Here is a 230,686-nt window from a genome sequence, read left to right as displayed (position 1 = left end):
ATCGTCAGCTCCATGGCCCTCCATTACGTGGAAGATCTGGCCCCGTTTTTTGCCAAGTGCCATGGCGATCTGGCCGAGGGCGGCCACCTGGTGTTCTCCATGGAGCACCCGGTGTGCACGGCAAACCCCACGGGGTACAGCGAGGATGAGGGCGGGAAGTTTTGGCGCCTGACGGATTATTTTCGCGAAGGCGAACGGGTCCAGACCTGGTTCGTGGACGGGGTGAGGAAAACCCACCGCACGCTCTCAACGGTTATCAACGCCCTCATTGCCGCAGGGTTTGCCATCCGGCAGGTGGAGGAGCCGGCCCCCATGGACAGGGAGTACCCGGAAGGCGAAAAGACAACGGACTACTTCTGGATACGTCCCTCCATCGTGGTGATTAAAGCGGGAAAGTAAACACGAAAGTAGCTAGTCAGGTTGCCTCCGGCGGGTCGCTTTTTGAAAAAAGCTCCGCAAAAACTTTCCGGCCATCAAGGCGCTTCTCCTCAGCCCCTACGGGACTGAGGAGAAGCGCCTTGATAAAAGAAAAAATGAGAGGGGTTGTGCACTGTTGCTGTGTGGCCCAAAAAAATGAAACTTGTTTGCCAATCGTTATGAGCGTTTGGTCCCCGGCAGGGCTGCCGGAGACCAATTATTCATATGCGTGTGCCCGTGCCTCACCGGGCAGCTACTTTGAAAACGCCATCTTCATGGACAGGGAGGTTGTGTGAAGTTTCACCGCATCGGTTTTTGCCTCCATGGAGATGTTGACGAACCGCTTTTCCTCTCCTTTTCCCACGTAAAAATAACGCCTCAGCAGGTCGGTGACCTCCTTGTCCTCGGAACGCCTGAGCTCCGCAGGGATTTCAATGGCGCCTTTTAAGTCCACGAAGTCGCCGTCTTCCCCGGGGTGTTCCCGGACGGTGTTTCGCAAGGTGAAGTGGTGGTGGAGCGGGAGGGTGATCCAGGTGCCGCCCTCTGTCTTGAGCCTGAGTTCGGCAGGGGAGGCCACCAGGCTGAACCCGGTGAGTTCCGCCTCCACGTCTCCGTGGATGAGGTTGGTCATGGTGCCGGAAAACGCGTACTCCGGCGCGTCCCCCAGGGTGAGGTGGGACATGTTCTCCGGCGGGTTCTCAATGAAATCCTCTTCGGGGATGATCCGTCCCGGGGTTTCCACAAAGCGCCAGAAAATTCCTTCCAGGTTTTTTTCAAAATACCCGGGCTTTCCTTCCTCGTTAACCCCTTCCACCCGCAAAATCCGATCGCTTTCTCCCGGAACCCCGTCTTCAGGAAAGAGGATGGTGATGTTTTTGGTGATGCGCCCGTGGATTTTGGGCTGGTTGTACCACACCTGATCCGGGACCCTTCGTTTTCTTACCAGGCTAAAGTTGAGAATGGCATCGTTGGTGGCGTAGTGGACGTCGTCTTCGTAGGTGTAGTTGAAAAAGGGGTTGCCGCCGCCGATATCAAAGTCGTTCTGGTGGGTGTACATATCCCCGTAGCGGTTGATGACAAACAGGGTGGAGGATGCAGCGCTTAAGTTCTCGGCGATGAACCGGTCCCTGAAAGGCCCTGCGATGCGGTAGCCCCAGTCCGGCGGGGTCCAGGGATCGGTGAAGTGGATCTCCCGGCCGTTTTCAAACAGGGCGTAGATGGTGGTGACCATGCAGGGGTAAGCGTTGCCGTTCTGGTCGTAGTAGAACTTGTTGCGCAACAGGTCGTCCTGGGACAGGGCCCAGCCCCGGATGTTTTCCGGCAGGGAGATCCCCGCACCGGCCCCCAGGGGCGTACCCCAGTGGCTCGTTGATGAGATGGCGCCCGGAGCCGCGTAACCGTTTTTGCAGTAGTAAATCTGCCGTGTCTCGGAGACGGCGATGAGGATGGGGCCGTCCACGGAGATCTCCTCCATGGCATCGGCGGTGATGGGGTTGCCCAACAGGTTTTCCGGGGACCCGGTGTTCCCGAGGAGCTGCCACGAGGTCCCGTCGACCCGCTCTTTGACGTAGATCAGGCCGTCGTGGATGGCAAAATAGTACACTTCGTTGAATGCCCGGGTGGACGATCTCAGGCTGATCACGTCGGGCAGGTCAGGGAGCTGGGCCGTCGCCGGAGCGACGCAGGCGAGTAGAAAAAGGAACATCGACACCAAAAACACCTTCGTTTTCATGAATCCTCCATACAATTGAAATGAACACTATCGGGATTTCTCAGGTAAGGATACGCTCTTATATCGAAACACGAGCAATGTGTTGTAAACGAGTGTTTTAGTCACTGGGTTTTTACACCACACCTTGATTCATTTCAAGTCGATTCCTCTTCTTTGTTAGTTATTCTTGATTGCCGTGCGATAACTATGCAGTTGCCTCCGGCGGGCCACCGGAGGCTTTTTTCATTTGGTTTGCTAGTTGTGGCGTGTCATTCGATCCCTTACACGCACGGCTCCGGGCTGCCCATCTCTTCGTAGAGGGCAAGGTAGTCGATGAGCCCCCGGGTGAACTGGGCATGCGCATCACCGGCGGTTGTGGGGCGCAGAATGTGGCCCTCAATGCGGACCAGGCCGGCATCCGCCCAGCAGTGGAGCAGGGGCAGAAGGGCCATGGGGGAGGATTCGCCCGCGTGTCGGCCCAGCCCGGCCAGGTCGAGGGCCAGGGTCTGCATCTGCGATCTGATGAGGCTGGCGAGACGGTGATTGGCCACCGGAGCAAGGATCATGGCCACGGGTTTCTCCCGTCCCGCGGTGTTGAGGTAGTCATCCAGCCGGTCGGTCATGAGAACGCGATGACCGTCCACAAAGCCTTCCGCTCCGCATCCAAAGGGGATGCTGGGGGCCTGCTGTGACGCCAGAAAGGAAGAGAGATTTCGTTCCCTGGGGGTGCATGCCCAGTGCCCTGCTGAGATGCGGCGACAGGTGGTGGCGGCCAGGGTCTCTGAGCCCTTCTCGAAGAGGGCATACTGTTCCCGGACAAGGGCGGTATCCCGGCCATGGAGGGGCACGTGGGGTACGAGATCGATGCCGTCGGGGTTTAAAGACACAAGGGTTTCCAGATCCTGTTGAAACATGTCGGCGCTTTGGCCGGAGAGACCGTATGTCAACCCCACGCTCACGGTGGCCTGGCCGGTGCTGATAAGCTCCGATAAGCTGTTTGCAGCCTTTTCACCGTCGGCCCGCCGCCCCATGGCTTGCCGGAGCGGGGTCTGGAAGCTGAGTATGTCCAGGGAGACTCGGTTGACCCCTGCGCGTGTGATGGCGCGGGCCATCTCTGGTGTCATGTCGGCGATGCGCCCTTCAACCGTTATTTCGCAGTCGTTGGCCAGGGGGAGGTTGCGGCGAGCGGCCTCAATGATACGGGCAAGGTCTGAAGGGGCCAGGGCAGTCGGGATACCACCGTTTACGAGGAACGCGTGGATAGGGTTGCCCTGGGTGCTGAGTCGCGTTCCGTCACGCATGATGTCGCAAATGACAGCATCGGCGTAGGCCGTACTGAGCTGTGCGTCCACCGGGATCTGGCTTGGGATCTCATCCCCGGTTGTGCCCGTGCCGAAGGGGATGCGGAGGGTCGCCGCCTGCCTTGGGTGGAGGGGGGCTTCGGACAAGGTGTGCCAGAGGCTTCGGGCTCCGGGCCCGGTGACGGGCGCCAGTCCTCCCGTTGCATAGGGTTCGGGCTCTTCATTGCCAAAGGCGCAGGAGGGCGACGCGTCTGCTGGGCGAGGGAAACATCCCAGGGACTTGGCTTTTCGGAAAAAACGGGTAAAGGCATCCACGGGGGTGTCTTCCGGAGCCATATCGCGGGTCAAGGGCGGTACGGGAACCTGAAAGGTTGGCATGGGGGGCCTCCTGTCTGTTTTGTTTTTGGGTTGTGGTAAAAAATTTGGCATTCCGAATTTGATGGCCAAAAAAATATATGAGTATTTCGTTATGCCTCAGCCTGCCCGAGGCATAACGGAATGGTTACCAAAAAACAAAAAAGGGGAGTTGCAAGGCGGGTGAATGCTTTCCGACTTCAGAGGGGCCGGAGCGCTCTTTATCGCTTCAGCCCCTGACTGCCGGGGGCTGGCTTTTGGTTTTGTTGCGCTCTGCAAGGAGCTTTACCACGTGGTCCCTCAACCGTTTTGCCTGGCATTTGGGGGCGCGTTTAACGGCCTTGTTCAACCACGGAAGGGCTTCTTCGGGTTTTTCCTGCTGAAAGAGCACATAACCCAGCATCATCAGGGCATGGCCCTGGTTCGGGGTGAAGGAAAGGACCTTGCGGAAAGCCTCTTCTGCCCCGTTGAGGTCGTCTGCCTCGAACCGCAGCTGGCCGGTGAGGAGCCAGAGACGCTCTGTGTCCCATGTGACAACGCCCTGTTCCAGAACTGCCAGAGCCGCCTCGGGTTTGAATCCTGCCATGAGGGCCTCGGCCTCTTTTCGGGTGAGTTCGGCGCTGCCTTTTCCTTTTTCCGTCAGGCGCCGGTAGCAGGCGGCGGCATCCAGGGGGAGATCTTCAGCCCGGAAGAGGTCCCCTAAGGTGAGAAGCTCTGCGTCGTTGATGTCCCCCAGGTGATCCAGGTTTCGGAGCTGGACCATGGCCTCGGGGTAGCGCTTTTCCTGAAGGAGAAGGCCTGCAAGGCTCCTGCGGAGTTTGGGTTCCCCACCCATGATGGGCAGGCGATCCGTAAGGGCCTTGATCACGGCCGGACGTTTTCCAGCCTGGGGAGCCGCGGCTGCAGCCAGCTCAACCCACCCTACGTTCCGGCAGTCCGGGAACCGGGCAAACAGATCCAGGCAGAGGGTGACGCAGGTCTCCCAGGATTTTTCCCGGTACCGGGAGAGGGCTTCAAAATAGCGAAGGGCAGGGCGGGTCTCTCCGGTGAGGACAAAGGCTTTGCCCAGTGCTTCGGCAGCTTCTCCGAAGTGCTCGGTTTCGTAGGCGACCCGGCCCAGGTTCTGCCAGGCCGGAGCAAAGCTGTCGCAGAGGGCGGTGGCGTTTCTGAAACGCTCCAGGGCTTTTTCAGGCTCTTCGGCCTGGACCAGCTGAACGCCCAGGTGAAACTCCAGGAGATGGTGGCTTCGTTTGCCCGCGCGTTTTGCCGCCTTGGTAAGGGTTGCCAGGGCCTCTTCCGGGTGTTCGTTCTCAATGGCCTTGGACGCTTTGGTCAGGGCCATGGCCACCGAGGGCGAGGGCTGAGAGTCGCAGGTCCCTGCCAGGCTTTCCGTTGCCAGGGCCATGAGCCCGGCGCAGAGGAAGACCCCTATAAGGCGTGCGGCAGACAGTGGAGAATGTGTGATGGGTCCCATGGGTCAATTCTCCAGGTTGAAGTTGATGGTTTTGGTAACGCGGACCCGCACAGGCTCTCCGGTGATCTCCCCCGGGGTAAAGGTCCAGCGGCCGATGGCATCCATGACCGCCCTGTCGAAGACGCCGGGCGGGTTGGACCCCGTGATCTCCACATCGTGGATACGGCCGTCCTTTTCCACGAGGAACTTCACGGTGACACTTCCCGAGATTCCCCACGTTGCGATCGAACGGGTAGATGGGCGCCACGTTGTGGGAGGGCATGGGCAGTTTGTCGAGTTGTGCCTCGCCGAAGACCATGTCCACCGGACCCGGTTTGAAGGCTGTGGTGTCCAATTCCGGGAGCGCCGGTCCCACCTTGAGGGTGGGGGCGGCGGCCGTGTGCACCGGGGTGGGGTCGATGGGCAGGTCCAACCTCGGTTTCATGGGTTTTTCCTGTTTCACCGGTTTTTCCGGGGCCTTTGCCGGGGGCGGCGGGGTCAGCTCCTTTAATTTCACCATGGTCACGGGCCGCAGGCGAAAGGTCTCATCGCTCCTTGCCGGGGCGGTGCGCATGCCCGGCAGCAGGGCAAAGAGGAAGATGTTCACCCCCAGGGCCAGGAGGCCCGCAAGGACCATGGGGTTTCGGGGGCCGGTGGCGATCATGCATCCCCCTTGTTCTGGGTTGCAACGCTGACCCGTGAAGCTCCGGCCAGACGGCACTGGTCCATGACCCGGATGAGGGTCCCGGTGGGGCAGGCTTTGTCGGCGATCACCACCACATCGGCGTCGGGCTTGTCGGCCACGGCACGCGCGATGTGGAGGCGAACGCTTCGGATGTCAATGGGTTTTCCGTCGTAGTGGACCGAGCCGTCTTCGGCGATCCCCACGAGGATGGCGTTCTTCTTGGACACCACGCTGGTCTCTGCCTGGGGCCGGTTGATGTCGATGCCGGTCTCTTTGACAAAGCTGGTGGTTACCATAAAAAAGATGAGAAGCAGAAACACCAGGTCGATGAGGGGAGAGATATTCACCTCCGGTGTGCTGCTGTTGCGTCTCAGGGAGTCCCGGACCCGTATCACGTCATGCTCCTTTGGATGATGCTGATGGTTTCGTCGAGTTTGGCGGAGAGGCGATGGGCCCGCCGCATGAGAAGCACGCCCATGAACATCCCGGGGATGGCCACGGACAGGCCGCTCTGGGTGGTGATGAGGGATTCGGAGATCCCCCCGGCCATGGCACGGGCGTTGCCCGTGCCGAAGAGGGCGATGACGTCAAAGGTGGTGATCATGCCGCTCACCGTGCCCAGAAGCCCCAAAAGGGGCGCCACAGCGGCCAGTGTGGCGATGAGGCCGATACGCCGGGTGAGGTGGGGCCGTTTCTGGAGCCGGTATTGGTGGAGAAGGCCCCGGTTCACCTTGGGGGAGTCGGTGCCGTATTCGGCCATGAACCGAACCAGTTCCCGGCGAAGCCCGGGAAGGTTCGGCCCGGGATCTCCCTTTCGCACCAGGGCAAGGGCCGCGCCCAGGTCGAGGTCCTGCTTTTCAACCTGCCGGTAGACGAGGAGCCGCTCGAAGATGAGAGCCCAGAGAACCAGGGAGCAGATCATGATGGGAACCATCACCGCGCCGCCGCTGTCGATGTAGCCGAAAATGGCCGTGAGGAGATCTCCCATGGATCAGGCCCTCACCTGTTTGGCGCAGCCTTGGGCGCAGCACCCGATGGTTTCCCGGTGGACGATGTTGGTCAGGGCCACGGCTTTTTCTTCCATGTCGCCGATGATGTGCTCCACCCGGCGGTTCAGCACGGTGTGCAGCAGCATGATGGGAATGGCCACGGCAAGGCCCAGCATGGTGGTGATCAGGGCCGTGGAGATGCCCCCGGACATCATGCGCGGGTCGCCGGTGCCGGCGATGTGAATCACTTCAAAGGTATCGATCATGCCGGTGACCGTGCCTAAAAGGCCCAGCAGGGGCGCCACCGCCCCGAGCATGCCGAGGAAGGGAAGGAACCGTTCCAGGCGGGGAAGCTCTTTTAAGATCGCCTCCTGGAGGATGGTCTCCAGCACCTGGCGCCTTTCGCCCCTGGCCTGGAGCCCTTTTCTCAGGACGTTGTACACCGGCGTGGTCTTCTGCTCCTTGACGATGAGATCACACTCTTCCCACTGCCCGTAGCCTGCCAGTTCGTTGACCTTGCCCATGGTGTTGTCCGTGTTGTCGTGGACCTTTTTCAAGAACAGGGTGCGCTCGATGCCGATGAAGAGCCCGGCCAGGCCGATGAGGACGATGGGCCACACCAGGGGACCCCCGTTGCGGACGCGTTCGGTAAAGCTCGGGGTGCGTCGCAGGTGGTCCAGGGCCGCTCCGGAGCTCAGGTCCAGGGGCAGGGTGTCTGTTTTGCCCTTGACGTACCGGTTGAGACGCCACCCGACGATGCGTCCCGGCGGTGCGGGAAGCTCGGTGAAGGAGAGGGTGGCTGGGGCATAGAGAAGGGGTTCTGCGCCCTCGTCCTTGACGGCCAGGGTCATGAAGGGCCCTGCCGACAAGAGGGGAAGCTCCCGGGAGATGCCGTCCCGGCCGGTGACGGTGGCGGTGCGCATGGCCACTTCGCTGCACCGGGCGATCTCGTCGGCGAAATACCCAAAGAGGGCTTCCAGGTCCGTGATACCGGGAAACTGGGTGCCGTCGGCCAGGGTCTCCAGGTGGGCCAGTCGCTCGGGGGCAAAGACGGAAAAGGGTGAGGCCATGCAGAGATCCCGGAGGTTTTTCGCTGCCGTGCGCACAATGGCCACGATGCGTCCCACCTCCTTGTCCAGGCGGTTCCGTTTTTCGGTGAGGGCGGTGACCCGGGTCGTGAGTTCGTCGCCGCGTTTCGTCTCTGTCACAACCTGGGCCTTGAGCCGTTTGATGTCGGCGGCCAGGCGGTTGATTTCACGGGTAAGGCTCTCCCGGTCTCCGGCGATGCGGGTGCGGGATTCCCGGTCTGCGGTCTGTCGTTCGGCAAGGGCTGTTTCCGCGTTTTTCATGGCCTGTCGGAGGTCTGCGGACCAGGCTGCGGTGGCCGTCGCAAGGCAGAGGACAGCAACAATGAGTATGCGTTTCATGGGGTCACGATCCTCCCGATGGGCAGACTGACAAGCTCGGCACTTCGCTCTCGCTGGGCAAGGGCGATGGCTTTCTTGAGGTGGGGAGCACAGTTGGCGGGAAGGGGCTCATAGGCACCTTTTTCCGGACTGAAGACCCCGCACCCCTTTTCGTCGAGGGTGAGGTAGTAAAGGGACAATCGCCCGACCTTGAGGAGCTGGACGGTGATGGGCTCGCCCTCCACCTCAATCTCTTCCTGCCAGGCTTCGCTGGTGTGGCCGAACTGGGTCTCGATGGTGAACAGCTCCAAAAGCCGCTCCAGCTTTTCAGCCTGCTTGGTGGCCGGTGCCTTGACCCAGTCGGTGAGGGCGGCAAGGCGCGTTTCCCGCTCGTTTTTCAAAAAGGGGAGGCTCTGGGTGACCACCTGGGCCGCGCGTTGCGCCTGATCGGCGATGAGCGGGGAGAGCCCTTCGGTGAGGTGAGATGCCTTGGCGATCTCCCCGTCTAGGCGGGCGGCCTCTTTTTCCTTTCGGCCGTTTGCCCAGAGAAGGGCGTTTACCTCTTCCTGAAGGCTTCGTTGTGTGCTCTCCAGTTGTGAGATTTTCGCCTCCAGGGTGCGGCGCTCTTTTTCCCAGGCCCCCTCCCGTTTCTGGGTGGTGTGGGCAAGGGAAATGTCCTGGCGGACGGTTTCATCCAGTGGAAGGGAGTCGGACCATGTGAGGCCTGGTCCTGTGAAACCGACCGCCAGGGACAACAGGAGAAGCGTTCCGACCCGTTTTGACGTACGGCGCCTCTGGCGTTTCGTGGGTATGGGATGATGAACCATGGGGAAATTATCTTTAGGTTGATGAATAGTGAAAAGAAAAATAACGCAACAATGACGGGCGACTCAGGGCCTGAACACCCTAAGTTTTTAACGGCTGACAAATTGTGTGTCAATACATTTTTTAAGGTGCTGCTAAAAAGTTTGGGGTACCTAAATCTATGGAGCTCCTTTGGGTCGCAATGGAAAGAGCCCCACGGTAACGGTGACAAGGAGGGCCATCAGGTAAAACCCGGCCATGGCTTCCATACCCGTGAGGCCAAGGACCGAGCCCAGGGTGAAGAGTCCCGAGGCGATGGCAAGGGCAAGAAACGCCGGGAAAACAATGGAAAAGCCCATCCATGCAAAGGACCCTGTCTGGAGCTTGACCATCATGGCCGCGGGCAGGCATGGGGGGTAGAGGGCCATGAAGAGCATCAGGGCCAGGGCGTGCAACGGGGTAAATCCTCTCTCCCGGTTTTTCATGCCTTCGGAGATGCTTTGCCCGCCGCTTTCCGGCTGGTAGAGGGCGCCTAGGGTGGCCACGCTGTTCTCCTTGGCCATGAGGGCGCTGAGCAGGGCGATATTGATTCGCCAGGAGAATCCGGCGTGACGGGTGACAGGTTCCAGGGCCATTCCTGCCATGCCGATGAAGCTGGATTCCATCACCTCCTGCTGCATGGTGTGTTTCAGTTTCTTTCTGCTGCGAATCAGTTTTTTCAGGTCTCTCCGGATACGTCTGCCGTCCGGGTTTTTCCCGGGATTGACCATGGTGAAAAATTCAGGAGAGAGGTCTGTGAACCGAGCATCGACTCTTTCCCTGGCTGCCGGGGTTGAGGCGCCGAAACGGGCAGATTTGTAGCTGTCGGCATAGCGGACCAGGGCCTCGACCCTCTCGTCGGTCATGCCCACGGCCAGGGGATTCTCTGCGACCTTTTCAAGAAAGGCTGCCTTGATCTCATGGGCCTTGCGGTCAAAGTGGGCGGTTCGTTCGTCGCTCAGGCCGGGAAATTCGATGAGCACAAAGACGATGACGGCCACGGCAGCCACCACGGTGACGATTTTTTTGACGAAGAGCCACACCTTGGAGACTGCGCTTTGGATGACGCTGCGAACCCTGGGGAGGTGATAGGCGGGCATCTCCATGATAAACGGCGCCACAGGCCGACGGGCCAGGGCCGTTGCCGTGAGGAGCCTGGAGACCGGGAGCACCATGAACAGGGTCACCGTGGAGATGAAAAAGAGGGCTGCACCTTTATGTTGCGGGAAATTATGACTGATCGGAGGTCAGAGGGGGATTTTTGCGAGGCAGTTGAGCATGGGGATGATGAGGATGGTTGCCATGCGTGCCCTGTCGTCGGGGATGCCCCGGGTGGACATGATGGCCGGAACGGCGCAGCCCCCTGCGTAGACCCCGCCCAGAACCATGGGCAAGGTGGATTGACCGTGGAGTCCGTATCGGTGGAAGATCTTGTCCAGGATAAAGGCCATCCTGGGCATGTACCCGCTGTCTTCCAGGACGGCGATGAGGGCAAACAGGATCAGGAAGATGGGAATGTAGTTGAGAAGGGCCAGGATGCTGTCGGCGACCCAGAGGCCCAGGGCGCGGGCCATGGGCACATGGATGAAGCCTGCATCGGGCAGCAGGGTCGTCAGGATGGTTTTCCCCTTGAGGAGCAGGGGCCAGGTGAGGCCGGTGAGGCGGTATCCCTGGACAATGGCCAGCTGGTAGAGGAGCCAGACCACAGCCACCAGAAGGATCGGGCCGAAGATACGGTGACAGACCACGGCGTCCACGCGGTCGGACAAGGGGCGCTTCGGTTTTGTTCGGGTGGACAGGCACGCCTCGGCAATCTCCGAGGCCTTTTCCCTCCTTTTTTCGGCAACGTATCGGGACGGGGCCATGCCCGTGTCGGAGCGAAAGGCGATGCGGTACCCGTCTGCAAGGGAGAAGAGAGAGGCAAACTGTAAGAGGCTCCGTCCCGGGGTGGTGTCGGCCCGGTGGTCCCCGGACAGGAGCTTCAGGGCCACCCAGCGGTGTCCAGCAGGATCCAGTCCCATCTCCATCACCTTTTTGGAGAGGTCGGCGATGGCCGGTTCCAAGGCCCCGTAGTGGACAAGGTGCGTGTCAGCCGTTGTGTGCTCATGGACCATGCGTCGGGTGATGGCGCTCTCAAGGGCGTCTTTGCCGGTGCCTTTTTTAATGGCCGTGGGGATCACCTCAAGGCCCAGGGCACGTCCCAGGGCATCGGTGTCGAGGCGAATTCCCCGCGCCTCGGCCGCATCCATCATGTTGGCGTTGACCAGCATGGGCACGCCGAGTTCCATGAGCTGGAGGGTTAATGGAAGGCTGCGTTTGAGGTTGGTGGTGTCCAGGACATTGATCACCAGATCTGGGCGGCAGTCCACCAGAAAATCGCAGGCCACCTGCTCTTCCAGGGAGTAGGAGGTGATGGCGTAGGTTCCTGGCAGGTCCACCAGCGTGGTGCGGGTGCCGTTGGCGGACAGGGTGCCGGAGCGTTTTTCAACGGTGACGCCGGGGTAGTTGGCGATGTGCTGGTTGGCCCCTGTCAGGGCATTGAACACAGTGGATTTCCCGCAGTTGGGCTGACCGGCCAGGGCCGCCAAGGGCGTGCATTGCTTCATGTCTTTTCCATTCCTACGCAGGTGGCTTAACACTTTTCCTGATGCTCAGGTAAGGCATCAGCCGCTCTACTTCAATTTCGATGGGGTCCTTTAAGGGGGCGCTTCGGATTACTTTGATCACCGCACCCCGGCAGATGCCGATGCCCGCAAGGCGCCTGTCCAGCATGCCCGATGCCGTGATGGTGGTTACCCGGCCGGTTTCCCCGGGCGGGATGTCGTTCAGGTTCATACGAATGCTCCAAATAAAAAATAAATACACACCTTACGATTAAATGCCGCTGCGCTTTAACCCGAGAAACGAGGGGTAAAGCGCAGCGGGCGACCGGCTCACCTTGCCGCCGGAGGCATCGCTTTTGTAAGGTTGGTTTTTGTACCGCCCCTAAGGCTTGGCCTTCAAGGTCAGGGTGGAGCTGTAGTAGACCGTGGTGCATTTGCCTTGCAGGTCCTTGAGCTCATTGTCGGCGGTGACTTCCTTGCGCACCATGGTGCTGATGCGCCAGGCTCCGGCCGCGGGGATACGGAACTGGGCCTTGCCGTCCATGATGTTGGAGGCGAGGCAGAAGTGGTCGGGGCCCCCGAAGGCGTTGCTGCTGGCATTCAGGATGTTCATGCCGTCCATGTCGCAGTTGAGTTTCTTCCCCTTAAGGGTGACCTCAAAGGTGACAAGGTCGCCGACGCGGACATTTGACAGGTCGCAGGTGGGGGTGATCTCCAGTTCGTGTCCGGCCTTTCCGGGCTGGCTCCACTGGCCGACGGTCATGTAAGATTTTGCTTCTGCCTTGTAGCGGGCGCTGAAGTTGAAGGAGGCGGCGCCACGGATGGTGTCCATGGGTTTGGTGGCCATGTTCACCTTGCCCTTTTTGTCCACGTACTGGGTGAAATAGGTGACCTTGGAATCGGTGACCACCTGCCAGGTCCCTTTTTCCGTTTTGTCGGTGAGGGTGAACTTGCGGAGGCCCAGATCCCCGCCCTCTAAGTCCATGCCCCCGTTGCTGCGGGTTGCCTTCTCTTTTTTGATGACCGGAAGGGGCAGGTCCGTTGCCTTTGCATCGGGGCTGATGAGCACATACCGGCCAATCTCCACATTTCCCCAGTCTGATGCCAGAAAATCGTCCAGGGGCATGGTGTGACCCCAGCCGATGGAGGACACCGCATGGCCCGGCGGGTGGGTAAACGAACTGTCCAGGTTGACCCACAGGGAGTGGGCCATGGCGTTGGCGCTGATGAGAAGGGTGGTTGCTGCGGTGGCGATGATCGCCAGTTGTTTTTTCATGGGGTACCTCATTTAGCGTGTTTGTCCTTGGGCTTTTCCGGGCCGGCTTCCCGGACGATATGACCGGGCCCGGCATCCAGAACGATGTCGTAGGTTCCCGACGGCTGGGTGAAGGTGTACTCCCCCAATTCGTCGAGTTGTTTTTTTAAGAGAACCTTTCCGCTGGGGGCTTCAAGCCGGATTTCAACGGCCGAGGCAGCAGATCCGGTGGAAAAGACCCCCTCCACGGTGACCGTGCCGTCTTCGTTGTCGTAGACGGACATGAACAGGGTGTGGGCCGAGGCGGTGGTCGCAAGGCAGAGCGCCAGAGCCCATGCAAGAAGAATAGAGCGAAATGTCATATCGGGGTTCCTTTCATGGCCATGGTTTGGTTGAAACCTGCCTCCGGCGGCGAGGTGGGCCACCTCGAAAGCAGGTTACGAATGTGATGTTGACTGGCCTGTATCTGTATCTGTTTTTGTGAATGTGTTTGTTAAACGTTTTGAATGGTTTGCCCCGGCAGGATCGCCGGAGGCACCTCGAACGTTGATTATCGGGTTTCACGGGCGCAGCCCGTCAGCACAGGCGCCCCACCTGGAGCGCGAACATCGGGAGCCTTCTCGGCCTTGGCGTCAAGGGGCTGTCGCTCTTTGCCGAAGGGCTTTGTCCACAGCAAAAGGGCCGGGGTGACAAAGAGGTCGGCGGCCAGGGCCGTGAGGATGCCGATGCCCGTCAGGAGCCCTAAGTGCACGTAAACCTTGGCCACCGAGGTGGTATAAACCGAAAAGTTGGCGGTGATGATCACCGAGGTCATGCAGATGGCCACCCCGATGGTGTTGAAGGTGCGGCGGATGCTTGTGTCGTAGTTGCCCGTCCTCTGGAACTCCAGGCGGCAGTGGTTGATGAAGTGGATGGTGTCGTCCACTGCAAGGCCCAGAAGCATGGGCATGATGGTGATGGTGGTAACTGCTCGGGGAATGTCTCCCCAGCCCATGAGCCCGCCGATGGCAAGGGCCGGGGCGATGTTGGGGATCATGGCAATGAGGCCGATTTTTACGCTGCCGAAGACCAGCATCATGAGAAGGGTCACCACGCCCAGGGCGATGGCAAAGGAGATCAATTGGCCGTTGGAGACGATGGCCTGCATGAAGGTGAACTTGGCGATGGATCCGGCCAGGCCGATGGTGGCATGGGGAAAGAGGGTCTGGGCATGGGCCTTGAGGGATTCGAGTTCCCGTTTGGCTTGCGGGAACTGTGCTGATTCCCCATTTCGATCTGCATGCGCAGGCGCTGGTAGTCGTAGTCCACCCATTTTTCCGCCTCGGCACCCCCTGCGTTTTCATAGAGCAGGAGTAGCTGGGCCACCATCTGCCGGTTTTCCGGGATGGTGTGGAAGGCGTCGTCCCCGCTGTGGAGGGAGCGGTTCATGTCCTTGATGATGGGGATGAGGGAGGTGACCCGCTTGGTGAGTTCGTACCCCTCGGCCTCCCGGATCAGCTCTGCAAAGGTCTCCAGATTGGCCGGCAGCTTGGCATCGCCGGCTTCGGGGAAGGTGACGGTGAGGTCGTAGGAGTAGAGGGAGCCCACCTTGGAGTTGGCCACATGATGGATTTTGGCCACGTAGGGAATTTTCAGGCCGAAGCTCTTGATGATGTCAAAGGAGACCTCGAACCGGGAGATGCCCGCTGCGCACAGGAGAAAAAGCGTCATGAATACGGCAGCCGTTGTGGTGGGACGTGCAAGCACCCTGTGACTGAGGCCCTCCAGAAGTCCGGTGGTGTGGTGGTGGGCGCGCCTGGCCTTGGGCTTTCGGTCTTTTCCGAAGCTCAGTACCGACGGAACGAGGAAGAGGGTGAGAACAAAGGTGACGGCCACCAGGGCCGAGGCCGTGGACCCCACCCATCGGATGGTACGGACCGGGACAAAGTGGAAGGAGAGCAGGGCGCCCATGGTGGTCAGGGCGGTGAAAAAGACCGGCCAGCCGCATTCTGAGACGGCAAAGAGCACCGACTCTTTCCGGTTGCCGGTTTCGGCAAAGTGGCGGTTGAAGAACCCGAAGAGGTGAATGGCATAGCCGATGGCCACGGCAAGGCCTAAGTAGACGGGGACCAGGATCATGGAGGGGTCGATCTGTGTGCCGAGGAACCCCTGGATACCGAAGGTGATGACAAAGGCGGAAAAGGCCATGAGCATGGGGAGCACCACGCCGGTGATCGTCCGGATGGCAAGGGCCAGGACGATGACCGTGGCAATGATGGACAGGCGCATGTTCCGGACGGTCTCTTTTTTGAAAAAGGCGGTTTTGTCAAAGGCAAGGTGCGGCAGGCCCGCCCCCCTGGGGTTGAGGATTTTGTACTTTTCCTGGGTGATGATCCGGCTGGCCACCTCCCCGGCCGCGATGTCCGGGCCCACATTTTCGGCGTTTCGCCATTTTTCGGGGTAGGTCTTCATGCGCAGGAGGATCCAGGTCTGGCGCGAGTCGTCGGAGACGATGCGGTTGACAAAGAGGTCCCGGGACAGGGCCTTGGCGCGGATGACATCAAGCTCTTCAGGGCTCTGGGGTACCGGATCGGGGACCAGGTCGGAGATGGACAGGCCCACGTCGTTGCCTTCGGTAAACTCGCAGTCGGTGATGGAGAGCACGTCGTCGGAGAAGGGCACCTTGGCCTTGAGCTCTGCCCCGAGCTCCCGGATGGCGGTGAGCACCTCCGGGGTGAACACATCATCCACCTCCACGAGGACGGCCACGTATTCGTTGTTGCCGAAGATGGATTTGAACTCGTCGTCGGCAATTTTCATGGGATCGTTTTCCAGGAACCAGTTGTCCCAGGAGGTGTCGAACTGAATGTGCTTCATGCCGCTGACGCAGAAACCTGTGATGAGGAAAAAGAGAAGGATGCTGACCCACCTCAGGCGGAGGATTGTCTCCGCCATGCGGTGGAACGCGTGGTTGATCTTGATAAGGTTGAGCATGGGATAATCTCCTGAGGTGAGTTAGAAACTGTACTTGGCTTTGACCCAGACCTGAGTGTTGTCTTTGTACCGACCGTAGATGCCGTTTCGGGTGCCGGCAAAGATATCTGCGCCGGCCATGGCGTGGAATCCGTCGGTGACCTCAACGTCAGCTTCGAAGCGGTTAAAGAGGTCTCCGTCGTTGAGGGTGACATAGCCCATGTCCGAGAGTTCCAGCTTTTCCCGGAACAGTTTTTTTGCCACCCTGAGGGTGACAAGGCCCCGGTCTTCATCCTGGGTGGTGTCCCCGTTGTGGCGCACAATGTGTTCCCCCAGGGTCTGGACGGTGAAGGTCCAGTTCTCCCCCGGGTACCAGTCGCAGCCCGCAATGGCCTTGATCAGGGGCTTTTCTATATCCGGCGCCCCTTGCTCTGCCGCAGGAAAGGAGGCGCTGGAGAACCAGGCCGCCTCCCCCCTGAGCACCAGGGACCCCAGGGGCACCGAGACGGTGGTGCCCGCAAAGGAGGTGCGGCGATAGCCCAAAGGCTCGGGGTCGGTGTCTGCGGCGACCTGTGCGGGGAGGTCGTTCCAGAGGCGGGCCCAGGAAAAGGTGAGGTCTACCCCGGGAAGGAACCAGCTCGCCCGAACCCCCACTTCGCCATTTTCGAGCGTGTTGTCCGGCTCGGTGGGGGTGGGGTCGGGACCTGTGCCCACGCGCCATGGGCTGTCCGCTTCGGGGAGCTTCGCCGGCTCGAAAAAAGGAATCAGAACGGTTTCTATGGTGAGATCACCCGAACCCGTATACCGGAGGTTCACGGCGTCGATGGGCATGCGGATCTCATCTAAGTCTCGAGTTGCGTATTCGGTTAAGTCCGAGGGGCAGAGAACATCGGTTACCTGGAGGCCGTCGGAGTTGCCCCAGATGATGATCTGGCGTCCTGCACGGACATCCCAGCCATCCCCTGCGTAGTCCACGTACCCTTCGTGGAGGGTTACCTCCGAAGACTCCTCATTGATGTGGTTCTCCGAGGCGTTGATGGATGCGAAAAAGGCGGCGTCGTCCCGGCTGCCCTCGGTTTCCAGCCTCAGCCGCGTCTCCGAGGCGAGGAATTCATGGGGGGATTTCACCTGCACGGCGTGACGGGTCTCCAGGTACCCTGCAAAGGGCAGCTGCTCTGCCCCTGCCCATGTGGCGGCCAGGAGGAGAGCACAGGCGGCTGCAGCCAGGGGAACTACCCTCATCGACGCAGCCCCCGGGTCAGGGCGTTGACCTTGAACTGGCTGTCTTTCAATCCGGTGTCATAGCGCACATTCCGAAAGGTCATGAGGGTTGTGTGGTGCTCCACGTTGTTTTCCATGCGCATGGCCGTGACGGTCCAGAAACCCCCGATCTTTTCCACGGTATCTACGGTGTATGTTTTTAAGTGTCCGTCCTTGTCGTAGTAATCTGTCTTCAGGGGCAGGTCTTTTTCCTTGTCGATCCAGTTGATCTTTTTTGTGTACATGTCGGTGGGATCCACGGGCACGGACTCCACCACCCAGCAGTCAACCCCTTCCAGGGTTTCCTCCCTGAGGAGACGGTGGGTGTCTTCGTCCACGTTGCGATCCCCCATGTCGTCATAGGTAAAATCGGTTCCCATGAAGTAGTCGTTGGTGGCCTCTCCGCTGATGCGGCGCGTGTTTCTCAAGGCAGGCATGTAGAGCCACCTGTCGTCGTCTTTGTCCGGGTCGTCGTAGTCCCAGCTGAGAAAGGCGGTGCCCGCCACATCGGCAGGCTTTTTGAAACGCATGAGCTTTCGGGTGTCTTTGCCGTAATCTTTGCGCCAGGAGACAACCTGGCGGATACGCTGGCGTCCCCTTCGGTTGATGAGGGTCATGGAGAGCTCGGAGATGCGGTCGTCCCCGTCGGGGCACTCATCCACCAGGACCATGATGTCCCTGCCCGAAATATCCTGGGCATGTACCCAGGACACTGAAAAAAACATGCCTATAAGGAGAGTGCAAAGGGGGATCGAAAGTTGTCTGACGCAGCGTCTGTTCATGTTGTCACCTTAGCTTTTGCAATCTAAAGAAAATTAGGGTTGACGAAGTTTGATGAAGAAAGAGTCTTAGCAGGTAGAAAAAATGCCCGTCAACACACGGTGCCCTGATATGTCGCCTTGGGGTATCCAAACACCTTGCGGGGGTATTTTTGTTCCCGGCAGCCACGGTGCGGGCGGATGTTTCATGCTCGGGTTACGGGTGCTGAGGGCCGCCGGCGGTCACGTGGCTGCGCATGTCCCGAAGGGCCTTCAGGAGAAACACCAGGGCAGCGGCCTCTGCAAAGCCTGCGGCACATCCGAAGATGGCGGGAATACCCGGGGAGGGTGTCAGGCCCTCAAGAGCTCCGAAGAACAGAGGGGAGAAGAACTGGCCGGAAAAGAGAAAGATGCTGACCATGGCCATGGCTTTGGTGTTCTGCGCCTTTGGAACGCCGTGGACCACCATGAGGAGGATCATGGGATAGAGGTTCCCGAAGCTTGCGCCGATGAGGGTACTGTGAAAGAGAGAGGGGAGGGTGGGCGAGCCGGAGAGCAGGAAGAACCCTGCCCCCATGAGGCCCATCTGGACGGGGGCCATGAGGTGGTTCAAGGCCCCTTTGGTTTTGGCGAAGAGGGACCCGGAGACAAAGGCAAAGCCTGTCACCAGGGCCAGTGCCAGGCCGGCGGTCTTCGCATTCCCCAAGCCGCTCTCCTTTATAAACAGGGCGATGTTGGTGGGAAGGACGTAAAAAAGGGTCATCATGGCAAAGGCTGCGCCTGCGGCAAGGTAGGTGACGAAGGGCAGTTTGTCCCCCTTCTTCTGGATATGTGCCTGCCGTTCGGGCTCCGGGAGGAAACATGCCACAAAGAAGGCGGCCACCAGGGCCAGGAAGTAGACGAAAAAGGAGTATCTCCAGCAGAAGGAGGCGAGCCACCCGGAGAGGATCACGGCGATGATGCCCCCAAGGTTGTTGGAGGCCGTGACCCAGCCGGTCATCTTGGCGGCCTCTTCGCCTTTGAAGAAATCGGAGACCAGGGCAGTGGATACCGGCATGAGGAGCCCCACACCGATTCCCAGGAGGCCTCGCATCCACAGGATCAGGTCCATGCTCGATACCACGCCACCGCCGACGCCGCCGGCCATGTAGAGGGCAAGACCCAGGAACAGGATGGTCCGTTTTTTCATGACCCGTGTGAGCCTTGCGGATAGAAGGGATGCCGGGATGATGGTCATGGAGGGCAGGGTTACGATGAGCCGGATAAGCATGGCATCGGCATGGGGAAATGCCGCTGCAATGATCCCCAGGGCAGGGGATATGGCCGCGCTTGCCATGATGGTCAGTAACGAGATGGACAGGATGGCTGCTTTCAGCATGGATGGTCTCCTTTGGTTCCAAACTGTTTTTCGCCCGGAGTAATGATTCAGCTTGCCTCCGGCGGGTCGCTTTTAGAAAAAAACATCCGTCAGGTCAAAGCGGCAGGCGTAGCGATAACGTTCGCGTGAGCCGAAACCGTTCGTAAAACCTGTTTGGCAACCTTTTTAAAAGGTTGGCCCCCGGCAGGGCCGCCGGAGGCGTCATTTTAATTGTTCACAGCCCACGCTTGCCCCTGTTGCTGGGATTCCCACAAGCTGTGATAAAGGGTTTTTTCCCGGAGAAACTCGGCGTGGGTTCCCTCCTCCACCAGGGTCCCCTTGTTGAAGACCACGATTTTGTCGGCGTTGGCGATGGTCTTCAGGTGGTGGGCGATGGCCAGCACCGTTTTGTTCTCGGCCATGTTGCTGATGGCCTTCTGGATTTGCCGCTCGTTCACGGGGTCCAGGCTGCTGGATGCTTCATCCAGAATTACAATGGGTGCGTCCCGGAGGATGGCCCTGGCGATGGAGATTCTTTGCTTTTGCCCGCCGGAGAGGCCCACCCCGTTTTCGCCCACGAGGGTGTCGTAGCCTTGGGGCAAGCCCATGATAAAGTCATGGATCATGGCTTTGCGGGCTGCGTTGTGCACCTCCTCCGGGGTGGCTGTGCGGTTGCCGATTTTGATGTTTTCATAGATGGTGTCGCCAAAGAGGATGACGTCCTGCATGACGATGCTGATGCAGGAAAGCAAGGTGTCGTAGTCCATGTCACGGATGTCGGTTCCGCCGATGGTGATGCGGCCGCCGTCGATCTCCCAGAAGCGCAGCAGCAGGTTGGTGAGGGTTGTCTTTCCGGAGCCCGAAGGGCCCACAAGGGCCGTGAGGCAGTTGATCTCGGCCGTAAAGGAGCAGTTTGAAAGGGCAAACCCGTCGCGGTCGTAGGCAAAGTGCACATCCTCAAAGGCGACATCGAACCTATCGGGTTTTTCGTGTTTGCCGGAGGAGGCCACGGCAGGCTCCTGTGTGATGCCCAGGATGCGGTGGTAGCTGTCCCTGCCCTTGATGTAGTACAGCCAGTACATCTCCGCGTTGGCAAAGGGCTTGTAGAATTCCCGGCTCAGGATGAGGAAGAGGGCGTATTCCAGAATGGAGAGCCGAGCTCCCAGCACCATGAAGGCCCCTCCTGCGACGAGGACCGCCAGGCTCATCTCCACGAAAAACTGATACATGCAGATGACCCCTGCGGCGGTTCTGGCAGAGGCTTTGCTGCTCATGCCGAAGCGCTCAATGCTTTTTTCGAGGCCGGTGCGGATGGCGTCGTTGTCGCTGAAGGCCTTGATGACGGGGATGCCCCGGCCATACTCCACAAATCGGCTGACCATGTCGGCCATGTCGTCACGGGTTCGTTCCATGCCCTTACCCCCGGCCCGTGCCCCGGCCACCAGCACGATGAGGCCCACGGGAAGAAGGGAGACCATGTACAGGCCCAGGGCCGGGTTGACGGCAAAGAGGATGCCTCCGGTGACGAGGGCCACGATGAGGTCGCTGATGAGTCGGCTGCCGATGTGGGCCACGACCATTTCCACGCTTTCGATGTCCTGATGGATGATGGTGGTGACGTTGCCCAGGCGCTCCCGGGTGTAGTAGCCCAGGGAGAGCCGTTTCATTTTTCGGGTGATCTCCTCCCGGAGCCTTGCCACGATGCCGTATCCTGCGAAGTGCTTGGCAATGTCCGCCCCGGAGAAAAGGAACCCCTTGGCTATGATGAGCACGGCGAGCCCTGCGGCATGGAGGGCAACGGAGCCGGTGGAGGCGTCCGTCATGACCCCGTAGATCATGTGCATGATCACCGCCAGGATGGCGATGCCGGTAAGGGACCAGAGCACCCAGAGGAAGGTGGCAAGGGCCATGAGCTTCAGGTGGTGTCTGGCAATATCCGATAAAAACGGTGGTCTGGTCATGTCAATGGGCCTCCTTGATGGTCCATGTGTCCGCGCTGGACTTTTCGTTCCACAGGTGCCGGTAGAGGGCGTTGTCCCGGTAAAGCTCTGCGTGGGTGCCCTGGCCCGCGAGTGTGCCGTTGTCGAGGAGGAAAATCCGGTCCGCGTTGACAATGGTGCTGAGGTGATGGGTGATCATGATCACGGTCTTGCCGCTTCGCAGCTCATTGACGGCTTTCTGGATCAAGGTCTCGTTCATGGCGTCCACCGAGGAAGTGGCCTCGTCGAGGATGATGATGGGGGCGTCCTTGAGCAGGGCCCTGGCAATGGCGATGCGCTGCCTTTCCCCTCCAGAGATCCGGGTCCCTTTTTCTCCGGTGAGGGTGTCGTAGCCGTCGGGCAGGGAGCAGATGAAATCGTGGATGCGGGCCTTTTTCGCGGCAGCTTCCACCTCGGCATCGGTGGCCTTGCTTTTTCCGATGCGGATGTTTTCCCGGATGGTGGTGTTGAACAGGTAGACGTCCTGCTGCACGATGGAGATCATGGCGGATATCTGCTTCTCGGTGAAGGTGTCGATGTCATTGCCGTTGATGAGCACGCGCCCTTTGGTGGCCTTGAAGAACCCCATGATGAGGTGGGCCACGGAGCTTTTTCCTGCCCCGGACACTCCGGTGAGGGCCACCAGTGATCCTCCGGGAATGGTCAGGCTGACGTCCGACAGGGCGTCGCGGTTGCCTTCGTAGGAAAAAGAGACCTGCTCCAGCCGGATATCCCCAGGTTCCCCGTCGGCAGGGAAAAGGCATTCCCTAGGTTGCCGTTAAGGATTTTTGCGATGTTCATCGACGAATTCCTGAAGACGATGCCGAAGTGCTTGGACAGGGAGAGCCGGGCCAGGGACGCGCAGAATGCCGAGGCGAGAAAAACGGCCAGGACCAGTTCATATAAGGTGATCTCGCCTTTGCGAAGCAGCAGGCAACCGGTGACGGCAAGGACGGCGATGCCTGCTTCGAGGATCACCCCGGAGATGCCCGCCGGGACCACCATGGAGAGGCTCATTTTTCGGACATAGTCGTTGTAGGCTTTCATGGTCCGCACCACCTTTTCCGTGCGGTTCTCGGTTTTACTGAAGGCCTTGATGGCCGGAATGGTGGCGATGTACTCCATGAGTTCTTCGGACATGGTCTTCAGGCTGAGGAAATAGTCGGCGAACATCTCCTTCCAGTGGCGCTGCAGAATCCGGTTGGTGATGATGACAAGGGGTACAATGCCCATGAGACAGAGCCCGAGTCGGTAGTCGATGAAGGTGACGATGGCTGTGGCGCAAAAGGAAATGAGGATGGCTGATGCAATTTCAGGCAGCCCGTGGGCAAGGTAGAGCTCCACCTGTTCCACATCAAAGTTGAGGACTTTCGTGAGCTCCCCCATTTTGTGCTTGTGGAAAAAGCCGATGTTCATGCGCTCCAGGTGCCGGACCAATCTGAGCCGGATGGTGGAAAGGACCCTGAAGGCGGTGGTGTGGGCCAGCACATGGGCTGCACCGTAACACACAGCCTTCACCGTAAGGACGGCGACAATACCCACGAGGAGAAGCACCACAGCCTGCCGCTCCGGGGCGGGACCCGCCAGCTCGCGGACCAATTCCATGACAAAGACAAAGGGGACGATCCCCGCTGCGACGCTGAGCGAAAGCATGAGGCCCGCCAGAATCAGGGTGCGCCTTTCGCCCGACGCGAGAAGGCTTTTTTGGTTATCCATACATACCTCTTATTGGTGTGGGTTGTTCATGGTGCCAAGATAGCGGGGTGCCCTTTTTCGTGCTTTGCATGGTCTCTTAAAAAGTGTGCTTTGGTGCTGTTGAGAGTGTTTTCGATGAATAAAAACAGGAAAAAAAGTTTTCGGCGGCAAGGTGGAGAACCTTGAAACCCTATGGTGAATACCATCGCCATGGATGTGGTTTCTCCACGAATTTCAAAGCATCGGCTCCTGTAGGATGGGCAAAGGTAGTGCCGTGCCCATAGGGCGCGGGAGTAACCGGTTTCGCCGGGGGCACGGTGTCGCTTCTCCAGATCGTTAATTCGGACATTTTATGGGTAGCTAAAGACACCGGTCTCATCCAGGTTGATGTCGGTTTTTAAAAACCGATGCAGGTATTCCTGGAAGACCGCCTGGGGGGTTAGATCTTCAAAAAGCTTTGGATGGAGCCATTTGGCCAGATAGGCATTGGCCACGGTGATGCGGGCCGTGCCGAAAAATTCCCCGGAGATCATGTGGACTCGGCCGGTTTGTGCCGCACGGGTGACGGCCACATAGGGAAGGTTCATGAAGTTTTGCCGCTGGGTCGCGACGATGCCTGGGTCTGAAATATGGGCTCCGTAGCCGTTTCTTACGGGTTCGCCGCAGATAATCACATCGATGTCCTGGGCCGCGAGCCACTCCGGGTTCACGGACTGGACCCATCCGCCTGTGGCCCGGATGTCTGCGGCCACATTGATTCCTCCGATAATGCGGTTTCTCTCCTTGATGCCTTCAAAGTCGTTGGTGAAGGTCATGATGTCGTCGTATTGCCCCCACCCGGTCTTGAAAAGGTATCGCTGCTTCCGGGTATCGTCCAGCGCCCCTGTCCTGTCGGTGATCCGTTGGACGAGGCTCCGGTGCCACCGGGTGAACGCCCGGGCCTCTTTTTCTTTTCCAAGCACTTTTCCCAGGAGTTCCATGTTCTCTTCAAGGGTGGAGATGCGGTTGAGTTCCACCACAAACACCGGGATACCGGGGGAGAGTTTTGCCTCCATCTCTTCAAATCCCCCCATGGAGATATCCGCGCACAGGAAGAGGTCCGGCGCGGTGTCAAGGACCAGTTCATGGTTGAGGCTGTAAGGCCCTCCCGATTGCAGGGTGATCACCGGGACGTCCTGCAGGTTGTTGAACACCAGGGCATCTGTGGTGTGGTGATCCCGGGCCACCACCCGGTCCCAGCATCCCAGGATTATCAGGGCCTCGGAGATACTCACATGGTTTAAGGCGATGCGTTTTATCGTTGATGGAACCTCCACGTGCCTGCCCCGGTTGTCGGTGATGGTGCGGGCTTCCTTTAGGACGGCCGAGGTGGTGGGGAGGGCCAGGCAGTCCCCGGGAAGGGATGCCGCGATGAGCAGGGACAGCGACAGAAGAAAATGTTTCATCATGACCTCAATGTGGGGTGGAGGGAATTATCCTTTGGGCGGCATCTGCCCTGACTGAGAGATGTCACCCCCGGCTTTGGGGTCTATGCGTATCATTTTTCGGGGGGAGGGCACGTTGCATGGCGACTGAAAAAAGGTGCAGCCCTTCGTTGGCAGTGTTGGAAACGCGTTGTGTGGGGAAGGGAACGACCGGACAAGGGGGGCAACCCGCTGGAAAGCAGGTTGCCGCCGGAAATTCAAAGTTCAGCTGAGACCCGTCGGTGGTAGGCCTTGGGGCTGATGCCGTAGAACTGCTTGAACGCCCGGGAAAAGGTCCCTGGCTGGGAGTAGCCCACGGTGTAGGCCACCTCCGTGACATTCATCTCCCTGCTCTCCAGCAGTTTTTTGGCCTCTTCCATTTTTTGTCGTCTGAAACATCCGAATACGCTGGTGCCAAAGACTTTGTGGAATCCCTGGTTGAGTTTGTCCTTGTTCATGCCCACCTGCCTTGCGAGTTCATTGAGTTGGGGCGGGTTTTCAAAATCTTGTCCCAAGATGGCTTTGGCTTCATGGATTTTTGCGATGTCGCTTGTGGTGAAAGCCGGGGCGGTGAAGTGGAAATCCTTTTGGGTGTGTTGCAGGGCTGCAAAGTACAGGACAATGAGCTCAATGGCTTTGCTCTCTAAGTAGACCCTGCGGAAGGCTTCTGTATACGGGCAGCCGAGGATTTGGATGATGGCCATTTTCATGTCCGAAGTCATGGGGATGTTGCTGATGATGCTTGTTTCATCCGTCAGGCTTCGGGGGGCGGTGATCTGGGGAGGGAGGACCTTTGAAAGGCCTTTGATTTCGGTGCCCAGTACTTCCGGTGAAAAGCGGATGGTAATGAGCTTTAAGGGGTCATCGGATGAAATAACGGTGGCGCACTCAAGCTTTGGCGCCAGGAAAAAACTGGCGTTTCCCGCATCAATGGTCAGTTGTTTGTCAAGCCTGTCCACATGGCCTTGGAGGGAGCCCGAGATGCAGAAGAAGATTTCAATGGGCGACGGCTGAACTTCCATGGAGGCGGCCACGGGTTTACGGAACTCGAAGTTTTCGATGAGAAGGTTGAGGCCTGGTCGGATAGGCATTTCGTTGACTGTACCACGGCCTGTTTTGGACTCCCAGGCTTTCTGGTTCTCGTGGTAGGAATCGCAGTTCTGTATCAATTTTTCTGTGAGGAAATCGTCAAAATCGTTGATGGAAATGGTGTGCATCCTGCCACGTCTCCTGATCTTTTTACCGGCAGCCCTGTCGGGGATAAATATTGAAAGGTCAGCTGCATTTGGTTTTGACTTGTCACCCGATTACGCTCGATTGGCGTTTCCTTTACATAAAGGTGGTCAGTCCGGGAATAAGAGAATGATTTTTGCTGATCTTAGTGCTTCCTTGATATGTTAGGTTGGGCTAAATCAAAAATCAATGGTTTTTATTTCATGGTGGGAAGGAGAAAAACGAGGTTAGACGCAAATCTCGGTAGGGCTAAATTTATTAGTGAATATGCAAAAAGCAATGACTCTCACCTGGTGTATGGTCGGTAAACTCCCAAGCGTGCAAGGGTGTGTTGTGTCATCGTCTCCATGGGCCTTAAGCGCGTTAACAACACAGCAGCCGCTTTTTATGAACCGTCGCCGACCATCCATGGAATAACGAAATTCCCGTGTCGGGCGGCTCCTGACAGAAAAGAGGAATTGTTATGCGTATTCGTTTATCTGTATTTTTGTTTTTTTTACTTTTGTTTATCGGCACGGCCGGAGCGGAAGAACCGCTCTCTCTGGAAAACCTGACCGTCACGGCGGAAAAACAGGAAGAGGATCTCCAGAAGGTCCCGGTGAGCGTCACGGCTTTAACCGGTATGGAGATTGAAGACAGGCGTATTCACTCCATATCGGATGTGGCGGATTTTACACCCAACTTTATAAACTTCGACACCGGAATCGTGGGTCTTTCGACCCCTTCTATCCGAGGGATACATCAGGAGTCCAGTGGAACGTCTCCTGTGGGGCTCTTTGTGGACGGTGTTCCCATTCTTACGGCCACGGGGTTCAATGACCAGCTATTGGATATCGAACGGGTTGAGGTGCTCCGCGGGCCCCAGGGGACACTCTACGGGGGAGGCACCGAAGCCGGTGCCATCAACGTCATTACCCGCCAGCCGGACAATGAGGTTAGAGGAAAGGCAAGCCTCGAGGCGGGGGAGGACGACAAGCTGAGGCTCACGGCGAGCCTGAGCAGCCCGATAAAAAAAGACGTGCTCGCTTTCAGCTTGTCCGCCCTTCACTACGAAAAGGACGGCTACATCAAAAACACCAACACCGGGAAGATGGGCAACAACCGGGACTACGATTACGGCAAGGCCATTCTTCGGTGGACGCCGAGTTCTACTCTGGATATTTCGCTGATTGCCAGCGGGCTCAAGCATGACGACGGAGCACAGGGCCTGGCACTGGGACCGGAAAGTATCAACATGTTAGGGCTGGCCCCTAAGGAACGTGAGGTTGATTCCGACCTCCAGGGATGGAACAAGAGCGAGTCCAACATGCAGGCCCTGAAGGTGGCCTGGGATATGAGTGAACATTGCAAGATTGAGTCCGTCACAACCCGGAGGCGGTATCGCAGCCACTACCAGAACGACTGGGACTTTACCCCCTATGCCGTCATGCATAAGGAGATGGACAATACCCTGCGAAATGTATCCGAAGAGCTGAAGTTTTCCTGGCAAGGCGAGGGGGCCAGCGTGGTGACCGGCGTGTACGCCGACATGGATGACAACGATTTCACCGATATCAATTTGGTGGACGGTAAGGTGGAGGAAAATCACAACACCTCGGGCAAAGGCCTGGGGCTGTTTGTTCACGGCGAAAAATCACTCACGGACAAGCTTTCCGTGGTGACCGGCGTGCGTTACGACTGGGCCGAAGGAGAGTTCGACGACTCAATACGGTCCCGTGAAATCGATGAATCCTGGTCCGAGATCTCCCCGAAGCTCAGCTTCAAGTACGCGGCAACCCCTGAGATGATGGTGTATGCCGGGGCGTCCAAGGGGTATCGAAAAGGCGGGTTCAACGACCATGCAGGCGCTACGGACCCTGAAACCTACGATGAAGAGTCCCTTATTTCCTATGAGATCGGCACGAAGAATCAATGGCTGGGAAACCGGCTCAGGGTGAACGCATCAGTGTATTACATGGATATCAGCGACATGCAGGTGCGTGTTGATTCTGGCGGTCCTGGGGAAAACTATACAGAGAACGCGGCCGAGGCCTACTCCACAGGTGCCGAGGTGGAGGTCACCGGGCGGGTGACCTCCGGCCTGACCCTGTCCGGCACCTTTGGCTACAACCGCACCGCCTTCAAAGACTACAGCGATGCGGAAGGTGATTACGACGGCAACAAGAACCCCTACGCCCCCGATTACACTTACAGCCTTAATGGATTGTACCGTCACCCCGTCGGTATCTTCACCAACCTGTCTTATGTGGGCACAGGGGAAATGTACCTGGACAAGAAGAACGTCTACAAACGCGATGCCTACGGCGTGGTTAACGCCAAGGTAGGCTACGAAACGGATCACCTGGATATCTATGTCTACGCCGACAACCTGTTTGACGAGGAGTACAACGCCATCGGGTATTTTGGCGGGTTCTACAATGTGTACAGTCCCCCGCGGGAAGTGGGCGTCAAAGTGGCCTGCAGGTTCTGATCGGCTTTCGACAGGGCCGTCGGAAGCGTTTTTTGATTTGAACCGTTAAACCTGAATTTTTTTTCTGGGGTTTCATGCCGATGGTGTGTGGAGCCCCGATGGAGGAGGCCTCACGTGGATAAAACCATGGCCGCCCGAATGGAGCGTGCCTGTATCAACAATGCGTACCTGGTGCACAGGGGGCGGAAAAAAATGTTTATCGTGGCCGCTGTTCCCGTGTTGTGCCTGATGGTCCTTTTTTCTGTGGCCTCGGGATGTATGTCCCTCTCCCCCGGCGATGTGTTCCGGAGCCTGTCCGGGGTGTTGGCGGCTGGGGCCGGGGGCGTCTCTTCCCAGGTTGACCTCATCGTCTGGCAACTGAGGCTTCCCCGTATTTTTATGGGGCTGTTGGCGGGGATGGCACTGGGGGGCTCCGGTGCCGTGATGCAGGTGGTGCTGAGGAACCCCCTGGCCGATCCGTACATGCTGGGCATTGCATCGGCTGCAGGGTTCGGCGCTTCCCTGGCCCTTATCTTTGGGGTCGGGGTCCTCAGGGGGCCTTACATGGTTATCGGCAACGCTTTTCTTTTTGCCCTCATGGCTTCCGGTCTCATCATGGTGTTGTCCGGCGGCGGTTCGGCCACCCCGGAATCCATGGTGCTCACCGGCTTGGCCCTTCTCTTCTTTTTCCAGGCACTGACCACCATCGTTCAGTACTTCGGAGATTCCGACGCGGTCAAGGCCGCTGTGTTCTGGAGTGTGGGAAACCTTGGTCGGTCGGATTGGGGGAAGTTGACCGTGCTTTTTCCTCTGGTGTGCACCGGGCTGGTGCTGCTCTTCTGGCGAAGCAGGGATCTCAATATCATGAATGCCGGGGACGATGCTGCCATGAGCCTGGGGGTTCCGGTGGCGTTTACCCGGGCTTTCTCCATGGTGGTCTGTTCCCTGCTTGTGGCCGGGGTGGTGAGTTTTACCGGGACCATCGGGTTTGTCGGGCTCGTGGCCCCCCATATGGTGCGTCTTGTCATCGGAAGCGATGTCCGGTTTCTTGTTCCGGCGTCTGCCCTGGTGGCTATCTTCTGACTGGCATCTGATACCTGGCTCGGGCTGCCCTGTCACCGGTGATCCTGCCTGTGGGTGCGGTGACGGCTTTTCTCGGGGTGCCGCTTTTGATCTTTCTGATTCGCAGGGAGCGGGGAGGGACAACATGAAGATAGAGATAGAAAACCTCTCGTTTTCCTATGGACGGCGGAAGGTGCTCAATGGGGTGGATATGGTGGCGCAACCGTCGCAGGTCACCTGTGTGGTGGGGCCCAACGGAAGCGGAAAGAGCACCCTTGTAAAATGCATCGAGGCCCTTGTGACCCCTTCGGGAGGGACGGTCCTTTTGGGCGGTCGTGACCCACGGAACATGACGCGAAGCGACATTGCGCGGCGCATCGGGTATGTGCCCCAGCGGTTCCACCTGGCATTTCCCATGTCGGTGTTTGATCTGGTTCTCATGGGGCGAAGGCCCCATGTTTCATGGAAAAGCAGCGCAAAAGATATGGATATTGTCATTGATACCCTGGTTCAGATGGGGCTTGAAGAGGTTGCCATGAGGCCTTTTCAACGATTGTCCGGAGGACAGCAACAGCGGGTCATGGTGGCCAGAGCCCTTGCCCAGCAACCTGAGTGCATGCTCCTGGACGAACCCACGTCGGCCCTTGATATCGCCCACCAGCTGGACCTGATGGATACGGTGTCTTTTTATGCTCGGGAAAAGGGGCTTTCGGTCTTCATGGTGATGCATGATTTGAACCTTGCCGCCAGGTATGCCGACTCCATTGCGATGATGAAGGGGGGGCGGGTTTACGTCCAGGGCGAACCTGAACGCGTATTGACACGGAAAAATCTGTCGGCAGTGTATGGGGTGAGTGCGCTGGTCGGTAAAGAAAAAGGAAGGGTTACCGTTGTTCCTGTGGCAAGGGACTTAAATCCGTCTTAGCCGGGATATTTCACGAGCCGAGTGCACCCCTATTCAAGGCATCAAGACATTGGCTCGGCCTGGGCGGTTTTTTCAACAATCCGGGTTAAGCTCTGTTTGGGCCGTCATGACAACAAGGCCCCCTGTGATCTTTCAGGGGGCCTTTTTTGCATGTTGATAGCAGAGCATTGGCGGTTTGGATGCTCCGTGGCGATGTATTTGTACCCCGAAACGGGGAGATCTTCCCTTTGAGTTGACAAGTAATTACGCTGAGCCTAAATAATTTGGCCATCTACTATTTTATATTGCCCCGCTAAATTTTGTCTGGGGTTGTGTGTGCAGCTCGGCTGGGGCCCTCAGATTCACTCGTCATTATTTGGGAGAAATGGTTATGAACGCTAAAAACCGGGCGGGATTCGGCAGGCTCTTGGCCATTGCCGGCCAGAAAAAGTGGCACCTGATCGTATCCGTCCTGCTGGCGGGTCTCAGCTCGCTGTGTGCGATGGTTCCATACATCACCATTTATTTAAGCATCATCAAGCTGCTGGACCCCACCTTCGGTCCTCAGGACTATCCGTATGTCACCCGTCTGGCATTGTGGGCGGTGGCCGGGGTGTTGGGGCGTTTTTTTCTTTTGCTCGCTTCCACCATGTTTTCCCACGTGGCGGCGTTCAATATCCTCTACGGATTGCGTGCAGCCCTTGCGCGCCATTTGGGAACGCTTCACATGGGCTATTTCAGCGAGACACGCAGTGGTGAGATCAAAAAAATACTCATGGAAGACGTGGAGGAGATTGAGCAGTTCATCGCCCATCATGTGCCCGACCTGGCCAGCGGGGTTGTACTTCCTGTTGTCACTGTGGCCTGTCTTTTTGCCGTAGACTGGCGAATGGCCTTGGTGGCACTGATCCCCTTGCCCCTGGCCCTGTGCCTTCAGTACTTCGCCTTTGGGAGCGGAGACCGGGATGAGCTGATGAAAAACTACCACGATTCCCTGGAAGCCATGAACGGGAACATGGTCGAGTATGTTCGGGGCATGCCGGTTGTGAAGGTGTTCAACCAGAGTGTGAACTCCTTTTCAAGGCTGAAGGCGTCTGTGTATGCGTACCGGGATTTCGTGAACCTGTGGACGGAAAAGGCTGCGCCACCCTGGGCTGCGTTTACTGTTATCACCACCTCGTCTCTCTTTTTTATCCTGCCGGCCGGCATCTGGTTTTATATGAAGGGGAGCCTCTCTCTTTCCGCACTGCTCCTTTTTTTGATGCTGGGGTCGGGGTACATGTTGCCCCTATTAAAGGTGGCCCTCATGGGTGGCACCATGAGTCGCATCGTGGAGGGGGTCTCGCGGCTGGATGCGATTCTTAAACAACCCGGAATTAAAGACGCTGCAACACCTGTGTTACCGGAACGGCATTCCATTGAGTTTCGGAATGTCTCTTTCGGATACGACGAGCGACTGGTGCTCCGGAATACGTCATTTTTTGTTGAAGAGGGGTCGGTCACAGCGTTGGTGGGTGCCAGCGGGGCCGGGAAAAGTACCATCGCCCAGCTCCTCTTGCGCATGTGGGACGTGCAGGGGGGAGAGATTCTAGTGGGAGGTGTCGATATACGTGAGATTCCCCATGAGCGCCTGATGAATCTTTTTGGGTTCGTGTTCCAGGATGCGTTCATGTTCAGCGATACGGTCTATGAAAATATCCGCATGGGCATGGAAGGCGTGACGGAAGATGAGGTGTTAAAGGCTGCGGAAGCGGCCCAGTGCATGGACTTTATCAATGCGCTTCCCCAAGGCCTGTATACCCGCATCGGGGAGGGCGGAGAGGTTCACCTCAGCGGCGGGGAGAGACAGCGGCTTTCACTGGCCCGTATTTTCTTGAAAAATGCCCCCATCGTCATTCTGGACGAGGCCACAGCCTATGCTGATGCGGAAAATGAATCGAAGATCCAGGCTGCATTTTCCGAGGTCATGACAGGTCGGACCGTGATTGTCATTGCGCACCGCCTTTCCACCATCACAGATGCGGATACCATCTTGGTCATCGATGACGGCGGTGTGGCCGAGAGAGGCCCCCACGAAACCCTGGTGGAACAAGGGGGGCTGTACCGTGGCATGTGGGATGCCCACACAGCGGCTAAATACTGGAGCTTTTCTATTAATGGAGGTGAGTCATGTTGAAGTCCCTTAAGGTCATTGCGGGGAACATGCGTCCTATTTATGCGGCTACGTGGATAAATACCCTTCACATGATGCTGAACGGTGCGCCATACGGTTTTCTTTTTGTCGTGCTCATGGAGCTGTTGAAACCTCGGGCCGAGATTAACTTTGCTCGTATCGCCTGGTTGTTCGGAATAATGGCGGTGATTCTCGTTTTCAATATACGTCTTGCCATGAAGGCCCACACCAAATCATATATGACGAGCTATACCCTTGCTGCCGAGGCACGCCTGAGGCTTGGCGATCACTTGAGAAAGCTCTCCATGGGTTTTTTTAAAAAAAGGGACCCCGGCGACATCACTGCCCTTCTCCTTCAGGACATGGCGAAGGTAGAGCAGGTCTTCAGCCACCTTTTTGTCGATGCCCTGGCTTGTCTCATCATTCCGGGGATCATGGCGCTGGTTTTTTTTGTTGCCGATGCCAGGATGGCATCCTTTATGGTGGCGGCGGTGATCCTGGCGGTCCCGGCCTTGATAGCGGGACAGAAAATCATCGCCTGGTTTGGGCGGGAACATATCCTTACCCGCAACCGTGTCAGCTCTCGCCTGTTGGAGTACCTCCAAGGCATCAAGGTCTTAAAGGCCTTCAACCTTACCGGCTCAAGATTCCATCGCCTTGACGACGTGCTTGCGAAATTCAAATCCGACAGCATCAGGTTGGAGGCTGCGGCAGCAGGCCCGGTTATGGTTTTTCTGACCGTCCTGGAACTTGGATTTGTCGGTCTTTTGCTTTTAGGGGATGGTTTCGTGCATGGGAGCATCACCATCCCCATTTTGATGATATTTCTCGTCATGGGGTATAAATTTTTTGAGCCCTTGAGTAACTTCGGGCTGTTTGTCTCGGAGATGCGTTACATGAGTCTTGCCGCATCTCGGGTTACCGACGTTTTGGACACTCCCCCCCTTCCCGAACCGGTCTCAGGGAAGGTTCCGGACAACCATGACATCGCTTTTTCCAACGTGAGCTTCGGTTACGATGGCACCGAGGTGCTTTCGGGCATCCATGCCACCTTTCCAGAACAGAGCATCACGGCCCTGGTGGGACCTTCCGGGGGCGGAAAAACCACGATGACGAGCCTTGTCTCCCGTTTCTGGGATGTTGACTCCGGCTGCGTCTCCATCGGCGGCGTGGATGTCAGGGAGATGAAAACCGACGACCTCCACAACATGATCAGCATGGTTTTTCAGGATGTCTACCTCTTTCAGGATACGATTTTCAATAATATTCGTGTGGGCAAAAAGGACGCTACCCGGGAAGAGGTTATGGCCGCTGCCAAGGTGGCCCGGTGCCATGAATTCATTGAGCGGCTTGAGGATGGATACGACTCCATGGTGGGAGAGGACACTGTCTCTCCGGGGGGAAAGACGAAGATATCCATCGCTCGGGCGATCTTAAAGGATGCACCCATTGTTCTTCTGGATGAAGCCACCGCGTCCCTTGACCCGGAAAATGAGATGCACCTGCAACAGGCCATTGGCGATCTTGTCAAGTCAAAGACCCTTGTTGTGATCGCTCATCGCCTGAGCACCATTGTGCATGCCGATCAGATTCTTGTCCTCGACAAAGGACGGATCATCGAGCAGGGGACCCATGACGACCTTCTGGATGGGGACGGCCTGTATGCGACGCTCTGGAATGAGCAGCAGCAGACCAAAGGGTGGAAGTTTGGGGCCAAGAGGCGGCTTGGGCTGGCAGGCTGACGGTGGCGTTTCGGGTAGCCCACGAGGCGAGTTCGATCCTGCTCAAGCCATGGGCGCTCCCGGTTGCCTGGCCTTCTTCCAAGCGTTCGGTAAGGTGACTGCTTTCGCCTCGCCGGGTCGAAACATTTACCCGCAAACGGTGGGTTGCCGTTTGGTTTTCATGAGCTAACCGGGCCAAGCGCTCTGCCACGGGGGGGGGGAGATAGGATGGAGCATGCCTTCCGTTTTTCGAGGTATTCCGGGAGCTGTTAGACTTCAGCCTGTCCGCCCTCCCGGCTTATTTCTTCACCGTGTTGAAACGGTTATATCTGTTTCAGGTTGAAGCGTTTTGAGTCAAAGAGGGAGATGTCGGAAGTAGGACTGCCTCTAAAAATTAGTATCCCCAAAAATAACTTGACATGCCATTCGGTGTTTGAATAGCATGCGTGGAAGTGAAAGATTATATCTTCTCGTTTCTTGTAAAGGAATGTTCCATGATTGCCCCAAAGCTTAATGTAGATTTTAGAGAAACTGGCAACATGCTGTTTACTTCTTACATTCCTCAGATTATTCGGCTGGCTGTGGATCTTGGGGTGTTTGATGCTCTTGCCGATGGGCCCATGGACGTGGAGGGACTTTTCGTTGCATTGGGAACCGATGAAGAGATGACCATGGCCCTTCTGGGTGTTCTCAATGAAAGTGGCTATTTAATCAAGGAAAAGTCGGGATACGCCTTGACCCCTGTTTCGCAAACTTTTTTTGTCTCCTCTTCTTCGGCCTTCCAGGGGCGGGTGCTGACGTCCATGGGACATGTTTCCAATCTTTTGGGAAAAGCTGAAAAGATCATGACCCAGGGAGCCCCTCCCCGGGATGAGAAGAGCTGGGCCAATGCTGAGATGGTGGAGACCATGCTCCAGAGTGGAAGGGGGGGAAGCATCCAAAGCGCTGTGACGTTTATTGCCTCTTTACCCGAATTTTCCTCTATGCGGAGGATGTGCGATATTGCGGGGAGTTACGGTTATTATTCCATGGGAATCCTGGACCGCAACCCGCTTCTTTCAGCCGTTGTGTGTGACCTGCCGGAGGTAGCGGCGTTGGCTGCCCCATATATTGCCACCGAGGGGTACGGGGATCGGATTGAGGCGAGGGGGGTCGATCTTGAGGCCGGTGGTGATTTCGGGACGGGATATGACCTGGTGTTTGTCTCCAACTATCTCTATTCGTGGAGCCTGGATAACCGCCTCGTCGATTTTCTGAAACGGGTTCGTGCTGCGTTGAACCCGGGCGGTGTGATTGTTTCCCGTCACATGTCCTTGGAAGTCAAAGGAGAAGCTCTTAAGGGCCAGCTGGTTATGGAGTACATGTCGCGTTTGGGGGGGTACCCCACCCATGTGATCTCAGAGAAATGCCTCACCGAGGCACTCTCCAAGGCAGGCTTTTTTGATTTTGCCATCACTGGGCCGGAGTCCGAGTCGTATGACAACACGTTGACGATCGCTGCACGTGTGGCAGTATCTTAAAAAAGAGAATCGCGATGAGTCGGGACATTCAGCAGGAGACCACAGACAACGTTCAAACTTTTTTTTCCAGTGACTATCGAAAGACCTCCGAGACCGAGCCCTATGGAGAAGGCGTCAGCTCCCTATCGGGTCTGCCGGAAGATACCTCTTTCTATAAAGTGATCCCCATTCGCCAGGGACTTACCGTCACGGTGGGCCGGTTTTGCGGGAGCTGGCGCATGGTGATGGACTTTGAAATTGCCGGTGCTCCCATTGAGTTTGATTACTGGCTTAGCGGTTCAGGGCAATGCGATATCGTGGGGTTGGGGCCTTCCCCATCGGTGTTCTGGAATGAGGGCAAAACCATGTCCGCGCGCTACGCCCCTGACATTTCGGGGCGGTGTACTTCTGTCTGTACGTCCGAGATGTGCATTGTGGGGCTTCAGGTCGATCCCATTCTTTTTCATGCACTGGTGGGGGATGCCGTTGCGGACTTTCCGGATCGCTTCAGGCTCACCTCAGAAGGAGAGATCAAAGACAAGTTTGTCTTGAAAGAGACTCTCTCTCCGTCCATTCAGTTGGCTTGCCACCAGCTTCTCACCTGCCCCTTTACCGGGGGGTGCCGGGATCTTTTTTTCGAAAGCAAGGCCTTAGAGCTTCTTTCACTTCAGACAAGCGCCCTTTCATCCTCCCCTTGCGGGTCAGAAAAGGGGCTTACCCGGCGGGATATCGATCGAATTCATGAAGCACGTGACTGTTTGGTCGCCGACTTGAAAGAGCCTCCCACCATCGCACTTTTGGCAAGGCAAACGGGCATCAACGAAACAAAGCTCAAAGCAAATTTTCGTACCGTGTACGGTACGACGATTTTTGACTACCTGAGGCGTTACAAGATGGAAGTGGCCCGGACGTGGCTGGAAGCGGGGGCGAAAAACGTCAGTGAAGCCGCCTACGATGTAGGTTACGCCAACGTCAGTCATTTTATCAGGGCCTATCGCACCATTTTCGGTGTCAACCCGGGGGTCTTTGTCAGACGGAATCGAGCGGTGCTGTAAGCTTGGGACTACCAAGCCCGTCCATGGCCTGATTTTAAATCATGCTCGTTTTTCTGCAGGCTTTTGGATATTCGGTTTTTCCTTTTTCTGCTTGGCAATTATTCAGATTTTCTCTCGGATGTTCCTTTTTTCCACGTATCATCCACCATTTGAATTAGGCCGAAGACCATCTTCCACGTTAGCACATCTCGGATGTTTCACGTCTTGGAAATCACGTTAAAAATCAAAAGGAGCTTCGTTGTGTCATCTATCGGGGCAAGGGCTCTGTAAATGGAGTGATAACGATTTATCATTGTAACAGAATTGTAGTATTTGGATGGGGACGTATGAGACATGATGAAATGTAGATGGGTTTTTTGTGCGGTTTTGTTCGCAGCTGTTCCACTCTTTGTTCTCCCGGGTCTATGTTACGCCGAAAAGGATGATGCGCATGGGCTTGAATCAATGACAGTCACGGCAGACAAGCGGGAGGAAAACATTCAAGACGTTCCGTCGGCAATTTCCGCCTTTTCGAAAATAGATCTGGACGATTCCGACATCGAGGACGTGGGGGATCTTGTAGGGTTTGTACCGAATATGTATTTCGGGTCTTCCATGCAGGGCTATAACGAGATCAATTTCAGGGGGATAAGCATCAGCCAGTTTACGGGGAAGAATCCCGTGGTCATTTTTATTGACGGTATTGCTCAGGATCATTACTCCAATTATGCGGTCGACATGACAAATGTGGAGAGAGTCGAGGTGCTTCGAGGCTCTCAGGGGACGTTGTACGGAAAAAACGCCATTGGCGGCGTCATAAACGTCATTTCCAAAAAGCCGGGTAATGAGTTTGAAGGCGAGGTGACGGCACAAGCCGCTGAATACGACTCGTATGGTATCAAGGGGTTCATGAATACTCCTCTCATCAAAGATAAGCTTTCGCTCTCACTTTCGGGAAGATACTATACCACGGACGGCTTCATGGAAAATGATCATCCCGATGGCGGCACGTTTGATGACGAGGAAGTCTTGAATTTGAGATCTCGTTTCAGGTGGCTTTTGACGGACCGGTTGGAGGCTAATCTTCATGCCGGAATGTCCCAAAGATGGGATGGCAGTGGTGTACAAAATGCCGCGAACGCGGGGGTGACTGAATACCATGCGTATAAAAATCCCCACGATAAATCGGAACCAAGTACCTCAAATGCCGCGTTGAATATTACCTATGAAGGTGATTCGTTCGATTTTACATCCATTGGGACCTATAGCTACGATAAAATGGATGCATGGATGGACCAGTGCTATGTCAGCAAGACGAAACCCGTCAGTCTGTGCAATTCTGATAATCGCATCTTTTCACAGGAGTTTCGCCTTCAATCACCGAGCAAGAATGAGGGTATTAAATGGCTTGGTGGTGTTTACTATTCGAGTGATATCCTCGACTATGAAAATAACGCGATGCTTTTTGATACCAAGGCCTGGTACGGCTATGACGTAAAATACAACTGGGCAGATGAAACACAAGAAGATACCGTGGCGGCCTTTACCCAGATGACATTTCCTCTTCCGGGCAGTCTCGCATTAACTGCGGGCCTGAGGTATGAAAGGGTCAACAAGTCCATGGATTATCGCTACGAGGTGACCCGAAACGATACAGGTGAGATTTTAGCGGCTGATCCCTTCAGCACGCCCGGGGCGCCAAAGCCGGCCCTTGTAACCTACACCATACAGGACAACTGGGATTCTCTTCTTCCAAAGGGGGTTCTCTCCTGGAAACCAACGGAGGATGCCATGGTCTATGCAAGTGTTACCAAGGGCTATCTTGCCGGTGGGTTCAACCTCTGTGAAAACATCAAAGAGCAGGCCAAATTCGAAGAGCAGTCTTCAATCGATTATGAACTTGGGGTGAAGACCTCATGGTTTCGCAACAAATTGGTTTGCAATGCCAATATTTTCTATATGGATATCAGCGATATGCATGTCTACTATGCGCCTGATCCCCTTACCTATATTACCTCCAATGCCGGTGAAGCTCACTCCCAGGGCGTTGAGCTCGAGCTCAATGCAAGGCCCGTCAAAGGGCTCGACATCATGGCTTCATTTGGCTTGGTCGATGCAGAATACGATCAATACACAAACACTGCCGGAATTGACTGCTCGGGCAAAAAGCTCGTTCGTACCCCAGACTACACCTTGAACCTGGCTGTTCAGTACAGGCATGCCACAGGGTTCTATACGAGAGTAGGCATGCAGGGCTATGGCGAGAATTATTTTGATGATGTCAACACCGTGAGTCAGGGCGCCTATGAAATATACAATGCTAAAATAGGGTACGAAGGCTCGATTGCAGATATCTATCTATACGGAACAAACTTATTTGATGAAGAGTATTTCAGTTTTGGTCGAACCAATTCAATCGGGCTCATGGCCAATGTCGGGCAACCGCAAACTTTTGGGGTCATGGCGACCGTCCGATTCTGAGGCGTAAAGCAGGCCGAAACACCCGTAAATGCCGCAGCGACTTACCTCTTATTTCACGTGGTAAATCATGGCGGCATTTTTTTGTTTTGGTGGTTGACGCTTGAGGTGCAGATTTTATTCGATGGCATCACAATTTTACACAGGCGATAACATAAGGGTGGACACTGTGGCACAGATAGTTTCTCAGAGATTCAATAATTATTCGCATGTACGATTCCTGTGATATTCTTCGAGAATCCGGGGCGTTTCAATGCTGGTGGCATGGCTTGCGGCATGTGGTAACTGGTTTGATTTTTGCCGAAAAATGTTGGGTTTCTAAAATAAGTTTGGAAACCCAAAAAAAGTATTGACACCCATCGCGAAAGGGACTATTCCTAACTGGGGTCAAAAAAGTAATAACCAACATAGCGAAGTAAGTCTGCCATAGAGCGACAACACACTTCTTTCTATTATTGTCTGTGGATATCTTTATTTTCTTCACCATGTGAGGGGCCGTCAACGTCCTTTCTGTCCAGGGGTGAACAAATGCCGTGCGTGCATTTATTTGAGATATCCTCCTTCCTTAAAAGAACGACAATCCTGAAAAATAATCTGACTCAACGTTGCCACCCGTATGGCGGTGTACGGTAGTTTCCCTGAAGTTTTCAGCCTTCGCCCATAAGGTGCGGGCCACCGAAAAGGGGGAGGTCGCGTTGGGCTCCTGATTGATTCCAGAGCCGTTTGTCTCCCTTGAACAGTGGGAGAAGGGATAAATTATCGTATCACCTGCCATGTTTTTCCTGTCCAAGAGAAAAAGCGGTTTTTTGCGGACATGTCCGCAATAATGACTAAAGTCCAATAGATCATTGGCACTGACGCTAAGATTTATTTCATGCTGTGACACATTGATTAAAATGGAGAACGAGATGAACACCCCTCCTGCAATGATCCAATCCGTTTCTGAGTGGTTGCATAATCAGGTAGCGCTAAAGAGTGATCGAGAAATCAATGAAATTGATATTCATGCATCATTTTCATCTATTGGACTAAAAACGAGAGACTTGTTGACCCTTGTGGAGGAGCTCGGGGACTGGTCAGGTTTAAAGCTTGCCCCCACACTCGGTTTTGACTACCCGACTATTGATGCATTGGCACATTACATTACCAAGACGCCGAAACCCAGTACAACCGCGACATCAAGCAAAGGTTCCGTGGAATCCTATGAGGAGACGCTGCCTGACCCGAGTCGTTACGTCGCTGGCTCTTCCCGTGAGCCCATTGCCGTTGTCGGTATAGGTTGCCGGTTTCCCGGGGGCTGCAATACTCCTGAGGCCTATTGGGAATTTCTCGAAAACGCAGGGGATGCCATTTCTGAAGTGCCTGCCGACAGGTGGGATATTGATTCCTTTTATGACCCGGATCCGCTGCTCCCTGGAAAAATGAATACCCGGTGGGGCGGTTTTCTCGATCATGTTGACCAGTTTGAACCCTCCTTTTTCGGCATTTCCCCAAGGGAAGCCAAGGGAATCGATCCCCAACAGCGCCTTGTCATGGAGGTCGGTTGGGAAGCATTGGAAGATGCCGGTGAAATACCGGCTCAGCTCAAAGGAAGCGCAACCGGCGTCTTTATTGGTATCAGTGGCAGCGACTACGGTAAACGCCTGTTCAAGGACCCTGCAAGACTTGATCTGTACAGCGGGACAGGGAATTCCACGTCCATCGCAGCCAATCGCCTGTCATACTATCTTGGACTGCGCGGGCCCAGTATGGCTGTTGACACGGCCTGCTCATCGTCCCTTGTTGCCATTCATCTTGCATGCCAAAGCCTCAGTAACTCGGATTGCAACCTGGCGCTGGCGGGGGGGGTGAACCTTATCCTCTCGCCTGAAATGACGATTATTTTTTCAAAATCAAGGCTCATGGCCCCTGACGGACGATGCAAAACATTTGATTCGTCTGCAAATGGATATGTTCGCTCTGAGGGGTGCGGTATCGTCGCATTGAAAAGATACTCTGATGCCGTGAAAGACGGCAACCAAATCTACGGGCTGATACGGTCTACGCACATTAATCATGACGGGGAAAGCAACGGGCTTACCGTACCCAACGGATTTGCCCAGGAACTGTTGATCAGAGACAACCTGAGCAAGGCAGGGGTGGCGCCATCGCAAGTAAGTTATGCCGAAACCCATGGAACAGGCACAGTGATCGGCGATCCTATCGAGGTGAACTCCCTTGGTTCTATTTTTCGGGAAAACCGGTCCTCAACGAGCCCTCTTGTCATCGGATCCGTAAAAACAAACATAGGCCACTTAGAGCAAGCCGCAGGGGTCGCTGGGCTCATAAAGGTCCTTTTGTGCCTCAAGCACGAGAAAATTCCGCCTCATCTTCACTTTAACACGATCAATCCATTGATTGCCCTTGATGAGATTCCGGCGGTCATTCCACTGCAAACGCTTCCATGGGCGGGACACGAGAAGCGAATTGCAACGGTCAGTGGGTTCAGTTTTGGCGGAGTCAATGCCCATGCTGTGATTGAAGAAGCACCGGTGGACGATGTCGTGAACGATGAATGCCAACGCACCTCCCATGTGTTGACGGTCTCGGCCAGAGACGAAAATGCCCTTCGGGAAATGGCTGCCCAATACCAAACATACCTCACGTCCCACCCTGAGACCGATGCCGGCAGTTTTTGCTACACGGCCAACGCCTGTCGTTCGGATTTTCCATGGCGGCTGGCAATTCCCGGGAGGAACCCAAAAGATCTGGAAAACGGCCTGACAGCGTTTTTGACGAAAACGTATTACCCCGGGATGCATGCCGGAGAAGGCAAGTCCGGTGAAAAACCGGTGTTTTTATATACCGGCCAGGGCTCTCAATATGTGGGAATGGGCCGTGAATTGTACAGGTCACAGCCGGTATTTCGTAAAGAGATGGACCGGTGCAATGAAATCCTTGAAGCAACGTATCAGATCCCTCTTCTTTATGGACAACAGGATGAGGCACTGCTGAATCAGACCGCAAACACCCAGCCCCTCCTGTTTAGCCTGGAATATTCAATGACCCGTATGTACCAAGCGTGGGGCGTTGAGCCGTCGGTTGTCATGGGACATAGTGTCGGAGAGTATGTGGCAGCATGTATTGCCGGGGTTTTCAGCCTGGAAGATGGGTTGAGGCTCATTGCCACGCGAGGCAAATTAATTCAGAGCTTGCCCTTGAACGGCAAAATGGCCGTTCTTTTCACAGGCGACAGCCATGCCGAATCCGCCATGTCTTCTTTTCAGGGCAAATTGTCCATTGCCGCTCTCAATGGACCTGAAAACACGGTGATCTCCGGTGACGGGGACGCCGTTGACAAGGTCGTCGATCTTTTATCCTCCGAAGGCATTCAATGTGTCGGCCTCCCTGTTTCCCATGCCTTTCACTCTGCACTCATGGATCCTATTCTGGATGCGTTTAGACACGTGGCAGAAGACATTTCGTACGCCCCTCCGAAAATCCCATATGTTTCCAATGTCACCGGGCAGGTAATCAAAGACGACGAGGTCTGTTCTGCAGAGTACTGGTGTCGCCACATTCGTTCAACGGTTCGGTTTGAATCAGGCATTCGGGCGATTTACGAGGAAGGGCACCGCTTGTACCTTGAGATAGGCCCCAATCCTGTTTTGACGGGCATGGCCAGCTCGTTTCTCCCCAAAGATGAGGTGTTGTTTGCTTCATCCCTCAAAAAAGGAGGCGAGGATTGGCCGTCTGTGATGGAGGGGCTTGGGGGGCTTTATACCCGGGGGGCCTCTGTGAACTGGGGCAACCTGCAATACCGGGCTCATCACAAACCGGTGCTCTCCATCCCAACGTATCCGTTTCAGCGTCAGAGGTGTTGGTACAAAGAGGATGGGCAAGCCCCTTCCGCCTTCCACGCCTTCGAAGCCAACGCCTCTGAGTTTCATCCTTCAAAGGGAACGCGGCTGCCCATTTGCCTGGATCAGGCTATTTATCATTATGCATGCAATACAAAATCCTATTTTTTAAATGATCACCGGGTCTACAACCACGCTGTGATGTCGGGTTCAACCATGGCATCCATGGTCCTGTTTATTATGGAAGAACGGTTTGGACGTGGCACGTATCATCTGGAAAACATGTTTGTGCGCGAAGCCCTTTATGTCCCGGAGGAGGAGACGGTCAGTGTGCAGGTGGTATTTACCGATGGCGGAGACCGTTCGGGATCATTCAAACTGCTCAGCGCTGTTTCGGACGGGAACCGCTCCGACGTCCGCTGGAAACTGCACATGGAAGGTGAGGTTGTCTGCACACAGGCTGTTGAAGACCTCTCCACGTCAGAGTTCGTGTTCTCTCCTGACACGATAAAGAAACGATGTCATCAGCAACTCTCCGGAGAGAGCCTTTATGGAGAAATCCGGGCCGGAGGGCTTCAACTGGCAAACCATTTCACATGGCTTGAACACATCTGGAGAAGAGACGGCGAGGCTTTGGCTGAAATGCGGTTGCCCGGTCCCGGGGAGGGGTATGAGAAAGGCCATCTTCCTCCGGGGTTGATCGACTCGTGTACCCAGCTTCTTTTTGCCTGCTTTGGGCTGAACGCTGACTCGGCATATATGTTCCTGGGGTTCGACAGGTTTACCTACTACGGATATCCGTCGGGAAGGCTTTATTGTCACATGGAGCTTCAATCGGATGTGTCGGAAACAGATCTGATTGTTGGAAACTATCGGCTATGGAGTGAAAACAACGAACTGATCGCCGAGGCTGAGGGCGTTCATCTGAAGCAGGCTCCCCGTGAAGCGCTATTATCCGGCTTTGAAAAACCAGAAAAAGCCCCGTTTTTTACCATGGCATGGCAACCTTCAGATCAAAAAAGGACCCGGAAAAATACCCTGAGCATCGATCCCGGCAAATGGTTGATTGTTGCCGATTGCCATGACACCGGCGTCTCCCTGTGCGAGGCGTTTGAAACTGAGGGGCTTCAGCCCCGCCTTGTCTGCCGGGAAACCGGGGCCACAGAGGCTCAACGGGCTGCTTTATCCCTGGGATGGACTCAACCCGATGAACTTGAACAGCTACTCACAGAGCTCCTTCGTCAGGAAACCTTTTCCGGGATCGTGAATATATGCGGCATCAGCAGTCCCATGCCGGATACCTTTCTCCACGGCACATCTGATGGTATCGCGAGTATCGGATGCCATACCACCCTTGCCCTTGTCCGGGCCCTTGCCAGTTCCTCACATGGAAATTCCCCGAAATTATGGTTGGTCACCGGCGGTGTTCAACGGGTCGGCCATGATCATCACCCGATAAATCCTGCGCAGTCTTCGGTATGGGGGGTAGGCAAAGTCATTGCGTTGGAGCATCCGGATTTTTTCGGGGGAATGGTGGATCTGTCACCGGAAAACGGGCAGTTCGAGTTCTCAGGGCTCATACAGGACCTGACGCACTCTGACGGGGAGACAATGGTTGCCCTCCGAGGAGACACACGGTACCTGGCACGGCTTCACCCCCTTGACGACAAGGATTCAGGCGTTACCCCGCATACCTTTTCCGGCGACGCAACCTATCTCATCACCGGGGGACTGGGGGGCCTTGGCATGGGGCTGGCGCAGTGGCTTTCGGCCAAAGGGGCCGGCCACCTTGTCCTCATGGGTCGGCATGCCCCTTCGGCCGAGGCAGAAAAGAGCATTCAGGCAATGGAGCGGAAGGGCACCCATATTTTTGTGGCGCAAGCAGATGTTGCCGATGGCGTTGCGTTGGAAAAGGTGTTCACCGATTTGACGGGAACCATGCCCCCTCTGAAGGGTGTTTTTCACTTGGCGGGTGTGCTTGATGACGGGATGTTGCATCAGCTTGAATGGGATCGCTTTGCGCCGGTAATGGCCCCAAAGGTGATGGGCGCCTGGAATCTTCATCTGCTTACGAAAAACATGCCGCTGGATCACTTTGTCCTTTTTTCTTCTGTGGCCTCGCTGCTTGGCTCCACAGGGCAGGGGAGCTACGCAGCTGGAAACCAGTTTATGGATACACTCGCGGAGTTAAGGCGCGGGGAGGGGCGTCCGGCCTTGAGCATCAACTGGGGACCGTGGTCCGGTTTTGGAATGGCGGCCTCTTTAGATGCAGCAGACATGGAGCGTTGGAAAAAGGGGGGAATGACACCACTGGCGATGGATCAGGGGTTTGGTTTTTTGGACACCCTTATTGGGGCGAACCACAGCCAGGTCGGTGCATTCAACGTCAACTGGCAGGCATACGTTCGTTACCACCTTAATAATACGGTTCCCCCTGTTTTGTCCCGCGTCGCGTCACAACCTGCCAATGAACCGGAAGACTCCCAATTATCAGGTGTTCTTGCTCTCGATCAGCTCAGAAATGCTGAACCCGAAGAGCAAAAATTGCTTGTTTCCGAGCAAATCGGCACTGACCTGAGGGACGTGATGTGGCTGGACAAAGGGACACGGTTTGACCCTGATGTATCTCTCTTGGAGATGGGCCTGGACTCTTTGATGGTCATCGAGCTCAGGAACCGCTTCAGGAAACATTTTTCGGTGGATATTTCCCTGAGAGAATTTTTGAAAAAACCCACAATCCGTAAAATCACCGACATGGTTCTGGCACGGCTTGTCGAATCAAATGCAGGTGAGCTGAACGATGTCGTTTATCCGGAAATCATCCACAAACCGGATGAGAGATTTGAGCCTTTCCCCTTAACGGACATCCAGCATGCCTACTGGATGGGAAGGAGCGGTGGGCTCAGCCTCGGGAACGTTTCCTGCCATGTCTACCCGGAGGTTGAGGTGGCTGACTTGGACATTGACCAACTCAATAAGGCCATCGCAAAACTTGTAAATCGCCACGAGATGTTGAGGGCGGTTGTGCATCCTGATGGCCGACAGCAAATACGCGAGCAGGTTCCGGCATATGACATGAAAATTCAGGATTTGAGGGGGGGCGATCCTGATGACGTACAGGCGAAACTTCAAGAGGTCAGGGATCAGATGTCTCACCAGGTTCGTCCTTCGGAGACGGGACCTTTGTTTGAAATCAGGGCCTCCCTTCTTGACGGAGGTATCACCCGCCTTCACATCAGCTTTGACCTTCTTATCGGCGACGGTTGGAGTTTCAATATTCTTATCAGTGAACTCTATGAGTTCTACCTAAACCCTGATGTGGATCTGCCCCCCCTGGAACTTACGTTTCGGGATTATGTTCTCGCTCAGGAGGCCACCAAAGAGACGGACCTGTATCATCAATCCATGGATTATTGGAAAAAGCGGCTTCCAGGGCTTCCTCCCGCTCCGGAACTTCCCCTTGCCACAAACCCCGATGATCTAAAAGACCAGCGGTTCATACGGCTGCAGTCACGGATGGAAAAAGAGAGGTGGAAACGGCTTAAGGACCATGCAGCCAAATCGGGATTAACAGCTTCCGGTATCCTTTTGTCCGCATTTTCAGAAATCTTGGCCGCCTGGAGCAAATCCCCTGATTTTACGATCAATCTCACCATGTTTAACCGGCTGCCACTTCATGAAAAGGTCAATGAGATTGTTGGGGACTTTACAACGCTGACCTTACTGGAGGTCAACAACGATAGCAGTCTTCCCTTTGAAACGCGGGCCCGCACTATTCAGGAAAGGCTGTGGGAAGACATGGAATACAGACATGTCTCCGGTGTGGAAGTGCTGCGGGAGATTGCCAGGCAACGGGGCGAAAGTTCGAGTGTCCATTACCCCGTTGTCTTTACAAGCGTGCTTCCATACAGCGGGCAAGCAGATGATTCCACGGCCATCAGCCTTCCGCCCGAGTTGCCCATCGATTTGGTGTACTGCATTTCCCAGACGCCGCAGGTCTGGCTGGACCATCAGATTTTTGAGCAGAACGGTGACCTGACATTTAATTGGGATGCGGTGGAAGGTCTTTTCCCGGACGGGATGTTGGAAGATATGTTTGGCGCTTACTGCAAGCTGATCAACCGATTGGCAGACGGCGATGATGCCTGGCACGAAACACATCTGCAGGTAATTCCCGAGACGCAAAAGTATATGCGTAAGACGGTAAACGCCACAGGTGCGGACCTGTCCGAAGAGCTGCTCCATACGCTGTTTCATCAACGGGCACTCCTGCAACCTCAAGACGATGCTGTGATTACGCCTGAACGGCGGATGAGCTACGAAGAAGTGGCGGGACGCTCCGAGGCGATCGCTCAGATTCTCCGCAGCGAAGGGGTGCTGCCCAATACCCTTGTTGCCGTTGTCATGGAGAAAGGCTGGGAGCAGGTGGTGGCTGTCCTCGGTACGCTCTATTCGGGTGCAGCATATCTGCCCGTTGATCCGTTTGTTCCAAAAGAAAGGCTTGGTCATATTCTGGATAGCGGGGACGTCCAATTTGTTCTTACCCAATCGTGGCTGGAAAACGACATTGACTGGCCGGAGGGCACGACGAGAATCTTTGTCGACCATGGCGGATGCTCGGATCGCCGGATGCCCCTTGTTCCGGTGCACGAAAGATGACCTTGCCTATGTCATTTATACGTCAGGTTCGACCGGGCTGCCCAAGGGCGTAATGATTGACCATAAGGGTGCAGTCAATACCATCCTCGATATCAACGATCGTTTTTCAATCGATGCCCAGGACAAAGTGCTTGCCCTTTCAGAGCTGAATTTCGACCTGTCCGTATACGATATATTCGGGACACTTGCCTCCGGTGGGGCACTTGTCATTCCGTCAGCACAGCGGAAGCATCGAAGTGGCACAATGGCCTCGAATTGATGAACGACAAAGGGCTACTGTCTGGAATTCCGTTCCGGCAATGATGTCCATGATGGCTCAGATTCCGAACGGGACGAGTGACACGATGAACGAGTTAAGGCTCGTGCTGTTAAGCGGTGACAAGGTACCTGTTTCACTTCCTGAAACAATTGAAGCGATTACGGAAGACGTTGAGATTGTAAGCCTTGGGGGGGCCACGGAAGCATCTGTATGGTCCATCTGCTATCCAATAAAAGAGATGAAACGTATCTCAAAATCAATACCCTATGGTTGCCCTATGCGTAACCAGAAGTTTTATGTGCTGAACAACGGAATGGAGGACTGCCCGAACTGGGTTCCCGGCGGGCTGTACATAAGCGGAACCGGTCTTTCAACAGGTTACTGGAATAGCATTTAAACACAGAAGAGCTTTATTACACATAAGCTGACCGGTGAACGACTGTATAAAACCGGAGATATAGGGCGTTATCTCCCTGATGGGAATATCGAGTTTTTGGGGAGGGAAGATCATCAGGTCAAAATATCCGGACACAGAATTGAGCTCGGTGAGATTGAAGAGGTTGTGAAAGAGTGCCCCAGCGTCCGTGACTCTGTTGTTTTGGTGCAAGCCGAAAAGTATCTGGCGGCCTATTTCACTGGCTCAGGTGATATGGCGATAAATTTCCGGACGAAGGCAAGGGACCATGCACAAAGTAAATTACCGGAATACATGGTGCCTCAGTTTTATATTCAACTGGACTCATTTCCTTTGAACCAAAATGGCAAAGTCGACAGAAAACGTCTTCCGCCCGTCGATTACAGCGAGATCAACCAAAACAGCGATGTTGTTCCACCGGGAACATACATAGAGCAAGAGCTCTTTGACATATGGAAAGAATGCCTGAAAACAGATCAATTCGGGATCTATGAGAATTTTTTCCATCTTGGTGGTGATTCCATTTTGGCCGTCAGGCTTGTGAATAAAATCAACGATAAGTTTCTTTTGGATTTGACGATAAAAAACCTGATGCAACATTCCAATATAAAAAGGTTAGCTCATTTTATTGAGATGATTTGTGTCGATACGGAACGGGACGCCGAAATAGAGGAGGGTGTTATATGACCGCTTCACAATTATTGAAAAAATTATCGGAAGAAGGCATCAGATTGTGGGAGAAGGAAGGCGAACTTAAATTTCGTGCACCCAAGGGCGCTCTTAACGATGGTCTAAAAAATGAAATTTCGAGCTGTAAACATGAAATCATTTCATTGTTGAGACATTCCGACCATTCCATTCCCGGTGAATTACGAGCTGAACCTGACCTGGAAAATCGCAACGAGCCTTTCCCGTTATCAGATGTCCAAAGTGCCTATCTCATCGGGAGAGGAGATGCGTTTGAACTGGGGAATACATCATGCCACTCGTACTATGAGACAGAGCAATCTGATATTGATATTGATCGCTTGAACCTGGCTTTGAACAAGCTGGTTGCAAAACACGAGGCCCTGAGGCTGGTTTTCATGGATGGCGGCGAACAGAAAATACTTAAAGAGGTGCCGCCCTACAACGTCACGGTCAATGATTTCAGAGGTCTGGGAGAAGCGGACGCAGCACGCCGTCATGATAAAATCCGTGAGGGCCTATCCCATAAAACATACGAAGCCGGAACATGGCCTCTTTTTGATGTCGGGGTGAACCGTTTCAATGGGTTTGTGTCTTTGTACTTCAGTCTTGACCTGTTAACCGCAGACTTTTACAGCGCCTTTATCCTGTATAGAGACCTTGTTAAATTTTACGAAGATCCGGACCAGCCATACGAGGTGCCTGAATTTTCCTTCAGGGATTACGTCCTGAAAGAGCATGAACTCATTGATTCAAAGCAGTTTGAAAGGGCAAGAGATTACTGGATGGGTCGTATTCAATCTTTTCCCGCGGCTCCTCAACTCCCCCTTGCAAAGGATCCGGGCTCCATCAAGCGGCCGACATTTGTACGTAAAGAGTCCACCCTTGATGAAACATCCTGGCTGAACCTCAAAAAGAGAGCTGCTCAATATGAATTGACTCCATCGGTTGTTCTGATGACAGCCTATTCTGAAGTTCTCTCAAGGTGGAGCAAAAATGATCATTTTGCCATCAACCTGACCTTGTTCAACCGGCTTCCCGTTCACCCTGATGTGATGGATATTGCCGGAGATTTTACGTGCGTCAACCTCCTTGAAGTGGATACGAACAGTGGCGAATCCTTTGGGGAAAAAGCCAACGTCATTCAAACTCGGCTATGGGAGGACATGGACAACAGGCACTTTGGCGGTGTGAAATTCATCCGTGAACTTGCCAGGGACCGCAATGCAGAGGGCAAAGCATTAATGCCTGTGGTGTTCAGCAGCACCATTGGGGTGGAAAACAAAAACCTGACAGATTTCGATGTCACACGGCTTGGCGTTCTTAAGTACGGCATCACCCAGACCCCCCAGGTGTACCTTGACCATCAGGTAATCGAACATGAAGGGACGCTTTATTATAACTGGGATGCGATAGACGAGCTTTTCCCGGACAATGTACTCGATGACATGTTCGAGGCTTACACAGAGCTCATCACGCTTCGCGGTGATAATTACAAGCCTGGAGTGCACTGGAGGGGGATCTTGTCCCTGTCAAAACGCCGGGAGTCTTTGTCGGTGTCGCAGATGAGGAGAGCCTTCCTGCAGGCATGCTCCATACCCTGTTTGATGAGCAGGCGGCTACCCACCCGGAAAATGAGGCTGTTATCACCTCCGACAGGCGATTGAGCTATGGAGAGCTTAAAGAGATCTCTGATACCATCGGAGGGCTCCTCCGGAGGGAAGGCGCATTGCCTCAAACCCTCGTCGGCATCGTGATGGAAAAAGGGTGGGAACAGGTTGCCGGTGTCCTCGGTATCTTAAAGTCCGGGGCGGCCTACTTACCCATTGACCCGGAGGTGCCGTCGGAACGTCTGGATCACCTGTTGTCAGACGCTGGGGTCGGTATCGTCCTTACGCAGTCCAAATATGCGGACCGCCATGCGATCGAGTGGCCCGGGCACCTCAACATTATTGCCGTAGATGAGATTGATCAATGCGCCGGTCCCACGGATGGTGCATACCCTGTTCAGAGCCCTGACGATCTGGCATACGTCATTTACACTTCAGGATCAACGGGTGCTCCCAAAGGGGTCATGATTGATCATAAGAGCGCCGTCAATACCATTCTTGATGTGAACAGCAGGTTTTCCATGACGCCTGAGGACAGGGTCTTTGCCCTTGCCGCATTGAACTTTGACTTGTCTGTGTTTGATATATTCGGAGCCCTTGCCTCAGGGGCGGCAATCGTGATCCCGGATCATAAGGGTGCCAATGACCCTTCCCACTGGTTAAGCAAAATAAACGGCGAGAAGATTACTGTCTGGAACTCAGTCCCTCAGCTGATGCAGATGCTTGTGGAGTATGCAGCGGATGGGCAGGGGCTGTCTTCCCGTTCGCTCAGGCTTGTGATGATGAGCGGAGACTGGATTCCCCTTGACCTTCCCGGTAAGATTCGGGCTCTTTTCAAAGATATTGAAATGATTAGCCTCGGAGGGGCAACCGAGGCATCGATATGGTCGATTTATTACCCGATCCATGTAATTGAACCGGAATGGAGCAGTATTCCATACGGGCGACCGATGAAGAATCAAAGTGTTTATGTGCTCGATAAAAAGCTTCAGTTCTGCCCGGCATGGGTTACCGGGGATCTCTACATCGGAGGCGCTGGGCTTGCACAGGGGTACTGGGACGATAAAGAGAAAACAGACAATTCATTTTTCATACACCCTGTAACCAAAGAGCGTTTGTACAAGACCGGGGACCTTGGCAGGTATTACCCTGATGGGAATATCCAATTTGAAGGAAGAGAGGATTTTCAGGTCAAGATTAGCGGCTATCGAATCGAGCTCGGTGAGATAGAGGCGGCCATTGGCGCCCATCCGGGGATAAAAGAATCGGTTGTCTCGGTGTGCGGTAACGCCGCAGGTGAAAAGCAGATTGCCGCCTATGTCGTATTAAATGAAGACCCGGATTCTTCTCTGCTCCATGATGCAGACCCTTCGATTGTTGATTCTTGTGCATTGCAGCATTTTATTGAAGAGAAACTTGATCCCGATGTCCTAAGCGGCTTAAGTCGCTCTGAACTGGAATTGTTTTATCGCTATATGGAAGAAGTAAGCCTCGAATCTATTTGCGATGCATTTTATTCTATCAGTATTTTTACTACGCCTGAAGAAGAGCTCTCGGTTTCCGGGATCATGGAAAGAGGCAACGTCGACCAAAAATACGAACATCTTGTTTCGCAATGGATAGAGTTGCTTCTGGATAGGGGGCTGTTGAATCCCACGGCACCCGCCACGTATTCAATTTCCCCTCAATACCCAAATAAAAAGAACGTTGAATCCATTTTTTCAAAGATCGAGAGCAACCCATCTTTACTCAAGGCTGTTGAAGGGATCCATACCTACCTGACGACGCTCAAAGCGAGCTTTAAGACCATTATTCAGGGTGAGCGAGACGCACTTGAGTTGTTCTTTTGCGATGACCACCGGATTTCACCGGAGAGACTCTCGCGTATGATGCCCGGAACGGATGCAATCGACAAAACAATCGGCGGGTTCCTTAACTTTCTCTGTGAGCGGGGAACCGATGCAAGGCCATTGAACATCCTTGAAGCAGGAGCTCGAACCGGTGAAGCAACAGCCTCCCTTCTTCCCTATCTGCCTCATCGTCATGTTATTTATACGAGCCATACCTCGTCGTTTTTTACAGATAGGCTTTCGGAAAAAACCAACGGCTACCCGTTTGTGAAGTCTGTCGTATTCGATATCGATCAGGAGCCGTTGGTGCAAGGGTATCAACCTCATTCATTCGATGTGGTCCTGATGTTGAATTCTCTCCACAGGTCCACAGACGTAAGGAGAGCCCTTCAACATATCAAAACGCTCTTATCGCCCGGTGGGATTCTCATCGTATCGGAAAATACAATCAACAGCAGCCTCCAAAAAGTGAGCGTTGGATTTATTGAAGCCGGATTCCAAGGTCTTGAAGATGAACGGGCAGGCTCGGGACGTCCGCTTCTTTCCTCGGAGAGATGGCTGGCGATACTCGAAACCGAGGGGTTCGAAACGCCATTTTCCATGTTTGGAGATGCCCCCCAAATGATGGCCCAGGACATAATCATTGCAAAAACACCATCCGTCCAGAGATACTTCGGGCCAGAGGCATTAAGTGGGTTTCTTAATACGAAGCTTCCCCAGTACATGATCCCATCGTTTTATATCCAACTGTCATCCATTCCTCTTACCGGTAACGGAAAAGTTGATCGCAAAGCACTGCCGGTACCTTTCAGAGATAATTCAAGCAATGAAAAGGAATTTAAGTCCAGCTCACCGGAGATCTTTTTGGCCCAGATATGGGAACGTATTCTGAAAACAGACCACATAAGTGTCCATAGCGGTTTTTTTGACTTGGGCGGCGATTCCCTGTTGGGAACCCGCATTATCGCCAAGGTGCGAGAAAAATCAGGCATTGATATCACACTTCGGATGTTGTTCGAATTTCCCACGATAAAAGAACTGGCAGAACAGATTGACGGCGTGTCGGGTGCGTCCGAACAATCAGGCAACGAGCCCGCAGGTCTTTCCAGGATTCGCCCTGATAGAGACAACCGATTCGAACCCTTTCCTATCACGGATGTACAACATGCTTATCTGGTTGGACGAAGCGGTTTGTATGAACTTGGAAAGGTTGGAGCCCATTGTTACTTTGAATTTGATGGGGTTGATCCCGATATTGACAAGCTGTCCCGTGCCATCAATCGCCTGATCGGACACCATGATATGATGCGATCTGTGTTTATGCATGATGAGATGCAGCAGGTCATCATAAGGGACGTCCCTGCCTATGGGGTAGAAACCTATGATCTAAACACCCTGTCCCCCGAAGATGCAGACAATGAATTGCTCCACATTCGGGACATGATGTCCCATCAGATTATTGCCACAGATACGTGGCCTCTTTTTGATATTAGGGCATCGCTGTTCAATGCCAATTGCTTTAGGGTTCACATCAGTTTTGACAATTCGGTCTTCGACGGTTGGAGTATGTTCCATTTAATCAGCGAAATGTCGAAGCTTTACAGTGAGCCCGATGCGCCACTGCCGGAGCTTGATCTGTCATTTCGCGATTATGTTGTGGCAATGGAAAAAATGAAGGGCTCCCATCTGTATCTTAGAGATCAGGAGTACTGGCTGGATCGCTTGCATGAACTTCCGCCTTGTCCTGATCTTCCGATGGTCAAAAAACCTGAATCCGGTGTCCACTATCCTTTCACCCGATTTGAATTCAAACTAGAAAAGAGGACCTGGGATAAGCTTAAAAAGAGGGCAAAGGGGATAGGCATCACGCCGTCTGCGTTGTTGCTTTCCGCATATGCCGAGATTCTGAACTCAAGGTCATCGAATGATGAATTTACCATTAATTTAACCACCTTTAATAGAATACCCCTCCATGAACAGGTCAACGAAATAGTGGGTGATTTTACGTCATTGACTCTTCTTGGCGTCTCTTCGGGCAGTGGATTGACGTTTCTGGATAGGGCCAAGAACCTTCAAAAACAATTGTGGGAGGATATGGACCATCCATACTTCAGCGGGGTTCAGGCTCTGCGGGAGATCGCTAAGTTAAAGGGGGGAGCGGAACACGCCAGCATGCCATATGTGTTCACAAGTGCGTTGGGCCTGAATTCCTCTGAGCAGAGGGCCGTTGGAGATAACAGCATCGGGCGGTTAAACTACAGCATTTCACAGACGCCGCAGGTCTTGATCGACCATCAGGTATACGAAACATCGGAGTATCTTGTTTTAATATGGGATACGGTCAATGAGTTTTTTCCGGAAGGATTTATCGCGGATATGTTTGATGTTTACTCATCGTTTGTCATCGGCTTGGCCGATGAGAATGAATTGTGGGAAACTCAACTTCTTGAACTCATGTCTGAAGACCAGCGCAGGCACTTAGATGATGTCAACAACACACGCTATGAATATGCTCCCCGCTTGCTTCACACGCCCTTTGAAGAGCAGGCTCTGGCAAACCCGGACCGTGACGCTGTGGTCTCGTTAAATTCAGTGGTGAGCTATGGCACATTGCACCGTATAGCCGGCACTGTCGCCGGTATCCTCTCGGCAGAATGTGTAAGGCCGAATACGCTTGTCGGCATTGTGATGGATAAAGGGTGGGAGCAGGTAGCTGGTGTGCTGGGCGTACTAATGTCTGGCGCGGCCTATCTGCCCATGACGCCGGATACCCCTGAAGACCGACTGCACTATCTTGTTTCCGAAAGTAACGTAACGCACATCTTGACCCAGTCATGGCTTGAAAAAGAGGTACCGTGGCCTGAATCGGTGACCTTGCATTTTATCGATCAGATAGAAGGGGACCAAGATCCTCATATCCCTGTGCACCAGGCTCAAACCCCTGATGATCTGGCATATGTCATCTATACATCAGGGTCAACAGGGGTGCCCAAAGGTGTCATGCTTGACCATAAAGGGCCCTTAAATACCATCGAAGATGTCAATGAGCGATGTTCGTTGAGTTCTGAGGATCGGGTGCTGGCCCTTGCCGAACTGAACTTTGACCTTTCTGTTTACGATATTTTCGGGACGCTTGCAGCCGGCGGGACAATTGTCATTCCGGAACCGGATCGGCGAAAAGATCCATCACATTGGCTGGAGTTGGTGAACCAATTTGGTGTGACCATTTGGAACTCTGTCCCGCAACTTATGCAGATGTTTACCGACCATTTTATGGTTACAAAAGAGAACGTATCTGAATCGCTGAGATTGGTCATGATGAGCGGTGACTGGGTCCCGACCGACCTTCCGGCGAAAATCCGTTCTACGTTTGAGGGGGCAGAGATTATCAGCATGGGCGGTGCTACCGAAGCGTCTATCTGGTCAATATTATACAAGGTCGGACGCGTGGATCCAGGCGCGAAAAGCATTCCTTATGGCCAACCCATGCAGAATCAAAGGTTTTACGTTTTAAACGAAAAGATGGGTAATTGCCCTGTATGGGTTACCGGTAATTTGTATATTGGTGGTTTGGGCCTTGCCAAGGGGTATTGGAAAGACACACAAAAGACCATAAACGCCTTTGTTCATAATCCGCATACGGGTGAGAAATTATACGCTACAGGCGATCGAGGGCGTTTTTTACCTGATGGCAATATCGAATTTTTGGGACGAGAAGATTTTCAGGTTAAGATCAGGGGGTATCGGATTGAACTTGAGGAAATCGAAGTCACCGTCAAGTTGCTATGTGACATTTCAGAGTGCATCGTCACAGCTGCAGTTGATGATTCCGGAAATAAAAGGCTGGTTGCTTATGTGGTACATGATGAACCCATCTCAGGGGATGAGGCTCGTCGCAAAGAGGTGACGGCAGAGATATTGGCTTTCATACGAAAGAAATTACCCGAATATATGGTCCCGTCAGGCATTGTGTTTCTCAATGAACTGCCTCTGAATGCAAACGGTAAAATCGACAGGAAAGCACTTCCCGAGCCTTCAGATCACATGGTGTCGGATACCAAAGTCAGCGCCGAACCGGAGAGTTACCATGAAAAAGAGATTGCCAAGATCTGGGAAAAGGCGCTGTCTATAGAACATATCGATATTCATGCTAATTTTTTCGAAATAGGCGGTGATTCGTTAATTGCCGTTCAACTCGTGAATGAATTTTACGAACGATTTGAGGTGGATGTCCCATTTTCAGAACTGTTTGAATTTCCGACCATCGCCGGCATGGCAGAGACGGTTCTTAAAGCCCTGGGGGAGTCAACGGGCACCCCTGGGATGAAAGAAGAAAAGCTTCCGCAAATCGAGCCTGATGCGTCTAACCGTTATCAACCATTTCCGCTCACAGACGTTCAGCACGCCTATTGGGTTGGGCGAAGCAATGCATTTGAGTTGGGGAATGTGGCAACACATTCCTATTTTGAAGTAGAAAATTCTCATATGGATATTGAACGGCTGAATCGGGCATGGCTGAAAGTTGTTGAACGCCATGAAATGCTGCGGGCGGTCGTTTTGCCTGATGGTAAGCAAGTCGTTTTAGAACATGTGTTACCATATGAATTCAAACAGTATGATTTACGGACCGAGGCGCCCGAATCCATTCGGTCTGAACTGGACCGCATCAGAAAAGAGATGGAACACCAGATGTTGCCGGTGGGGGAGTGGCCTCTCTTTGATATCAGAATTTCCACATACGATTCCAATGTGGTTCGGATACATCTCAGTTTTGATGCCCTCATCGTTGATGGGTGGAGCATGGGGGTGATATTTGATGACTGGTATCGTTTCTACATGGATGATGACCTCCCCGTCGAACAACCTCATCTTTCCTACAGGGATTATGTTTTAGCCGAGGGCGTGTTCCGGGATTCTGAGTTGTACAAGCGCGACAAAGAGTATGCGTTCAAGCGCTTACCCACCTTGCCATTGGCCCCGGAATTGCCCCTGTGCACCGAAATTGCTGCCATTTCCAAGCCGGAGTTTCGCCGGTTAAATTTCACCCTTGATAAGAGAAAGTGGCAGCAATTAAAGAACCGGGCAAAACAACATAATCTGACACCCTCAGGAATATTGATTGCTGCCTACGCCAAGGTGCTGGGAACATGGACCAAAAACGCCGATTTTACGATCAACCTCACGTTTTTTAACAGGCTTCCCCTTCACCCGGAGGTCAACGATATTGTCGGTGATTTTACCTCACTTACCTTGTTGCCTGTAATCAATCAGGGCGATCGGTCCTTCGAGCAATGGGCAGAGGCGATACAACATCAATTGTGGCAGGAACTCGAGCACAGGTATTTTAACGGTGTCCGAACCATTCGTGAGTTTGCCCAGCTCAGGGGAAATATCCAGTCGGCCGTTATGCCGGTGGTTTTTACGAGCTTCCTGGGGCTGGAGTCTAAAGATAACGAAACCTCTCCGCTCTCTAAAATGGGCAATATCATCTACAACGTCAGCCAGACCCCCCAGGTCATTTTGGATAACCAGGTTGGTGAGAGAGATGGAGCCCTTTCCGTAAACTGGGATGTGGTGGCCGAACTCTTCTCTCCTGGCCTGTTGGAAGACATGTTCGACACCTATTGTTTGTTGCTGGAAGCGTTGGCCGATGGGGAAAGTGCCTGGGGCCTTACACATTCATCCTTGATTCCTGAAAAACAGCAAGAGCAGCGAAGAGCATACAACGCGACAGCCGTTCCCTCCTCTTTGAGGACATTGCTTCCTGACTTGTTTTTAGAACAGGTCAGGATTCATAAAGACAAGAAAGCCATCATTACGACAGATCGCTCATTTACCTACGGCGAATTGTCGGGCATGGCAACACATCTCGGTTACCACCTTCAAAAAATGGGGATCGGACCGAACCGACTTGTCGCCATTGTCATGGAAAAGGGGTGGGAGCAGGTCACCGCAGCGTTGGGCATCTTGATGTCGGGCGGAGCATATCTTCCCATTGCTGTGGATACGCCCACGGAAAAATTGAAACACATTCTCCGTGACGCCGAGGTTGATATTGTCTTGACGCAGTCCTGGTTAGAGGACGATCTCGCATCCTTTGAGGGTGTTATCACGCTCTCTGTTGATACAATAGATCCGGTGGACGATGGGCTGGCACGGCTTGATGTGCCGAAAAACAATGAAGATCTGGCCTATGTGATCTACACCTCCGGATCAACCGGTGTTCCCAAAGGGGTGATGATTGACCATAAAGGGGTCGTCAATACACTGATGGATATTAATGGGCGCTTTGGTATCAGCAGCGAGGACCGCGTCCTTGCGATTTCAGCATTGAATTTTGACCTTTCCGTGTTTGACATCTTCGGCACCCTGGCTGCAGGGGGGACGATTGTGATGCCCAACCCGGCATGCCTGAAGGATCCGGAGCATTTGCTGGGCTTGATCCGACAGGAAAAAGTGACGGTTTGGAACTCGGTCCCGATGCTGATGAGAATGCTGCTTGAGTCTCTTTCAGAGACGGAGAGTTCCGCAATCCAGAGCCTTAGATTGATTCTGCTGAGTGGCGACTGGATTCCTACGAATCTGCCGGACCGAATCAAGCATCATATCCAGGATGTTCAGGTTGTCGGCTTGGGAGGGGCAACAGAGGCTTCGATATGGTCCATTTTATATCCCGTTGATGGCGTTAATCCTGAATGGAGGAGTATTCCCTATGGTCGTCCTATGTCAAATCAACAGGTTTATGTTCTGAACGAAAATCTTGAGGAGTGCCCCGATCATGTTGTCGGCGAATTGTACATTGGAGGGGACGGACTGGCAAAAGGCTATTGGAAGGACAATGAAAAAACGGATTTTCACTTTTTCATTCACCCTCGAAATGGCCGGAGACTCTACCGGACCTGTGATTTCGGCAGGTACATGCCTGAAGGGTATATCGAGTTCATGGGAAGGGAAGACCTTCAGGTGAAAATCAGCGGGTACCGTATCGAGCTGGGCGAGGTGGAGTCTGTCGTTCACAGGTTCCCTGATATCAAGGAGGCCGTTGTTCTTGCTGTAGAGGGGACGGAAAAGGAGAAGTTTCTATCCGGGTATGTGGTGCCTCACCCTGAGCAAGACGTTTCCATTGAAGCTCTCCAGGCGTTCTTAAAAGAGCGTCTCAACGACTACATGATACCTACGACGTGGACCGTATTGGACAAGCTCCCGCTGAGCTCCAACGGGAAAGTCGATCGCAAGGCTTTGGTCAACTCAGAACGTAAATCCGTCAACATGTCTACCTCGTATGTCCCCCCGAGAAATGAGCTGGAAGAGGGCATATGTTCCATCGTTAAAGAGATCCTCGGCGTCGACAGGGTGAGCGTCAACGAGAAATTTTTCAATTTGGGCGCAACCTCGTTGGATATTGTAAGAATGCAAAACAAACTGCTCAGTGCGTTGAACCGCAAGATTACGGTCATGGATTTATTCGAATATTCGACTGTTGAGGCGTTGGCTCAACACATGGTTCAACGGGACAATGTAAATCAACCTGAAAAGAGCGTACAGAGTCGGGTACAAAACCGCAGGCAAATGATCAGCAAACGAAGAAAACGTGTTCCGAACGATCGATAATACATGGCCGGAAGAGATTCTGGGAATAAAGGCTGTCCCGGTTATGTTGCGGTATGAAACAGCCGGGACAAAGCCTTTGGTCCCCAGAACGCACAGCCCGATGACACACCCCCCTTTCTTCTCCGTTCCGCCCCTGGATCCGGAGTATCACTTTACAACGCTTACTGATGGCATACGCAGCGTGTATGGCCCCATTGATGTTCATTTCTTATGCGTTTACTCATAACGAGGAGATAAGCAGTGGTAAACACCGATGAGTATGAGGATATTGAGCCCATTGCAATTGTCGGCGCAAGTTGCCGATTCCCTGGTGCAGATACGATAGATCAATTTTGGAGTAACCTCTGCAATGGCGTGGAGTCCGTCACTTTTTTTGAAGAGTCCGAGCTTATTGAGGCAAATATTCCATCTCATATTTATAACGACCCTGACTATGTCAATGCAGCCTGTGTCATTGATGACATAGACAAGTTTGATTTCTCTTTTTTTGAGTACTCCAAGGAGGAAGCAGAACTCATCGACCCACAACAGCGCCTTTTTTTGGAATGCGCCTATGAAGCTGTCGAAGATGCAGGGTATTCGATTCGGGCATATGACGGAGTCACAGGGGTTTTCGGGGGCACGCGAACCAGTGGGTACACCAAGCTGTTAAGTGCCCCCTTGATGCGTCCGGGATCATTGAAAAGTTTTGAAGTGATTCTTGGTAATGCGGTGGACCAGACCTGCCTTCGCGTCGCCTATGGTTTGAACCTCAAGGGACCGAGTATTGGGGTTCAGACGGTATGCTCAACATCACTGGTTGCCGTTCATATGGCCTGCGAAGCCCTTCAAAACGGAGAATGTGACATGGCTTTGGTCGGTGCCGCAGCCGTGCATGTCCCGAGAAACCAGGGCTATTTGCATGAAGACGGAATGGTTCTTTCCCCTGATGGGCACTGTCGAGCTTTTGACATAAACGCTCAAGGGTCGGTGCCTGGAAATGGGCTGGGTGTCGTTGTGTTGAAGCGTTTATCCGATGCGGAAGCTGACAAGGACCATGTCTATGCTGTTGTCAAAGGAACGGCTGTCAATAACGATGGGGCCTCCAAAATCGGGTATCGTGCCCCAAGCATTGAAGGGCAGGTTGCCGTTATTGACGAGGCCTTTCAAGTGGCGGGTGTTGATTCGAACACCATCTCCTATGTCGAGGCCAATGGTACCGGGACGTATCATGGGGATTCTGTAGAAATCGAGGCCCTGTCACGGGTTTTCAAGGGCCAGGGCGACCGGCAGTCGGTTTGTGGTATTGGGAGTGTAAAGACAAACCTTGGTCATTTGACGCACGCCGCAGGAATAGCAGCCCTGATCAAAACAATGCTGTCGTTGAAATACAAACAACTGCCACCAAGCCTGAATTGTGAGGTGCCCACTCCGCAGTTGCAGGACACTCCTTTTTACGTCGTCAGGGACCTTTCCGAGTGGAGATCAAACGGCCTTCCCAGGCGCGCCGGGGTTAATGCATTTGCCATCGGGGGTAGCAACGCACATGCGGTTCTTGAAGAGGCTCCGCCAAGCCCGAGGCAACATGAACAAAGGTTGGGGGAATATCAAATCCTCACCCTTTCGGCAAAGACCGAAAACGCGTTGGCCCGCATGGTCAAACGGTATGACCTTTTTTTCAAAACGCATGAAGATGCATCTTTTCACGATGCGTGTTTTACCACCAATGTCGGAAGAGACCACTTTCAACATCGTATCGCACTTGTTTCACACTCCACGGATGACTTGTCAGGACAACTCTCAGCCCGAAATCCGGCGTCAAAAAAGGTGGCGGAGCCGCTACCGTCTGTCCGCAACGACAGGTTGATTACGGCATTTCTTTTTTCCGGTGAAATGGAGTCGGTGAAGGGAGCATACGAGAACCTTTACGCATCGTACCCACAGTTTAAGGATAGTTTGGATTTATGCGGGGAGCTTGCGAAAAACTACCAGGATGCCCCTTTACTGCCATCTGTCGTGGGCGGGAAACCATCAGGTAATAATACCTATTCGCCGGTTGAAGTCTTTGCGTTGGAATATGCGATAGCCATGGCGTGGATAGCTTGGGGAATAGCCCCTTCTGTGGTTGTGGGCCATGGCGTGGGCATTTGCACGGCTGCCTGTGTTGCAGGCGTCCTCAGCGTAGAAGATGGCATCAAGCTTCTGGTGGCAAGGGAACGTTTTATTGAAGGCAGCACGGAGGACTCTTCTGACTTGCTCGAGGGCACAATGAGAACCCTTACGTTGTCACCCTCCCGTATCCCTATTGTTTCGCCTTTTACCGGGGTTGTTGATCACCCGGAAGAATGGATTCGTAACGAATATTGGAACAGCAAGATAGACGAGGGCGTTCACCCACTGAAGATTCCTGAATACCTCAAAAGCTGCAGGGTGAATAGCGTTATGGAGATGGGGCCGGACTCATCGTTCTTCGGCTCATGTCGAGAGGTATTTTCGAAAACAAAGGGTCCGGGGCACGATGCAGATCACCGAGACATGAACCTCGAATTATCACTTTTAAAGCGGCTGGGCTCGCTTTACACCAGCGGGGCGGACGTGAACTGGAAAGCGTTTCATGCTGGGGGCTCCTCTCATCGAATGTCACTTCCGACATACCCATTTGAGCGAACGAGATGCTGGTTTGAAGGTCAGGAATAAAAGGCAGAAAGCGCGGTGAGGATTGGCACGATGGAGAAGGCTTCATCGAACTACTCGACACAGCGGTCAAGTTTAACCAATGGTCACAATAGCAAAGGGACTCATATGAAAACCGACGCAATCGTTGTTGGATCAGGGGCTGGGGGGGCTACCGTTGCACGGGAGCTTGCACGAAAGGGAAAACGTGTCGTCATACTGGAATGGGGGAAGGACAATCCCCCCAATGGTGGTTTTTTTGCGCATCCATTGAGGTTCTTCGGCGGAATGCAGCATAAAACAAAAGCGTTTTTGAAATCATCCGACGATCCGTTTATGGAAATTGTTCGCTGCATCACAACAGGGGGGGGGACCCTTGCTTACGGGGGCGTCTCCTGGGATCCACCCTATGAGTTGTTTGACAAGTTTGAGATAGATTTAAAGAGCGAGGTAGAAGAGATAAAGCAGGAGATCACAATAAAACCTCTAAAATTAGGACAAATGGGGCCGGCTGCAAAGCGTATCAATCAATCTGCCTTAGACCTGGGACTGAAGTGGGAAAAAATCGACAGGTTTTTCCTTTCAGCTGATAAATTCAAGCAAACATCTTATCTGTTCGGTGATAAAACCGGGGCACGGTGGGATGCCCGTCAATGGGTCATGGAAGCTGTCGACAATGGAGCTACCTTATACAACGAAACTTTTTGCGACGAAGTTCTTATAGAAAATGGGAAAGCGGTAGGTGTCGTGGCTTTGGATAAAGATGGCGAGAAAACACGGATGATGGCAGATACTGTTGTTGTTGCAGCAGGTGGGCTCGGATCACCGGAAATTCTAAAGAAAGCAAAAATAAACGAAGCAGGCAACGGCATTTTTGTCGATCCGTATTTTGTCGCCACCGGCTATCTGGATCATAATGTGTCCGGTGGCCAGGAGGTTACAAGGCAAGCTGGCATTCTTCTTAAGGAGGATGGCTTGGCTCTGGGTGATTCTGCTTTACCGACACCAGCCTACAGAAAACTGGCCCTGAGCCATAAGAAGTTCAATAAACTCTTTAAGCAAAAGAAAGCGTTGTCGATTCTTGTTGAAATCGACGACAATTTAAGCGGGTGTGTTGATAACGACTATAAAATAGTCAAACCTCTTTCTCAGGAGGATCTTGGGAAATTAGAAAAAGGAAAAGGGATCGCTCGGAAGATCCTTGAAAATGCAGGGGCGAAAGATATTTGGTTTACACGGATTGCGGGCGTCCACCCTGGTGGCTCATGTAAAATTGGAGAGGTCGTGGATTCAAATTTACAAACACAGGTGAAAAATCTGTACGTATGTGACGCAAGTGTTATTCCTGAATCCATGGCCATTCCCCCTGTGTTGACAATCATGGCACTTGCCAAGCGGCTGGCTAAGACATTGTAGTTTCCATGGGCCTGCATGCGGCTTTATGGTATTCACACGTCGAGCGTGTCCATGATCGGGGCTTCCGAGTTGCAGTTGTCGTTGTTTGCTTCAACACTCTGAAAAACGGAAGATGGATACGCTCGACTCCCTTGAGGGGGGGGGGAGAGCGATGCGTTGTATTGTCATCGCTCCCATGTTTTTCATTCGGCTCATAAGCCAGAGCCAATACCATGAGAGTACTCCTGTAAGGTTGATTCAACGAAACACAGGGATGATACGCACAGATCGGCATGTTAACCGTGTCCCTGGTCATTTGATCATCTATCCATCCTGTTTTCATATCGTCCCCGGCACCATTTACTTGTCGTTTTGACTAACCATAATGAAACATTTCTACGTTCAGGGATTTTCGCATGCAACATAACATATATGATGCTTTACAGCAGGTCGTTGGGCATGAGTTTGTCTCCAATCGGCAGGAAGAGCTTTATTTATACTCACGTGATCTGGGCTCATCCAAGCCCGGCCAGGTCGATTATGTGGTGATGCCGGGTACGGCAGAGGAGGTTCAGGCCATCATACGAATCGCATGCCGGCATCGTATCCCGGTAGTTCCCATTGGAGGGGGCTTGAATTTGTCCGGCTTAACCATTCCGAAGCGCGGTGGTATCGCACTGGACATGAAACGGATGGATTCAATTTTAGAGGTCAATGAAAATAGCCGGTTTGCATTAATAGAAGCCGGGGTAACCATTGGCAAACTGATTGCTTACCTGAACTCTCATCATCCCGATTTACGATTTTCCATAGCAGATGCTCCCCCCATGGCAACCGTTACAGGGAATTTTGTGTTCAATGGGTCCGGCCATCTTTCAAAATATGGTGTGCATCCGGACATGATCAACGGGCTTGAGGTGGTTCTGCCGACCGGCGAGATTTGTACTCTCGGATCGTGTGCTTTGTCTGCTTCCTGGTTTGGAAAAAGCCCACTGCCGGATTTAACTGGACTGTTTACCAATTGGTTCGGAACAACGGGTGTTGTAACGAAGTTATCTTTGAAGCTTTATCCCAGGCATCGTATCAGGGAGATGTGTATCTTTGCGTTGCGTAATCCGGAATCAATACCCGATGTTGTCAGGAAGGTCACAGCCACGGAAATGATGGAAGACCTTCTTGTGCTTGTTTTTAGAATGGAGGGACGACGTAACCTGACCCACCTTTTGTTTATCTATATTACGGCGGATTCACAAAAAGAGTTCGATTTAAAAGTGGCGCTTTTCAAGGAGATGTTTATGCAGCACGGGAAGCCTGCCTCCGATATAGCGCATTTCCCCAAAGAGATGCTTCCTCCGGAATTTATAGCCAACTACATGGCAGAGCCCAAGTACGGAATGGAGGTGGCGGATATAAAAAAAGGTGGAGGGTTTGAGTATTTGGGTGTGAACTTTCCCCTTGATTCGATACCGGAAGCCTACCGCCAAGGGGTTAAGATTGCGGATAAATATGGTTTCGATGGCCCCCTTCTTACCATACGGAATATCGGTGTGGGCCACAGCGTGATTTTTACGTTCATGTATCCATTTAACAGGGCTGATGAGAAGAGCCTTGAAGCCTGTCGACGTGCTTTGATGGAAACAACAGAGATGGCCCTTAAGATAGGGGGGGTGCCCTGGAAACCAACAGTTGAAGAGCAGCAACGGGTTCTCGAGAAAATGAATCCTGAAACCGTTGACGTGATGAACAAAGTAAGAGCTCTTCTGGATCCCAGTGGGATCATGAATCCAGGACATTGGGAGATTCAGTAAATGGGTTTTGACGACTACAAAGATATTCTCCACAGATGTTTCAGGTGTGGATATTGTAAATTTCCGTCAGAATATTCGGATTTCAATTGCCCTTCATATAAAAAGTTCAAACTGGAGTCCTACTCTCCCGGTGGCCGTATGTGGTTGATCAGGGCCGTTGTAAATGGGGATATGCAGTTATCAGAGCACTATTCAGAAATTCTTTATTCATGTTCCATGTGTGGAAATTGCAAAGAGAATTGTTGCCTTGATTTCAAAGATGAAATTTTGAATATACTCACATGTGCCAGAACCGAAGCTGTCAATGAATCCATCATGCCGTCCAAGGTTCAGGAATATTTTGAAAACATCCTTGCCTTTGGCAATCCATGGAAAAAGTCGAAAAAAAAACGCGGTGACTGGGCAAAGGGTCTGAGTATCAACCCTTTTGAAGGCGATGAATACCTATACTATATCGGTGATGTTGGCTCCTATGAACCACGAAGCCGTGAGGTAAGCATGGCCCTTGGAAACATCTTACTGATGGCCGGTATCTCGTTTGGGATATTGGGTTGTGAGGAGATATCTGACGGCAATGATGTCAAGTGTATGGGCGAAGAAAGCCTGTTTGATTATATGATGCAGAGGAATATAGGGGTTTTTCGGAAAAAAGGTGTGCAGAAAATTATAACCCTTTCTCCTCATGCATATAACGCCATGCACAATCATTACCGAAAAATAGACAAATCAATAGAGGTATTTCACTACCTTGACATCTTGAAGCTTGTCTTGGAAGAAGGAAAACTTCACATGGAGAGGACTGATCCGATTCGAGTAACTTACCACGATTCATGCTTTCTTGGCCGCTGGAACGGGAAGTATCAAACCCCCCGGGAGGTCCTTGGCCTGATTCCCAATGTCGATTTGGTTGAAATGGAAAGGAACAAAGAAAATGCCTTCTGCTGTGGCGGCGGGAATGGGAATTATTATACGGATATGCTCGGTGGCGGAAAAGACAGCCCAGCCAGAATTCGAATACGCGAGGCCATTGCAACAGGAGCTGAGATCTTGGCTGTTTCCTGTCCCATATGCCTTATGATGTTTGAAGAAGCCATTGCAAGTGAAAAGGCTCAGAGTGTGATAAAAGTCCTTGATATCAGTGAGATTATGCTCAAAAGAGTTTCTTGAAAATAGTTGCTGGGTGAACGCCCATGTCACCCAGTATATCCATCCCCCGGATTGATCAGGGGGGGGGAGTCGCCTGCCCTATTCCACTTATTCGCCAGAACTGCAGATGTCCAGTCTTGCCTCAATGCACTGGTAACGCCGTAAATGTGTGAAATCATCTCACCCGAAGGTTGAAAAAATCGAGCAGAAAATCGTGAATTACATTTAGTCTTTTTAAAATGCCTGGTTTTTTTACAAAGGTATCATTTTTTCATGAAATATCCGGGCTAAGGTGGACAGGGCTTCCCTTACTCTCATGTTAATCTGCTTTTAGATAACTTTCCTATATATCATTGGTTTTCTCAATCTTCATGTTGACCAACCCGAACGCCATGTAGCCAGGTCATAAGATCTATGGTGTGGCATCCAATGTCCATACACCCGCAGCTCGGAATATTCTGGGAACGTAGCTGTGTAAGCACCGTATGAGCATGAGGATAACACATTGTAAGTGGATAGTAATAATCAATATTAATGCTGTTTTTGAACAAGAGGGGTAGGATCATACTCGGGCTTTTGTGCGGGAATTGGTTATGTTTTTTGACCCTTCCAGTCCTTGTGTATGTAAAACAGGGCAATATCTAACATTTGTTAGAATCAATGACAGTTACGGCAAACAAGCGAGAGGAAAACATCCAGGATGTTCCGTCCGCCATTTCGGCATTCTCGAAAATGGAGCTGGATGATTCCGACATCGAAGATCTGGGGGACCTTGTGCAATTTGTCCCCAACATGTATTCCGGTTCTTCCATGCAGGGATATCAGGAGATAAACTTCAGGGGGATAAGCATCAGTCAGTTTACAGGGAAGAACCCTGTGGTTATTTTTGTCGACGGCATTGCTCAGGATCATTACTCTAATTATGACGTGGACATGACCAATGTGGAGAGGGTGGAAGTCCTTCGTGGCCCTCAGGGGACATTGTACGGTAAAAACGCCATTGGCGGCGTGATAAATATTATCTCAAAAAAACCAGGCAATGAATTGGAAGGGGAGGTAACGGCGCAGGCTGCTGAATACGACACCTACGGTGTAAAAGGGTTCGTAAATACGCCTCTTGTCAAAGATAAGCTCTCGCTTTCACTTACAGGGCGATATTACACCACGGACGGGTTCATGGAAAACGATCACCCTGCCGGGGGCACGTTTGATGATGAAGAGGTTTTGAGTTTGAGGTCTCGGTTTAGATGGATCTTCACGGATCGCCTGGAGGCCAATTTTCATGCAGGAATGTCCCAACGATGGGATGGCAGCGGGGTACAGACCAAGGCAACGCCAGATAAAGTCGAGTACCATGCCTATAAAAATCCCGATGATAAATCAGAGCCCAGTACGTCCAGTGCAGCGCTGAATATTTCCTATGAGGGCGATTCGTTTGATTTTACCTCCATCGGTACGTATAGCTACGATAAGATGGATGCCTGGATGGACCAGTGTTATGTCGCATTGTGGAAACCGGTCAACTTTTGTAATTCCGACAACCGCATTTTTTCTCAGGAATTTCGAATTCAGTCCCCCAGCAAGGATGATGGAATCAAATGGCTCGGTGGGGTCTACTATTCCAGCGATCTCCTTGACTATGAAAACAACGCGCATCTGTTTGATACCAAGGCGATGTACGGCTATGACCTAAAATACAACTGGGCTGATGAAACCCAGGAAGACACCGCAGCAGCTTTTACCCAGATGACATTTCCACTTCCGGGAAAGCTGGCCTTTACAGCGGGTCTCAGGTACGAGCGGGTCAACAAGTCCATGGACTATCGCTATGAGGTAACCCGAAACGATACAGGGGAGATTTTACCGGCTGATCCCTTCAGCAAGCCAGGATCTCCCAAACCGACCCTGGTAACGTATACGATCCAAGACAACTGGGACGCGATTCTTCCCAAGGGCGTTCTCTCCTGGCAGCCAACCAAGGATGCCATGTTTTATGCCAGTGTTGCCAAGGGGTACCTTGCAGGGGGATTTAACCTGTGTGAACACATAAAGGAACAGGCAAAATTCGATGAACAATATTCCATTGACTATGAGCTGGGGGTCAAAACGTCATGGTTTCAAAACAGGCTGATTTGCAATGCCAATATTTTCTACATGGATATCAATGATATGCATGTGTATTATGCCCCCGACGCGTTTACCTATATTACGTCCAATGCCGGCGAGGCACACTCCCAGGGGCTTGAACTCGAAATTGATGCAAGACCGGTGGAAGGGCTTGACATCATGGCCTCTTTTGGCTTTGTTGATGCGGAATATGATGAATACACAAACACTGCCGGGATTGATTGCTCAGGGAATAGACTTGTGCGTACACCTGATTACACCATTAACCTGGCTGTCCAGTACAGGCATCATTCAGGGTTTTACTCACGCATCGGTATGCAGGGATATGGCAAGAACTATTTTGATGATGTCAATACCGTAGGGCAAGATGCCTACGAATTATACAATGCAAAGATCGGCTATGAGGGGGCTGTCGCAGACATATATCTTTATGGAACAAATTTACTCGATGAGGAATACTTCAGCTTCGGCAGAACCAATTCAATGGGGCTTATGGCAAACGTCGGTCAACCCCAAACCTTTGGTGTCATGGCGACGGTCCGTTTCTGATGGAAAGAGAGCAGCCGGAACGATGACATCAACGCCGGGTTTTATAAGTTCAAGTGTTCTCGTTTTGCGTAACTCTTGAAATCAAATCGTCCTACTTAGCCCGAATACTTCACGAGTCGGGTGCACCCATATTCAAGGCACCAGATCCGCAGATGCAGTTGTCTGCCTCAACGCTCTGATAACGCAGAAAATGGGTGTGCTCGGCTCGCCCGAAGGGTGAGAAACACGGCCAGAAAAAGATGAATGACATTTCGTATTTTTCATATATCTGAATTTTTCAGGTAACAATTCGTTATGATATCTTATTGGCTTGATCTGGCCGCTTTCTCGTGAAATATTCGGGTTAGGGCTTGGGCCCGCTTGATCATGACACGAGTATATCCTGAGCAAAAAAAACGCCTACCCGTCGATATCGTTTCCGGCGGCTGTCAACTTACCCTAAGCCTGATCTGGCTCATTCGTACCTCAGCCATATCGCATTTCCCTTCAGCAAGTGAACGATCAAAGAAATGACATGTGACGTGCTGGATCCATTCACCGCGGTTTGGCCTAATTTGAGGCCTGTTATGGCCCTGTATGACATTGGTCATTTCGTAAAAGAAGCATATTGGAGATACAGTGAAAAAATTACAAGTAATTGAGGAGTCGTGGCGTGATATTTATGAACTTAGCAAGAGAAAAGTTCAGGGTGATATTCTTATCTCTGCTCTCAACTGGCATCTTTTTGATTTGATGAGAGAGCCCTGTCCTGTCTCTGGAATTGCTGAAAAATGTCAGTTTAACCAGAGAAATCTTGAGTTGTTTCTCAATTGTCTCGCCGGTATGGACCTCATAAATAAGTCCGAGGGGATTTTCTGGAATACCAAAAAAAGCGATGCCTTTCTGGTCTCTTCAAGCCCTTCGTACATTGGTACATTTTTGAATTTTATGAATGCATGGCATGATAATTTTGCGTTGAACTTGGAGGAGCTTGTTAAAAATGGCCCTCCTTCCAGTCAAAAAGCCCATACTATCTCAGATGCATCATTATGGGCAAAGAGTGCTCGTGACTCTGCTGCATGTCAGTTCGGTGCAGCGCAGAACATGACGAAAATCATCAGTGCCTTGCCCGAATTCCCAAAGATGAGGAAGATGCTTGATTTGGGTGGCGGTGCCGGCTTTTATACAATTGGCATTGTTTCTGCTCACCCAAGCCTGAAAGGCGTTGTTTTTGATCAACCTGCGGTAGCTACGGTCACTCGGGAATTCATTGAAGAGTATGGGGCCGAAGATCGAATAACCGTTATGGAGGGTGACTACAAGACAGATAACTACGGGGACTCCTATGACCTTGTTTTTGCGAGTGCAACGCTTAATTTCGTAAAAGGCTCGTTAAGCGAGATATGCAAAAAAATCTATGATGCCCTTAATCCCGGCGGGATTTTTATTGCTCATCAGGATGGTATCACACATGAGCGGACAAAGCCCGTATACCATGTAGCGGATAACCTTTCAGCTGAGCTGAAAGGGATGGATCTTCTGCTTCCCAGGGGAATGGTTGCCGCTGCAATTCTTGATGCTGGTTTTAGATCAGTCCAAAGCTTTCCCATTGAATCCAACACAGGGGATATGGATGTAGATATTGCAAGGAAATAACAGCCCACTCTTTTTATAACAGAAGATCATTTCAAGGCCGTATGTTGTAGGCCTTCTACTCGAAAGCCGCCCTGCCTGTCTCCGGGTGCCAAAACCCCCTTTAAATCATTTTTGCTGCGGTTGAATCGAGGATTGTTCTGGCCTTCGGTCACAAGAAACCCTCGACGCTATACACGTTCACAAGGGACTTCCTTGCTGTTTGCAGGCGTTCATATGCTTCCTTGCGGCTTTTTTTTGAACCATGTCTGGTTACCCGTAAAAGATAAGATTGCTGAATAGGTGGAAAATGAAGAAATATAACGTTCTTGTCTGTGGTACGAATTTTGGGAAATTTTACCTTTCGGCCCTTTTAAGCGAGAACTCAGGCTTTCGCCTGGGTGGTATCCTTGCAAAGGGAAGTAAGCGTTCTGAAACAATTGCGAGTGAACTGGGCGTTCAATTATACACGTCTGTTGATGAGGTTCCCGAAACAATCGATATTGCCTGTGTTGTCGTCAAGTCAACATTGCTTGGCGGTCAAGGGACAAACCTATCAATGCAATTGCTGAAGAGGGGGATCAACGTTATCCAAGAGCACCCTGTGCACCCCGGGGACATCAGGCAGTGCTTTAAATGCGCCAGGGAGAGCGGGAGTCACTATCACATCAACAGCCATTTTGTTCATGTAAAACCCATCAAGGTCTTTATCGATTACGTCTCCAAAACCATAGGGTGTGAGCGTCCATTGTTTGTGGATGCTTCCACGGCACTGATTTATTCAACCATCGATATTATCGGGCAGGCCTTGGGCCGGCTTGAACCTTATCAATTCACCGACCCGGTTGAGTGGACGGATTCGGTATCCTCTGTGATGGAAACAGAGTTTCTGCCATTTAAATGCCTTCAGGGGGTCATCGCCGGGGTACCGGTAACCTTTAAGCTCCAAAATTATTTTGACCCCGGTAATTTGGATCAAAACTACCTGATGATGCACAGGGTGACCATAGGTTCAGAAAGTGGCAACACAACCCTTCTCAGTTCCCATGGACCCGTCGTGTGGACTCAGGGGTATCCGGTGCCGACCAAAGGCGCACATGCGCGTGCGACATCGGAGAGTGGCCATATCTCTTTCGAATACCATAAATCAAAATACGAACACTACACTCAGCCAACCTCCGTTGTCTTTTCCGACACGACAGGGCCCTCATTCAATGAGGTAACAAGTCTCTACTGGCCAGATGCCATTTTATCGGCGTTGGAGCTGATGCAAGAGCAAATAGAAACCGGAGTGACAGGGAAATATCAAACCGAGGGGTATCTGAAGGGGATAAGTGACATATGGTTGGAGATGATGAAACGCTTTGGAAAACCCAATTTTATCAAGATCGACGAATTGGTCAGCAACATTCCTGACCCTTGTGAGTATGGGAATTTTGTCAATGCGTAGAGACTCGTCAGCATGACGCGAAGTGAGATGAAAGCAAAGCCTCCGGATAACTCTTTGTTTTTGAACTGGAGCAGCTCTTTTTGCCATCCACGATGAAGGACCCGTATCGTGTGCCGTGTCGGTGATGCTCATTTTTGCGAAAAGATAAAGAACGGATTTAACGAGTGCAAGCCTAAATTTACCAATGAGGTTAACCATGCTTAAAGAAAACCAAAATGTTGTCCAGAAATGGCGTATTTTATTTGCAGTGATGATCGGGGGCTTCATGGCCTCTGTTGACGGCAGTATCGTAAACCTTATTTTGCCGACGCTTGTGAAAGACCTCAAAACCGATTTTGCAATTGTTCAGTGGGTTGTCGTAAGTTATCTCCTTACTGTCACAACTCTGATACTTATTATGGGCCGCCTCGGTGACATGGTGGGGAAAAAAAAGATTTATCTTTTGGGCTTCGTCCTTTTCACGACAGGCTCTGTTTTGTGCGGGCTGGCCACTTCGGTTCATTGGTTAATCGGGTTCCGTGTTCTCCAGGGGCTCGGGGGCACGATGATCCTTGCCCTTGGTTTTGCTGTCGCAACAGAAGCCTTCCCACCTGCAGAGCGCGGGAAGGCGATGGGGCTGCTTGCATCTGTTGTTTCTCTGGGGGTTATTGTTGGCCCTGTTATTGGTGGTTTCCTAGTAGACTTTCTTTCCTGGCACTGGATCTTTTTTGTCAACCTCCCCATCGGTATTTTTGGCAGTATCATGGTTGTGAGATACGTCCCTGACAACAGCACGCCCCTAACGCCGACATTCGATTTTAAGGGGGCAACAGTTTTTTTTCTGTGCATGTTTTCTCTTCTTATGGGCCTGACTTTTGGGCAACGATCCGGTTTTGACAAAATTGATGTATTGAGCATGCTTGGTTTCTCCCTTGTCTGTGCATTCGTATTTGTGGTGGTCGAACTCAAGAGCAAAAGTCCTGTGATGGACTTGAGGATGTTTAAACATGTTTTTTTAAGCGTTAACTTGTTGATTACTTTTTTCTTCTATTTGGCTATCAGTGGGGTTTTTGTCCTTTCGCCTTTCTATTTTCAGTACATCCTTGGCTATATGGCGAACCAGGTGGGATTGCTGTTTGGCGCCATGTCCTTGATGATGGTTCTGTTTTCTCCTGTGTCAGGTGTCCTTTCGGATCGGTTTGGCGCATCCACAATGATCATTGCGTCGCTTCTGCTTATGGTTTTTTCATATGGGCTGCTTGCCGTGGGGATTAGTCCAAATACCAACACCCTTCAGTGTATCGTTGCGATGCTGTTTCTTGGAACAGGTATGGGGCTTTTCATGTCTCCCAGTCACAGTGCTGTCATGGGGACGATACCCAAAGAATATCTCGGTATTGTTTCAGGCCTCCTGATACTTGCAAGGACCCTTGGGCAGGTCGTCGGGGTATCGATTCTTGGCGCAATCTGGAGCAGCCGTGTCAGGCTTTACAGTGACGGCGACTTCCATGGTGCTATCACCATGGCTCCTGTAAATGCCAGAATTCATGGGTTTCAGGATATCTCTTTATTTGCCGTTGTTGTTACAGGCTTGTCCCTTTTGCTTATCGTATGGGGGGCAGTTCATGAAAGGCGCAACAAAACCATGGAGTCGGCACATGCAATGACAGCGGAGTAAATTTCACTGCTTGGGGCAATACATAAATACAAGATTGGTTTGTTAGGTGGAGGTGGTGCATAAAATGATCTATTCCCAATGGCTTATGCCTGGAAAGAGACGTGGTAGCGAGCAGATTCGGCTTTTCTGTTTTCCCTATGCCGGGGGTGGTGCGTCAATATATCGGCTGTGGGCAGACTTATTGCCCGAGAATGTGGGCGTTTACCCTGTTCAGCTCCCAGGCAGAGAAAACCGGATTGCCGAAACGCCTGTCGACAATATGAAGGAGCTTGTTGATTTGCTTTCACGTGAGCTTGTTCCCTATCTGGACCGTCCCTTTGTTCTATTCGGGCATAGCATTGGCGCAAGGATAGCCTATGAACTGGCTCAGAACCTTCGTGCATCGCTGGGACTCAGTCCATGCAGCCTGATCGTTTCCGGAAGCCGTGCTCCGCATATCCCGGAGCCGAATCCCCTCCATCACCTTCCGGATGAAGAGTTTATGCGTGAGTTGCGTCGGTTTTCAGGAACACCTGAGGCCGTTTTGCAAAGCAGGGAACTCATGGAGATGTTCATACCGATTCTACGTGCTGACTTTTCCATCGATGAAACATATGTCTTCACGCATGCAGCACCCCTCGATTGCCCTGTTTTTGCGTTTGGCGGGACAGGGGATATCGAGGCGAAAACAGAGGAACTCGAAGCATGGGCGGATCATACGTCCGGTGATTTCCGTCTCGAAATGATCAGGGGAGATCATTTTTTTCTCCATACCGAAAGGGAGGAGCTTTTGCGATTTATTTCACGAATTATTCTCAGCTCTCTTGAAGAGACCGCCAATCCATCCGAGCAGGCCTTCAGCCCTGCCTGAATTAATCGACGGGGTTCCCTTCGAGGCGGGACAACGATGTTGACCTGGCCCTGAGAACTCGAATCTGTTTCCTTATCCATAATATGGCATTCACAAAATAAGCAGGTTGCTGGGCCGATGGCGAGCCGTTTTGTGCTCGGCTCTGCCCGTGGATATGTCGGTGCCGTCACGGCTGAAACATGAACGTATGATTCGTATCTAAATGGAGGTTCATCACATGATTTCAAAAGGTATTTTAGAACAGATAGGGTCTACCCCAATGCTTCACATCGGTCTTGGGGAAAGCGATAGCATGAATATCTATGCCAAGGCTGAGTACCTGAATCCCGGCGGTTCAATCAAAGACAGGGTCGCTCTTTATATTATAGAAGAAGCTGAAAAAAGAGGAGAGTTGAAAAAAGGTATGGTCATAACGGAAGCAACCAGTGGGAACACGGGGATTGCCGTTGCCTTGGTTGGTTCGGTCAAAGGGTATGCTGTTAAAATTATCATGCCGGAAAATATGAGTGATGAGAGGAAAAAGATGATCAGGGCTCTCAATGCGGAGCTTATTTTGACAGCTTCGGAAAAAAACGTCCCGGGAGCTGTCTCGATGCTGAATGATATCAAACTGAAAAGTGATAATATTTATGTTCCTGATCAGTTCGAAAATCATGACAACAGCAAGGCGCACTATCTTTCCACTGGCCCGGAAATATGGGCCGCCATGAACGGGCAGGTGGACGTATTCGTTTCGGGGCTCGGAAGCGGCGGAACGCTTATGGGAACAGGCAGATACCTTAAAGAGAAAAATCCTGACATTAAAATCGTTGCGGTTGAGCCTAAGAATGTTTCAGCCCTTTTGGGGCATGAACCGGGGCTTCACAGGATAGAAGGGATAGGCGACGGATTTGTCCCTTCCATTGTGGACACGAATCTCATCGATGCAGTTATCGAAGTTGATGATGATGATGCCGTTGACATGACACGGCGTCTTGCAAGTGAAAAAGGCTTTCTTGTCGGGATTTCCTCCGGCGCCAACATGTGTGCGGCGCTGAAAATGAGGCGGTTGTTTGGACAGGGTAAAAAAATTGCGACCATTTTCCCGGATGGTGCGGAACGATATTTCAGCACTGGGCTTTTTGTAGATCAGCGTCGCTCTTTTTCTGTTGCCATATAAACACCTGCCGCTATGAATCAGGTCGACATTGATGCGATCCGAATAGATATCGGGTTTTTTCTATAACGGTTTTTGATAGAATATCCTGAAACGTCTTTTTAGTGCTCCGAGTGGGTGAAATATGCGTTCCTGCGCCTGTTGATCTTGTTGCGGATTAAAAAGTTTGTTAAAGCAAAAAAAATAAGTTTTGGCGTAGCAAGCAGGCTTGCCTGGCATGCCGTCTTGAGGTGGCTGTTGCGCCCATAGTGGCCAGGTGTCGATTAGGTATTCGACCATGCTTAACGACTTTTTTCTTCACTGACAAGGCAAGTCGAACTCTCCCGGGGAAACAATGAATCAAGCCCATGAATCCAGTAACTGGTATGTATTGCACACAATGGCTGGCCGCGAACAAACCGTTGCCCTTAAGTTAAATCAGTTCTTGAGTCAGGATGTGACTTTTTACCTTCCAAGGAAAGAAGTGATTCATACCTTCAAGGGCCAGGAAAAACGGGTGCACATGGCCCTTTTCCCGGGGTACCTGTTTGTTCAGAACGATATTGAAATACTTGCTCACCACCTGGCACAAAAGGAGTGGGTCGGGACGGCCGCCCCTCTTAAATTCCATGATCGGTTTGTCAGTGTTTTTCCCCATGAGATGGAGTACCTTTTTTCCATGGCAGGGCCGGATGGGGTGATCCCTGTCTCAAAGGGGGTGTGTCAGGGTGGGCGGGTTAAAATTGTCCATGGGCCACTCAAGGAACGCGAGGGGGATATCTTATTTGTCAATCGGAGAAAAAAAAAAGCCCGAGTGCGCGTGAGCTTGGTGAGCCGTTGCGTTGACGTGACCCTCGGGCTTGAGTTGGTCCGTGAGTCGCAGGGTGTTGAGGCATAAGGTTTAGCGCTGGGGATCGATTTGAGCGACCTTTAAGCTTGCAATACACCGATTCATAATCGTGTTTACCTCGCGGACGAGTGAATCGATACCGTGAAGGAGCCCATTTAATGACCGTGACGTCTGCATTTCACCCGCCTCCTTTAACCCTTGTGACACACACTCTCACCTCTGACCTTTGCAAATCGTTTTGCCCTCCTCCTTTAAAAAAGCATCAGGTACACCTGTGGGTGGCGTCACTGCCCTTTCTTTCTCCCTTGATTCCACAGATGTTTCAATTCCTTTCCCGTCGAGACCACCAAAAAGCCCAGCATTTTTTTCGTGATGAGGATCAACGGCGTGCCCTTGTTTCACGGGGTGTGCTCCGTTGTCTTTTGGGTGGCTATCTCGGTTCAAGCCCTCGGCAGCTCCACCTGGCGGAGGGCCCATACGGAAAGCCCGGGCTTCGCATGGCGGAGGGGGGCGCCTGTCTTTCCTTTAACGTCTCGCATAGCAGCGATCTGCTCCTTTTCGCCTTTTCGCGTTACTCCTGCGTAGGGGCAGACGTGGAGCGTGTGAGGTTGATGGATGATGCTCTGTCCGTGGCGGATGCTTTTTTTCACCCAGTGGAATCTGCATGGCTTCGCAGGGTTCACCGCAGAGGGCAATTGGCGGCTTTTTTTGACCTCTGGACGAGAAAAGAGGCGTACGTAAAGGCTACGGGTGAGGGGCTGAGCTGCTCGTTGGAGTCCTTTTCTGTGGGAGAGGGGACAGATGCGGACGGGTATTTTCGGGTGAGTCTTCCCGACCGGGGGGACGGGGTGTGGGCGACTGGTTTGTCATTTGCACCTGCGCAAGGCTACTCAGCGGCCGTTGTGGCCTTTTGACAAATGTGTCGGACTGGAACAGGGGCCCCGGCCTTTCTTCTGTAGTAAGGTAAGGCGCCTGGCAGTTGGGGTAGGGAGTATGGATGGAGTCTGATGTAAAAAAAAAAAAGTTTGGCATCCCTAAAATAGCTTGACATGCCTTCCTTTTCTTCTTAGCATGATCGCCAAAAGGGGGATGATACCTCTGACTTAATAATAAGGAACAATAGATGAAACTCCCAAAGCTTACCGCTGATTTTAAAGATACTTTCAATATGCTGTTCACCGCCCATATGCCCCAGATTATTCAAACGGCCGTTGGATTAGGCGTTTTTGACGCCTTGGAGAGTGGCTCCATGGACACCCATGGCCTTTCCGGGGCTCTTGGGACCGATGCGGGCATGACCCAGGCCCTTCTTGAGATTCTTCGCGAAGGAGGATACCTTTCCGGAGAGGATGGGACGTATGCCCTGAACTCGGTGTCCCGTGAATTTTTCGTCTCATCTTCCCCGGCATTTCAAGGAAAGGTGCTCACAGCCATGGGAAACATGTCCAATCTCTTGAACAACGCCCAACAGATCATGACCGAAGGGGGCGCTGCCCATGATGACAGAGCGTGGGCGAACGGGGAGATGATGGATACCATGCTCCAAGGGGGCCGGGGTGGGAAAATTCAGAGCGCGACGTCGTTCATCGCATCGTTGCCAGAATTTACTTCCATGCGTCGCATGTGCGACATCGCCGGAAGTTTCGGCTATTTTTCCATGGGGATCCTGGACCGGAACCCGGACCTTTCGGCGGTTGTGTATGACTTGCCCGAGGTGGCGGAGGCTGCGGGGCCGTATATCGCGAAAGCGGGTTATGAAGGGCGCCTCGAAGCGCGGGGCGTGGACCTTGAGTCCGGTGAGGACTTCGGGACGGGGTATGACCTGGTGTTTGTCTCCAACTACCTCTACGAGTGGAGCCGCGATCATCGCATCGTTGATTTCCTGAAGCAGGTTCGTGCTGCCTTGAACCCCGGAGGGGTGTTTGTCTCCAGGCACATGACCCTGGACGTCAAGGGAAAAGGCCTGGAAAGGGTTGATCATGGAATTCATGACCCGCCTGGGCGGATATCCCACCCATGCCATCTCCGAAGCTCGGTTAACCGATGCGCTGAAGCAGGCAGGATTCTGTGACGTAACCGTGAGACAACCCGAAGACGGGTCATATGACAACACTCTGGATATCGCCGCTCGCGTGGCCGTTTCCTAATCGACACATTTCCACAGAACCCACGTGGTGTTGACGGGATTACCAATGGAACGAGAGATGCTTCAGCAGAGATCGGATGATGGCACGGCTTTTCTTTTCAGTGATTACAGAAAGACGTCGGAGGCTTCACCCTATGGGGAGATTGCCAGTTCCATGGCCGGGCTTTCGGAAGAGTATGCCAGTTACGAGGTGATCCCTATTCGCCGCGGGCTCCATGTTACCGTGAGCCGGTTCAGTGCCCGCAGGCCGCTGGTCCTTGGTTTGAATGTGCGGGGAGCCCACATCTCGGCGGCTTGGTGCTGGCTGACGATAAGGGCATGGCGATCCTGGACATGACCCGATCCTGGTGTCGAAGCAGCGCCGGCGCTGCAAACGCCAGCTATGCCCCGAATACCTCAGGACGCTGCGAGGCGGTGGGCGATACGGATATCTGTATTGTGGGGCTCTCTGTGGACCCGTCCCTTCTCTACTCCCTGGTGGGGGAAGATGCGTCCTGCCTGCCGCCTCGGCTTCGTCCCATCGCCGAAGGAGAGGGGAGGGACAAGGACAAGTTTACCGTCACCGGAAGCCTCCCCCCCGCCATGCAAGCCGCCTGCCATCAGATACTCTCATGTCCCTTTGACGGTGAGTGTCGGGAGCTTTTCCTCGAGAGCAAAGCCCTTGAGCTTCTCTGCCTCCAGGTGAATGCCCTGGCGCCAGCCCACAGAGAGATAGGCCGGTCTTTTACCCCACAGGAAACCGACAGGATCCATTCCGCAAGGGATTACCTTGTGGCGGACCTGAAAAATCCCCCCTCCATTGCCACGTTGGCCCGTCAGACGGGCATCAACGAGACAAAGCTCAAAGAAGGCTTCCGTCGCGTCTACGGAACCACTGTTTTTGGTTATTTGAGACGTCACAAAATGGAGGTGGCACGCGCCTTTCTGGAGGCGGGGGTGAAAAACGTCAGTGAAGCTGCCTACGACGTGGGGTATGTCAATGTAAGCCATTTTATCTGTGCCTACCGGAAAGCCTTCGGCGTGAACCCTGGTGAGGTTGCCCGGCAGTGTCGTGCTGCTTTTTAAATGCAGAGCAACTGGGTTCATCCGGGGTAACTCAATGACGTGTGCAGTGCTTTATAACCAAGGTGTTGATAAAACATCAGACTAGACCCCGATCTTCAGCTGTAAGTGGATGGTGCACCGTCATGGGGCTCTTTTCTTTTTTCTGTTTTTTTGACCCATGACCAACATAAAGACAGGCTATTTGGGTGATATTTTTTAGGCCCCACTAAAATTATTGCCCATGATGAAAAAAGTGATTAGGATGAATATGGTGCGGTTGTGTCTTGAAATGATGAAATTTAATTTTTGCCTGCCCGTCAGGTCTAACCTTTAATCTAAAGGAGAGAAACACATGGAACCCAACCGATTCGGAACGAGCCGCGAGATGGTCATCGATGAAATCGAGGTGCACGGTATGAGGCAGGTAATGGCCATTGACGAAAAAGGCCTCTACCTCACAACCCCGGATAAGGTGGGCCGCAACCTGGCCGACGTCAACCGCTACGGGGGGCAGCGAAAGCAGTGTATCGAAACCCTGGAGTCCCTGGGGTACGACACCGAAAAGATCCGTAACGAGAACCACCATATCGTGGCGGCCCTTGCGTCAAACGGCCCCGTTGAAAAGAAGCTTAACCCCATCAAGGCCTCTAAGCGCGGGGAGTGATGTCTCCCTCAATGTGTTTGGCGATTACGGCCCCGGTATTTCGGGGCCATTCGCCAGTGCTTGCCAGTTTTGGCCGACGTATTTGCAGACGTGGCTGCAAGTTTACTGTGTGCGGATTCAGGGTTCTCTTGTTTCAACTCTATCGGCAATGTAGCGAACAAGTGCGCTAACGTCGGGATGTGTTTCTGATTTTGCTCTGGCCATTTCAAGGTGACTTTCGTTGAGCACAAACCCCTCTTTTTCAAGGGCCTGGATGTAGCTCACAGGTTGCGAGGCTTCCACGGCAATATCCATCATGGTTTGGTCGAATATGCGGATTTCAGTGAGATCGGATGTGTGGGCTTTTAAAAAGTCAAGGGAACCGAGAGAACCGTATTTGGCAGCATCGTAGTAGTTTCTCTCTTTGATGGTGAACCCCGTGTCTAACAAGTAGTTTAACGTGTCTGGCTCTGCCTTCGTCGTGGTGATGGCCCAGTCCAGGGCATCTCTGCCGCGTAGAGTTTGATGGCTGATGATATCCAAATCTTCGAGCCTTTTCAGCATGTCGATATCGCCATACAGGACCCCATCAAAGAAAAGATTTTCTTCCCTTGCGTTCGTTTTGGTGATGGGAGCCCCAAGTTCAATGATCCAGTCCAAGGTTTCCACCGATCCGGACATGACAGCGGCTGAAAGAATATTCGGATGGCGCGTAACGTCCACTAAGCCCGCATCAACCAGCCGTTTCGCATCAGTTAGATTACGTCGTACGATGCTGTGGAATAAAGTCACATGGTTTCGTGTGTTTAATGGTCGGTTGATATCAATGTTATGTTTCAGGATATAGGCGATCAATGCGTCGATGTCTTCAGTGTTGTAAATATCGAATAACTGACGTGTGACCTTCCTTGGTAAAGACGTGGAAGAAGCAGGCACAAGGTCCGAAGGCACGACCTCTGTGTCGGTTTTTGGAGAGCTTTTTGCCGGTGAGGTAGTGACGTGATTTGTTTGGGGTTTTTTCGAATAGGGAGGAGGGATCATGTCCGTCTTTTGTTTATGGCTTTCTTGCCTGTTTATTTGGATAGGAGCAGAGGCATGAGGCTGAGTATTCTCAAACCGTGTTGGGATCACCATATAGGTCACTATTGATAGTAATATACAGAGGCTGCATACGATTACTTTTTTTTTGTTAAGCATAAGCATTGTTGCCGTTTTTAAATGGTTCTGCGGTTTTTGGGGCGTATCCATGGGGCAAAGTCGGTGTGGCTATTACAATTTTAGGTGATAGTTGGTTTTTGATACTGTTTTTGAAAGGGGGCGCTACTATCTTTCAATGATAGCATCTGTGGGGCATACTTTTACACATTCACCACAACAAATACATTGGTCTGGATCTATGACCGCACATTCACTATCGTTCCACTGATAAATAGCAGACACGGGACATTCATCCTCACAGGCTCGGCAGTTTATGCATTTATCACAGTCAATCATGTAGCAAGACTCTTCCCACCAATTTCGTGAGGTTGTTTTATTCATGACAGCTATTGGTTCTGCTTCAAGGCTCTTTTTTAAAGGTGATAGGAGGGTTGGGTAGGTTGTGAGTGTCGAAATGAATAAATATTTGATGAATTTGCGGCGATCCATTTTTCTCCCTCTTGATGCGTGCAAATTTTATTAGGAGTGCTAAATAAGATTTGTTTCAGCGAAAATATATTTAAAAGCAAGCCTGAGGTCAAGTTTTTTTATCTTGTTGTTTGGCTAGTAGTAATTGTGTGGGGGCATTGGGCTGTATGGCGGTTTGCTGTGACCTGTTTATCAGTTCTTATTGTTAGTTGGGGGCAGCGTTTAAATCCACAGTTCGATATCTCTAATCATAGGAGGGTCGACATAGCCAGGTGTGGTTTATTCGGCAAGCGGCTCGGGGCCTCTCCGGGCATGAAGAGGGGTTGAGGTTCGGGGAACGCTTCAAGACTACGCAGTCCTTGTTCTCAAGGTGCTGCACCCGTCGGTTGTAATCCGCAAGGGGACCTGGTAATCCCTTTCCCTATGGAGGATGAGAAGGGGGAGGGTCATTTTTGCAGGCCGGTAGCTTTTGAGATCGAGCCAGTAAGAGGCAGGCCGTCCCCTGGGAAGTCGTTGAGCTGGCGTGCCTGTTGTGAGCGAGGCACTTTGCTGAAATGTTTTCGGCTTAGAGCAGGCCAGTGGGCTCCATACCTATAAGGGTTCTGCGGGCAGGAACCGCAGATCCACGATGGTTCCCTTTTTATCCGTACTGAGCTTAAAGCCTATCACCTGTTTTTCAAAATGGCAGCGAAGTGTCGCAACCGTATGAGAAGCATTTGTTTCGTGTCTGCTTTTAATTGTTTTTCCCAATGGCCCACCCTGGGAGAGAATGGATAGCCAGGCTGCTTTAAATCTTTCAGGAAGGCCTGCCTCAACCCATCGGAAAACGATGCCTCCAACTTTGTATACGCCTCTTCCAACAGGCACCCGAGGGCTTCCTCTGCAGCTTGAAATGGGTGCTGATCTGTCGCGGATGTTTTTCACCGGCCACCCCTGTCGTTGTCATGCATATCGCCATGGCCGTTAGTGTGGGTATCATTCGCATGTGTCGATTCTTCATAACGGTGAAGTAACTACTCAGCTGCTCCCGGCAGGACCGCCGGCGGCTTTTATTCTGAACGTTTTTTATGAAATGTCCGGGATAGAGAGCAGAAACGCAAGCGCCTGTGTCGTCGATAAATCAGGATACCGGCGTGCCGGGACGGGCAGAGACTGAAGACGATGTGCTGGCCCATGCGACCCCGCAGATGGAGGTTAGTTCTGCCACTTTGTTTTCCGGTATGAGGACAAAGCTGAACGATTCTGTAGGCTGTGTCCTCCTGGTTCGCGTTTCATAGACTTCATTTGGAGGTAACGATGAGTGGGGGCCATTCTCCCTCAGTTTTCGAAAAGGAGGTGGGCTTCCACGCAAAGTGGCGCAGGGAACAGATGCACTGGGGAACAGCTCAGGACTGTTGGAAAAGATCAAGCTCGCACAGGAGCTGGACCGTCAGAGTTTCCAATTGAGGTGGGACGTGACTATCTCTGACCTTACAAAAAAAGGCCCCGAAATTCGGGGCCTTTATTGTGGCTACATGGATGATTTATTTTATCGTGTAGGGGTGGGTAGGGGCGTGCCCGTTACCCTTCGCACTGTTTTTCAAGCTCATCGAACTTGTCGGGATCTGAAAAGGAGAGGTCCACGATGGCCTTGGGGATGGCGCTCTGCTCGCACATGGTGCGGATCTCTTTTTCCACGTCGCTGAAGTACTGGATCTCACGGATGGCATAGATGTGTTCAGCCATCTGGTCCATGGGAATGTCTTCGAGGGCCGGGCCTTCTGCCTCGGCTTTTTTCTTAGCCGCGGCTTCTTCTGCCAGCCGCTGCTGCTCTTTCAGCTCTTCTTCCATGGCTTTTTTGGCTTTGTCGATGTCTGCCTGAGCGATCTGAGCGACCTCAATGATGAGTTCTTCCGGGATATCATTGCTGAAAAGGAATTTTACCTTTTCATGGTCGGGCTTGCCTTCGACGGTTTCAAGCAGAGACAGTACATTGTTTCTTGCCGCGATTTCTGCGGCGATATCCGCATGTACCTGATCCAGTTTTTCCTGGGGAATACCCATGCGCTCCAAGATCACCGGGCTTTCCACGGTCTCTTCAATCAAGAGCCGAATGCCCAGGTCGCCGTCCAGGCCCTTGGCTTTCTGGACAAGCAGATCCAGCTTGGCCTCTTCAAACATTTGGAGCAGGGCGTCTCGCCTGTCCGTTTTCTGGATCCTTTCCCAGGTTTTGCCCAGGTTATCCGTGACCCTGTAGGATGCATGGCAGGGGTTGGCAAGGTCTTCAAGGGTCAGTTCGGAAAGTGCCTTGGTTAGGTCCTTGAGCATGGGCCTTCCAACCTTCAGCATGTCCTCCAAAGCCCATCTCAGTGCCATCATTTTAATTCCGGATTTTGAAACCGCATACCCTTTACCGTCCAGCTCCCCAACTATCTTCTGGACAGTTTTTTCCTTGTTCTCTTCGGTGATGTTCTGTCCCTCAAGGGCAAGCAGATTCTCTTCAATGGCCAACCAAAGGGGCGTCATTACAATCGTCTCTTCATTTGTTGTCATGTTTCTTTTCCTTTTTATCTGGGATGAATCCCCATGGTCCTGAAGTCATTAACAGACACAACATGCTGCCGAATAAAACGCCGGAGGCGTGTCATGCGGGCTCTTGTTTGTGCCAAGCTAACATTATAGGCCCTTTCAAACAAGAGGATTGTACGATGTCATCATTGAAATGAATGATGACATTCAAAGGAACGTCCCTGCACGTTTGACAAAATGTTTCCTCCGTCTGAGGTTAAGGCGGATGAGGAGCGGGTCCCGCGCTGTCGTGACCTCACAACCTCACATGGACAATTTTCATGGCCTTTCTGAAAAACGGCAGCAGGGAGAGGCATCGGAACATTGGAGAGTGCCTGTTCCTGTGGCGGTCAAAGTAGTACCACTCTTTCACAAAACGCAGGCCCAGGCCCCAGGTCTCCAGCTCTTTGCCGGAGACAATGCCCCATTTGAAGGTTGCGTCGTAGTTTTTCACGTCCGGGTGCGCGTTTGAGCTTCTGGCGATAAAGGGGGACATGGCCTCGAAAAGCATGGCGGCATTCGGCACATTTTTTTGGATGGCTTCAAAGAGGGGTTTGATTTCGTCTTCCGTGAAATACATGAGGAGGCCTTCGGCAATGAACAGGGTGGGCCTGTCTTTGGGAATATCGTCCAGCCAGGATATGTCCAGGACGGATGTGCCGATAAAGCGAAACCGGTCTGTCTCCTGGAAGAAACTGCGCCGGATGTCGATGACATCTTTCATATCCAGGTCAAACCAGGTTACGCGGCCGTTATCCAGGCGCAGGAAGCGGGTATCCAGCCCACACCCTAAGTTGACAACCACCGCCTCGGGGTTGGTATCGAGAAATCGGCGTGTCTGCTCGTCAAGGATTTCGGTGCGGATGGCCACCCCGGTCTGGGACATGTCCGACACCTCTTTTTCTCCCGAAAAGTCATGGCCGATTTGCTTCAGGATGTCACACGATAGGGGATCGTGAATGATTCCGTCCGGTCGCTGGGTTTCAAGATACCTTGCCCTTAAGGGGATCAGTAAGGTCTCCGAGACATTTTTCAGCTGCGGTTTTGAGAAAGGGGCGTTCATTGTGTCTCCCTGAACTGGCGTGGGGGTGTTTTGCGATGTGAAATCTTTATAGGATGCACTTTTTCTTGGCTTGCCGTACTACTTTCAATAAGGCGTATGCAGGTCGGTTGTCAAGGGGAATAGATAAAGCAGGAGGTGGATCTTGTGCTTTTCGGAGAGAAGCCTCTGCGCCTTTAAAAAAGAATCGTCATCATCGCGGTAATCCGCGTAAGTAAATATTTGTGTTTTTTTTGCCAGGGCGAGTCATTTCTGACGTGATTTCAATCTCATATAATTCAGAACCTCTTTTGCAAAAGGGTACCCGTCGGAGGAGGCGGAACCGTGTAATTTTTCCGTCCCTCCTTCAAGGGTAAGGACTCCGTCAAATGCAACATTTTCTTTCGCTTTCTGGAGGTGTTTCGGTTGAATGGCGAGCCCCTGCTCCAGGAGAAATGCAACGGTGCGTGTTGTGGTTCTCGGGCTTAAAAGGGCGATATCCAGAGCATCTTTATCATCGAACTCTAATTCGGACAGGGGCAAATGTCGGGCATGGTGGGCCAGGGATTCCAGGCGACCGTGCATGATGGCGTTATACACCGCACGCTTTTCGAACCGGATGCCTGCCTCTTCGAGAATGACAAAACACTCCGGGTCCCAGCACTTCTGTTCAATGGCAATAAGCTCCTTTTCTGTGAAATCATCTGGGGTGATAGTAACACCTTCCTCCTGCAACTTCTTCATGATGTCGGGGCTGCCGGCATAAGCCTGCAGCTTGAATGCCTCTACGCCATCGCGGGGAATAAGGTGTGGGTATGCTTCAACGAGAAAACTCAGAATCTCTTCGTCCCGACTGAGGAGAAGATAGGAAAATAGATCACGGCCGGGCTCATCAAGGGCGGCTCCGGCATCCATCAACTTTTGCAGTATCTCGACGCTGACAGGTTCCGTGGAATGGGTAATCCAGCGCTCACACAACCGAAGGGCATGGGGATCATGTGTGAAGGCGTTTATATCAAGATTATGACGTGAAATATAAGCCAGGAACCCTTCCAGATCGTTGCCTTTGATCAGGGCGTCAAGGTGTTCGGCATGGTGCTTCGGGATCATGCCTTGCACGTGGCTTTCGATCTCATCTTTTGCTGACGTCACCGTGGGGGAGGTCGATGGCTCTTTTCGGGGCTTCGGAACCATAGCTTCACTCTGGATAGCTGAATAATGGTCTGCTGATGTATTCTCAGGTTTCTTTTCGGGATATTCTGTCAATATTGAGCTTGTCTCTGATTTCGGTTCTGAAACGTCAGCATGCTGGCTGTGAAACAACCAGGCAAAAAGAGAGACGCTTAGAATGGTGGCAACAAGAATCGATTTATTCAACGAAACCTCCTCGTACGCATGAGCACTTCATGTGAACCATGACATCTTAGCGTTCACCCACTGGGGTATTTCTGTGTGCCGCCATGGTTTCCCCTTTCAGCAGCATCCGTGTGTAGTCGTGTGAGGGCGAGGCAAAGACGGTGTCTGCTGGTCCCCATTCCACGAGTTTTCCAGCCTTCATCACCGCGATGTCGTGGCTGATGGCGCGGATCACGTCCAGATCGTGACTGATAAAGAGGTAAGAGAGGCCCAGCTTGGCCTGGAGCTCTTTTAATAAGGAGACGATCTGGAACTGGATGTTGCGGTCCAGGGACGAGGTGGGCTCGTCCAGAATCACCAGCTTGGGGGAGAGGGCAAGGGCCCTGGCAATGGCGATGCGCTGCTTCTGCCCCCCTGAGAATTGATGGGGGTACTTCCCCTTGTCTTGGGGGGCAAGGCCCACGTTGGTGAGGCATCGGTCTACCACTTTTTCGGTGTAGGGCCCCGGGTGGTTGAAGGCGCGCAGGCCTTCGCCCACAATATCGCCCACGGTCATCTTGGGGTTGAAGCTGCTGTGGGGATCCTGGAACACCACCTGGATGCTCCGGCGGAGCTGCCTTAAGGGTTCCCCGGTTAGTTCGGATAGGGGCTCTCCGTCGAAGCGCATGGTGCCGGTGGAGGGAATGAGGCGCAGGACGGCCCGGGCCAGGGTGCTTTTGCCGGATCCGCTTTCGCCGACAACCCCTAAGGTGGTGCCCTCGGTGAGGGTCAGGGAGACCCCGTCCACCGCTTTTAAAGGGGGCTCTTTTTTGAACCGGGACTGGCGGGTATAGGTGACGCCGATGCCTTCGAGTTCAAGGAGTTTTTTCTTCTCCCGGGGCGCTTTGACGGGGCCCCCGTGGCTTTTGTTCAGGAGCATCCGGGTGTAGGCGGTTTTGGGGGCGCCAAAGAGTTCGCTTGTGGGGGCGCTCTCCACAATGCGCCCCTCTTTGGCCACCACCACCCGATCGGCATGGGACCGCACCACGGCCAGGTCGTGGGTAATAAGGAGGATGGCGGTGCCGTAACGGTCCCGAACCCCGGTGATGAGGGTGAGGATCTGTTCCTGGAGCGTTGCATCCAGGGCCGTGGTGGGCTCGTCGGCCACGATGAGTTTCGGGTTTCCCATGAGGGCCATGGCGATCATGATGCGCTGTTTTTCTCCGCCGGAGAAGGTGTGGGGCAGATGGCCGATGCGCTTCTCCGGGTGCCTGATCCCGGCATCGCCCAGGAGCTGTACCGCCTTTTCCATGGCTGTTCTGGTGTCCGTCCCTTCCACGATGCGGGCCCACTCCGTCATCTGTCGGCCCACGGGGTGCAAGGGGTTCAGGGAGGTCCCCGGCTCCTGGAAGATGTAAGCGATCTCCCGGCCCCGGTAGCTGCGAAGCACCCGGTCTGATAGGCCGGTGAGCTCGGTGCCGTCAAAGGAGACGGAGCCCCGGACCTGTGCCCCCAGGTGCTTCTGGAGCTGGACAACGGCATGGGAACACACCGATTTGCCGGAGCCGCTTTCCCCCACAAGGGCCACCACCTCGCCCTGGCCCACATCAAAGCTCATGTCGTGAACCGCGGGGCTCAAGCCCTGGCTGGTTCGAAAATCCACGGCCAGGTTCTGGATGGAGAGAAGTGTCATGATGCCTCCTTTTGGATGTGCTTGGGGTCCATGGCGTTTCGGACGCCTTCTCCGATGAGGACCAGCAGGGTGAGCATGGACGCTACGATGGCAAAGGCCGAAAGGCCCAGCCAGGGGGCGTGGAGGTTTGATTTTCCTGCGGCGAGCAGCTCCCCCAGGGAAGGCGATCCCGGCGGCATGCCGAACCCAAGGAAGTCCAGGGAGGTGAGGATGCCGATGGAGCCCGAGAGGATAAAGGGAAGAAAGGTCATGGCTGCCACCATGGCGTTGGGCAGGATGTGGCGGGTGATGATCTCCCGGTCTTTTACTCCCAGGGCCCGTGCCGCCTGCACATAGTCAAGCTGCCTTCCCTTGAGGAACTCGGCACGGACCACGCCCACGAGGCGCATCCACCCGAAAAGGACCATCAGTGCCAGGAGCCACCAGAAGCCCGGGGTCATGAAGCTGTTCATGATGATGAGAAGGTAAAGCATGGGAATGCCCGACCAGATCTCCATGAGCCGCTGGCCCCACAGGTCCACCCGGCCCCCGTAATACCCCTGGATGGCCCCTGCGGCGATGCCCAGGGCCGAAGTGACAAAGGTGAAGGCAAACCCGAAGAGAACCGAGAGGCGAAATCCGTAGAGGATGCGTGCAAAAACGTCCCGGCCCAGATCATCGGTGCCCAGGGGGTTGGCCAGGGAGGGGGCCGTGGGCGGCGGCACGGGCAGGTCGTACCGAATGGTGTCGTAGCTGAAACGCACCGGCGGCCAGAGGATCCAGCCGTCCTCTTCGATGGCATGGATCAGGTAAGGGTCGGAATAACAGGCCTCGGACGGGAGAAACCCTCCGAAATCCCGGTCGCTGTAGGTGGCCAGCAGGGGGAAACAGTGCCTTCCTTTGTAATGAACGTAAAGGGGCGTGTCGTTGGCGATGAGCTCTGCTGCCAGGCTCATGGCAAAAAGAACGCCGAAGACCAGCAAGGAGATAAAGGCGCGCCGGTCTCTCCTGAAGACAGACAGGCGCTTGCGCGTAAGGGGCGATAATTTCATGATGCAGCGTGTATCCATGTGCATGGTTTGGGTGCACGGTTTGGGTCGATGGGTGGGCAAAAAGCTGCCTCCGGCGGCAAGGTGAGCCACCTTGAAAGCTGGTTACCTCAGCGATTTACCCTTCGTTCCTCAGGGGAAATCACTGAGGTGTTCGTGGATTGTCTCTTTGTTTGTAACGAGTAACTATTCAGCTTATGTTTGCCTCCGGCGGCCCTGCCGGAGGCAGGCTTTGAACATGGCAAGCTTTGATCAGCTCCCCGACGACCCGAAGGAGATCCTGGGGTCCACCAGGGTGTAGGTGAGGTCGCTGACGATGCTCAAGGCCAGGCCCATGAGGGTAAAAATGTAAAGGGTGGCGAACATCACGGGGTAGTCGCGCCCCATGGCCGCTTCAAAGCCCATGAGCCCCATGCCGTCCAGGGAGAAGATCACCTCGGTCATGAGGGATCCTGTAAAGAACATGGAGATAAAGGCTGCGGGAAACCCTGAAATCACGATGAGCATGGCGTTTCGGAAGATGTGTCCGTAGAGGATGCGTTTTTCCGTGATGCCCTTGGCCCGTGCGGTGGTGACGTACTGGGCGCTGATCTCGTCCAAAAAGGCGTTTTTGGTGAGCATGGTGAGGGAGGCAAACCCGCCGATGACCATGGTGGTGATGGGCAGCACCATGTGCCAGAGGTAGTCCAGGATCTTTCCCCAGGTGCTGAGCTGGCCAATGTTGTCCGAGACCAGGCCGCGCAGGGGAAACAGGGTCAGGTAGTTGCCCCCGGCCAGAAAGATGATGAGCACGATGGCAAAGAGGAACATGGGCACGGCATCCCCCACGATGACGGCAAGGGAACTCCAGAGGTCGAACCGGCTGCCGTGGCGCACGGCCTTGGCGATTCCCAGGGGGATGGAGATGAGGTAGATGAGCACCGTGCTCCAGACCCCCAAGGAGATGGAGACGGGAAGCTTCTCCTTGATGAGGTCCACCACGCGCTTGTCCCTGAAGAAACTCTCGCCGAAGTCAAAGCACGAAAAATCCCTCAACATAAGGAGGTAACGGGTGAAGACAGGTTTGTCGAAGTTGTAGAGGCGCTCAATCTCCTGGATCACCTCGGGCGGAATTCCGTCGGCCCCTTTATAGGGCGATGACGACTCCCCCAGGGCTTCGTCCGTGTCCGATGGCCCGCTCGTCTCCTGGTTGCCCGTGGCCCGGTCCACGGCCGAGACCTCGGTGCCGCTGAGCCGGGCGATCATGGTCTCCACCGGCCCCCCCGGGGCCGCCTGGACCAGAAAAAAATTGATGGTGATGATGCCCAAAAGGGTGGGGAAGATCAGAAACACCCGTTTGGCGATGTACTCTTTCATAAGGACTCCGAAAAAAACATGCCTTCGGCTCGGGCTGCGCCCGACATGAACGCTGATGGTTTATGCGGACTGGATCGCAAGCTTCGACGTTACAGGATACGTTGTCACCACTTGCCCAGTGTTGATTTAACCGCACGGCCTCCGGCGGCAAGGTGTGCCACCTTGAAAGCACGTTGCGAATGCGCTTTCCCCTTCGTTCCTCAGGGGAAGAGCTTTTGCGAAGCTTTTTGTGAAATTGAGCAAAACCTGTTTGTCAAACTTTTCAAAAGTTTGGCCCCCGGCAGGGCCGCCGGAGGCATTTTTAACTTGGCTGCAGGGGGCTTTTATTAGCTACGTGTTTTAGAGATCAGGCAGTCGGGCATGGCTGCGTCTTTTGCCGGGTCGATCCACCAGGCATTGATGCTCAGGCCGTGGGTGGGCAGTTTGCTTGGCCTGCCGAACCGGTCCCAGTAGGCGATGCGAAAGCGGTCGCTGTAGCCGTCGGGGATGATGTAGTACCCGTTGAGCAGGAGCCGGTCCAGGGCCCGGGTGCGTGCCACCAGGGATTCGCGATCCGGGGCGGCGATGATTTTTTCCACCAGGGCATCCACGGCCGGATCGGCGATGCCGCAGAGGTTGCGGCTCCCTTTGACACCTGCGGTTTCGCTGTGCCACATGCCCCGCTGTTCGTTGCCCGGGGAGAGGGACTGGCGGAACCGGGAAAAGATCATCATGTACTCTCTGTTTCGAACCTTTTGGGTGTAGTGGGTGGAATCCACCAGGTGCAGGGTGAGCTCGATGCCAAGGCGCTTCAGGTTTTGCCTGAAGGGAAGGAATCTTTTCTGGGTGGCCTTGGAGCCCATGAGGATCTCCAGCTTCAATGGTTTGCCGTGTGGGTCCCGCATGGCCCCGTCCTTGAAGGCATACCCTGATTCGGTCAGGATAGCTGCTGCCTGGCGCAGCCGGTTGCGGTCCATGCCCGAGCCGTCTCCTTTGTAGAGGGAAAAGGGGGTGGTGAAGACCTCCGGGGGCACCAGGTCCCTTATGGATTCCAGGGTGTTCAGCTCTTGCCCTTCGGGCAGGCCGCTGCAGGCGAACTCCGAGTTGGAGAAGTAGCTGGTGTGGCGCTTGAGCTGGCCAAAGTAGATTTTGTTGTTGATCCAGTGAAAGTCAAAGGCCCGTGTCAGTGCCCGTCGGACGTTTCGGTCGTTCAAGGGGGGCACCTGGGTGTTCATGATGACCCCGCGCATGCCGGTGGGCATGCTGTGGGGGATCTCCTCTTTTTTGATCCAACCCGTCTCCACGTTTTTTCCGGTGTATCCGCGGTACCAGTTTTTGCCCGCACTCTCCCCTTGAAGGTCGTAGTGGCCTGCCTTAAAGGCTTCGAAGGCCACGGTGCGGTCCTTGAAGTACTCAAACACCATGCGGTTGAAGTTGTAGCGCCCTTTGTTGACGGGCAGGTCTTTGCCCCAGTAGCCCGGAACGCGTTCGTAGCTGATGCGCTTGCCCGGTTCCACGGCCGAGATGCGATAGGGGCCGCTTCCCAACGGTGGTTCCAGGGTGCTTTTGGACAGGTCCCTGTGTTGCCAGTAGTGGGCGGGCAGCACCTTGAGCTGGCCTGCGATATAGGGAAGCTCTCGGTTGTGGCTCCTTTTTCTTGAAGTGGAACTTGACGGTGTGGGGCCCCAGGGCCTCCACGCGATCGATGCCTTTGAAGTAGTTTTTGTAAAAGGGGCTTTGCTCGGTGACGGCCGCAAAGCTGAAGCAGACATCCTCGGACGTCACCGGGTGCCCGTCGTGGAATTTTGCACCATGTCTCAGGTGGAAGACAGCCCATGCGTTGTCGTCTGCCACGGTGAGTGTTTCGGCCAGCAGGCCGTAGGAAGAGGATGGCTCGTCTCTGGAGGACTCCATGAGGGTGTCGTAAATGACGCTGATGCCTGCGGCGCAGCGCCCTTTGACGGCCACGTCGTTGACATTGTCAAATGTTCCCACCATTCCCCGACGGTAGGTGCCTCCTTTGGGGGCGCCCGGGTTGGTGTAGTCAAAGTGGGTGAAGTGTTCGCCGTATTTCGGGGTGCCGATGAGGGCAATGGCGTGGCTTGTCTGCTCCCCGGCCGTGGCCGGCAGGGTGCCGGCCAGGAAGAGGAGAGCTGCCGCGCTAACATGTATCAGGCGGCGCTTCATAAAGCCTCCTCGGTGTCGGGGGCGTAGACGGTGATGAACCCTTTGATGCCGGTTAAGGTCTCTTTGGCCAGGGCGTTGAGGTCGTCAACGGTTGTGTTTTGAAGCATCTGCTTTCGGCTGAGCACCTCGCTCAAGTCCCAGTTGTGGTCCAGGGAGGTGGCGATGGTGTTGAGCCAGTATCGGTCTTTTTTCTCGACTTGGGCCAGGGTGGTGAGGCTCTGCTTAACGGCCAGATTCATCTCCTGCTGCGTGACCCCTTTTGTTCCCATGTCCCGGATCATGCTCTCGGTGAGGGGGATGAGTTCATCCACGCGTTGGGGATCGCAGGTGAAGGAGACGGATGCCTTGAAAGGGTGGTGGGGCTCCGGCCTGGAGGCGAGGGGCGCCGTGGATGGAGTATAGCCCGCTTCTTTTCACCTGCACCGAGAGCCTGAGCCTTCGTGAGAGGATGCGCCGGAGGACGGAGAGCTGAACGCTCCGTTTGTGGGAAAAGGGCGCTTCGGCTTCGTAAAAGGCGGAGACCGAGGCCCGGTCCGTAAGGTCTCCCTTGCCGGTGATGCGGATGCTTTCGGGACTGCCTACGGCTTTGAGCCGGAGGCCCCGGTCCACTTTGGTTTTTCGGTTTGCTGCGGCGGGCAGGTCGCCCAGGTAGCGCGCTGCCAGGGTGGCGATCTCCTCGGGGTTCACATCCCCCACCACGGTGAAGGTAAAGGCAGAAGGGGAGACGAAGAAACCTGTGTAGTCGGCAAGGAGGGCTTTGGGGGTGAGCCCCTCCAGGTCCTCAATGGCAAGGGGCTGGTCCCGGAATTTGTCGTTGTGGCGGGCCTCGGCAGCGTCTGCCGTAAAGCAGAATTTTTTGTCATGGGCCCTGGCGTTGATGGCCTGGGTCGTCCGAGCTTTATGGATGGCCAGCGCCTTGGCTGAAACATTTGGGGCGGTGAAGTAGAGGCGAAGCATCTGAAAGAGGGTCTCGGCTTCTTTGGTGGCGCCTCCGCCTGTGAGAGAGGTGGTGTCGGCTTCGATGGAAGGGGAGATGTTGATGTTCCGGCCTGCGAGGAACCGGTTCAGCTCGGTTTGGGGGATGCCCGCAAACCCGCTCTGGTTCACGAGGCCGGCGGCCATGCCCACGCGCTTGTAGTCGGCATCCGCCACGCCGGAGAGCCCGCCAGTGGCCGTGCCTCTGATCAGAAATTCACCGGGTGCGTTGGTTGTTGGTTTAATAACGAAACGGGTCCCGTTGGAGAGGGTGACGGCCTGGCCGCCGATGACGGGCATTTTTTCTTTTGTATCGACGTCTCCGCCTTTGGGGGGGGCGGCGACAAGGGCGGTGATAGCCGGTGCGTAGGGCGAGCGCGCCAGGCTCTTTTTCATGAACTCTGGTGATCAGGTTCATGATTTCCTGTTTGGTAAGCGTTTCGGTCTTTCGTTTCTCAGGGAAGGTGAAGATAACCGAGCGGCTGTCGGAGGCAAGGAGCTTGTTGAAGGCCCGGTTGAGGTCGGCTGTGGTGATGGTGTCGGCCGCCTTCAGGTAGAGGGCCAGGTCCTGATTTGGGTCGGTGAGGGCCCCGCCGTGGATGTCGAATTCACAGATGGCTGTGGCATGGTCCGATGACTCCACGCGGCGATCGGGCCGGGCTGCCTCGGTGAGGGCTTTTTGAAAGGCGGTTTTCTGCTCTGCCAGCTCCTCGTCCAGGAAGCCAAAGCGGCGGACCCGTTCCATCTCGGCGTAGAGACCGGAAAGGCCCTTGGAGACGCTTCCTTTGACGGGGCGGGCCATGAACCGTGCCGTGTGCAGCTCGCTCTGAACATCTGTTACGCGGGCATAGGCGCGCAGCAGGGGCAGCTCTTGATCGGTGATTTTTTTTCGAACACGCCGGTTAAAGGCGGCAAAGGCCAGCTGCTCGGTGAGGTCCCGCTTGAACCCTTCGACAGTGGTGGTGGGCTTGCGCAGGAAGAAGTGGTCAATAGCCACGGTTCCTGCGGTGAGTTCGGGGTCGGTGATGGTGGTGACGCGCAGGCCAGGGGTAAGGGGGACCTCCTTTGATGCGGCGGTACGGGCCTTGCGGGGTGCAATGCCGCCCATGGCCTTTTCAATGCGCTTCTGCATGTCGACTGCGTCGATATTGCCCACAACCACTACGGCCATGCGGTCCGGGGTGTAGTTGGCGTCGTAGTATCCTTTGAGCAAGGCGCGGTTGGCACCTTTAACCACGGGCATCAGGCCGATGGGATCACGCAAGGGGTAGCGGGACCCGGACAGGAGCACGGCCCGGCTTTTGTCGCCCACGCGCTTTCTTACCCCGTCTCTCATGCGCCACTCTTCGACAATCACACCCTTTTCTTTTTCGATTTCGCCCTCATCAAAGAGCAGGCCGTCTGCCCAGTCACCCAGGACCAGGAAGGCTTTGTCCAGGAGCTCGGGGCGGTCCAGTGGGATGCTGAGCTGGTAATTGGTGACGTCGGTGGCGGTGTAGGCGTTGGTGTGGGCTCCGAAGGTGAGGCCTGCCTCTTCCAGGAAAGCGATAAGCTCGTTGTGTTCAAAGTGACGGATCCCGTTGAAGGCCATGTGCTCCACGAAGTGGGCGAGGCCTCGCTCTTCTTCGGTTTCGTTAAGGGAGCCTGAGCGGACGTTGAGCCGCAGTTCCACGCGGTCCTTGGGGTAGGGGTTTTGCAGAATGTAGTACCGGAGGCTGTTGGCAAGCGTGCCGGTGATCACCTTCTCGCTCATGGGCAGGGGCACGGTTTCTTGATGGGCGGGTTTGAAGGGCCCGCAGCCTCCGCCCAAAACCAACAGGGCGATGAGAAAGAATAGAAAAGGGGTTTTGCGTCTCCCGCCGGGGGGCAGGGGGGCGCAGGGGCGTTCCGTTTTGGGGGTGCACTTCATGGGCCGTTTACTCCGTAAAAAGTGAATCGTAAGGGCTCGGAAAAAAACAGATCCCTGCCTGTCGTACCGATGTTGCTCGGTGTCGCTTACAGGATCTTATTTTGACTTCCGTTCTTTTTTAGGTAGTCCAAAAGAAAGATTCTGACTACTGGGGTTTGCGCGGATTGTCAATAGATTTTAGTTTTATTGAATTTAGCTTATTGGAATAATTTATAAATAAATATAGGTATATAGGTTTTATTGGGTATGCCTAAAAAATGATTTATTCCCAAAAAATACTTGACATACATCCTGTTGGCTGTAGTAGTTCTTGTGCTTCTCTGAAAAGTTAGTCTTGCCGAACTTTGTCTCTCGGAAGCCCATGGCTTTACCGGGTGGATCGGGGCGTACGAACGTCTGTGATGAACCATGGCGTTTCCAGATAGTGAACCGTTTGCAACACGAAGGATGTATCGATGAAGTATGTGATGTGGATCAGGCTGCTCCTGGCAGCCGTGACAACCTTGAGCCTTTCTGCCTGCGGCGGGTCGGGCGGAGGAGGCGCAGCCCCCGGACCGGGGATTACCCTTTCCGGCGTGGTGGAAGACGGTCCCGTTTCCAAAGCCACGGTCTATGCCCTGAACAGGGACGGCAGCGACGGGCTTTACGGACCTTGTGTCACCGATGAGCAGGGCCGCTTTACCGTGACCGTGGGCGCTGGTGTGGACCTTAAGTCGCTCATGCTTTTTGCCCGCGGCGGCAAGGATGGCACCACCGGGCCGGACGGCCTTAATTTCAGGGGGATGGTCATGATGGCTCCCCTGGAGATGTATGAAGGCAAGACTCGGGCCGTTGTGGTGAGCCCGGTGACCACCCTGGTGGGCCTTGATGTGGCAAACGGGGCGTCCCTGAGCGCCGCCCGCACTGCCGTGGCCGGCAGGCTGAAGGTCTCGGAAGACAAGCTCACCGCCCGGCCCTCGGTGGAAGGGGGCCACTTTCACGCCAAGACCATGATGCTCTCCTTGGTTGCAACAGCAAGAAGAACCAAGGGGTGTAAGGGAAGCGCCTTTGAGGGGCTTACCTTTTCAGCGGACGGACTCCCCGATACCTCCGAGCATCCCGAACTTGATGAGGCGGTCACTGCCATCAAGGAGGCCGTGGAGAAGGGAGAGGCCCCCGGTGAGGTGTTTGTGAGACGACGGCTTTTGTCGTGCCTGACTGAGGTGCTGGACGCCAACAGCCCCTCCTCATCAAAGGATGATCCGTTGTTTAAAACCCGCGCGAGGGATCTCATCGGCGATATCCTGGCTGCGGCAGGTGGCCGGCCCATCCATCTGGAGAGTATGGCCCCGGAGCGTGTCATCCGATGGGTGCTCAGGACCTCCGGTATCGAGACCTATGATACCTTTCTGGGGGATACCTATCCGGTCCTTATCGGCTGGGTCAGGGACAACACGGAGATCGCATCCATCATCACCCCTGTGGCGGCAAAATACGACATCAGGGAGCCGTTGTTTGCCAGCGAGCTGCTGGGTGACGACAACGCCAAGCGCTTGGATTACTATTTCAATTCCGATGCCTCCCATCTCTACAAGGCTGAAAAACTCGTTGAGACGGTGCGGGATGATACGGTCAATGACTACATTCTGGAGCGTGTCGCCCATGGCTTGGCCGAGGCCGGCCTTTTTTCAGAGGCCAAAACCATCTTGGACACGAAGGTTTTTTCAACCATGGTACGAGCTGAAGGGTTCCGTCGGTTGGGCAAGACTTTGATTTCCTTCAATGAGCGCACAGGAGGTATTCCACAAGAGAATATTCTTCAAGCCCTTGAGAAGGCTGAATCTCTGTACAAGAAAAAAATTGAGGCAGTGGGTAAGGCCTATTTTGATGATAAAGACGCTGCCGCATTGAATAGCCTTATCAACCAATACAGGGAGGCCGGAGAGATGGATAAGGCCGACTCTGTGGTGCGGTATGTCAAAGAGTGCAGTGAGGCGATGGCAGAAGTAAATGCCTCATCGCTGAACCGTCTTGTCGTCTCCATGAAAAAAGCGGGAGACAGCTTTGTGGAAGATGGCAACGAAGCCCAGGCCGCTTTATACCCGGGTATGATGCTCTCTTTATCAAAAAAGGTCCCTGCGGACGATGCGGTCAACCCAGATTATCCAAAGAAAGATGATGATCCGCATACGGTTGATTATTATAGAAAAAGGGTGTTTTGCCTTTCGTGGGTTGTCCAGCTGTACGCCTCAATGTACGAAACATTTGGGGACGAAGCATACAGACTCGGTGGGATGAATGCATATGAAGAGATCAGGGCGCTGTGTGATTCATATCCGTTTACGAAGTCTTCTACGTGGTTTTACGTTGCAACTTATGTGATACCGGGCCTTTGCACCTTTGGTGAGATGCCCCTGGTCGATTCGTTGATCAATGAGGCTCCTGCGGCGTACAAAAATCGGGTTTATGCCTTTTTAGCAACTTCAAAGGCTGTAACGTCAGAAGACATAGATGACGCTTTGGCCGTGGTGGATCGAATCGTCAACAAGGATAAGGTTAAGGAAACTAAGGAGAAGATTAATGCTCTGACTTACTTTGCCCAAAACAAAGGCTCGAAGCGAATGGCTGCAACCCTGATCGCCCTGGGGCCTGGTCGGTATGCCGAAGCTGTCAAAGCCTTGGAAAAGGCCCAAGCGATTTTGGACGACTTTACGACGGATGATAAAGAGGCTGCTTTTACTGTCAAAATTCTACAAGGTTACCCAAAGCTGGCGTACCTTTATAGCTTGATGAATAAAAAGGATACACAGCTTGCTTTCTGCGAAACTACAGAAGCCGTTGCCCGGGATATTTCCGGGGCTCTGTGGAAGGTAAGAGGCCTTTGCGAAGCCTCTTCTTGTTGGATCTCGGTTGGCCGTCTTGACCGCGCCGCTCAATGCCTTGTTGAAGCTCGGTCTGCGGCGGACGGTGTTGTCGGGAAAGGAGCCGACGCCTCAGAGGTGGCCGAAATGTATCTTTGGTTGGCGAGGTCCCAGGTCGCCTTGGGAGATAAAGGGCGGCTGCTTGAGGTTGTCAGTACATTTGCGACCAAGAGTGTCCGTATCTTCGATGAGTCTATCACCGATGAGCAGTGGGCCTCAGGGCAGTACGGAGAACACGACGAACTTCTCACTCTTCGGGGTGGGTATTTGATCCGGGCCGCCAAGGTTTTGATCTCCTTAGGTTATACCGATGAAGCCATAAGTATATTAAATAAGGCGATTGCCACGAAAGCGGCTTTCTATGAAGACGATGAATGCGTCAAGCTTTGTGTTGGCAGCTCCACCATTTCAACGAAGTCATTAACCCTTGCCAATGCGTACACGCTCGCTGGTGCCGTTGACAAATCCGTTGCGTTGTCAATGTCCATGGGGAACCGTGCGGAGATCAATAGGGGGATTAAATTAACGGCTGCCACCATGGCTGAGATCGACGATTTTTCGGAAATGCCGTTTTGGAGCCCGGAAAAGCCGGAAAACTGGGTCGCCCAAGTCGATACCGACGGCGACGGTCTGCCTGACTTTTTCAGCCCATTGGCTTCCCCTGAGGACATCGCCGCATCGGGCCTGACCCTGGACCCGGACAGCGACGGGGACGGCATACCGGATACAACGGACACCCGGCCCCTGCATGCCGATTGAGATCCCCTGTCGAGTATTTGTTTGGATTCAACCGCATAATCGTGAATGCAGCGAGGCGGTTTACGGGACGTACCCAAGGAGTCCTTCCTATGGAGGGCCCCTTTCAGATGGAAGAGTGATGCAATGATACGAAGGTGTGTGAGGCGATGCGTCGGCCTCTACGAAGGGTGTTGCCCGGGCCGCGGGCACGCCGCATGGCTGGTGGTCGCCATGGCCCTGATGGTCGCTGGTTTTGCGGCAACGGCATGGGCTGAAGAAGGAACAGCAAAGTCTCCGGTTGAGGTTGCGGTCTCTGGAAGTACAGACCGGGACGTGGAAAAACAGCGGTGGAAAGAGCGACGAGGTGGCGGTGAAAGGGGATACTCTCACCGTGACGGGTACCATGGAGAGCAAGGCCTCCGGGGTGTCCATTCTTGATTATCAGATGCTTCGGCATCTTTCCGGTGGGAACGGGGATTTAAACGAGCTTCTCCTGGTGTTGCCGGATATCCAGCCGGACGACTCCTGGCGCTCTGCCAAGACAGCCGGGGAGATCCTGCCTGTGAATATCTCCATTTCCGGCGGCAAGGCCTACCAGAACAATTTTTCCGTGGACGGGATTTCCAACAACAGCCTTCTGGACCCTGGCTCCGAACGTCAACAGGTGGTCAACGACGTGCCCGGCCATCCCCAGGAGATTTTTCTGGATTCGGACCTGGTGGAGGAGGTGGCGGTTTACGACAGCAACGTGCCTGCCCGGTTCGGTGATTTTTCCGGCGGGGTGGTGGACGCAAAAACCGTCAAGGCGGGCATCAAGCCCAAGGGTAAGGTCTATTACAGGACCACCCGGAGCCAGTGGACCCACTTTTTCCAGTGGGAGGAAGAGGAAGATGATGAGGCCTCCCTTACCCCGTCGTCTTCCGACGATGAGGTAATTGAAGACCCCCGGTTTGAAAAGCATATTTACGGCGGAAGCCTCAGCATGCCCCTGGGCGATACCCTGGGGGTCTTGGGTTCCGTCAACGAGGTGCGGTCCACCATCTCCAAACGTCATTTCAAGGGGTGGAAGGATGAAGAGCGGCACCTGAGAAATATCATGGCCAAGCTCTCCTGGGATCCAGATTACCTGAAGGCCTTTGAGTTGAGCCTGTTTCACTCCCCGTATGAGGAGGAGCGTTTTCTTTCGGATATCAAAGACAGCGACTACACCATCAAGGGGGGCGGGGATCGCATCCAGGGGCGTTGGAACCGGGGGCTGGGCTTCGGTGCCCTGGAGATCACCGGGGCATTTCGAAGGAGCGTGAACGAGCGCGAGGCCCCGAAGGATCTTCGCCAATGGGCTGCCACTGCATCCAAACCCTGGGGGGCTGATGCAGGATCTGCTTACTCCAAGGAAGGCGGCTACGGGGATATCTCCAAGACCCAGGAAAGTTTAACCACCCGTGCCGATCTGTCGGAGATCTCCTTTAACGGGTGGGGTGGGCGCCATACCCTGAGCACGGGCATTGCTCACCGAACCAAAAGGCACCTTCGACCGCAAGGAAACCTCCATGATCTACACGGACCCGGTAAAGTCCGATACGGTTATCTCCCCCGGCAACAGCTACGACTGCGAAGACAACCAGCAGTACTTCAGCATGCGCAAGGTCTTTGATGTCGACGATTCCTCGGCAGTTGTGAATGCCTTGAGCCTCTATGGCCAGGACGAGATGGTGTGCGGCAGAGTCACCCTGCGGCCGGGGCTCCGCGTTGCAGCCAACGATTTCATGGACAACCTGGACGTGGCTCCGAGGATGTCTGCGTCCTGGGACAGCTTCGGGGACGGCCGCACGGTGTTCACCTCGGGTTTCAACCGGTACCACAGCGCCACCTTCATCACGTACAAGCTTCGAGAGGCCAAGAAACCGTATCGCACCGAGGTGCGAAAGCCCTATCTGGATATGGTCTTTTCCGGCAGCGATCCCTCCGGGACCCTGGGCGGTTTCTGGTGGCCGGTGTCGGACGCCGGGAACAATGTGGAGACCTTTTCCTCCCTGAAAACCCCCTATGCCGACGAATTCCAGATTGGGGTCGACCAACAGGGGTTGGGGGCGGAACCCTGGGGTACAAGTATGTGCGCCGAAAAGGGCGGGAGCAGTTTGCCCGGACTTACGGGGCCATCCAGCCCGACGGGTTGCGCTATTACACCATGACCAACGACGGCTTTTACGACCACAAAAGCCATCGCGTGGCCTGGGGGCGCCGCTTCGGTGCCCACAGCCTTAACCTGAACGTAACATACCAGGATACAGACTCCTCCAACGGCTCCTACGACAGCGAGGTGGACGATGACCGTGTCTGGTACGGAGACAAGGTGATTTATAAAGCCGAGCTGCCCAGGAGTACCTTTAACAAACCCTGGATGGCCAACGTCACGGCCGTTGCCTCTCTGCCCGCGCGCATGACCCTGACCACCATCGCCCGGTATCGGGGTTCCTACACCAAGGTGGAGAGTACGGGCAAGACCAAAGAGGTCCCCGACGACCAGGCCCAGACAAACCCTCTGACCGGGGAGAAGGTCTCCGAAGAGCTCCCGGTCTACGCCGAGCGGGATCGCTCCTCCAGTGTGGTGGTGGATTGCAAGCTCCGCTGGAAGCTTCCCTTGTGGGGGCAGAGTGTGTTTACAACCACCCTGGAGGTGAACAACCTCTTTAACAAAAAAGTCCTGGCCGATGGCAAGAACTACGAACTGGGCCGCCAGTTCTGGCTTGGAGGCGAGGTGAGTTTCTAATGAAAAGGAGCAATGAGACCATGTCGGACACGGTGATCCAGGTGGACAACCTGTGCCACAGCTACGGGGGCAAGGATGTGCTCAGGGGCCTCAGTTTTGAGGTGAAAAAGGGCCGTATTTTTGGGCTCCTCGGGAAAAACGGAGCGGGAAAGAGCACCACCATCAACATCATGATGGGGTTTCTCTCCCCCAAAGGCGGGGTGTGCCGGATTTTCGGGGAGCCCTCCCACAGTCTGCGACCGGAGACCAGGGCCCGCATCGGCCTGCTGCACGAAACCTTTCTCCAGTACGTCTTTAATTCATCCAGGCTGAGTATTTACGCCTCTTTTTATCCGATGTGGAACCACGGGGTGTTCAGAGATCTCATGGACCGTCTGGGGCTCCCGGACAATCGCAAGATCCACCGGATGTCCTGCGGCCAGCGGTCCCAGGTGACCCTGGCCCTGATCCTGGCCCAGATGCCCGAGCTGATGATCCTGGACGATTATTCCCTGGGGCTGGACGTGAGGACCGTCGCCTGTTTCTCGACTACCTCCTGGACTATGCGGAACGTTACGGCACAACCATTCTCATTACCTCCCACATTGTTCAGGACCTGGAGCGGTTTGTGGACGATATCGTGATTCTGGATCAGGGCCGTACCCTTGTGAGCTCCAGCCTCCAGGGCTTCACCGAAGGGTTCCGCTGCTACGGCCTTCCCCGCAACGGGGGAAAAGAACCGGTACAGGACGGGATCATCGCCCGGACGGAGTGCCTCGGCGATCGGCAGTATCTCTACAGCTTTGAATCCCAAGACGTCGTGCGTGAGCACCTGGGTGCCTCAGGCATGGATGCCGCAGGGCTTGCGCCGGTCTCCATGACCCTGGAAGACGCCTTTATCGGGTTGACCGGGAAATATTGATGGCAGGTAACGTTTAAACGTATGGATCCGGCGGCTCTGTTGGCGGTTAAGTTATCTTAACGTCAAATACATAGTCCTTAACGGATCGTTTTGAATGACGCTTGGGTTTTGGTCATCGTTTGGGCCGCGACCTTCGAAAAAACCGATAAAGAATGACCGAAACGGAGCGCCGCACTCCGGTGCGGCTTTTTAGTCCGTCGTTACCCGTGCCGCACAGGAGTGCGGCGCTCCAGGGGGTGGGGGGGCTCAGGCGGTTATGTAAATATGCCGATGGTCGAAACGATGATGAAGGCCGACGTTTGATTTAAAGGCGGATGTGAGTTGACCCGAGGAACGAGGGGGAAGCGCATTCACAACCTGGGGCCCAGAAGATCAGCCCCTGGCTGCCGGAGGCAGGCTTATCCATGCGCCTTAAGCATAGAAGGCATCAACAAAACAAGGATATGAAAACACATGTACAAGGCGATTGTATATAAGGAGTGGATCAAGCTTCGCTGGTTCCTCCTTGTGTTGCTGGGGATCACCCTGGCGGTTTATGGGAAGATTTTTATCATGCTCAGGTCGGCCGTGCTTGCCAAGGGCGCGTATCATCTCTGGTACATGGCGGCGATCAAGCAATCCGTTTTTTACGGGGACATCATGTGGCTGGCACCCTTTGTGGGGCTGGTGACAGCCCTGGTGCAGTTCGTACCGGAGACGGGCAAGAGGCGCCTGCGCATCCTTTTTCACCTGCCCCTGCCCCACACCCTGTCCCTGGTGTGCATGCTGGGGGTGGGATTCCTCTGTGTGGCAGGCCTGTGCGGGATCAGCACCGTGTGCCTGGCCCTGATCATGGGGCGCTATTTCCCCGCGGAGATCGTGTCGGGTGCCCTGTTAACGGCGGCACCCTGGTGCCTTGCGGCGGTGCCTGCCTATTTCGGGGCTGTACTGGCCCTGGTGGAGACGGCCTGGTGGCGCAAGGCTGTTTACGGTGTCATCGCCTTTGGCACGATGTTGCTGCTGGTGAAAAAAAGCTTTGGGGTTTTTGACGTCTCTTTGGACTGGTATGCCCTGGCGTGTGCCCTTTATCTGCCCACGGTTCTGTTGCCCGCCCATCGATTTAAAAGGGGGATTGTCTGATGCTCAAGGTTTCGCGATGTGCCATTGTTCTCCTGATAACCCTGGTGTGTGCCATCTACGTTCCGGAGCAGGCTAGAAGGCTGCTTGTGGAGAGGTCGTTTTCTCCCTTTATCCTCTACAGCTCATCTCTGAAGACATTTATGGTCAATGACAGGGATAAAGAGACGGGGCAGCGCCGGATGACGGATCTTTCCGGGAAGGAGTACACCAGACGAGAGTTTGAGACGGCCCTGCCCATGTTTTTTTATAAAGATCTGGCCGCCTGGGGCTGCCTGCCCGAATCCCTGGACGGTGTAGAAGTGACCTATAAAAAGGTGGCCATGAACCGTCAGGTGCTGAGCCTTCGGCCGCGCACCTTAAACAGCCCGGTGGTGCCCCTGTATCCCCTGTACGAGTCCGCTTCGGGGTTTACCCAGCTGGAGGAGCCTGACTCTATGTTTCGGGTGACAGAGGCTTTTGAGTTTTTGGACGCCGAAAGCAACGCCGTGGATGCGGACCGGTCCGATCGGTTTACAAAGGCGTTGACCCGCAAGGGGTTTGTCTTTCCGGCCCAGGGTATCTTCGGTAACCCCACAGCCCGGAAGCCCTTTGACGAAGGCTATTTCATTACCGATGCCGGGGGGACCCTTTTTCACCTGAAGATGGTGCGGGGAAACCCCTGGGTGAAGAATACGGGGCTGGCCCCGGCCAGCGGTATCCGTTACATCGGCATGGACGAAAACCCCCGGCGGGAGTTTTATGGCCTGATGATCGAAGGGGACGGCACCGCAAGCCTTCTCTCCTATGACGACTACAGGCCCATTGCCCTGCCCATGGCGGGCTACGACCCGGATACCATGAGCCTTGCCGTGTACTGTGACCTTCTCAAGCGGACCTTTGTGGTGACGGACAAAAAGAGTGTCCGGGTGTGGGTGACGGATCGCGCTTACCGCCCCATCGCCTCCCATACCCACGGGCTGGAAGCCAAAGGAGGGCAGAAGATGCTCAAGCAGCTCTTCCCCCTGCGGGTTGTCCGCGCCAAAGGAGAGACCGCCTATGCGCTGCTGGATGTTTCCTTTAACCCTGAGGGCTGGATGATCTCTTTGATCTGCCTTGCAGGGCTTCTGGGCTGGCGCATGAGGCAGCGTCGGGCGGGGCGTCATCCCGAAGATTATCTGCTCATTCTTCTCACGGGGGGCTGCGGGCTGTTGGCTGTGGCTTTGACGGGGTGTCTGCCGGAGGCAGATTAAGCGTTACGTCGGTACCACTGATAAACAAAAAAAAGCCGCAGCTTGTGCTGCGGCTTTTTTGTCTCTGAGTATCAGACCCCCAAGGGGTTGTAGTCGCTTTACTGTTCCGGCAGGGCCAGGCGCACCAACTCCAGAACCTTGGCCTCGGGAAGGCGTTCGTTGGTCTTGGCCACGAAACCGGTTTTGTGGGTGAAGCGGATATCGGGGCGTCCCTGGAGCTTGGCAAAGTTCACCTCCGGGGCGTTGTCAAAACGCATGAGCTTCCACCCGTCCCCACGGCTGTCCCGGGTGATGCAGACTGCAGCCGGGTCTGCCTGGCGGAAGTTGAACTCCTGGGCGCCTTCGGAGTCGTCGGTGTCGCCGATGAGGATGCCGTAACCGTTGATGGTCACGCGTTTGGCGTTGGACCACAGCTCCAGCTGGTCCGTGAGCTTTTGAGCGCTGTCCAGGGCCTTGCGGCCGAATCGGCGCATGATGGGGATCAGGGAGTCGGGGTCGGCGGCGAACATGTCGAGCATCCACCCTTCCATGGGGCTGTAGGTGGTGCGCAGCTCGGTGGTGCCGATCTCAGCGCCCACCTTGGCCGGGCCGAATCGGTCGATGCGGTCTTTAAAACGCCACCAGGGAAGGGACGACAGGGAGGCGGCGCAGCCCAGGGCCTCAGCCACCAGCACAAAGCTTGCGGAGAGCTCGATGTTCTGGTGGTGGTCATAGTTGCGTTTCTCCGGGTCGTACTCTTCGCCGATGTCCACCACCCATATGGCGGGGTCTGCCACCTCTTCGGCCGTGGGCTCTCGTCTTTCTATGGTAAAATCGGTGTCCGGGTGGACGGCCAGAATAAGGCAGAGGGCGAAAAATTCGTCAAAATGTGAGGAACCCGGGTGGGTGATGATCAGCTCGGTCAAAGCGGTCTCCCTGTGTTTCGTGTATGGGTATTTTGGCGGCGTGTGGTCGGGTCGGGAATCGTTCGGGCGAAGGGGTCTGGCACGGCGCATACCGGTGTCGGTCCGTTCCGTCGGACTCAAACGGTTCGTTTCCAAGCCTCCAAAGATTGTCATGGATTTCAGGCCTTGCAGGCCGGGCGCATTGCTGATTGGAATGCTCGTAAAAGAGTTGATGTTATCTTATATGGCGGTGGATGGCAATAAAAGAATAGATGGTGCGTGACGTAAAGGGTACTGGAATTGCATGGATACCGGGGTGCCGGGGTGATGGCTGGTTTGACAAACCCTTTGCCTATGGGATATTAAAACAAATTTACTTGCGCCTGTCCGAGGGCATGCATGGCCTTGATGGCGGCATGCGGGATGTTTTTTATGGCAGAACCTGAAAAGGGTAACGATTGATGATAAAAAAATTGACGGTGAACGCGCTGGCCTTCTGGGTCATTGCCGGTCTCTCCGCCGCATACGCCGATGGGTCCGGCTCCTGCGAAAGCGGTGATTGTGAAAACGGACAAGGGGTGTACCACTACGCCGACGGCGGGAGTTACGAGGGAGCCTTCAAGTTGGGGGTTGCCTCGGGAAGCGGAGTGCGCGTCTACCAAGACGGGACCCGTTACGTCGGGCAGGTAAAAGTCGGCATTCCCGAAGGCGTGGGCGAGATGATTTTTCCCGACGGCACCCGGTACATGGGGGGCTTCGGCGAGGGGCTGCAGAAGGGGCACGGCACCGTGGTCTACGGAGACGGACGACGGTTTACCGGTTCCTTTGACGATGGGCGGCCCAGCGGTCACGGGACCCTCTTTTTCAAGGACGGCAAACGCCTTACCGGAACCTTTAAAGACGGAGTTCCCCAGGGGCCGGGGGTTCTTTTTTTCGTGGAAGGGGCTGTGTACACCGGTGAATTTCGCAAGGGACGCATGGAGGGCACCGGGACCCTGGTCTATGCCGACGGCCATGTCTACGTGGGATCCTTTACCAACGATACCATGAACGGGGAGGGCACCCTCACCGCACCGGACGGCAGTACCCTCAAAGGGGAGTTCGTGGACGGGCACCTGGAAGGGGAAGGGGAGATCGCCTTTCCCGGAGGCACCTTGTACACCGGCAGCATCGTCAATGAGAAGATGCAGGGCAAGGGGATTCTTGTGGAGCCCGACGGCACCCGGTACGAGGGCATGTTCGAGGAGAACCGGTTCCACGGAAAGGGCACGGTCACCTACCCGGACGGCGCCACCTTCACCGGTCCCTTCATCGAAGACAAGATCGCGGGCAAGGGCCAGTGGACCTTTGCCGACGGAGCCCGGTTCTTCGGGTACATGAAAGACGCCCGGATCATGGAGGGCAAGGGTGTGTACACCTCGCCGGACGGCACCCGCTACGAAGGGCGGTTCCACGAGAATCTTTTCGAAGGGGAGGGCATTCTCACCACGGCCGAGGGCGTGCGGTTCGAGGGCTCGTTCCATGAGGGTCTGATGCGAGGTCCCTTCAACGTGTTTTACCCGGACGGCGCCCGGTACTCAGGGGAGGTCAAGAGCCTGAAGCCCCATGGGACCGGTACCATGACTTTTAAAGACGGGAGCAGCTTTTCCGGTCTTTTCAAGGAGGGTCTTTTTGACGGCGAGCTGAACGCGCAAGCTCACCGACGGCACCGAACTTCGGGGAACCTGGGTCAAAGGCAAGCCCGACGGCAAGATGGTGACACGGGCGTCGGACGGGACCACCCGGGTTGTGACTTACGCAAACGGACAGCCTGTGACGGCTGAAAACCAGGGCTCCGGGGCGTCCGGCGACGCCCCTCGGAAGAGCGACACCAACACACCGGAGGGAAGCTGATGAAGATGGCATCGACGGATGAGCAGATCCTGCGCGCAGCCAAGGAGATCGTCGTAAAATTTATCGAGGTGGGGCGCGTCTCCCCCACGGGGTTTGACGAGGCGTTCAAGCAGATCTACAGTTCGGTTGCCTCCGCAGTGAAAAAGGAGGTGCCTTCAGCAGGGGGCGAATAACCCCGCGTGAAAGGCCGGAACATGTTTGACGCCCTGCAGGACGGGTCCTGCAGGGCGTTTTTTATTTGTTCTCCGAGGCGGCTTCCCGGGCAAAGTCTCCGAGCTCTTTTCCCCCTAAGCTTTCCAGGGTTTTAAAGAGATTGGGGTAGGCGGCCAGGGACGCGTTGATGATCTCGTCCACGGGGATGTCGTCGTAGGAGCCCCGGTCCAGGACATACTCCATGTGTTTGCGGCCTTCGGCGTCAAAGGGATGGAAGAGGCAGTCGGTCTCCCCGTCGAACTCCAGGGGGTGGACGCCGAACTTTTCGCACAGGGAGGCGTTGAAGGTGGGGGTCACCTTGATCCATCGCCCGCTGAGGAACACCTCCGAGTAGCCGTGATAGACAAAAAGGTCGGTACCCATAAGCTCCCTCAGGCGTCGGGTGCTCAGGTGGTTTTTGACATCGGCGAACCCCAGGCGTGCCGGTACCCCTGCGGCCCGCACGGCAGCGGTATACACCAGGGCCTTGGCCACGCAGTAGCCCCTGCCCTTTTTCAGGACGGAGCTGGCCCGCATCCCGTCGGGGCTGAGGTCGTAATAGTACGGGTCGTAGAGGACGTCGTCGCGTACGGCGTTGAAGAGGGCCATGGCCTTCTCCTTGTCGGAGGAGAGTCCTGCAATGCGGGGTGTGACGTAGGCGGCGATGGCCTCTGAGTCGCAGTCGATGTGATGGGTGGGGGCCAGATAGCGGGTGCGTTCTTCGTCGGAGAGTCTCATGTCGGTCACCATTTTTCTGTGTGATGTGTGTGGATTCGATCCCTGACTGTGTTGCGCCGTGGCCGTGGCGGGGCTCCCTGGACGGCCGGTTCCACCAGTATTTCATAGTGGGCGGTGCCGGTGGAATCGTCTTTTTTGTCTTTTTTTAAATAAGCGATGCGAGGGGCGTGGGTATGGTCTTGGAAAAACAAGCAATTTGCTTGTGGTGTGTGGGTGTTGTGTTCCTCTGTGGGGAAGGCTGGAATATCTGGATGTCATCTGCCGTGTTTCTTTCGAAGGAACGATGAGGCCGCATAGGGTCCCCTCCGGGGGCTCTCGGTGTTTTCATGCGTTTTACCGGGGCCCGGCCAAGGCGTTAAAGTTTTATGCGGGATGGGCGATAGAAGGAAGAGCGGGGCATATGCCCCCACAACAGATCAGGATGCCTTGGGAAAGGGTAAGGGTATGAGAAACGGATTCAAGCAAGGGGCAAAGCGGGTGGTGCTGGTTTTGCTGGCCCTTGCTTTTTTGGCCTGCGACAAGGAACCCCCGGAGCGAGAGATGGTTGTGGGGCCGTGGAAGGACACCATTGCCAGTTACCATAACATCATCTCTTTTCGGGCCAACGGGACCTTCGGTATCCTGCGGCTGGTGGAGGGGCAGCACTCCAAAATTGATGAGAAAGCGGACAGGGCAAAGGTGGAAGGCAAGTGGAAACTGCTGCCTCCGGAGATGGAAGGGGATCCCCTGCTCCTGATCATGACCCCTGAAATGGTTGTGGGCGATACGCCCTGGGAGGTGGACACCCCGGTAACCTATCTGATCGAACGGTTGACCCGCAATACCATTCTCCTGCGTCCCTCAGGCGGTGAGCGCATCTCCTGGGATCGGCTGCGCAGCACCAAGGCGCCGGAGGAGGAGGACGGGGTGCCCCTGACACAGATTCCCACCGGTCCCCTGGTGGTGGGGCTCACCAAGGAGCGCATCAATGAAGAGAGCCGGTACCTGTGCGTGCAGCTGAACTTGAGCGTCAACGACGTGGAGGTGTTGCCCTATGTGGAGCCCGATGGCGAGTCGGCTGACGGAGCATACCGCCTGCATCCCAGCATCCTTGAGGCCCTGGTGCTTCACATGAGTCGGCTCACCTATCGAGAGGTGCGCAGTTTGAAACGGTTTGAAACCGTATTGGCGGATTTTAAACGGCTTCTCAAGCCGTATCTTGGTTCCCACCTGCAGGAGATCAAGGTGATCCGGGTTCAAATTACCTCGACCCGCGAGGGCGTAAATGAGTTTGTGGGCAAGTATGCCCCGAAAAAGGTGGCACCTCCCGAGGCCGGCACCTGATCCCGGTGCCTCCTCATTCTTTCTTTTCGGAAGGCGGCTTCACCCCCGCCATGGCATTGCCCATATCCTGCATGATCAAAAAGAGGGCGTCGTCCAGGCGCTCGGAGATCATGTCCCGGGGCGCGGGACGAGCTTCTTCCGGCTTTTCACCGGTCCATTCGGACAACACATCCAGCACTTCATGTTCCCAGAACAAGACGATTTTCCAGTGGAGCTGCTCCTCGTAGAGGCTCACCTGGTCCACTGTGCGCTGAAGCAGGGTGTTTATGACCCCTGGATAGGCGGTGCACATCTGATCCACGATGGTATGGCCTGTGTGGGTGTCCACGCAGGTGACCTGGAGGTTCGGGCCCCCGGGCACGGCGCTTCTCATGGGCGTACAGGTAATCTGGAGGCGTTCGGTTCGCCAGGCCAGGGCGTCGGCAACGGACTGTTCCGCATAGGCCGCGTAGGTTCTGGCGGTGCCATTGCACAAGGACCAGAGGTAGGCCGCTCCGGGGATGCTGGTGGCGTACGCCATGGCGTGCAGCTGGCCCAGGATGGCCAGGTGAAGTACGGCCATGGGGGCAAACAGGGGCAGGCGTTCAATCCGTTTTTCGGCTGTGGCGTCGGGAAGAAAAAAGAGGGGACGGTTTGCTTCAAGGATGTCCAGGGCCTTGAGGAGCCGCGTTGCGTAGGGCTCGGTCTCATCCTTGCCTGAGCCCAGCAGAAGGGATCCCATGGCCTGCAGGGCAGGGGTGAGTTCATCGAGTTGACGTGAGGCGAGTTCCTCGTTGAGGATGCCTTTCATGGGGCGCTTCATTGCGTGCCAGAAGGGCAGGGCTTTGTCCGCGAAGAGAGTGTCCGTGAGGCGGGGCAGGGCGGACGGCGCCAGCCCGGAGCCATCCGAAACGGAACGGGCCAGGGTTTTTAGAGATGTTTCGACGGGCATGGAACCTCCTTGGGTAAGGGGGTGCACGAAAGAGGGGGAAGGGGGGAAGCCGCAGGGGGCTTCGGGGCGCATGGCAGGGGGTGGGGTTTTTTCAGGCTTATGGATTATGTTACTGTATTGGTCACCCGATGTCCACTGCCCCGCATAGCGGAAAAAGATGGGGCGCATCGGTGGGCGCCGCCCCTCTTGGCGGGCAACACATGGGAGGTGGAGATGATGAGCTCGGCTCTGTTTCATCTGTTTTTGTCATTTATGTCGGTGGTCTTGTGGCTGCTGATCCTGGGGATTTTTCTTCGGAAGGCGGCGGCGCCCAAACTGAAGGGGCGTTTTTTTCTGTTTCTGAACGTCATTTTGATCATCGACGCCGCGCGCTCCGTGTTTGAGAGCTTTTACTTCGGGATGGTGCACACGTCCCGGGCCGGCCTGCTGCCACCGGGTGTGGAGTCATATCTCATGGCCCCGGCGCACATTACGATTCCCAAGCTCGTAAACCTTTCGGCCGCAGCATCCATTCTTTTGCTGCTGGCCTTTCGCTGGTACCGCGATGAAGAGCGGGAGGCCCGGAAGCAGGCCCTTCAGATTGACCGCCTGAAGAGCATTGAGGAGAAGTACCGGAACCTTTTTGACAACATGACCGGCGCCTACGCCATGGGGGAGATGATATACGATGGGGCCGGTGCCCCCGTGGATTTTCTCTATGTGACGGTGAACCCTGCTTTTGAAGCGATGTTTTCCATGACAAAAGACGCGGTGGAGGGAAGGCGGCTTTCCGAGGTGTTTCCCGGGGTGGACCAGGACGAGTCCGGGTGGCTGGCCCACTTTGCCGAGGTGGTGAAAACGGGAGAAGGGAAAACCCTCAAGGAGTATTCGGATGCCCTGGACATGTGGTTTTACATCAACGTGTTCCATGCCGGTGGCGAGCAGTTCGTCACGGTGTTTACCGACATCACGCCGTTGATGGAGGCCGAGCGTCTTACCGGGGCCCTGGCCCTTGCCGGGGCCGCCAGCCATGAGCTGAGCCAGCCCCTTCAGGCGGCCCTGGGGTATGCGGAGCTCATGGAGCTCAAGGCAAGGGGCCTTGAGGGCGGAGAGGCCCTCTGTGAAACCGTGGACCGGTTTTCGGATCAGGTGGAGCGCATCAAAGAGATCGCCGCCCAACTTCGGGGTGTCTCCAGGTACCGGACCAAGGGGCACGCCGGAGGACATCCCACCCCTCGACCTGGCAGGAAGCGTGGAGTCCGGGAAAGACGATGGGTGAGGGCCCCTGGCGGACGAGGCTGTCTCTCGATATGATGGCTTAAGGCTTTTCTGACCTGAATAGTTCTTATAAGGCCCCCTCGGCGCAGGGGCGGCAGAGGAGCGTCTCTCCCCTTTGGACCATCTTGGTCTGCATGGTGAGCTCACCGCATACGGCACAGGCCACGGACGGGGCAAGCTCCGCAAAGGCCGGCTCGGGGATGGCTGCGTCGGTGATCTCAAAGACCTCGTCCACGGGCTTTTGGAGGAGGTCCACGGTTTTCATGAGTTTCTGCTGTTTTTTTTCATCTGCCGTGGCCGTCCCTTCCGCAAGCTTTAGCTCCAGTTCCTCAAACACCTCCGGCTCCCTTCCCGTATAGGCATACGTGCTTTTGCGCGAGAACCGGAACCCTTTGCCTGCATGGCGTGAAAACACGGTGTACACATTTTTCCCGATGTTGGTGATGGTGAGGTTGCCCTTACCGGCCGTGGTCCCCAGCAGCACCTGCAGGGCGTCCACTGAGCAGGCGTCGTTTTCGCTGATGGCCACCAGTTCTTCGTCTTCGCTGCGGTCCTCGCCCAAAAGGCGAAGGGATTCCACGGCCACCAGGTAGCCGTAGACAAGGCCCGGGCAGAGATGTCCGTGAAAGTCGATGCAGGGCTTCAGGGTGTCGGGCAGGGGCAAGTGGGCGTAATGGGTATGGTTCATGGGGGCCTCGCATGATGGGTTGGGTGCGCCGCGCGGCGCATGAAGGTCATGGTTGATAAAGGGCTTAAGCACCGGGTGGGATCCCAGAGGGAGCTGCCCGCTGTGCATTTGACACTATACTCAAAGGCTGCCGGGTATGTCAAAAGCGGTGCTGAGCCACACCGAAAACAGGTGGACCTTAAAGGGCGTTGCATGGGGCCTGCCCGGAAAAGGGTTGACAGGTTGGGTGGGGTGACTTTATAAATGCTTCAGGAGGTGCAGTATTGATAAAGTCAGAGCCCAAACACCAATTCGGGGGCAAGTTGCGGGCGGTCAGGGAGCGTCGGGGTGTTACCCTGAAGCAGGTGGCCGGCCGGGCCGGCGTGAGCGAGAGCCTGGTATCCCAGATTGAGCGCAACAAGGTCTCCCCGTCCATCGACACCCTTCTTTCCATCGCCGACGTGCTGGGGGTGGATTACGAATACCTCTTCAGCGACTACCGCAAGAAGGGCAAGGTCGATATCATCCGTGCTGCAGAGCGCAGCGTCACCCGGGACGGCCAGGTGACCATGAGCCGCCTCTCCGTGCGGGAGGAGATCCCCGGGGAGCACACGGTGGAGGCCTTTATGCTGGAGGTCGCGCCCGGTGGCCAGACCGGGGACCTGGAGTACGGCCACGCCGGTCGGGAGTTCGGAATCATCCTCGAAGGAGAGGCCGAGCTTCTCTACGGGGACGACACCTACACCGTGGCCAAAGGGGACACCGTCTCCTTTGCATCACGGATCCCACATATATTAAAGAATCGCGGCAACGCGACGCTGAAGGCTGTCTGGATCGTTTCACCGCCCAGGCAGGCCTCGCACAAATAAGAGATCGCATATGAACCAGACATCTTCCGGAGGAGATATGGGAAAGACAATCGCGGAGAAAATTTTTGAATCGCATCTTGTGGACAACCCGTCCGGCGACATCCAGGTGATCTGCCGCACGCGCCGCTGATGAAATCACCACGCCCGTGGCCATCACGGACCTTGAGGCCCGCGGCATGGACCGCGTCTTCGATCCGTCCAAGATCAAGGCGGTCATCGACCATGTGACCCCGGCCAAGGACTCCAAGACGGCCATGCAGGGCAAGATCCTGCGCGAGTGGGCCCTGCGCCACGGGATCATTGATTTCTTCGACATCGGTGACAACGGCGTCTGCCATGCCCTCTTTCCGGAGAAGGGGTTTGTGCGACCCGGGTACACCATCATCATGGGGGACTCCCATACCTGCACCCACGGTGCCTTCGGTGCCTTTGCCGCCGGTGTGGGCACCACGGACCTGGAGGTGGGTATCTTAAAAGGCGTCTGCGCCTTTCACGCGCCCCAGACCATGAAGGTCACCATCACGGGCGACCTGAAGCCCGGTGTCTACGCCAAGGACGTGATCCTGGACGTCATCGGAAAGCTCGGGGTCAACGGCGCCACCAACCGCGTCATTGAGTTCACCGGGTCGGTGGTCTCCGCCATGAGCATGGAGGCCCGCATGACCCTGTGCAACATGGCCATTGAGGCCGGGGGCACCTGCGGGATCTGCGCGCCGGACATGACCACGGTCTCTTACCTCTGGCCCTTCATCAAGGACGAGTTCCCCTCAAAGGAAGCGGCCCTGGAGGCATACAGCGCCTTTACCGCCGATGCCGACGCCGAGTACGCCGAGGAGATGGTGGTTGACGTGAGCGAGCTGGTTCCCATGGCCACCTTCGGGTACAAGCCCGACCAGGTGAAGCCCATCGCCGAGATGGCATCGGAAAAAGTAGACCAGGTCTACATCGGTTCCTGCACCAACAGGGCGTATCGAAGACCTGCGCGTGGCCGCCGAATGCGCCCGAAGGGGGCACATCGACAAGAGCGTGCCGTCGGTCTGCCACCCCGGCCGTGTACAAGCAGGCCTTGAAAGAGGGCATCATCGAGATCTTCATGGACGCGGGCTTTTGCGTGACCAACCCCACCTGCGGGGCGTGCCTGGGCATGAGCAACGGGGTCCTGGCCGAAGGGGAGGTGTGTGCCTCCACCACCAACCGCAACTTCAACGGCCGCATGGGCAAGGGCGGCATGGTGCACTCGACTGCGCAAGCTCGCATCGGCTGAACTGGCCACGGCCCTTACCGGCGTTATCACCAATTCACACATCTTTACGGGCGGGGAGTAAGCCATGAAATCATTCAACGGAAAAGTCCTGTTTCTGGATCGGTCCGATATCAACACCGATGAAATCATACCGGCTCGGTACCTCACCGAGATCACCAAAGAGGCCCTGAAACCCTACCTTCTGGAGGACCTGGAGCTGGAAGGCTTTGACCCGGAAAGGGATGTTACGCCCACCGGGGCGGTGGTGACCCGCGCCAACTTCGGGTGCGGCTCCTCCCGCGAGCACGCTCCCTGGGCCTTTGAGGTGAACGACATCAACATCGTCATCGGGGAGAGCTTTGCCCGGATCTTCAAGCAGAACATGTTCAACTGCGGCATGATGGCCGTGGAGCTGCCCGCAGAGGTCCTGGACGATCTCATGGCCCGGTTTGCCGGCAAGGAGACCGACCTGGTCACCGATCTGGAAAAGGGTGTGTTCCGGTTCTCCGCAGACGGCGAGAGCCTTGAGGTGCCCTTTGAGATCTCCGAGTTCGACCGCGCCCTGGTGGGAGCGGGCGGCTGGGTCGGCTACGCGGACACAAATTACTGATCCGTGACGCTCGGTTCCTCTTTTGAGGCATCGGGTACCTTTTTTGAACGATAAGGGGAGGGCTGCCCGAAGGGCGGCCGTCCCCTTTTGTTTGGGGAAAAAAGGTGCTATGGTCTCAATTTGCCGGAATCCGCAGGGGAAAGAGCCCCTCAGGCGCCATGTCCGTGGCGGCTGACTGCGGAAAACATGTGCTGAATGCCCGTCCCCCCATGCGCTGGTCGGGAAGTGTTCCGGCCTTTTTCATGCGCATCATCATGACAACAGATCACGAGATACACTCCATGAAACGATTTGAAGAGCTCTTTGCGGAGCTGAAGAAGAAAGTGGCGGCCGGCGATCCCGATTCCGGGACCGTCAAGGAGCTCCATGCGGGAAAGCACGCCATCGGAAAAAAGGTCATCGAAGAGGCCGGTGAGGTCTGGATGGCCGCCGAGTACGAAGGCAAGGAGAAGACTGCCGAAGAGATTTCCCAGCTCCTCTACCATCTCCAGGTGATGATGATTGCCTGTGACCTGGAACTGGAGGATGTCTACAAATACCTGTGATGGCCTTTCCGCCCGCCGGAGCGCATCACGTCAGTTGAGTTAAGGAAAACCGTCAGATGTTGAAAATAGCACTTCCCAACAAAGGATCCCTGTCTGAAGAGTCCCGGGCCCTCATTTCCGAAGCCGGGTACAATTGCCGCCGTTACAGCCGCGAACTCAAGGTCACGGATGTGGAGCACCAGGTGGAGTTCATCTTCCTGCGTCCCCGAGATATTGCGGTCTACGTGCAGAGCGGGATCATTGACCTGGGCGTCACCGGCCGGGACCTGGCCATGGACAGCGAGTCCGAAGTCGATGAGCTGCTTCCCCTGGGCTTTGGCCGTTCCAAGTTCTGCTACGCCGTGCCCGAAGAGAGCCTGCTGACCCCGGAAGGGTTCAACGGCAAGCGCATCGCCACGTCTTATCCCGGCATCGTGGGCCAGGACCTCAAGCGTCGCAATATCGATGCGGCCATCATCAAACTCGACGGCGCCATTGAAATTTCCATCAACCTCGGGGTGGCCGACGCCATTGCCGATGTGGTGCAGACAGGGCGTACCATGGCCGAGGCCGGGCTCCGCATCAGCGGTGAGGCCATCATGTCCTCCGAGGCTGTGCTGGTGACCCGCAAGGGCCGTGAGGAGACCCTCACCTCCCAGGAGATGATGTTCATCGAGCGTCTCAAGGGCATTGTGGTGGCCCGTCAGTACGTCATGGTGGAGTATGACGTGGCCGGTGAGGCCCTGGAGAGCGCATGCGCCGTGACCCCCGGCATCGAAGCCCCCACCGTGGCTCCCCTCAGGCGGGAAGGGTGGTTTGCCGTTAAGGCCATGGCCCCCAAAAAGGACCTCAACACCATCATGGATCACCTGGTGGAGGTGGGCGCCAAGGGCGTCATCGCGACGGATATCAGGACCTGCAGGCTTTAGGGCCTGCTCTTAAACACTTCGTGGATGCCGCTCATGGGTGGTGGGGGCCGAACACGATTCTCATGTAAAAGCAGACAGGACGTGCGCAATGGTCTTTATCTCGACAATGCTGGCCCTGCTCGTGGCGTCTCATTTCGGACGGCAGGGGTTGATTTACGGGTTTATCCTCGGGATCTCCATGGAAGTGGTGAACCTTGTGGTCTCCGCCCGGGTGGTGCGCAAGGCCGAAGAGAACACGCGGACCCGCTACATGGGCCTCCTGGAAAAAAAGAAAGACCGGGAGAAGCTCCTGGAGGGGAAGTGTGAATCTCTGACCCGTGAGATCGACACCCTGGACCGCCAGGTCAAAGAGCTTGAAGAGAAGACCAACGGCTACATGCACCAGGTGACGGAAAACGAAAAGGTCATCGACAAGCTTCGCCGGGAAAACGAAAAGCAGGCCAGGCTCATCGACGCCGCCGGGAACCGGTTGCCATGACGCCGCTCAGGGTGCTTACCATTGCAGGCTCCGACAGCTGTGCCGGGGCGGGCCTCCAGGCCGACCTCAAAACGTTGTCGGCCCTGGGCTGCTATGCCATGACCGCCGTCACCGCAGTGACGGCCCAGAATACCCAGGGGGTGAGCCGGGTGATGCCGGTTCCCCCGGACATGGTCCGGGCCCAGGTGGAGGCGGTCCTCTCCGATGTGGGGGTGGACGCCGTTAAAATCGGGATGCTGGGCACCCCGGGGAACGCCGAGGTCGTCGGAGAGATCCTTGAGACGATCAAGGGGGTGCCGGTGGTTCTGGACCCCGTTATGGCCGCCCAGAGCGGAGACGGTCTCAACGCCCGGGAGACCCCCCAGTCCCTGGTGACCCATGTCATGCCCCGTGTGACGGTGATGACCCCCAACATTCCCGAGGCCGGACGGCTTACCGGCCTTGACGGCGGCTCTTCAGGCGGCATGGAAGAGGCGGCCCGCAGGCTGGTGGCCATGGGGTGTGCCAATGTGCTTCTCAAAGGGGGGCACTTTGGCGGGGACGTGTGCCCGGACCTTCTTTTGGAAGGGGCCACCGGGGCGGTGACCCGATTTGAAGGACCCCGCATCGAGACCCGAAACGATCACGGCACCGGATGCACCCTGGCCTCGGCCCTGGCCGGGTACCTTGCCCGGGGCCTCTCCCTTCCCGAAGCTGCGAGACAGGCCAAAGCCTATATTACCGGCGCGTTGAAGGGCGCCGTATCCCGGCAGCTCGGGTCAGGGCACGGGCCGTTGTACCACTTCTTTTCCGGGGCCCGGTGAGGTGTCCTTTCTGGGGAGCTGTTCGGTTCCCCGTTGCTTCGATGTTCCCATCACGATCCCTTTCGGATCGAAAAAACTTGCCAACATTTGATGACATCGGATAGTATATCCAGCTTCGCACTCGGTACGAAAGGGTGACGTGTGCCCGAAATTTGCTGGGGGCTCGTCTGAGTATCGGAATTTTCAGGGCTTTTGTGAAAGCCAAACAAGGGTAGTGTTGCATTATGGCGGTAAAAAAAGGTGAAGTGGTCGACATAGCGGTCACCGATATGGCTTTCGGTGGGCGTGGTCTTGCCAGGGTGGACGGCATGGCTCTTTTTATCGACGGCGCCGTGGCCGGAGACAGGGTTCGGGCGCGGGTCTTTAAAAAGAAGAAGAGTTTTGCCGAAGCGCGGACGCTGGAGCTTCTGGAGCCGTCGGAAAACCGGGTGGAACCCCGGTGTGAATACGCTTCCTGGTGCGGCGGCTGCAAATGGCAGTTCCTGGATTACGAGACGCAGCTTGCCTACAAGCGCGACCACGTGGTGGAGTCCCTGGGGCATATCGGCAATATCCACGACGTGACGGTGCACCCCACCCTGCCTTCCAAGCACCTGTTCGGGTACCGCAACAAGATGGAGTTCTCCTGCTCGGACAGCCGCTGGCTGCTGCCGCACGAGCTCAACGACCCCGACATTGAAAAGGGGCTGGGCATCGGACTCCATGTCCCCGGAACCTTCAGCAAGGTCATCGACATCAAGCAGTGCCATATCCAGCCGGAGACGGGCAACCGCCTGCTGGAGAAGGTGCGGCAGTACATCAAGGCCTCGGACCTGCCTGTCTACGGCCTGAGAAGCCACGAGGGGTTCTGGCGGTTTGTCATGCTGAGGCACTCCTACCACGAAGACCGCTGGATGGTGAACATCGTCACGGCCGAAGACCGCCCCGATGTGGTGCAGCCCCTGGCCGACGAGCTTGTGGCGGCATTTCCCGAGGTGGCCTCCGTGGTCAACAACATCACCAGCCGAAAGGCCGGGGTGGCCGTTGGGGAGACCGAAAAGTGCCTGGCGGGCCAGCCTTTCATCACCGACCGGTTGGGCGAGTACACGTTCAATATTTCGGCCAACTCCTTTTTCCAGACCAACACCCCCGGGGCAGAGGCCCTGTATGCCACGGTGGAAAAATTTGCAGGCCTTACGGGCACCGAGCGGGTCATTGACCTCTACAGCGGCACGGGGACCATTCCCATCTGGCTCTCCAAGGGTGCCGCCGAGATCACGGGCCTTGAGATCGTGCCCAGCGCCATTGAGGACGCCAACGAGAACTGCCGCCGAAACGGGGTGGAGAACTGTCGGTTTGTGCTGGGTGATATCCGTGAAGCCCTTCCCGGGGTGGATGTGGAGCCGGATGTGATGATCATCGACCCGCCCCGTGCCGGTATGCACAAAGAGGTGGTCCAGCGCGTCGCTGAGTTGAGCCCGGAGCGTATCGTCTATGTCTCCTGCAATCCGGCCACCCTGGCCCGGGACCTTGAGATGCTCAAGGCGCAGTACGAGATCTGCGAGGTACAGCCCGTGGATATGTTTCCCCACACCTTTCATATCGAAGCGGTGGCCCGCCTGGAAAAACGACGGAGCTAACCGGGAAAACGGGAGCGTGCCCACCTTCACGTTTCAGGGCCCTTTTTGACGGGCAGGCGTTCACGGCGCCTGCCCCGACCGCAGGGGTTACCCGTTTTTCCCAGCAATAAGATCAGGACATTGAGAGTTGGGCGTCATCTGCTCGCCCGTAACGACCCGGCTGAGGTGTATGCCTCAATTTTTGCCGTGAAGCCGCCGTTTGAAGCTGTGCCCGATTTCGGAAAAGGATGGATGGGCTATTTGTTTTCGGGGCGGTTGGGTCGGTGATTCGCGACGCCGGGAATCGCGTCGCAAAGGGCTTTCCGCCGATGGCGGGGCAATGGGTCGGAGGAATTGACAAATTCCTTAAAATTTATTATATTATGGCGTTTACGAGAAAAAATAAAATGAATTGCGGGGTGACGGGAGGTAGTCATTAAGCGACTATGTTTGATTTCCGTTAACACACAGAAAAAGGAGGATAAACTTCCGAACTTCCGCAGGAATAGAGTAGGCATAAGGAGGTCTATTGAGCAAACTTACTATCAAACCCAAAAGCTATAAAGCGTTTACGACCCGCAATATCGATACAATTCCACAGTTTGAAGCGCTTCCCTCCGAGATTCACGACGCCGTCCAGGTCGTTTCGCGCGTGATGCCCTTTCGGGCAAACAACTATGTGATTGACGAGCTCATCGATTGGAGCAACCCGGAAGCGGATCCTATCTTTAAGCTGGTCTTTCCCCAGAAGGGGATGATGGCCGTTGACGATTACGACGCCCTTGCCGCGAAATGCGCAGCCGGTGAGCCCGAAGCGGCCCTGCGCGCGGCGGCCAGGAGCATTCAGCTGAAGATGAACCCCCATCCCGCGGGTCAGATGGAACTCAACGTGCCCAAGTGTGATCTCGGCCAGTCCATCAACGGCATCCAGCACAAATACAAGGAGACCGTCCTCTTTTTCCCCACCCAGGGGCAGGTGTGCCATGCGTATTGCACCTACTGTTTTCGATGGGCCCAGTTTGTCGGGGGAGTAGTCCAAGTTCGCCTGCGGCGATCCCCAGGCCCTGGTGGACTATCTCAATGCCCACCCCGAGGTTACCAACGTCCTGTTCACCGGTGGCGATCCCCTCATCATGACCAGCAAGATCCTGCGTCGCTATGTGGAGCCCCTTCTTACGCAACGTCCCGGCAACGTTCGGTCCATTCGGTTCGGTACCAAGGTCCTTGCCTACTGGCCTTACCGATTCCTGACGGACAAGGACGCCGATGACGTCATGGCGCTCTTTGATGACATCATTGCCGCCGGCTTCCACCTTGCCATCATGAGCCATTTCAGCCATTCCAGAGAGCTGGAGACCGATGCTGTTGAGGCCGCGATTTCACGCATCCTTTCCACCGGCGCCAACATCCGTTGCCAGGCTCCGCTGATACGTCATATCAACGACGACCCCGAAGTGTGGCGTGCCATGTGGGAAAAGCAGGTTTCTCTGGGGGCGATTCCCTACTACATGTTCGTGGAGAGGGACACAGGGCCCAAGGAATACTTCAGCGTGCCCCTGGCCGAGGCGTACCAGATCTTCACAGAGGCCTACAGCAAGGTGTCGGGCCTGGCCCGTACCGTGAGGGGCCCCTCCATGAGCGCGACTCCCGGGAAGGTGCTTGTGGATGGCATCGCCGAGGTAGGGGGGCAGAAGCTCCTTGCCTTGAAGTTCATCCAGGCGCGGGACCCCGAGTGGGTCAACAAGCTCTTCTTTGCCGAGTACGATGAAAAGGCCGTGTGGCTCGACGGGCTCAAGCCTGCCTTCGGTGAGCAGCGGTTCTTCTTCGAAAAAGCAGGGCTGGGTTCACTGCGCATCGCTTAAGGGCGATGCCCTGAATAAAACAAAAAGCCGATCTCCATCGCCTGAAGGCGATGGAGATCGGCTTTTTTTGTGCAAAAATCGGGGGCCCGTATTTCCGGTAATTAAATATTGGGCATGAATTTTTGGACCTGGGTGTTGATGCAGTGATAGATTTCGTCGTCGGAGCCGTAGATGTCGATGACATCCTTGTGGTCGATGAGGGTCTCCAAGACAAAGGCCGTAACCACCAGGCTGATGACATTGGGGTTCTGCACGAGCTCACGGAACGGGGCGATCTGGTAGTCGATCTCGAAATCATCGAGCTTGACCAGCTTTTCGAGCTTCTTTTCGATCTGTTCCTGCAGGGAGTTCTTGCTTGTGGTTTCCACAAGGCTGTTTTCCACAAGCTTCTGGGAAATGGCATTGCTCATGGGTTCAAGGTTGTCGCGGGCAGTTTCGATGGAAATGCGCCGCTCTTTCTCCTTGGACGACTCTATGCGCGAAAGGAGCATGGACTCCTTGTTGTTTGTTCGGAATACTTTTCCCATTCACCCTCCTGTCTATGGTTGATGGATCCGATGGGGTAGCGATGGCGCAGGCGAAGGCACGCTGACCGGGGGCGCGGAGCCATCATGAATTTACTGTGTTGCAGATGCTCTCGGGCGCATGGCCCCTTGCAAGGGCCGGGCAAAACTGGGATGCGCAGTACGCGCAGCCACCCGTTTCGGCATCCGGGCGGGCTTGGTCCACGGGGCCGGAAACGTAGCGGCTCCTGGTGGATTCGGCACAAGGATCATAGCTTTCATCCCTGAAGAAATCAAGGGAATTGTCAGGCCGTTCGGCGGGGTTGCCGAAGGGGCCCAAGGCCCGAAAACAGAGGCTTTCCAGTCGTCAGGACTCCATGTCGTGGATCTGCATCTGTGGGCTCTTGCCGCCGTTCCACCGGTTCCAGCGCAGGGAGTAGAGGCAGCGCGCAATGCGTTTTTCCGGTGGCCCCCCGGGGTGGTTGAAGCGGATGGCCATGCATTTGGCCAGGTGGGGGTTGCCCTCGGCGGCCAGGACGTACCTTCGGTGGCACCGCCCCACCTCCATGGAGGAGAGGACCCGGATGTCCTCGGCGATGAACAGGGGCTCCCTGTTGCCTTCGCCGAAGGGGGCCAGAGATTCCAGCTCGTCGATGAGGGCCGGGCTGATTTCGGAGAGGGGCAGCCGGGCGTCGGCGGGAATGGCGGTGACGTAGTCCTCCGGGGTGGTGGCTGCTCCCAGGTGTGATTCGAGCTCTCGGTGAAAGTCCCGGATGCGATCCGCTTTGAGCTGGAGTCCCGCGGCCTGCCGGTGCCCTCCGAAGCGCTCCAGGGTGTCGGCGGTGGCGGAAAGGGCCTGAGTAGAGGTCCACCGGGATGCTGCGGCCGGAGCCTTTGCCGATGCCCCGCTCGTCCACGGAGATGACAAAGGCCGGCTTGCCGTACTCCCGAACCACGCGGGAGGCCACGATACCAAGGACACCGGGGTGCCAGCCGTTGTTGGCCAGGACCAGGGCCTTTCGGTCCAGCAGGGCCGGGCTCTCTTCAATATACGCGACGATTTCGTCGAAGATGCGGGCCTCGGTCTCCTGACGATGGCTGTTGAGGCGGCAGAGCTCTTTGGCAATGGGTGCGGCCTGGGCTTTGCTGGGGGCCAGCATCAGGTCCAGGCCTGTCTGGGCATGGTCCATGCGGCCTGCGGCGTTGATTCGCGGGGCCAGGCGAAAGGCGATGTCTTCGGAATCCACGGTCTCTTTGTTGGCTTTGGCGGCGGTGAGCAGGGAGGCGATGCCGGGCCGTGCGCTCCGGTTGATCATCTCCAGGCCGGCTCGGGTGAGGATGCGGTTCTCTGCGGTGAGGGGAACGATGTCGGCCACGGTGCCCAGGGCCACGATATCGCAGAGGGCCTTGAGGTTGGGCTCTTCCCCATTTTTCCAGTGGCCTGCAGCGCGAAGGGCGGTGCGAAGGGCCGCGGCAAGGTAAAAGGCAACCCCCACCCCGGCCAGATTTTCCATGCCGGATTCACAGGCGGGTTGCTTGGGGTTGATGACGGCCAGGGCGTCGGGGAGGGCCTCTCCGGTGGTGTGGTGGTCGGTGATGATGACGTCGATGCCGAGGCCCTTGGCCGTATTTACCGCCTCGAAGGAGGTGGAGCCGCAGTCCACGGTGACGATGACCCGGGCACCTGCAGGGACCGCGTGGTCGGTGACCTGTGACGGGTGGAATCCGTATCCGTCGTCCACCCTGTGGGGAAGATGCCAGGCCACGCGGGCTCCGGCGCTTCTCAGGAAGAGGACCAGAAGGGCCGTGGAGGTGATGCCGTCGGCATCGTAGTCGCCGCAGATGAAGATCACCTCTCCGTCGGTGACGGCACGGACCAGGCGCGTCACGGCCGTGTCCATGCCGTGCAGCCGCTGGGGCGGGCGGAGCCCCGAAAGGGACGGGGCAAGAAAGGCCCGGGCGGCTTCGGGGGTGTCGTGGCCCCTTGCCAGGAGGAGGCCTGCCGTCACGGGGGAGACCCCGAGGGCTTCTCCCAGGTTTTTGGCCCGGGAGGCGTCAATGTCGGTGGTGGTCCAGTCTGTGTGCATACATTCGTGTCTCTGGTGAATCGGACATGTCCGGATGGGGTGAAACGGCGGCTCGGCACAGGCCGGGCGAGCGTTACGCCAATCGCATCGAGGTGGCTGCATGGGCGGTCTCCCCGAAAGGAGGGCGGGCTTTTTCCGTCGGTTGGGGAGACCATACACCATCCGCCGGGAGGGTTCAAAGGGTTTCGAAAAGGGGCGGCGCGTACAAAGGGGTGGTACCGGGGAAACCGATGTGGTAAAGGATAACGTTTTCCAATGGTTTGGTTTTTCGGTTCGCGGGCCGAAGGCCGACAAGAGCCCGTCATGAAAGGTAAGGAGCGCAAGTGGGGTGCATTGAAAGATATTTCAGGCTCAGGCGAGGGGATATCGTCTTTGTGAAGTACACCTTTGAGGCCCTGGACAACCTGGTGGTGGTCACCACTGTCAACAGGGATCGGGATATCATCGTGCTCCGCATTGCGCCGGGGTGCGAGGATGAGGTGGAGAAGGTCCTTGAGAGTTTTGAGGGCACGGTTTGCCTGGAAGAGATTGAGGCCCCGGATAACCAAGAGCGCCTTTGAGCCTGCAATGCGAAGTGATCAGGGCCCCCGCATGGGTGTCCCTCGAGAGGTAAAGAAATCAGAATGAATGTAAAGTCCGTATACATATACACCATCGGATGCCAGATGAACGTCTACGACTCGGAGATGTTCAAAAAAGTGCTGAGACCCCTGGGGTACATCCCCACCGACGAGGTGGAGGATGCCGATCTGGTCATCGTCAACACCTGCACCGTCCGGAAGAAAGCCGAAGAAAAGGCCTTCAGCTTCCTGGGCCGGATGCGTGCATTGAAAAAGAAGAACCCGGAGCTCATCGTGGCCATCGGGGGGTGTGTGGCCCAGCAGGAAGGGGCCGCCATTCTCAGGCGCATGCCTTACGTGGACCTTGTCTTCGGCACGCGGGCCTATGCCCGCCTTGCGGCCATGGTCAAGGCCTTTGAATACGACCGGATTCCCGTTGTGGATGTGGAGATGACCATGGGCGTGGCCGACGAGATCCCGACCCCGGCCATGGACGCCGAGGTGGAGGTCTCCAGGTTCGTCACCATCATGCGGGGGTGCGACAACTTCTGCTCTTACTGCATCGTGCCTTACGTGCGCGGGCGGGAAGAGAGCCGGGACCCCGATGCCATCGTGCAGGAAGTCAGGGAGCTTGTGGCCCGGGGCGCACGGGAGATCACCCTGCTGGGTCAGAACGTGAACTCCTACGGCAAGAAAGAGGACCTCTGCGATTTTCCCGAGCTGCTCCGCCGCGTAAGCGACGTGGAGGGCCTGGAGCGCATCCGGTTTGCCACCTCCCACCCCAAGGACCTTTCCCCTGGCCTGGTGGAGGCCTACCGGGACCTGCCCAAGCTCTGCAACCACATTCACCTTCCCGTGCAGTCCGGCTCCAACGCCGTGCTCAAGAAGATGAACCGCAAATACACCCGGGAAGATTACATGCAGCGCATCGAGCGCTTGAAAGAGGTGCGGCCGGACATCGCCCTGACCTCGGACATGATCGTGGGCTTCCCCGGAGAGACCGAGGAGGATTTCGCCGAGACCCTGGACCTGGTAAGGGCCGTGGGCTTTTCCGGGATCTTTGCCTTCAAGTATTCGGACCGGCCCAATGCCCCGGCCGTGGGCTACGAGGGCAAGGTTTCCGAAGAGGACAAGAGCCGTCGCCTGGCAGCCCTTCTGGACCTTGAAAAAGAGCTCTCGGAAAAGCGCAACCTCTCTTATGCGGGCACCACCGTGGAAGTTCTCGTGGAGGGGCGCAAAGAGGGGAAGGGGGGCCTGCAGTGGACGGGCCGCTCCTCCTGCAACCGGGTGGTGAACTTTACCGCAGCCCAGGAGGGTTCCGATGCAAACCTTGTGGGAAAGGTGGTTCCGGTTTATATTGAGGAAGGATTGCCGCACTCATTAAGGGGGGTGCTGGTCTAAGCGTTTTACGTGCGGTTAACGGTTCATGGCATCTGACCCGGCCATGAGTGATGTTGTCGGGTCCAACCCCCGCCGCCCGGTTTCGGGCGGCACCGAAGCGAAGCGATGTTTGTTGCTTCGCCCAAGGGAGGTGAACCATGACACACGAAATGACCATTGCCTCCATCTCCATGGACAAGATCACCAGGACGCCTGTCCTGGTGCTCAAGTCCGAGAAAGATGGACGGCTTTTACCCATCTGGATCGGCCTTCTCGAGGCCTCATCCATTGTCTTCGGTCTCCAGGAGACCCCAAGGCCCTTCCACGACCTCTTCTGCCAGTTCCTCAGTCACACCGATACATCCGTTGAGCGGGTGGTGGTGTCCGATCTTGTGGAGAATACCTACCACGCACGCATCATCTTTACAGCCGGTGGGCAGCATTTTGAGCTGGACTCACGCCCCAGCGACGCCATTGCCATGGCCGTGCGGTTCCGCGCCCCCATTTTCGTGGAAGATCATGTGCTGGAAGAGGCGCGCAAGGAGTCGGAGTCTGTAGAGGTGGCCGACGAGACCAGTGAGGGGAAACGCTGGGCCGAATACCTGGAGGGGTTGTCCCCGGAGGACTTCGGTAAATACAAGGTGTAGGGCTGACCGGTGGCGGTTCCGGGGCATTTTTTCCATGAAATGCCCCACCTGACGTGGTATGGGTAATGTTCCTGTTCCCCCGCTTTTGTCACAAGGCGGGCAACCTGAGTACCCGTGAGAAGGAGCCCTGCGACCATGATCGATCTTCACTCCCATACCTTTTTCAGCGACGGCGTTCTCGTGCCTTCGGAGCTGGCCCGCCGGGCCGAAGCCAAGGGGCTTACCGCCCTGGGGATCACCGACCACGGTGACCTGTCCAATATCGACCACATCGTTCCCCGCATCGTTGCCGTGGCCGACAGGCTCAATGAGGTGATGGCTATTGAAGTGGTTCCCGGTATCGAACTGACCCATGTGCCCCCGGCCCATATCGCTGAAGCAGCGGCCCTGGCCCGTAAGCTGGGGGCCCGCATCGTGGTTGTCCACGGGGAGACCGTGGTGGAGCCCGTGGCCCCGGGGACCAACCGCGCCGCCATCGAAGCCAAAGTGGATGTCCTGGCCCACCCGGGCCTCATCACCGACGAGGAGGCGGCCCTGGCCGCAGCCAACGGGGTGCTCTTGGAGATCACGGCCCGCGGCGGCCACAGCCTCACCAACGGCCATGTGGCCCAAAAGGCCCTTAAGGCCGGAGCCTCCATGGTCATCGACACGGACAGTCATTCCCCGGGGGATCTCATCGACGAGGCCTTTGCCCGCATCGTCATCGCAGGGGCGGGGCTCCCCGAATCGGCCTTCGAGCAGATGCAGACCAACGCCCGTGCCTTTCTGACACGGGGCTAAAGGGTTTATGCCTGGGCCCGCCACCGTGCGGGCCGACCCGGGCCGGGGGTATTGCTGAGATGCCCGGTTGCCGTGGGGGATGCGTATATTTCTTTTGCTTTTCGCACGTATTTGTGTGATACTTGTAAACATGTCGAAAACATTGATTTTTTAAGTGGTATTCAGTTTATAACATAAACGGTTGTTCTACGTTGTTACTAGCAACGGGGTGAGCATGGTATCACTTCTCGTGATTGATGATGATGAGGCCCTCCTGAACCTGTATCGGTTGATGCTCAAGCGTCAAGGGTACCGGGTCCACACGGCGGCCAGCGGAGAGACCGGCATCCGCATGTTTGAAAACGGCGACTACGCCCTGGTGATCACAGACCTGATCATGGGGGGGATGAGCGGAAACGGGGTGGCCGAGTACATCCGCCGGTCGGACAAGGGGGTGATCCCCATCATCGGTGTGTCTGGGACTCCCTGGCAGGTCGATGCCCGGCATTTTGACGCCGTGATGGAGAAGCCCGTCTCCATGAAGGATCTGGTCACAAGTGTCCGGCTCCTGGTGGGGCCCGCCTTTGAAGAGGGAGGGGCAAGCCCCGGTCGCGCCCTCCGGGGGTGACGATTTCATTTGCACCTGACGGGTTTTGTTCTCCGGGCTGTTTGATGGGGGGCAGAGCCTTGCTGTGTGTCTGGATGGCAAAAAAAGAACGGGGCCTGATCCGCGGTGTGCATCCGCGGGGCAAGCCCCGTTCCTTGAGGGTGGATCAATGGTTCGGCCCCGCAACCTTAACGGTGCGGGGCTTTTTTTATGTTCGGGATCAGGCGGCGCCGGAGGCGGCGTCTCCCCGGCCCGTTGCCTTGTCGGCAAAACGCAGGTCCACGAACTTGTTGAGGTCGATGAGCTTGCCGATCCCCATGTCGTGGTACATGTAGTTCTGGATTTTATCGAGGTCTTCGATGGAGGGGTAGAGGTCGTCCATGGTAATGCCGTTTTTCTGGCCGAGGACCTGAAGGAGGACGGGCAGGGAGAGGCCCAGTTTGCCTTCGGGGTCCAGAAAGGCGAGGGCGATCTCTGCGGCGCCTTTTTTGTTTTCCGAGACGTAGCGTCCGGCTTTGACCAGAAGGTCTGTGAGTTCCTGGACCGCATCGGGGGCCGTGTCGATGAGTTCCTGTCTGAGGGCCACCACGCAGCAGGGGTGGTCGGGCCACATGCCGCCGGAGACAAACTCCATGGAACCTAAGCCGGAGGAGGCGGCCCGGGTACAGATGGGTTCGGCCACGATGAAGCCCCCGACAGACTCGTCCTCTTTCATGATGGGGGGCATTTTTACCGGCGGAACCACCTCAAAACGAACGTTGATGGCTTTCTGGCCGGGAACTCCGGGCTTCAGGCCCAGGCCGGTGAGGTACTTGTGGGCCAGCATGTTGTGAATGGACATCTTGTGGGGGATGTTCACCACCTTGTATTTATAGAAGTCCGCCTTGTCGCTGTAGGGGCCCTCTTCGTATCGTGAGCTTCGGACAAACCCGCTGCCGTTTTTGTGGGCAAAGAGCACCAGCTTGATGGGCACGTTGTAGGCATACAGGTCCATGGCGATGGGGGCCAGTACCATGGCGCCGGAGACTTCGCCGGTTTCGAGCTTTTCCTGAACGGGGTTCCATCCGGGGAGGCGGTCGGTCTCAAGGATGAATCGCTCGGGGTTGACCTCGCCCGTGTCGATCCAGTGCTTGAGGATACCTAAGGCCAGGTGGTCGGTGATCTGGATGTGGCCCAGGCGGATCACCACCTTCCCGTCTCGGATCTCGGGGGTGTGCTTTTCTGCGGATGAGGCTTCTTCTGCGGGGGCAAAGGCCTTTTCAATGGCGTTTTTGAGTTCCACTTCATCAAAGGGCTTGGGCACGTGGCCGTTGCTCCCGGCCTCGCGGGCGACCTCCTGCTGGGTCTTGTCACCCTGGGCCGTTGCCATGATAAAGGGAATCGCTTTCAGCGCCTCACGCTTGCGGACCTCTGTGAGCAACTCAAGCCCGTCCATGGTGGGCATGTTCCAGTCGCTGATGATGAGATCAAAGGGCCCTTCGTTTTCGAGTTTTTCCAGGGCATCCACTCCGTTTACAGCCAGAGAGATTTTGGTGAAACCCGCTTTTTCGAGATACTGCCGGAACATCACACGCATGGTTCCGGAGTCATCCACTGCCAATATGTTCATATCCATATCGATAGACATTTATGTCTCCTTTTCCAACCAAACCAGGTCAACTTTTCTATACCATCGTCACTTTTTATGGAATATTTAAGCCTTTTTTGGGGCGGCAGCCCAAAAAAAGCCCCGGGGAAAATTTCTCTCAAAGAAGGGAGGCGATCATGGGAGAGAGTTGTTCACTGTCCAGGTAACGTCCTGTGGTCAGGAAGTCCGCCCGGCAGGGGGGGATGAGCCTCGGGGCATCCGGGGTATCCGGGTGGGGCCGGGTGTTGATAAGGGCCCCTGCCAGCCGTTCCAGAAGCTGAGCCCTGGAGGCGCCTTCGGTGTTTCTTACCACAAGGACCGCGCCGGTGTATTCAGGCCAGAGGTCCCGGCACTGCATGAGCTCGCTGGTGCTGCCTTCCTCAAGCATGGCCGACAGGGAGGGCTCCTCCAGGACGGCGGCACCGATGGCGCCGCTGGGGTTGATGCGCAGGGCGTCCGGGATCATCTCCGGGGCCATCTGTTCCGCCTGGATCCCATCGGGCCCGGCATCGGGGCCCAGGGTAAGGCCGCACTCCCGAAAGAGCCGATGGGCCAGGAGGTACTCCATGGAGCCGATGCAGGAGAAGAGCATGCGGGTACCGGCAAGGTCCCGGATGTCCTGAAGGGGCGTTGCGCCGGGCGTCACAAGGGCGCTTCCCGTGTTCTGAACCGCAGCCAGGACGCAGATTCCCTCCTGCCAGCGTGCCAGTACATGGGCAAAGGGGAGGGGAAGCAGGCCGCCGTCGAGCCATCCTTTGAGGATCCCCCTGGCGATGCGCCGGGTACTGCCGGATTTGATGGGGCGAAGATGCTTGGAGAGAAAGGGATCCGAGAGGATCATCTGATGCAGGGTCCCATGGGAGGAGAGGTTGAGGTATCCAATGTGAAGCACTGCTCTTTCTCCCGGTTGCCTGAAAATTGCAATTGCGTTGTGTGACGGGCCTTTCACTGGAAAGGGGTTAACAGAGTTGACCTCATTTTTCAAGTGTGGTTTTCTGGTGGAGCCCTCAAGGAAGATGGCCGGGCTCCGATACATGGAAGGAGAACTCCTCAGGTGTGAGGGGCCGGTCGCTCGGGCTGTGGTGCAGTCGCCACGGGTAAGAAAACGGCTTCCATGGGGGAGGTCGATGAGCCAAGGAGGGAAGATGGGCGCGGCAGCAGATCCTGCTGAAATAAAAATAGGCGAAGAGGCCATGATTGAAAGGGTCCGGGAAGGGCTGGACGGAGATGCCCTCAAGGGGCTCCTGGCCCATGGCCTGTCCCTTCGGTCCTTTGACGTGGAGGATGTGGCCCTTGCCGCCCATAACGGGCAGCTTGTGTTCCAGGTGGACCTTTCTGTCTGGGTGGAAAGCTCCGTCACCGTGGAACTGGGCCTGCCACATCTCTGCCAGGACAAAGAGGAGCTTGCCCTTCGAAGCCGCCGTTTCTGGCGGGAACTCAAGGAGAGCTGCCTTGACGACTGACCTCTCCGGGCCGAAACCGGTTGTCTCCTCCCTGCATCCTGTGATAGGACATCCCGCGTAATCCTTAAAGCTTCAGGCGTAAAACATCAGCCCCGGCAGCAGGCTTGAAAACGATCACCCTGTCATCGCAAAGAGGTTCCATGGCCCGACCCATGGTTGCCATGAACGGATCGAGTATTCCCAAACAACAACACCACAACAGGACAACGCACCATGGATCAAGTGAAGGCATTGACCGTTCTTGACGGCAGGTACAAAAGACTCACCGAATCGCTCCGGGACATCTTCTCGGAGTACGGACTGATTCGTCATCGCGTGCTGGTGGAGGCCAGGTGGCTCGAATTTATCATCAATGACCTGAAATTCGCTTCCCCCGATGGGGAGTGGAAGACAGCGGTTCGCGAGATCACCGACTCCTTTAATGAGGAGGGGGCCCTGCGCGTCAAGGAGATCGAGCGCACCACCAACCATGACGTGAAGGCCGTTGAGTATTACATCAAAGAGAAGCTCGACGAAAAGGGCCTGGCCGATATCCGTGAGTGGACCCATTTTGCCTGCACCTCCGACGACATCAACAACACCGCCTACGCCCTGATGATCGAAAAGGGGCGCGAAGAGGTTCTTTCCGTGATGAAAGACCTCCTTTCCGATGTGGAGACCATGGCCAAAACATGGCGCGACAAGCCCATGATGTCCCGCACCCACGGACAGCCCGCCACCCCCACCACCGTGGGCAAGGAGCTGGTGAACTTTGCCTGGCGCATCCGCAGGGAGATGGACAACCTCGCCTCCGTGGACATCGGAGCCAAGATGAACGGCGCCACGGGCGGTTACAACGCCCACACCGCAGCCTTCCCCGAGGTGGACTGGATCGCGGCAGGGGAGCGCTTCGTCAGGGATTACCTCCACATCAGTCCCTTGTACTACACCACCCAGATCAACCCCAACAGCTACATCGCAGAGGCCCTTCACTCCATGGTGCGGGCCGCCTCCATCATCATCGATCTGGACCGCGACATGTGGGGTTACGTCTCTTTGGGCTACTTCAAGCAGAAGACCGTGGCTGGTGAAGTGGGCTCCTCCACCATGCCCCACAAGGTCAACCCCATCGACTTTGAGAACAGCGAAGGCAACCTGGGGGTCGCTATCTCCATGATGGACCACCTGGCGGTCAAGCTCCTCAATTCCAGATTCCAGAGGGATCTCACCGACAGCACGGTTCTCCGCAACATGGGGGCCCTTTTCGGGTACGTGATCATCGGCATGAAGAACACCATCAAGGGCCTGGGCAAGATGGAGCTTAACGAAGCAGCCCTTCTGGCCGATCTCGACGCCAACCAGGAGCTTCTGGCCGAGCCCATCCAGACCGTCATGCGGGTCTACGGCGAAGAGAACCCTTACGAAAAACTCAAGGCCCTCACCCGGGGCGTGCGCATCACCGAGGCCGAGCTGGCAGCCTTCATTGATTCCCTGGAAAAGGTCCCGGCAGAGGCCAAGGACCGCCTGAAGGCCCTGACCCCCGCCCGTTACGTGGGGCTGGCCGCCGAGCAGGTGGACCACTACTTTGCCGGATAGGCCGACGCCTTCGGTGCACAGATGATTTTGTAAAACATGAAAACCCCCGTATCCCTTTGGATGCGGGGGTTTTTTTATTGTTTTTTCAGGTGAGGTGTCAGGTCAAAGCGTTTGAGCAGGGCGTAGAGGTGGGAACGCGACAGGCCCGAGATGTCGAGCATGCGGCGAACATCTCCTTCGGCGTAGCGGACCAGCTCGTTGAGGTAGCGTTGCTCCAGGCGTGTTTTGGCTTCTTTCATGGAGGGTTCGTCTTCGGCGAAGAAGTGGCTGAGCCCGGCGTCGGGAGCTTTTTCGTCCGGGGCATTGGATTCCCTGGCCACGGCAAGTCGGGCCAACTCGATGCGGATCTCCTGGGGCAGATCCATGATGCGGATGGTGGGGCACTCGCCGGCGGCAAAAAAGGCGTGTTCGATGACGTTGAAGAGCTCCCGGATGTTGCCCGGCCACGGGCAGCGCATGAGCGGGTCAAAGAAACCGGGCTCGAACTGTTTTTCTCCGACAGCGTAGCGCGCGGCGAGGCCGGCCGCGTGGTGAGCCGCCAGGGGCATGAGGTCCTCTTTGCGCCTGCGCAAAGGGGGCAGGTCCAGGGTAAAGGCACGCAGGCGAAAGAGAAGGTCCCGCCGGAAGCGTCCCTCCTCCACCATGCGGCCAAGGTCCCGGTTGGTGGCGGCGATCAGGCGGAAATCGCTCTCTTCCTCCGTTGCGCTGCCCACGGGGCGGAACCGTTTCTCCTGGAGCACCCGAAGAAAGCTCTTTTGCAGGGCCAGGGGCATCTCCCCGATCTCATCAAGGAAGAGGGTGCCTTTGTGGGCGGCCTTGACCAGGCCGGTGCGGTCCTGGTCCGCGCTGGTAAAGGCGCCCTTGCTGTGGCCGAAGAGGGTGCTCTCCACCAGGGTCTCGGTAAGGGCCGCGCAGTCCACGGTGACAAACCGGTTGCCTTTTCTCGGGCTGTTGTCGTGGATGGTGCGGGCAAAGAGTTCCTTGCCCGTACCGGTCTCCCCGGTGATGAGTACCCCGGAGTGGCATCCGGCGGCACGGGCCACCATGTCGAAACATCGGCGGATGGGAGCGCTCTGTCCGATGACGGCGTCCAGGCTGAGCTGGGGTCTTTGATAGTCGCGGATGGTCTTGCGGTGGGTCAGGGCCCGGGTGATGGCCAGGCGGGTGGCCTTCACGGACGAGGGTTTTACCAGGTAGTCCAGGGCCCCTTTTTTAATGGCCTGCCCGGCGGAGTCCGGGTCCCCTTTGCCGGTGACCATGATAAGCTCGGGGCGTGATGCGCTCTGTCGGAATCCTTCGATGTGGTCGATGCCCAGGCCGTCGGGAAGAAACAGGTCCAGAAGAACGATGTCCACGGACTCTGTCTCCAGGCAGGCATGGGCGTCGGCCAGACTCCCCGCCTCAATGGCTCGGTGCCCCATGCGGGTGATGAGGCTTTGCATGCTTTCGAAAAAGAGGTGGTCGTCGTCCACCACGAGAATCAGGGCTTGCTCTTGAACGTCCATATGTCTCCTGCCGGCGGTCATGTCCCGTAAATCCGTAAAAAAGTTGCCGACGGTGACGGCGCGTGAGGGGGCCCTTTGCGCTGAGGGCGCAAAACGGCCGTGCATGACACCGGAAAGCCTTGGCAGTCAAGGAGTGGGCGGTCTTTTTTACTGGATTGGTCTGATAAAAAATACACAGTGTTGCCTCAGATGGCAATGGGAAAAAAGGGAGGGGATGAGGAACGGGGAAGCATTTGCCGCCATGTGGCCCGAGGGTTTTGTGTTGACAGACCAAAGGCCGAGGACGTAGGCAACAAAAGGTAAATGAGACATGATACAATGCTTTTATGATATCTTGCGAGGCATGGAGATGAAAAAGAGTATGGATGACGTCGAGCAATTGAAACAGGCCTTTTCCGGTCGCCCCGGGGTGTTGGGGTGGGACCGGTTCATTCATTCGTCGGTTCTGGCCCCGGTGGTGAAGGTGGACGGGGAACTTCACCTTCTCTTCCAGACGCGCACCAAGGGAATCCGCCAGGGCGGAGAGATCTCTTTTCCCGGGGGGGGATTCGATCCGGGCAAGGACGCGGACCTCAAGGCCACGGCCCTTCGGGAGTGTGCGGAGGAGATGGGCATTCCCCCGGAAAAGGTGACGGTCATCGGAGAGCTGGACACCCTGATCACCTCGGTGGGGGTGACGGTCTCCTGCTTCGTGGGGGTGCTGGAGGACGGGGTCCTTGAGGCCATGACCGTCAATGAAGACGAGGTGGCGGACTGGTTTACCCTGCCTCTCTCTTTTTTCAGGGGGACAGAGCCCCTGGTTCACCACGTTCGCCTCATGGTGGAACCCCACTACGACCACCCCAAAAAAGGGCGGGTGACCCTGCTTCCCTCCGAGGCCCTGGGCCTGCCCAAGCGCTACCATAAACCCTGGGGCGGCCTGACCCGGGAGGTCTACCTCTGGGATACCCCCCACGGGACCCTGTGGGGGATCACCGCGGAGCTGGTCCTTGAGCTTCTCCGTGCCATGGCACAGGACGCGGCGACTTGACAGAGCGTAAGGGGAGTTGTAGGTTACTTTTGGTCCCATAAGGCCTCTTTTGAGCCCACGCGGAGCCATCATGAATACGTCCCGCCGGGAGATTATTACCCGCACGCAAAGATGCACTTGTAACAACGTCGGTTCCTTGTACGCCGGTACGGGTGGGGTGCGATCCTGCCCGGTTTGCTGCGTTGGGGACCATGGACTTGCCTTGCTGTAGATGTTCCTGAGGCTCGTGCAAACGTTGGATTTATTTTAATACATCGGCCGGCCCGTCACCGGGTGTGCCCGAGGTTTCTCAGCCCCTTCCAGGCGAAGGATGGGGCCATTTCTGGAGGAGAAGATGACCGCTATAGTTGATGTGAAGGCACGAGAGATTCTGGATTCACGTGGCAACCCCACCGTTGAAGTGGATGTAACCCTGGCTTGCGGCGCCACGGGGCGTGCGGCCGTTCCGTCCGGTGCGTCCACCGGCACCCGTGAAGCCCTGGAACTGAGGGACGGGGACAAGGGCCGGTACCTCGGCAAAGGGGTTACCCAGGCCGTTGCCAACATCATGGAGAAGATCGCCCCCGAGGTGATGGGCATGGACGCCGCCGACCAGGCTGGCCTTGACCACCACATGATCGAGATCGACGGCACCGATAACAAGTCGGCCCTGGGCGCCAACGCCATGCTCGGCGTTTCCATGGCTGCAGCCCGCGCTGCGGCCAACGCCTTTAGCCTGCCCCTGTACAAGTACCTGGGTGGGGTCAATGCCCGCAACATGCCCGTTCCCATGATGAACATCATCAACGGCGGCTCCCACGCCACCAACAACCTCGACATCCAGGAGTTCATGATCATCCCCGTGAGCGCCCCCACCGTTGCCGAGGCCGTTCGCATGGGCGCCGAGACCTTCCACAACCTGAAAAAACTCCTCAAGGACAAGGGCCTCACCACCGGTGTGGGCGACGAAGGGGGCTTTGCCCCGGACCTTGGTTCCAACGAAGAGGCCATTCAGCTCATCATGAAGGCCATTGAGATGGCAGGCTACGTGCCCGGTGACGATATCGCCCTGGCCCTGGACGCCGCCGCCAGCGAGTTCTTCGAAGACGGCAAGTACCAGCTCCAGAGCGAAGGCCGCAGCCTCACCGCCGATGAGATGATCGATTACTACGCCTCCCTCATCGAGAACTACCCCGTGGTCTCCATCGAGGACGGCCTGGCCGAGGGCGACTGGGAAGGCTGGATCCGCATGACCGAGCTCCTTGGAGACCGCGTTCAGCTTGTGGGCGACGACGTCTTCGTCACCAACCCCGCCATCCTGGAGAAGGGCATCATCGATTCCGCCGCCAACTCCATCCTCATTAAGCTGAACCAGATCGGTACCGTCTCCGAGACCCTGGACGCCATTGAAATGGCTGCCCAGGCCGGGTTCACCACGGTGATCTCCCACCGTTCCGGTGAGACCGCCGATACCTTCATCGCCGACCTTGCCGTGGCCGTCAACGCCGGGCAGATCAAGACCGGCTCCATCTCCCGAAGCGACCGCGTCGCCAAGTACAACCAGCTGATCCGCATCGAGGAAGAGCTGGGGGCCGCAGCCCGCTACAACGGACGTATCTTCGGGTAGGAAACCGCCTGATCTTAAGCGACATACCGAGCCCTGCGGACCTGTGACAAGGGCGCAGGGCTTTTTTTACAAAGGTGCCGTGATGACCCAAGTAACACGCAGGCGAGTCCTCTCTCTCTTCCTTCTTCTTTTCCTGGCCTTTGCCGGTTCGGCCGAGGCCTACCTTCTCTCTTCTTCACAGATCACCCGCCAGATGGTGAAAAAGCTGGGCAGGCCGGTGACGGCGACCCTGCAGCAGAAAGAGCTCTTTTTCAGGCGAGCCCAGAGCGAAACCCCCGATGAGGAAAACCTGGTCTTTAATGAGGTGGTGACCCTCTCCAAGCCCGACCGTTTTCACTCCGTGGTGACCGCAGGGGAGAAGAGGGTGGAGCAGTACTCCACCTTTGACACCTGGTTCCGCGTGGTGGACGGCGGGCTGGATCCCAAAGGGGTGGAGCGGGCCGCGGATCGCTACCGGGACCCCTTGCAGTTTCGCCGTGATTCCCTCATGGCAGCGCGCCTCACCGCGGCCGGTGTGGACCTTTCCGTCACCTCCCTGAACCGCCACGCCGGGCGCATTGCCTGGGTGATGGGGGCCAAGTCCACAGACACCTCTGTCCGGCCCCAGTTCTGGGTGGACAAGGAGAGTTTTCTGCCCATGCGCTGGATCCTTTTTGACAAAAAGAGCGCCCAGCAGGTGGAGATCTGGTACCACGGATGGTTCAAGCAGGGAAAATCCATGTACCCTGCGCGTATTGAGTTCTATGCCGACGGCAGGTTGTTTCGGGAGATTCACATCGAAAAGGTGACGGCGGCAAAACCCCTGGACGCCAAGCTCTTTGATCCGGCACGCTACGCAGAGAAAAAAGACGCTCCGTCCCAGGAGGCGCCCGCCGCCCCGGAGGCCTCGGAGAAACAGCATACGATCGAGGACTGGATCGGATCCTCTCCAACGATCCCCTGGCATTTTAGGGGACGTGATGCGTCAGCGAGGTGACAGAAAGGGCAGGGGGGTTGGTTTAAACTGAAGTTTGGTGCAGTTTTTGGAGTTACCCTGAAAATCATACGGGAAATCACGGGCTTGGGCTTTCAAACCTTGCGTTCCGACAGGTGATTGGATACTATCCGGTGCAACAAAACAAACCGGGTGGTATCCATGGCGGACCCTTTTTCCGTTGTGATAAAAGATAAGCAGGTGATGGTGATCCGCCGGTGGCTTATCTTTTTTTTTGATGCATCCGGTCATGCGGTACACACGATGTTCCGGGCCTGTCGGTCAGGCAGGCCGGGTTTCTGTTCGTATAATCCATATCCAACGCATCTCGTGCGATTTTTAGAGGTAACTTCATGGGGCATAACACCAAGTATATTTTTGTGACCGGCGGGGTTGTTTCATCACTGGGCAAGGGGCTCGCCTCCGCAGTGATCGGAGCACTTCTCGAAGCACGTGGCCTGAAGGTCACGATCCAGAAACTGGACCCGTACATCAACGTCGACCCGGGTACCATGAGCCCCTTTCAGCACGGTGAAGTGTTCGTCACCGACGACGGCGCCGAGACCGACCTCGACCTCGGCCACTACGAGCGCTTCACCACGGCCCGCATGGGCCGGAACAACAACTTCACCACCGGTAAGATCTACAACTCCGTCATCACCAACATCCGCGGGGAATACCTGGGCGGCACCGTGCAGGTGATCCCCCACATTACCGATGAGATCAAGCGCAGCATCCTTATGGTGGGGGACGACGTGGACGTGGCCCTCATTGAGATCGGCGGTACCATCGGGGATATCGAGAGCCTTCCCTTCCTGGAGGCAATTCGCCAGTTGCGGGCCGACCTCGGCAAGGAGAACGTCCTGTACGTTCACCTTACCCTGGTGCCCTACATCGCCGCCGCAGGCGAGCTCAAGACCAAGCCCACCCAGCAGAACGTCAAGGAGCTCCGGAGCATCGGCATCCAGCCCAACATCCTCATCTGCCGCTCCGACCGCGAGATTCCCAAAGAGCTCAAGAAGAAGATCTCCCTGTTCTGCAACGTGGACGACGACGCGGTCATCACTGCCCGGGACGTGGACTGCATCTACGAGCTGCCCCAGGTCTACCACGAAGAGGGGCTGGACGAGAAGATCATCAAATACCTCCAGATTTGGACCCGGGCCCCCCGCCTGGAGAACTGGGAGGAGTTCGCCCACCGCTTCAAGAACCCCAAAAAACGCGTCACCATCGCCATCGTGGGCAAGTACGTGGACCTCACCGAGTCGTATAAGAGCCTCAACGAGGCCCTCTACCATGCCGGGGTTCCCAACAACTGCGGCGTGGATCTCGATTTCGTCGACTCCGAGACCGTGGATGACGCCAACGCTGCAAGCCTCCTCGCCCATGCCGACGGCATCCTGATTCCCGGCGGCTTCGGGTCCCGGGGCACCGAGGGCAAGGTGGCGGCCGCGCGCTACGCCCGAGAGAACAAGGTGCCGTACTTCGGTATCTGCCTCGGCATGCAGATCGCCGTCATTGAATACGCCCGTCACGTGGCCGGTATGGATGATGCCAACAGCGCCGAGTTCGACGCCAAGACCGGCCATCCCGTCATCTATCTGATGACCGAGTGGATCAACGAGCGCACCGGCGAGATGGAGAAAAGGGACGTGAACTCCGAAAAGGGCGGTACCCTGCGCCTGGGCGCCTACCCCTGCACCCTTGCGGAAGGCACCCACGCCCGGGACGCCTACGGCACCGAGGCCATCTCCGAGCGCCATCGCCACCGCTACGAGTTCAACAACGAATTCAAAAAGGCCCTCACCGACAAGGGACTCATCCTCTCCGGGACCTCACCCAACGGCGAGCTTGTGGAGATTGTGGAAGTCCCCGACCACCCCTGGTTTGTGGGCTGCCAGTTCCACCCCGAGTTCAAGTCCCGCCCCATGGAACCCCACCCTCTCTTCGTGGAGTTCATCCGGGCGTCTCTGAAGAACGCCAAAAAGTAGAAGGGCTGGGAAATCCAGCCTCCGGCGGCCAGGGGATTTTTAGCCTAAGTGGCTTCGCCACCCCTGGACCCCAGGATTGCGAATGCTCCCGGCCTTCGTTCCTCAGGCCGATCGCATTCGCTGACGGGCTGCGCCCGTGGAAGGCCCGATGAGGTCTTTTTGCGATGTCGTTTAGCCCTGATCCGGATATGCTCTCGTCCCCAGGCTCTGCCTGGGGACGTTTTGAGGAAATTTTCCTCCACTCCTGACCCTCCCCCTACCTGAGAAAATCACCCCACGACATATCGTTCTATGCAGGCAAAGCTGAGCCCTTGATGGCAGCAATCTTCTCGAAAATGGATGGCAAGGGTGCTTTGGCGTGAAACCGGACTCTCAAGCAAGGAGTTTGTTCAAATAGAGCAGGGTGCACTTGCGCACCGTGCTTGTCGACCCCCTGCGACCTGTCGATACGCGCCAACCCCAGCGTTGATACAGGACGTGCTTCCAGAAAAATGAAATGGGCCTCTCCTGAAAAAACGGTTGCCGCATATCACACCCCGCGCGAATGCCCCGAAAACGTGTGCATAATGTCTGCCGTCATGCATTCGCCATAGCCCGGATATTTCACGAAATGATGTTTTCTTTTTGACTGGTTGTTTTCTCATGAAATATCCGGGATAGGGTTCCCAGGTGCCCCCACCTGGCCACCGGAGGCATGCGTTGGTTTTTTTCTCTGAACCTTGAATTTTTAACCGACTCTCCTTATCTTTGGATCATTGAAGGCTGAAAGGCCCATCTGTTGATGATTCATTGCCCATCGAAAGGGAACCCCCATGACCGAACCTGTCGAAACCCATCTCAAGGACTACAAGCGCCCTGATTTTAATGTGGAGACCGTTGAGCTCCATGCAGATATATTCGAGACCGAAACCTTTGTGACCGCCAGCCTGGGTGTCAAGAAAAGCCCCGAGGCAGCCGACGGCGCCTCTTTTCTCCTGGACGGCAGGGAGCTTGAGTTGCTCTCCATCGAGCTGGATGGCCGTACTCTGACCGACGGCGAGTACACCCTTGAAGGGGAGGTCCTCACCCTGCAGGCGCCCCCCGATGTTTTTTGCCTTACAACAAAGGTGAAGATTCACCCTGAGACCAACACCTCCCTTGAGGGGCTTTACCTTGCTGACGGCACCTTCCTGACCCAGTGCGAGGCCGAGGGTTTTCGCCGCATCACCTTTTTCCCGGACCGACCGGATGTGATGAGCAGCTACCGCTGCACGGTGTCTGCCGATAAGGGGAAATATCCGGTGCTCCTGGCCAACGGGAATCTGGTGGACGAAGGTGAGCTTACCGGCGGCCGTCATTTTGCCACCTGGGAGGATCCCCACAAAAAGCCGAGCTACCTGTTCGCCATGGTGGCCGGGGATCTGGCGTGTCGGGAAGATACCTTTACCACCGCCTCCGGGCGCGAGGTGGCCCTGAAGTTCTATGTGGATCACCAGGACGCCGACAAGTGCGGGCACGCCATAGAGTCCCTGAAAAAGTCCATGGCCTGGGACGAACAGACCTTTGGCCTGGAGTACGACCTGGATATTTATATGGTGGTGGCCACCCACAGCTTCAACGCCGGGGCCATGGAGAACAAGGGGCTCAACGTCTTCAACTCCAAGTACGTGCTGGCAAAGCCCGAGACGGCAACGGACACGGATTTCCAGGGCATCGAAGGGGTCATCGGCCACGAATACTTCCACAACTGGACGGGCAACCGGGTGACCCTCTGCAACTGGTTCCAGCTCTCCCTCAAAGAGGGGCTCACTGTCTTTCGGGACCAGGAGTTCTCCTCGGACATGGGCTCCCGGGCGGTGAAGCGCATCGCAGACGTCCGGGGCTTAAGGGCCTCCCAGTTCCCTGAAGACGCAGGGCCCATGGCCCACCCCATCCGGCCCGAGTCTTACATCGAGATGAACAACTTCTACACGGCCACGGTCTACAACAAAGGGGCCGAGGTAATCCGCATGATCCATACCTTTCTCGGGCCCGAGGGCTTTCGCAAGGGCATGGACCTTTACGTGGCCCGCCACGACGGAAGCGCCGTGGCCTGCGAGGATTTCATCGCGGCCATGGAGGACGCCTCCGGGGTTGACCTTACCCGGTTCCGTCTCTGGTACAGCCAGGCAGGCACACCAACCGTGACCGTTACTCGCGCCTTTGACGCGGAGACCTCCCGTTACACCCTCACCTTCTCCCAGAAGGTGCCCGATACCCCGGGGCAGGCCAACAAGAAGGCCATGCAGATCCCTGTGAGGATGGGGCTTCTGGGGAGTGACGGGGCACCCATACCCCTCACCCTTGAAGGGGAGGCCTCTCCCGGTCCCCTGGAGCGCGTTCTGAGCCTCTCCTCGGAGTTGGAATCCTTCACCTTTACCGGGGTGGAGAAAGAACCGGTACCCTCCCTGTTCAGGGGTTTTTCCGCCCCCGTCAATCAGGTGACGGACTTAACCGAGACCGAGTTGATCTTTCTCATGGCCCACGATCAGGACTCCTTCAACAGGTGGGACGCTGCCCAGCAGCTCTATGCCAACACCATCCTGGGCATGGTGGAAGAACTCAAAAAAGGAGAGCCCCTGGCCCTGAGCACCGACCTGGTGGCAGCGGTGCAAAAGACCCTCACCCATCCAACTCTGGACAAGGCCCTCATCGCCCAGGCCCTGACCCTGCCGTCGGAAACCGAGCTGGGGGACCGCATGGCCGAGATCGATGTGGACGGGATCCACGCAGCCCGTGAGTTCGTGGCAGACACCCTGGCCGTGGCCCTCAAGGAGAGCTGGCGGTCCGTGTACGAGGCGTGCAAAGAGGACGGCCCCTATCGCCCGGACACCCAGTCCATGGCCAAGCGCCGCCTCAAGGGTCTTTGCCTCTCTTATCTCTCCCGGGTGGAGGCCCCGGCCTTTGTCATGGACGCCTTTGCTTCGGCTGCCAACATGACCGACGAGCTGGCAGCCCTTACGGTTCTGGCAGGCATGGATGCCCCGGAGAGCGATGAGGCCATGGACCGGTTCTACGGGGCGTGGAAAGGGGATACCCTGGTCCTGGACAAGTGGTTCACCGCCCAGTCCCTCTCCAACCGCCCCGGGACCTTGGAACGGGTGGCCTCCCTCATGGAGCATCCCGACTTCGACATCAAAAATCCCAACAAGGTGCGGGCCCTCATCGGCGCTTTCTGCCAGGCCAACCCCTGGCATTTCCACAGACTGGACGGCAAGGGATACGACCTGCTGACCGATGCGGTCATTGCCCTCAATACCATCAACCCCAGCATCGCCGCCCGCATGGCCTCCGGCTTCAACCGCTGGAAACGCTACGATGAAAAACGCCAGGGGCTTATGAAGGCAAGGCTGGAGCGCATCAAGGGCACCGAAAACCTTGCCAACGGTGTCTTTGAGATTGTCTCCAAGGCTCTGGCTTAGGGGCTACCAAAGAAACCATCGAAAAGCCTGCCTCCGGCGGCCAGGGGATGATCCCCTGGACCCCAGGTTGCGAATGCCCTCTCCCTTCGTTCCTCAGGGTGAGGACATTCGCGAAGGTTTCTGGAAAATTGAGCAAAACCTGTTTGTCAAACCCGTTTTTATAGAGAAGGCAAAAGTTTGGTCCCCGGCAGGGCCGCCGGAGGCGTCTTAACCTGGCAGCCTCCGGCGGCAAGGTGGGGGCACCTTGAAACCCGCCAACCGTTTCTGCAGGAGATGCTCGTTTCATTGTTCCCAAACGTTTGATGCGAGGCTTTTTTTTGGGGCGCCTCCCATGTTGGGAGCTCTTCGACATTCTCCATACGCTTTAAAAGGTTCCGGATTCGATTTATGCACGAAAGGCCGTTGCGGTTTGCAGCGGCCTTTCGTGTATGGAGAGTGTGCGTTTCGTTGAAAAGGAAAGAACTCAGGAGGAGAGGCCCTTCATTCCTTCCTGAGGGTATCGCTCTCCGGCAACGGCATCTGATGTGAAAACGTTGTCGAGAAAGGTGAGGTCCGAGGCTTCCAGGGTGACCTGAAGGGCGCCCGCATTGTCCTCCAGGTAGCGGGTCCTGCGGGTGCCGGGGATGGGGACAATGTCCTCGCCCTGGGCCATGACCCAGGCCAGTGCGATTTGGGCCGGGGTGCACTGTTTCTTTTGGGCAAGCTCCTGTACTGAGGCCACCAGGGCAAGGTTGCGGTCCAGGTTTTTGCCTTCAAAGCGCGGGGACATGCGACGGAAATCGGCGCTGTCCATTTCTTTGGTGTCTGTGATGGTCCCGGTGAGGAACCCGCGTCCCAGAGGGCTGTACGGCACAAAACCCACCCCGAGTTCCCGGCAGGCGGCAAGGAGGCCGTTTGCTTCGATGTCCCGTGTCCACAGGGAGTACTCGCTCTGCACCGCCGCCACCGGGTGGATGGCGTGGGCCCGTTGCAACTGTTCGGCCGAGACCTCGCTTAAGCCCACGGCACGTATTTTTCCTTCCTCCACCAGTCGGGAGAGTTCCCCCATCATGGCATCCAAGTCCTGCTCCGGGTTGAGCCTGTGGGCGTAATACAGGTCGATGTGGTCGACCTCCAGGCGCTTAAGGGATGCCTCGCAGGCCTTTCTCAGGTACGCGGGGCTGTTGTCGATGGTTCGTTCATAGGCGCCTTTTTCCTTGCGGACGATGCCGAATTTGGTGGCAAGGACAATGCGATCCCGTTTGCCCTTGATAAACCGACCGATGAGTTTTTCGTTATGGCCGTGGCCGTACATGTCGGCTGTGTCGTAAAAAGTAACGCCGAGTTCAAGGGCGCGTTCCAGCACGGTGAGGGAGTTGGTGTCATCGGATGGTCCGTAGAACTCGGACATGCCCATGCAGCCGAGTCCCATGCGGGATACGCGGATGGATGTCTTGCCTAAGGGAACCTGTTTTATCATGGTGGGTCTCCTGTGGTTCGGGTGTGGAGACGAAAACGTCCCCACATCGGTTGGGGTATTCAGAAACACCTGCGGCGATTCTGTGCGTGTTATGTACAATAATATGGTTAGTGTCCTAACCATTGAGGCAAAAAAATACCGGCTGACCATGCTGCCCTGAACGCATGGGCTTCTGATGCAATGGTTTGCGTAGCGCTATACCGCTCGCGGCGTGCTTCAGGTGACCGGGGCTGCCGGTCGCATCAGCAGCTTGTCCAGCATGCCTGCAAGGGCTTTTTGCTCGGGGTTCGTCAGCGGTGCCATGAGCTCATTTACCAGGGTGTAGTACTGGGGCATGATGCGGTCCAGGAGGGCCCCTCCCTTGTCCGTGAGGATCACGGCGGCTTTGCGTCCGTCGGCGGGGTCTTCCTGTCGGCGGATGAGACCGTCACGTTCAAGCTGTCGGAGGAGGCCGGACATGGTGGCGCGGGTTACGCCTTGCTCCTGGGCCAGCTCAGAAGGCAATGCCCGGGGGATTTTCCGGCGTCGCAGCTGGATCAGGACAAGCCATCTGCCGTGCATGATGCCATGACCGGAAAGGAGCGCGTCCAGGCGCCCGAGAAAGTCGCTGCCCGCAACGAGGAGGCGCAGAAACGCTGAGACAGCGTCCGGGGCCAGTTGGGGGTAGTCCCGCTCCATGCGGGAAAAGATATGGTCGTTTGGGAAGTCGCGTAGGTTGAACATGAGGTGACTATAGTTAGGTCGCTAATTATATGCCAATGGTTTTGTGCTTTGCCATCGGCACGCAAGGGGGCGAGGCCTTATTGAATCTTTCGGTAGGCGGACTCTGTCAGGTGTTCCATGAGGAGTTCGGAGTTTTTCAAGGCTTCCTTTTCGTTCCCAAAGGCAATGGCTTTCATGATGTCCCGGTGGATCAGGCTGCCCTTCATGTTGTCTGTTTCAATTTTGTTGGCAAACCAGAACCGGCACAAAGGCTCTGAACCTGCTCGATGGTGTTGTGGAAGTAGGGGTTCCCGGTGGCGTCTGTGATGATGGTGTGGATGTCCTGGAGGCATTTGAGCATGCCCTCTTCATCATGTTGTTCGGCGCAGGCCACCATCTGCTCCCCAAGGTGAAGCATCTCTTTTTTCTGGGCGGCCGTGCCACGCAAGATGGCGTATCGCAGGCAGATGGGTTCGATCTGTTTGCGAACCTCCAGGAGTTGCACTTGCTGTTCTGGGGTGATGCTTAGGAACTCGATCCCTTTTCGTGGGTGGATTCGCAGCATGTTTTCATGCTCAAGCTTTTGCAGGGCTTCCCGTACCGGGGTGCGCCCCAGGTTCAAAAGGGTGGCCAGCTTGTTTTCCGAATAGAGGGTGGAGACGTTGATTTCACCGAACACAAGCATCCGTTCGATTTCAAGGCGGGCTGTTTCTGAAAGGGTTTTTGTCATGGTGACCTCGTATTTCAGCGGTGACAAATGGGTTTAACCGATTTGGCGGTCGCGGGGTTGTTGGGTAGCTGGTATGCAAGAGTGAAATTTAACTGGTATATCACAGGTCTGATAGGTAAATTCTGTTTCTTTGCTTGGGCGATGCTTACGGGTATATATACAGATCTATTATCTTTATTTTTATCTCTTCTGTCTGGTTCTGTCCTGCACTTCGGTCTGTCTTATTATTAATATATCAGAAAGCATTTCTTTGTTTATACCAGCTGCCGGGGATCTCTGTCATGAAATAATCAATGCACTTTAAATCTCTCTGGAGGAAACGTACCTACTGACACATCAGTTCTTTGTGATGGCTATGATAGGGCGCCTGAGGGGCTTTTCACGATGGTTGTGTCTTAGATGGGTCCTCTGTGGCGCTATTTGGGAATATCTCGGGGGTATTCTTATCTGTACTCTTTTATTTCAGATAGTTGTTATAGTTTGGCGGTAATATATCTTGTGGGGAAAATGCTATTTTAAAGTGTTTGATCAGAGGGCTTTTGGATTAAATTTCGCGGTGGGTATTGCCAGAGTTTCATAATTGATATACAAGATGGTGTGTCGGTCGGTGATTAATTTTAAATTAATGATGAAGAAATATAAAATAAGAAGGTTATGAAATATACCACTGATACATCATTTATGGATTTCTGGAAAGAGACGGCGTTAACCGATGAGGAGGCGCCCCTTCTTCTGGAGGCGGATGTCGTTGTGTGCGGCGGCGGCCCTGCCGGTGTCGCTGCAGCAACGGTTTGTGCGCGGCAGGGGCTTTCCACTGTGCTGGTGAGAAGAATGGATTTTGCGGGGGCGCTGCGGTGGCAGGGCTTTCCGGAACCATCTGTGGCCTGTACCAGGCCCAGGGGGAGATCGAGGCCAAGGAGCCAAAGCAGCTTGTCTTCGGGTTTGCCGGTGAATTCAAAACCCGCCTTGCCGGGGCGAGGGGTTACCGAACCCCAGATCTACGGGAGCACCCATGTGGTGACCTTCGATCCCTTTGTCTGGCGCGAAGTGGCCGATGACCTCTTGGAGGAGGCCGGGGTCCGGTGTTCTCATACCCTGGTGCATTCCGGTGACCCGAAAGGGGGACCGGCTGACCTCCGTGCAGCTGGAATCCAGCGCAGGGAGAACCCACGTCAAGGCCGGGGCCTCTCGATTGCACGGGCGATGCGGCCGTCATGACCAAGGCCGGTTGCGCCTATCCCTTCGGGGACAACGGTGCCATCCAGAACCCCACCATGATGTTTCGTCTCTCCCATGTGGAGGAGGCGGGGTATTACGACTGCTTCGGCAGGAACACCATTTGCCCCGAGGGCCTGACCCGCAAGCTCACCGAGGCTTTTGAAAAGGGAACCTACGATACCCCGCGAAATCACATCTGGGTCTTTCCCACCCCCACGCGGTCCGTGTTTTTGATGAACTGCACCCAGCTCGCCGGTCAGGGGGGGGATGCTTAATGTTATCAACCCCGGAGACCGAACCCATGCGGAGATTTCCAGCCGTGGGGCTATCCGCGAATACCATCGGTTTTTCAAGGACAATGTCAGCGGGTTTGAAGATTCGGAGCTCATGGATGTGCCCGGAGGTGGGGGTGCGCCAGACCCGCAGCATCAAGGGCGCGGTGACCCTGACCAATGCTCATGTGGCACAGTGCACCAAAGCCGCCGACGGCATTGTCCGTTCCTCCTGGCCCATTGAGCTTCATGCCGGGGAGGTCTCCAAGCTGCACTGGCTTATCGATGATTATTACGAGGTGCCCTATGGGACCCTGGTGCACCCGGAGCTGGACAACGTCATTGTTGCCGGACGCAGTTTGAGCGCGGAGCATGAAGCCCTGGCCTCTGCCCGGGTGACCGCCCAGTGCTTTGAATACGGCCACGCAGCAGGTTCACAGCGCTTCGCCTTGAGGCCGGTACCGGATACAAGGACGTGGATACCGACGAGTTGCGCCGCCGCATGATCGAAAACGGCAGCGCTCTTTAAATATCACGGGCCCGGAACAGACAACGGCGTTTTATTCGAACGGGCCCATTCAGACGCTGACACCTTGCTGTCATATAACGCGAAAAGGAGTGGATGATGAACAATTGCAGAATCAATCGAGTGGAGTTATATGCCGTCGCAGACCGTGAATATCTCCCTTATCCGACGGGCAACCCATCAGGAGCCCCTGCTTTACACCAATAACATTGTGCGCCTTGTCACTGAAGACGGTATCGAGGGCGTTGGGGCCACCATCAGTTACACTGAAAACGATTTTGACCGGTGCATCATCGAGGCTATGCGGACGCGTCGTCCCCGGGCTTATCGGCAAGATCCTCGACGACCCAGGAGCTTTACTCCTGGCTTATGTCCCGTTGTACCTGGGGCGGCCTGCCCGCCAAGTCCCCCGATCGCATCGCGGCCTGGGACATTAAGGGCAAAAAAGCCGGTATGCCGCTCTACATGCTCCTGGGTGGGGCGCGGACCAAGATGCTCTCCTACGCCTCCACCCCCATGTTCGACACCGTTGAAGCATGCCCTACATCGACGAGTGCATCGCGCACGGTTTTACCGCCATGAGCTTGACTGCTACTGTGTTTTCAAGAAAGACCTGGCCCTGGTCAACGCCGTGCAGGAACGCTACAAATACACCGGGATCCGCTTTATGCTGGATACGGCCACCTTCTATTCTCCGGAAGAGGCCATGAAGATGGCCCGGCTCGATGGAACGGTTACGACTGGGAGTGGCTCGAGGCCCCGGTCTCCGATTACGATTACAAGACCTATCAGCGCCTTGTGGACAAGACAGATCTTGAGATCTCCAGCCATGGAAACTGCCTGCTCACTCTCCAGGAGGTGACCTACGCTCTCGGCAACGGTTTCTGGTCCGATGTGCGCCAGGACGCCACGGTGTGTGGGCGTATTACGCCTTTAAGGAAGGGGTGTTTTGCCATTGCCTGAGGCCACTGAAGCGCCTTGAGATCCAGAGCATGGACGTAAACCACCACCCAGGCCGCCAACCTGCACGTGGCCCTGGCCCACCACAACTGCAACTACTTGCAGTTCTACCCTTACGAAAGCTTTGAACTGGGGAGCAACACCCCCATCCGAACCGACAAGGAAGGGTATGTTCACGCCCCGGAAGGCAACGGCCTGGGGTCGACATGGATTGGGATGCCGTCAAAGAGGCGTCCATCGCAAGCTACGTGTTTGAATAAGGAGCGGAGATGAAATTCAGTAAGTTTGAAGTCGACCTGAAGCTTACCCTTGAAGCTTCTCCTGTGTACTGCTGCTGGGGGTGCTGGCGTCCTTTACCCGGATCGTCAGGGGACCACGGGTCCCATGCTCAACTTTACCGTGGTGAACCTGGGTACCGGATTTCTGTGGTACACCTGTTCGCGATGGTTGTCTGCTGTTCCTTGCCCGTCCAAATACGGCAACATCCGCTTAGGGGCGACAAGCCCGCCTTTCAATAAGTTTCAGCTCTTTGCCATGGCCCTTTCTGCCGGCATGGGGGCCAGTACCATGTACTGGGCGTTCATCGAGAGTATCTACTATTACATGGATCCTCAGTTCGGCATTGTGGACAAGGCCATGGCCATGGAGTACGCGGCCGCCTACAACATGTTTCACTGGGGCGCCGCCGGTGGTTTACCTACCTGATTGTGGCCATTCCCTTCAGCGTGGTCTTCTATATCAAGCGCAGCCGCAAGATGAGCTTGAGCGGTCTGGCGAACAGCATGTTCAACGACGCCTTGCCCCGTGGGCCCAAAAGCTCATCGACCTTTTGTTCATCATTACGACCCTGGCGGCCACGGCCCTGACCCTGGGTCTGGGTATTCCCATGATCTCGGCCAACTTAAGCCAGCTCACCGGCATTCCCGACAACCTGTTTTTGGGGATCGGCGTGATGGCTCTTTCCGTGGTCTTCTCTCTTGAGCTCCTACATTGGTATTGAAAAGGGCATGGCCCGGTTGAGCAACGCCACCATCTATATCTGTGCAGGGCTTGTGTGCCTGGTGTTCATAGTTGGCCCCACGGCCCTTATTTTGAACAACACCACCAACGGTATCGGTGTGATGCTGAGTAAGTACATCCGCATGAGCACAAACACCGACCCCTTCGGCAGCTCTTTGTTTCCCCAGTACTGGACCATCTTTTTCCTGGCAAACTGGATCTCCTACTCTCCGGGTATCGGGGTGTTCATCACCAAAGATCTCCAAGGGCCACAGGCTCCGTGACGTGATTCTCATCCTTGCGGCAGGGACCCTGGGGACCTGCCTGATCTTTGGGGTGTGCGGCACCTTTACCATGAACCTTCAGAACACCGGCGCCGTTGATGCCGTGGGGCTGATCAACAGCGGGCTGGCCACAGAGCTTGTGAAGGCAGCCTTCGGGCAGACTCCGTTTCCGGGCCTGATGACCCTGATTTACCTTGTTACCATGGTTCTGTTCACCGTCACCACCCTTGACGGGACCTCCTATTCCCTTGCAGGGATCGCCACCAAGCGGCTGGACAACGACGCCAACGTCTCTCCCATGTTTCGCCTTTTCTGGTCGTCCGCTTCTTATTCCCATTGTGTTCCTCCTGATTCATGCCAACCTGAATATCCTCAAGTCCTTTCCGGTGCTGATCATCGTTCCCATGATGCCTATTTTCACCGTGCTGGCCTACAAAACCCTGGGGTATATCAAAGAGACCTTCGGCAGTATGAACGCCGAGGAGATCGAAAAGCATTCCATTTATCTCTCCACCACTGACGATCTGTAGCCCTTTTCCCCCTTCCGGGGTAGGTCGCAAAAAAGCCCCGCCGTCGAAAGACGGCGGGGCTTTTTTATTTCAGGTGGCTTGGTGTTGCTCAGGGGGCTTCTGACGCAGCATCGGGTTCGGCTGTATCACGGGCCAGCTGCGCCCTGATTTTTTCAAGCAACGTGCCGGTGTCCATGGGTTTCTGAAGGTAATCGGTGTTGCCGAGATCCGTCAGGAAGTCGTCCGGGGGGGTGGTGTACCCCGAGAATAGGAGGGCCGGGAGTCCCGGGCGGATGGCGGTTATTTCACGGATCAGTTCCATGCCGGTCATCCCGGGCATGGTGACGTCGGTAAGGACCAGGTCGAAGGTGTCCGGTGCCTCCCTGAAGCAGGCCAGGGCACGGGCACCGTCGGTGAAGGTGCGTGTTGCGTAGCCGTGCAGGCAGAGAAGGTCCGAGAGGCTGTCCGTGATTTTCTTTTCATCATCCACCACAAGGATGGTCTCGTTGGCGCCACCTGGCAGTCCCTGGTCGGGGGAAGAGAGGGCCGGGTCGCCTTTCTGGGGCAGGCGGGGGAGGTGGATCTTAAAGGTGGTGCCGACTCCAGGCTGGCTAAGCACGCTGATGTGACCGTGATGCTCTTTGACGATGGCGTGGACCACGGAGAGCCCAAGGCCCGTTCCCTTTCCCTTTTCTTTGGTGGTGAAGTACGGGTCAAAGATATGCGCAAGGTGTCCCTGGTCGATGCCGCAGCCCGTATCGGAGACCTCAAGGAGGATGTATTCCCCCGGGGCATAGGGCGCGTCGGATATCGGGGCGTCGATACAGACATCCGTCAGGGACACGCGAAGGGTGCCCCCGGTGGTTTCCATGGCATGGTAGGCGTTGGTGCACAGGTTCATGATGACCTGGTGGATCTGGGTGGGGTCTGCGTGAATGAGGCTTTTGGACTGGATAATGCTCTCGATGCCTATGGTGGAGGGCAGGGACGGCCTCAGGAGTTTCACGGTTTCCTTGATGATCAACAGGGGCTGGAGGGATTGTTTTTCCGGCTCAGTTTTCCTGCTGAAGGTAAGGAACATTCTGGCAGATGCTTGCTTTGGGCCCTTAAGCCTCCCTGGGTGATCTGCTCCAGGGCCTCTTTGACCTTTTTCGGGGTGTTGAGGTGAAGCTGGGCCAGTTCGGTGTAACCGAAGATCACCGTCAGGATGTTGTTGAAGTCGTGGGCGATGCCTCCGGCCAGGGTGCCGATGGCCTCCATTTTCTGGGCCTGGTAAAGGCTGGTCTCCAGCTGGCGACGCTGGCTGATGTCGATGCCGATGCTCAGGATCTCCTGAAAGCGGCCCAGGTCGTCGGTAATGGCCCGGTTGCTCCACTGGATATAGACCGTGCGTCCGTCCTTGCAGGTGTTTTCATTTTCAATGAGGGCATGGGTCTCCAGCAGGTCGAAGGTCTCATTGTCGAGGTTGTTGATGTGCAGGGCCCGGGCGGCTTCCGGGGTGAGGATGGTGCCCAGGACGTTGCGCCCGTAGAGCTCTTCCCGCGTGTACCCGAAGAGCTCCAGGCCGAAGCGGTTGAGGAACAGGACACGGCCGTACTTGTCCATTCTGAGGATGATGCTGTTGGCGCTCTCCACCAGGTCCTTGTACAGTTTTTTCTGGTATTCCAGTTCCCGGGTGCGGTTCGTGACGGTGAGCTTCAGGGCCCTGTTCAGGTAGAACAGCATGGCCGATATCATGGCAATGGCCACCACCGCCATAAATGGCCAGCGGGGGACCACGGTTTTTTCATAGGCTGTCAGCCCTGTCCAGTTGGTAATGCTCTTGTCGTAAAGGGAGTCCGGCTTTCTCTTCCATTGAATGAGATAACGATCAATGGTGGCCAGGATGTCACCGTGGAGACCCTTTTTGGTGGCAAAGTTGATGGTGAAGGGGGAGAACTGGATGGCGCTGGCTATAAGGGAGGGGGTGTCTGATCGATGGAGCCCGTATAGCTTGCTGGCCACCCCTGCGTCAACCTCTCCTGAAGTGACCGCGGCAAACACTTCGTCGGGTGAGGTGTATTCCGTGATGGTGCATTGTATGCCGAGCCCTTCTACGGTTTTTCGGAAGTTGATGCCGCTGATGTCCCGGGCGGTGACGGCCACGTGTCGGTCGCCTAAGTCTGAGATGGTGTCGATGGGGCTCCCGGCTTTCAGGAAAACCTGCCCCCACTCTTCAAAGACCGGCTCCAGATTGAAATCCATGGTGCGGGCACGTTCGGGGGAATGGGCGATGGTGCAGACCAGGTCGACCTCCTCGTGTTCAAGCCGGTTCAGCCCCTGCTCCCAGGTGCCGTAAACATAAGCGACGGTCCAGTTCTCCGACTTGGCGATGGGGTTGATGAGGTCGGGGTAGAGGCCCCGTGGGGTTCCCGATGCATCGACAAAGCAGAACGGAGGGGTGTCGCTTATGCCTATGCGCAGGGTGGTGGGAAGGTCTGAACCGTATCCAGTGGAGGAGGAGAAAAAAAGAAGGGTAGCAAAAAGGTACGCGGTACAAACAACGTATTTCATATTCTGGCTTTATACTGTTCAGTGACCGGCTGTCGAAAGGCCGGTGTGTTGTTTATTTTGCGTTGGGGGGCACACAGCGGTTCCGGTTTCATGTGACTTCATGAACAAAAACCGTTCCCCGACGGATGTTGTCGGTTGTCTATTTTCAGCAAACTATAGCTTGGCCGGTGGGGATGTCAAGGCCACAGAGGCAGGGGTGGTAAATTAAGCAGGGGAGATGAGGGAAGGGCAGGGGCTTGGGGGGAAATGGCCCACCGATCCTCTCTGAAGGAGGGGCTGATGTCCGGCATGTGACAGGGTGTAAAGTAGAACTTAATATTACTTTTTGTGAAAAGTTTAGATTAATTGCTGGTTCGTTTGACATGGTGTGGTTGAGCCTCGGAGGAACCAATGGTCGGTGCCACGTCGCGTCGGGGATGTGTGCATTTGGATTTTGGGTAACTGTTTGGTGTCGCGGAGGATCCGGTGGGTGCCCATTGACGTGACGTGTCCGGGATACGCCCCGGATTTCGAAGATCACATGACGGGGCTATTCATTGGCTAAATACTTCCAATGGGTGTAGGGTAGATATAAGCGCAGCAACGGGCAATCAAGATCAGCGTGCTGCGTATTACCCATAAAGCAGGAATCTTATGACTTCGGTACGTGTTCGTTATCAAACCATGGAATTCGATGGTATGGATATTCATATACGAACGTTACGCGATAGACAGCAATATGAAGATGTCGGCGGGGTTGCAGAAAAACTGGGCATATCATCCGCCACCTGGCCACTGTTCGGTGTGATCTGGGCGTCCAGCGAAGTTCTGGCTCATTTTATGGTGGATTTTGAAATCGAAGGAAAGCGCATTCTTGAGGTGGGCTGCGGCATTGCCTTGACGAGCCTGGTGTTGAACCATCGCCATGCGGACATCACCGCCACGGACTACCATCCTGAGGTGTCTGATTTCCTTCTGGAAAACGTGAGGATCAACAACGGGCGGAAGATTCCCTTTGTCCGCACGGGGTGGGGGGACAACGATACGAGGCTGGGGACATTTGACCTCATCACCGGGAGCGATCTTCTGTACGAACGAGACCATGCCGACCTGTTGTCCCGTTTTATCGATCAGCATGCCAACCCTCACTGTGAAGTGATTATCGTGGACCCCGGACGAGGAGAGCAGGCCCGGTTCAGCAAGAAAATGGCCCTCCTGGGGTATTCCCACAGCCAGAGCAAGCCCGTCAATCCAGAGTCCTACCTGAAGAGCCCCTTTAAGGGGAAAATCCTACGATACAAGCGGTAGCCGATCCTTGGGGCCGGGGCATCAGTCCCCGGCTCCTGCGGCGTGATTGGAGGTGTCTCCCAGTACTGCTGGCCGGTGGACCTGTTGCTGATCATGAGCAGCAGTGAATAGGCCAGGAAAACGGAGAGAACCTGGCAAAGGACGGTCAGGACGCTGTCCATGAGGGGTTGGTGGAAATAGCTGGCGATGGGATCCCCTGTGATGGCGAAGACAACGCGGGCAAAAAAGACGGCTGCAAAGAGCGCAAAGGTAACGCCTGCGGGGACGCCATGGCTTTTCAACGCCCTGTCCGAACAGGAAAAGACAATCCAGGCACTGTAGGAGACCACGGGGAGCAGCATGCCCGAGAAGAGAACGATACGTACCCTGATGTCAGGGTGGATGAGGGCAAAGAAGGCGTAAAGCGCCGTGAAAAGAAGAATGTACAGGGTATAGGGCATGGCGCGGAGCCGAATCCCGAAAAATCGAGCCATGCCGAAGAGCATGAAGATGGTGCCGGAAAACATCAGGACGTTTGCCGCGACAATGGAGATGGTGTGGGGAAGGGTGTGCCGCAGGCAGGCCAGGGTCATTCCCGTGGATTTTAACACAAAATCAGCGAAAAAGAAGCCGATTCCCCAGCGGTGCGTTCGGCTCCGGTACCAGACGACTCCCAGTACCATGCTGTAAATGTGGTTGACGAGGATGTAGGTGAAGATGGACGTCTTCATGTCAAAGGGCATCATGGCAATCATCCGGTTTGGCGAGCACCGAAGAGGATGTCGCTGTCGATATGGATCTCCCGCAGGGTGATCGGCGTTCGTGTCAATGGGCTCCATTCATACGTTGTTGCGGGGATAGATGCAAGGCTGTTCCATGGGCATGGGTCACAATGGGGGGAATGAAAGAAGGAGAACGCGTAAAGGGAAGGGTGCCCAACGGCAACGGGACCGTGCCGTTGGGGCTCCTGCGATTGGTGGGAAATATGGCTACAGAAGCTGTTCAGCCCCTGCAAAGACCGTTTCCACCTTGAGGGCTGTTGCTGCATGGCCCGGGTGTTTTTCCGGGTTCCAGGTCTTCATATCGTCAAAGATAGCACCTTCGGTGTGGTACTCAATGGAGCCCTTAACCTGGTAGGCCTTTCCATCTTTCGTGATGAAGAGCAGGGAACCGTTGCTGCCGGACTGGATGTTTTTCAACGTTTTGGAAAAGTAGTTGTTGGCCACCACCAGAGTCTCTTCATCGTATTTGGAGACGCAGGTTGCGTAGATGGCGTTGGGAGTCCCGGCTTCATCCACGGTGGTTAAAATGACGGGGCCCTGGTGGTCGTCCCAGGCTTTGCTGACTTTTTCAGGTAAAGCAGGCATGTTATGTCCTTATTGCTGTAGGCGGTTTGATTGTTTCATCGGGATATCAGCGGTCCGAGGGGACGTAAAACAACCCGGTAAGGCGTTTCAGGTGAGCATATCCGATGGGTCCCGAAGCAGGCCGAAGGGGGCATGATTCGGGTTGACAATTAATTCTACAGGAACAAAGCATAGTTTTTTTGTGAAAGCAATAGCCCGGTTATTTTACGAGCCGGGCTCTCCCATGGTCAAGGCATCGGAATTTTCGGTGTCTTGATTTGCCTCAATTCTCTGATAAGGCAGAGATACCGTTACCGTAATGGTGTTTTATGGCTTGGGCTTGATCGATTTTTGCGACATTTCAGGGGCAGGGAATGGGCAGGCCTGCCGAAGAAGGGGGCGAGGGTTGCTGGCTGAACAGGGGTATTGGATGCTCCCTGGGAGGAGGGCGCACCGGCCGCTCTGTTTCGGCCGGTGCGTCAGGCTATGCAGCGATGGTACGGTTTGTTACGGCGTTTTCCGTAAGAGGGGTTAAAATCTGTAAAGGACGGACACCGTGCCCATGGTGATGGTTGTGTCGTAAAAGTCGATGTCGGAGTCGCTGTCGTAGTAAGCGAGGGTGCCCACAAGGCTCATCTTGGGAACCCCGAGGAATTTTTTCCAGAAGGCGGAAATGGTTGCACCGGCGACATCGTCTTCCCGGGTTTTGTCGTAGATGGGGTTCTCTTCATCAAACTCGGAGCGGCCAACATAGAGGTTGGTGATGAGGTTTACTTTTTCGGTGTTGAAAAGATAGGAGAGCAGCAGGCCGTACCGGTCAAAGGCCATGGCGTCGCCGTCAAGGTCGTAGATGGTGTAAGAGGATGTGCAGTTTTTCTTTGATCACGAAGGGGTAGGTAAGCTTGGTCACATAAACGTCCCCGTTTCGGTCCAGGAGCTTGGCTTCTTCGGCGGTGATTCCATTGCCGACGAGCTGGGTCTGCCCGCTGTTTTCATCGTCCAGGCTCACGTCTCGCCAGGTGAATTCCGCCTCGAATTTGGTCCCCAGGATCTTGTCATACCCCAGGCGAAGGCCGTCGGAGGTTCGATCGGTCTCTTCCCGTTTCTGGTTGATCACGTAGGGGTCCTCCCACACCTCGGTGGGAAAGGATGTGAAAACATAAGCAATGCTGACAATGCTCTTGCCCTTGAGTTCCTGGCGGATACCGACCAGGGTGGACAGGTCGTACCGGACCAGGTCTTCGAGCCTGTTACCCGCAAAGATCTGGGTGCGGGACTCGGCGAAGGTATACGATGCTTCAAAGTTCAGCACCGGGGTGGCGCTGGATTCCGAGTCCGGGCTGTCTTCCAATGAGGTGATGACATCGTCACCGGTATCGCCGATGGCGTTGCCGGCGATCATGTTGGTTTCGAATTCCATGGCGCCGATGCCGACGTTAACGAATCCGGAAAAGCCGGTTTCTTCCGGGATGGGCTGAATGGCGTGGGCCGGCATGATGAAGGCTGCCAGGGAAAAGACCAGTGTGATCAGGAACCATGAACGTTTCATTTTTTCACCTTTTTTCCTTGGTTGTTGAGAGGGCCTGCATGAATCATGAGCACCTGAGAAAGAGGGGCGGGTGGGCCCCTCTTCGGTTTATGACTAAGTGGACGCCTTACCAGTGGAACAGCACGTTGGCTCCCCAGGTAAATTCATCCACATCATAACGGTACCAGTCGGTGTTTTCCCTGCCTCCGTTTTCATAATCAACGGCTGTGAACTCTCCATATACCTCGGTGGACCAGTGGGCGTGAAAGCGCCAGGTGACGCCGGTGGAGGCAAACCAGGTCCCTTCCGAGCCCCCGAATCCCACATTGAACTTGTTGCTCCAGAGCCATTTTTCTGCAAACGGAACATCTGCCGATGCGCCGATCAGAAGGTCCAGCCAAGACTCGTCCGCTTCTGTCCGTTCGGTGTCGGTGCCTTGGGAAAGGTCCACCGAAAGTTCCTGGCGGTCGTAGCGAAGGCCCCCATGGAGCCCAATGTCAACCCATCGACTTTCGTAGACGTTGCGCCCCACGGTCAGTTCCACGGAGATGGTGTCGAACCCCATGTTGGAACGGATGGTGACGCCGTCGGACAGCAACTCCGGGGTATTGTCTTCAAGGTCGAGCAGGTCAAGGGAGAAATCCACCATCCATGTGCCGTCGCTGAGGGCGAGGTCGATGCCGAAGGAGGTGTCTGTCACATCATCGAAATCACTTGGGGAGAGGTCCACATCCACAAGGACAGGGCCGAAACCCCGAGTTCCCAGCCCGAGGTCCCCGCTTCTCTGGGTCCGGGAAAACCCTGTGCCGATGGAGCCGCTCCACCGGGCGGAAGCCGGTGACAAAGGGCCCGAGCAAAGGATTCCTGCAAGGATAAGTACCAGAATGCATGGTCGGTATGCTGTCATTTTGATGATGCGGTTCACGTGATCAAGGCCACAGAGATGGCGTTGTTATTCCATAGGTCGTTGGCCGTCATGGCCAAAAAGGTGTTCCCGGCCCATGGATTCGGTCCATGGCGGGGTGGCTTATGCAGATGCTTCGCACCGGAGGGCGTTTTCTGGATGCCCTTGCAAGGTTGCTGTAGATTGTTCCTGCGTCAGGGCGATCATGGTGGCCGAGGCTACGGGTCGGGTGAAGGATAGCCTCATTGTGGGCGCCCCGTGGGGGCTGTAGATCCTGGATGAATCCTGGCGGAATGTGGTTGCGGACTTGCGCTCTTGTATGGAAGGGTGTTGGGTAAAAAGCCTTATATGTTAATTTAAAGGATTATTTAATATTTCGATGGAAAGTCAATTGACCTACAGGAGGGCTTTGTTTTGGTAAGCCCGTGTTGTGGTTTTTGACAACCACGGATGTGATGATGACGTCACCTGCAGTACCGCCATCCACTTTTCCACTTGTGTGGCCACCGCTTTTTCGCCGTGTCGTCGAGGTTCAGGTATCCTCATGATACGGCTAACCATGATGTCGTCGATGCACGCGCTGGATGTAATGGAAAACTCAATGAGCGCGTTGATAGACGTTGCGCCATCTTTACCCGGTCAGGTAAAACTTCTTGTACTCAATGGCCTTTCGGACGCGGGCCAGGTACTTTTTGACGAGGCCATGGCGATTGACGGGCCCGCTTCTGCGGGCTCCGAAGACTGGGGAGCAAGGTCCGGGGGGAGTGTATCCATGGCGGGGGGAAGGACGATGCCTGTTGCCTCCAGAGGGGCATGGGGATCATGGGGCATCTTCTTCTGTCGTTTTATTGGGCGACCAGCTGCAGCAGAGCAGGCCGTGCAGGAGAGCGCCGCGCCTAAGGCCAGGGGCCGGTTGCCGGTTGCGTTCTTTGCACGCGGAGTCACTGTGTTGCCCTTTCCGATGCCAGGATCACGTTATCAAAGCCGGTTGACCTGACCGTGTTTTTCCATTACCCGGATCAGCTGACCCACGGACGTCTGTTTGCAGGCTTTGATGTAAATTTTCTCGCTGCCGTCCGCGTGGGGGCCTCGAGCCTTGCTGTGAGCATCGCTTTGAATTAGGGAAGAGGGCAGGCTTTCCGGTCCACAACGATGGCATCCTTTTCTGTGATGGTGATTTCAAACCGACGGGACGGAGCCGGCCGGGCGGCAGTGGTCTCCGGCAGGTTCAAGGAGATTCCTTTGGCGGTAAAGACCGCCGTGATCAGCAAAAAGATCATCAGGTTGAAGACTATGTCGATGAGAGGGGTCAGTGTCACCTCCGGGGCCGACTGGCTGGTGTGATGGGTGAATCTGATCAAATGGAAAACCTTTCCGGGTTAACGCATAATGGATAAACCTTACAGGGTGAAGCCATCCACCGTGGAGGCAGAGCCTCCGTGTATCATTCCCAGGCAGAGCCTGGGAACGAAAGGTACCCTGGTACAGTTGACTGTCTTTCACTCCCGATATTCGGTGCGGGCGAAGCCCATCTGAGCATCTGACCTGAGGCCCAGGAATTATTCCCTGGCCCCGGAGGTCTGCTTTTTCTCTTTCCCATGTTAACCATTAAAGTTATTTCTGATGTCATTTCATCAGACCTGCTGCCGTCTGTTGCATGTGAAACGCGGTTTTTTTGACTCTCCGGCTGAAGTACCCGTGGGCGATGAGTACCGGCACGGCCACGGCGAGTCCGGCGGCGGTGGTGATAAGGGCCTGCCAGATTCCGTCGGCGAGCAGGGCGATATCGGCGTTGCCGGCGCCGACGTTTTCAAAAACGCGGATCATACCGAGGACGTCCAGAGTTCGATGAGGGGGGCGGTTGCCCCGATCATGGCTAAGAAATCGAGACGGCGGCCTAAGAAGAGCACGGCGTCTCCGGCGTAGCCCACGGCGGCTTCGCGCTCCTCTTTGACCGGGGCCGACGGCGGCCAGGAGGAGGTCTGTGAGGATGTCCCCCTTTTCGTTGATGACGGTGGTCGCCTCGCTGCGTTTGTGGTCGCGCGCCAGCTCGGTGATTCGGTCCATGGCGGCCTCGTCGGAAAGCCGAGGGTTGAAGGTAATCATCCGTTCAATGATGACCGCAAGCGCAGCCAGGGAAGAGAAGGCGATGGGGACCATCAGCGCGCTTCGCCCTGTTGAATAAGATGCATCATGGAGAACTCCAGGCAGTTTCTGGGTGTGGATATCCCGGCCGATGACAATGAGAAAGCCGGGTTCGTCGTTTCGGCCGGTGTGCCGGGAGATCTCGAGGCCACCGCCGACGTACTGGCAGACTTCGGCCTGGTCGGTGCCTTTAAACCGGACAATGCCCTTGACCTCAGCATGTCGGCAGCTCTGCAAGGGCTGCCGTAAGCGCGCCCCTCTCAACGGGTGGGGCAGGGGAATCTGACGGGCCCCACGCCCTCTTCGCCGTGGCAGACATGGTGGTCGGCCGTGGCGCTTTTTTGGGGAGGGGGCCTTCGACAACATCGTCGTAGAGGAGGCCCGGGCTGATGTTTCCGTGGCTGGTCTGAAGGGTCACGGCACTGGTGTCGAGGTTTCTGATGGTGGCTTCGACGGCCTGTGTCTGTGTCGGTCCGGCCAGGTCCGTTTTGTTAAGGATGACGATGTCTGCGGCTAGGACCTGATCCTCGGCGACCTCGTAGGTCTCAAGGGAGGTGAGGGCGTTGGCGCAGTCCACGACCGGTGGTGACCGAGTCAAACCGGACCAGCTCCTTGAGTTCGTCAATTTCATGGAGGAGGTTGAAGGTGTTGGCAAGGCCGGTGGTCTCCAGGATGATCGCCTCGGGCGTGAACCGGTCCAGAAGCTGGGTGATGCCGGCCGAGAGTTTTCCTGTGAAGGTGCAGACGCAGCCCTCGTCGATCTCCACCACGTTGCAGTTGGTCTTGATGTTGACCGTCCAGGCCGGTCTCCCCGATTTCGTTTTGCACCACGGCCACAAACCGGTTCCTGGCTGGTGTGGTACTCCACGAAGTTGTCGATGAAGGTGGTCTTGCCAGAGCCCAGGAAGCCGGTGAGGACGATGAGCTGGGGGCGCTTGTCCGTCAAGGGGATGTTGGTGTCCTCCATGTCGGCATCCGGGGAGGGCGCCCTGCCAGATGAGGGCCGGGCGCTCTGCGGGAGGGGTTCTCCTGCCGCCAGGTTATTGTTTCCATCCGGTCGGTGTTCTCCGTGTTTTTCAGGGCTTTTTCCGTATCGGGGAAGCGGTCCGTAGCCTGCGGTCTGGTGAATGAGGGGCCATTTGTCCGTCTCCCGGGCGGAGACCTCGCCGTGGGCGTTGTAAAAAAGAACCTGTCCCTTTGTGTGCGCCTCCCGGAAGAGGCACGGGGAAGCCTCCAGGGTATGGGAGACGGCCGCGCAGATGGCATGGAACAGGCCCAGCAAGGGCAGAGGCCGGCAACATTTTCCTCGCAGTCGCCGGGGGCCACAAGGTACTCCCCTTCGGGGCTTCCCGGGCATCGGATGCCGTCCGCGGCAACCACCCGTTTTGCTGACGGAGCTTCCAGGCTGAGGAGGAGGGGCGAGTCTCCGCTGCCCAGGCGGAGGGTAGGTTACAAGAAAGGGCTCTGTCATCTCCGGATAGCGCGAAAATTCTGGTACCTTTCCAGGTAGTCCGGCAGCTGGGCCGTGGCGGCGGCGTGGAGGTTGACCCGTCGACAAGCCTTCATTTTCCCTGTCTGGAAAGTGGACAAGAAACCGCGCACATTGCCCGGGTCTCCGTTCCTTCTTCTTTCTCTTCGCATCCGAGGCCGAACTTCCCCCGGTGCCCCTTGAGTCTGAAGGTCCAGGATTCCCCATCGCTCTGGGTGGGGGCCATGCCCCCAGCCGGAGCGTTTCTTGAAGCCTTTGTCGTACAGGCCCCGGGCCAATGACGTTGATCAGGAGCCGGGGGTAGGGCCGCTGCCCGAGCCGTCGGCAAGGTCGGAAGGGCGCACATGGCACAGCTTGTTGTGACGTTGGGATTACGGTGTCTCGTCTTTTATGGTTTCAATGGGCGAAGAAGGCAAGCCTTCTATGGTCAAAATCGCCGGAAGAAGCATGCCTCCGGCGGCGAGGTGGAGCCACCTCGAAAGCTGATTGCCCTTGCTCTTTGTCCCTTGTTTCTCGAGACAAAGCGCAAGGGCGTTCGTCGTGGGCAGAGCCAGCCTCAATGGCTGGCGGTGGATTCACCTTTCGCCCAAGACCTGTTTGTCAAACTTTTTTAAAAGTTTAGCCCCGGCAGGGCCGCCGGAGGCTGTTTTTTGCTTTTAAACGCCGAAGGCGATTTTGTCGCCGTTGCCGAGGTAGTCGGGGGACGAGGAGCGGAACCGGGCGGTGCCCCTGATCACGGGTAGCCTGCCTCGATGAACTTGGCGGTGAGGTGTCCCGTGCAGTGGTTGCATCCGATTTTCTCAAAGCCCCATTTCCCAAGGGAGATGACCAGGTCATCGTATTTGGGTACCAGTCTTCAAAAGGGAGATGTGGAGGCCGCCGTAGATACCGTAGAACCGGTCGTTCGCGGTATTGAGCTCGGTGTGGGCCAGGTCGGCGAACTTCAGGATGCCCTGGTGGCAGCAGCCGCTGACCAGGACCAGGCCTTTGTCCTTGACGTTGAAGGCCAGGGAAATCTCCCCGAAGACCCGGTTGATGATGGGCACGTCGAACTTCAGGACAGCCATTCCGGGGATAAAGGGGTTCACCGCCTTTTTGTAGGAGGTCAGGGGCCCGGTGTGGCCGGAGTCCTTGATGTACTGGAGGCCCTCAGGTAGAAGCCGTCCTGGATAAAGACCGGGATGGTGGGGTCGTACTTCATGGTCACGGGAAAGCCCCAGAAGTGGTCCCAGTGTTCATGGGATATGAACAGGGCTTCGATCTCATGGTTTTGGAGCATCTTATCGATGCCCTCCCGTTTGAAGGCGGCGTCGGTCCAGGTGTAGGACCAGCCGTGTCCAAGGTACTTGTGGGTTTTGCCGTTTAGCTCCTCCACCTCGATGAGGCAGGGGTAGCCCCTCGTCTCCAGGGGTGCAGGGAGAAGCCTGCCCTGATCTTCCAGGCCTTTTCCAGATCTTTGGGGATCAGGTCTTTGATGGTCGCGATACCGCTCTCGTAGGAGCCCTGGGCGGTTCCCTTGCCGTTGCCGAAGGGAGGCCAGTTGAGGTCGTACTGGTTGACGAGGAGGCCGCCTGCCGCGTGGATGTCCCCGATGAGGTCGCCGTTGTTGAACCAGCTGGTTTCGGAGATGTTGGTGATCTTGACGCTTTTCAGCACCCCGAAGTCCTTCATGGCCCGGGTGGTTTCATCAGCCGCTTCTTGGCCATGGGGGAGTAGGAGTAGAGCCCCATGGTGGCAAAGGTGCCGGCGCATACGCCGGTGGCAGCCCCTTTCACAAAGTCACGTCGGGAAAGACCCTGTCTGTTCTTTTTTAGTCATGACACACTCTCTTTTCTTGAATCGTCACAGGGGCGCGTTGGCGCCCGTGGTATCATTTGATGATGGTGTACACCTTGGAAAACCAGGGAATGAAGTTGATGACGGCAAAGTAGACGGCCACGCCGCTGGCAATACCGGGCGAAGGCGAGGGAACTTCGGGTTGACTTGACATCATGGGCGACGATCTCGGCTTCCACCTCGGCCAGCTCCTCGGAGGTCTTGGGCATGGTTTTCCAGCCGGGCCATCCGTCCATGAACCAGACGTTCACCAGAAAGAGGTTGATGAGCCAGATCATGGAAATCATGGGAAACTGCTGTGGATGGGGGAAAATCCCTTCTGGGTCCCCAGGAAGAGGTGGGAGGTTTTGTAGTAGACGATGTAAACGAGCACCGCAGCCACGGCCGTGAGAACGGTTCGAAGGAACACGTTGATGGGGCGGCTGAACTTCGTGGGCCAGTTGTTGCAGTAGAAGGTGAGAAAAAGAGTGGGGCAGAGCCAGAAGATGGCCATCTCACCCTGATGTGGAGCCAGCGCCAGTCCGGGGCCATGAGGCGCCTGGTCCCTCGGATGGCGGGGCCCCAGGCAAGCTCTTCGCAGTAGTAGAGGAAGAAGGCCAGGGCTACGGCAATGGTGATGATGCCGAAGAAAGAGGCGGTGCTCGCAGCCAGTTGGTCTTGATGAGGTTAAAGGGGTAGCGCTCCCAGATGGTTTCATAGAGCCAGACTACCACGGTGCAGCACATGATCCAGGCGATGTGGAAGTTGCCGGAGACGGTGTTGGCGAAATCCTCCCAGTAAGGCGGGCAGATGGCGGTGAATTCTGCGAGGGTAGAAGAGGATGGCCATGTGGGAGTGCATGGTCAGGAAGTAGACGATCATGCTGAGGAAAAAGGTCACCGTGACGATGGTGATGCCGCGGGCGGGGCTGGGGAGGCTCTGCCAGGGAGCATTCTCGCAGGCCACGACCCAGCTGGGGCTCAGCCAGGAGGCGATGGCGGCAAACATCATGATGGCTTCGGCCGCATACTCGATGGAGTAGAACTCGGTGATGCCCATGCCGATGAGGCGCTCGGGGTTGAAGTAAGCGATGCCGAAGTTTCCCAGGATGTCCACGAAGAACACCTTGATGAGCAGGAACATGGCCGCCACGCTGAATCCCAGTAGGATGAGGCCCTTGACCACGGGGTGCGTGCGGTCGAGCCACGCCCTTTTGAGGGCCAGAAATCAAAGATATAGGCCACCCAGATAAAGAGGATGAGGAGCCAGCGGCAGACCATGTAGCCCACGTAAGGGGTGTACATGCGCATGATGCCCCGGGGATCCTGGAAGATCCACCAGGTGATGTAAAAGACAATGGCGATAAACAGAGAGTTGGCCAGGGCGGGCAAGGGGCCCTTCCACCTTTTGACCAGCTTTCTGCTTTCAAGATAACTGACGTCGGTTCGTTCCATTACGTATTCTCCTGTATAATCATGGTTTGTAACCGGCTGAAATCCGCGAAAGATGGGTGCCTGCTGCCGAAGGGCGCACCACTGGCGTCTTCGGCAGCTCAGCCTTTTTTCGCTTCCGCCTGCTTTTGGCGGGGCAACAGGGGCTGTCGGCACGGAGTCCTTAAAGGGCTTCAGCTGGAACGTGTGTTTCGTCAGGGGACCGGAGCGTTGCTGGCCGCTGGGCGCACCTCACCTGTCCCACGGGCGGTGGGTTGGGAGAAGGCGATATGCTCAGAGGGTTCGCAGGGCTCTTGGGTCGCGGGTTGCTATGACGGCGCAGCCCTTGGGGGTGGCGGGCTGCTTCGGTTGGCCTCCTGCCGTTTTCGGTTTACCGCTTTTTTCAGTTCGGCCGGAGAGAGGGTTGCCTGGTTCATCCCGTAGCCGATGGCCTCCATGAACAGCTCGGCCTCGGAGGGCTCATCGTCCTTAAGGCTGTCGGGGAACTTTTTTCAGTGGGATCTCCATGAGGCTTTTAAAAAAATCTCGTCTCTGCATGGCGGTATCGCTCCCGGCTCAAGACCAATCAGCGGGTTTGCTTTTTAAAAAACACGTGCCGCTCTTCAAGGCAGCTTTTGACAAGGTCGGCGGCCTTTTCCGAGTCGCGGGTTTTGAAGCAGTTGATAACCTCCACCCTGTTTTCTGAACATGGCCTGGAGGGCCTCGCTCGTGTAGTGGGGCAGGGTGGCGGAGAGAATATATCGATCCAGGTTCATCTCCTGGAGGATGAGGTGGTAGAACCGGTTGCCGCTCATATGGAAAGGCCCTTGCTGAAGTCGGTGAGGGCTTCGGTGATTTTATCGTTGTCCCGGTTCAGGATGGCGTTACTGAGGCGGATGATAACCTGCCGAAGGCCTTTGATCTGGCTCTCCGTGGCGCGTTCCACGGCCCTGGCGGCAACAAGGGGCTTGATGGCTTCAAGGGCCTCCATGTGGTCTTTCAGGACCTCGGGGCTGGTGTTGCCCCGCAGGCTCACCCAGTCGGCCGTGTCTTCGTGGCCTGTGACAAAACAGCCGCTGCCGGATTTGGGGCTTCACGCGGCCCCGTGTCTCAAGCTCGCGGATGGCTTCACGGATGGTGTTTCGCTGACATCGAAGAGCTCCGTGAGCTTGCGTTCCGAGGGCAGGCGGCTTCCTATCTTGAGATTCTCTTTTTGATCAAAGAGATCAGTTCGTCGGTTATGACCTTTTTTTGTTGCTCTTTCTTCAATTGGTTGGGCCTCTTTTGTAAATGGTTAACCAATTATCCTCCTTTTTAGGGTGTAGCACAAGGGTTTTTTGATGTAACGGTGTGATTTTAAAAGTGGTTGGGCCAATTTTTGGGTGGGTCAGGCCGGTTGCTGGGATGGAAGCCCAAAAGGACTGGGGCTTTGCCGCAAGGGGGGGAGGTATCGCGGCTCAATGGTTAACCTGATACAGGGTGAAGCGATGCCGCGCGTGGAGGCAGAGCCCCCGATCACTGCCAGGCGGAGCCTGGCAGCGGGAAGGTGGCCCTTGCCTATGGTCTTCATAATGGGCGTAGGCCATCAGCACATGCGAGGGCGAGGAACGAGCCCTGGAGCATGTGCAATCAGCGCTCAAGATGGCACACCTTGCCGCCGGAGGCTTTTTTTGTCTTTTACTGGTGCCGTGCCATCAGTCCGGTTACCGCTGCGTTTTGCAGTGGGCCAGGCCTTTGAGGAAGGCCGGGTAGAGGGCACCCAGGGCCTTGACGTTCTCTTCCGTAAAGGTATCCGGCCTGGAGGCACAGAAGATGAGGACGGTGGTGAGGATTCCCCCCTCATAAAAGGGCATGGCAAAATAGGAGCGGACGCCCATGGGGATGAAGAGGGCCCAGTCGATGGGCTTGATGCTTTCGGTGGTCTCGTTGAGGATGAGGTTGTCCAACCGGAAGTCCAGGATGTTTTCGGCAATGGACCCTTCGTAGGGGTGGGAGAAGCCGGGTTTAAAGGCGTCAAGGCCCGCTCCTTCGCCGTAGACCGTGACCCGGTTCCCGGCCACGTCCACGTCGGAGTAGATCAGGGCGTCGGCCAGTGGTGGCTGGGGCTGGTTTTTCAGGGTGAGAGTAAGAAGCTCAGAGATGCTCTTGGCCTCACCGATGGCCGCCATGGGGCCTGGGGTCGAGGGGGAGGGGCTTGCGTCCATTGCGGGTTGGGCTGCATGGGCCTGGGCAGTTACGTTGTGAAGGGAGAACCAGAGCATGTTGTGTCCCAGGTCCGACACCGCCCGGATGGAGGCCCTGGCGGAAAAGGGGGCGTCGTCCCGGAATCGGATGGCGATGTTTCCGTCCCAGCGTCTGTCGAAGATAAGGCTTTCGTAAATGTTTTCCAGGCAGGGCCCTGCGTTGTCTTTGAGAAGCGCGTTGAGGGTAGGTTCCAGGGCCTCTTCTTCGTCGAGGCCGAAGGCTTCCAGCAGGGCGGGGTTCACCGCGATGAGTCTTCGGTCGCTGAAGCTGGCCACAAAGACGGGGTTGTCAAAGAGGCTGGCCTTGTCCCCTATGGAGGATTCATCACGGTCTGCGGCAAGGACGTCGCTTACCAGCCGGGTTTCATCGGAGATGAAGCCGAAGCAGCAGGAGGATTTGCAGGGGTCGGGCCAGCCGGCCATTTTCAGCCACCGCATGGTGCCGTCCTCGGCCTTGACCCGCACCAGGGCCGTCGCCTCCCTGCGCTTTTTGATCTCCTTCATGAAGGCTTCGAACCGGGGCAGGTCCTTTTCCAGGATCACCGTGCGGGAGTAGTGCATGTTTTGAAGAAGCTGGGCTGTTTTTGCTCCCAGGCCCGGGACCCGGTAGTCGTTTATGCACCGGAGCTTGTTTTTGATGATGTTGATCTGCCAGTAAAAGGCGGATGTGGTGTTGAGGTAGGGGTAGATGTACTCTTCGGCCCTGTCCGCCATGGAAGGGGTCCCGTCAGTATCGGTGGTGTTGTGTGTCATAGGTCCTCGTGCCTCGGAAAAGGCGTCAACAGGTTATCGCCGTGACAGGGTATAAGACAGGCTGCCATGTCTTGTCAAACAAGGGCCTCTTTTAACCGGTGAATGATCGTATTCCACGTTTTTTCGATGATCAGCGCTTTTTGCAGGCGCGGATCGAGCATGGCGTGGATTGGGTACCGGGCACTAAGGGCTCCATGGGCGCAGCTCCTTTTGTCTGGTCTGGGTCCTTGCGTCGTCACAGGGGTGTTTTTTCGGTCGGGTCAGGACGAGGGAGCTAATGCCCTTGATGGCCGGAAGATAGAATAGACGAAATGATGAACGGTGGGCAAGGCGCAAGCGGTATTGGGATGGCTTTTTGTTTAAATCTGTGATTTACCTGCAAGGCTTTTAACCGGTGGCATCCCCGGGGTGATGAATTCCAGGGGGCCTTTGGATTATTTTTAGACAGGGATTTCCCATGAGCACATTTACGGCCTTGCCGTTGACCGAATCGATGATCAAGAACCTGGGGATCATGGGGTATGACGAGATGACCCCCATCCAGGCCGCGAGCCTGCCCCACGTGTTGAAGGGCAGGGACCTTCTGGCCCGGGCCAAGACGGGGAGCGGCAAGACGGCTGCCTTTGGCATCGGGCTGCTCCATAACCTTGATGTGGCACGTTTCAGGGTGCAGGCCCTGGTGATGTGCCCCACCCGGGAGCTGGCCGAGCAGGTGGCAGGCGAGCTGCGGCGCATCGCCCGCTTCAGGCACAACATCAAGATCGTAACCATCTGCGGAGGTGTTCCCTTCAGGCCCCAGCAGGTCTCCCTGGAGCACCAGGCCCATATCGTTGTGGGGACCCCGGGACGCATCGAGCAGCACCTGCTCCGGGGGACCCTTTCCCTGAAGCATCTCACCACCCTTGTTCTGGACGAGGCGGACCGGATGCTTGATGTGGGCTTTGAAGAGAGTATCAACGCCATCATGGATTATGTGCCGGGAAGGCGTCAGACCCTTCTTTTTTCGGCAACCTTTCCGGAGTCCATCCTGGGGCTGAGTCGCAGATTCCAGACCGAGGCAGAGCACGTGTCTGTGGATGTTGCCCATGAAGAAAATGCTATCTGCCAGCGTTTCTATGAAACAAGCTGGGACGCCAAACCCGAGGCCGTGGCCGGGATTTTGACGGCCTTCAGCCCGGCGTCGTGCCTTGTTTTCTGCAACACCAAGCTGCACTGCAAGGCCCTGGCCTCCTCCTTGCAAAAGAAGGGGTTTTCAGCCCTTTCCATTCACGGGGACATGGACCAGAAGGAGCGCACCGAGGTGCTGGTGCGCTTTTCCAACGGAAGCTGCCCCATTCTGGTGGCAACGGACGTGGCGGCAAGGGGCCTGGACATCAAAGGACTCGATGCGGTGATCAACCACGACCTCCCCTTTGAGACCGAGGTGTATGTCCATCGCATCGGCCGCACGGGGCGGGCCGGGGAGGAAGGGCAGGCCTTTTCCTTGCTGACCCCCAAGGAGAGGTTTCGCCTGAAGGAGATCAACGCCATGCAGAAAACCGGTTTCGAGCCGTTGGATGCCGCAGCCCTTCCTGTCATCGACGGCGAGGCTCCGGCCTCTCCCATGGTGACCCTTTCCATCAACGGCGGGCGAAAGAGCAAGCTCCGGCCCGGGGACATTTTAGGGGCCCTGACCAAGGATGTGGGCATCCCGGGAAAGGCCGTGGGCAAGATCGACTGCTTTGATTTTTATTCGTATGTGGCCATCCGTCGCAGCGAGGTCGATAAGGCAGAAAAAGGCCTTGCCGGGAAAAAGATCAAGGGACGGCAGTAGGTCCAATCACCGGGCACGAGCAGTAGGGGCACGGTGAAGAGCCCTTTTGGGCAAACCCCTCATGCAAAAGCCTCCGGCACAAGAGCCGGAGGCTTTTTTTGTTTATGGGATACCCCATGTATCGGTTTTTGTTTTTGGGCAAGCACGCCGAGGGCGTGTGCAAGGCGCCCTGTTAGTTATCGGCCCCCCAGCTTTTGTCCAGGTTATCCCACTCGGGCACCTGCATGATGGCTTCGCGCGGGTCAAAGGGAAATTTTTTGGGATCATGGGTTTGGACGCTTCACAGACTCCGGCCGTGCATTTTCGATGTTCTTAGGGGAAGTTGTTGCTCCTTGTCCGGGTACGCAGATTTCATCATGAGGTGGCGGGCCTTCATGATGCTCAACATGGGCTTGGTCGTAAACAGCTGGAGCATGTGGGGATCGACCTCCCCGCGCGGGTCGTTGTAGAGATCGTAGAACTCGGGTCCGCTGAGGCCGGGTACGGCGTTGCGCCAGTCCCGCTTGTAGCGGCCCTTGACCGTGGCGGCGAGTTCGTTCCCGGTGTAGATAAAGACGTAATCCCGCCTGCTGTGGGAGTCGCCGTTTAAAAAGAGCGCGGTCTGGTCCACCCCGTCGATGATGCGGTCCGTGGGGATGTACTTCGTGGCCCCTCCGAGACGGGCAAAGGTGGTGAACAGGTCGGTCTCGTGGATGATATCCCCCACAATCTGGCCCGGCTCGATCCGCGCGGGCCGGGCCATCGGGCGTGGGCGGTGGCGCCGCTAGCCCCCTTCAAGGAAGTCTCCCTTGCCCCCGCGATAGAGGGTCTCCACCATGCCTGGGGGACCGTTGTGGATCATGGGGCCGTTGTCGGACATGAGGATGACCAGGGTGTTCTCTTCAATACCCAGGGCCTTGAGCTCTTCCATGAGTTGGCCGACGTACACGTCTAAGCGCGCCAGGCCCTCCTGCAACAGGCCTGCAGAGGCCGTTATCTTTTCAGGAAATCCGGTAAAGGGCGTCAGCGTCACTGTCGTAGAAGGGTTTTTTTGCCTCTACATTTTTTTTCATGAACACGCTGAGCCGTTTCTGGGATTCGCCGTCCATGGCGATGTAGTCTTTCAGGTTGGGGGGCGTTCCCCACTCCTTCACCGGCCCGTCTTTCACCCCCTCAAGGGCCCAGAGTGTCTGTCCCTTGGGTCGCCAGCCCTTGTCGTGCGTAGGGGTCGTCCGGGATAATCAGGTGGTTGAGGCTGCCCAGCCAGATGCCTCCGGCTCGCTCGATGTAGGGGGTTGTGTAGGCTTGCGGGACCTGGTTGTAGGGGGCCCATAGTGCTTCGTCAAAGCCCTGCTTGTTCAGGTAGCTCGATTCAACATCCCCTAAGTGGGACTTGCCGTAGAAGGCCGTGGCGTACCCGGCCTGGCCCAGCACCTCTGCCATGGTCACCTCGTCAGCAGCCAGCCCGCCGTATTCGTAAGGGAACCCCACATTGTACATGCCGTTTCGCACGGCGTGCCGACCGGTCATTACCGCGGCTCGGCTCGGGGTGCAGGAGGGCTCGGTGTACATCCTGGCAAAGTAGATCCCCTCGGCCGAGAATTTGTTCATGTTCGGTGTTTCCCAGCCGCGGGTTTTCTGGATCTGGGGCTGCAATTTCCCCCTGCGCCGGTGTCGTCCCACATGATGTGGATGATGTTGGGCGGGGTGCCGTGTTTCTCCTTTAACTCGGCCAGTTTCTTGTCCAGCTCTTCGTCTTCAGTGGCCCATTTTTCACCGTGCTGCGCTTCCAGGACGTAGTATTCGGCGTCGTGGATGATCGCTTTGGATTTGGCCTTGGCCGGGCCGCAACAGAACAACACGGAAAGGCTTAAGGCAACAACCACGTTCAACAACTTGTGCCTGCTCATGGTCCATCCTCCTGTGCTTCGGATGATCGTTTATGTCTGTGGCGACGGTCTTATTCTGAAAGCATCACGCGGGCAGCGCATGCTGAAGGAGAGTAAGTGTCAAAAGGTGCAGGGAGGGGCGTCAGCAAGAAAATCCTCCGGGGCAAAGCGGGTGCCTTGAATACAGGACAGCGCATCTGTTCGCGGCACATCATTCCAGGGCGTGAACGGACAACGGGTGCAACTCGGCAATGAGAGATAAGGCGCTATTGGGGCTTGGCGACCTTACGAAGGCGACATCATAGGTGGCGTTCTGGATGGCGTGGTAATATTCCCCTTCCAGGGCGTCTTTCTCCTTGTTGTATTTCAGAAAATAACGTGATCCCGGGTAGTGCCTGTCTTGAAATTCAATAAACAGATGGACCCTGTTTTGCCGGACAGTCCAATTCGCCTTGTGGACATGGATGCTGCGGGGATTGAAATAGGACGAATGCATCGCCCCGTCGGGGCCGATATCGCTGATGGAAAGCCGATAGGGTGCGTCCTGCCTGACCCATTGCCCGTTGAGCCGCTGGGCCATGGACAGCTCCCTTGTCTCCGCAGACGATACCTTTACAGGGGTATGGACCAGGAACAGGGCAAGGACTGAGAGGAGCGCCATCAACCCGATGGGTGACATGTTGTTCGTTTCATCGCTGTTCGTCTCTTTTCTGGAAGGGTGGCTTGTGAAAGGCATGGGACCCTTGGGGATCCCCACGATGGCCGGGATGATGCGGTTCAATGCCTTGGATATTCTTCAGAACTGCAGGGGTAAATGAGGTGCTCTGCGTGAGGGTGGGTGTAAATTTTATAAATATTTACAAGAGTTTTTGGGGTATGTCAATGCGCTGGGGGACGACTGATGGGTGTCGGGACGTCGCTTACGGAGAGTTGATCCGTGCGAGGGCGTTGACCCTTTGGGGAGGCGGCATTGTCACGATCCGTCCATGCCGCCTTTGCTCCCTTCAGGTACCAGGCCTGCCGGTGCCCGGCGCAGGCCTTCAGCGCCCAGGTATCCCAGCCTGTTCCATGATAACCGTGGGCAGGCCTGCCGGGTTGTCGCCGCCGTCTTCCCGGTGGACAAACCCGAAGCGTGCGTAGAGGGCCCGTGCGGCGCGCCCTTCGGGTACCGAGCGGATTCAAAGGTCTGGACGACAGTGTTTTTTACCTGGTTGAGGCGGGCCAGAGCCTTTTCAAGGAACAGCGCCAAGGCCTCTTCCCCGATCGAGCCGGAAACAGCAGACCATGCGATTTCGTTGGTGTCCGGCGAGATGACAACGCCTCCGGCAAGGGGGGCGTTCGTCTCCAGCCGAAGGCAAAAGGCGTTTTCGTCTTTGATGGCCTGCTTCAAGGCGGCTTGGAACGAGGCGTCGTCGGCCATGGGCCCGAAGAGCGGCTCAACCTCCCGGGCCAGGGCGAGCCAAGCCCCAAGATCCGATGCGATGGCTGTGCGTACGTCGGTCATGCCTGTATCTCGCAGGCCATCTCATAATAGTGATTGGCGTTGAATTCGAATTCGTTGATGATATCGAGGCCGAGCTTCCGGGTATGCGCCGCGTGGGACCTCGGGTTGTTTTTGTTCACAAAGGTGACCAGCACCGGGTACCGTTTTGCCATGGTCTCTTTCATGAGGTGAAAGACGCTTTCCAGGACGCCCTGCCCCCTGAGGCGCTTGTCGACGCAGATGGGACCGTACTGAAAATCACCTCGGCACCCAGGCCATGGTAGGTCAGCTCGGGGAGCCCTTTGATCATGTGGGCGAACATGGGCCATACCGACCAGAATTCCCAGGAGGCCGCCATGGCGTAAGCCACCACCTCGTTGTCCTCCTTTGCAATGAACAGCCCCTGTTCCCGGGTGATCAACGCGTCCAGCTGGGCCTCGGTAAAGGGGGTGGTGACAAAGCCGTCCTTTTTATCTGCCTCGTCGATGGAGTCAACCTGGTACCTGATGAAGGCGAAACCGTTAGCTCGATATCCGATGGGTCAGCAATCTTTACTTCCACTGTCATTCCTTCCGTTGTTGCGTGTGTCCTGTCTGGCAATCCGGACGCAGATGGCCCGGCTTATCTCTGTATGGCTGTGCGGGCGACACCCTTCGGAAACAAAGGGGGGATTCGCCTGATTTAACCCGCATATTTCTTCAATACCTTAGAACCAGTCATGGAATAAACCTGTTTTTTGATGAAAAGCAGCAGGAGGTCAGGGGCCTACCCGACGTGATCGTTAGAATGTCGAAAAAAATTGATCTTGCTTTAAGTCCACGGTGGACCGTTTCCCGATGGACTCATAATTCTGCGAGAGCCAGGCCTCTGCAGTGGCGCGGCCCCGGTTTGAACAGGTCCGTCGAGATCCCCAGTCGCTGTTGAATTTGCTGGAGACTTTCAGGTCACACAGGATCCTGTCCGCCCGGATGGAGTGCATCAGCATGTGCTTCAGGCGGCCCTTGTACTCGTCTTTGAGCCAGCCTTCCTCTATGAGTTTGGTGATAAAGGCGATGGCCCGCAGCTCTTTGAGCAGGGAGGCGTTGAAGGTGATTTCGTTCAGGCGGTCCGTGATGTCGCTGGCGTCTGTGGGGAGTTCTTCCCGGTCCATGGGGTTGATGTGGATGATCACCACGTCCCGGGTGTCGGTATGGTAAAACAGGGGGAAAATTGCCGGGTTGCCCATGTAGCCGCCGTCCCAGTAGTGATCGCCGTTGATCTTTACGGCCTGGAACAGTTGGGGCAGGCAGGCCGAGGCCATGACCACATCCAGGGTGATCTCATCGGTGGTAAATATCCGGACTTTTCCGCTCCTGACCCTGGTGGTGCTGATGAACAGCCTGGTCTCCTGGCAGCGGTTCAGTACCTGGAAGTCCACGGCTTTGTCGAGGATATCCCGCAGGGGGTTGATGTTCATGGGGTTGAATTGGTAGGGAGAAAAGGCCCGGGTCATGAGCTCGAACATGTTGAATGAAAACGAGGTGTCCATGTTCCAGGTGCCGCTCCATGCCTCCCAGGGGGCCTGTTGCATCGGGCTCATGATGCGGGCGGTGTCGCTGATGGTTTTCCAGAAGTCGTACAGCGCCTGCCTGGCGCCATCGTCCCCGCCGACCATGTTGCCGTAGGCATACACCACAGCATTCATGGCCCCTGCGCTTGTTCCGCACAACCCGTCGATTCTCAATCGTCCGTCCTCAATGATCCGGTCCATGACGCCCCACGTGAACGCGCCGTGGGCCCCGCCACCCTGGAGGGCCAGGTTGATGGTTTTTTCATGGCTGCCATTTTTTTCCGGGATCGGGCATCCGCAGTCGTCACTGTCGGGGGGCTTGTTTTCCGGCCTGTTCATAGGGGCTCCTTATTTTTTGAAAGAGGCAAGGGATGGCCTTGCCCAGCGGCAATGGCGTCTTCGTGTGGCTCACGAGCGGTTTTTCGGCGATGAGTCCGTAGGAGATGTGGTGACAGTGTATTGATAAATGGGGGTGGTGTATTCTTGTATTTAATTTAACATGTTACTCGAGGCGTTCTCAACGCCTGCGAAAAAAAACCTTTCCGCTGTTTCCATGGATTACCCGAAGGGTGAGAAAACCGAGAGTTACATTTTGTGTCTTTGAACTATCTAATTATTCAGAGGGTAACTGCTTGTAACTATTTCCTATAAGTGCGTAGTTATTAGGGCTGGTGCAAAGGATTTTACCGAAGAGAAAAAGACCTTTGAACTGCCTGAGCCCGCAAACATCTTCCGTAGGACTCCTCCTCGGAACGCCCCAAGACGAACAAAAAAAGCCGCACCCTTTGAGAAAAAGGGTGCGGCTTTTTTGTGATGATTCAGGCGATACCGGTGACGGTTCTTAACCAACTTTCAATGTGGCACACCTTGCCGCTGGCGGTATGTTGCTTAATTCTTGACCTCTTATCGCTCGGGCTCCAGCTCTTTGAGGATATGGTCCGTCAGCTCTCCGAATCGGGGCATGGAGCGGCGCCGTGGGCGCTCTAAGTCCACGTCCAGTGTGTTTCGAATCCTTCCCGGGCTTCCGGTCATGATCACGATGCGATCGGCCAGGAAGACCGCTTCGTCCACGCTGTGGGTCACCAGGACAATGGTTTTTCGGGTCATCTCCCAGACATTGAGCAGCCTCCGTGCCGGAGGAGGATGCGGGTGTGGGCGTCCAGGGCGCCGAAGGGTTCGTCCATGAACAACAGGTCCGGGTTGGTGGCCAGGGCCCGGGCAATGGCCACCCGCTGCTTCATGCCCCCGGACAGCTCATGGGGGTAGGCACCGGCAAAGGGTGTCATGCCCACCATGTCAAGGAACTCCATGGCCCTGCCGTGGCGGGTCTCCTTGTCCGCACCGGCAAACCTCAACCCCGAAGCCACGTTGTCACGGGCCGTGAGCCAGGGAAACAGGGAGTATTCCTGGAACACGAGGCCGATGTGTTCACACGGTTTGATGACAGGGGCGCCGCGGTAGTCCACCGTGCCTTCGGTGGCCTTTTCAAGGCCGGAGGCGATGCGCAGGATGGTGGACTTGCCGCACCCCGAAGGCCCCACAATGCAGGTAAACGAGTGCTCCTCCATGGCCAGGTTGACGTCGGTGACCGCCGTGACGGTTTCTCCGCGCCTCGTGGTGAAGGTTTTGGACAGGTTCTCTATGGTGACGATGTTCTGTGGTGCATGGGTCATGGGTTGGACTGCCTTTGCCAGCTGAATTTTTGCGTTTCAATGCGGTGAAAAAGCCTGTCCATCAGGGCCCCCACAACGCCGATGGAGACCATGCCCGCGATGACGATATCGGTTGCGGCCAGGGTAAAGGCGTGGGTGATCATGTAGCCGATGCCGGACAGGGAGCCCGGGAGCATCTCTGCGGACACAAGGCACATCCACGCGATGCCCAGGCCAATGCGCATCCCGGTGATGATGGACGGCATGGCAGCCGGAAGGAGCACCCGGGTAAACACCTGGGCCTCACTTGCCCCCAGCACCCTGGCCGAGTCGATGAGGGTGGGGTTGACATGCCGTACCCCGTGGATGGTGGAGGTGAGGATGGGGAAAAATGCGCCGATGGCGATGATGAAGAGCATGGCAAAGGTGATGTTGTTCAGGGTCACGAAGAGCTGGCCCGTCTCCACTCCCGTGAGGGTGGCCAGGCTGGATACGCCGAACCATGCCATGACCAGGGGGACCCAGGCCAGGGGAGGGATGGGGCGGAAGAGGTTTAAGAACCCGTTGAAAAATCGAAAGGCAAGGGCGTAGTACCCCATGACAATGCCTAAGGGCACGGCGATGAGGGCCGCCGCCGAGTATCCGATGAGCACGCGTGTGAGGCTCACCAGGACGTTGTCTATCAGAGAACCCATGCTGATGAGATCATGGGTGGGGTGGGCCAGAAGCCCCGCCACCTGGTCCATGCCCGGCAGGATGACCTGGTTGGCGATCCGCTGGGAGAGAAAGGCCCAGGCCAGGGCAAAGAGGGCCGGGGCCAGAAAGGGCAGGGAAAGGGATATGACGTTTTTTTTCATGTTGATTCCAGACATCTCACCAAGGGCCGTGGTGCTGTTTTTTGAGCTGAATCGTTACAGGCCTTGTCCCAAAAAGCGGGGAACAAGGCCTGTGGCAACCCGAATGCTTACTTTTTGACAAAGGAAAAGTCATAGAGGAGGGGCGTTGCGCTCTTTAAATCCTCCCCTTTGAGCACGCCGCGGAATTTGTTCATGCGGTTGAGCATGGCAAGGAAGACATCTTCTCCTTTGAGCCAGTTTTCCGTGGGATCCGTGGTGTAGATGATGGATGATTTTTCAACGGCCTTGGCGGGCACGCCGATCCATTTTGCTGAAATCTGAGCGGTTTCCGCCTTCTCGGCATTGCACCAGGTGGCGGAGGCTGCCAGGAGGTCTGTCATGGCCTGGACCACGGCGGGGTGCGATTTGATGAGGCTGTCGCTTGCGCCCAGGGCGCAGCAGGGAAAGTCTGTCCACTGGCCTTTCGGGGGCAGGTCCCTTGAGTTGAGGGCAACATGGCCGACCTCGCGGAATTCTGCGACGGCAGGGTGGGGGGCAGGGCCAACCCAGCAGTCCACCTGGCCGCTGACCAGGGCGGGGATGAGGTTGGCCGTGGACTTCAGGTCCACCATGAGGATGTCCGCGTCGATGTCGTTGGGGTTGCCCGTGGTGGTGAAGCCCGCCTCCCGAAGAGCCCCTTCAAAGACGATGCGGGGCGCGCTGGTGGGGGAGTGGTAGCCGATTTTAAAGGGCACCTTGGAGGCCTTGATGGCAGCAGCCACCTCGTCGTACCCGCTGATGGTGCTTCCCTTGGGAAAGACCATGCTCAGGCCGTCTACATGCAGGGGGCAGAGCATCTTGACCTTGGTGCCTTTGTCGATGCCGCTCATGAAGGCTGTGCTTGAGGCAAGGCCTAAGTCCAGTCGGTTCATGGCAAAGAGGGTGGATGTCTCGGATCCGTTTTTGGAGACAATGAAGTTGATGACGGCAAGGGGGGTGCCGTCGGCGGCCATGAGTTTGTATTTCTGCTTGGGCACCATGGGGGCAAGGTACGCACCGCATTCTTTGAAGGCATCTCCCCTGTCGGCGGCAACCATGAGGGGAGTGTGGTGCGTGGTGAAGATGTATCCCATGTAAAGGCTCGGGATCTTTTTGGGGGCCGCGTAGGCTGCGGATGCCAGGCACAGGGCCACGATCAGGGTGGTCATGGCTGTTCTGGCAAGGGGTCGTGCAAGGGGACGGGTGTTCATCGGTATGCCTCCGGTCATGGTGCTTTGGTCCTTGTCTCACATGGATAAAGCGGGGTGTTTGTTTTTTCGGGCTCTATTGCCCCTTTGGGAGCATGCGAGACAGCTGAACCCGTTTTCGGACTGGGGACCGGTGGGGTTGCTGCACGTGGTTTTAAAGGGGAATTGCCCGTGGAATGGGAAGGAAAATAGGAAACTCGGGAAGGGAAGTCAAAATGCTTATATTGATGTTCTGTTGAAAACCGATAGGAATTTTCAATGATGATGCGGTGAAGGGAGCTGCTTTGACGGGAGCCGCTGGGAGGGGAGTGAACCTCGGAGTTACGGTATCAGGGGGTGGTCTTGGAGCGGCTGCGACGTTTTCGTCTCTGTTTCTGGCGCCTGATTTTTTCGGCTGCCGCATCAACCCGTGATGTGCCGTTGAGGGTCTTGTCGATTTTATCCACAAGGAGCCTGAGCCCCAGGAACCGGTTGAGGGTTTGGGACCGCTTGGCTCCGTATTTGACGATGATCCCCGTGGGACGGTGCTTCAGGTGAACGCAGGAGGCCACCTTGTTGAGGCGTTGCCCGCCCCGGCCCGATGAGCGGATGAAGGTCTCTTCGATGTCTCCGGGTTTGATCCCCAGGGCGTCCATCCTTGCCTTCAATTCTTTGAGTTTTTTATCTCCCGGCCCCATGGTGTCCTGTGCGTATCTGGCGTTGTTGTGTGGGGGTGCCTTTTCCGTACCGTTTACGGGGCACCCCTTCTTCAGTCCGTGACCGCGCCCAAAGGTACCTCGTTACAGAGCGCCTTCCACAACGGCGCCGACTCCCTTGATTCTGGCGATGGATCCATTGCCGGGACAGGCCACGGTGAGGTTGCCGTCCCGGTCTACGGCAATGCCCGTGGGTCTGCTCAGCCCCTCGGCCACCAGGGTTTTTGTTCCGTTGGGGCAGATGCACTGGATGGTGCCGTGGGAACCTTCGCAGCATACAGCTTTGCCGTCTTTGACGGCAGACCCGGTGGGTCCGCAGCGGCAGGGACTGTGCAAAGTTATTCGGGTACATCAGGATCACCTGGCCGTTTTCCGGGTCGGCGATATAGAGGTTTCCGCGCGCGTCGCACTGGCGACGGGGGACGGGGGGGCCTGGACCGCTTGGTAAGGAGATCTTCGCGGCCGATGCCCGCGGGCCGGAGACGTGTCGTCGGCACGGCAGGCTGGTGAGATGGACGTAAGGGCAACGGTAAGTCCCAGGAGAAAACAGCAACGTGTGGCAGTGTGTGAATAACTCATCTTTGTCTTCCTCGTTTCATGGTCTTGCCCGGATACTTCACGAGTCGAGTGTTTCCATCGTCAAGGCGTAAGGGCTGCAGATGTCGCGTTTTATCTCATCGCCAGGATTCGATGGTTTTCTCATGAAAGATCCAGGTTGGGTTGCTTCCTTACATACAATGTGGTGTATTGATACGTCTAATATATGTTTGTGTAGTGATTCATATGAATTTCAAATCGATCTTCCCTTGAGGCAACCTCTCTCGTTGGGCTTCTTCAAAGGGAGCGAAGGAGTAATTTTGTATGGAACTGAGGCAACTGAAATACTTTCTGGCCGTGGCCGAGGAGCTGCATTTCGGCAACGCGGCCCGTCGCATGAATATCTCGCAACCCCCCTTGTCCCAACAGGTCAAGCAGCTGGAAGAAGAGCTCGGGGCAAAGTTGTTTGAGAGGACGAGTCGGTCGGTGGCCCTGACCCCGGAAGGTGTTTTTTTCAAGGAAGAGGCGAAAGCCATCCTGGAAAGGCTGGAGCGGGCAGGCGATACCGTGCGGGCTATGGCCCGTGGTGAGGAGGGGGCGCTCTCCATCGGCTTTGTGGTGATCATCAACCAGAGCCTGTTGCCGGAGGTGATCCTGGACTTTCAGCAACGGTTTCCGAAGGTTCGGCTGGAGCTCAAGGAGATGACCACTTCCTGCCAGCTGGAGTCGGTAAGGAACGGGAGTCTGGATATCGGGTTTATCCGGTACCACAATCAGGACCTGAGCGGGCTCTGCAAGAAAACATACATCAAGGAAAACTATGTTCTGGCCCTCTCGGACCGGCATCCCCTGGCCAGGCGATCAAAGATCAGCCTGGGTGAGCTCACCGACGAGCCCCTGGTCATGTTCAAGCGAGACAACCTGCCGGCCCTGTATGACGAGATCGTTCAAACGTTTACCCGGGCCGGGATGAGGCCCCGCATGGTGCAGGAGACCAACCGGCGCCTTACGGCCATAGCCCTTGTGGCCGCAGGCATGGGGGTGAGCCCGGTGCCGGAGTCCACCCGTCGCCTGGGGCGCGAAGGGGTGACCTACCTCCCCATCGTGGAATCCTTACCGGAGATTGAGGTGGCGGCGGTCTGGGCAGACAAGGGGGGCACCAGTGTTCTGGACTCTTTTGTGGCGGTTATGGAGTCGCATCGCCACCGGGACTGAGGGTGCCCCAGCCACCGACGGTGCCCGCTGCAAAGAGGCCTCCCACGGTTAGGGCGGCAGCGGACATGACCACGAACCTCGGCGCGATGGGGATGGAGGTCACCACAACCCCTGCAATGACGAGAACCTCGGGAATGAGAACAAGGCCCCTGAGGATATAGATTCCGCTGATGATGATCAGCATCTGACGCAACCAGGGCAGGCGTCTGACGGTTCCGGCCCCGGACAGAGCGTAGAACCCGAACAGGATCAGGAATCCGCTCACGAAAAAACTCGTTCCTATCAAGGCGGTTCTATTGCCCACAAGGGTCTCCGGGGCTCCGAAATAGAGGCTGATACCGGATATTTCACGAGTCGAGTGCACCCATATTCAAGGCATCAGAGCTGCAGATGTAGTGGTTTACCTCAAGGCTCTGATAACGCAGAAGATGGGTGCACTCGGCTCGCCCGAAGGGTGAGAAAATCGAGCAGACAACCGTGAAGTATCTTTTGTGTTTTTGATCTGTCTGAATTTCTAACAGTAAGAGCCTGTAATAATGATTAACGGCTTCGGTTTGTCGTTTTCTCATGAAATATCCGGGAGAGGGAGGGGGAGAAGGCTATCCCTGCTTTAAAAATCGCCAGTGCAAACTGGAGGATACCCGATGCAAGCAAGATCTTCTGTGTCGTTGTCATGGATGCGGCTCCCTGTGATGTTTTTTGCTTGGCTCTCCTTGATGAAGGCAGGAGAGTCATTTTTTTATGTGCTCATAAAACTAACATGTTAACTCAGTATGGGGTAATGGTGTGTCCTGAATAGTTAACTTTCTTATTGCTTGACCTTCAGATGTCAGGGATTTGCCGGATTTGTTGTTTTTGAGGGATGTTCCTTCATGGGTGATAGCTGCTGCCGATGCCCGACGGGTCCTGTGAGTATTCCAGAAATATAACGTGAATGACGCATTTGATTTCTGTCTGCGATTAATGATTGATTCGTTAAATAATCTATGTTAGTGCTTACGAGAAATAGTTAAGTTCGCTTTAATGTCCTGTGATGCTTTTTATGTCCAACCTGTTTAAATGCTGCTTTATCTATTGCAGCCCTGGGGGCGCTCGGTGTCCCCTGTTTCGCGGATAACATGTCTGATGCGAAATTCTCCGCGAGCCTTAATGAACCCTGCGGTTTTATATCCCGGATTAAGATAAAAAACCTCCCGGCAGACTTTCCTGATGCCTTGCCATGAAGGCTCCTCGCCCCGGTACGATAGGGGTGGGGGGCTGCCGGTGGCGGGTCGGTCCCTGTTGCCCACGGTGGTACTTACGGGATGGGATTCATTGTTCTACAGTGCGAAATACCCCAAAAAAATAATCTGTTCGCGAAATTCGCCGGTGCGTGGGGCATGGTGGCGGCCGCTGCGCTGCGCCGACACGCGCCGGGACTGTTGCGACGCACACCCACAACCCAACGTCGGACTCTTTCTATGGAGGGCAAAGGCATGGCGGTTTATTTCAAGAATCTTGTCACGTTGTCGTACTTGGGCCGGGTCGTGGTTTTTGGAAACAGGAACACGACGGATGAGAGCTCCAAGGAGATCTTTTTCAACGTCCTGGACCTTCAGACCACCTCTGAAAACGACGCCTTTGACTGGACCGGCTTCAAGCCCGTCGTGTTCACCAAACAGCTTCGACCCGCCGGTATGAGTCTGATCACCCTGGACGAATCCGAGTCCCTGTCCATTTCGCCTGCCGAGGCCCCTTTTCGCGTGGTCTCCGACGAGAAGTACATCTCCATTTTTCGCCAGTCCACCTACGGCACCCTTTACGTGAACCGGTTTACCCTGGTGAGCAGCCCGTCGCGGCGGGACCCCGACGTCACGGAGTTCTCCCTCCAGCCCGCATGGGAGGTGCGTTTTGAAAAGAGCGGCAAGGAGGATGTGCCCGCCAACGAAAAAGACATCCAGGCGTATCTGGACCCCGAGGGCAAGCCCTTCCTTGAGCCCACCATCGAGCTGAGCATGGTGACGGACATGACCGCAGGGGAGTTTGACGTCTCTCTGTTGCCCGTGATGAACTCGGATCGGTTCTGCTGGCAGTTCACCGTCCTCAACAACACCTCCAAAAAAATCGACCTTTACAACATTCCCGCCGATGGAAACAACCTCTTTGACCTCACCGGGAAAACCGTGGGCACCGACAACAAGCTGCACCCGGACAAGAGCTTTTCGGTGAAGGTGACAAACGGGTCGGATGTCTCCTTTGATGTGACAGGCGCTCCGGCCGCCTCTTTTTACACCAAGCAGGAGAAGGTGGTGGGCCCCGAAGGGGAGACCTCTTCCGTTAAGCGCTCCGGCCGGTTCATGATGGCCTTTGCAGGGACCCACGGTGGCACGGTCTCCACGGCCCTGGTGGATTTCTTGCCGGTGTCGGCGGCCGGGACCCTGGCCGATATCCCGGACGAGCTGACGGCCTCCCTCATCAGCGAAGCCAACTACACCCTTGCTTTCAGCGACATTGCACGGGTTGGGCTTGCTTCTCCTTCGCCCAACCCCCTGGAGATCAGGGGGGCGTTTCAGTTCAACACCTGGATCTACCCCAAGGCTGCCACCGCGGGAAAGCAGTTTATCATCGGGAGCATCGACGACAGTGCCGAGGCATCCTCCGCCCCCTACCTCGCCCTGGTGGACGGGGCCCGGCTGGAGGTGGGATTCGGTGACGGCACGAAGCGCATCTCCTGCCAGACCCTTCAGCCCCTGGTGTCGGTCAACAACTGGTTCCATGTGGAGGTGACCTACAGTGGCAAGGGGGCCAACCCCTTTACCCTGACGATTAACAGCAGCGGGGCTCCCTTAAGCGATGTCACCGCCGATGCCGAGCCCTCGGGCACGGCCCTTTCATCCATCGGCGCCCAGGGAAGCGGCTTTGTGGGGCTCATCGACAGGACTGTCGTTTCCGTGGGCGGAAGCGAGGTCTGCTCCTTTGAGTTCAACGAGGTCGACTACGGGCAGTCGCCGCCGGTGACGCCCAACAGCACCTCGGGGTCCACGGTGAAAGGCGAGGTGTACGGTGCCACCCTGGAACCATCCAACAGCCCGCTGGGCACGAACACCACCGGGGAGCTGGTCATCGACAAGGACAACCTGAGCATCTACGCCGGGGTGGCGGATTTTCTGACCCCGGCATCGTCTCCCTATCTCATGGAGGGCTCAGACGGCCTGGTACACCTCTACTATGCCGACCACGACACCGATGAGTTTGCCGTGGCGCACTACGCCCTGGACACCTCACGGGCCTCCTTTTACGCCAACTGGGCCGCGGACGCCGCCCATGACAGCCAAGAGGGCCTGGTCACCTTCATGGCCGTGCGGCCGGGCTCCTACGTGAACAGCGCCACGATTTCTGTTGCCAACTCCTTTTCCACGGCACACTGCGATGTCACCATGACCCATACCGTGTCGGGTACCACCGAGACCTGGAAAGGGGTCCCGAGGTCCCTGGACCGCCTGGTGGCGGTCTTTGCAGGGGATGCCTCGGGGTCGCCCAACGACAGCACCTTAAGCTCCGGGGCCACGGTGTTTTTTGATTACGCGGGCCTTTATCCCGGCGTCTGGGCTCCTTCGGACAATGCGAGTTCCCCGGAGCACTTTGTCTTTATGACCCGTTTTGAAAGCGGGCTGCCCTTAGGCTCGGTGGAGATCCTCGACAACGCCTCGGCTGTCCCGGGCACGGTGAACGTTAACCTCACCATCAACCCCAATCACTGGGCCGCAAACCCCTCGGGGAGCCAGTCCATCACCCAGGCCTGGACCGCAGTGCCCGTGGGGGCCAGGCAGTTCGTGGACGTGATGAACGGCAGCGCCTCCTCCTACGACTACAGCGATGCCGGTTTTTCCAACTGCGACGTCAAGTACCTGGATGCCAGCCTGAGCCTGAGGGCCGAAGCCTCGAACCTTTTGACCGTGTTTGTCCAGAAGAGCCACATTAGCGATTTTGCGGTGCAAATCGCCGGGACAGGCCAGGCCGACTGCGACATGACCGTCACGGCCGGTGGGGCAAGCTATGCGTTTCCAGGGATCAGCCGGGACCAAAACGAGATGGCGCTCCTGCTCAACGGCCAGGGCGAGGCAGGCCACTATCCCGACGGGTACCTGGCCAACGTGGCACCCTGGGTCATGGCCGTCACCGACGGGCTACTGGCCCACGTGTCCAATCAGGACAGCAAGGCCCCCACCGAGAACATCCTTGCCGGGGCCATGCTCTTTGCCCAGTTTTTCACCGGAAACATCGACTCCGAATCCCGGGTCGTCCCCCTCACCCAGACCACTGCCACCATCCAGCAGCAGGGCAAGAGCCAGAAAGGCTCAGATGTAACGGTGCTCTCCGAGGGCTCCGGGCTTTTTGCCGCCGTGGCCGACACCACGCCCACCAACGGCGCCGTGGCCGTGGTGAAAAACACCGCCCAGGCCCCGGCCCTTACCCAGGGGACCGACGGCGGCTGGATCAAAGAGCCCAACCGCTTTGCCCTGGAGGTCAACAAAACAACCTCGTCCCCCAATTACGTCTCCTTTGATGTCTCCAGGGGGCATATGCCCAGCGAGGTGCTGGCCATTGACGGCGATGTCACCCTGGAGGCCTGGGGACGCCCGGTTCCCCCCACGGGCGGTGAGACCATTTCAAAGCTGCTGAGCTACCATGTGCACGGCAACGTGGACAACCCGGACAAGGATTTTCAGTACATGATGGGGTACGAGAACTGGTATGTGCCGAGTTTTCGGGCCAGCACCACGGTCTACTCCTCCATCATCCTCAACGAGGGCACGCCCAACGACATCACCCTCCACGGTTTTGTCCGCATCGATTCGTCGGCCCGGGACGACGGCGACCTCTTCGGCATGACCACCAACCAGCTTGTGAAAGAGTACCTGCGGGTTTATTCGGATACCTCCGGCAGCCTGAGCGTCTCCTTTGCCGGGACAAAAAGAATCTCCGGGTCGGCCCCCACCGACACATGGACGGCCGTGGGCATGACCCTGCGTACCGTCAGCGACACCGAGGTGGAGATCATCCTCTATGTGGACGGGAAGAACCAGGGCTCGGCCACGGTGACCCAGAACTTCACGGATTCCCTGGGCACGCTTTACGGAGGCGGGTACCTGGACACCGGCATGCAGATGAAGATCAACCAGCTCGCCCTCTGGCCCCGGGCCCTGGATCCCATCTCCATGGAGCGCCTGGCCGAAAGCGGGGTCTCCCAGGTGGTGAACCCGCCCCTGGTCTGCCTGAACTTAAACGACGGCCTGGACACCATGGTGGCCAGCAACTCCAGTTACCTGGGTTCCGAATACAACGGCACCTATCAGAATCTGGACAACTCCTCCTGGAGCCAGGACGGGGGGCTCTTCATGAGCCCCTTTGCGGCCAACGATCAGGAGGCCCTGGTGGCAAAGGACACCGGCAGCAAGGCCTGGACCCATTCGGCCTTTGTCTTCCGTCAGGGCTTCTGCCTTGAGATGATCGACGAAAACTACGTGGATTGCGGCGGCGATCCCAGCCTCAAAATTGTTGAAAAAGGGGCCATGGAAGCCTGGGTGAAACCGGCTGAAGAGGCGGGGATCTACCGGATCATCGCCTCCAAGAACGGAAGCTACACCCTGGGGCTTTACCCTGACGGCACCGCCTTTTTCGAGCTCTCCATTGAGTCGGGGGATGCCGCCCACACCCTCACCGTCAAGGCCTCTTCAGCCATCGCGGGCGGGCAGACCGGTTACCTGACGGCCACCGCCGAGATTCGGAGCATCGATCAGGAGTACGTGGACGGTCAGCCGGCCAAACCCCAGAAATACGGGGTCTACCTTGATCTCTACGTGGACGGCACCCTGTCCGGCTCCTTTAAAAAAGAGGACTTTGACAAGCCGGTCCAGACCAGGGAGTCCGATGAGCACCTCTACCTGTGCGGTTCCCCCAAGCTTAACCAGATCTACCACGGCAAGATCGGCGAGGTGCGGTTCTGGAACCGGGTGCTGGAGGCCGATGAAATCCGTCAGGCCTTTCTTACCCACCGCCCGCCCGTTAACTCCGACGGCCTGATCTCCTACTGGCGTTTCTCCGAGATGAAGGGGCAGACGGCCTTTGACAGCAAGGACGTCAACAACGCCACCATCACCAGCGGGGAGCTGTGGCAGCTCTTCCCGGAGATCGCCACCACCGTCTTTTACGTGGACGGGGGCGAGTCCAACGTGGAACACGTGCCCGTGGCGGATCTGGGCGGCTACGGCGACCAGGGCACCTTCACCCTGGGGACCTCCCTGGTGAGCAATGCGTCCCGGTATCCCCTCAAGGGGGGCATGGACGAGGTGAGGATCTGGAAAGCCCAGCTTACAGGGGAGCAGATTTCGGACAACATGAACCGCACCCTCTCCGGCGCGGAGACGAACCTTGCCGCCTACTGGCGCTTTGACAGCGGATCGGGCCTGGAGGTGGGGGACCGGACGGGCCGTGGCAACACCGGCACCTTTGTTCCGGCAGACGTTGCCACAGGCCCTGCCTGGATTGCCTCGGACGCTCCCATCAGCAATGAGGCGCCCGTGGTCTACAATGCCCTGAACGGCATCAAGACCCTGGCCCTGGCCCGCATCACGGGGCAGCCCTCGGTGATTGAGTACAGCGATCTCCAGGTCAACGCCTACGGCGATGTGTTCAGCGTCATGAAACGGGCCTATATCTATGAGGACAAAGGAAGCGGCCAGCAGGTGCTCTACACCGGGTTCAAGGTGGGGGATCTGGACACCATCTACATCGGCCAGGTGCAGACCAAGCCCTCGGTCATCGGATTCATCGAAGGAGCGCCCCCGCTGCCCAGCGAGAACCAGACCTTCCCGTATTGGAACTATCCCGCCTCGGACAACAGCAACTATGCCGGAGCCACCTCCGTGGACATGACCGAGGCCAGCGAGGTGGAGTACAGCTTTTCCGCATCCCAAAACGACGGCTCCCGTCTGACCTTCGGAAGCAAGCTGGGCATCATCAGCGAAGGGGATGTGAAGAGTTCGGTGGGCCTGGGCGTGGAGGCGGAGACCACTTTGTTCGAATACGGGATCTCCGGGGGCGGCAAGCACAGTTTTGAACTGGCCAACTCCACGATCCAGGAGAGTTCCCTGAAGAACCGGACCTCCATCAGCAAGATCAGCGCCTTCCGGCCCGGGGGATCCTGGGAAAGCATCTCCGATATGGTCAACGATGCCGTGGGGCTCCGGTTTATCACGGACAACGCCGGGGTGGCCATCGTCAAGTCCGGCACGGCGGATCTCTACATGCTGGCCATCAAGGGGACGCGGACCCCTGTGCGGTACAGCGTGGTGCCCAACGAAGACATCCCCGAGGACATGAACCTCATCCCCTTTCCCATCAACAACCGCTACATCAAGCAGGGCACCCTGGACGGCAAGATCGGCCTGGAAAACGACCCGGACTACCCGGACGCCAACCTGGTCCGGGGGAGTTATTTTAAGCCAGTGGAGGCGTATTCCCTCAAGCGCAAGATCGAGCGCAAGGAAAAGGAGCTGGAGGGCTACTACGAGCAGTTTGCAACGGACGGCGGCATGACCATCGAGGACTTTACGGCCAAGATCAAGGACAACCCGGCCTTTGACTGGTCCCGCAAGATCTCCAACCGCAATATCGTCAACACCTACGTCTGGTCCTCCAGCGGGGCCACCTACGCCGAGCAGACCTCGGTGATGGACACCTATTCGGAGACCTTCTCCGGGGTGGAGCTGGTGGACAACGGGGGCGGGCTTTTTGTGGAGACCAAGATCAACAAGCCCATCGGTCCCCTGGCCGAGTTTGACCTGATGTTCAGCGTCAGCCTTGAAAAGACGGCCACCAAGGCCAAGGAGGCGTCCCAATCCTTTGACCTGAGCTGCTCGGCCAACGCGGAGAGCACCCTGGTGGCTCCCATCGTGAGCGAGCAGGGCGGCAACCCCCACCTCGACGGCATGACCACCGAGCTGGCACCGGGCAAGGTGGACGGCTACCGGTACCTTGCCTTCTACCTCACGCCGTCCGAGGAAAATTTCCAGACCCTCTTTTCGACGGTGATGGATCCCAACTGGCTCCACAACAGCGTGGATGCCAATGCCGTGGCCCTGAGGCAGGCGTCGGTGGCCGAAAACGGCTGCTGGCGCATTTTGTACCGGGTGACCTTTGTGAGCCGGATCCCGGCGAAATTCCAGCCCGTGAAGTCCGAGACCCAGCCTCCCAACATCGATCCCCCGGCCAACCTGGATTTCAACGTGTGGCTGACGCAGATCGTGGAAAAGCTCGTGGACACGGACACGCCCACCCCCGAAGAGATCGGCAGCGCCGTGGCCCGGACCCTGGGCACGGACTCTTCGAATGTCGGTGTGCTGGGGACTGTTTTGCCCTGGTGGACGGCGTTTCTTACCGCTGCAGAGACCTACGGCTCCAAGGAGTACAAGGCCTTGCTCACCCTGAGGGAGGACCTGTTGCGCTACATGATCGAGAAGTACGAAGCAGACCAATTGTGATGTGGGGCTTACCCCACCAACAGACAACCAAGGAGGCGTCAAAATGGCAGACTCAACATGGGATGGCTTGCTCCTGAGAACCTCATTGTCCGACGACGGGAGCCTGCCCAGGAAAGTGACCTCAAGCTCTCCGGACGTGATCTGCTCGGGTTCCGTTCCCCCGGAGAATCCCGATCAGTACGTGGACCCGGCCAATTACAGCAACGGGTACTCCAATAAGATTTTTAACAACGTGAGCAACTACTTCTACATCCGGGCAAAGAACATCAGCAGCACAGCCCAGGAGAAGTTCCTGCACGCCTACTGGGCCCAGAGCAACCTGATCCTGTTGCCGTCCATCTGGAAGGACAACTACATGCGCACCTCGTCCAACGCGGACGGGGTAAAGGTCAAGGCGGAGAACAAGGGCGATATCGTGGCCAACACCGAAGACGCTTTTCGTTGGGAACCCACCACGCCGGACCCCGATACCCACTATTGCATCGTGGCCCAGGCGTCGGACTCCATCGACCCCTCTGAGGGCGTTCCGGAGGATAACTTCGAGAGCGCCGCGGCCTGGTCCGACTGGCTGGCCCAGAGGGGAAACTGGGCCTGGCGAAATACGGTCTACGTGGCTTCAGACAGCCCGGACCTCACCCAGACCACAGGCCACAAGATCCAGATCCCCGGAGACCCCGTGGATCCTCCGCACCTGTACAACCTGTACATCAAGTGCACCAACGTGCCTGTGGGGTGGTCCTTCCAGTTTACCAGCGGCACGGTCATCGAGTTGCCTCCGGGGTACGACAACCCCGTGGACACCCTCACAAAACCCAAAGCCGATGTGACCAACCCCAACGACAACATCGGGGGGCACTGGTACCTGCCCGCCCAGTTCATGACCAATATTTCCGTGAGCGTGTGGTTCAACGGCATCCCCCCCAACTCCGACACCAAGTGGCAGCTGAAGATCAACGAGGTTACCGACGACGACACCCTGAGCCTCTACACAACGGCCCTGCCCATCATGATGCATGACGAGCCCCACCCCAAGGTCCTGGAGTGGCTGGCCCACAACGAGCTTCACGCCACGTCCCGGGACATTCCCATCGGCAAGGAGGTGGAGTGCGGCAACATCAACTTTGACCTGATTTAACGACAGGCACGGCCATGGGCATGCCATGACTCTTTCGACCCTATAACACGCAAAGGAGAAGGCCATGAATACCATAGACGCAACCATCAGGTTCAAGGGGATCGATGTGGTCGCCGGGGCCACGGGAAGTTTCTTCAGTCTGGCCGGTAAGCAGACGGCAAGCTACGCAGCCGTGACATCGGTTGCCCCGGATGAAAACGGGGATGTGGCCATTGATATCGCAGCGCAGGTCAGTGACGCCCCGGATTTTCAGGCCCACTACGCCTACAGCCAGCTCTCGGCTCCGGAAAACCTGGTTTTCAAGGTTGTGTTCAGCGGGGAGTACCCCATGGACGGGGAGTTCCAGATCGCGAGCAGCAATTTCGACGGATTCAACGTCAACCGGGGGCCCGTGGAGAACAAGGAACTCAACGCCAGCACCACGGCGACCTTTGACACGGATCTGGATTTTTGTATCTGGCTCGGGGACCTGCCCATCTCGGGCACGGCAAGCGTCTCCCTTAAGTTCTACAAAATCGTGAGCGACCCCAGCGGCATTGACAAGCAGGTCAAGATCGCCGAGAGCGTCCTGACGTTGAACAACAAGACATGATGCCCTCCCTCGGGGCCGGTTGTTTACGGCTCTGTGCATAAAAAACACCTCTTCGGGCATGGGCCCGGGGAGGTGTTTTTTTGTTTAGTCCGTCCGGGGGAATGAAAGGGGCATGGGCCGTGTTGACTCGACCAGGGAGATGGCCCCGACGGGGCAGGTGGTGACGCAGAGGCCGCAGCCTGTGCAGGCATCGGGATGAAATACCACCTGATCGTTCTCAAAAATACGGGCTCCGAACACGCATCGGTCCACACACTCCCCGCAGTGAACGCAATCGTTCATCTGCGTGACAGCTATATAGTCTGAGTGGGCGATGAGTTCCTTTCGCCCGGAGTCGCGAATGATCTGCAGCTCATGGCAGCAACACGGGCAGCAGCTGCACAGGGCATACAGCGCATGGTCCGGCCTGTACAGGGCCAGGTGAACGAGGCCGCATCGGTTGGCGTGTTTCAGGATTTCCTTGGCTTCAGAAAACTCAACACGGCGGGCTTCCCCTTTTTCAATGCATGCCTCGGCCATTTCGTCGAAGAGCAGGCAGACCTCAAGGGGGTTGTTACACCGTTTGTATCGGACCCTGCATTCGCACGCCTGAACCGCTACGACTCTTGCCGTGCGCACGATCTCCGTTACCTGCTCTGTGGGGAGCACCCACTGTTTTTCCTGAACCGATTCGGAGACGGGAATCACCCGTGATGAATGAGAGATCCTGCGTGCCTTGAGCCATTTGTCATAGGTTGCGAGGCGTTTCGAGAGATAAGAGTCCATGGGCTCTGCTCCCCATCAGGGTTAAAGCCCGGTGAGCATCAAGGCCCCCAGGGCTGTGAGCGCCGTGCCGGAGACGGCGGTAAGGATTCCCGGGAGGCGTCTGGGCCGTGCTGAGGTGGTCTTCAGTCCGGCGTTTTTTCCTGCCACCACGAGGATCACGGCGGCGGAGATGGTAGCGGCCATGCCCAGGGTGATACCAAAGGCCATGAGGATGCCCAGGTGGGTGAGGTGAAGGCCCATGGCAAGGAGCATGACCGTGACGACACCTGGGCAGGGGACCATGCCGAAGGCAACAGCGGCCAGAAGGCCTCCGGTTTTTGGGGCACATTCCTGGTGGGGCTTGGGCCGTGCCGCTTCGTAGATGCCGGAGAGCAGGAGAAAGAGCCCCAGGAGGATGACAAGGGTAAAGCTCACCTGGCTGGTGAGCCGGGTGGCGTCTTTGAGGCCGGTGGTCATACGGATTTCAAGGAACCCTTTGATGCACAGCACGGTGAGGATCCCGGAGAGGCCGTGGCTGAAGGCGACGATGTTGCCGAAGAGGACCCCGTCTTTGGCCTTGCGGTTCCCGTGGAGCATGTAGGCGGTGGCAACAGCCTTTCCGTGGCCCGGACCGGCTGCGTGAACCGCACCGTAGAGGATGGCAAGTCCCAAAAGCGGTGCCAGGGCAAAGAGGTCCGGGGCGGCGGCAAAGGATTTCAGGGTGGCGGCCATCTCGTTTCTCATCTGGAACTGGATGAGGATGAGCTTGTGCATGAGGCGTGCCCCAAGGCCCGGCGCAGTATCCGGGGGGCCGAAGGCGTGGGCGGCAAGGGGGCTTAAAAGAACCCAGGTGAAGAGGGCAGAGGCTGCAGAGCGGATGTGTGGGGTCATGGGTGTTACTCCTTACCGGAGATGGAAACAACGGCTTCAATAGGGTGAAGCATGCCGAAGTAGTATGATTCTTCGGTGTTCTCCCTCAAGGTGAACCCCATGCCCTGGGGCACATCCCCGGAGAAGGAGAGGGGGGCGTCTTCTGAGAGAAAGAGGGCCGAGTAGTTGGTGGGGTCGTACTGGCTGAGCCGCAAAGGCTCTCCCTTTTCAGGCTGCGGGGAAATGGGGATTGAAAAGCGATACACCACGATGCCGTCCTGGGCCTCGCAGTTGAAAGAGGCAATGGTGACGGCGTGATTTTTGGTTCCGCTGTGGGTGATGAAGGTGAAGTAGTGTTGCTCGGAGAGGTAATCAAAGGCCTCGGATTTAAGCGTGTTCAGCTCTTTGGGGGAGAAGATCCCGTCGCCGTTGGTGTCGTAGTCTTCCAGAATCATCGCTGAAAAGCCGTCGTCAAACGCCCAGTCTACATCCAGGCGAACCGGTTGCTTTGCCTCGAAGCAAAGGGTCATCCGGCTGGTGATAAAAACATGGGGGTGAGCCCCCGGAAAGGACAACGGGGCAAGGGTAAAGATAAGGGCCAGGGCAAATACTAAGGGAATGCGCATGAAGACGGTTCCTGCGTGTTAAAGGTTACTTCGAATCGTTTCGGTTCTATATAAAGTGGGTGGAACAGGGAGCGCAAGGGAAAAAGGGCGGTGGGCCGAGTTCGTCGATCCCGGGTTTTTCGCCGGAGACTTTCGCCGCCAGCATTGGTGGTTAACGGACCTTGCCGTGAGCCGTCCCCTGGGGACGGCTGCTTTCGTTGGAAAACAAAGGGTGATACTTGCCGGTAACGTGCATATTGTCCTGTGTTTGTCGAAATTTATCTTTGGTCCGTGTGCTGCTTTTCTCCTTGACAAATCAACGGTGGGGTCATTATAACTTCATTTACTCAGGTGATGAAATAGATTGCCTGGTACGATACACGCCCTGCGGATGAGATGTTTCCCGCATGCATCAGGGGTGGGCTCCCGATGTCATATCTTAACGCTGCATAAATATAGATTGATACAACCTAAAAATTTGTTTGACGTTCAGGTTCCCCGGTCTCGTGATGTCCCGAGACCCGGGCTAAGAGGGAATCCCGTGAAAATCGGGAACGGTCCCGCCGCTGTAACTCCTGCAAACCTTTCAACGCGTTGTGCCACTGGGTCAAACCGGGAAGGCCGTTGAAAGGGGGGGAAGTCAGAAGACCTGCCTGGATGTATCGGCACGGAAAGGAATGATCCATGATCGTTCCGAAGGCCTCGAGGAAGGTCTTGTGCAGAGTGTGAGTCTGTGGTGAGGATGAAAACGGTTCCCCATATCGATGCATGCATCGGTATGGGGTTTTTTTATGGGCTTTTTTGAAGCAGGTAGCACGATGAATGAACGAGAGTTGTTGAAACGGCACCTGCCCTTCGGCAGGCTTTCTCCTGAGGCCCTCGATCGCGTGGTCTCGGCGTTTCAGTCCTATCGGTTCGCCGAGAAGGAGAAACTGGTTGTGCAGGATGAAGTGGCGACCTGGGTTGGCTTTGTGGTGTCCGGGAGCATTGAGCTTCGCATCAAGCGGTTTACCGGAGGGGATCTCTCCTTCGGCTCCCTTCGGCGCGGGGATTTTTTCGGGCTGATGTCCTTTGAACCCAAGGGGATGTCCATTTCCAGCGCCGTGGGTGCCATTCCCGGGGTTGTGCTCATGGCCAGGCGCGAGGCCTTTCATCAGATGCTGGAGACGTTTCCGGCATTGAAAACCTATTTTTATAAGATGTCCCTGGATAGGGTCTGGACCGCCTACCAGAGCCTGTACCAGGGAAAAGCCGCCGAAGGCCCCGGTCCGTCCATGCCGGGGTGCGCCGCCCTGGAGGTCCAAAAATCCATCGATTTCATCGACCGGAATTTTATGAATCCCATCACCCTGGAGGAGGCCGCCAAGGCCAACGGCATGAGCAAGTTTCATTTTTCGCGGATTTTTAAGGACAAGACAGGCATGTCCTTTAAAGAGTACCTCAACATGCGGCGAATCCACGTGGCGAAAAAACTGTTCATGGCGGACAACCTCAACGTGTCGGAGGCCTGCTACCAGGTGGGCTTCAACGATCAATCCTATTTTTGCAGGGTCTTTCGCAAACTCGAAGGCTATACCCCGTCGGAGTTCAAAAAAATATGCACCGGGCAGTTTCCTGCCCGGAAACGGGGGGAATCCCATGCCAAGGTGGTGTCGGGGTGAATGCCGTGAAGGGACTGACTTGAATGATAAGGGCAAGTAAGAGGTCTCGGTTGGCCCGGAGACTTCAGGCGTGCTTATGTCGATGGCATATGGAAGGCTGCTATGTCTTGACCATGGTGCATAAATGCACCCTACGGGCCGTGGGTTTTACCATTGGCTGGGATTAATGGATCTTATCGTCGGATAGCTCAAGGCGGCCGTGCATGAGAAGGGCCGCACTGCAGGGGGGGCCGAAGGTGCCGTTGATATAGTTCTTTTCTGATGAGAATATGCCAGAAGTGTGCCCTCTGAACAGAATTTGCCCTGTGCAATGATATTCAAAAAGTTTTCATGGGTGGCAACTCCATTCCAACTTGTGTCAACGTACTTAACAGAAAAGTTTTTTTCTGTTCGGAACACAACCCCTTTATACCCATCAAGAAAAATGCGGCTGAAACTGCCGCATTCAGGCGATCCGATATCTTTTCTACAATATATGTATGCGCTGTCATGGCCGTTTCCTCCCATGGTGAAATCAAGGGCATTTCCCCTTGCGTCAAAGTGAATTTTAAGCTCAGAGGCAACAGTAAAATTATAGGCATCGTAATCGTTGTCGCTACACGTTGCGAAAAGAAACAAAGTCGCCTCATCATCAGCGTTTTCAGCACTGAAATAGTATATTTGGCCATTATGGTCTCCACGATGGAGGCCGAATACATAATCAGTTTTATTATCAAGCCCATGGCGGTAGAGGGTATTGCCGTGTTCGACAGGTATTTCTGACTTACAATCATAATCTCCGTCAATTTCAGGCCATTGATCTACGGTGTACACGATGCCGTTGGCTCTAAAATAGTCCCAGTCAATGGGGCGAACATCCAGAACTGGTCGTGCTCCCTGGAGCCCTGAGCGGCAGTTGACGATTTTTCTTCCTGCGGTGACGAGGGTGTTACCGGTTATCTCCACCGGCCTGATGAATGCAACATCTCCGTTTGCATGAACGCTCCCATGTTTCTGAATATAAGCTGATTTCTGCAAAATTGTCTTGGCTTCGAATGTCCGATATTTGGTTCTCCCCGTGGGCCAGGATACCGAAACGCCGCCGAAACGCCACGGAAGCCACGTGGACGTCGACATTTTTTTTCTTTTCCAATTCCCCCATAAGAAGGGCTTCTCTGACAGTCAGGGACACTTTGACAGCGTTGACGTACTCGTCGGCGGGAAAATCGGGGTCTCCTTCGGCTGCAAATTCTTTGTAGACGAGAAAATCATCGTAGGCGTCGTTCTCATCGTAGTATCCCCGTGTGATCTCCACCTCGTAATTTTGCGGGAAGTCCTCATCAACGTCAGGATCCTCCACGGCTTCTTTTCCCGGATACAGATTCTGGACAAGGACCTTGCGGGCACGGGCTTCGGGGTCTCCGTCACAGAGGTGAAGGGCCCCTGCCATGGCGGCGGCGTCCACGCAGTTCTGGAGGGTTCGTCTTTCGCTGAAGAGATAGCCGGATTCGATGACCAGGGCGAGCATCATCAACAGGGCCGTCATGAAAAAGGCCACCACAAGGACGATGGAGCCTTGCTCGTGTTTTTTGGGGGGGCTTGTCGTGATTGCTTTTTTTGCCATATGCACGGGTCTCTCAAACAAACGTCGGCCTTGCCCGGATATTTCACGAGTCGAGTGCACCCATGTTCAAGGCATCAGAGCTGCAGATGTAGTGGTTTACCTCAAAGCTCTGAAAACGCAGAAGATGGGTGCTCTCGGCTCGCCCGAAGGGTGAGAATAGATAGGCGAACGTCGATTTACATTTTGCATTTTCAAAATAGCCGACATTTTTATTATATCCATCAGAAATCATGACATTTTACATTTGGATGGTTGTTTTCTCATGAAATATCCGGACTTGATGCTCGTTTGGGCGATGGGTGTATTGGCATCACCCTACGAAAACCCTTGTCCCTTGGAGCGCCGCACTCCTGTGCGGCACGGGTAACGACGGACTAAAAAGCCGCGCCGGAGTGCGGCACTCCGTTTCGGTGGATTTTTCGTAACCATTCAGCCTATCCCGGATATTTCACGAGTGCTATGCCTCCGGCACCCCTGCCGGAGGCTTTTTATCTCTCATCAACCATGGGATTTGTGAGATATCAATCGGCCATGATATCGGCGTCGCTGTCTTTGGTGTCGGAGTCTGAGTCGATCTCTTTCATTGGGTGCTCGTACTTGTTTTTGTAGATGGCGTTTGCCAGGGGCCCGGGCATGGTGGTGACGGGGGCGCGATTGATCGGTGCGTCGGGGTTCATGACCTGGGCGTGAAAGGCTTTGGTAAAGGATTCGCCGAACTCAGGGGCGATGTGCTTCGGGGCTGAGCAACCTGCGAGAAGGATGGCCACAAAGGAGAGGGGAACGGCAAACGCTTTGGAAAAGGGGATCATGGTTCAGGGTGCTCCTTTGGTTGCTGCGATGTTTTTCTGGGCGGCGGACAGGGTGGGGTCCATGGCAAGGGCCTGTTCGAAAAAGCCGGCTGCCTGCTCTGTATTGTGCGCTAGGGCGTGGATGGCGCCCATGTTGTTCAGGGCCTCGGCAGGTTTCATGAGTTTGCTCAGCGGGCGCCATGGCTTCGGCCTCCCGGCCTGCCACGCCCAGGCAGATGGCGAGGTTGTGCCGGGCCAGGAAAAAGGTGTCGTCAAGGGCGATGGCCCGGGTGAAGCAGTCCTGGGCCAGGTCGAGGTTTCCTGCGCACAGGTGGGAGAAGCCCATGTTGTTGTAAACATCGGGGCGCGCCGGGTTGATTTCAATGGCTTTCCGGTAATGGGCCTGGGCCGCCACGGGGTTGCCGGTGAGGTCCAGGGTCATGGCCAGGCCGTTGTGTGCCGGAGCGTAGTCCGGCTCCCGGGTGAGGGCTTTGCCGAAACAGGTTTTTGCCTTGTCGTAGTCCTTTTTCTCCCGGTGGCAGCAGCCCATGAGGTGGTATATTTCAGCTTCTTCGCCCCTCATCGCCAGGGATTTCTCCAGTTGGACCAGGGCAATGTCGTGATACCCCTTGTTGATCATGTCCTTTGCCAGGGCGAGGTGGTTGGGTTCGGGGCGCTTTTGTGTCATGGCCGGGGACAGTCCCCGTGCCATGGCGTCGTCGGGCGAGAAGGCGGGGGGCGTCTTCCCGGCGCAGCCGACAAGCAAAAGGCAGCCGACAAACAAGAGACAGTTGATACGTAGATTTGTGAAGGATGTCGCTGTGGTGTGCCCCGAGGAACGAGGGGCAGATCGCAGCGGGAATACGCTTTCAAGGCGGCTCACCTTGCCGCCGGAGGCATCGTTTTCTGTCTGGCTAAAATCCATGCTTGAACCTTTCGATGAGGTTGATGATGGCCGGGCCGAGGATGATGATCATCAGGGCGGGCATGATGAGGCCCACAAGGGGAAAGGTGAGCTTTGCGGCGACCTTGCCTCCTTTCTCCTCGGCCAGCTGTTTTCGCTGTTTTCTCATGGACGAGATGGTTGTGCGCAGGGCGTCGGCAATGTCCGTGCCGAATCGTGCGGACTGGTTCAGAACGGTCACCACGCTGCCAAGGGATGAGGAGCCGTTTCGTGCTGCAAGGTGTGAGAGGGCTTGGGCCCGGGGCAACCCGCTTCGTGTTTCGACAAGGTAGAGCTCAAACTCCTTGGCGAGGGTGGGAGTGATGGAGGCAAACTCGCCGCTGATGCGGGCAATGGCCATGTCAAAGCCCAGGCCGGAGTCGATGCAGATGATCAGAAGGTCCAGGGCGTCGGGAAGTTCCCGGAAGATGGCTTTTTTCCGCTTTTTTATTTTCCAGGCCAGGGCCCAGGCCGGTGCCTGGTAGCCCATGCCTGCGGGAAGAAAGGCCAAAAGGGGCGAGCCGCCGCTGCCAAGGGCCCAGAACAGGGCCAGCACCCCGAAACATCCGGCAAGTCCTGCCCGGAGTCCGAAGAAGATGGCCACGGCCGAGGAGTCTCTGTATCCTGCGTGGCTGAGACGGACCCGCAGGGCAGAGAGGGTCTCCTCATCATCCGGCGTGGTGAAGCGGCCCAGGGGGTAAGTGAGTTTGAACCAGAGCCTCTCCTCCAGAGTTTTTTCCTTGTGCCTGGGGCCGCGTTTTTTTCCGTTGAAACGTCGGTTGAGCCGCATGCGGAGATAGGCCTCCTCCAGCCTGATGTAGAGAATCATCAGAAGGACGGTGACGCATAAAAACGTGATGACTGCCAGGATGGAAGGGGTCACAGCGTATGGCTCCGTATGTGTCGTGAGGTATGGACAAAAAAAGCAATGCCTCCGGCGGCGAGGTGAGCCACCTCGAAAGCATATTGCCCTTGCGCTTTGTCCCTCGTTCCTCGGGCCAAAGCGCAAGGGCCTTCGGCTCGGGCTGCGCCCGATATGGACGCTGATGCTTCATGCGGATTGGATCGCAAGCTTCGACGTTACAAGATACGTTGTCACCACTTGCCCAGTGTTGATTTAACTGCATTGCCTTCTATGGTTAAAGTAGCCAGGAAAAACCTGCCTCCGGCGGCCAGGGGATGGTCCCCAGGACCCCAGGTTGCGAAAGCCCTCTCCCTTCGTTCCTCAGGGGCAGAGCTTCCGCGAAGGATTCTGCGAAATTGAGCAAAACCTGTTTGTCAAACTTTTCAAAAGTTTGGCCCCCGGCAGGGCCGCCGGAGGCATCTTCGCCCTCAGACGTCGAGTTTTGTCATGGCGCGCATGACGATAAACCCCATGATCTCAAAAAGGACCGCTGCCACGAGCAGGTGCTGCCCCGTGGGGTGCGTCACAAGGGTCCGGATGTAACCGGGGTTGAGCAGCCATGTGACGAGCCCGAAGACCGGGGGCAAGAGGCCGATGACCAGGGCGCTGAGGCGTCCCTCGCTTGAATGGGCCTTGATCTGCCGCTCCAGCTGAAACCGTTCCCGGATGGTGGTGGACAGGCCGGAGAGGATGGCCGCCAGGTTTCCGCCGGTTTCGCGCTGGAGGATAAAGGCGGCGCAGAAAATCCGTATATCCGGCACATCGGCAAAGCGCTCTTCAAGGTGGTTGATGGCCTGTTTGAAGGGAAGGCCCATGGCGATCTCTTCGTAAATGAGGGTGACCTCCTGCCCCAGGGGATCCGGAAAGCTCCTGCCGGCTTCTTTGAGGGCTCCGTCCACACTGTGCCCCACCTTGAGGGAGCGCACGATCATGTCCAGAGCGTCGGGAAGCTGTTCCACGAGGCGCCGTTCTCTTTGTCTCTTTTTCCAGATGACCACCCCAAAGGGCAGGGCCATCCCTGTGCCTGCAAGGAGTGTGGCCACCGCGAGCTGTCGAGTGATCAGAAGGAGGGGCAAAAACAGGAGGGCACCGGCTCCTGCGGCCCACAACACAAATCGTTCCGGGGAGGTTGTGACGCCTGCGGTCACAAGGATCGACTCCAGCCTGGACAGGTCAAAAAGGGCGGAAACCAGCTCTTCTGCGGCAATTTTCCGGGGGTTGTTTTTCAAGGCCGGGGCGTGGGGTGCCGAGGGTGAGGTTTCCTTTTTAAGGGCGCGGATGAGTGTGCGGGTTTTCCCGCGCTTGCGGTCTGTTTTGAAAAAGTGGAACGCCAGGGCAAAGAGGCCCGCATCCACAAGGAGCACCGGAATCCAAAGGCTCATGGTGACACCTCCAGGGACGTGGAGAAGGCCTCTGGATCCAGGCGGATGCCGAAGCTTCGGATGTGGTCGGCATACCGGGGTGTGTGGCCTTCACCTTTGAAGATTCCACGTATGGCGCCCCGGTCATCCATGCTTTGCTGCTCAAAGGAGAACAGGGGCCGGGTGATGACGGTGTCCCCTTCCATGCCCATGACCTCTGAGATGGAGGTGATGCGCCTTTTGCCGTCGGCAAGGCGTGCCAGCTGAACGATGATGTGAATGGCCTGGGAGATGAGGCGCCTGATGGAGACTTCGGAGAAAAAAGCGTGGCTCATGCCGGCCATGATCTCCATGCGTGAGATGGCATCGGATGGCGAGTTGGCGTGGATGGTGCTCATGGAACCTGGGTGGCCCGTGTTCATGGCCTGGAGCATGTCCATGACCTCGGCCCCCCTTGTCTCCCCCACGATGATGCGGTCCGGGCGCATACGCAGGCTGTTTTTGACGAGGTCGGTGAGGGTAATCTCGCCTTTGCCTTCGATGTTGGCGGGCCGGGATTCCAGGCTCAGGGTGTGGTGCTGGTTAAGCCTGAGTTCTGCGCTGTCCTCGATGGTGACGATGCGTTCATGGTCCGGGATGTGGGCGGAGAGCACGTTGAGCAGGGTGGTTTTCCCCGCGCCGGTGCCCCCGGAGATGAGGATGTTGAGCTTGGCGTGGACGGCAGCTCGGAGAAAGGCCATCATCTCCTTTGTGAAGGTCTGGTTGGCGAGCATCATGGCCTCGGACACAGGCACGGCCCCGAACTTTCGGATGGAGAGAAGGGGCCCGCTCAACGAAAGGGGCGGGATGATGACGTTGACCCGGGAGCCGTCGGGCATGCGCGCATCCACCATGGGAGAGGCCTCGTCAATGCGTCTCCCCACGGCCGAGACGATCTTGTCGATGACCTGCATGAGGTGGTCGTTGTCTCGAAAGGTGATGGGGGTCAGGTGCAGCATGCCCTCTTTTTCCACGTAGACCTTGTCGTGGCCGTTCACCAGGATGTCCTGGACGGTCTGGTCGTTGACCAGGGTGTCGATGGGGCCGAAGCCCATGATCTCGTCCATGATGTCCGAGATGAGGATGGTTCGTTCCCGGGCGTTCAGGGGGACCTTGTCCGAGGCGGTGATGTCCAGGAGCGCGGTTTTTACCGACGCGGCCAGGGCTTCTTTGGGGAGGTCGGTGAGGGTGTGCAGGTCCAGCCGTTCCACGAGTTTCTGGTGGACGCCGGACTTGAGGGCATAGAACGCTTCTGAGGTCATGGCGTTGGATGCCGTTGCGTTCAGGCCGTCGGCTGTGCCCTGTCGGATTCGGTCCCTTAAGGTCATGATGCGGCTCCTGCACGGGTCGGTCGCAGGTGGGCCGCGGGCCTGAAGCGAAAGGGCCAGGGCCTTTTTTCCCGTGGGCGGGACGGATCCTTACCCCCAAGGACCCGGTGAACAAGACTCTCCACATCGCGGCAGATGTTGGCGTGGGGCTGCATGGCGTGCAGGGTTTTGCCTGCCATTAGGGCCTCGTTGCAGACTTTTCGATTGTGGGCAACGGTTCCGCAGACGGGAAAGCCAAAGATTTCTTCCATGTGATCGGAAGAGATGTCGTGCCTTGTGCTGTACCTGCTGGCCACCACGTGGAGGTTCTCTTCATCGAAGAAGAGGTCCTGCAAAAGCCGGAGGGTTTTGGTTGTGGCCTTGATGGCCGGGATCTCCTGGCTGCTCACCAGCATCAGGTGGTCGGTCTGCTTGAGGGCGCCGATGGTTTTACCCGAAAAATCATGGGGCAGGTCCACGATGACATGGTCGAAATAGTGGGTGAGCAGGTTCAGCATGCTGTCGATATCCGAGTCACTCAGGCTCTCGGCGTCGCCGATCTCCTTGGTGTTGCTCAGGACGTAGAACCCGCTTTCATGCCTGGGGATGGAGGAAAAGAGCAGGTTGGCGTCCATTCTCTCCAGGTTGTCCAGAAGGTCGAAGGGGGAGAAATGGGACGGGAGGTCCATGAACCCTGCGGTGTTGCCGCAATAGAGGTCCAGGTCCAGAAGAAGGACTCCGGCATCCGTGGTCCTGGCCAGGTGATCGGCCGTGGCCAGTGAGAGGGTGGTGGTACCCTGGCCGCCCCTGGCGCTGAAAAACAAAGACACCAGACCGGCCCGGACTGTTTGCCTGTGCGGGCAAGGGCCGACAGGATGGCCGGCAGCAGGGTGTCCCGTTCTTGAAATCGCCTCACGAGAAAATCGGTGACGCCTGTGCGAAGGCCCTGCCTGATCAGGTCCGGGTCTTTGGTGTCTGCGATGAGAAAGGTGACGAGGTTCGGGAATTCGTCGATGACCTCGGTAAGTTCCGGGTGGCCTGCGCCATGGGGCCCATGGGCGAACACAAAAAGCACATCCGGGTTTACTGCGTGAACCAATGCAGTGAGGGCGGTTTCCCCGCGGGATACCTCAACCTGGATCAGGGGGTGGAGATCGGCTGCAAAGGTTTTTTCCGCACCGTGTCCGTTGCCAATGATCAATCCTTGGAGTTTGTGTGCCATTTCTTACCTTGCAAACCCTACATCCCCCACAAACACAGGGGAAGGCGGGCGTGAGACATGGGTGTTGTTGGTGTCTCCCTCTTCATGGGAGGGCCTGGTGGCGGTGGTGCCGTAGGAGAGCCGGTTGAGCATGAAAAAATCCATGTCGCTGATGCTGTCATGCATGGTCTCCCCGGGCAGGGTGGGCCGTTCGTCTGGATTTAATGGCCTTACCAGCCTGGGGGTGACCATCACCACCAGCTCGGTCTCTTCCTTGGAGTACTCCTTGCTGGTAAAGATCCCGCCGATGACGGGGATGTCTCCCAGTACCGGTACTTTTTTGACGCTTCGGGAGCTCTCTTCCTTGAGGAGGCCGGCCATGGCAAAACTCTGGCCGTCTCGCAGGGTAAGGGTGGCCGAGCCCTTGCGGGTTTTGACCCCGGGGACAAACACGCCTCCGGATTTGAGAAGCCGGTAATCCAGGGAGCTGATTTCCGGTTTGATTACCAGGGAGATGACCTCGCTGTCGATGATGGTGGGGGTGAAGTTGAGCTTGACCCCCACCTCCTTGAACTGGATAGAGATCTGTCCGGACTCTCCGGCCACGGGCACGGGAAACTCTCCGCCCACCACAAAATTGGCTGTCTGGCCCGAGGTGGTGACAAGGGTAGGCGTGGCAAGCAGGCGCATGAGCTCCTGGCCCTTTAAGATACTCAGGATGGCCGAGGCATTTCCTTTTTCATTGGTGACGGCGATCTGAAAAGCTGAGGCAAAGGGGGAGGTGATGTTGGATGCCGACGCGGAGATTTGTGAACCGGTGTTGGTTCGGGCCATGTTGGCCGAGGCCGACCCGTTTCGAGCGCCTGATCCCCAGGGACTGGTTTACGAGAAACCCCAGCCCCATGCGTTTGAGGCCGGTGCGGGAGACCTCGGCGATGGTCACCTCCAGCTGCACCTGCTGGGCGCAGCGGAGTTCGATGAGGTTGGTGATCTTGAGTACATGGGCGGAGACCACGGTGAGGACCCTGTCGAGTTCCTGCTGGCTCTCCACGGACCCGGAGAGGGTGACGCCGTCCTGGCTTCGGGTGACGCGCACCCTGGCATGGGGCACAAAGGCCTTGAGCTGGGACCGGATAAAATCGATTTTTTTATCCGAAAGATAGACGGACACCTCGTAGACGTCGGCCCGGCTCTCTTCGCCCTGTCCGTACCAGAGGACAAGGTTCGTGGACCCGGGCTTCTGGGCGATGATGAGTACCTGGCGCGGGGTGACGAGCTTGACATCGGCAATGGCCGGGTTGGCGACGGAGATGCTGGTGACCTTTTTGTCCGTCAATTTAACGAAGGACTTGTTGGCTTCGATGAGGATCCGGCATCCTGAGTCGGCAAAATCCTGGCACGATGAGGCTGCGCAGGGACGGACACAAAACAGGAAGACAAGGGCGTGAAACAGAAACAGAGAATATTTCAAATCAGGCTCCGCTAGTCGTGGGTATAGAATATTTTGTTGGACGATTTTGTTTTTCGGTAAATGGTGACGCGGTGGACCTCTTTTTTATGGGCCAGCATGTCGATGACGTACGCCCCTTGAGTGTCGGTGCGTGATTTATCGGACCGGTTCCTGCTGATGAGCCGGAAGACGGTTTTTTGCGAGGCGTCGGACACCGCCGCGATCATTTCGGCCTCATGGGGCTTTACCAGCAGGGTGACCCGATGGGCGGCCTGCCCCGGGGACGGCAGGTTGTTCAGCACCTTTTCGGAGCTGAGCACCTCGATGTTCTGGAGCAGGGTTTTCGAGGAGTGGTGAAAGGCGGTGGCCACCCCTTCGGAGCCGGGGTTGTCCGTGTCCCCGGTGAACCCGCCGATTTTGCTTGTCCCGATGAGATCAACCCGGTCCCCCCGTTCAAAGACGCTGCAGATGCCGTCGTCTTCCCGGACGGTGAGGGTGATGGCCCGTAAGCCCTCGGGGATCTCGGCGCTTAAGTCTTCGGGTTTTTGGAGCAGGTGCACCCCGGAGTGGGGAGAAAACCCGGCGTTGTATCTTTCCACGGGCTGGTGGTCCTCCGGGTTGACGGCCAGAAGGGAGATTTCTCCGGATGCGGCGGCAGAACTCAGGGCCGCCCCTTGCTCCGGCGTGACGAGGAGGCTGACGTTCCAGGCCTTGGTGAAGGTGCGGGCTTTGGCGGATGTTTCGGTTTCCGGGTAAGCGCTGAGGATGGTGACCCGCTGCAACACGACCCGGGAGAGGTGGGCGAATTTCTCCTTGGGGTCGCTGCTCGTGACAATGACATCGACGATGTCTCCGTGTTTCAGCTTTTTGGATAGCCCCGACGTGGACGTGACCTGCACGCTGATGGCCCGAAGGCCCGGCGGGATGCTTCGGGTATACGAGGGTGGCGCCTTGGCCACGGTCGGGGCATGAGCCGGTGGGGGGGCCGCAGCCGATGTGCTGAAGCTTTTTAAGACCGCCAAGGAGGCGATGCCCCCTAAGGTGACGGCCAGGATCAGTGCGATGATGCCTCGAATGTGTCGCATGGGGTGCCTTTTTCTCTTCGTAACTATTCAGGACAAAAAAGCCTCCGGCGGCCTTGCCGGGGGCCAAACTTTTGCCAAACTTTTATGATCTGGGTTTGACAAACAGGTTTTGAGGACGAATTTGGCTCAATGGAACGTCATCGTATGATAGTCGATTTCAACTGACGAGCATGCTCCTCTTCAAATATCGTGAAACACCATGACGGCCCGTGCATTCAGCTTCGTGGGCACCATGAACTCCGGCAGGAAGCCGGTGAGCTGGCTGGCCTTCAGGGAAGGCACGCTGACCTCGATGCGCCGGGGACCTTCAGCATCCCTGGCCGTGATGGTGACCCGGATGTCTTTGTCCTGATTCAGCTTATAAACCCAGAACGCATCGGCCACGGCCTTGCGAGCGAATGCTTCGGGGTCTTCTCCGTAGGCGTTCCACTCCCGCGCCTCCACGGCGGCCTTGGCCCCTGTGTACACGGCATCGGTGAGCACGATCCGGGTGGTGAAATACCAGCCGTACTCGATGATGAGAAACAGGATCATCAGCAGGATGGGGAGCAGCAGGGAAAATTCCACGACCACAGCGCCCCTGTTGTCGCCTTTGTATGTCCGTCCCCTCATCCCAGGGGGACCTTGCCCATGAGCAGGTACGCTGCGTATCCCGCGGCCATGGCCAGGGAATAGGGCATGGTGTCGGATGGCCTGGTCCATGGACCAGCGGGTTTGTTGCCGCATCGTCTCTCTTTTTGGTGTTTTACATACGGCACAAGGGCCATGGCTCCCCCTGCCATGGCGCCGTAGAGAAAGATCGAAAAAAGGGCATAAGCACCGACCCAGGTCCCCGTGGCCACCAGCAGCTTGACATCTCCCCCGCCAACGCCCCCCAGTACAAAGGGGATGAAGAGGCATGCAAGGCCTGTGAGGGCGCCCTGCACGCTCCAGAGGGCCCCGGGTGCTCCGGACTGGAGGGTGTGGAAGGCAAGTCCCCCCAGGGCCGCAGAAAGGGTGAGGGTGTTGGGGATGACCCTTTCCTGGAGGTCCGTGCAGAGGGCCGCGGTAAAGAGTGCGGCACATGCCCATGCGCTGTTCATGGCGACTAATACGTACCGGAGGATTCGTCGGAGGTTGCCACGGTCTGTGCCGCGTTGCCCAGCTTGTCGGAGATGGCGGTGAACAACTCGGTGAGCTGGGTGCCGAAGAGGTTGAGGGCGCCCACGAGAACCGCGGCCATCACCCCGACGATGAGGCCGTACTCAATGGCGGTGGCTCCGCTTTCGTCGTTCCATAATGTACTCATCAGTTTGATCATATGATGCGTCCTTCGTCGTGTGTGAGGTGCATGGCGGTTAAGATAGTCAATTTCTGAGTAAAAAGCTGGGACATAGTTGCGGTATGTTGTGAATAAATTGCGGGGTTGATTCTCTTTGTCGGGGGGAGCCATGATGGCGTTCATCCGGCAGGGCCCCCGGAGCCAGATGCTCCGGGGGCCGAGGGCTTTGCAGCCAACGTGGCGTCGCCACATCCGGGCCCCGGACTGGGCAATCCGTGGCCGGTAAAAAGGGCATGAGCGTGACGTTGTTTTTGTATTTTTATGCTCACTGCGTTTCAAGGCAACCGATAAAGCACCCCCCAGATGTATCCCCGTCTGCCGCCTTCACGGACCCTTCCCCATCGCTTTGCTTTGTGTCGTCGTCGATGTTTGTAAAGGATACCTGTGTGGGCGCCAGAGCAGCAAAGCCGCTGGTATCCTTTGTGAACTCTGTGTTGACGGAGACGTTGACGTAATAATCCTGGTTGCCGTCGGCCTCGGTGTCGTCTTTGCCGGTGACCGTGACGTACTGGGTGTCGCACCAGTTTTCCGATGAAAAAAAGAGGGCTTTGGGCGTGACCCTGGCTTCGGTGTCGTCGGAGCAGGTCACATCAAAGGCCACGGTGTTTTCAGGGGCCGTGCTCAGCTTGACGTCGATGACTGCCTGGGACCCGATTTCCCGGGTTGTGTCGTCATGGGGGATGGCGCAGAGGTATTTTCTGCACTCAGTATAAAAGATGCCCGTGCTGGCCCCTCTGGCTGCATAAGCCCCGTGAAGGGGCATTATTTTAAGGACTCCGTTGACGTCGTCCTGTTCGGTGACGGTCCAGGAATACGCTCCGTCGCTTGGCGTGTCATCCGTTATGGAGGCAAAGGACTTTCCACCGTCGCAGGAGATGGCAATGGCGACATTGCCGGGGATCTCCGGGCTCGGGTTCTCCCAGGTGATCAGCATGGTATCCCCTTTGTGCCAGGTGGAACCGGGTTTAGGGTTTGTGATGACAAGGCCCCCCGGCTGCAAGGCCTGTCCTCCCCTGACGGCTCGAACCCGGAAGGCGTCCCCGCTGTTGTCCTGGGAGGTCTTAAAGCCACGTTTGGTGACACCGTGCTGTATATCAACGGCCCATGCCATGGTTTTTTTTCCTGTCTGGATAACAGGCGTAACCGATGTTGTGGAGGACCAGTAACACGCCGATATTTCGCTGTGGAAGGCAATGACTGAGTTCGTGAAAACGGGCATATGGAGCATGGGCTGTTCTGTCCTGGTGTAATCGATCAAGGTCAGGAGTTCTTTGATCGTGGGCAGTCGCCAGTCGGTGTAACCGCCGATTTCCAGATCGTTGCAGTACGCTGCCGCCATGTGCTGGTGCCATTTGTCGCTGGTGTTCTCCTGGGTCTTCAGTTCCCAGATGAGGCCGGTGTTGAAATCGGTAACCGTATTGTCCATGTTGAGGTGGTATCGGCTCGGGTTGGTCAGGTGGGTGCCCCTTACGGCACGGACTGTGGCCGCCGTATCCGGGTTGGTGGTGTTGGAAACGTGTCCGAGATCAAAATTGAGGAGGTAATACTTTGTAACGCCCTCCACTTCGCTGGTAGTTGACGACCAGTAGTGACGGGTCTCCTGGGTGTTGGGGAAAAAGTCGGTGTCGACTGCCGGGCCGTCATGTTCGAAGTCGGCCATGGCGTGAAGCTCAAGGATGGTGGGCAGTCGCCAATCCCGGTGCCCGCAGAATGCCTCGGCGTTGAGCCCATCAATGTACGCCAGGGCCTCGGTCTGGGTGACGGTTTCATCTAAACTGGCCGCTGTTTTTACCTCCCAGGTCAGCCCGGTGGCATGGTCTGTGACTGTTTTGTCGCTGTCTGTTTTTGATAAGGACGGTGGGTTGATGAGGAAGTTGCCGTCCTGTCCGTAGAAGGGTTGGCCCGGAGAGGGGCAGGCAATGGGGTTTCCTTCATTGTCAAAGCAGGTGGTCTGTCCGGTGTCCGGAACGGCAAAGGCCCATACGGGGAGCAAAGGAAGGCTCCAGAGAATCAGGGCAAGGGCAATGTGTTTTTTCTTCATGGGAAACCTAAAACGAGTGAGTGAAAATGAATGGTCACATATATGAGGCATTGCACCGGGAGGAGCGCCTACGAGCCCTCCGGTTGTGGCTCCGAAGGGCTCATGGCGTCACGCATTACGGCAGACCGTGATGCAGTGATTGGATAAAGCGACCGGCGGCTCCATATGGCCCTGGCCTTCGGGACTCTTGGAGACATTGTCGGAGGATGACGGGGCGTCGCTGCTCTTGAAGGGGACCTTGGTGGCTGCGGTGTCTTTGTACCCGGTTGTGTCTGAGGAGGCTCCGTTGACGGATAGCTGAACAGTCACCTCTTTTTCACCGTCCTCCTTGCTGTCCGGAACACCGGTGACCGTCACCGTCTTTTTGTCGTTCCAGGTCTCGGGGGCAAAGACAAGGGTAGCAGGTGAGACGGAGGCTTCGGCTTCGTTGCTGCTCGTGACATCTACAATGACGTCCCCATTGGGCACGGTGGCCAGGGCCACGTGGAAGGTTGCGGAACCGCCGTTTTCAGTCACGGTTCCGGAGATATCCCCCACGGTGAGAGCGATTCGTTCCCAGTCATTGTTGTCGACATTTTTGACATCGTAAATGATGCGTTCAGGAGCGTCCGTATACCCCGTGGTGTCTTTTGTCTCCGATTTGTTTGGCCGGATGATTATCTGAAATTCTTCGGGGACCATGGGGTCTTCGATGATGAAGTCGTCCACGCCGGTGGCGGTGACAAATTGATCGTCCCCCCAGTTAAGGGGCGTAAAGACAAGCTGCTGGGGAGAGACTACACCCTCGGTTGTATCCGTGGATTCGATATCGACGGTAACGTTGGCGGAAGGCTGCGTCAGTAACCGAACCGAGAATTGTGCAGTTCCTCCATCTTCTGTCAGGCGCAGATGGTTGTATCCCTCGGTCCAGTAGTCTTTGACAAAGAGCCCCGGGTCGGTGTTGAGGCAGGTGACATGGACGCTTTTTGACTCGATCGTCTTATAACCACTCTGGTCCGTGGTTTTGTCGATGTCCACTTCCACGGAGAGATCAAATTGCTCGTCTACTTTCGGGAAACCGTCTTTTTTACCGGTCACGACCATTTTCTGGGGAAGACCCCAGTTTGTAGGGGAAAAAACCAGTTCTGCCTTGTTGAGTTCGTATTTGTGGGAATGGATACTCTTGAATTGTATGGTTACGTTACCTGTGGGCTTTGACGTGAGGTGAACGGATATGTTTGCTGAGGTACCGTCTTCGGAGATAACAATTTTGTCGGGGGTGACCACGAAGTCTGCTGTATCGTTGTCGTCATTGATCAGTGTTATGAGGGTCGGCTCAAGGGTGGTGTAGCCAGTTGTGTCCGTGGTGTGTACCTGGTCGACCGTCGCCAGGGCATGGTAGGCAACCGATCCGTCGACGACATGATCGTTGGTCCCTGTGAGCGTCACGAGTTGCGGCTGGTCGTAGTCGTCGGGCCCAAAGGTCAGGGTGTCGCCTTGGGAGACAATTCCTTCTAAATGGTTGTCACTTTCAATGGAGAGAACGACCGTCCCGTCGGGTTGTGTGTTCAGGCAGACGGGAATCGTTGCGGTTAATCCGCTTTCACTCGTGTGCCCGGATGGATCACCGAGGAGGAGTTTTACCTGGGGTCCGATGCGGAAGAGGCCCTGGCTCGTTCCCTCTTGCTCATGCCCCGCAATGGTGGGGGTGATGCGCAGCATGCAGTTCACGGACGAGATGTCCGGCGGGATTTGCCAGGCGTAGACTCCTGTGTTTTCGGCCGAATCAGTGACCGTCGTAAAGTGTTTCCCTCCGTCGGTGGAAAAGTCGATGACCACGTTTCCCTGTGTGGCTTGATGGAAACCTATCCACTTAACAAGGAACTCTTCACCTGGCTCAATATCAGCGCCTTGGCGTGGGGAGGTGATCGCAAGGTGCCCATCCTTGATGGGTTGGCCGCCTCGGACGGCGAGGACCCAGGAACCATATTGCTCAGCGTTTACCATAGAGTTCGGGAACTTGAATGGATAGCTTTTGAAATACATGAGAATCGGGCCCAACTTTTTGGTATTACTGTCTGGCTTGGTATATTTTCCGAATGTAGACGTCCAGTAAAAGTTATTAGAACCGGTTTGGATGTTGGGGAATACTCTATCGTAGACTAAGTTATTCACACCTTGAAAGTTGGTAAGGGATATCATTTCTTTGCATGTGGGAAGCCGCCAATCTGTATGGCCTGCTAACTGTAGAGATGCACAATAGTCAATTGCTTGTTGCCATGTGTATCTGATAGGCGTTCCTTCGTTATCATACTTTCCAGTTGAGTTCCAGCTCCCACATAATGCCTGTGGCTGTATCTGTGATGGTACCGTCCCCATTGTTTGTGAATCGAGAGTCACCCGGTTGTCGGTTACCACTGACTGCACGTAGAAGCGGACTGGCACGGTAGTCTGGGTGTGGATTGACTTTGTAGGCACTGGAGAGCATGAATGATGAAAAGGCTAACGTATAGAGCTTATCTCGTCTCGGGGTGCAGGACCAGTAAGGGGCACCCCAGGAATAGCCCTCCATGCTTGTTTGGGTATTTGGGAAGATATATTTAGATAGTTTGATCTCATTATTTTGGTCAATTTGAGTAGTTAGTGAAATGAGTTCTGGGAATGTTGGCAGCCGCCAGTTTGTACGGCCTGCATATCCATGTTCATTGAGAGTGTTAATGTAATTGTTGATATAAAGCCTGGGGTCGTTGTCGGGGGCATCCCCATTCGTACGTGAGCGCTTTGTTTTCTTCACTTTTCACTTCCCAAACAAGGCCGGTGACGTTGTCTATAGCCGCAGCCCATTCGGTAGCGTCGTCAGGGAGGATAGATCCGTATTCATCCAGTTTTGTATAGGACATTGGGTTGATTGATACAGAACCATCTTGTCCTGTCCCATGGCAGGGAATTTCATCTCCTGCAGCGTCATAGCACAGGGTTTGATTCGTATCGGGCACAGGGGCTGCCGAGGCAGGGGAACATAAGAAAAACAGGAAACAGGTGGACAGGAAGAACAGGCGACTAAAGGGGTTCATGGGGCACCTCCCAAATTTTCGTCCGACATATGTGGATCATTGCCGGTTGCAGAATAAAAATCCGCAATCACGGCGTCTCTGTACGCTTTGTCTGGGGGGAGGAGACCGGAGGCAGTGGTTATTAAAGCAACACGCATCATCAACTGCTTGCGCAGATGCTTGCCGGAAACCATGGGCGTTCATGCAGTGACGGCGGTTTGCTAAGGTGCATGCACCTTGGCCAGGCGCATCCTTTTCATCTGTCTTCGGGTTGTTCAGTGATACCAGAGAACCGATACGCAACCTTTTAATAATTTGCGGATAATGCGAACTTATTTGCTTGGTGGTGCACTTTTTTATGCTGCGCATGGATGGCTTTTACTCCATGGTTTGGGCTCCATGGTGCTCCGGCAGGACCGCCGCGCCGTCCTCATCGCGCAGAAAGGTCATCTGCCCTTTGATGCCGCCTCCGATCACCAGGGAAAGGGTAATGGCCGGGGCGTCTGTGAAGGTATCCAGGTAAACCTGCGCCAGTTCCTGCATGACGGTGGGAATGCCGCGGTCAAATCCCTCGGGGCGCGCCATAAACGCCACGTAGCCCCGGCTTTCGGCACTCGTTGATTCCACTCTAACGCGTTGAGCGTCCGTTGTTTTGAGGATATATTCCTCGTATTTTGTCGGTAAGGGCCTCAAAGGTGGTGGGCTTGGGGACGTTTTGGGTAGGCTTAGGTATTGTGGCTAAAAGTTTTTGGGTGGGGATAGCATGGTGATTGGTAATTGCCGTTGAATGTGCGGAGGCTTTGGACTCGGGGGGAGCGGTCAGTTTCGGTGCCGGGTTGTCCCGGTCATCATCCCAAAAAAAGAAACCGGTTGTTAAGAGTGCCAATAGTGAAAAGAATACGATAATTGAAGTGACGTGTTTTTTTTTGGGGAAAAGAAAAAGCATTGTCAAACAACTTAGGATTCTAGCGCCTTCCATCGGAGGCTCATATAATTAAAGTGCGGTGAAGAGAGCATGCACCATGCCGGTGAGATGGCTATGGTGCATGCTGGTGAAGAGTATGGGCTCCAGGCAATAAACAGTCATCTTATTGAGGATGGTGAACTGTTCTTGTGGCGAGGCATATCAGTATGCCTGGTACCGCGTTCTCCTCCCGGGATCCTTGTATGGATTATTTGGAATCAATAATAAGGGGCGGAATTGTCAATGCGGTCGTTGAATAGTGCCTGATCTGCAGCGTTGACAGTTCCGTCGGAGTTCATGTCTTTAACTGCATCGCTTGTGTTGAGAGCCGCAGTTAAAGCATCTTCGTCGTCAATGTCGCAGTCATTGTCGTTATCAAAATCCCCATCCGCCATGTTGCCGTACATATCCAGGTCTGCATCGATCTGGTTGGCGTTGGTTGTGAGGTAGGCGTTGTCAAAGCAGTCCGGGATGCTGTCCGAATCGCTGTTGGCATCATCGCCGAGTCCGCTCACGACGTCCGGCCCGCCGCTGCCCCAGGCAAAGTCCTGGTCCACGTAGAGGCGGTTGCCGGTCATGGATGAGCTGGTGGGGTTGTAATGGCCCCCTGCTGCGAGGTTGGAGGCACCGTCGTAGGCAAGGCTTTTCTGCCAGTCGGTTTTGGCGGAATCAAAAGAGCCGTTTGCAATTTTCGTCATGGAGGTGGGCGGGTTGTTGATGTCCGTACATGCGTTGATACGGAAGACAAATCCCAGGTCTGAGTTAAAGTTGGCGTTCCATGACCCGTTGGCCGTGACGTAGATGTTGCCGTCGGGATCTCTTTCCCCAGGATGGACGCCGAGGTAGGTATCGGCAGAGTTGCCTCCGGCCGGGATGGGAATGGTGCTGATGGCGTCTGAGGCGGTGAGGATGGTGCTGTTGGTTACTGCGTTTCGAATTTGTGCCGCGGAGTAGAGCCGGACGTATTGCCTGTCCGTGGGGCCGGAGGTCGTGTAGGTGCCGGTGTAAAGGTTGCCCTCGTCGTCAAAGGCAAACCCGCAGGAGTAGCCGCCTACGTCCACGATTTTTTGGAGGGAGCCACCGGAGCGGATGTAGATGGCGTGGGGCTCGGTCCAGGCGTTGGTCTCTTTGCCCGCAAAAAAGGGAACGCTTCCAAGGGTGGAGTCGGTACTCCACTCCACCTCCCAGCACCCCGGGCTGGGAGACTGGCTGGCGTTAGGCGGTTACGCAATCGCTCATGACGACAGCGGATACCGGTCTGCGTCGCTGATGCGTGCCGGTCATGGAAGCCAGACGGTATCCGCTGACCGTTGGCAAGGGGGGTGGGATCGACTTTGACGGCCTGGCAGTAAATGCCTGATCCGTAGGGGTTAACATCGGCAAGGGTCAGAAGGTGGCCACCAAGGTACGAGTACATGTTGACCTGGACGCTTTTGTTGCTTCCGTCCCAGGTGCCGTCTTCACACTTGAGGATGCTTCGGGCCTTGGCAGCAGCCGTACCGGTTGCCTGCTGGGAGTAGACGATGTCGATACCCCCGGAGTAGGATTTTCCGGTCATGGTCGCCATGGTGGAATCGTAGACATCGTAACCCGTTTGACCGGTAAGGCCGGCAACGGCGTGGGATGAGAAGAGAAACACACACGACAGGGCGGCAAGGATCATTCTGGGAATGGCTTTTTGTTTCATACTTTCCTCCGAAATTAGAATGGATTTTTTCGTCACGCGTTAATAAACGGGTGACATAAACGACGACGCCCGGAGCGTTTCGCCGGTTGTGCAATGGTTTTATTGGTTCGGATTGCCTTGTTTTGCAGTGGTTGCGATGCCCTTTTACGGTCAGGGACGATGCGTCCATGGTGAAGAGGCAAGGATGTGATTCAGAGATACCAGCGCGGCAGAATAAAACCTTTTACTTTGTTGCGGATTCTTAAGAGTTATTTGCTTTTTTTGTCTTGGCAAACATCTTGGAGGAGGCTGGGGGGAAAGGGGCGGTGTTGCGATGTGCGGCTTGGTGTGTGCGGTTTTTTGTAACTATTCAGCTTATATCACCAGTGGCTAACCGTTTACCTGATATTAGAAAAATGGGTTTAACAAACAGGCCTTAATCGTTTTTCTTGAATGACGTGTGGGCTTGGTATCGTTTGGCCACGACGTTCGAAAAAATCGAGAAAAATCGACCGAAACGGAGCGCCGCACTCCGGTGCGGCTTTTTAGTCCGTCGCGACCCGAGCCGCACAGGAGTGCGGGGCTCCAGGGAACAAGGGTGTTCGGGGGGATGTAAACAGGCCGATGGCCAAAGCGCATTGGCGATCTGCTTTCAAGGAGGCATACCTTGCCGCCGGAGGCTGCTTTTTTTGATACGCAGTGACAAGGCATTGCTTTGATCTGGTCGTTTTCGCATGAAATATCCGGGCTAACGACATTCTGGAGGGGGTAAGTGAGGATGTGCGGCTTCTTGGCTGGAGGCGCTTTTGCCGCACCGGAGTGCGGCGCTCCAGATTTTAGGACTCTAAGTCCGAAGGGGGAGAAAATCGAACAGAAAACGGCTTGAATAGATGGTGCTTTAAAGGCGAATGTGATTTTCCCCGAGGAATCCGCCTACGCCCTTGTCGACGTTTCACCATGCCTCCGCCGTCTGTGGGCTACGGCGCGACAAGCGATGGGGAAAGCACATTCGCAATTTGCTTTCAAGGTGGCTCACCTTGCCGCCGGAGGCATGTTTTTGGTTTTTTGACGTTCTATGTCACGATCAGCACCTGCACATCGCAGACATTGGTGTTGGTGGGCCCGGTTTTGAGAAGGGCTCCGCTTTTTTCAAGGGCGTTGTAGCTGTCGTTGGTGTCCAGGTACCGCTGGAGGTTGACCCCGGCTTCCCGGGCAGCTTCCAGGCCATGGGCCGAGGCGATGCCCCCTGCAGCATCCGTGGGACCGTCGTTGCCGTCCGTGGCACCGGAGAGGAAGACCACGTGGTCGTGGAGCTCGGGTCGGTTCTTGAGCTCATTGAGAAAGGCCAGGGCCATCTCCTGGTTGCGGCCGCCTGTGCCGTCTCCTTTCATGGTCACCGTGGTCTCTCCCCCGGCGATGATGCAAGCGGGGGATGGGGCCAGGGTTCGGTTCCTGTGTTGTTCCGAGGCAATACCCAGGTAGAATTTGGCTGCCTCACGGGCTTCTCCTGTCATCTGGGAGGAGAGAATGATGGCGTTGTACCCCAGGTCCCGGGCCTTGCTGCGGGCTGCTTTCAGCGCCTGGAAGTTGGAGCCGATGAGCATATTTTGGGTCTTCGCAAAGGCGGGGTCCGATGCCCCGGGTGTTTCAGGGATTTCTCCCTTGCTTCCTCTGGTCAGGAAATCGAGGACCTTTGGGGGCAGTGCGTCGTGGATGGTGTATTTGTCTACAATGGCCACGGCCTGGGAAAAGCTGGACGGGTCCGGGGCGGTGAGGCCCGAGGCGATGGCGTCCAGGTGATCCCCCACCACGTCGGAGAGAATCAGGTTCAACGAGTCCGCAGGGTACAGGGCCTGGGCCAGGCGGCCCCCCTTGACTCCGGAGAGGTGCTTGCGGATGCAGTTGATCTCCTGGATCTCGGCGCCGCAGGCCAGCAGCGCCTGGGTGACCTGCTGTTTGTCTTCCAGAGAGAGCCCGCTGTCCGAATAGGGGCAGCACATAAGGGCGGACCCCCCGCCTGAAATGAGGTTGATGACCAGCGTCTTTTCGTCGGCATCGCGGCAGAGGGAGACGATGGATCGGGCTGCCTCCACGCTTTTTGCATCGGGCACCGGATGTCCGGCCTCAAGCAGGCGCACGCGGGAGGTGGGTTCGGTGTGGCCGTATTTCACCGCCACCAGCCCGTCGGTGATGCGCGTTCCCAGAACCTGCTCCACGCCCAGGGCCATGCGGGCCGACGCTTTGCCCACCCCCACCACCAGAATACGGTGGTACTGGTCCAGGTCGAAGGTGAGGGGCTCGCCATCTGCCTGCACGGTGAGGACGCTTCCTTCGAGGGAGAGTTTCTGGTGGATGAGCCCTTCGGGGTCCACATCGGAGAGGGCGGCCTGGAAGATGGTTTGTGCGTCTTGGATGGTCTGGTTCATGGGTGTGCGGCCTCCATAGTTTTCAGGACTCGGATTTCAGGGCTTTTTTGAGATTTTCAGCGTACAACGGGGCGCCGGACAGGGCCGTAATCTTACTGAAAACAGGCAGCCGCCCCTTCGGGGTCCCGGTTTACCTCCATGCGAAGCACCCCCAGGTTGTTGAGGGCCTGGATGTTGGTGGGATCCTTGGCTACAGCCTTTTCAAAGGCGCTTTCAGCCACGGCGCTTTTTTTCTTTGCCATGCAGGCGATGCCCTCCTCAAGGAGGCGCTGAGACTCCTGCAAGGGGGCCATGTCGTTGACGGAAGCGAGCAGGGCCAGGCGGCGATCCAGCCAGGGCGCATCCGGGTGGTCGTCGGAGAGAGCCCGGCATCTTTCATACCATTTGGTGGCGCTTTCCTTTTTTCCCCAGAGGTAGCCCAGGTCCCCTACCCCGCACCATGGCTCATGCCGTTTTTGTTAACATCTTCTCTAAAGGCCACCTCTGGCCTCTTCAAACCGTTTGAGCCCCATAAGGCACAGCCCCATGTTGTAATAGGCTCCCGGGGTATTCGGGCAAAGGGCTGCAATCTTACCGAAGTATGTCAGGGCCTTTTCATAGTCTTGCAGCACAAAGGCGTTGAGGGCAAATCGTTTGTAGAAAAACAGACGAATGAATGTCATGCCTTATCCTTAATCTTTGCCTCCGGCGGCCCTGCCGGGGGCCAAACTTTTGATCCGCCTTCGCCCAAGGGCTGCGGCGCGACAAGAAAGTTTGGTAAACAGGTTTTAAAGTCCATTCAGGCGAACCTTGTAAAAAAACGATCCGCCGGTGTCATCACGGTTAACCCAAAGGCCCTTGCGCTTTTTTCAGATGAACGAAGGAAAAAGCGCAAGGGCAATGAGCTTTCGAGGTGCTTTCGTTATCGTGGCTTCGCCACCCTCGTCACCGGAGGCTACAACATGACCATGGCCAGGGCCTGGATCACGGTCATGGCCACGATGCCCTGGATCAGGGTGACCCCTGTCTGGCACTTGTAGGCCGTGGAGGTGTCCATGTCCGAGAACTGGGAGACCACCCAGAAGTAGCTGTCGTTGGCGTGGGACACGGTCATGGATCCTGCTCCGATGGCCAGCACCACCAGCACCTTGGCCAGCTCCGAGGTCATGCCCATCTGCACCATGAGGGGGGCCACCATGGCCGAGGTGAGGATCATGGAGACTGTGGATGCACCCATGGCGGTCTTGAGGAGCATGGCGATGATAAAGGGAATCAAAAGGCCCAGGTGCATCTGGAGCAGGGAGTTGCTCAACACGTCTGCCAGGGGCAGCTCGCGGAGCACGAGTCCCAGCGCCCCGCCCGCGCCGGTGATGGCAAGGATGGAGGCCGAGTGGTGGATCCCTTCGGAGATCCAGGCAAAGGAGGCGCCCTTTTCTTCTTTGGGGATCAGGGTGGTGGCCAGAAAGACACCCAGGAGAAGGGCGGTGACCGGGTTGCCCAGGAAGTCAAAGAAGGTCTTTACCACGCCGGAGCCAAAGGGGGCTGCGGGAAAGTCTGCAATGGACTTTAAGGCAATGAGCACGATGGGCAGGACAATGGGAGAGAAGCTGTGCACCGCCCCGGGAAGTTTCCCGTATTTGTCCAGGAGGTCTTCAAGGGAGACCTCGGGACTTGCCGCGATCTGGTATTTCACCGCCACCTTCATGGCGTAGATGTAACCGGCCAGCATCACGGGGATGGAGACGAGAAATCCCATGAGGATCACCAGGCCGAGGTCCGCCGAAAGGGTCCCGGCCATGATGATGGGCCCGGGGGTGGGGGGCACCAGGCAGTGAGTGGCGTAGAGGCCTGAACTAAGCGCCGTTGCCATCACCGCCAGGGAGATGCCCGACTTTTCCGCAAGGGCCCGGCTGATGGGGGAGAGGACCACAAAGCCGGAATCGCAGAAGACCGGGATGCTGGTGACATACCCGGTGAGGCTCATGGTGAGGGGCGCTCTCTTTTTTCCCACCAGGGCCAGGATGGCGTTGGCCATGGTGAGGGCCGCGCCGGTTTTCTCTAAAATGGTGCCGATGATGGTACCGGCGATGATCACGATGCCGATGTTGCCTAAGATCCCTCCAAATCCTTTTTTAATGATCCCGATGGTCTTGTCCACGGGAAGGCCCGCCAGGAGCCCCACAAAATACGCTGCCAGAATGAGCACGATAAACGGGTGCCACTTGAATTTTGAGATAAGCACGATCATGCCCACGATGGCGACAAAAATAATACCGAACAGAAACAAACCGCTTGCCATACTTCAACCTCCCTCATCACCTGGGGCGTTACCCGATCCTCAGGGAACTCCCCGTCCTGTTGTGAAAAAAACGACCGTCCGCCTTCTCAAGGGCTGCCATGGCCTTGGGGCCGGTGCAGTGGGACACGCCGATGGCGGCGCATTCCAGCCCCTTGAGATAGGAAACGGTCGAAGTCATGCGTCGGTCGTCGGCCTCAACGAGGTGCGTTCCACCGACCACCGCATAAATCGTTTTGTGAAGGCGAGCTTTCACCGTGTCGATCATGTTCATGATCCCCGGATGGGCACAGCCCAGTATCAGCACAAGGCCCTTGTCGGTTTCCACGGCCACCATGAGCTCATCGGCAAAGGTGTCGGAGACGAGCTGCCCTGCTTCCTCGAACACAAAGCGGGGGTTGGCCTGTTCTTCGGGATGGGTTTTGTCGAAATCGGAGATGACATAGACACCCGGAGAGATCTCATCCACGCCCGGGGCTGCGAACCGGATGCTGCCCTTGGACGCTTCCACCTCGGCCCGTGTAAACCCGTTGCCCAAAAATTCGGTGCGCGCCCCGTCCGTGCTGTATTTTGCCCGGAAAAAATGGGGGTGCACCACCAGCTCCACCTCCTTGCGCCGAAAGGGGCTCTTCAGGAAATGGGGGACGCCGCCGCTGTGGTCGTAATGCCCGTGACTCAAAATGATGGTCTGGGCGCGGAAGGGGTCCAGGTTAAGTTGTTTGGCGTTGTTCAGGAATGCATCGGATTTGCCCGTATCAAAGAGGAAGCTCTGCCCGTCTTTTTCGATAAGAAATGAAAGACCGTGCTCACAGGTCAGCCCAAGGTGTTCTCCCTGCCCATTTTCTACAAGAGTTGTAATGACTACGCCCATCGGTACTCCTTTTGCGGCCCGGGTGTTACCCCTGGCGCTGCATGTAATCCAGAATCTCTTTTTCTGCGTTTTCCAGGTGGGCCATCATCACCTTTTCGGCGCGTTTTGGGTCCCTTGCCTTGATGGCATCAAAAATCGCCTTGTGCTCGGCAACGGTGCGCTCTGCCCGTCCCGGAATATTCAAACTGGAGATCCACCCTTCGCTCAGGCTCTCGGCCATGGTCTTCATCAGAATATACAGGGGGCGGTTCCGGGTGGATTTGGCCAGGGCCAGGTGAAAGATCCTGTCCTCCTCGATGATCCCCTCCCGTGTTTCCGAGGCCACCTGTCGGGAAAAGGCGTCCAGGGTGCCCTTCATGGCTTCGAGGTCTTTTTCATCGGCCTTTTCCGCAGCAAGGGACGCGGCTTTGGGTTCTAAAATCCGGCGCATCTCAAAGTGATCCCGCAGGTCCGCCTCGTTGGATTGCAGCCAGGCTGCAAAGGTGTTGACCCCTTTGCTGATGGGGTCGCTCACAAAGATCCCTTTGCCCTGGCGGACCGTTACCTTGCCCGATATTTCGAGGATGCGAATGGCCTCGCGCACCGAGGCCCGGCTCACATCCAGCTTTTTTGTCAGCACGTTTTCGGAATAGAAACGATCTCCGTCGGAGAACCCTTCATCCCGGATCATCCTCTGGATTTCGTTTACGATCTGCTCTGACAACCTGGCTCGTTTCATGGGGGCTCCCATTTTCTGTTGATGGATGAACTTGTATACTTGTCGACTTGTCAGACAAGTTAAGGCTAACACCCTCAACGGCCCCCGTCAAATGAAAATAACAGGATCATATTCGGGGGATAGGGCTATAGGGGAGAGGTTACCGTAACCCTTTGATGTTTCGAATCGGCCATGGCGTTTCCTGCGTTTGGCGTCCCTTCATACCGTATAATGAGCTCGTTTGATGGTGCGCAAGCACACCCTATGGGGTTCCATGACCGGATGCGATGGAGGCAATGGTAGGGTGCGCTTGCGCACCGCCGAATCTCCGAGGTCGGTGATGAAATCTATTGTACCGGGAATTTTCTTATCTCTCGCACGTGTGCCGGAAGGTACCGGTTCATGCAACGCGTGATCCAGGTTGAACAATCCCGATATTTTATGCGTCGAGCGTACCCCTATTCAAGGCATCAGAGCTGCAGATGGTGTGGTTAACCTCAACGTTCTGCTAACTCGGCAGGTGGGCGCAATCAACTGGCTCAAAAGGTGAGAAAATTACAAAAAAATCAATAAATTACATCTTCTGTGTCTGAGGCTGTCGTTTTTCGTGAACTATCCGGGTGAGGCTCTTCCTCCAGACAGGCGTTGTGTTTCAGGCGCTCTTTGTCACGCACTTAGTCAAACCGCCAGGGTTGGAGAGCGGACTGAAAAATACCTCCTTGCAATTGTTCAATCCAAAGAGTAAGAATTTACCAGTTTGACGAAAAGCAGGCAGTCGTATTTGGGTTGAGCATTCAGCTGAATGTTTGAATATAGTAGCATAACCCCAAAGGTAACATTGTTAATGATGAAAAACGCCAATTGCTCGTGTGCGACTGTCTGAAAATGCTTGAAATATAAGAATATGCGACAAAATCGTCCTGTATTCCGACATGATGCGGATTATGGGACAAGGCTGTCGGTTTTTCCCTGTGAGAAGGTATTATGGGACAGATCGGTTCCCAATAAATGGAATACGGGACATGATGGTCCCATATTCCCAGGGATTGATGGAATATTAGACAATAATGTCCGTATTTCCCTCTGAGAGGGTGTTATTGGACAAAATTGTACACTAATAATTTTTAAGCCTGAGGAATCTATGAACTACCAAGTGCATACTACAAATCTTTATCTGATGAACTAATATCGCTCAAAGATAAGGAATCCGGTACATAATCCAAGGTGACCATTGGCAGACAGACGGTGAGTGGAAAGAAAGTGTATTGAGGTCCGTTTTAAGGAGACACTTGCCTTCATCAATAGAAGTAGGGTCAGGCTTTGTGATTTCCCCAACCGCTCGCACAGAGGACAAATGGATTCTATGAAGCTGCATCCCCGGTAATATTTAAAGAAGGAGACTTAGCTTTTGTTCCAACAAATGCCGTCCGGGGTATTATTGAGGTTAAATCCAAGATTCCAAGTGTCTCTTTTTGATAGAAGCCCTTACAAAACTATCCGACAAGGCAGAATTTGTAGCAAAGAATACACCTGACGACTTTGAGAAACCATTTGTTGGATTGTTTGCATATGAAAGTTGCAATATCAGTGCTGATCGGATTGGAGAGTCTTTATTAATCGCATCTCAGAAAGTAAACTCTAACCCAGAAGACCGAATAGTTAATCATGTTTCAATTAATTGCAGACAGTTCTCAAAGTACTGGCCCAAAAATCCGACAGAGCCTGAAGAGAGTTATCGTAAGTGGCATATGTATGATTTACCAGAGAAGTCTTTTGGATACTTCATTCAAAATGCGGTCCATTCTTGTTCCTCTAATAATTTGTTAGGAGACTCTAAGTTGTGGTTTCCTAATGAGGGGAAAGAGCCGTCATTGACCGAAGTTACGGCATTATTATCAGAGCTTACAAACTGATGGCTTAACAAGTTGCTAAACTCGGACCGGGCTATGCTGCCCGCTCCTCCAGTGTTTCCGTAATTCAAACATTTTAGCTTCCGGCCGGTGTTGCTCTGCGCCGCCCGGCCGGTTAGCTTTGCGTTATGTGCCCGGTATTAAATATGAAGCCACTAATATTAAGTTTCGATTGCGTTGATTATGACCCTATTGACTTATGGGTTCCTGAAAATTGTTATGATGTAGATTTTCGGATGAATTTCACTATCGGCTACGATCAAAGTGGCGGTAACAATTTCTTATTACATGTTGTTTCTCCGACTAATTTACAGGGGCCCGAGTCTGATAAATATGCAATTGTTCTTACCGAATATAGCTGGAATTTGGTTTTACAACGAGTCAACAATATTCTTGAGAAGTGTCATGGGGATAACTGGGCCGAGATATCAGAAAAGTTATCAAAGCACATGTATTGGGAATTTGAGAATTACAAACCGTGAAGCAAGTTTTAGTTGCTCAGCACATAACAAATCATTACACCGGATCGGGCTACAGCTGTACTTCGCTGAGCGCTCTCGGTTTTCGTGCAATTTTGGCATATTCACCGCTGTCGGCCTACGCCGCCCTCACCGGTGAATTCAAGCGTCGGCATTTTTTAGGTACGATATAATTTCTATGAAAGCTAAAATATTTAATTCATATAGAATTCTTCAGAATGATTTAGGCAGAATTGATGCGTCATTTGCATACATCGAACTATGTTTGAGATTCTTTTCGGAATGCGCTTCACATTCTGAAAGCCCAATTGAATTTACCAAAGAACAATCTGAAAAACATTCGATCAGAGTTAATTTACTCGACGATAAAGATTCACAAAAGAGTGTTTACGGTTCTGCAATTATTTCTATTCACTCTGAATGGGATGGTTTCTTATCTAATTTGATTGATGAGCTACCTTCATTTAATCAACCGGTTATTGATAAAAGCCAAAAAAGAGATGGAGAATCGAGACTCGATTTCTTTTTTAACTCTCTTAAGTCTAATGGTATTGGCATCAAAGCAAACTTGCCAATTATTTTAATTGATCTCTGTGAATACTTACGACTCCTTAGAAATCATTTCGCACATAAAGACAAAGTTATTGGAAAACGATGTAAAGACATATTCAATAAAATACAGAAAGTTGAGAACCTACCAGACAAGTTTGGAGACTTAAAATTATCAAAAGAGTGTGGTGATCTAAAATTTGATGATGTACTCATTCTAACTTATAGCAGTTAAAAAACTTGCCGAAGAGATATGTAATTTTTTAGCACCAGATCCAGATTTTTTACTCGATCACCCAGAAACACAAAAATTTATAGAAATGCAAAAAATCACCAAAAGAAAAGTCACAAAATCCAGCATACAATTATTCCTTTTCGATAGGTTTGCTCTTGACAGAAAACAGCCGAAAAGTTAGTAGAAAACCTAAATGAGGCGTTGGTGTATAGGTTGCATACCCCCTCGATGTACCCTTGAGCTATGTTCGAGGGTAGATCAAGGGCGAGGTGTTGGTTCGATTCCCGCCGCCTCCACCAGTTATAAGGCCTGTTAAATCAGGTGGTTAAGATAGTCTAAAAGCACCGTTTTTAAGCAATGTGGCGTAAAATGTGGAAGTTTTACCAGGGCCACGCTTAGAGAGGTGCTTTTTTGGCGTACATGTCTTCAAATTTCCCACCGTCATCCTTCCTCAGCGCCGGGATAAACCGGGCATACACCGTGTAAACCATCGTGAGATCCGAGTGGCCCGAGGTTTTGGCCACCCATCCGGGCTGTTCCCCTGCTGCCAGGGCCCAGGAGGCGAAGGTGTGCCGTATCTCGTACATCCGGCGGTGGGCCATGTCTGCGCGCTGTTCGGCCCTCTCCCAAAGCTGCGCATCTTATCCTGGTTGATGGGCCTGCCTGCCATGTTGAGGAACACATACTCACTCTTCAGGTGAGCCGTGAGCTTCTTCTGGCGCTCCAGGATCTCCCACATGGCCCTGGCGAAGCTCGATGCTTCGGCGGCTGCTCTCCGTCTTCAGGTCTTCCTTTTCAAGCCCCTTTACCCGGCTCAATTCGATCTCGATGTAATCGCCATCGATGGCCGACCATTTCAGGGCCACCTGTTCCGAAGGCCTGAGTCCTGTGTTGACGGCAAACTCAAAGTAAGGCTTGTACCAGGGCCGAATAAATCCCGATCAGCTGCTGCCACTCCTCCATGGTGAAGGGGTTGACCTTGGATTTTTTCCGCTTGGGCATCTTCAGCGTGATGAACGGATCCGCATGGCCCATTCATACTCGGCAAAGGCATCGGCCGTGATGGCTCTAAGCGGGATGAAGACGTTGTTCAAGGTGCTGGCCGCAAGCGGTTTGCCGTATCGGTTCCGCATGCCGGTGAGATGCGCCAAGAACCGCTTCATGGTCATGATTTTAAACTCTGAAAAGGGCATTCCCCCGAAGTAGGGCAGGAGATAGAAGTCCGCGATCTTCTGATAGTCGCGGATCTTTCCCACGGTCATGCCCGGCTTCATCTCCTTCATCCACTTGTCAAAGTAGCTGCCGAATGTGATCTCCTCCGGCGTTGTGTTCAACGTGCGCCCTTCCAGAAGGGTGAAGTGGTCCCTTTTCTTGCTGTACGGAAAGGTGTAGGCGAACTCGAACTCCCCTCCCGCAATCTCCACATGGATCTTGTCCAGGAAGAGTCTCAGCTTCTTGCGGTTCTCTTTGGTGTCGGCAAGCCCGGAGGGCTCCCTCACCCGTTCGTTTTTGTAAAAGAAATAGACGTAGAGTTTCCCGCCTCGTTCGTAGACCGACCCTTTCTGTTCTGATTCAGCTTGTCCCGCTTCCAGTCTTTCTTTTTCTGGTTGGGGAAGTCGATCAAAACGGCTTCGTTTCCTGTCATGTTGTATCCTTTCGTGCCACCTCCTTTCATCTGTATCAGCAAGACGATACAACACGGGGAAGGGCGATGCCAATTACATATTGATGAGGCAGCCTTCGGGCCTGGGAATGTTTTTGGTCCGTTTCTTAGGCGGTTCAGGTTTCGCATGAAGGCGTGCCTGGATCGCAGGCCAGTAAAAGAGCAGCACACCGGATATGCGGATGACTTCCACGCCCTGCTCAAATTTCCCGTCGCAGTTCCAGTTCAGGATGGTTTTGTGGCTGATCCGAACATCTTCGGCCAGCTCTTCTGCCGTCAGGTAATCTCTCTTCAGCTCTGCAACCAGTTTTTCGTTGATTCGCGCCACTGTTTTTCCTCCTTACGTCCTAACGTGCATTTTAATCTCCAGAGTGTCTTCAGATTACGGGTGCACGCAACCCGTAGTGAGTTCGTATCTATCTATTCAACTTTCGCTTATGAGGTTGAGCTGGTTTTTCCTTGCTGCCTGTAAAGTTGACAAGTTGGTATAGGTTTTATTAGCTTGCCGTTGCGTCTAACTTTTAACTTTTATGATGTATGGTGGTTTAAATGGGATTGCTCGATAGTTTGCAAAAGCTAATCAACGAACACGGAAGCAGTACGATCCTCCGGAGCGGTTGCTCCTCATCAAAGAGGAGTCGGACAAGCTCACGAATTATTGTCGCCATTTGAAGATGGAACTTGCCAAGTGCAAAGAAGAGAACAAACAGCTTCGAAAGCAGCTTGAAGCCCAGGCGGTTACCGAGCAATTTGTTGAGTACCGAGGGGCATTTTTTAAACGCCGGTCTTCGGGTGCATATGATCCAACGGTTTATTGTCCGATGTGTCATGTGCCTCTGGGGTCCATGGAAGGCTTTTTTCCGTATGCGTGATTGATGCAATATCGAGCTTGATTTTAATGGCAATCAACTGCCGCAAATTTTGAAAGAATTGTCTGAAATAGAGTGACGGTTTCTTTCGCCCCTCCACCCGTTTCTCATTGATTCGCATCACCCTGTCCTTCCTCAATCTCTCACGCACATGGGGTCCCGGAGCAGTTCCTCCAGGGCCTCGTTCATCGCTTTCTTTGTTTTATGCTTGCTCACCAGCTTCCAGCCGCCGGTGTGGCTGAGTTCTTTGATTACATTGCCGTAGCCCAGCGTCCGGAAGATCCGAAAGCCAGCATTGAGGAGCTTGACCCGGCAGGAGCCGGTGAGGTTCAGGGGCTCTTCGGATCCGGCCTCCTGGTTCATCATGGACAGCGCCATGTTCGGGATCCTTCAAGCTCCGTTTTCAGGTCCCGAAGGGCCAGGACCAGGGCCGCGGATTCATCCGGCTTGCATTCGGTCAGGTTCACCTTTCGGATTTCGTCCGTCAGCTTCTCCACCCGGGTTGTGGCCCTGGTTGCTTTGGAGATCTTCGCCTTGGGTTGCTTCGGCTCATCCGTTTCGTTGGTTTTGATGCCTGTGGCCTGGTTGAATGCCGCCTCCATGGCTTCTGGAGTCTCCATCCGGGAGATGGCGATGAGGGCCCGTTTTGAGATGTCTACGCGTAGACATTTTTCCCGGATTATTGCAGCTTGTTCAGGCCCAGGGTTTCGGTGATGTTGTTGCGGGACTTGCCCACAACCCGGGCCAGGTCCTGGTGGGTGTACCGGAACTCTTTCTGCATCCGGGCATAGGCTTCGGCCTCTTCCATGGGCGTGAGGTCCTGCCGGAACATGTTTTCAATGAGGCCGATCTCCGCCGGGCTCCCCGTGGTGACGTAGCAGGGCACCGTGGCCTTGCCTGCCAGCTTGGACGCCCTCCATCGCCTCTCACCGCCCCCGATGAAATATTGGTCCTTTTCAACGAAGATGCATAAGGGGGTGATGACGCCCTGGTGCCGGATCGACTCGGCCAGGGCCTCCAGCTCCTCCTGGTTGAACACCTGCCGGGGCTGGTACGGGTTCGGCTTCAGGGCATCCACCGGCACGTTGAGGAAGCTGCCCTGGGGCAGAAGCTCATGGGATGAGGTGCCGGACTCCCCGCCGAACCCGGCGGCGATCTTCACCTTTTTGTTGGCTCCGAGCTTTTTCATAAGGCCAGGTACTCCTCGGTGAGGGCGGCATAGTCTTCGGCCCCGATCCCCTTGGGCGCGAATTGAAAAATGCTCTGCTCCTCGATGGCCGCCTGGAGCAGGGGCTCCGTTTTACGGATCTTTGTCCGGAGCATGATCTCCCGGTATTGGGACAATTCACCTTCCGCCCATTCATTGGTGCGGGTGGTGGTGCTGCGGTACATGGTGACAAACAGGCGCACGGTCTTTCCGGCAAGGCCGATTTCGGCGATCTTGTTATGGATGTTGGCGATCCCGCCGATGGAAAAACTCCCGTAGTCGCAGGGGATCAACACATGGGTGGCCGCCACCAGGGCGTTGACGGTCAGCAGGCCCAGGGAAGGGGAGCAGTCCAGGAGCACGTGGTCATAGTCCAGTCCCTGGAGGGCCTTGGCCAGCCGGGACTCGGAGAACAGCTCCGGGATCAACAGATCCTCGGCACGCTTCAACGTCTCGTCCGCCGGGAGCAGATCCACATGGCCGCCCAGGACATCCTTCACCACCGCTTCGGGGATCCCCGCCTCCTGGTGGAGCACATGGCTTGTTGTGTAGGCAGAGCCCGAGCAACACCGCGCTGGTGAGGTTCGCCTGGGGATCCAGGTCCACAAGGAGAACCCGTTTTCCCTCCAGGGCGAGCCCGACGGCCAGGTTGATGGCGGTGGTGGTTTTGCCCACGCCCCCCTTTTTGGTTTGCGATGCAGGTGATGTTCATCTTTTCAGCTTTCCTTTCTCC

At 55.8% G+C, this 230,686-nt stretch carries 211 protein-coding genes, 6 pseudogenes and 1 riboswitch (2 of these 218 running past the window's edge); of the genes and pseudogenes, 87 read left to right on the top strand and 130 right to left on the bottom strand.

All coding sequences use genetic code 11. The annotated features are described in order from the left end of the window. Nucleotides 1-399, top strand: partial view of a class I SAM-dependent methyltransferase gene (locus ACOYW1_RS18270; protein ID WP_482419189.1) — the 3' portion only. 321 nt of this gene lie to the left of the window's left edge; 399 of the gene's 720 nt are visible here — the last part of the coding sequence; its start codon lies beyond the left edge, outside the window; its stop codon occupies nucleotides 397-399. A gap of 271 nt (nucleotides 400-670) precedes the next feature. Here the strand turns inward: ACOYW1_RS18270 and ACOYW1_RS18265 are convergent, their stop codons facing one another. The 4 genes from ACOYW1_RS18265 to ACOYW1_RS18250 all read right to left on the bottom strand — a co-directional run bounded on the left by ACOYW1_RS18265 (nucleotide 671) and on the right by ACOYW1_RS18250 (nucleotide 5,467). Beyond that, nucleotides 671-2,149, bottom strand: a complete 1,479-nt coding sequence (locus ACOYW1_RS18265) for a hypothetical protein (protein ID WP_482419188.1) — start codon at nucleotides 2,147-2,149, stop codon at nucleotides 671-673. 260 nt (nucleotides 2,150-2,409) lie between these two features. Beyond that, complete coding sequence (locus ACOYW1_RS18260) at nucleotides 2,410-3,807, bottom strand: radical SAM protein (RefSeq protein WP_482419187.1); 1,398 nt, start codon at nucleotides 3,805-3,807, stop codon at nucleotides 2,410-2,412. Nucleotides 3,808-4,012: 205 nt separating this feature from the next. Beyond that, complete coding sequence (locus ACOYW1_RS18255; RefSeq protein ID WP_482419186.1) at nucleotides 4,013-5,257, bottom strand: tetratricopeptide repeat protein; 1,245 nt, start codon at nucleotides 5,255-5,257, stop codon at nucleotides 4,013-4,015. A gap of 3 nt (nucleotides 5,258-5,260) precedes the next feature. Further along, the gene (locus ACOYW1_RS18250) at nucleotides 5,261-5,467 is read right to left on the bottom strand and encodes an energy transducer TonB (protein ID WP_482423756.1); all 207 of its coding nucleotides are present in this window, start codon (nucleotides 5,465-5,467) and stop codon (nucleotides 5,261-5,263) included. Nucleotides 5,468-5,517: 50 nt separating this feature from the next. Between ACOYW1_RS18250 and ACOYW1_RS18245 the strand changes: the two genes are divergently transcribed. Further along, a complete protein-coding gene (locus ACOYW1_RS18245) occupies nucleotides 5,518-5,931 on the top strand; it encodes a hypothetical protein (RefSeq protein ID WP_482419185.1) in 414 nt (137 codons plus the stop codon). Here the strand turns inward: ACOYW1_RS18245 and ACOYW1_RS18240 are convergent. The 19 genes and pseudogenes from ACOYW1_RS18240 to ACOYW1_RS18150 all read right to left on the bottom strand — a co-directional run bounded on the left by ACOYW1_RS18240 (nucleotide 5,897) and on the right by ACOYW1_RS18150 (nucleotide 25,698). Next, nucleotides 5,897-6,316: an ExbD/TolR family protein gene (locus tag ACOYW1_RS18240; RefSeq protein ID WP_482415423.1), complete on the bottom strand. Its 420-nt coding sequence runs from the start codon at nucleotides 6,314-6,316 to the stop codon at nucleotides 5,897-5,899. The two genes, ACOYW1_RS18245 and ACOYW1_RS18240, sit on opposite strands and share 35 nt — an antisense overlap. Beyond that, complete coding sequence (locus ACOYW1_RS18235) at nucleotides 6,313-6,909, bottom strand: MotA/TolQ/ExbB proton channel family protein (RefSeq protein WP_482415424.1); 597 nt, start codon at nucleotides 6,907-6,909, stop codon at nucleotides 6,313-6,315. The genes ACOYW1_RS18240 and ACOYW1_RS18235 overlap by 4 nt, the downstream gene beginning before the upstream one ends. A gap of 3 nt (nucleotides 6,910-6,912) precedes the next feature. Beyond that, on the bottom strand, nucleotides 6,913-8,337 hold the full coding sequence (locus ACOYW1_RS18230) for a DUF3450 family protein (RefSeq protein ID WP_482419184.1): 1,425 nt from the start codon (nucleotides 8,335-8,337) through the stop codon (nucleotides 6,913-6,915). Continuing rightward, the gene (locus tag ACOYW1_RS18225; protein WP_482419183.1) at nucleotides 8,334-9,071 is read right to left on the bottom strand and encodes a DUF3450 domain-containing protein; all 738 of its coding nucleotides are present in this window, start codon (nucleotides 9,069-9,071) and stop codon (nucleotides 8,334-8,336) included. The genes ACOYW1_RS18230 and ACOYW1_RS18225 overlap by 4 nt, the downstream gene beginning before the upstream one ends. Nucleotides 9,072-9,299: 228 nt before the next feature. After that, on the bottom strand, nucleotides 9,300-10,355 hold the full coding sequence (locus ACOYW1_RS18220; RefSeq protein WP_482423755.1) for a nucleoside recognition domain-containing protein: 1,056 nt from the start codon (nucleotides 10,353-10,355) through the stop codon (nucleotides 9,300-9,302). A 51-nt stretch (nucleotides 10,356-10,406) separates the two neighbouring features. After that, nucleotides 10,407-11,765 carry a ferrous iron transport protein B gene (feoB, locus tag ACOYW1_RS18215; RefSeq protein ID WP_482419182.1) on the bottom strand — a complete coding sequence of 453 codons (1,359 nt, stop codon included), beginning with the start codon at nucleotides 11,763-11,765 and terminating at the stop codon, nucleotides 10,407-10,409. Between the two features lie 13 nt (nucleotides 11,766-11,778). Next, nucleotides 11,779-11,994, bottom strand: a complete 216-nt coding sequence (locus tag ACOYW1_RS18210) for a FeoA family protein (RefSeq protein WP_482419181.1) — start codon at nucleotides 11,992-11,994, stop codon at nucleotides 11,779-11,781. Nucleotides 11,995-12,144: 150 nt separating this feature from the next. After that, nucleotides 12,145-13,038, bottom strand: coding sequence for a DUF4198 domain-containing protein (locus tag ACOYW1_RS18205; protein ID WP_482419180.1), 894 nt, complete (start codon nucleotides 13,036-13,038; stop codon nucleotides 12,145-12,147). A gap of 8 nt (nucleotides 13,039-13,046) precedes the next feature. Next, nucleotides 13,047-13,379 carry a hypothetical protein gene (locus ACOYW1_RS18200; RefSeq protein WP_482419179.1) on the bottom strand — a complete coding sequence of 111 codons (333 nt, stop codon included), beginning with the start codon at nucleotides 13,377-13,379 and terminating at the stop codon, nucleotides 13,047-13,049. A 188-nt stretch (nucleotides 13,380-13,567) separates the two neighbouring features. After that, the gene (locus tag ACOYW1_RS18195) at nucleotides 13,568-14,329 is read right to left on the bottom strand and encodes an MMPL family transporter (RefSeq protein ID WP_482419178.1); all 762 of its coding nucleotides are present in this window, start codon (nucleotides 14,327-14,329) and stop codon (nucleotides 13,568-13,570) included. Between the two features lie 533 nt (nucleotides 14,330-14,862). Then, nucleotides 14,863-15,468, bottom strand: a pseudogene (locus ACOYW1_RS18190) (MMPL family transporter); the annotation flags it as partial. A 543-nt stretch (nucleotides 15,469-16,011) separates the two neighbouring features. Next, a complete protein-coding gene (locus ACOYW1_RS18185) occupies nucleotides 16,012-17,211 on the bottom strand; it encodes a DUF1302 family protein (protein WP_482419177.1) in 1,200 nt (399 codons plus the stop codon). Further along, complete coding sequence (locus tag ACOYW1_RS18180) at nucleotides 17,208-17,942, bottom strand: outer membrane lipoprotein-sorting protein (RefSeq protein ID WP_482419176.1); 735 nt, start codon at nucleotides 17,940-17,942, stop codon at nucleotides 17,208-17,210. Before ACOYW1_RS18180 ends, ACOYW1_RS18185 begins: the two co-directional genes overlap by 4 nt. A gap of 262 nt (nucleotides 17,943-18,204) precedes the next feature. Continuing rightward, nucleotides 18,205-19,365: an MFS transporter gene (locus tag ACOYW1_RS18175; RefSeq protein ID WP_482419175.1), complete on the bottom strand. Its 1,161-nt coding sequence runs from the start codon at nucleotides 19,363-19,365 to the stop codon at nucleotides 18,205-18,207. A gap of 206 nt (nucleotides 19,366-19,571) precedes the next feature. Beyond that, nucleotides 19,572-21,305 carry an ABC transporter ATP-binding protein gene (locus ACOYW1_RS18170; RefSeq protein ID WP_482419174.1) on the bottom strand — a complete coding sequence of 578 codons (1,734 nt, stop codon included), beginning with the start codon at nucleotides 21,303-21,305 and terminating at the stop codon, nucleotides 19,572-19,574. Between the two features lies 1 nt (nucleotide 21,306). Continuing rightward, nucleotides 21,307-21,966 carry an ABC transporter ATP-binding protein gene (locus tag ACOYW1_RS18165; protein ID WP_482419173.1) on the bottom strand — a complete coding sequence of 220 codons (660 nt, stop codon included), beginning with the start codon at nucleotides 21,964-21,966 and terminating at the stop codon, nucleotides 21,307-21,309. A gap of 20 nt (nucleotides 21,967-21,986) precedes the next feature. Next, complete coding sequence (locus tag ACOYW1_RS18160; RefSeq protein WP_482419172.1) at nucleotides 21,987-23,039, bottom strand: ABC transporter transmembrane domain-containing protein; 1,053 nt, start codon at nucleotides 23,037-23,039, stop codon at nucleotides 21,987-21,989. Between the two features lie 329 nt (nucleotides 23,040-23,368). Beyond that, nucleotides 23,369-24,466: an ABC transporter substrate-binding protein gene (locus tag ACOYW1_RS18155; protein ID WP_482419171.1), complete on the bottom strand. Its 1,098-nt coding sequence runs from the start codon at nucleotides 24,464-24,466 to the stop codon at nucleotides 23,369-23,371. A gap of 233 nt (nucleotides 24,467-24,699) precedes the next feature. Beyond that, on the bottom strand, nucleotides 24,700-25,698 hold the full coding sequence (locus ACOYW1_RS18150) for a helix-turn-helix transcriptional regulator (RefSeq protein WP_482419170.1): 999 nt from the start codon (nucleotides 25,696-25,698) through the stop codon (nucleotides 24,700-24,702). A 479-nt stretch (nucleotides 25,699-26,177) separates the two neighbouring features. Between ACOYW1_RS18150 and ACOYW1_RS18145 the strand changes: the two genes are divergently transcribed. From ACOYW1_RS18145 to ACOYW1_RS18110, 8 genes are all read left to right on the top strand, one after another. Further along, entirely contained in the window at nucleotides 26,178-28,184 is a 2,007-nt protein-coding gene (locus ACOYW1_RS18145; RefSeq protein ID WP_482419169.1) for a TonB-dependent receptor, read from the top strand. Nucleotides 28,185-28,298: 114 nt separating this feature from the next. Then, complete coding sequence (locus tag ACOYW1_RS18140) at nucleotides 28,299-29,246, top strand: FecCD family ABC transporter permease (protein WP_482419168.1); 948 nt, start codon at nucleotides 28,299-28,301, stop codon at nucleotides 29,244-29,246. Nucleotides 29,247-29,370: 124 nt separating this feature from the next. Further along, on the top strand, nucleotides 29,371-30,150 hold the full coding sequence (locus ACOYW1_RS18135; RefSeq protein ID WP_482419167.1) for an ABC transporter ATP-binding protein: 780 nt from the start codon (nucleotides 29,371-29,373) through the stop codon (nucleotides 30,148-30,150). Nucleotides 30,151-30,520: 370 nt separating this feature from the next. After that, entirely contained in the window at nucleotides 30,521-32,305 is a 1,785-nt protein-coding gene (locus tag ACOYW1_RS18130; RefSeq protein WP_482419166.1) for an ABC transporter ATP-binding protein, read from the top strand. Then, complete coding sequence (locus tag ACOYW1_RS18125; RefSeq protein ID WP_482419165.1) at nucleotides 32,299-34,044, top strand: ABC transporter ATP-binding protein; 1,746 nt, start codon at nucleotides 32,299-32,301, stop codon at nucleotides 34,042-34,044. The genes ACOYW1_RS18130 and ACOYW1_RS18125 overlap by 7 nt, the downstream gene beginning before the upstream one ends. Nucleotides 34,045-34,469: 425 nt before the next feature. Further along, entirely contained in the window at nucleotides 34,470-35,543 is a 1,074-nt protein-coding gene (locus tag ACOYW1_RS18120) for a methyltransferase family protein (RefSeq protein ID WP_482419164.1), read from the top strand. Nucleotides 35,544-35,557: 14 nt separating this feature from the next. Then, entirely contained in the window at nucleotides 35,558-36,577 is a 1,020-nt protein-coding gene (locus ACOYW1_RS18115) for a helix-turn-helix domain-containing protein (RefSeq protein ID WP_482419163.1), read from the top strand. Between the two features lie 333 nt (nucleotides 36,578-36,910). Continuing rightward, a complete protein-coding gene (locus tag ACOYW1_RS18110; RefSeq protein WP_482419162.1) occupies nucleotides 36,911-39,037 on the top strand; it encodes a TonB-dependent receptor in 2,127 nt (708 codons plus the stop codon). Nucleotides 39,038-39,599: 562 nt separating this feature from the next. Here ACOYW1_RS18110 and ACOYW1_RS18105 read toward each other — a convergent pair. After that, complete coding sequence (locus ACOYW1_RS18105; protein WP_482419161.1) at nucleotides 39,600-39,950, bottom strand: hypothetical protein; 351 nt, start codon at nucleotides 39,948-39,950, stop codon at nucleotides 39,600-39,602. Between ACOYW1_RS18105 and ACOYW1_RS18100 the strand changes: the two genes are divergently transcribed. From ACOYW1_RS18100 to ACOYW1_RS18020, 17 genes are all read left to right on the top strand, one after another. After that, nucleotides 39,943-47,532, top strand: coding sequence for an SDR family NAD(P)-dependent oxidoreductase (locus tag ACOYW1_RS18100; protein WP_482419160.1), 7,590 nt, complete (start codon nucleotides 39,943-39,945; stop codon nucleotides 47,530-47,532). The genes ACOYW1_RS18105 and ACOYW1_RS18100 overlap by 8 nt on opposite strands. Further along, nucleotides 47,510-47,791, top strand: a complete 282-nt coding sequence (locus ACOYW1_RS18095) for an AMP-binding protein (protein WP_482419159.1) — start codon at nucleotides 47,510-47,512, stop codon at nucleotides 47,789-47,791. The genes ACOYW1_RS18100 and ACOYW1_RS18095 overlap by 23 nt, the downstream gene beginning before the upstream one ends. Nucleotides 47,792-47,831: 40 nt before the next feature. Further along, entirely contained in the window at nucleotides 47,832-48,188 is a 357-nt protein-coding gene (locus ACOYW1_RS18090; protein ID WP_482419158.1) for an AMP-binding protein, read from the top strand. A gap of 96 nt (nucleotides 48,189-48,284) precedes the next feature. After that, nucleotides 48,285-48,893 carry a phosphopantetheine-binding protein gene (locus ACOYW1_RS18085; protein WP_482419157.1) on the top strand — a complete coding sequence of 203 codons (609 nt, stop codon included), beginning with the start codon at nucleotides 48,285-48,287 and terminating at the stop codon, nucleotides 48,891-48,893. Beyond that, nucleotides 48,890-50,560 carry a condensation domain-containing protein gene (locus tag ACOYW1_RS18080; RefSeq protein ID WP_482419156.1) on the top strand — a complete coding sequence of 557 codons (1,671 nt, stop codon included), beginning with the start codon at nucleotides 48,890-48,892 and terminating at the stop codon, nucleotides 50,558-50,560. The genes ACOYW1_RS18085 and ACOYW1_RS18080 overlap by 4 nt, the downstream gene beginning before the upstream one ends. Continuing rightward, nucleotides 50,482-59,964 carry an amino acid adenylation domain-containing protein gene (locus ACOYW1_RS18075; RefSeq protein WP_482419155.1) on the top strand — a complete coding sequence of 3,161 codons (9,483 nt, stop codon included), beginning with the start codon at nucleotides 50,482-50,484 and terminating at the stop codon, nucleotides 59,962-59,964. Before ACOYW1_RS18080 ends, ACOYW1_RS18075 begins: the two co-directional genes overlap by 79 nt. A 240-nt stretch (nucleotides 59,965-60,204) precedes the next feature. Beyond that, nucleotides 60,205-62,640, top strand: coding sequence for a type I polyketide synthase (locus ACOYW1_RS18070; RefSeq protein ID WP_482419154.1), 2,436 nt, complete (start codon nucleotides 60,205-60,207; stop codon nucleotides 62,638-62,640). Between the two features lie 105 nt (nucleotides 62,641-62,745). Next, the gene (locus tag ACOYW1_RS18065; protein ID WP_482419153.1) at nucleotides 62,746-64,032 is read left to right on the top strand and encodes a GMC family oxidoreductase N-terminal domain-containing protein; all 1,287 of its coding nucleotides are present in this window, start codon (nucleotides 62,746-62,748) and stop codon (nucleotides 64,030-64,032) included. Nucleotides 64,033-64,427: 395 nt separating this feature from the next. Further along, entirely contained in the window at nucleotides 64,428-65,819 is a 1,392-nt protein-coding gene (locus ACOYW1_RS18060) for an FAD-binding oxidoreductase (RefSeq protein ID WP_482419152.1), read from the top strand. After that, nucleotides 65,820-66,986, top strand: a complete 1,167-nt coding sequence (locus ACOYW1_RS18055; protein WP_482419151.1) for a (Fe-S)-binding protein — start codon at nucleotides 65,820-65,822, stop codon at nucleotides 66,984-66,986. It abuts the gene before it with no gap. Nucleotides 66,987-67,625: 639 nt separating this feature from the next. After that, complete coding sequence (locus tag ACOYW1_RS18050; protein ID WP_482415453.1) at nucleotides 67,626-69,641, top strand: TonB-dependent receptor; 2,016 nt, start codon at nucleotides 67,626-67,628, stop codon at nucleotides 69,639-69,641. 618 nt (nucleotides 69,642-70,259) lie between these two features. Next, nucleotides 70,260-71,276, top strand: a complete 1,017-nt coding sequence (locus ACOYW1_RS18045) for a methyltransferase (protein ID WP_482419150.1) — start codon at nucleotides 70,260-70,262, stop codon at nucleotides 71,274-71,276. A 286-nt stretch (nucleotides 71,277-71,562) separates the two neighbouring features. Beyond that, a complete protein-coding gene (locus ACOYW1_RS18040; RefSeq protein ID WP_482419149.1) occupies nucleotides 71,563-72,702 on the top strand; it encodes a Gfo/Idh/MocA family oxidoreductase in 1,140 nt (379 codons plus the stop codon). A 196-nt stretch (nucleotides 72,703-72,898) separates the two neighbouring features. Continuing rightward, a complete protein-coding gene (locus ACOYW1_RS18035) occupies nucleotides 72,899-74,359 on the top strand; it encodes an MFS transporter (protein WP_482419148.1) in 1,461 nt (486 codons plus the stop codon). Between the two features lie 64 nt (nucleotides 74,360-74,423). Then, nucleotides 74,424-75,209 carry a thioesterase II family protein gene (locus ACOYW1_RS18030; RefSeq protein WP_482419147.1) on the top strand — a complete coding sequence of 262 codons (786 nt, stop codon included), beginning with the start codon at nucleotides 74,424-74,426 and terminating at the stop codon, nucleotides 75,207-75,209. Between the two features lie 217 nt (nucleotides 75,210-75,426). Next, nucleotides 75,427-76,368 (top strand): cysteine synthase A, encoded by a 942-nt coding sequence (gene cysK, locus ACOYW1_RS18025; protein ID WP_482419146.1) that lies wholly within the window; start codon nucleotides 75,427-75,429, stop codon nucleotides 76,366-76,368. Between the two features lie 331 nt (nucleotides 76,369-76,699). Then, the gene (locus tag ACOYW1_RS18020) at nucleotides 76,700-77,242 is read left to right on the top strand and encodes a transcription termination/antitermination NusG family protein (RefSeq protein WP_482419145.1); all 543 of its coding nucleotides are present in this window, start codon (nucleotides 76,700-76,702) and stop codon (nucleotides 77,240-77,242) included. A gap of 165 nt (nucleotides 77,243-77,407) precedes the next feature. On the opposite strand, the gene ACOYW1_RS18015 is transcribed toward ACOYW1_RS18020, so the two are convergent. Then, nucleotides 77,408-77,596, bottom strand: a complete 189-nt coding sequence (locus ACOYW1_RS18015; RefSeq protein ID WP_482423879.1) for a hypothetical protein — start codon at nucleotides 77,594-77,596, stop codon at nucleotides 77,408-77,410. Here ACOYW1_RS18015 and ACOYW1_RS18010 point away from each other — a divergent pair. The 4 genes from ACOYW1_RS18010 to ACOYW1_RS17995 all read left to right on the top strand — a co-directional run bounded on the left by ACOYW1_RS18010 (nucleotide 77,512) and on the right by ACOYW1_RS17995 (nucleotide 81,048). Continuing rightward, nucleotides 77,512-78,108 (top strand): 4'-phosphopantetheinyl transferase family protein, encoded by a 597-nt coding sequence (locus ACOYW1_RS18010; RefSeq protein ID WP_482419144.1) that lies wholly within the window; start codon nucleotides 77,512-77,514, stop codon nucleotides 78,106-78,108. The genes ACOYW1_RS18015 and ACOYW1_RS18010 overlap by 85 nt on opposite strands. 209 nt (nucleotides 78,109-78,317) lie before the next feature. After that, entirely contained in the window at nucleotides 78,318-79,265 is a 948-nt protein-coding gene (locus ACOYW1_RS18005) for a methyltransferase (protein WP_482419143.1), read from the top strand. 372 nt (nucleotides 79,266-79,637) lie between these two features. Next, nucleotides 79,638-80,405, top strand: a complete 768-nt coding sequence (locus ACOYW1_RS18000; protein WP_482419142.1) for a helix-turn-helix transcriptional regulator — start codon at nucleotides 79,638-79,640, stop codon at nucleotides 80,403-80,405. Nucleotides 80,406-80,736: 331 nt separating this feature from the next. Further along, on the top strand, nucleotides 80,737-81,048 hold the full coding sequence (locus tag ACOYW1_RS17995; RefSeq protein ID WP_482415461.1) for a hypothetical protein: 312 nt from the start codon (nucleotides 80,737-80,739) through the stop codon (nucleotides 81,046-81,048). A 117-nt stretch (nucleotides 81,049-81,165) separates the two neighbouring features. On the opposite strand, the gene ACOYW1_RS17990 is transcribed toward ACOYW1_RS17995, so the two are convergent. The 13 genes and pseudogenes from ACOYW1_RS17990 to ACOYW1_RS17930 form a co-directional block, all read right to left on the bottom strand. Further along, the gene (locus tag ACOYW1_RS17990; protein WP_482419141.1) at nucleotides 81,166-82,161 is read right to left on the bottom strand and encodes a hypothetical protein; all 996 of its coding nucleotides are present in this window, start codon (nucleotides 82,159-82,161) and stop codon (nucleotides 81,166-81,168) included. A 189-nt stretch (nucleotides 82,162-82,350) separates the two neighbouring features. Then, complete coding sequence (locus ACOYW1_RS17985; protein ID WP_482423754.1) at nucleotides 82,351-82,521, bottom strand: 4Fe-4S binding protein; 171 nt, start codon at nucleotides 82,519-82,521, stop codon at nucleotides 82,351-82,353. A gap of 1,692 nt (nucleotides 82,522-84,213) precedes the next feature. Continuing rightward, nucleotides 84,214-85,185 (bottom strand): hypothetical protein, encoded by a 972-nt coding sequence (locus tag ACOYW1_RS17980; RefSeq protein ID WP_482419140.1) that lies wholly within the window; start codon nucleotides 85,183-85,185, stop codon nucleotides 84,214-84,216. 271 nt (nucleotides 85,186-85,456) lie between these two features. Further along, entirely contained in the window at nucleotides 85,457-86,263 is an 807-nt protein-coding gene (locus ACOYW1_RS17975) for a class I SAM-dependent methyltransferase (protein WP_482419139.1), read from the bottom strand. Nucleotides 86,264-86,506: 243 nt separating this feature from the next. Continuing rightward, complete coding sequence (locus tag ACOYW1_RS17970; RefSeq protein WP_482419138.1) at nucleotides 86,507-87,616, bottom strand: hypothetical protein; 1,110 nt, start codon at nucleotides 87,614-87,616, stop codon at nucleotides 86,507-86,509. 46 nt (nucleotides 87,617-87,662) lie between these two features. Beyond that, a complete protein-coding gene (locus tag ACOYW1_RS17965; RefSeq protein WP_482419137.1) occupies nucleotides 87,663-89,267 on the bottom strand; it encodes an ABC transporter ATP-binding protein in 1,605 nt (534 codons plus the stop codon). Beyond that, on the bottom strand, nucleotides 89,264-90,298 hold the full coding sequence (locus tag ACOYW1_RS17960) for an ABC transporter permease (RefSeq protein WP_482419136.1): 1,035 nt from the start codon (nucleotides 90,296-90,298) through the stop codon (nucleotides 89,264-89,266). The genes ACOYW1_RS17965 and ACOYW1_RS17960 overlap by 4 nt, the downstream gene beginning before the upstream one ends. Before the next feature lie 249 nt (nucleotides 90,299-90,547). Then, nucleotides 90,548-91,651, bottom strand: coding sequence for a microcin C ABC transporter permease YejB (locus ACOYW1_RS17955; RefSeq protein WP_482419135.1), 1,104 nt, complete (start codon nucleotides 91,649-91,651; stop codon nucleotides 90,548-90,550). Between the two features lie 326 nt (nucleotides 91,652-91,977). Next, a complete protein-coding gene (locus tag ACOYW1_RS17950) occupies nucleotides 91,978-93,237 on the bottom strand; it encodes an extracellular solute-binding protein (protein WP_482419134.1) in 1,260 nt (419 codons plus the stop codon). 43 nt (nucleotides 93,238-93,280) lie between these two features. After that, nucleotides 93,281-93,544, bottom strand: a pseudogene (locus ACOYW1_RS17945) (ABC transporter substrate-binding protein); the annotation flags it as partial. A gap of 269 nt (nucleotides 93,545-93,813) precedes the next feature. Further along, complete coding sequence (locus ACOYW1_RS17940) at nucleotides 93,814-94,128, bottom strand: hypothetical protein (protein ID WP_482419133.1); 315 nt, start codon at nucleotides 94,126-94,128, stop codon at nucleotides 93,814-93,816. Beyond that, nucleotides 94,121-95,092, bottom strand: coding sequence for an insulinase family protein (locus ACOYW1_RS17935; RefSeq protein ID WP_482419132.1), 972 nt, complete (start codon nucleotides 95,090-95,092; stop codon nucleotides 94,121-94,123). Before ACOYW1_RS17935 ends, ACOYW1_RS17940 begins: the two co-directional genes overlap by 8 nt. Beyond that, nucleotides 95,034-96,701 carry a M16 family metallopeptidase gene (locus ACOYW1_RS17930; protein ID WP_482419131.1) on the bottom strand — a complete coding sequence of 556 codons (1,668 nt, stop codon included), beginning with the start codon at nucleotides 96,699-96,701 and terminating at the stop codon, nucleotides 95,034-95,036. Before ACOYW1_RS17930 ends, ACOYW1_RS17935 begins: the two co-directional genes overlap by 59 nt. A 455-nt stretch (nucleotides 96,702-97,156) precedes the next feature. Between ACOYW1_RS17930 and ACOYW1_RS17925 the strand changes: the two genes are divergently transcribed. From ACOYW1_RS17925 to ACOYW1_RS17890, 8 genes are all read left to right on the top strand, one after another. Then, a complete protein-coding gene (locus ACOYW1_RS17925) occupies nucleotides 97,157-100,360 on the top strand; it encodes a hypothetical protein (protein WP_482419130.1) in 3,204 nt (1,067 codons plus the stop codon). A 277-nt stretch (nucleotides 100,361-100,637) separates the two neighbouring features. Next, nucleotides 100,638-101,993 carry a TonB-dependent receptor gene (locus ACOYW1_RS17920; RefSeq protein ID WP_482419129.1) on the top strand — a complete coding sequence of 452 codons (1,356 nt, stop codon included), beginning with the start codon at nucleotides 100,638-100,640 and terminating at the stop codon, nucleotides 101,991-101,993. Next, nucleotides 101,890-102,531: a hypothetical protein gene (locus ACOYW1_RS17915; protein ID WP_482419128.1), complete on the top strand. Its 642-nt coding sequence runs from the start codon at nucleotides 101,890-101,892 to the stop codon at nucleotides 102,529-102,531. Before ACOYW1_RS17920 ends, ACOYW1_RS17915 begins: the two co-directional genes overlap by 104 nt. After that, entirely contained in the window at nucleotides 102,453-103,109 is a 657-nt protein-coding gene (locus ACOYW1_RS17910) for a hypothetical protein (protein WP_482419127.1), read from the top strand. Before ACOYW1_RS17915 ends, ACOYW1_RS17910 begins: the two co-directional genes overlap by 79 nt. Next, on the top strand, nucleotides 103,109-103,732 hold the full coding sequence (locus ACOYW1_RS17905) for an ATP-binding cassette domain-containing protein (RefSeq protein ID WP_482419126.1): 624 nt from the start codon (nucleotides 103,109-103,111) through the stop codon (nucleotides 103,730-103,732). The genes ACOYW1_RS17910 and ACOYW1_RS17905 overlap by 1 nt, the downstream gene beginning before the upstream one ends. Beyond that, the gene (locus ACOYW1_RS17900) at nucleotides 103,717-104,010 is read left to right on the top strand and encodes a hypothetical protein (RefSeq protein ID WP_482419125.1); all 294 of its coding nucleotides are present in this window, start codon (nucleotides 103,717-103,719) and stop codon (nucleotides 104,008-104,010) included. Before ACOYW1_RS17905 ends, ACOYW1_RS17900 begins: the two co-directional genes overlap by 16 nt. A 453-nt stretch (nucleotides 104,011-104,463) precedes the next feature. Further along, nucleotides 104,464-105,129, top strand: a complete 666-nt coding sequence (locus ACOYW1_RS17895) for a hypothetical protein (protein WP_482419124.1) — start codon at nucleotides 104,464-104,466, stop codon at nucleotides 105,127-105,129. After that, complete coding sequence (locus ACOYW1_RS17890) at nucleotides 105,129-106,358, top strand: DUF4857 domain-containing protein (RefSeq protein WP_482419123.1); 1,230 nt, start codon at nucleotides 105,129-105,131, stop codon at nucleotides 106,356-106,358. Before ACOYW1_RS17895 ends, ACOYW1_RS17890 begins: the two co-directional genes overlap by 1 nt. A gap of 98 nt (nucleotides 106,359-106,456) precedes the next feature. Here ACOYW1_RS17890 and ACOYW1_RS17885 read toward each other — a convergent pair whose 3' ends face one another. Continuing rightward, on the bottom strand, nucleotides 106,457-107,263 hold the full coding sequence (locus ACOYW1_RS17885; protein ID WP_482419122.1) for an MYG1 family protein: 807 nt from the start codon (nucleotides 107,261-107,263) through the stop codon (nucleotides 106,457-106,459). Nucleotides 107,264-107,703: 440 nt separating this feature from the next. Between ACOYW1_RS17885 and ACOYW1_RS17880 the strand changes: the two genes are divergently transcribed. Together ACOYW1_RS17880 and ACOYW1_RS17875 are read left to right on the top strand one after the other, a co-directional pair. After that, nucleotides 107,704-109,065 carry an MORN repeat-containing protein gene (locus ACOYW1_RS17880; RefSeq protein WP_482419121.1) on the top strand — a complete coding sequence of 454 codons (1,362 nt, stop codon included), beginning with the start codon at nucleotides 107,704-107,706 and terminating at the stop codon, nucleotides 109,063-109,065. Between the two features lie 69 nt (nucleotides 109,066-109,134). Next, nucleotides 109,135-109,308, top strand: a complete 174-nt coding sequence (locus ACOYW1_RS17875; RefSeq protein WP_482419120.1) for a hypothetical protein — start codon at nucleotides 109,135-109,137, stop codon at nucleotides 109,306-109,308. Between the two features lie 61 nt (nucleotides 109,309-109,369). Here the strand turns inward: ACOYW1_RS17875 and ACOYW1_RS17870 are convergent, their stop codons facing one another. Continuing rightward, nucleotides 109,370-110,065: a transglutaminase-like domain-containing protein gene (locus tag ACOYW1_RS17870; protein WP_482419119.1), complete on the bottom strand. Its 696-nt coding sequence runs from the start codon at nucleotides 110,063-110,065 to the stop codon at nucleotides 109,370-109,372. A 444-nt stretch (nucleotides 110,066-110,509) separates the two neighbouring features. Here ACOYW1_RS17870 and ACOYW1_RS17865 point away from each other — a divergent pair, with 444 nt between their 5' ends. Then, the gene (locus ACOYW1_RS17865; RefSeq protein ID WP_482419118.1) at nucleotides 110,510-111,388 is read left to right on the top strand and encodes a flagellar basal body-associated FliL family protein; all 879 of its coding nucleotides are present in this window, start codon (nucleotides 110,510-110,512) and stop codon (nucleotides 111,386-111,388) included. Nucleotides 111,389-111,401: 13 nt separating this feature from the next. On the opposite strand, the gene ACOYW1_RS17860 is transcribed toward ACOYW1_RS17865, so the two are convergent. Next, the gene (locus tag ACOYW1_RS17860) at nucleotides 111,402-112,319 is read right to left on the bottom strand and encodes a hypothetical protein (RefSeq protein ID WP_482419117.1); all 918 of its coding nucleotides are present in this window, start codon (nucleotides 112,317-112,319) and stop codon (nucleotides 111,402-111,404) included. Between the two features lie 213 nt (nucleotides 112,320-112,532). Between ACOYW1_RS17860 and ACOYW1_RS17855 the strand changes: the two genes are divergently transcribed. Further along, nucleotides 112,533-113,612: a PAS domain-containing protein gene (locus ACOYW1_RS17855; RefSeq protein WP_482419116.1), complete on the top strand. Its 1,080-nt coding sequence runs from the start codon at nucleotides 112,533-112,535 to the stop codon at nucleotides 113,610-113,612. Between the two features lie 31 nt (nucleotides 113,613-113,643). Here the strand turns inward: ACOYW1_RS17855 and ACOYW1_RS17850 are convergent, their stop codons facing one another. Next, nucleotides 113,644-114,264 carry an FmdE family protein gene (locus tag ACOYW1_RS17850; RefSeq protein WP_482419115.1) on the bottom strand — a complete coding sequence of 207 codons (621 nt, stop codon included), beginning with the start codon at nucleotides 114,262-114,264 and terminating at the stop codon, nucleotides 113,644-113,646. Nucleotides 114,265-114,527: 263 nt separating this feature from the next. Here ACOYW1_RS17850 and ACOYW1_RS17845 point away from each other — a divergent pair, with 263 nt between their 5' ends. The 9 genes from ACOYW1_RS17845 (at nucleotide 114,528) to rlmD (ending at nucleotide 121,318) form a co-directional block, all read left to right on the top strand. Continuing rightward, entirely contained in the window at nucleotides 114,528-115,112 is a 585-nt protein-coding gene (locus tag ACOYW1_RS17845; RefSeq protein WP_482415489.1) for a helix-turn-helix domain-containing protein, read from the top strand. Nucleotides 115,113-115,258: 146 nt separating this feature from the next. After that, nucleotides 115,259-116,182 carry an aconitase family protein gene (locus ACOYW1_RS17840; RefSeq protein ID WP_482419114.1) on the top strand — a complete coding sequence of 308 codons (924 nt, stop codon included), beginning with the start codon at nucleotides 115,259-115,261 and terminating at the stop codon, nucleotides 116,180-116,182. After that, the gene (locus ACOYW1_RS17835; RefSeq protein WP_482419113.1) at nucleotides 116,179-116,376 is read left to right on the top strand and encodes an aconitase family protein; all 198 of its coding nucleotides are present in this window, start codon (nucleotides 116,179-116,181) and stop codon (nucleotides 116,374-116,376) included. Before ACOYW1_RS17840 ends, ACOYW1_RS17835 begins: the two co-directional genes overlap by 4 nt. A 64-nt stretch (nucleotides 116,377-116,440) precedes the next feature. Beyond that, nucleotides 116,441-116,965: a 3-isopropylmalate dehydratase small subunit gene (locus ACOYW1_RS17830; RefSeq protein WP_482415491.1), complete on the top strand. Its 525-nt coding sequence runs from the start codon at nucleotides 116,441-116,443 to the stop codon at nucleotides 116,963-116,965. A 104-nt stretch (nucleotides 116,966-117,069) separates the two neighbouring features. Beyond that, a complete protein-coding gene (locus ACOYW1_RS17825) occupies nucleotides 117,070-117,510 on the top strand; it encodes a phosphoribosyl-ATP diphosphatase (protein ID WP_482415492.1) in 441 nt (146 codons plus the stop codon). Nucleotides 117,511-117,566: 56 nt separating this feature from the next. After that, nucleotides 117,567-118,418: an ATP phosphoribosyltransferase gene (gene hisG, locus ACOYW1_RS17820; protein WP_482415493.1), complete on the top strand. Its 852-nt coding sequence runs from the start codon at nucleotides 117,567-117,569 to the stop codon at nucleotides 118,416-118,418. 88 nt (nucleotides 118,419-118,506) lie between these two features. Continuing rightward, on the top strand, nucleotides 118,507-118,896 hold the full coding sequence (locus ACOYW1_RS17815) for a hypothetical protein (protein WP_180143703.1): 390 nt from the start codon (nucleotides 118,507-118,509) through the stop codon (nucleotides 118,894-118,896). Then, on the top strand, nucleotides 118,893-119,699 hold the full coding sequence (gene thiD / locus ACOYW1_RS17810; RefSeq protein WP_482419112.1) for a bifunctional hydroxymethylpyrimidine kinase/phosphomethylpyrimidine kinase: 807 nt from the start codon (nucleotides 118,893-118,895) through the stop codon (nucleotides 119,697-119,699). Before ACOYW1_RS17815 ends, thiD begins: the two co-directional genes overlap by 4 nt. Before the next feature lie 224 nt (nucleotides 119,700-119,923). Further along, nucleotides 119,924-121,318, top strand: a complete 1,395-nt coding sequence (rlmD, locus tag ACOYW1_RS17805; RefSeq protein WP_482419111.1) for a 23S rRNA (uracil(1939)-C(5))-methyltransferase RlmD — start codon at nucleotides 119,924-119,926, stop codon at nucleotides 121,316-121,318. A 505-nt stretch (nucleotides 121,319-121,823) separates the two neighbouring features. On the opposite strand, the gene ACOYW1_RS17800 is transcribed toward rlmD, so the two are convergent. Continuing rightward, entirely contained in the window at nucleotides 121,824-122,282 is a 459-nt protein-coding gene (locus ACOYW1_RS17800) for a hypothetical protein (RefSeq protein WP_482419110.1), read from the bottom strand. A gap of 82 nt (nucleotides 122,283-122,364) precedes the next feature. Between ACOYW1_RS17800 and ACOYW1_RS17795 the strand changes: the two genes are divergently transcribed. Next, nucleotides 122,365-123,159, top strand: a complete 795-nt coding sequence (locus ACOYW1_RS17795; RefSeq protein WP_482419109.1) for a KamA family radical SAM protein — start codon at nucleotides 122,365-122,367, stop codon at nucleotides 123,157-123,159. 101 nt (nucleotides 123,160-123,260) lie between these two features. Here the strand turns inward: ACOYW1_RS17795 and ACOYW1_RS17790 are convergent, their stop codons facing one another. From ACOYW1_RS17790 to recJ, 3 genes and pseudogenes are all read right to left on the bottom strand, one after another. Next, nucleotides 123,261-123,686 (bottom strand): hypothetical protein, encoded by a 426-nt coding sequence (locus ACOYW1_RS17790; RefSeq protein ID WP_180143694.1) that lies wholly within the window; start codon nucleotides 123,684-123,686, stop codon nucleotides 123,261-123,263. 343 nt (nucleotides 123,687-124,029) lie between these two features. Beyond that, a complete protein-coding gene (locus ACOYW1_RS17785) occupies nucleotides 124,030-124,644 on the bottom strand; it encodes a hypothetical protein (protein WP_482423753.1) in 615 nt (204 codons plus the stop codon). After that, a pseudogene (gene recJ, locus ACOYW1_RS17780) lies at nucleotides 124,550-125,749 on the bottom strand (single-stranded-DNA-specific exonuclease RecJ); the annotation flags it as partial. The gene ACOYW1_RS17785 and the pseudogene recJ, both read right to left, overlap by 95 nt. A gap of 323 nt (nucleotides 125,750-126,072) precedes the next feature. On the opposite strand from recJ, the gene ACOYW1_RS17775 reads away from it, so the two are divergent. The 5 genes from ACOYW1_RS17775 to ACOYW1_RS17755 all read left to right on the top strand — a co-directional run bounded on the left by ACOYW1_RS17775 (nucleotide 126,073) and on the right by ACOYW1_RS17755 (nucleotide 129,723). Further along, nucleotides 126,073-126,309 (top strand): DUF4911 domain-containing protein, encoded by a 237-nt coding sequence (locus ACOYW1_RS17775; protein ID WP_482415499.1) that lies wholly within the window; start codon nucleotides 126,073-126,075, stop codon nucleotides 126,307-126,309. Nucleotides 126,310-126,372: 63 nt separating this feature from the next. After that, nucleotides 126,373-127,710: a tRNA (N6-isopentenyl adenosine(37)-C2)-methylthiotransferase MiaB gene (miaB, locus tag ACOYW1_RS17770; protein ID WP_482419108.1), complete on the top strand. Its 1,338-nt coding sequence runs from the start codon at nucleotides 126,373-126,375 to the stop codon at nucleotides 127,708-127,710. Between the two features lie 137 nt (nucleotides 127,711-127,847). Further along, the gene (locus tag ACOYW1_RS17765) at nucleotides 127,848-128,336 is read left to right on the top strand and encodes a bifunctional nuclease family protein (RefSeq protein WP_482419107.1); all 489 of its coding nucleotides are present in this window, start codon (nucleotides 127,848-127,850) and stop codon (nucleotides 128,334-128,336) included. Nucleotides 128,337-128,471: 135 nt separating this feature from the next. After that, a complete protein-coding gene (locus ACOYW1_RS17760) occupies nucleotides 128,472-129,116 on the top strand; it encodes a histidinol phosphate phosphatase domain-containing protein (RefSeq protein WP_482415501.1) in 645 nt (214 codons plus the stop codon). 214 nt (nucleotides 129,117-129,330) lie between these two features. Beyond that, nucleotides 129,331-129,723, top strand: coding sequence for a response regulator (locus ACOYW1_RS17755; RefSeq protein ID WP_482415502.1), 393 nt, complete (start codon nucleotides 129,331-129,333; stop codon nucleotides 129,721-129,723). 199 nt (nucleotides 129,724-129,922) lie between these two features. Here ACOYW1_RS17755 and ACOYW1_RS17750 read toward each other — a convergent pair whose 3' ends face one another. After that, nucleotides 129,923-131,311 (bottom strand): ABC transporter substrate-binding protein, encoded by a 1,389-nt coding sequence (locus ACOYW1_RS17750; RefSeq protein ID WP_482419106.1) that lies wholly within the window; start codon nucleotides 131,309-131,311, stop codon nucleotides 129,923-129,925. A 136-nt stretch (nucleotides 131,312-131,447) separates the two neighbouring features. Then, nucleotides 131,448-132,221, bottom strand: a complete 774-nt coding sequence (locus ACOYW1_RS17745; protein WP_482419105.1) for a type 2 periplasmic-binding domain-containing protein — start codon at nucleotides 132,219-132,221, stop codon at nucleotides 131,448-131,450. A gap of 253 nt (nucleotides 132,222-132,474) precedes the next feature. On the opposite strand from ACOYW1_RS17745, the gene ACOYW1_RS17740 reads away from it, so the two are divergent. Next, nucleotides 132,475-132,792 carry a hypothetical protein gene (locus tag ACOYW1_RS17740; protein WP_482419104.1) on the top strand — a complete coding sequence of 106 codons (318 nt, stop codon included), beginning with the start codon at nucleotides 132,475-132,477 and terminating at the stop codon, nucleotides 132,790-132,792. A gap of 213 nt (nucleotides 132,793-133,005) precedes the next feature. Beyond that, a complete protein-coding gene (purB, locus tag ACOYW1_RS17735) occupies nucleotides 133,006-134,367 on the top strand; it encodes an adenylosuccinate lyase (protein WP_482419103.1) in 1,362 nt (453 codons plus the stop codon). Nucleotides 134,368-134,441: 74 nt separating this feature from the next. Here purB and ACOYW1_RS17730 read toward each other — a convergent pair whose 3' ends face one another. Beyond that, nucleotides 134,442-135,872 (bottom strand): sigma-54-dependent transcriptional regulator, encoded by a 1,431-nt coding sequence (locus tag ACOYW1_RS17730; protein ID WP_482419102.1) that lies wholly within the window; start codon nucleotides 135,870-135,872, stop codon nucleotides 134,442-134,444. Nucleotides 135,873-136,233: 361 nt separating this feature from the next. Between ACOYW1_RS17730 and ACOYW1_RS17725 the strand changes: the two genes are divergently transcribed. The 5 genes from ACOYW1_RS17725 to pepN all read left to right on the top strand — a co-directional run bounded on the left by ACOYW1_RS17725 (nucleotide 136,234) and on the right by pepN (nucleotide 144,912). Beyond that, nucleotides 136,234-136,902 (top strand): NUDIX hydrolase, encoded by a 669-nt coding sequence (locus tag ACOYW1_RS17725; RefSeq protein ID WP_482419101.1) that lies wholly within the window; start codon nucleotides 136,234-136,236, stop codon nucleotides 136,900-136,902. Between the two features lie 334 nt (nucleotides 136,903-137,236). After that, on the top strand, nucleotides 137,237-138,508 hold the full coding sequence (gene eno, locus ACOYW1_RS17720; protein WP_482415509.1) for a phosphopyruvate hydratase: 1,272 nt from the start codon (nucleotides 137,237-137,239) through the stop codon (nucleotides 138,506-138,508). An 82-nt stretch (nucleotides 138,509-138,590) separates the two neighbouring features. Next, nucleotides 138,591-139,484, top strand: coding sequence for a hypothetical protein (locus tag ACOYW1_RS17715; RefSeq protein ID WP_482419100.1), 894 nt, complete (start codon nucleotides 138,591-138,593; stop codon nucleotides 139,482-139,484). A gap of 350 nt (nucleotides 139,485-139,834) precedes the next feature. Beyond that, nucleotides 139,835-141,472 (top strand): CTP synthase, encoded by a 1,638-nt coding sequence (locus ACOYW1_RS17710; protein ID WP_482419099.1) that lies wholly within the window; start codon nucleotides 139,835-139,837, stop codon nucleotides 141,470-141,472. 812 nt (nucleotides 141,473-142,284) lie between these two features. After that, a complete protein-coding gene (gene pepN / locus ACOYW1_RS17705) occupies nucleotides 142,285-144,912 on the top strand; it encodes an aminopeptidase N (protein WP_482419098.1) in 2,628 nt (875 codons plus the stop codon). Nucleotides 144,913-145,375: 463 nt separating this feature from the next. Here the strand turns inward: pepN and ACOYW1_RS17700 are convergent, their stop codons facing one another. From ACOYW1_RS17700 to ACOYW1_RS17685, 4 genes are all read right to left on the bottom strand, one after another. Then, nucleotides 145,376-146,371 carry an aldo/keto reductase gene (locus ACOYW1_RS17700; RefSeq protein WP_482419097.1) on the bottom strand — a complete coding sequence of 332 codons (996 nt, stop codon included), beginning with the start codon at nucleotides 146,369-146,371 and terminating at the stop codon, nucleotides 145,376-145,378. A 216-nt stretch (nucleotides 146,372-146,587) separates the two neighbouring features. Continuing rightward, entirely contained in the window at nucleotides 146,588-147,094 is a 507-nt protein-coding gene (locus ACOYW1_RS17695; RefSeq protein ID WP_482419096.1) for a MarR family winged helix-turn-helix transcriptional regulator, read from the bottom strand. 77 nt (nucleotides 147,095-147,171) lie between these two features. Further along, complete coding sequence (locus ACOYW1_RS17690; RefSeq protein WP_482419095.1) at nucleotides 147,172-147,300, bottom strand: hypothetical protein; 129 nt, start codon at nucleotides 147,298-147,300, stop codon at nucleotides 147,172-147,174. Continuing rightward, the gene (locus ACOYW1_RS17685; RefSeq protein WP_482419094.1) at nucleotides 147,297-147,803 is read right to left on the bottom strand and encodes a GntR family transcriptional regulator; all 507 of its coding nucleotides are present in this window, start codon (nucleotides 147,801-147,803) and stop codon (nucleotides 147,297-147,299) included. The genes ACOYW1_RS17690 and ACOYW1_RS17685 overlap by 4 nt, the downstream gene beginning before the upstream one ends. Before the next feature lie 654 nt (nucleotides 147,804-148,457). On the opposite strand from ACOYW1_RS17685, the gene ACOYW1_RS17680 reads away from it, so the two are divergent. The 9 genes and pseudogenes from ACOYW1_RS17680 (at nucleotide 148,458) to ACOYW1_RS17640 (ending at nucleotide 152,582) form a co-directional block, all read left to right on the top strand. Next, nucleotides 148,458-149,021, top strand: coding sequence for an FAD-dependent oxidoreductase (locus tag ACOYW1_RS17680; protein ID WP_482419093.1), 564 nt, complete (start codon nucleotides 148,458-148,460; stop codon nucleotides 149,019-149,021). Beyond that, nucleotides 149,003-149,296: pseudogene (locus ACOYW1_RS17675) on the top strand (FAD-dependent oxidoreductase); the annotation flags it as partial. The gene ACOYW1_RS17680 and the pseudogene ACOYW1_RS17675, both read left to right, overlap by 19 nt. A 116-nt stretch (nucleotides 149,297-149,412) precedes the next feature. After that, complete coding sequence (locus tag ACOYW1_RS17670; RefSeq protein ID WP_482419092.1) at nucleotides 149,413-149,799, top strand: FAD-dependent oxidoreductase; 387 nt, start codon at nucleotides 149,413-149,415, stop codon at nucleotides 149,797-149,799. Nucleotides 149,800-150,188: 389 nt separating this feature from the next. Then, complete coding sequence (locus ACOYW1_RS17665; protein WP_482419091.1) at nucleotides 150,189-150,401, top strand: hypothetical protein; 213 nt, start codon at nucleotides 150,189-150,191, stop codon at nucleotides 150,399-150,401. Between the two features lie 216 nt (nucleotides 150,402-150,617). Further along, entirely contained in the window at nucleotides 150,618-150,782 is a 165-nt protein-coding gene (locus ACOYW1_RS17660) for a hypothetical protein (RefSeq protein WP_482419090.1), read from the top strand. 306 nt (nucleotides 150,783-151,088) lie between these two features. Continuing rightward, a complete protein-coding gene (locus ACOYW1_RS17655; RefSeq protein ID WP_482419089.1) occupies nucleotides 151,089-151,484 on the top strand; it encodes a BCCT family transporter in 396 nt (131 codons plus the stop codon). Continuing rightward, nucleotides 151,468-151,779 (top strand): BCCT family transporter, encoded by a 312-nt coding sequence (locus ACOYW1_RS17650; RefSeq protein WP_482419088.1) that lies wholly within the window; start codon nucleotides 151,468-151,470, stop codon nucleotides 151,777-151,779. Before ACOYW1_RS17655 ends, ACOYW1_RS17650 begins: the two co-directional genes overlap by 17 nt. Beyond that, nucleotides 151,757-152,062 carry a BCCT family transporter gene (locus ACOYW1_RS17645; RefSeq protein ID WP_482419087.1) on the top strand — a complete coding sequence of 102 codons (306 nt, stop codon included), beginning with the start codon at nucleotides 151,757-151,759 and terminating at the stop codon, nucleotides 152,060-152,062. The genes ACOYW1_RS17650 and ACOYW1_RS17645 overlap by 23 nt, the downstream gene beginning before the upstream one ends. Nucleotide 152,063: 1 nt before the next feature. Next, complete coding sequence (locus ACOYW1_RS17640) at nucleotides 152,064-152,582, top strand: BCCT family transporter (protein ID WP_482419086.1); 519 nt, start codon at nucleotides 152,064-152,066, stop codon at nucleotides 152,580-152,582. A 98-nt stretch (nucleotides 152,583-152,680) separates the two neighbouring features. Here ACOYW1_RS17640 and ACOYW1_RS17635 read toward each other — a convergent pair whose 3' ends face one another. Together ACOYW1_RS17635 and ACOYW1_RS17630 are read right to left on the bottom strand one after the other, a co-directional pair. After that, on the bottom strand, nucleotides 152,681-153,577 hold the full coding sequence (locus tag ACOYW1_RS17635; RefSeq protein WP_482419085.1) for an ATP-binding protein: 897 nt from the start codon (nucleotides 153,575-153,577) through the stop codon (nucleotides 152,681-152,683). Between the two features lie 14 nt (nucleotides 153,578-153,591). Then, on the bottom strand, nucleotides 153,592-155,124 hold the full coding sequence (locus ACOYW1_RS17630) for a PAS domain S-box protein (protein ID WP_482419084.1): 1,533 nt from the start codon (nucleotides 155,122-155,124) through the stop codon (nucleotides 153,592-153,594). A 633-nt stretch (nucleotides 155,125-155,757) separates the two neighbouring features. Between ACOYW1_RS17630 and ACOYW1_RS17625 the strand changes: the two genes are divergently transcribed. Beyond that, nucleotides 155,758-156,411, top strand: a complete 654-nt coding sequence (locus tag ACOYW1_RS17625; RefSeq protein ID WP_482419083.1) for a class I SAM-dependent methyltransferase — start codon at nucleotides 155,758-155,760, stop codon at nucleotides 156,409-156,411. Here ACOYW1_RS17625 and ACOYW1_RS17620 read toward each other — a convergent pair. The 9 genes from ACOYW1_RS17620 to ACOYW1_RS17580 form a co-directional block, all read right to left on the bottom strand. Then, nucleotides 156,363-157,136 carry a hypothetical protein gene (locus tag ACOYW1_RS17620; RefSeq protein ID WP_482419082.1) on the bottom strand — a complete coding sequence of 258 codons (774 nt, stop codon included), beginning with the start codon at nucleotides 157,134-157,136 and terminating at the stop codon, nucleotides 156,363-156,365. The two genes, ACOYW1_RS17625 and ACOYW1_RS17620, sit on opposite strands and share 49 nt — an antisense overlap. Before the next feature lie 243 nt (nucleotides 157,137-157,379). Then, nucleotides 157,380-157,757: a pyridoxamine 5'-phosphate oxidase family protein gene (locus ACOYW1_RS17615; RefSeq protein WP_482419081.1), complete on the bottom strand. Its 378-nt coding sequence runs from the start codon at nucleotides 157,755-157,757 to the stop codon at nucleotides 157,380-157,382. Between the two features lie 510 nt (nucleotides 157,758-158,267). Further along, a complete protein-coding gene (locus tag ACOYW1_RS17610) occupies nucleotides 158,268-158,564 on the bottom strand; it encodes a DUF2860 family protein (RefSeq protein WP_482419080.1) in 297 nt (98 codons plus the stop codon). Between the two features lie 10 nt (nucleotides 158,565-158,574). Then, a complete protein-coding gene (locus ACOYW1_RS17605; protein ID WP_482419079.1) occupies nucleotides 158,575-159,285 on the bottom strand; it encodes a DUF2860 family protein in 711 nt (236 codons plus the stop codon). A gap of 106 nt (nucleotides 159,286-159,391) precedes the next feature. Further along, the gene (locus ACOYW1_RS17600) at nucleotides 159,392-160,189 is read right to left on the bottom strand and encodes a hypothetical protein (protein WP_482419078.1); all 798 of its coding nucleotides are present in this window, start codon (nucleotides 160,187-160,189) and stop codon (nucleotides 159,392-159,394) included. 1,097 nt (nucleotides 160,190-161,286) lie between these two features. After that, entirely contained in the window at nucleotides 161,287-161,529 is a 243-nt protein-coding gene (locus tag ACOYW1_RS17595) for an ExbD/TolR family protein (RefSeq protein ID WP_482419077.1), read from the bottom strand. A gap of 265 nt (nucleotides 161,530-161,794) precedes the next feature. Continuing rightward, nucleotides 161,795-162,550 carry a MotA/TolQ/ExbB proton channel family protein gene (locus tag ACOYW1_RS17590; protein WP_482419076.1) on the bottom strand — a complete coding sequence of 252 codons (756 nt, stop codon included), beginning with the start codon at nucleotides 162,548-162,550 and terminating at the stop codon, nucleotides 161,795-161,797. Further along, nucleotides 162,528-162,911 (bottom strand): GTP-binding protein, encoded by a 384-nt coding sequence (locus ACOYW1_RS17585; RefSeq protein ID WP_482419075.1) that lies wholly within the window; start codon nucleotides 162,909-162,911, stop codon nucleotides 162,528-162,530. Before ACOYW1_RS17585 ends, ACOYW1_RS17590 begins: the two co-directional genes overlap by 23 nt. Then, nucleotides 162,859-163,152 (bottom strand): GTP-binding protein, encoded by a 294-nt coding sequence (locus ACOYW1_RS17580; protein ID WP_482419074.1) that lies wholly within the window; start codon nucleotides 163,150-163,152, stop codon nucleotides 162,859-162,861. Before ACOYW1_RS17580 ends, ACOYW1_RS17585 begins: the two co-directional genes overlap by 53 nt. A 994-nt stretch (nucleotides 163,153-164,146) precedes the next feature. Here ACOYW1_RS17580 and ACOYW1_RS17575 point away from each other — a divergent pair. Further along, nucleotides 164,147-164,416 carry a hypothetical protein gene (locus ACOYW1_RS17575; RefSeq protein ID WP_482419073.1) on the top strand — a complete coding sequence of 90 codons (270 nt, stop codon included), beginning with the start codon at nucleotides 164,147-164,149 and terminating at the stop codon, nucleotides 164,414-164,416. Between the two features lie 42 nt (nucleotides 164,417-164,458). Here the strand turns inward: ACOYW1_RS17575 and ACOYW1_RS17570 are convergent, their stop codons facing one another. The 10 genes and pseudogenes from ACOYW1_RS17570 to ACOYW1_RS17525 all read right to left on the bottom strand — a co-directional run bounded on the left by ACOYW1_RS17570 (nucleotide 164,459) and on the right by ACOYW1_RS17525 (nucleotide 170,043). Further along, nucleotides 164,459-164,593 (bottom strand): hypothetical protein, encoded by a 135-nt coding sequence (locus ACOYW1_RS17570; protein WP_482419072.1) that lies wholly within the window; start codon nucleotides 164,591-164,593, stop codon nucleotides 164,459-164,461. A 42-nt stretch (nucleotides 164,594-164,635) separates the two neighbouring features. After that, nucleotides 164,636-164,890 carry a hypothetical protein gene (locus ACOYW1_RS17565; RefSeq protein ID WP_482419071.1) on the bottom strand — a complete coding sequence of 85 codons (255 nt, stop codon included), beginning with the start codon at nucleotides 164,888-164,890 and terminating at the stop codon, nucleotides 164,636-164,638. Nucleotides 164,891-164,907: 17 nt separating this feature from the next. After that, nucleotides 164,908-165,177, bottom strand: coding sequence for a hypothetical protein (locus ACOYW1_RS17560; RefSeq protein ID WP_482419070.1), 270 nt, complete (start codon nucleotides 165,175-165,177; stop codon nucleotides 164,908-164,910). Then, a complete protein-coding gene (locus ACOYW1_RS17555) occupies nucleotides 165,165-165,473 on the bottom strand; it encodes a hypothetical protein (RefSeq protein WP_482419069.1) in 309 nt (102 codons plus the stop codon). Before ACOYW1_RS17555 ends, ACOYW1_RS17560 begins: the two co-directional genes overlap by 13 nt. Then, a pseudogene (locus ACOYW1_RS17550) lies at nucleotides 165,470-165,592 on the bottom strand (twin-arginine translocation signal domain-containing protein); the annotation flags it as partial. The pseudogene ACOYW1_RS17550 and the gene ACOYW1_RS17555, both read right to left, overlap by 4 nt. 80 nt (nucleotides 165,593-165,672) lie before the next feature. After that, nucleotides 165,673-165,795: a hypothetical protein gene (locus ACOYW1_RS17545; RefSeq protein WP_482419068.1), complete on the bottom strand. Its 123-nt coding sequence runs from the start codon at nucleotides 165,793-165,795 to the stop codon at nucleotides 165,673-165,675. Nucleotides 165,796-165,921: 126 nt separating this feature from the next. Then, the gene (locus ACOYW1_RS17540) at nucleotides 165,922-166,131 is read right to left on the bottom strand and encodes a hypothetical protein (protein WP_482419067.1); all 210 of its coding nucleotides are present in this window, start codon (nucleotides 166,129-166,131) and stop codon (nucleotides 165,922-165,924) included. Between the two features lie 200 nt (nucleotides 166,132-166,331). Beyond that, complete coding sequence (locus tag ACOYW1_RS17535) at nucleotides 166,332-166,802, bottom strand: hypothetical protein (protein WP_482419066.1); 471 nt, start codon at nucleotides 166,800-166,802, stop codon at nucleotides 166,332-166,334. A gap of 1,056 nt (nucleotides 166,803-167,858) precedes the next feature. Further along, nucleotides 167,859-168,083, bottom strand: a complete 225-nt coding sequence (locus ACOYW1_RS17530; protein ID WP_482419065.1) for an FCD domain-containing protein — start codon at nucleotides 168,081-168,083, stop codon at nucleotides 167,859-167,861. Nucleotides 168,084-168,750: 667 nt separating this feature from the next. After that, entirely contained in the window at nucleotides 168,751-170,043 is a 1,293-nt protein-coding gene (locus tag ACOYW1_RS17525; RefSeq protein ID WP_482419064.1) for a PAS domain-containing protein, read from the bottom strand. 457 nt (nucleotides 170,044-170,500) lie between these two features. Here ACOYW1_RS17525 and dbpA point away from each other — a divergent pair, with 457 nt between their 5' ends. Next, nucleotides 170,501-171,856, top strand: coding sequence for an ATP-dependent RNA helicase DbpA (dbpA, locus tag ACOYW1_RS17520; protein WP_482419063.1), 1,356 nt, complete (start codon nucleotides 170,501-170,503; stop codon nucleotides 171,854-171,856). A gap of 280 nt (nucleotides 171,857-172,136) precedes the next feature. Here dbpA and ACOYW1_RS17515 read toward each other — a convergent pair whose 3' ends face one another. The 16 genes from ACOYW1_RS17515 to ACOYW1_RS17440 all read right to left on the bottom strand — a co-directional run bounded on the left by ACOYW1_RS17515 (nucleotide 172,137) and on the right by ACOYW1_RS17440 (nucleotide 181,522). After that, nucleotides 172,137-172,562, bottom strand: coding sequence for a hypothetical protein (locus ACOYW1_RS17515; RefSeq protein WP_482419062.1), 426 nt, complete (start codon nucleotides 172,560-172,562; stop codon nucleotides 172,137-172,139). Between the two features lie 57 nt (nucleotides 172,563-172,619). Further along, complete coding sequence (locus tag ACOYW1_RS17510) at nucleotides 172,620-172,811, bottom strand: sulfatase-like hydrolase/transferase (RefSeq protein ID WP_482419061.1); 192 nt, start codon at nucleotides 172,809-172,811, stop codon at nucleotides 172,620-172,622. Nucleotides 172,812-172,836: 25 nt separating this feature from the next. Beyond that, a complete protein-coding gene (locus ACOYW1_RS17505; protein WP_482419060.1) occupies nucleotides 172,837-173,004 on the bottom strand; it encodes a hypothetical protein in 168 nt (55 codons plus the stop codon). A gap of 4 nt (nucleotides 173,005-173,008) precedes the next feature. Then, a complete protein-coding gene (locus tag ACOYW1_RS17500; RefSeq protein WP_482419059.1) occupies nucleotides 173,009-173,446 on the bottom strand; it encodes a sulfatase-like hydrolase/transferase in 438 nt (145 codons plus the stop codon). Next, nucleotides 173,443-173,745 (bottom strand): hypothetical protein, encoded by a 303-nt coding sequence (locus ACOYW1_RS17495; protein ID WP_482419058.1) that lies wholly within the window; start codon nucleotides 173,743-173,745, stop codon nucleotides 173,443-173,445. The genes ACOYW1_RS17500 and ACOYW1_RS17495 overlap by 4 nt, the downstream gene beginning before the upstream one ends. 190 nt (nucleotides 173,746-173,935) lie before the next feature. After that, nucleotides 173,936-174,505: a hypothetical protein gene (locus ACOYW1_RS17490; RefSeq protein WP_482419057.1), complete on the bottom strand. Its 570-nt coding sequence runs from the start codon at nucleotides 174,503-174,505 to the stop codon at nucleotides 173,936-173,938. Between the two features lie 192 nt (nucleotides 174,506-174,697). After that, nucleotides 174,698-175,228, bottom strand: a complete 531-nt coding sequence (locus tag ACOYW1_RS17485; RefSeq protein WP_482419056.1) for a hypothetical protein — start codon at nucleotides 175,226-175,228, stop codon at nucleotides 174,698-174,700. Then, a complete protein-coding gene (locus ACOYW1_RS17480; protein WP_482419055.1) occupies nucleotides 175,225-175,392 on the bottom strand; it encodes a hypothetical protein in 168 nt (55 codons plus the stop codon). The genes ACOYW1_RS17485 and ACOYW1_RS17480 overlap by 4 nt, the downstream gene beginning before the upstream one ends. Further along, a complete protein-coding gene (locus tag ACOYW1_RS17475; RefSeq protein ID WP_482419054.1) occupies nucleotides 175,389-175,628 on the bottom strand; it encodes a hypothetical protein in 240 nt (79 codons plus the stop codon). The genes ACOYW1_RS17480 and ACOYW1_RS17475 overlap by 4 nt, the downstream gene beginning before the upstream one ends. A gap of 360 nt (nucleotides 175,629-175,988) precedes the next feature. Further along, nucleotides 175,989-177,095 (bottom strand): patatin-like phospholipase family protein, encoded by a 1,107-nt coding sequence (locus ACOYW1_RS17470; protein WP_482419053.1) that lies wholly within the window; start codon nucleotides 177,093-177,095, stop codon nucleotides 175,989-175,991. Between the two features lie 564 nt (nucleotides 177,096-177,659). Beyond that, on the bottom strand, nucleotides 177,660-177,863 hold the full coding sequence (locus ACOYW1_RS17465) for a hypothetical protein (RefSeq protein ID WP_482419052.1): 204 nt from the start codon (nucleotides 177,861-177,863) through the stop codon (nucleotides 177,660-177,662). Further along, nucleotides 177,860-178,429, bottom strand: a complete 570-nt coding sequence (locus tag ACOYW1_RS17460; RefSeq protein ID WP_482419051.1) for an ABC transporter ATP-binding protein — start codon at nucleotides 178,427-178,429, stop codon at nucleotides 177,860-177,862. Before ACOYW1_RS17460 ends, ACOYW1_RS17465 begins: the two co-directional genes overlap by 4 nt. Beyond that, nucleotides 178,426-179,265, bottom strand: coding sequence for an ABC transporter permease (locus ACOYW1_RS17455; RefSeq protein WP_180143624.1), 840 nt, complete (start codon nucleotides 179,263-179,265; stop codon nucleotides 178,426-178,428). Before ACOYW1_RS17455 ends, ACOYW1_RS17460 begins: the two co-directional genes overlap by 4 nt. A 107-nt stretch (nucleotides 179,266-179,372) precedes the next feature. Continuing rightward, nucleotides 179,373-180,494, bottom strand: a complete 1,122-nt coding sequence (locus ACOYW1_RS17450; RefSeq protein ID WP_482419050.1) for a CmpA/NrtA family ABC transporter substrate-binding protein — start codon at nucleotides 180,492-180,494, stop codon at nucleotides 179,373-179,375. A 326-nt stretch (nucleotides 180,495-180,820) separates the two neighbouring features. After that, complete coding sequence (locus ACOYW1_RS17445; protein ID WP_482419049.1) at nucleotides 180,821-181,168, bottom strand: peptide chain release factor family protein; 348 nt, start codon at nucleotides 181,166-181,168, stop codon at nucleotides 180,821-180,823. A 102-nt stretch (nucleotides 181,169-181,270) separates the two neighbouring features. Then, nucleotides 181,271-181,522, bottom strand: a complete 252-nt coding sequence (locus ACOYW1_RS17440) for a hypothetical protein (RefSeq protein WP_482419048.1) — start codon at nucleotides 181,520-181,522, stop codon at nucleotides 181,271-181,273. A gap of 525 nt (nucleotides 181,523-182,047) precedes the next feature. On the opposite strand from ACOYW1_RS17440, the gene ACOYW1_RS17435 reads away from it, so the two are divergent. Beyond that, nucleotides 182,048-182,938, top strand: a complete 891-nt coding sequence (locus tag ACOYW1_RS17435) for a LysR family transcriptional regulator (RefSeq protein WP_482419047.1) — start codon at nucleotides 182,048-182,050, stop codon at nucleotides 182,936-182,938. Here the strand turns inward: ACOYW1_RS17435 and ACOYW1_RS17430 are convergent. Beyond that, nucleotides 182,910-183,203, bottom strand: a complete 294-nt coding sequence (locus tag ACOYW1_RS17430; protein ID WP_482419046.1) for a hypothetical protein — start codon at nucleotides 183,201-183,203, stop codon at nucleotides 182,910-182,912. The two genes, ACOYW1_RS17435 and ACOYW1_RS17430, sit on opposite strands and share 29 nt — an antisense overlap. 1,210 nt (nucleotides 183,204-184,413) lie before the next feature. Between ACOYW1_RS17430 and ACOYW1_RS17425 the strand changes: the two genes are divergently transcribed. From ACOYW1_RS17425 to ACOYW1_RS17415, 3 genes are all read left to right on the top strand, one after another. Beyond that, nucleotides 184,414-191,460, top strand: a complete 7,047-nt coding sequence (locus ACOYW1_RS17425; protein WP_482419045.1) for a LamG-like jellyroll fold domain-containing protein — start codon at nucleotides 184,414-184,416, stop codon at nucleotides 191,458-191,460. 43 nt (nucleotides 191,461-191,503) lie between these two features. Next, a complete protein-coding gene (locus tag ACOYW1_RS17420; RefSeq protein ID WP_482419044.1) occupies nucleotides 191,504-192,595 on the top strand; it encodes a hypothetical protein in 1,092 nt (363 codons plus the stop codon). Nucleotides 192,596-192,659: 64 nt separating this feature from the next. Next, nucleotides 192,660-193,187, top strand: a complete 528-nt coding sequence (locus ACOYW1_RS17415) for a hypothetical protein (RefSeq protein ID WP_482415532.1) — start codon at nucleotides 192,660-192,662, stop codon at nucleotides 193,185-193,187. An 84-nt stretch (nucleotides 193,188-193,271) separates the two neighbouring features. Here the strand turns inward: ACOYW1_RS17415 and ACOYW1_RS17410 are convergent, their stop codons facing one another. From ACOYW1_RS17410 to ACOYW1_RS17400, 3 genes are read right to left on the bottom strand one after another with little or no spacing between them, the layout of a single operon-like run. Continuing rightward, a complete protein-coding gene (locus tag ACOYW1_RS17410; protein WP_482419043.1) occupies nucleotides 193,272-193,952 on the bottom strand; it encodes a 4Fe-4S binding protein in 681 nt (226 codons plus the stop codon). Nucleotides 193,953-193,973: 21 nt separating this feature from the next. Then, nucleotides 193,974-194,822 carry a HoxN/HupN/NixA family nickel/cobalt transporter gene (locus ACOYW1_RS17405; protein WP_482419042.1) on the bottom strand — a complete coding sequence of 283 codons (849 nt, stop codon included), beginning with the start codon at nucleotides 194,820-194,822 and terminating at the stop codon, nucleotides 193,974-193,976. A gap of 5 nt (nucleotides 194,823-194,827) precedes the next feature. Continuing rightward, nucleotides 194,828-195,427, bottom strand: a complete 600-nt coding sequence (locus ACOYW1_RS17400; RefSeq protein WP_482419041.1) for a DUF1007 family protein — start codon at nucleotides 195,425-195,427, stop codon at nucleotides 194,828-194,830. 453 nt (nucleotides 195,428-195,880) lie between these two features. Next, a riboswitch (cobalamin riboswitch) is annotated at nucleotides 195,881-196,077 on the top strand. Nucleotides 196,078-196,224: 147 nt separating this feature from the next. Between ACOYW1_RS17400 and ACOYW1_RS17395 the strand changes: the two genes are divergently transcribed. Next, the gene (locus ACOYW1_RS17395; protein ID WP_482419040.1) at nucleotides 196,225-197,067 is read left to right on the top strand and encodes a helix-turn-helix domain-containing protein; all 843 of its coding nucleotides are present in this window, start codon (nucleotides 196,225-196,227) and stop codon (nucleotides 197,065-197,067) included. 147 nt (nucleotides 197,068-197,214) lie between these two features. Here the strand turns inward: ACOYW1_RS17395 and ACOYW1_RS17390 are convergent, their stop codons facing one another. From ACOYW1_RS17390 to ACOYW1_RS17355, 8 genes are all read right to left on the bottom strand, one after another. After that, nucleotides 197,215-198,084, bottom strand: coding sequence for a hypothetical protein (locus ACOYW1_RS17390; RefSeq protein WP_482419039.1), 870 nt, complete (start codon nucleotides 198,082-198,084; stop codon nucleotides 197,215-197,217). Continuing rightward, nucleotides 197,996-198,670: a pilus assembly protein TadG-related protein gene (locus ACOYW1_RS17385; protein WP_482419038.1), complete on the bottom strand. Its 675-nt coding sequence runs from the start codon at nucleotides 198,668-198,670 to the stop codon at nucleotides 197,996-197,998. Before ACOYW1_RS17385 ends, ACOYW1_RS17390 begins: the two co-directional genes overlap by 89 nt. 521 nt (nucleotides 198,671-199,191) lie before the next feature. Next, the gene (locus tag ACOYW1_RS17380; RefSeq protein ID WP_482419037.1) at nucleotides 199,192-199,479 is read right to left on the bottom strand and encodes a hypothetical protein; all 288 of its coding nucleotides are present in this window, start codon (nucleotides 199,477-199,479) and stop codon (nucleotides 199,192-199,194) included. Then, on the bottom strand, nucleotides 199,388-200,170 hold the full coding sequence (locus ACOYW1_RS17375) for a tetratricopeptide repeat protein (protein ID WP_482419036.1): 783 nt from the start codon (nucleotides 200,168-200,170) through the stop codon (nucleotides 199,388-199,390). Before ACOYW1_RS17375 ends, ACOYW1_RS17380 begins: the two co-directional genes overlap by 92 nt. A 202-nt stretch (nucleotides 200,171-200,372) precedes the next feature. Beyond that, nucleotides 200,373-201,284: a type II secretion system F family protein gene (locus ACOYW1_RS17370; protein ID WP_482419035.1), complete on the bottom strand. Its 912-nt coding sequence runs from the start codon at nucleotides 201,282-201,284 to the stop codon at nucleotides 200,373-200,375. Between the two features lie 449 nt (nucleotides 201,285-201,733). Then, nucleotides 201,734-202,687, bottom strand: coding sequence for a type II secretion system F family protein (locus ACOYW1_RS17365; RefSeq protein WP_482419034.1), 954 nt, complete (start codon nucleotides 202,685-202,687; stop codon nucleotides 201,734-201,736). Beyond that, nucleotides 202,684-204,033 (bottom strand): TadA family conjugal transfer-associated ATPase, encoded by a 1,350-nt coding sequence (locus ACOYW1_RS17360; RefSeq protein ID WP_482419033.1) that lies wholly within the window; start codon nucleotides 204,031-204,033, stop codon nucleotides 202,684-202,686. Before ACOYW1_RS17360 ends, ACOYW1_RS17365 begins: the two co-directional genes overlap by 4 nt. Beyond that, nucleotides 204,030-204,842 carry a CpaE/TadZ family protein gene (locus ACOYW1_RS17355; protein WP_482419032.1) on the bottom strand — a complete coding sequence of 271 codons (813 nt, stop codon included), beginning with the start codon at nucleotides 204,840-204,842 and terminating at the stop codon, nucleotides 204,030-204,032. Before ACOYW1_RS17355 ends, ACOYW1_RS17360 begins: the two co-directional genes overlap by 4 nt. 71 nt (nucleotides 204,843-204,913) lie before the next feature. On the opposite strand from ACOYW1_RS17355, the gene ACOYW1_RS17350 reads away from it, so the two are divergent. Beyond that, nucleotides 204,914-205,288 carry a hypothetical protein gene (locus ACOYW1_RS17350; RefSeq protein WP_482419031.1) on the top strand — a complete coding sequence of 125 codons (375 nt, stop codon included), beginning with the start codon at nucleotides 204,914-204,916 and terminating at the stop codon, nucleotides 205,286-205,288. Here ACOYW1_RS17350 and ACOYW1_RS17345 read toward each other — a convergent pair. The 18 genes from ACOYW1_RS17345 to ACOYW1_RS17260 all read right to left on the bottom strand — a co-directional run bounded on the left by ACOYW1_RS17345 (nucleotide 205,238) and on the right by ACOYW1_RS17260 (nucleotide 223,062). Next, nucleotides 205,238-206,047: a type II and III secretion system protein family protein gene (locus ACOYW1_RS17345; RefSeq protein WP_482419030.1), complete on the bottom strand. Its 810-nt coding sequence runs from the start codon at nucleotides 206,045-206,047 to the stop codon at nucleotides 205,238-205,240. The two genes, ACOYW1_RS17350 and ACOYW1_RS17345, sit on opposite strands and share 51 nt — an antisense overlap. Continuing rightward, nucleotides 205,953-206,684, bottom strand: a complete 732-nt coding sequence (locus ACOYW1_RS17340; protein WP_482419029.1) for a pilus assembly protein N-terminal domain-containing protein — start codon at nucleotides 206,682-206,684, stop codon at nucleotides 205,953-205,955. The genes ACOYW1_RS17345 and ACOYW1_RS17340 overlap by 95 nt, the downstream gene beginning before the upstream one ends. Before the next feature lie 11 nt (nucleotides 206,685-206,695). After that, nucleotides 206,696-207,748 (bottom strand): Flp pilus assembly protein CpaB, encoded by a 1,053-nt coding sequence (gene cpaB, locus ACOYW1_RS17335; protein ID WP_482419028.1) that lies wholly within the window; start codon nucleotides 207,746-207,748, stop codon nucleotides 206,696-206,698. A gap of 180 nt (nucleotides 207,749-207,928) precedes the next feature. After that, nucleotides 207,929-208,360, bottom strand: coding sequence for a TadE/TadG family type IV pilus assembly protein (locus ACOYW1_RS17330; RefSeq protein ID WP_482419027.1), 432 nt, complete (start codon nucleotides 208,358-208,360; stop codon nucleotides 207,929-207,931). Continuing rightward, the gene (locus tag ACOYW1_RS17325) at nucleotides 208,357-208,830 is read right to left on the bottom strand and encodes an A24 family peptidase (protein WP_482415547.1); all 474 of its coding nucleotides are present in this window, start codon (nucleotides 208,828-208,830) and stop codon (nucleotides 208,357-208,359) included. The genes ACOYW1_RS17330 and ACOYW1_RS17325 overlap by 4 nt, the downstream gene beginning before the upstream one ends. A gap of 5 nt (nucleotides 208,831-208,835) precedes the next feature. Then, nucleotides 208,836-209,048 (bottom strand): Flp family type IVb pilin, encoded by a 213-nt coding sequence (locus ACOYW1_RS17320; RefSeq protein ID WP_092212348.1) that lies wholly within the window; start codon nucleotides 209,046-209,048, stop codon nucleotides 208,836-208,838. A gap of 286 nt (nucleotides 209,049-209,334) precedes the next feature. Next, a complete protein-coding gene (locus ACOYW1_RS17315) occupies nucleotides 209,335-211,110 on the bottom strand; it encodes an Lcl C-terminal domain-containing protein (RefSeq protein WP_482419026.1) in 1,776 nt (591 codons plus the stop codon). A 108-nt stretch (nucleotides 211,111-211,218) separates the two neighbouring features. Further along, nucleotides 211,219-213,468: an Lcl C-terminal domain-containing protein gene (locus tag ACOYW1_RS17310; protein WP_482423752.1), complete on the bottom strand. Its 2,250-nt coding sequence runs from the start codon at nucleotides 213,466-213,468 to the stop codon at nucleotides 211,219-211,221. Then, nucleotides 213,398-213,883 carry an Lcl domain-containing protein gene (locus tag ACOYW1_RS17305; RefSeq protein ID WP_482419025.1) on the bottom strand — a complete coding sequence of 162 codons (486 nt, stop codon included), beginning with the start codon at nucleotides 213,881-213,883 and terminating at the stop codon, nucleotides 213,398-213,400. Before ACOYW1_RS17305 ends, ACOYW1_RS17310 begins: the two co-directional genes overlap by 71 nt. Next, nucleotides 213,804-214,163 carry a hypothetical protein gene (locus tag ACOYW1_RS17300; RefSeq protein ID WP_482419024.1) on the bottom strand — a complete coding sequence of 120 codons (360 nt, stop codon included), beginning with the start codon at nucleotides 214,161-214,163 and terminating at the stop codon, nucleotides 213,804-213,806. Before ACOYW1_RS17300 ends, ACOYW1_RS17305 begins: the two co-directional genes overlap by 80 nt. A gap of 357 nt (nucleotides 214,164-214,520) precedes the next feature. Continuing rightward, complete coding sequence (locus ACOYW1_RS17295; protein ID WP_482419023.1) at nucleotides 214,521-214,769, bottom strand: hypothetical protein; 249 nt, start codon at nucleotides 214,767-214,769, stop codon at nucleotides 214,521-214,523. 555 nt (nucleotides 214,770-215,324) lie between these two features. After that, entirely contained in the window at nucleotides 215,325-216,287 is a 963-nt protein-coding gene (locus tag ACOYW1_RS17290; RefSeq protein ID WP_482419022.1) for a hypothetical protein, read from the bottom strand. Between the two features lie 1,558 nt (nucleotides 216,288-217,845). Then, complete coding sequence (locus ACOYW1_RS17285) at nucleotides 217,846-219,198, bottom strand: glycerate kinase type-2 family protein (RefSeq protein ID WP_482419021.1); 1,353 nt, start codon at nucleotides 219,196-219,198, stop codon at nucleotides 217,846-217,848. Nucleotides 219,199-219,290: 92 nt separating this feature from the next. Beyond that, nucleotides 219,291-219,440, bottom strand: a complete 150-nt coding sequence (locus ACOYW1_RS17280) for a tetratricopeptide repeat protein (protein ID WP_482419020.1) — start codon at nucleotides 219,438-219,440, stop codon at nucleotides 219,291-219,293. Nucleotides 219,441-219,668: 228 nt separating this feature from the next. Continuing rightward, the gene (locus tag ACOYW1_RS17275; RefSeq protein ID WP_482419019.1) at nucleotides 219,669-219,860 is read right to left on the bottom strand and encodes a hypothetical protein; all 192 of its coding nucleotides are present in this window, start codon (nucleotides 219,858-219,860) and stop codon (nucleotides 219,669-219,671) included. A 272-nt stretch (nucleotides 219,861-220,132) separates the two neighbouring features. After that, the gene (locus ACOYW1_RS17270; RefSeq protein ID WP_482415554.1) at nucleotides 220,133-221,476 is read right to left on the bottom strand and encodes a GntP family permease; all 1,344 of its coding nucleotides are present in this window, start codon (nucleotides 221,474-221,476) and stop codon (nucleotides 220,133-220,135) included. 28 nt (nucleotides 221,477-221,504) lie between these two features. Beyond that, nucleotides 221,505-222,344: an MBL fold metallo-hydrolase gene (locus ACOYW1_RS17265; protein WP_482419018.1), complete on the bottom strand. Its 840-nt coding sequence runs from the start codon at nucleotides 222,342-222,344 to the stop codon at nucleotides 221,505-221,507. A 25-nt stretch (nucleotides 222,345-222,369) separates the two neighbouring features. Then, nucleotides 222,370-223,062, bottom strand: a complete 693-nt coding sequence (locus ACOYW1_RS17260; RefSeq protein WP_482419017.1) for a FadR/GntR family transcriptional regulator — start codon at nucleotides 223,060-223,062, stop codon at nucleotides 222,370-222,372. A 1,184-nt stretch (nucleotides 223,063-224,246) separates the two neighbouring features. Between ACOYW1_RS17260 and ACOYW1_RS17255 the strand changes: the two genes are divergently transcribed. The 4 genes from ACOYW1_RS17255 to ACOYW1_RS17240 all read left to right on the top strand — a co-directional run bounded on the left by ACOYW1_RS17255 (nucleotide 224,247) and on the right by ACOYW1_RS17240 (nucleotide 226,214). Then, entirely contained in the window at nucleotides 224,247-224,408 is a 162-nt protein-coding gene (locus ACOYW1_RS17255; RefSeq protein ID WP_482423751.1) for a DUF6602 domain-containing protein, read from the top strand. A gap of 105 nt (nucleotides 224,409-224,513) precedes the next feature. Next, the gene (locus tag ACOYW1_RS17250; RefSeq protein WP_482419016.1) at nucleotides 224,514-224,954 is read left to right on the top strand and encodes a hypothetical protein; all 441 of its coding nucleotides are present in this window, start codon (nucleotides 224,514-224,516) and stop codon (nucleotides 224,952-224,954) included. 125 nt (nucleotides 224,955-225,079) lie between these two features. Further along, the gene (locus ACOYW1_RS17245; RefSeq protein WP_482419015.1) at nucleotides 225,080-225,433 is read left to right on the top strand and encodes an Imm8 family immunity protein; all 354 of its coding nucleotides are present in this window, start codon (nucleotides 225,080-225,082) and stop codon (nucleotides 225,431-225,433) included. A 175-nt stretch (nucleotides 225,434-225,608) separates the two neighbouring features. Beyond that, complete coding sequence (locus ACOYW1_RS17240; protein ID WP_482419014.1) at nucleotides 225,609-226,214, top strand: hypothetical protein; 606 nt, start codon at nucleotides 225,609-225,611, stop codon at nucleotides 226,212-226,214. Between the two features lie 686 nt (nucleotides 226,215-226,900). Here the strand turns inward: ACOYW1_RS17240 and ACOYW1_RS17235 are convergent. The 10 genes and pseudogenes from ACOYW1_RS17235 to ACOYW1_RS17190 form a co-directional block, all read right to left on the bottom strand. After that, a complete protein-coding gene (locus tag ACOYW1_RS17235; protein WP_482419013.1) occupies nucleotides 226,901-227,080 on the bottom strand; it encodes a hypothetical protein in 180 nt (59 codons plus the stop codon). 138 nt (nucleotides 227,081-227,218) lie between these two features. Then, a complete protein-coding gene (locus ACOYW1_RS17230) occupies nucleotides 227,219-227,914 on the bottom strand; it encodes an Arm DNA-binding domain-containing protein (RefSeq protein ID WP_482419012.1) in 696 nt (231 codons plus the stop codon). Between the two features lie 18 nt (nucleotides 227,915-227,932). Continuing rightward, the gene (locus ACOYW1_RS17225) at nucleotides 227,933-228,205 is read right to left on the bottom strand and encodes a hypothetical protein (protein WP_482419011.1); all 273 of its coding nucleotides are present in this window, start codon (nucleotides 228,203-228,205) and stop codon (nucleotides 227,933-227,935) included. Between the two features lie 446 nt (nucleotides 228,206-228,651). Beyond that, the gene (locus tag ACOYW1_RS17220; RefSeq protein ID WP_482419010.1) at nucleotides 228,652-228,867 is read right to left on the bottom strand and encodes a hypothetical protein; all 216 of its coding nucleotides are present in this window, start codon (nucleotides 228,865-228,867) and stop codon (nucleotides 228,652-228,654) included. Between the two features lie 14 nt (nucleotides 228,868-228,881). Then, nucleotides 228,882-229,124 (bottom strand): hypothetical protein, encoded by a 243-nt coding sequence (locus ACOYW1_RS17215; protein WP_482419009.1) that lies wholly within the window; start codon nucleotides 229,122-229,124, stop codon nucleotides 228,882-228,884. Further along, on the bottom strand, nucleotides 229,109-229,348 hold the full coding sequence (locus ACOYW1_RS17210) for a hypothetical protein (RefSeq protein WP_482419008.1): 240 nt from the start codon (nucleotides 229,346-229,348) through the stop codon (nucleotides 229,109-229,111). Before ACOYW1_RS17210 ends, ACOYW1_RS17215 begins: the two co-directional genes overlap by 16 nt. A 77-nt stretch (nucleotides 229,349-229,425) precedes the next feature. Further along, nucleotides 229,426-229,935, bottom strand: coding sequence for a ParB/RepB/Spo0J family partition protein (locus ACOYW1_RS17205; protein ID WP_482419007.1), 510 nt, complete (start codon nucleotides 229,933-229,935; stop codon nucleotides 229,426-229,428). Beyond that, nucleotides 229,932-230,561 carry a ParA family protein gene (locus tag ACOYW1_RS17200; protein WP_482419006.1) on the bottom strand — a complete coding sequence of 210 codons (630 nt, stop codon included), beginning with the start codon at nucleotides 230,559-230,561 and terminating at the stop codon, nucleotides 229,932-229,934. Before ACOYW1_RS17200 ends, ACOYW1_RS17205 begins: the two co-directional genes overlap by 4 nt. 7 nt (nucleotides 230,562-230,568) lie before the next feature. Further along, a pseudogene (locus ACOYW1_RS17195) lies at nucleotides 230,569-230,628 on the bottom strand (ParA family protein); the annotation flags it as partial. A gap of 33 nt (nucleotides 230,629-230,661) precedes the next feature. After that, nucleotides 230,662-230,686, bottom strand: partial view of a hypothetical protein gene (locus ACOYW1_RS17190; RefSeq protein WP_482419005.1) — the final stretch only. It continues 242 nt past the right edge of the window; 25 of the gene's 267 nt are visible here — the last part of the coding sequence; its start codon lies off the right edge, out of view; its stop codon occupies nucleotides 230,662-230,664.

It is taken from the genome of Desulfoluna sp. CYM3A (assembly GCF_056829965.1).
This window is presented reverse-complemented; position numbering and strand designations above follow the sequence as displayed.

Bases quoted from the DNA above. Each gene is read 5' to 3' on its own strand.
- cysK (WP_482419146.1), top strand. From the start codon at position 75,427: ATGATTTCAAAAGGTATTTTAGAACAGATAGGGTCTACCCCAATGCTT.
- ACOYW1_RS17665 (WP_482419091.1), top strand. From the start codon at position 150,189: ATGTCCCGTTGTACCTGGGGCGGCCTGCCCGCCAAGTCCCCCGATCGC.
- ACOYW1_RS17360 (WP_482419033.1), bottom strand. From the start codon at position 204,033: ATGACCTTAAGGGACCGAATCCGACAGGGCACAGCCGACGGCCTGAAC.
- ACOYW1_RS18110 (WP_482419162.1), top strand. From the start codon at position 36,911: ATGATGAAATGTAGATGGGTTTTTTGTGCGGTTTTGTTCGCAGCTGTT.
- ACOYW1_RS17395 (WP_482419040.1), top strand. From the start codon at position 196,225: ATGAATGAACGAGAGTTGTTGAAACGGCACCTGCCCTTCGGCAGGCTT.
- ACOYW1_RS17700 (WP_482419097.1), bottom strand. From the start codon at position 146,371: ATGATAAAACAGGTTCCCTTAGGCAAGACATCCATCCGCGTATCCCGC.
- ACOYW1_RS17710 (WP_482419099.1), top strand. From the start codon at position 139,835: ATGGGGCATAACACCAAGTATATTTTTGTGACCGGCGGGGTTGTTTCA.
- ACOYW1_RS17445 (WP_482419049.1), bottom strand. From the start codon at position 181,168: ATGGGGCCGGGAGATAAAAAACTCAAAGAATTGAAGGCAAGGATGGAC.
- ACOYW1_RS17265 (WP_482419018.1), bottom strand. From the start codon at position 222,344: ATGGGCGTAGTCATTACAACTCTTGTAGAAAATGGGCAGGGAGAACAC.
- ACOYW1_RS17865 (WP_482419118.1), top strand. From the start codon at position 110,510: ATGAGAAACGGATTCAAGCAAGGGGCAAAGCGGGTGGTGCTGGTTTTG.
- ACOYW1_RS17850 (WP_482419115.1), bottom strand. From the start codon at position 114,264: ATGAACCATACCCATTACGCCCACTTGCCCCTGCCCGACACCCTGAAG.
- ACOYW1_RS17435 (WP_482419047.1), top strand. From the start codon at position 182,048: ATGGAACTGAGGCAACTGAAATACTTTCTGGCCGTGGCCGAGGAGCTG.
- ACOYW1_RS18100 (WP_482419160.1), top strand. From the start codon at position 39,943: ATGAACACCCCTCCTGCAATGATCCAATCCGTTTCTGAGTGGTTGCAT.
- ACOYW1_RS17755 (WP_482415502.1), top strand. From the start codon at position 129,331: ATGGTATCACTTCTCGTGATTGATGATGATGAGGCCCTCCTGAACCTG.
- ACOYW1_RS17245 (WP_482419015.1), top strand. From the start codon at position 225,080: ATGTGCCCGGTATTAAATATGAAGCCACTAATATTAAGTTTCGATTGC.
- ACOYW1_RS17815 (WP_180143703.1), top strand. From the start codon at position 118,507: ATGGTCTTTATCTCGACAATGCTGGCCCTGCTCGTGGCGTCTCATTTC.
- ACOYW1_RS17730 (WP_482419102.1), bottom strand. From the start codon at position 135,872: ATGGACGTTCAAGAGCAAGCCCTGATTCTCGTGGTGGACGACGACCAC.
- ACOYW1_RS18020 (WP_482419145.1), top strand. From the start codon at position 76,700: ATGAATCAAGCCCATGAATCCAGTAACTGGTATGTATTGCACACAATG.
- ACOYW1_RS17210 (WP_482419008.1), bottom strand. From the start codon at position 229,348: ATGGAGGCGGCATTCAACCAGGCCACAGGCATCAAAACCAACGAAACG.
- ACOYW1_RS18080 (WP_482419156.1), top strand. From the start codon at position 48,890: ATGACCGCTTCACAATTATTGAAAAAATTATCGGAAGAAGGCATCAGA.
- ACOYW1_RS17270 (WP_482415554.1), bottom strand. From the start codon at position 221,476: ATGGCAAGCGGTTTGTTTCTGTTCGGTATTATTTTTGTCGCCATCGTG.
- ACOYW1_RS17685 (WP_482419094.1), bottom strand. From the start codon at position 147,803: ATGACAAAAACCCTTTCAGAAACAGCCCGCCTTGAAATCGAACGGATG.
- ACOYW1_RS17240 (WP_482419014.1), top strand. From the start codon at position 225,609: ATGAAAGCTAAAATATTTAATTCATATAGAATTCTTCAGAATGATTTA.
- ACOYW1_RS17695 (WP_482419096.1), bottom strand. From the start codon at position 147,094: ATGTTCAACCTACGCGACTTCCCAAACGACCATATCTTTTCCCGCATG.
- ACOYW1_RS17610 (WP_482419080.1), bottom strand. From the start codon at position 158,564: ATGGCCTTTGACCGGTACGGCCTGCTGCTCTCCTATCTTTTCAACACC.
- ACOYW1_RS17410 (WP_482419043.1), bottom strand. From the start codon at position 193,952: ATGGACTCTTATCTCTCGAAACGCCTCGCAACCTATGACAAATGGCTC.
- ACOYW1_RS17750 (WP_482419106.1), bottom strand. From the start codon at position 131,311: ATGAACATATTGGCAGTGGATGACTCCGGAACCATGCGTGTGATGTTC.
- ACOYW1_RS18050 (WP_482415453.1), top strand. From the start codon at position 67,626: ATGACAGTTACGGCAAACAAGCGAGAGGAAAACATCCAGGATGTTCCG.
- ACOYW1_RS17375 (WP_482419036.1), bottom strand. From the start codon at position 200,170: ATGGCACGGGGACTGTCCCCGGCCATGACACAAAAGCGCCCCGAACCC.
- ACOYW1_RS17975 (WP_482419139.1), bottom strand. From the start codon at position 86,263: ATGAACGCCCCTTTCTCAAAACCGCAGCTGAAAAATGTCTCGGAGACC.
- ACOYW1_RS18075 (WP_482419155.1), top strand. From the start codon at position 50,482: ATGCTCCATACCCTGTTTGATGAGCAGGCGGCTACCCACCCGGAAAAT.
- ACOYW1_RS18235 (WP_482415424.1), bottom strand. From the start codon at position 6,909: ATGGGAGATCTCCTCACGGCCATTTTCGGCTACATCGACAGCGGCGGC.
- ACOYW1_RS18210 (WP_482419181.1), bottom strand. From the start codon at position 11,994: ATGAACCTGAACGACATCCCGCCCGGGGAAACCGGCCGGGTAACCACC.
- ACOYW1_RS17545 (WP_482419068.1), bottom strand. From the start codon at position 165,795: ATGATGTCAAGTCAACCCGAAGTTCCCTCGCCTTCGCCCGGTATTGCC.
- ACOYW1_RS17880 (WP_482419121.1), top strand. From the start codon at position 107,704: ATGATAAAAAAATTGACGGTGAACGCGCTGGCCTTCTGGGTCATTGCC.
- ACOYW1_RS17995 (WP_482415461.1), top strand. From the start codon at position 80,737: ATGGAACCCAACCGATTCGGAACGAGCCGCGAGATGGTCATCGATGAA.
- ACOYW1_RS17455 (WP_180143624.1), bottom strand. From the start codon at position 179,265: ATGAAAAAAAACGTCATATCCCTTTCCCTGCCCTTTCTGGCCCCGGCC.
- ACOYW1_RS17690 (WP_482419095.1), bottom strand. From the start codon at position 147,300: ATGAAGGGCAGCCTGATCCACCGGGACATCATGAAAGCCATTGCCTTT.
- ACOYW1_RS17405 (WP_482419042.1), bottom strand. From the start codon at position 194,822: ATGACCCCACACATCCGCTCTGCAGCCTCTGCCCTCTTCACCTGGGTT.
- ACOYW1_RS17570 (WP_482419072.1), bottom strand. From the start codon at position 164,593: ATGCAACCACTGCACGGGACACCTCACCGCCAAGTTCATCGAGGCAGG.
- ACOYW1_RS17935 (WP_482419132.1), bottom strand. From the start codon at position 95,092: ATGCCCGTCATCGGCGGCCAGGCCGTCACCCTCTCCAACGGGACCCGT.
- ACOYW1_RS18060 (WP_482419152.1), top strand. From the start codon at position 64,428: ATGCAACATAACATATATGATGCTTTACAGCAGGTCGTTGGGCATGAG.
- ACOYW1_RS17465 (WP_482419052.1), bottom strand. From the start codon at position 177,863: ATGACCCGAAAAACCATTGTCCTGGTGACCCACAGCGTGGACGAAGCG.
- ACOYW1_RS17930 (WP_482419131.1), bottom strand. From the start codon at position 96,701: ATGAAGTGCACCCCCAAAACGGAACGCCCCTGCGCCCCCCTGCCCCCC.
- miaB (WP_482419108.1), top strand. From the start codon at position 126,373: ATGAATGTAAAGTCCGTATACATATACACCATCGGATGCCAGATGAAC.
- ACOYW1_RS17630 (WP_482419084.1), bottom strand. From the start codon at position 155,124: ATGAAATACGTTGTTTGTACCGCGTACCTTTTTGCTACCCTTCTTTTT.
- ACOYW1_RS17555 (WP_482419069.1), bottom strand. From the start codon at position 165,473: ATGAAGGACTTCGGGGTGCTGAAAAGCGTCAAGATCACCAACATCTCC.
- ACOYW1_RS17740 (WP_482419104.1), top strand. From the start codon at position 132,475: ATGGGCGCGGCAGCAGATCCTGCTGAAATAAAAATAGGCGAAGAGGCC.
- ACOYW1_RS18010 (WP_482419144.1), top strand. From the start codon at position 77,512: ATGTTTCAATTCCTTTCCCGTCGAGACCACCAAAAAGCCCAGCATTTT.
- pepN (WP_482419098.1), top strand. From the start codon at position 142,285: ATGACCGAACCTGTCGAAACCCATCTCAAGGACTACAAGCGCCCTGAT.
- ACOYW1_RS18005 (WP_482419143.1), top strand. From the start codon at position 78,318: ATGAAACTCCCAAAGCTTACCGCTGATTTTAAAGATACTTTCAATATG.
- ACOYW1_RS17955 (WP_482419135.1), bottom strand. From the start codon at position 91,651: ATGAAAGAGTACATCGCCAAACGGGTGTTTCTGATCTTCCCCACCCTT.
- ACOYW1_RS17415 (WP_482415532.1), top strand. From the start codon at position 192,660: ATGAATACCATAGACGCAACCATCAGGTTCAAGGGGATCGATGTGGTC.
- hisG (WP_482415493.1), top strand. From the start codon at position 117,567: ATGTTGAAAATAGCACTTCCCAACAAAGGATCCCTGTCTGAAGAGTCC.
- rlmD (WP_482419111.1), top strand. From the start codon at position 119,924: ATGGCGGTAAAAAAAGGTGAAGTGGTCGACATAGCGGTCACCGATATG.
- ACOYW1_RS17870 (WP_482419119.1), bottom strand. From the start codon at position 110,065: ATGAGACTCTCCGACGAAGAACGCACCCGCTATCTGGCCCCCACCCAT.
- ACOYW1_RS18155 (WP_482419171.1), bottom strand. From the start codon at position 24,466: ATGATGAAACATTTTCTTCTGTCGCTGTCCCTGCTCATCGCGGCATCC.
- ACOYW1_RS17400 (WP_482419041.1), bottom strand. From the start codon at position 195,427: ATGCGCATTCCCTTAGTATTTGCCCTGGCCCTTATCTTTACCCTTGCC.
- ACOYW1_RS17365 (WP_482419034.1), bottom strand. From the start codon at position 202,687: ATGAGCCTTTGGATTCCGGTGCTCCTTGTGGATGCGGGCCTCTTTGCC.
- ACOYW1_RS17765 (WP_482419107.1), top strand. From the start codon at position 127,848: ATGACACACGAAATGACCATTGCCTCCATCTCCATGGACAAGATCACC.
- ACOYW1_RS18030 (WP_482419147.1), top strand. From the start codon at position 74,424: ATGATCTATTCCCAATGGCTTATGCCTGGAAAGAGACGTGGTAGCGAG.
- ACOYW1_RS17525 (WP_482419064.1), bottom strand. From the start codon at position 170,043: ATGACACACAACACCACCGATACTGACGGGACCCCTTCCATGGCGGAC.
- ACOYW1_RS18265 (WP_482419188.1), bottom strand. From the start codon at position 2,149: ATGAAAACGAAGGTGTTTTTGGTGTCGATGTTCCTTTTTCTACTCGCC.
- dbpA (WP_482419063.1), top strand. From the start codon at position 170,501: ATGAGCACATTTACGGCCTTGCCGTTGACCGAATCGATGATCAAGAAC.
- ACOYW1_RS17875 (WP_482419120.1), top strand. From the start codon at position 109,135: ATGAAGATGGCATCGACGGATGAGCAGATCCTGCGCGCAGCCAAGGAG.
- ACOYW1_RS18175 (WP_482419175.1), bottom strand. From the start codon at position 19,365: ATGCTGAAAGCAGCCATCCTGTCCATCTCGTTACTGACCATCATGGCA.
- ACOYW1_RS18205 (WP_482419180.1), bottom strand. From the start codon at position 13,038: ATGAAAAAACAACTGGCGATCATCGCCACCGCAGCAACCACCCTTCTC.
- ACOYW1_RS17895 (WP_482419124.1), top strand. From the start codon at position 104,464: ATGTACAAGGCGATTGTATATAAGGAGTGGATCAAGCTTCGCTGGTTC.
- ACOYW1_RS17460 (WP_482419051.1), bottom strand. From the start codon at position 178,429: ATGACCCATGCACCACAGAACATCGTCACCATAGAGAACCTGTCCAAA.
- ACOYW1_RS17670 (WP_482419092.1), top strand. From the start codon at position 149,413: ATGTGCCCGGAGGTGGGGGTGCGCCAGACCCGCAGCATCAAGGGCGCG.
- ACOYW1_RS17760 (WP_482415501.1), top strand. From the start codon at position 128,472: ATGATCGATCTTCACTCCCATACCTTTTTCAGCGACGGCGTTCTCGTG.
- ACOYW1_RS17985 (WP_482423754.1), bottom strand. From the start codon at position 82,521: ATGATTGACTGTGATAAATGCATAAACTGCCGAGCCTGTGAGGATGAA.
- ACOYW1_RS17620 (WP_482419082.1), bottom strand. From the start codon at position 157,136: ATGATGCCCTTTGACATGAAGACGTCCATCTTCACCTACATCCTCGTC.
- ACOYW1_RS17480 (WP_482419055.1), bottom strand. From the start codon at position 175,392: ATGAAAGAGACCATGGCAAAACGGTACCCGGTGCTGGTCACCTTTGTG.
- purB (WP_482419103.1), top strand. From the start codon at position 133,006: ATGGATCAAGTGAAGGCATTGACCGTTCTTGACGGCAGGTACAAAAGA.
- ACOYW1_RS17285 (WP_482419021.1), bottom strand. From the start codon at position 219,198: ATGAACCAGACCATCCAAGACGCACAAACCATCTTCCAGGCCGCCCTC.
- ACOYW1_RS17300 (WP_482419024.1), bottom strand. From the start codon at position 214,163: ATGAACCCCTTTAGTCGCCTGTTCTTCCTGTCCACCTGTTTCCTGTTT.
- ACOYW1_RS17800 (WP_482419110.1), bottom strand. From the start codon at position 122,282: ATGGCACACCTGCCCCTGGGTGGGGAAAAAGAGGACGGTCTCCTTGTA.
- ACOYW1_RS17425 (WP_482419045.1), top strand. From the start codon at position 184,414: ATGGCGGTTTATTTCAAGAATCTTGTCACGTTGTCGTACTTGGGCCGG.
- ACOYW1_RS18160 (WP_482419172.1), bottom strand. From the start codon at position 23,039: ATGGATAACCAAAAAAGCCTTCTCGCGTCGGGCGAAAGGCGCACCCTG.
- cpaB (WP_482419028.1), bottom strand. From the start codon at position 207,748: ATGCGACACATTCGAGGCATCATCGCACTGATCCTGGCCGTCACCTTA.
- ACOYW1_RS17905 (WP_482419126.1), top strand. From the start codon at position 103,109: ATGAAAAGGAGCAATGAGACCATGTCGGACACGGTGATCCAGGTGGAC.
- ACOYW1_RS18145 (WP_482419169.1), top strand. From the start codon at position 26,178: ATGCGTATTCGTTTATCTGTATTTTTGTTTTTTTTACTTTTGTTTATC.
- ACOYW1_RS17320 (WP_092212348.1), bottom strand. From the start codon at position 209,048: ATGATCAAACTGATGAGTACATTATGGAACGACGAAAGCGGAGCCACC.
- ACOYW1_RS17485 (WP_482419056.1), bottom strand. From the start codon at position 175,228: ATGACCGACGTACGCACAGCCATCGCATCGGATCTTGGGGCTTGGCTC.
- ACOYW1_RS17965 (WP_482419137.1), bottom strand. From the start codon at position 89,267: ATGACACTTCTCTCCATCCAGAACCTGGCCGTGGATTTTCGAACCAGC.
- ACOYW1_RS18185 (WP_482419177.1), bottom strand. From the start codon at position 17,211: ATGAGGGTAGTTCCCCTGGCTGCAGCCGCCTGTGCTCTCCTCCTGGCC.
- ACOYW1_RS17925 (WP_482419130.1), top strand. From the start codon at position 97,157: ATGAAGTATGTGATGTGGATCAGGCTGCTCCTGGCAGCCGTGACAACC.
- ACOYW1_RS17260 (WP_482419017.1), bottom strand. From the start codon at position 223,062: ATGAAACGAGCCAGGTTGTCAGAGCAGATCGTAAACGAAATCCAGAGG.
- ACOYW1_RS17575 (WP_482419073.1), top strand. From the start codon at position 164,147: ATGGCACAGCTTGTTGTGACGTTGGGATTACGGTGTCTCGTCTTTTAT.
- ACOYW1_RS17495 (WP_482419058.1), bottom strand. From the start codon at position 173,745: ATGAGCAGGCACAAGTTGTTGAACGTGGTTGTTGCCTTAAGCCTTTCC.
- thiD (WP_482419112.1), top strand. From the start codon at position 118,893: ATGACGCCGCTCAGGGTGCTTACCATTGCAGGCTCCGACAGCTGTGCC.
- ACOYW1_RS17385 (WP_482419038.1), bottom strand. From the start codon at position 198,670: ATGGCAAAAAAAGCAATCACGACAAGCCCCCCCAAAAAACACGAGCAA.
- ACOYW1_RS18040 (WP_482419149.1), top strand. From the start codon at position 71,563: ATGAAGAAATATAACGTTCTTGTCTGTGGTACGAATTTTGGGAAATTT.
- ACOYW1_RS18115 (WP_482419163.1), top strand. From the start codon at position 35,558: ATGAGTCGGGACATTCAGCAGGAGACCACAGACAACGTTCAAACTTTT.
- ACOYW1_RS17500 (WP_482419059.1), bottom strand. From the start codon at position 173,446: ATGAACAAATTCTCGGCCGAGGGGATCTACTTTGCCAGGATGTACACC.
- ACOYW1_RS18035 (WP_482419148.1), top strand. From the start codon at position 72,899: ATGCTTAAAGAAAACCAAAATGTTGTCCAGAAATGGCGTATTTTATTT.
- ACOYW1_RS18065 (WP_482419153.1), top strand. From the start codon at position 62,746: ATGAAAACCGACGCAATCGTTGTTGGATCAGGGGCTGGGGGGGCTACC.
- ACOYW1_RS17625 (WP_482419083.1), top strand. From the start codon at position 155,758: ATGACTTCGGTACGTGTTCGTTATCAAACCATGGAATTCGATGGTATG.
- ACOYW1_RS18090 (WP_482419158.1), top strand. From the start codon at position 47,832: ATGATGTCCATGATGGCTCAGATTCCGAACGGGACGAGTGACACGATG.
- ACOYW1_RS17310 (WP_482423752.1), bottom strand. From the start codon at position 213,468: ATGGGGACGGTACCATCACAGATACAGCCACAGGCATTATGTGGGAGC.
- ACOYW1_RS17280 (WP_482419020.1), bottom strand. From the start codon at position 219,440: ATGGCAAAGAAAAAAAGCGCCGTGGCTGAAAGCGCCTTTGAAAAGGCT.
- ACOYW1_RS18260 (WP_482419187.1), bottom strand. From the start codon at position 3,807: ATGCCAACCTTTCAGGTTCCCGTACCGCCCTTGACCCGCGATATGGCT.
- ACOYW1_RS17725 (WP_482419101.1), top strand. From the start codon at position 136,234: ATGGATGACGTCGAGCAATTGAAACAGGCCTTTTCCGGTCGCCCCGGG.
- ACOYW1_RS17915 (WP_482419128.1), top strand. From the start codon at position 101,890: ATGATCTACACGGACCCGGTAAAGTCCGATACGGTTATCTCCCCCGGC.
- ACOYW1_RS17855 (WP_482419116.1), top strand. From the start codon at position 112,533: ATGATGAGCTCGGCTCTGTTTCATCTGTTTTTGTCATTTATGTCGGTG.
- ACOYW1_RS18170 (WP_482419174.1), bottom strand. From the start codon at position 21,305: ATGACCAGACCACCGTTTTTATCGGATATTGCCAGACACCACCTGAAG.
- ACOYW1_RS18200 (WP_482419179.1), bottom strand. From the start codon at position 13,379: ATGACATTTCGCTCTATTCTTCTTGCATGGGCTCTGGCGCTCTGCCTT.
- ACOYW1_RS17220 (WP_482419010.1), bottom strand. From the start codon at position 228,867: ATGCGAATCAATGAGAAACGGGTGGAGGGGCGAAAGAAACCGTCACTC.
- ACOYW1_RS18230 (WP_482419184.1), bottom strand. From the start codon at position 8,337: ATGAAACGCATACTCATTGTTGCTGTCCTCTGCCTTGCGACGGCCACC.
- ACOYW1_RS17680 (WP_482419093.1), top strand. From the start codon at position 148,458: ATGAAATATACCACTGATACATCATTTATGGATTTCTGGAAAGAGACG.
- eno (WP_482415509.1), top strand. From the start codon at position 137,237: ATGACCGCTATAGTTGATGTGAAGGCACGAGAGATTCTGGATTCACGT.
- ACOYW1_RS17325 (WP_482415547.1), bottom strand. From the start codon at position 208,830: ATGAACAGCGCATGGGCATGTGCCGCACTCTTTACCGCGGCCCTCTGC.
- ACOYW1_RS18255 (WP_482419186.1), bottom strand. From the start codon at position 5,257: ATGGGACCCATCACACATTCTCCACTGTCTGCCGCACGCCTTATAGGG.
- ACOYW1_RS18150 (WP_482419170.1), bottom strand. From the start codon at position 25,698: ATGCACACCATTTCCATCAACGATTTTGACGATTTCCTCACAGAAAAA.
- ACOYW1_RS17715 (WP_482419100.1), top strand. From the start codon at position 138,591: ATGACCCAAGTAACACGCAGGCGAGTCCTCTCTCTCTTCCTTCTTCTT.
- ACOYW1_RS18125 (WP_482419165.1), top strand. From the start codon at position 32,299: ATGTTGAAGTCCCTTAAGGTCATTGCGGGGAACATGCGTCCTATTTAT.
- ACOYW1_RS17470 (WP_482419053.1), bottom strand. From the start codon at position 177,095: ATGAACAGGCCGGAAAACAAGCCCCCCGACAGTGACGACTGCGGATGC.
- ACOYW1_RS17830 (WP_482415491.1), top strand. From the start codon at position 116,441: ATGAAATCATTCAACGGAAAAGTCCTGTTTCTGGATCGGTCCGATATC.
- ACOYW1_RS17420 (WP_482419044.1), top strand. From the start codon at position 191,504: ATGGCAGACTCAACATGGGATGGCTTGCTCCTGAGAACCTCATTGTCC.
- ACOYW1_RS17615 (WP_482419081.1), bottom strand. From the start codon at position 157,757: ATGCCTGCTTTACCTGAAAAAGTCAGCAAAGCCTGGGACGACCACCAG.
- ACOYW1_RS17205 (WP_482419007.1), bottom strand. From the start codon at position 229,935: ATGAAAAAGCTCGGAGCCAACAAAAAGGTGAAGATCGCCGCCGGGTTC.
- ACOYW1_RS17345 (WP_482419030.1), bottom strand. From the start codon at position 206,047: ATGGCCCGAACCAACACCGGTTCACAAATCTCCGCGTCGGCATCCAAC.
- ACOYW1_RS17450 (WP_482419050.1), bottom strand. From the start codon at position 180,494: ATGAACACCCGTCCCCTTGCACGACCCCTTGCCAGAACAGCCATGACC.
- ACOYW1_RS18130 (WP_482419166.1), top strand. From the start codon at position 30,521: ATGAACGCTAAAAACCGGGCGGGATTCGGCAGGCTCTTGGCCATTGCC.
- ACOYW1_RS17960 (WP_482419136.1), bottom strand. From the start codon at position 90,298: ATGAAATTATCGCCCCTTACGCGCAAGCGCCTGTCTGTCTTCAGGAGA.
- ACOYW1_RS17890 (WP_482419123.1), top strand. From the start codon at position 105,129: ATGCTCAAGGTTTCGCGATGTGCCATTGTTCTCCTGATAACCCTGGTG.
- feoB (WP_482419182.1), bottom strand. From the start codon at position 11,765: ATGAAGCAATGCACGCCCTTGGCGGCCCTGGCCGGTCAGCCCAACTGC.
- ACOYW1_RS17990 (WP_482419141.1), bottom strand. From the start codon at position 82,161: ATGGTGATCCCAACACGGTTTGAGAATACTCAGCCTCATGCCTCTGCT.
- ACOYW1_RS17330 (WP_482419027.1), bottom strand. From the start codon at position 208,360: ATGAGGGGACGGACATACAAAGGCGACAACAGGGGCGCTGTGGTCGTG.
- ACOYW1_RS17380 (WP_482419037.1), bottom strand. From the start codon at position 199,479: ATGATCCCCTTTTCCAAAGCGTTTGCCGTTCCCCTCTCCTTTGTGGCC.
- ACOYW1_RS18195 (WP_482419178.1), bottom strand. From the start codon at position 14,329: ATGGGTGGACTACGACTACCAGCGCCTGCGCATGCAGATCGAAATGGG.
- ACOYW1_RS18135 (WP_482419167.1), top strand. From the start codon at position 29,371: ATGAAGATAGAGATAGAAAACCTCTCGTTTTCCTATGGACGGCGGAAG.
- ACOYW1_RS17980 (WP_482419140.1), bottom strand. From the start codon at position 85,185: ATGACAACAAATGAAGAGACGATTGTAATGACGCCCCTTTGGTTGGCC.
- ACOYW1_RS17790 (WP_180143694.1), bottom strand. From the start codon at position 123,686: ATGGGAAAAGTATTCCGAACAAACAACAAGGAGTCCATGCTCCTTTCG.
- ACOYW1_RS17275 (WP_482419019.1), bottom strand. From the start codon at position 219,860: ATGACATTCATTCGTCTGTTTTTCTACAAACGATTTGCCCTCAACGCC.
- ACOYW1_RS17540 (WP_482419067.1), bottom strand. From the start codon at position 166,131: ATGGCCATCTTCTGGCTCTGCCCCACTCTTTTTCTCACCTTCTACTGC.
- ACOYW1_RS18055 (WP_482419151.1), top strand. From the start codon at position 65,820: ATGGGTTTTGACGACTACAAAGATATTCTCCACAGATGTTTCAGGTGT.
- ACOYW1_RS17605 (WP_482419079.1), bottom strand. From the start codon at position 159,285: ATGAAACGTTCATGGTTCCTGATCACACTGGTCTTTTCCCTGGCAGCC.
- ACOYW1_RS17215 (WP_482419009.1), bottom strand. From the start codon at position 229,124: ATGGCGCTGTCCATGATGAACCAGGAGGCCGGATCCGAAGAGCCCCTG.
- ACOYW1_RS18245 (WP_482419185.1), top strand. From the start codon at position 5,518: ATGGGCAGTTTGTCGAGTTGTGCCTCGCCGAAGACCATGTCCACCGGA.
- ACOYW1_RS17860 (WP_482419117.1), bottom strand. From the start codon at position 112,319: ATGCCCGTCGAAACATCTCTAAAAACCCTGGCCCGTTCCGTTTCGGAT.
- ACOYW1_RS17315 (WP_482419026.1), bottom strand. From the start codon at position 211,110: ATGAAGAAAAAACACATTGCCCTTGCCCTGATTCTCTGGAGCCTTCCT.